Genomic DNA, 230,686 nt, shown 5'->3' on the forward strand with positions numbered 1-230,686 from the left:
ATGCTTTCGTCGGGTGGGTCGAGGAGCCATTCATCGATCACGAGCAGGGTGAAGGCCGCGTACTTGCGGAGGAACTTCATCTGCCCCTGTGGCTTGTCCTTGGCGAGATGCCAGGCTTCGGCGAGGTCGGGCATTCGGATGTAGTGGGCCCGGATCCGGTGGAGGCAGGCTTGTTTCGCCAGGGCGCAGCCGAGGTAGGATTTCCCGGAGCCGGTGAAGCCTTGGAACACGACGTTGTGGGAGCGTTCGATGAACGAACAGGTCGCCAGCTGCGAGATCACGCCCCTGTCCAGACCGCGTTCCTCGACGAGGTCGATCCTGCGCAGGTCCGCTGTGGGATAGCGCAGCCCAGCGCGGCGGATGAGGCCGTCGACTTTGGAGTGGGTGAAGGCTGAGTGTGCCTCGTCCACGATGATCCGGATCCGTTCCTCGAACCCGAGACCGAGCACCAAGGCCTCGTCCTGGGTCTGGATGGCCTCCAGCAGCGGGGTGGCGCCCATCTCGCGGAGTTTGCGTTTGGTCTCGACGTCCAAGCTGCTCATCGGCTGCTCCGCTCTGCGTAGTAGTCGGCGCCGCGGACGTAGCCACCGGCATCAACGGGCTCTGGGATGGGCTGCTTGTCTTGCCCGGTGTCCAGGATCGGTCTGAGGTGGACGTAGCGAGGCGACCTGACCCCTGCGGCCAGAGCCAGCTGGCAGGCGTCCTCCACCCGGTCGGCGGAGAACCGACGCGACAGCCGCAACACCGCCAACGCCGGGTCCAGGCCCTGCTCATCAATCGCCACGGATTCGAAGATCCGGTCGATGACCGTCTGCGCTGCCGGCCCGACCCTGGCCGCCCATTCCCGGACCCGGGCGGCGTCCCAGGGCTGATACTTCTCACCGGTGGGAAGGTCGGCCTCGGCTGTGCGCCAGCCCCCGGCGGATCCCTCCGGCAGCAGCAGGTGGCTGCTCAACCGCTGAGACCCGGCGAAGACTTCCAAGACCCGGTCAGTGATCCGCAGGTCGACCTTAGATCCAATGTGGAGATAAGGCACCGAGTAGTGGTTCTTCTCCCAGACCACGTGCCCGCTGCGTCCGACGCGGCGCCCATAGGCCCAGCGGCTGATCTCGTAGGCGACCTGGGGCAACGGTCGCAGCAGCGGCTGCTCCTCAATCGTGAACACACTCGCCCGTGAGCCGGGACGCTTCTGGAACGGCTCAGCGTTGTAAGCCTCGACCCGGCCCTCGATCGCGGCGGCCAGTTCGGGCAGCGACGTGAACACCTCGTCCCTGAGGGCAGCGATCACCCAGGTCGCAACATGAGCCACGGTGTTCTCGACCGAGGCCTTGTCCTTGGGTTTCCTCACCCGTCCGGGCAGCACCGCCGCCGAGTAGTGCGCAGCCATCTCCCGATACGAGTCGTTCAACACGACCTCACCCTCCCGGGGATGCTTCACCACCCCGGTCTTCAAGTTGTCCGGCACGATCCTGGGCACCGACCCGCTGAAGGCGGTGAACATGGCCACGTGTGCCCGCAGCCACGTGTCCTGCTTCATGTCCAAGGCGGGATAGACGAACGCGAACCGGCTGAACGGCAAACACGCCACGAACAGATAGACCTTCGAAACCTCCCCGGTGGCCGGGTTCGTCAGTTCCATCGTCGGCCCGGACCAGTCGACCTCGACGCTCTGCCCGGCCTTGTGACCCACCCTCGAAGCCGCACCGGTGACCAGGACGTGGCGCTGGTAGGTCTTGCAGAACCGGTCATAGCCCATCGCCGGCACCCGCTCCGCGGCGCACGAGTCGGCGTATTCGCCGTGGAGCAGTTTCAGCGTGACCCCGACCCTGGCCATCTCCCTGTGGACCTGGTCCCAGTCCGGGGAAGCGAACACCGTCTCATGCTCACCCCGCCCCGGGAACAACAGGCGATAGACCTCGTCGTTGCTGCGCTGGGAGACGTCGTCCCACGACACCCCCGCGGTGTCGGCGGCCTCGAACACCGCCATCACGGACTTGCGCGACATCTGCTGCGACGCGGCAATCGCCCGCCCCGACAAGCCCTCGGCGCGAAGCCGCAACACCAGCTTCGCCCTGATCTTTCGTACCATCGAAGAATCTCCTTCCGCCGCGTGCCCTATACACACGGCGGAAGGAGCCTAGAATCCAGCGGCCCCCAACCACACCACTGCCGGCCCCCAACGAGACGATCACCACCGCCAGCCAGTGGCCCCCAAACACACGATCAACGGCCCCCAGCAGCGCTGATATTCACCTGGCCGCCGCCATCGCGGTGGCCTTGGTGCAGCGCGGCAAAAAGGTCCTGCTCACCACCACCGACCCCGCTGCCCACTTGGCCAGTACCCTCGAGGGAGACGTGCCGGGCCTCGAGGTCAGCGTGATCGACCCCGAGCAGGCGACCCAGGAGTACCGCGACCGCGTGATGGCCTCCAAGGGTGCCAAGCTGGAAGAGGCTGGCCGCGCCGCCCTCGCCGAAGACCTCATGAGCCCCTGCACCGAGGAGATCGCCGTCTTCCAACAGTTCAGCCGCGCCGTGAACCGGGCCCGTGAGCAGTTCGTCATCATGGACACCGCACCCACCGGCCACACCCTGCTGCTCATGGACGCCACCGGCGCCTACCACCGCGACATCACCCGACACCTCGATGATGCCCAGCGCGATCTCGTCACCACCCCTTTGATGCGTCTGCAGGATCCCCAGCACACCAAGGTCGTGGTCGTCACCCTGCCCGAGACCACCCCTGTCACCGAGGCACGGGCCCTCGCGGCCGATCTCGAGCGCGCCAGCATCCACCCCTGGGCGTGGGTGGTGAACAATTCCTTGGCCGCGGCCCGTCCCACCAGCCCGCTGTTGGCCACCCGCGCTCGCTCGGAGCAGCAACAGCTGGATCAGGTCGCCACCAGTGCGCCCCGGTGGGCGGTAGTGCCCACTCAGACGGCTGAACCAATCGGCGCGAAGAGACTCACCGCGCTTGGCCAGTGACCCTTGCCCAGCAGCCACCCGGCTGCCAGCCCATCCCCCAGCCGGGTGCCACGTGGTCCGTCTGGCAGGTGACGCGCTCGACCGCTGCCGCCGTCGCATCCAGCAGGAACTCCACGGCCACCGCGGCCGCGCCAGCGACCCGCTCTACCGCGCCAGACGCACCCTCCACACCGGCTCCGACCGACTCACCAACAAACAGTCCGCCCGGCTGCGGGCCCTGTTCGCCACCGACGACCACGTCGAGGTCGAGGCCACCTGGAGCCATCTACCAGCGCATGATCGCCGCCTACCGCGAACCCGACCGCACCAAGAGCCGCAACCTCATGGAGACACTGATCACCGCCGTCAGTATCGGAGTTCCTCCTGCGCTGGAGGAGATCACCATGCTTGGCCGGACCCAGAAGAAACGAGTCGCGGACGTGCTGGCCTACTTCGACCGGCCCGGCACCTCGAACGGCCCCACCGAGGCGATCAATGGCCGGCTCGAACACCTCCGCGGCTCAGCGCTCGGGTTCCGCAACCTCGCCAACCACATAGCTTATGCGGAATTCCGCATAAGCGACGGTATGTCGGCCTGTGGGTTATGTTGACCGGCTCGGTGAGCGCCGTGGCCAGGCGGGCGTGAACGGCTGAGCCGGTCAACATAACCATCGCAGTGTCAGCGGTTCTTGAGGAACGCGATGAGAGCGTCGGATGCCTTGTATCGGGCTGGTGGCCGCTCGTCGAGCGCGGGGACGCGTTCGAGGGTTCGTCGTTTGAGTTCGAGGTCGGCGTGGAGGTAGATCTGCGTGGTCTGGATGTTCGCGTGCCCGAGCCAGAGCGCGATGCTCGCGGTGTCGATCCCGGCGTGCAGCAGGCTCATTGCGCAAGTGTGCCGCAGCGTGTGCGGCGTGACGTTCTTGTCTGTCAACGAAGGACACCTCTCGGCCGCGGTCGCGGCGTGGCGGGTAACGAGCTTCCCAACGGCGGCCCTGGTCAGGGGTGTCCCGGCGTGGGTCGGGAACAGCGGCCCCTCTCGCGCTGGTGGGAGCTCGGCGAGCCAGGCGTTGAGGAGCTTGACGGTGTTCTTCTGCAACGGGATCACGCGTTGCTTGCGGCCCTTCCCGACGCATTCGAGTTGGCTGTGTGGTCCGAGCTGAAGGTCACCGACGCGCAGGTTGATGAGTTCGCTGACGCGGAGTCCGGTTTGGATGCCCAGGTGCAGCAGGAGCCGGTCGCGGCGACCGAGCCAGGTCCGGGTGTCCGGGGCTGCGATGAGGGCTTCGGCTTCGGCAGCGGTCAGGAACGACACGAGCGTGGTCTTGGTGCGTTTCGCGGGGATCGTGAGGACTTGGCTGATCGTGGCGATCGCGTCGGGTGCCCGGTAGCTGGCGTAGGTGAAGAACGACCGCAGCGCGGCCCGGCGGGCGTTGCGGGTCGCGGCGGAGTTGCCGCGCTCGGTTTCCAGGTGCTGGAGGAATCCGCCGATCAGGTCCGCGTCCAGATCGGCCAGGGTCAACGCCGACGGGGCGATCCCGGTGGCCTGCTGGGCGTAGGTCAGCAGGAGCCGGAACGTGTCGGCGTAGGCGGCTTTCGTGTGCGGGCTGGCGTTCAGGTGCCGGTCGAGCTTGTCGGTGAAGAACCGTTGCAGCAGCGGCGCGAGGTCACTCATCGCCGGCCCCGTTCGCTTGGATGCGCTCGACGAGGGCCGCTGCCAGTTCCGGGGTGTTCGACAGATACCAGTAGGTCGCTTCCGGGCCGACGTGTCCGAGGAACGCCGACAGGACCGGCATCATCTGATCGACATCACCACCAACACGGATGTGCTCGATCAGAGTGGTCGTGGCGAACGTGTGCCGGAAGTCGTGCAACCTCGCCGCCGGTCCGGTCGGACCGCCGGCCAGCCCGGCTGCCTCGCGGATCTCACGGAACGTGTTCCCCGCGGTCGAGCGGGCGATCCGGGTGCCCCGCCTGGCGACGAACACCGCTGTCGTGGCCCGGGTAGGGAACGTCCGATCCCGGAGCCGCTGGTATCGGCGGATCGCGTCCATCGTGGACTTGTGTAGCGGGACGAGCCTGGACTTGCCGAACTTCGTGTCGGTCACCTTGGCCCAGCCGCTGCCATCACCGGCGTCCTCGTCGGTGGTGATGTCGTCGTCGTTGAGGTTCCGGGCCTCGCTGATCCGCATCCCGGTCACCGTCAGCAGCCCGAGCAGTGTTTGCCAGGACGCGGCCCGGACCTGCGGGGTCAGCCTCCCCGCCGCGGCGAGCAGCGTGTCGATCTGGTCGCTGGTGAAGATCAGCGGGCGAGGGCGATGAGCGCCATAGGGGCGCCCGTCGAGGATCGGGACCTCGGTCGCGGGGTCGAACCAGGCGACGTGCTCGGCGAACTGGCGGACGTAGTTCAACCGCTCCAGCACCGTGCCGCGAGAGAACTGCGCCGCCCAGGCGATCACCAGGTCGCGACGGATCGTGGGCTCGCCAGCCTCTTCCATCCAGCCCACGAACCCGTCCAGCGCCTTGCCCGGCGCGGTCAGCTTGAACCCGAGTGCCCGCCGGGTCGCCAGGTAGTCGTCCAGGAGGTCGCGTAGGCCGTTCATCGTGACCACCTGCCCGATGCCGTTGCCGGCCACTCGGTGACCAGTGCGCTCAGCCGGTTCTTGTCGACCTTGGTGTAGATCGCGGTCGTGCGCAGGTGAGCGTGGCGTAGCAGCCCTTGAACCTCTTGCAGGGTCGCCCCGGAGGCGAGCATCCCGGTCGCGAACGTGTGCCGCAGCCGGTGCGGGCCGAACTTCTCCACCCCGGCCTTGACGCAGATCTGCCGGACTGTCCCGCAGACACCGTTCGCGGTCAGCGGCTGGACCGGGTCGATCACAGTCCAGAACACTTCCTCGCCAGCAGTCCGGCCTCCGCGGCCGTGGAGCACGTAGTCCTCCAACGCCTGCCCGACATCCTCGGGCAGCGGCAACTCGTCAACCCTGTCGCCCTTCCCACGGATGCGCAGGGTTCCGGTGCGCCAACCGATGTCGCCCAGCCGCAGGCCGGCGATCTCGCAGGCCCGCAGGCCCAGACCGGTCAACAACATCAGGATCGCCCGGTCGCGCATCCCCTTCGCCGACCGCAGATCGAGAGTGCCGAACAACGCCTCGATCGTCCCGGACGGGACCGGGTCAGGGATCGACGAGAGCCGCCATGCCGCCGCGTGAGGCACGACCCCGGAGAAGTCCTGCCCGGTCCGCCCTGACCGGTGGCAGAACTGCAGGAACGAGCGCAGCATCACCAGCTGCTTGCTCAGGGTCGATGCCTTCAGCCCGCGTGCCGCTTCCAGGTTCACCCACTGCGTCAGCATCGCCGCAGTCAGCGTCTTCAGCGACTGATCGACCGGCGCGGGAAGCCACTCCACGAACCCCGCGACGCGGGCGGTGTAGGCAGCAGCGGTGCCCTCTTGCGTGGACCGTTCCCGCAGCAGCCACGCTTCGAACTCGTCCAGCACGTCCCGCGCGTCAGCGCGGCACTGATCACGATGAATCACCATCTTGGTCCTCCTGACCCGAAGCCAGGCGATCCCAACGATCGCCCGGTCAGATCAAGCGAACCCCGACCCGAGCATTCATCGTTATGTTGACCGGATCAGGCCCCAACCCGCACTGGAACAGGCACCCCACGACGTCGGTCAACATAACCCCGAGGTCGACATACCATCGCCAGGTCCCTACTCGAGACCGGAGGCTTCAGACCCCACCTACACCCTGCTTGGGTCCGACGCAGCGAGAAGGCGGGAAGTCACTCAGTCCTGGGACGAGCGCGCATTCGCTACATCAACGTCGCGACCTACCCTTGGACCGCGAGGCTCGACGCGATCTCTAGGTTGGCAGGATCACCACGGTGCTCGCGCACCTTGGCTGGACCTGGCTAGACCTCAATTACTGCGGCCACCTGCTGATAGACCGGTGTCCACAAATCAACTTCGACCTCGGGAGCCTCGATGCTGACAACGAGTGAGTAGTTGACGCCGTTATCGCTCTGATCCATCTTTGGCCGGTTCTTCCACCACCCCGCGACTGGGTACACGACGACAGCTTCCTTGGCGGCGAGGTCGGCGGCTGATCCCGTCCAGATGTCGGTGTGGAGGGAACCAGACGACGTCTGCTGGCCACGTCCGAACAGCCAGCCAGTCTCGGTGTTGAGAGCCAGCGGCTTCTCGCCTTCCTCGCGGGCCTGCTTGTTGACACGTTGGCGGAACGCGTCGAGGTTGTCCTCGGGTCGCTTCATGGCGAAACGCAACCCATGAGAGGGGTAGAAGTATCGCCCGGTCCACCCACGACTCGATGGGTTCGGCTCCACAAAGTACGAGAGTGTGACACGCAGCTGGACTTCGGTCTCGCCAAGTGCTGACAACGCGTCGATAGGCCACGGCAGGCGGTGCAAGTTCATTTCACGGGATTTGCCGCTGCTGGAGTTACCGTCGCGTTCGTAAGGGTGGATCACAGCCTCATCCACCAGCGTCAATGCGTTGTTGGCGCTGCGCGTGGCGCGTTCCAGACTGGGCACTCCCATGCCATAGCGGCGCAGCAGGTTGACTGCGGCCCCCTTCGTGGTGGTCGCGTCGATGCGTGTCCGCATCGCGCTGGTCCACTCTGCGGAGTGGACGATCAAGGCACGGATCGTTTCCGGTCTCAAGTGAGGGTACGCCGCACGAATGTCGGCTGCGACGGCCGCTACGTGGGCTGTTGCCGCTGAGGTATCTCGGGTGGTCGTGAAGTAGCCCTCACCTGGATGTTGCAGGCGAGTGGTGAGGATCGCGAGGTTCTCCGGAGTATCTACATCGGTGCCGTCTGGGGTACGAGCGAGGTTTCCGCCAGGTGCGACGACGTCGGGTTTGAACGGCCAACGCTTCTGGTCGAAGGACACCGAAGTGCGGCTGGTCGGTGAGAGTTCACCACGGGCGGCGATTGGCACGTACCCCGCGAAGACATCTGGGGCGTGGTCCATTGCGTCATGTTCGGCGTAGGCTCCGACGACGAGCGCATTCCACGCTTGCGCAGGGTCTTCGACGCCCTCCGCGTCGCTGCGGTCGAGGTGATCGTCTTCGGCCCGCACATCACGGATGTTTCCAGCTGAGACCACGAAGAGTCGGGGCGTTGGTTCTTCGTCTCGGTTCAGGTAGGTGAACTTGGGAACGCTATCGTCGATAGCCCGACCGTAAGTCAGGGCATCGATCGTGGCTGACCACGCGGTTGGACGCCCTGCTTCCTGCATTGGACGGTCCTCGACGCGGTGTCCCGGGTTCGGTGCAGCTGCTGGCGCGGTGATAGCCAACATGAACACCCGAGAACGATCCTGCGCGGAAATCTCTGGCTGATCCACCGCTCGTGCGGTCACCGCCCCGTACACGTCAGGATCGTTGCTGCCCGTGTCAGGGAGCAACTTAACGGATTCGAGCCTGTGCCCAAGACGAACGCCGTGCTGCGAGCTGATGGCCGCCTGTAAGTCTCGGTAGAGCGCGAGGCCCGCCATCTCGGTGCCATGCCCATGGATCGCCACATCTTTGCGCCAGCTCGGCTCAACCGCGTGCAGGTCATCGGCTGCAAGCGAATCTTCCAACAGCGGATGCCCGGCTTGAACGCCTCGATCAAGGATGCACACCACAGGCGCGTCAGCTCCTGCGTGCTCAACTCGCGATTGCAGCTCACTCACCCAGTCACGCTGTTCAAATGCGGACAGACTCGGAAGGAAAGAGGCTACTTCGTGAGGACGGCGCAACTCAGCGATGTCATCAATGCTCCGGAAGGTCATGGCGAGTTGCTCGCTGGTGGCGCGGATGAGTACGACCGTTCGGTCACCGAATCCGAGGTAGTGATCGCTCACCGGGAGGCTGTGCTGCCGGGCGTACTCTGTCAGCCGCTCGTACTCTCTACCGTCGCCAGCTCTGAGCCATAGCTCCCACCACCGAGACTGGGTTGGGTCGGTTGGGTACTCATCGGCAGGGTCTGTCCACAACTCCCGGATCGTTGCACGGCGAATAGACGCAATTCCTTCGATGAGGGTCGCATTGTTTGGCTTACCCTCCACTACTTCAGCAGTCTCCACGTACTGCTCAAGCTTCTTGAGAAAGAACTCCTTCTGCCCATCCGGGATAAAGACCGTCGCGTTTACTACCTCACCAGCGTGCGTCATCTCCGCTTGGACCGCAACAAGCTCTGGCTGTGAACCAGGCCGGCGCGATTCCAAACTCTCAAACATCAAGTCGAGGCCGGGAAACGAAGTGAAGGTGAGGTAGGTCCCGGTGGTCTCCGGCTCATCTGTTGGGGGTTCCCAAGCAGCCTCGAACTCCTCGGTTAGGCGCTTCCCATGCTCGCTGCGGCTGCCGCTAAAACCACCGCCCCGACTTGTTACCGGCGTCGAAATGGGCGTGAACGACTCAGACGCAGGCGGCGTCGGCACAAAGATGTGCGGGCGGTCTCGTTCAGCCATCTCCGTTAGGTTGCCCTGTCCGTCCGACGGTGGGAACGAGGACGTTCTTCTAGCGCGATGACGACATCATCGGTTCGCACCCGGGTGCGATCGCTGAGGATGGTTCGCTTGGCGGCATTCTCGGCGGCAGTGGCTATCTCGGCATGACTCAGGCCGCGGGCCGCCGGAATGATGCGTGTCCAACTCAAGTTGTAGATCTGAAAAGACGCCAGTCGATTCTTGATGACCGACTCCACCGCAGCATCGTCGGGTAGCGCGAAGTCCATCACCGTATCGAATCGACGGAACAGCGCGTTGTCCAACAAGCTGGGGTGGTTCGTCGCTGCAATGATGACGCTGTCTGACGTGTCCTCTTCGAGGAACTGAAGGAACGAGTTGAGCACTCGACGAATCTCACCAACATCATTCTGTGCGGCACGGTCGCCGCCGAGTGCGTCAACTTCATCGAAGAGGTAGACCCCTCGCGTCTGCGCCAGTGCGTCGAACACAAGACGGAGTTTCGCGGCTGTCTCACCCATGAATTTCGTCAACACCGTGTCCAGCCTGATCGAGAACAGCGGAAGTCCGAGTTCCCCGGCGATCACACGCGCGGTGGAGGTCTTTCCGGTGCCAGGCGGCCCTGTGAGCAGGAGGCGCCGAGCGGGGGTCAGGCCATGTCGGGCAAGCGCGTCACGCTGCCGCTGCTCTAGCAACACATGCGTCAGTCGTTCTTGGAGTCTGTCCGTCAGCACGAGGTCACTCAGCCTGGCCTCGGGGTACGAGACATTCAGCAACGCCCCCAGTTCGCCCTTTGGCTGAGGGAACGGAACGACCGCGGCGATACGCGCCCGCTGACCTGATCGCTCACGGAGGTCGTTTACGAGATCGCGAAGCTCTTGAGCGAATTTCGACTGCCCGGCACGGGCAGCTTTGGCCGCGACCTGCATGGCAACGGCGTAGAACTGCGGGTCATCACCGTCAGCGTGGCTCTTCACGAGCGCCTTGACCTGATCGTTGGTCGCCATCAGGAGACCTCCTCTCAGTCGCGCGCCTCCAAAGCCGGGTGTTGATGCTCCAAGCCTACCGGTAGCAGCCTCTCGGGGCAGGGAGCACCTGCCGCTAGAGATCAAGGTCATGCCGGATGATCCCGTCCAACATGAGAGGTCCGTCCAATCAGACTGAACGACAACATCCTCCGCTGATCGCAGGACCATCGGAGGAGTCACAGCAGGCGACCGAGTGACCCTTGCTCGACCGGGCGACGCCCGGCAACCCAGGTCCACGGCCATTACCTCAAAGGGACCATCCACTGCGGCCAATGCGGCTCCAGGCTCATCGTCTCCAACGCGAATAACCGCCACGGCAACGTCTACTGCTACTTCGTCTGCTCCGGGCGGCACTCCAAGCGCACCGACTGCACGCGCCAGGCAATGCTCATCGAGGACGTCGAGAAACTCGTCGAGGACTACTACACGCGCGTCCAGATCACGCCGGCTCAGCAGGACGCACTCGCGGGGATGCTCCACCACGAGTTCGACCGGCTCATGGCCGCCGAAACCGAAGAACTCGCGCGCCTCACGGCCAACCGCGACCGGCTCGAACGCGAGCAAGACCGCCTCATGCAAGCGCACTACGCCGACGCGATCCCGCTCTCCGTGCTCAAGCGCGAGCAAGACCGCATCGTCGCCGAACTCGACCAGGTGACCCGACGGATCGACGCCCACTTCGGTGACTACGCCGACGCTCGCGCACACCTCGATGACGCGCTCGGACTGCTCGCCAACTGCGCAGACATCTACGCCCGCTGCGACGACACCAACCGGCGACTGTGCAACCAGGCGTTCTTCACGAGGGTATTCATCGACGAGGACAACGAGTTGCGCGTCGAGCACAACCGGCCCTTCGAGATGCTCCTCGATCCGCAGGTCAACGCTAACGCTCTGACCTGGGCCGCAGACATGAACAAGGCCCGAACCTCCGCCAACGTTTCCATTGGCAAGGGCTCGAGCCTTGTGCGCGGGGTGGACCTCCGTAGCAGCTTCTCAAACCCCCGGAAGCCGCTCGGATCGCTGATTTCCCGTGTTCTACGAGGTTCTGGGGCTCGTCGGCCGCGCGCTCGGGGTGCTCGGATGACCGATGAGCGCGGTCCCATGCGTGAGAATTCTCGGCAGTCTCAAACCCGTTTGAGCGTCTCCAATAGAGCCGAGCTGATCGCCGGGTACGCCGATGGGGTGCCCGTGCGGGAGCTGGCGACGCGATTCAACGTGCACCGCGGCACCGTGCGGGAGATAGCTCGGCAGGCGGGCTTGGCAGCGCGTCGCCCGGAGTTGCCCGACGCGATCCGACAGGACGCCGCTCAGCTCTATGCGGGTGGGATGACGCTCGCTCAGGTCGCCGCGCGACTCGGAGTCAGCCATGAGTCCGTGCGCTCGGCGGTGATCGCGTGCGGCGGGACGATCCGTGCCGGCGGTCGTCGCCGGGTCACCGCCTGAGCATGCCCGTGATGCTCGCCGAGGCGGTGGCGGAAGGTCGGCGCGTCGATGCGATCACCGCCCAGGGCATCGGAACCAGCGCAAGTGGACTGGCGACCCGGCTGGAAGGTCGGGCCGCCGAGGCTGGCCCTAGGGTTAGAGCGTGTCAACCGTCTACTACTCAGCGCGAACTGAGGAGTGGACCGTCCGTGGTGAGGAACGTCGTGCAGGCATCAGTGGGCAACTTGTCCTGACCAAGCAAGACCTGCCTCACCTCCGGGCGGTGGACTTGAAGGCCGCGCTCGTGGCGCACGCGAAGAACTACCGCAGCGACGAGAGTGAAGCTGATGTCTCTGAACTGCACGAAGACCATTTCGATGCAGATCTTGGCGGTGGACAAGTTGGGTTCGAGCTACGCCAAGGCGCGCTGCTTGTGAGCGTTCTCTACTTCGGTGCGTGGCCCAGCGATGGCGAGGAAGAGAATCCTCTGCATTCCGTCAGCCGTCTAGTTGCGCCCTCTCTCGATCACGTGGGCGCATCCTTGCATTCAGTTGAGATCGAAGACGGCTGGTCCGGCCCGGAGGTGCTCGCGGTTCGGCTACGCCTCCGGATACCGTGGCGCGGCCGTACCCTCGACTACTTATTCGCAGTCGGTGAGGATGTCCTACAACTATGCGATGCGTTTGGGGCGGCGGAGATTACTCGCGACTCGGTGGCCGACTTGGTTCGTGGTGGGTGTGCTGGACTCCTTGTCGGGCAGGCTGAGGGTCATTGGCTCGATGCGAAGTCGGAGGAGTATGACCTAACTTCCACCCGAGGAAAGATCAGCCTTGCGCAAGCTGTTGCGCGGTTCGCCAACGCCGAAGAGGGCGGTCTGATCGTGGTGGGAGCAAAGGCTAAGAAGATTCCCGATGGTGAAGTGATCCGCGAGGTTCGCGGCATCGTACCTCGCCATAGCGACACCCGAGCCCGCTATCTTCGCGTGCTAGACCACCACCTCTATCCGCCTGCGCTCGGGATCAGGATTGACCTAATCCCTGCCGAAGGTAAGCGCGCACTGATTGCGATCGACATTCCGCCGCAGCCTGAGGAACAGAAGCCATTCCTTGTGCATGGAGCAATTACTGCCGAGGGTGAGACCGAGGGTGCATTTATTAGCATCGTTCAGCGTCGCGGCGAAGGAAGCATCCCGATCACGGCACCGATGATCCACTCCACGCTCGCGGCCGGTCGGGCACTTCTACGTGGACAAACCACGCACAAGGGTGACCGACCACGCGTCGAGGAATCCGATTAGCGCGGTTGTCGCCTCACGATGGTCGTCAGCCAGACCTCTGGTTCTGCGGCGTACCTCACCGCGCTCGACCGTTGGCCACCCTGTCCACGAGAGGACGCCTCCTGATGCCATCGGCCTCGGCGGTCGAACGGATCTCATCCCAGCGGGCGACGGCCTCGCGGAGGCGGGCACGGATCAGCAGAGCGACGCTGATCGGCCCGATCCAAAGCATCTTGAGCATGTTCCAGATCGCCCACAGCACGACCAGGTGGAGCCATCCGGGGGCACCTTCCTCAATGAGTTGGACACAGACGTTGGCGATCAGCAGGTACGGGATTGCGAGCAGCATCGCCGGCACGCCCCACTTCAAGCCGCGGCGGCGGGTGCGGATCGAATCCAGCAGGATGTTGGTGGGCATGTAGCGCCGCATGAAGTAGCGGGTGTAGACGCTCGCGGCCCAGATAAGGCGGATCATGGCTTTCGTTCCTCTCCATCGCACAGCGCATCTGGCGAGGCAGTGCGTTGGAGAGTGACCCAGAGGGTCTGCCGTGACCGGCGCGTTGCAGAGGAGAAATCTGCCTCAGGATCGAGTCTACGCCTGATCGCGCTTGGTTCTCCACCCATTGGTGGCGGCGCGTGCGGGCGGGCTACGGTGCCTTCGTTCGGGCGACCCGTGGCGACGTGCTACTCGGGGTCAGTGACCGGTACGCGGGCCACGGCGACGCTGAACCCCATGGTGACGAGTTGCCGGCCTTGCTGCATCAGGTTCAGCTTGCTGAAGAACGGGAGCCAGTCGCGTCCCTCGCGAGTCGAGTTCGCGATCACGGCGTACGTGACGCGGTACCGCGACCTGTCCACCGTCTCGTCGGCTCTTGGCACGAGGCGGAGCCACGCCTCGCGTGAGTCCGCCGCGACCTCATCTTCGATGAGCTGGCGGACTTGGGTTCGGAACACGCCGTCATTGATGAAGGTGGAGGCGGAGACGCCTCCTTGCGCGAAGAGGTGGCTCAGTGTTGCGGAGCGGGACTTCCGCTTGACGTGGATCAGGTCACCCTGGTCGGAGAGGACGTCACAGAACTCGATACCGCTGCTGGCACCGCCGGGTCTTTTGATGCGGGCGTCCAGTTTGAGTAGGTGCTCCGGTGAGGTCTCCGCCAGGCGGGCGTTGTAGTCGGCTTCGATCTCGCCTGCGCGTGCCGCTGGAAGGGCTACCCGCGTGTCCGGCAGTCCGGCAGCAAACGCGTCTACTTCCTCGACGAGCGTGGAGCTGACAGCGAACCAGCGTCCTTCGATGAGCACGTGGAGACGGTCATCGAGTCGTTGTTCGGTCACGATGCACTGATAGAGGTTCCACCGCTTGTCGAAGTTGCCGGAGCGTCCGAACCGGACCGAAACGGACCTTGACTTGAGATTCTCCAGTGTGGTCGTGGTGCGCTCATCGCCGAGGCGACGCAGATAGTCATCGAGGTCCAAGTCTTCGTAGACGTGGCTGCGGGTTCCACCAATCTTGAATCCGTCGATGTCCTCCCAGTCGATCGCCTCTGGCATGGCGAGGTGGGTCGATCCAGTCGCTCCAGTCCGCAACTGTTCTACAAGAAGGTCGTTGAGCGCGTCGATGGTGGCGTTGTCTCGTACGAGCGCGAGTTGATCGATCCAGCCGAAGTCCGACTTGTACGCGTCTGCGGTGAATGCGGTCAAGAGGTCGTCGCAGATGGCGGGGAGTTCCGATGCCGTCGTCTTGACGCCCATGACCAGTGAGTCTGCTCCGGCGATTCTCTTGGAGAACGTCTGGTCGCGGGGCTCGCCGGTCACTGCGCGCAGGATGTCTCGGGAGATGTCCACGCCGAAGGTCGGTAGCTCAGCGCTCTTGCTCGCTTGCGTGTTGGTTGACACGACCAGGTCCTCGAACGTCTTGGTGTCGAGACTCCGAATCTGACGAGGGTCGATGCGGTTGAGCGCGACACGGAGACCGAATTGATACTCGATCTTCGAAAGGTCGAGCAGCGAGCGCCCGTACCCGAAGGTCAGCGCGAAGATGCGGTCACTCGTCCGGAGGATCAGCAGCGCCGAGGTGGAGGCCGAGCGAATGCCGCTGAGTTGATCTGTGAGTAGCGGTTGCACGAAACCGACCCAGGCCGGTACCGACGAGTGAGGCTCGACGTAGAGGAAGCGGCCGTCGATACCGGTCGATGGGTCGACTTCAACGGTCACACTGGCCTTGTCCGGGTCCAGGGCGTCGTCGAAGTCAGTGATGTCCTCCCGGAGGAGGTAGAAGGTGAGTCGTCTCGACTTCATGATGATCCTGTCGACGGTGACGGGTGTCCGCGGAGCCAGATTGGCCGTCAGACTCCACGGACGGGTACCCCTGTCACCCCTTGGAGGATTTCGGGTCGTTGCCGGGGGCGATCGTGTCCTGTGCGCGGATGGTTCCCTTCTTGGAGCGGACCTGAAGCTCGCCGCCTCCATCGTTGCCCAGGATGGCGCGCGCTCGCCCGATGCCGTCGGCCTGGGTTTGGGTGACCGCGCTTGCCCGCGCGGCACCTGGCTTCCGGACTTCCCAGTCGCCGTCGTCGCGTTGCTGCACCACACGCTTGTTGGGCTTTCCCATGGTGTTCCTCTCCTTCTTCTGCATGAACTCGTGCGGTAGTGCCGAGTTCGGGTCGTCGGGCTGATTCGGCACAAGTGTCAGTTTCGGCTGGGGATCGTCGATGTCTGCCAGGCGTCGTACGTGGCGCGGGGTCATCTGTAGGTCGGCTGCGATCTCGGCTAGGTTCACGCCTGCGCCATCGAGAAGATCGATCGCTGACTTCAGTAGCTCGGGACGTTCACCGGGAAAGTCACGGATGGGCATCGGCCGCCGCGGGAGGCTGTTAAGCGTGATGTAGGCGCGGCGAACCGTGGACTCGGAGAGTAGATCAAGCTCACGGGATCGGTAGAGCAGAGATGCCACCGAGACGCCCCATCGCTGGCTGATTTGTTCGTAACGGTTGAAGTTGATCCGCTTCGGTAGCTCGTTGGCGATCACGTCGCGCGGGGTCAGGAACTCGGCAGCGAACATGTCCGCTTGACGCTCCAACTGGCTGTCAGTCCCCTGGCGGCCGTGATGCAACACGATGTGTCCTAGTTCGTGCGCTGCTGAAAAGCGGTGCCGCATCACGTCGTTCGCCTTGTCAGGTGTGAGCACGATCATCGGGCGCGGGAGCGCCGTTGTCGAGAACGCGTCGATGCGGCTCTTCTCGTCCAAGCTGTCGTCCTGCTTCATGGAGAAGAAGACCGTCAGGATTCCGTGCTGTTCGATCTGATAGACGAGGTGCCGGATGGGTTCGCTCCCCAAAGACCAGTGCCGCCGAACGGCCTGTGCCGCACTCACGGGGTCCGGGACATCGGCCGAGTCGGCGCTGGCCCACTCAGGAAGGTCGACTTCCGGGAACTCGACGCTCTCTTCGAGATAGCACGCGAGTTCCCATGCCTGCTCGACGTAGGCAGTGGCCTGCTGTTGTTGAGCGACGCTGGTAGAACGAAGACGACGGAAGGACGCCTCGGCGATATCGACCTGGGCGCGAGGGCGCCCAAGGGCGAAGAATCCCGGCGGTACGCGGAGCGCGTCGGCCAGTGCGGTTACGGTTTCGGCGCGGGGGCGGACCTCGCCGCGTTCGTATTGTCCGATCGCAGCGGCGGAGACGCCGACCTTGCGGTGGAGTTCTGTCTTGGACATCTTGTTGATGCGTCGTGCCTGGGTGAGTCGGGCAGGATCGAACAGTCTCGCGACGCCCGCCGGGTCTGCGGACTGGCTACGGGGGTCGCCCATTGTTAGCTGTCCTCCTTTTCGGTCGGGCGCGGGCGGAGCTTCACGGTGGTGCGGGGGCGATCACCGTCGGCGAAACCGCCGACAGGTGCCAGCACGGCTGCGGGCTCCTCGCCCGCAACGGGCACCTGATAGGTGAGGCGTTCGGGGTCGGTGAACTCCAGGTAGCGGCCGTTCAGCCGTGCGGGAGCGAAGTAGATCGTGCCGACGCCCTGGGGCGAGCTGCTGTAGTAGGGCACGAACAGCGTTGCGCGTGTGTCACCCTCGCTGAGGAGGGTGAGCGCGTCGTCGAGTCGAGCGGGCTGCTCGGTACCGGGAGTCTCGTCAAGCTCGAACAGTCCGGCGTCGACGTACTTGGTGTTGCTGGTCTGCTCCAAGAGTTCGCGACGCGACTCCGGGAGGTAGTTGAGTCTGATGCGGCGATGGTTGCGAGGCATCTGCTTGCCCACCCGCAGCGGGAAGATCAAGGCATCGCCGAGGAAGGTCAGCGTGCGGCGACTCCTGGGTACCTGCATCTCGCTGTAGGAGGAGAGGTTCGCGAGAAGAGGACGGAGTTCCTTCTGTACGCCACGGGACATGCCGGCGCCATACACGTCTTGGTCCCCGTCGGGATCGTCGTACTCCGTGTGGGCTCTGGCGGAACGCTCCTGGCTCCTCTGGATCGCATGCGGAACCTGGCGTCGGATCGCGGATAGTTCCTCTGCCGTGAACTCGCCGCACCAGTCCTGGCGGTCGTGCTGCCCAGTCATGGGACTCCTCTCGATGGTGAGTCGAGACTACCTCGAACTTCAGCCAGGATCGTGAATCCGTCATTTTGGCGTGTCGCGGGATAGACGGATCGTTCGGAGGAGTGAGAGCCTTGGACGTCCCGCGGTCAGTCCACTCCAGACCTGACCCATCAGGTCGCCGCTGGTAACCCGACCCCGCGAACCCGGCATGTGGCTCCACGGCACGGCCGCCGGCAGGGCTCGCCGGCGCGACGAGGCGGTTCACTCATCAACGATCCGCCCGAAAGTCCGTTACATCGTCGGACCTACGGGGTCCCTGTCCGCCGCTGCTCATGGAGCAGAACCGGACGCACTCAAAGACGTGACCGCCTGCCCTTGTTCCACTGCGACCCGAGCACGGACGTGGTCGATCTTCTGCACGGTACTCTCCGGCATCGGGCCCAGAGGCGAGTCTTCGGTGATGCCGTAACAGTCGCGATAGGCAGCGACGGTGCGGGCATGGCGTCGCCAGGTCGCTACCTTGCGCGGGTCTCGCGGTGCGCTGCCGAGCGCCATGATCCACGACTCGTTGTCTGCTGTCGCAGCGTCGAGGGTTGCGTCGGCGCGGGCCTCGACCAGTTCGCGTCGCTCGTCGAGCGCGGGGCGCATGTCGTCGGTCATCGGGCCATCGGCGGACGCCATGAGTCCGGTGATCAGCTGTGGCGCCTTGCGTGTGCGACCCGAGCCAGCCAGGCGCGCGGTGGCACGCGCGACCAGATAGTGCAGCACCGAGGCGATGTCGTCAGCATCGGCGAACACACGAGCGGGAGCAGGGTGTCGAGGTCGTGATGATTGGTATCCACTCGGCGCAGTTTCGCGGTGAACGCTCCGAACGCCTCCGACTCGACGGCGGTCCGCCTGTTCCGCGGTCAGGCTGGAGGATCGAATCAGGGTGGCCAACGGGTCTCGTTCGGCAGCGGCAGCAATCGTCTCGTACTCGGCGGCGAGTTGGGCGATCGCGCCCCATGCTCGTGTTCGGCGGTGATGGTCTCGTGCGCGGACAGCTCGGCACCGACGTGCTGGAGCACACCGAAGACCACGGACCGGCCGGTGGCGTCGGCGTTGTCGCCCGGATGCGGATGGCGTGCTCGTCAGACGGGCGCTCATCTGTTGCCCAACGCTAGCCGTGAGGTCCGACACGGCCGACGGTGTCCCGCCCAATGCGATGCATGCCAGGTCTGTGGTGACGCAATCAGATGCGCTTCGGCGGCGACGCTGACGTTCAATGGCCGGCGGCGACGTCCTCGAATGGATCGCGCGGACCGACGACGCTGGCTGAAGCAAGTCGATCCGGTGCCGCCAATCCCGAGCTCTCAGCGGGTTGCTCGTCTTCGTCCTCGTCGTTGGACGCACGGTCGTTGATGTGTTCTTCTGCGCGGTCACAGAGCCGGAGAATGTCCGGGCGTTCGGGGAAGGAGCTTCGGATGGCGGCGACGTAGTCGCGCGGAGTTTGGTAGAGTTCCTCCTTGGTCATGTCGCTGACGATCGAGTCGACAAGGACGTCGATACGCTTCTCCAGCTCTGGCAGCACTTCCTCTTCCACTCGTCTACGCAGGTCCGCGCGCTCATCTTCTGTGAAGAGCCCGGCGAGGGACGAGTCTGCCCAGGCGGGGTCGAGGTCGTCGATGCTGTACTCGACAATCCGCTCGACCGCTGTCCGGCGTACGTCTTCGGGCAACGCCGCAGCTTCGTTGAGTCGGCTCAGGAGAGCGGGCTCCCACATCGCATCCACCATCATCCCGAACTCCGCCATGCCGGGCAGCGCGTCCTCGTGAGCATCCGCCCACATACGCAGGAACTCATCTGAGCACCGTGTCTGTAGGAACCACGCCCGAGGGCCTCTCGACCATTCCCTCCGTTCGGGGACGGGTACGCGCGGGACAACCAGCGGGTACATGGCGGGTGGGACCTGGACCAGCGTCCCCCGCTGGTTCGGGCCGCCGCAGTCAAGTTGGGCGACAAGCTCATCGACCGTCATGCCTTCGAGATAGACCGACAGCGTGGAAATGTCACGGGCAACGGACGCAGCGAAGCCTTCTCTGATCGTCGGGTGATGGAAGCGCCAGACGGTGTTTCCGTCCGCTCTCACGCCCTGGGACAGGAACGTGCCTTCGATGGCAGAGAAGGCGCGGGCGGTCTCGGCGACCGTCGTGCCCAGGGCTGTCACCGCCGCAGTCAGCCGTTCGTCTGGCTCGAACGGCGCCACGAGTTCTCCGCCCGAGAGGTAAACTGCTGCGAGTGCGGCGCGCTGCGCAGGGTCGAGGCCGTCGAGCACATCAACCAGAAACTCGCTCGGGTGCTCGAAATACGACACCAGCGCGGCTTCGCCCCGTAGCCCGGAGGCCGGCACGAAGTCCTGCAGGGACAGGCGGCGCGCCACCTCTGGCTGGAATCGAGTAGCAGCCGCTACTGCACGTAGGTGCGGTCGCCACTCGTCCAGCACCGCTGCAGGCTGATCGCCTGCCTTCAAGTGGTTGTAGAGTATCTGCTCTCTCTCGGAGATGCTCAGGTCGGTGATGTCGATCACGACCTGCTGCTCTCGCAGCCGAGGGAAGGCGTACTCCTTCATCCTCGGGCGGGCTTCCCGGTAGATGTAGTCGCGGCTCGTCATCAGCACCCGAGCGCCGTGGCCGACGGCTGCCATGACCTCCGGCATCCGTCGCACCCAGGCATCGGTTAGGTGCGGTTCGTGACGGATGCTGCCGAAGGCATCGTCGACCCAGAACATCTGTCGGGGGTCGTCAGGGTTCCAGTGCGCGAGGAGCTCATCCGGGCCGTCGACGCGCATCACGTCGCACTGCCAGTTGTCGAGCGCGGTCATGCAGAGCATCGCGGCGATGGTCGACTTCCCGCTGGCAGGTTCGCCGAGGAGCAACACGAACCCGCGATCGGTGATGGCATCGCTAGCGCCCCGGTAGGCGCCGGTAGGGACGAACGTTTCCAGTTCTCGGGTCAGGCTTGTTAGAAGCGCGCGGGCTTGCCGCATCCTGCGTTCGTCCAGGATGGTCGTAAGGTCGCCGAGCCCGTAAACGCGCGGTACGTAGCGACGTAGGTTCCAGTTCTTCTCGATCTGCGTGCAGATCCAGGTCCCGGGAAGAATCGCTGCAACCTGAGGACCGCGTTTGCGCACTTCTTCGGCGAACCAAGCCTGTGTCCGGCCGGTGACGCGCAGGTTCGTCAACACCAAGTAGCCGTCGCATAGACCACGGGCGTGCAGCGCCTCGATCTTGGCGAGTTCGTCCTAAAGGTCTGACGGCGCCAGCGTGCCTGACGGCTCGACACTGAACTTGCATTGCACGACGACAGGCATCGCTGTCGTGGCGAAGTCTTCGAGTTCCGTGACTGGCTTTTCTCCAGTTGCCGCCCAGAGGCCATGAAAGGCGCCATCTTGACCGGCGTCGTTCGTGTCCGCGAACGCAGTGAAGGCCTGCCCCAGAGTCTCCTGTAGGACGACAGCGCAGAGGTCCTGGAACGCTCGCCAGCCGAGCTTGTGGAGGTCGTAGTCAGGCCCAGGCATCGATGCTGATCTAACCAGAACTTGACCGCCTCCGAAGTGACGTTCGGGAACGATGCGGCGTCAAGCCAGCCCCGGAAGGGGCGTCGGGAGAGCCTTCACCACGCGTAGAAGGCTCTCGACACTCTCACGCAGATCCTCGTCTGAGAGCACGTTGTTGGGGTTCTCCGGGTGGTGGATCATGTTGCGGACGGCCGTGGGGAGCGTCGTCGTTTCTGGCGTCACGGTGCCGTCCGAGTTGGCCTTCGAGTAGGCGGTCATCTTGGGTAATCCGTTGCCTGCGAGCCAGGCATCGAACCCCTTCACAGTCGTCTTGCCGGCGTGATCCTGGAGGCGCCCGTACAACCTGGTGTGGTCGATGACGTAGGTCTGTCGGTCGATGTCAGTCAGATCCTCGAGCGCAACCCATCCGCTCTCGACCAAGTCTTGGTGGTGCCATCGAAGCGGGAGCGGGCCGCTTGCAGCGCGATCGGCGAGCGCTCGGAGGGTGATGGCGAAGTCGAGGCTTGCGATGAAGTCTTCGAGTCCTGCGTCATCCGTGTCCCAGGTTGCGAGCAGGCTTCTGACGTAGGAACGGAAGTCCCAGATGAACGTCTTCATGTCCGCTGGTGTCAGCGTGCCGAAGTCGATGCTGGTGAGAGCGCTGCGGAAGTCTTCGAACGAGAGCTGAAGATCGGCTGTCCGATTCCATCGTCTGACTGCGGCGTCGAACTTGGTTCTCGTCTCCTGGAGAGAGTAGCCGAGGTGACGAAGTCGGAAGCCAGTCTCATTCAGGGTGGTCTGGAATCCGGGCTTCGTCTCAACAGCGTCGTTCGCGTAGCGATACTCGATGTCGGTGAGGCTCCCAGGGGGAAAGAGCCAGTGGTGACTCTTCCAGTAGCGGTTCTTGCCATAGTCGATGTCGACGCCGTTGAGCGACAACGTGATCTCCGTACCCACGAACCGATCTTCGCACCGTCACTCGATGTATCTGTGGCGAAGAACGGACGCGTCAGAGTCTGAGGTCAAGTCCGATTCGCCGACCCATCGCTGCGTGCTCGTTGGGCTGTGCAGCCTGATGACGGGCACGGTCTAGCGCGGCCTGGGCGCGGACGCGATCGAGCCGCTGCGCGCCCGGTGTCGCGGCCGGGCCGAGCGGGTCGTCTCTGGTGATGCCGTAGCGGTCTCGGTACGCGGCGATGATCTGCGCCTGCCGCATCCAAGTCGCGACTCCGGCGCGGTCACGTGGCCGTGACCCGAGTGCCGTCGTCCAGGGATGCTTCTCGGAGACTGCGTGGTCGGCGAGCGCAGCGGCGCGTTGCTCGATCAGCTCGCGGCGCTCGACGAGTGCGCGCCGGAAGGTCGGGTCGCTGACCGAGGTGGCCTCGGGGATCAGACCGGCGATCAGCCGGGCCGGACGACGGGCGCGCCCGGAGCCGGCGGGCCGCTCGGTAGCTTTGGCGACACGGTAGTGCAGGACGGAGGCGATGTCGTCGGCGTCGGTGAACCCGCGTGCGGCAACCAGGCGCGGGAACAAGGTGTCGAGGTCGTGGTGGTTGGCCTCGGCACGGCGCAGTTCTGCGGTGAGTGCACCGAACGCGTCGGACTCGATCGCGGCGTCGGCTTGCTCGTTGGTGAGCCCGGAGGATCGGATCAGGGTGGCCCAGCGGTCGCGTTGGGCAGCAGCGGCGATGGTCTCGTACTCGGCGGCAAGTTGAGCGATCGAGCCCCAGTGCTCCTGCTCGGCAGTGATGGTCTCGTGTGCGGACAGCTCCGCCCCGACGTGCTGGAGCACACCGAACAGCACCGACCGGCCCGTGGCGTCGGCGTTGTCGCTGGGATGCGGGCGGGCGTGCTCGTCGGGCCGGTCGAGGATCACATAGGCGCGGTTGGAGTGCTTGCCGCGGGTTATGGCGACGTAGAAGTTCTCTCGCGTGGTCGTCGGCTCGACCAGGGCGTGTGCGGTGTCGACGGTGACGCCTTGCGCCCGGTGCGTCGTAATCGCGTATCCAAGATCAACGTGATCGGTCACGTAAGCGGCGGGGAGGACGATGGAGCCGCCGAACCTGCGGCCGGTCTTGCGGATCGTCACTGAGCCGTCGACGCGGACACCGGTGACGGTCCAGGTGTCACCGTTGCGCACCCACGTCTTCCCGTTGCGGAGGCGGCGGTCGTTGCGGCGGGTGATGATCGTGTCCCCGACCCCCGCCGTGGTCCCGTCCGTGAGCTCTACCTCCCGGCCCGGTTTCAACGTGCCGTCGAGAATCAAGTCCGCACGAGCACGCTGGTTGAGGGCGCTCACGTCGTCGCGGGTCTCAGCGACCAGCACCGACACCAACCCGGCGGTGCGGTCGGCGCGCCAGGCGGTGTAGGCCGCGTCGGTCATCGCCTCGGCCTCACCGTCGCGGATGCGGTCATGGTCGAGGTAGGTGTCGATCACCTCGGTGCGGCCGTGACGGAGTGCGAGGGAGGCGGTCTTCTCCCACTCGTTGGTGAACCGGTGGACGTCGACCAGCTCGGGCGCACCGTCCCGGTCACCGACGAGGAGCCCGAACGCGCCGCCGGCGTCGACGGACTGGAGCTGCGCGTAGTCGCCCACCAATAGCACCTTCACTCCGGCGCGTTCGGCCAGGTGCGTGATGCGATCCAACGAGAGGGTGCCGGCGAGGGAGGCTTCATCGATGATGACGAGCTGACCGGCTTTGAAGTCGGTCCCGTGGATGAGGTGGTTCTGCCACCACTTCGCGGTGTTCTCCGTCGCGATGCCGAGGTCGTCGGCGAGAACCTGGGCGGCTACCGCGGACGGTGCAAGCCCGACCACGGAGTCCTGGCCGTGCTCCTTCTCCCACGCCCGCCGCAGTGCGTTCATGGCGGTGGTCTTCCCGGCGCCGGCCGGGCCGACGAGCACATCGAGGACGCGGCCGGAGACGGCGATCTTCATGAGCGCGTCGGCCTGATCCTCCCCGAGCATCCGGCCCTCGGCATCGGGCCGTGCGGTGATCTTCTCCACCGTCCGCAGCGGGACGGTGGGGGCGGTCATAGTGCGCGAGCGTTCGAGCAGCCGGTCTTCGGCCGCGAGCAGTAGCTCGGAGGAGAACACCGTGGAGTGCTTGGGCCGGAACACGCTGGTTCCGTCCACCCGCCGGAAGGTGGCCGGGCTCGTGGTGAGGTCGGGCGGCGTCAACCGCAGCGAGGCTTGCTCGGCGGCATCGGCGATCATCCCCACGATCGCCTCGCGGTCGTGCATGGTGGCGAAGCGCCAGCCCATCGTCTGCCGGGACGCCTCGGCCATCAGGTTCCACCGCCGCCACGTGGACCGCTTCTCACCCACCACCTCGACCACCGACTGGCCGAAGTCGGCGATCGCATCCAGGGGCACGTCGTCGGCGCGCAACGGCAACGCCTTGTCGTTGTCGGTCACCTCACGTGCCCATTTGGTGGCGTCCTGGCCGAGCACCCCGGTGGCGCGGACGCGCCACTCGCCAGTCAGGTCGGCCAGCGACCGCACCTCCTTCTCCGGCCGTGTGGCGAGGGTGGCATGGGCGCGGAGCTTAATGATGGTGGCTGTGGAGGGCTGGCGGCCGTGCCGGGCGACGTACTCGGCGATCAACCGGTCCTTCTCGACGTCAATGTGGCGGGCACGGGTGGAGAACTCCTGGACCAGCTTCTCCGGAACGGTGGTGATCGCCCAGGCGGGGTTGCGGTCTCGGCCCATGTCGCGGGCTTCCCATTCGACGCCGAAGGTGCGGGTCATGTGGTCGGCGAACACCGCCTCGTGCAGCTCGGACAGGGCAACGACGGCGGCGTGCATCGGCCGCCCATCCAGACTGCGCCATCTGCCGTCGAACGCGGTCTGCACCTTGTTGGAGATGACGACGTGGGTGTGCAGGTGGGGGTCGCCGGCACGGGAGTCGAAGTGATCGAACGCCGTCGCTACCAACCCGGTGACATCGACCTGCGCAACGGCCCCGTCACCGGCGGTCGTGCCAGTGCGGGTGGCTGCAACCTCGCGCTCCATGAATGCAACCACCTCCGCAACCGCCGCATGATGCGCCTCACCGATCAGGGCCTGGGTCCCTGCGTCGGCGACCGCCCACAACGCTGAGGCCGACTTCGGGACCGAGAAGGTGAAGTCGAACCCCGCCACGGCCCGCCGCCGGCAGCGCTCGGCCTCCTCGGCCTCGATCTGCGCAACCGCCTCACCCTTCGCGCCAGGACCCATCGCCGGATCGAGGTCAGCGATACGGACCTCGATCCGTTCCGGCACCGACTTGTAGGCGGGGAAGGCGTGACCGAGCGGGTCACCGGTGATCGGGTCACGGCCCATCCCCATCAAGAGCTGGAGCTGGGCCTCCGACACCCGATCACCGACCGCGAGCTGCCCCTTGCCAAGTGAGGTGACGCCGGAGCCGAGCCATTGGCCCGGTGGTGTGCCCGCCTCCGCGTAGTACCTCGTCAGTGGCGTGGACAGCTCACGGTCGCCATCCGCAGCCGCGACCGTGCGCAGGAGATACCTGTAGCCATCGCCAGCGCTCATCACCCGCATCGAGACCGTCACACCACCCAGGTGCGCGACTCACTTCGAGGAGCTACTAGATAGGGCGCTCCTCGCCAAGCAGCTCCACGACCTCATGGGGTACCGCAAAGTGAGACGACTTCACGCCAGTCTCATACACAGCGTCGAGCAAAGCGGCAACGCCGTATGGCACATCCCCCTTTGCTTGAAGTTCAGCCGTGACGCGCTTGACGGGTCGCGTGAATCCACGCAGCATCTGACTCTCGTCACGATTATCCAGTTCATAGACGCGCGCCCGCGAGATTCTGCCGCCATTCGCAATCGCTTCTCTAATCACGTCAGCCTGCGTATGACCCTGAGAATCGAGTTCCTTCAGAACTGCTCTCGCCGCGTCAGCGCTCCACGGGACGTGCTCTGGTGCTTCGTCACGCACACGTTCGATGTCCTGGACGGATTCAAGGCTGGTTCCAACGCCCAGCGCCGATGAGTGCTTGATCAGGTCCGCTGGTTCGAGAAGAAAGAACCGACACCCAGTCGCTTGGAGGTACTCGTCAACCAGTTCGTGGCGAGCACCAATGATCGACCCTCGATCTGCCCGGTTCCACCAATCTTCTTTCGTGTCCGCGGTCACAAGCACCAAGTCGACCCCACGCTCACCGCCCTCAAGAAGCAGTTGATGCCAGACGAGATAGTCCCCCGATGCCCCTTCCGGGAGGTCAGACTCAAGCTTCTCGACATCCATATAGCCAGGAGGGATCGAGTTCTCTACCCGTCGTTCACCCTCCTCGACAGCCTTCTTCCACTCCTCTTCCGAGAGCGCCGGGCCAACAGTGTCCTCCAGCAATTGTTCCAGTCGTGCCAACAACCTGTCCTCGGACGTGGGCGCGTGAGCGGAGACTCTGATGGGCTCCTCACCTACTCGTTCACGCAACCCGTCGTAGAAGTCGTCCACGTCCTTAGTCAGGTTGGCACGTTCCTCGCTAGGAAGGGCAACGCTCTTGGCCCAACGGGCTATTGCGTCCTTCGTTGAGGTCGAGTTCTTCGCCAGCGCTGCCTGGGCGTCTTTGGACGCGCTGCCTAGGCTCGCGATGACCGACTGGCGATTACGCCAGAACTCTCGGACCACCTGGTGCGGTACGAAGAGGCGCTCTGCGGCAGCCTCGGCCACGCGCAGCAAGTCATCGACAGTCTTCTCGTTGTACCGGTAGAGGTTCAGCAACACATTGGTGTCAAGGGCGACGAGGCCGTGCTGGAGCGCTCTCTTGATGTCTTCCGCTGTGAGGACGCGGTACGCCTCGAAACCTGAGTACAACCCGCCTCTGCCCACTCTCGCTCCTCAGCGCCCGTTCGTCGTTGGGTGTCAGCCTACGACCAGCGCGCCGCCCCAGTGGCGACCTTGCCTCGACCTGCAAGACGCGTGGCAGCTCAGAGAGGGCTGAGCGGGGAGACGGATCGGCGTCGGGCTGCCGGTCGAGAGCGGACGCGCTCCGTCGGGTTATGGGCGGGGTTTCGCGGGCGGCCACCCGGGATCGTGCACCTGGCAGGTGATCAGCCCGGCGAAAGGGCTCCGTGAGGGGCTCGGGTTCGGGGTCCCCGAACTGCCGGAGTCTTCATGCACGACCACACCCCGTCTGGTGAGCGTCGCCTGCGGGTCGGGTCGCTGTTCTCTGGGTACGGCGGACTCGATCTGGCTGTCGAGTATGTCTTCGACGCCGAGACGATCTGGTCTTCGAGATCAACGAACCCGTCGCCCGCCACTGGCCCGACGCGCTGAACTTCGGTGACGTCGCCAGCATCGACTGGAGCGCCGTCGAACCGATGGACATCCTCTGCGGTGGCTTCCCCCTGCCTCAATGTCAAGCCTGGGAGCGAAGCGCTCGTTCAGCGGGGTGTCGCACGGTGTCAGTGCTGGGTGTCGTAGTGGTCGCGATGGGTCTGGACAGTGTCCATGTGGTCTTGCGCCCAGACCCTGAGCTGCCGGGTGGTCTGGTAGAGCGAGAGACCGAGGTCGGTGAGCGCGTAGTCGACGGTGACGGGGACAGTCGGGGTGACCGTGCGGGTGATGAGGCCGTCTCGTTCCAGGGATCGGAGGGTTTGGGTGAGCATCTTCTGGCTGACGCCGGCGATGAGGCGGGAGAGTTCGGAGTACCGCATCGATGCCGGCTCTCCAACGCTGCCGGTGCCGTCGCCGCCGAGAGCGCAGAGGATGAGCACGACCCATTTGTCGGCGAGCCGGTCGAGGAGCTGGCGGCTCGGGCAGACCGCCAGGAACGCGTTGTACGCGCTCTTGGCCCGCTCGCGCTTTTCGGCCGCGGTCGTCGTCGCCATCATGTCCGCCTTTCACGCAGGAGGTAACGCACTGCGAAGTGCGTACTTCCCAGAAGAGAGTTGCTCTCCAACACTGATACAAGACGGGGCGGAGCACCACCCCTGATCCGAACAAGGAAGGCACGACACGATGACCACAGCATCAACCACGCTCCCCGGCGGCACCTGGAACCTTGGTGACCGGACCGTCACCCGCTTCGGCTACGGGGCCATGCAGCTCGCGGGACCCTGGGTGATGGGGCCACCGGCTGACCGTGACGGCGCGATCGCGGTGCTACGCGAAGCTGTCGCGCAGGGTGTCACGCACATCGACACCAGCGACGCCTACGGCCCGCGGGTCACCAACGAGTTGATTCGTGAGGCGCTGCATCCGTATCCGGGGTCGGTACTGATCGCGACCAAGGTCGGCGCGAACCGCGACGCCGAGGGCGGCTGGCCAACCGCGCGCACTCCCGAGGATCTGCGCAAGCAGGTTCACGAGAACCTCGAATCCCTGGGGGCCGAGCGCCTCGACCTGGTGAACATGCGCATGGGAGACGCCAACGGCCCCCAACCAGGCTCGATCGCCGAAGCCATGGAGACCCTCGCCGGCCTCCAGCAAGAGGGACTGATCGGCCAGCTCGGAGTCAGTAACGTCACCGCCGAGCAGGTCGCCGAAGCCCGCACGGTGACATCGATCGTCTGCGTGCAGAACATGTACAACCTCGCCAACCGGTGGGACGACCACCTGATCGACAGCCTCGCCGCCGACAACATCGCCTACGTCCCCTTCTTCCCCCTCGGCGGGTTCACTCCGCTCCAGGCCGATGCCCTCACCGCCGTGGCAACCCGGCTGGAGGCCACCCAGATGGCTGTCGCCCTCGCTTGGCTGCTGCAGCGCTCGGAGAACATCCTGCTTATCCCTGGGACCTCGAAGGTCGCGCACCTGCGCGAGAACATCACCGGCGCCAGCTTGTCCCTCACAGCACAGGACGTCGCCGAACTCGACAACATCAACTCCTGACGACCCGATCCAATCAGGGAGACACCTCACGCAGCCCGACGCATGTCCGGGACATCGTCCTCCTGACCACGGCAACTACTAGTGGACGTGGGCATGGCTCTCGATCTCGGCTCGCACTTGCGCCATGTCGAGCGCCCGTACCTGTGTGATCAGGTCGTCAAGCGCAGGCCTCGGGAGCGCGCCGGCCTGGAAGAACACCCTGATCGAGTCGCGGTAGACCGCGATTGTTGGTAGCGCGCGGATTGCGAGTGACTCAGACAACTGCTGCGCCGCCTCCGTGTCGACCTTGCCAAAGAGGATATCCAGGTGGCTCTCAGATGCTGCCTCGTACACCGGCGCAAACGCCTTGCATGCACCGCACCAGGTAGCCCAGAAGTCAAGGATGACGATCCCTTCCCGCTCGGTCACTTCGCGGAAGTTCTTGTCTGTCACATCAACCGTTGCCATCTTCCGTCCAATCGCTCGGTAAGCCATAATGGACCTAGGGGTCCACTCTCATGATTGCCGATCGTCGTGAGCGGCGCAAGCGCCATGGACCCCAAGCCAAAGGCAAGCCGGGAGAGCGTAGCGCCTTCCCTACGCGTGCGACTTGAACACGTTTTGGACCCTAAAGTCCACAGACTCTAGGAGCCGGGCGAATCTCAGGGTCGCTGCGCTGGCCTAGCAAGCCGGGGCGCAGTCACGCAGAGTTGCTCTCCGTCGAGTACGCCCGCACCTGTGCGATGGCCATGTCGAGGACCACCCGCATGGGACGGACGTCTCGGGCCGTCTTAGCGAGTAGGTAACCTCCTTGGAGAGCAGCCAACAGCCCAGTGGCCAACGCGTGCGCCTCGGCGCTCGGGGTTAGCACACCGCGCTTCTTCAGCTCTTCAATCGCATCAGTCAAGAGTTGGAGCCAGGCGTCAAAATGAGCAGCAATGACTTTCCGTGTGTCTTCGTCATGATCAGCGATCTCATTCGCCAGCGCTCCTAGTGGGCACCCATAGGCGCCGTTTCGGAGCGCATTGCGTTCAACGAGCTCATCGCGCCAGAGTTCGAGTCCGCGCAGCGACTCAACCCTCGCAAGGCGACGGCGCTGCTGTGACAGCAGAGCCTCCGCACGTGCCTCGATGACTTCTTTCACCAGTGCGTCCTTCTCAGCGGAGTGCTGATAGAGCTGCGACTTCGACGTCCCACTCGATGCACGGACGTCGGCCAGAGTCGTCGAGGCAACGCCGCGCTCATACATCAACTGATCGGCCGCCTCGATAATCCGGGCCTTCGTTGCGGCGCCGCGAGCCGTCAAGCGGCGCGGGCGGGGGCCGCTGGCGCTGTCAGTCATACCCCAAGGCTAATCGCCTCGGGTTGGGCGGTCTCTCGCCCGCACTCAGGTGCCAACGACCATCCGGGTGGACCACCCTTGCGAGCAGCCGATGAGAGCCTCATGTCGTACTTCAGGATCGGGGCCCTCGCGGTTGGGCATGGCTGTCCAGTCGTCAACCGTCACCGGACCCTTCGGGGGGCGGCGAGGCGGATCTCGACCCCAGATGCCCGGGCCCAAACCGCAGAACCTTGCTATGTGGCCACGCTGGGCGAACTCCGCTCCGGTAGCACCCAGCCGTCGCGGGGGAAGTGGCACGTGTAGCCGCTCGGATACTTCTCCAGGTAGTCCTGGTGCTCGGGCTCCGCCTCCCAGAACGGACCGACCGGCTCGATACTGGTAACCGCCTTACCCGGCCACAGACCCGATGCGTTCACATCCGCGATCGTGTCGCGGGCGATCCGCTCCTGCTCCGACGTCACCGGAAAGATCGCGGACCGGTAGCTCGTGCCCCGGTCGTTCCCCTGACGGTTCAGCGTCGAGGGATCATGGATCTGGAAGAACAGCGCCAGGATGTCCCGATAGCTCGTCTTCGAAGGGTCGAAGACGACCTCGATCGCCTCCGCATGGCCTGGGTGGTCGCGGTAGGTCGGGTGTTCGTTCTGCCCACCCGTGTACCCGACGCGGGTTCCGAGGATGCCCGGCTGGCGACGGATCAGGTCCTGCATGCCCCAGAAGCACCCGCCCGCCAGAACGGCCGTCTCCGCTCCCGAGACCTGCGTGATCTCTCCGCTGTCGTTGGTCCCGCTGGTCATGCGTTGGCTCCCTTCGTAGAGTCCTGGTCGGTGTCGAACAGTGCACCGAACTGGCCGTAGCCCTCCTCGACAAGCCTGGAGGCAGGAACGAAGCGCATCGCGGCCGAGTTCATGCAGTACCTCTGCCCCCCGGCGGCGGCGGGTCCGTCGTGGAATAGGTGCCCAAGATGGCTGTCGGCGCCCGCCGAGCGCACCTCTGTGCGGATCATGCCGTGCGTCCGATCCACCTTGGTCGCGACAGCGTCGGCGGCGATGGGCGCCGTGAAACTCGGCCATCCCGTGCCGCTGTCGTACTTGTCGGTGGACGAGAACAGCGGCTGACCCGAGACGATGTCGACGTAGATGCCAGGCTCGTGGTTGTCCCAGTACTCGTTCCGATAGGCCGGCTCTGTGCCGTCCTGCTGCGTCACCCGATGCTGCTCGTCGCTCAGGCGGCTGAGCAACTCAGGGGTCTTGCGGTAGTCGTTGGTGGTCACTTTGGCTCCTCCTAGCAGGTGACGCGGCCGCGCCATTACGTGCTGTAACGGACCCGGCGGTCCAACTATTCCACATGTCCTGCGGTAGAGTCGAGGCCAGACGGTGCGTCGCCCCCGAGGCCGGGCGGCTGGTCTCGCGACGACCGACAAGACCGATGTCACCGGGCTGCTAAGGGCTGAAACAAGACTCCTCGGCGATGCAGGTCCGGCGACAGAGGTTGGAGAGGAAGCGGCATGAACGAACCCGAGGACCTGGGTCAGGTGACAGGAAGTATGGACCCACAGGACCAGAATCAGGCTGGTGGCGCCTTCACGGACACAGGCGCACGGCATCACGAGCCCGATGCCAGGTCGACGAACCTCGAGAACGGCACGTCGTTCTCGATCGCAGTAGATGCTCAGGCCAGCGCCTTCGTCGCAACCAAGGATGGCGTCGAGTTCGGAGCCGTCCCGTTCGCGGACAAGAACGGCAGAGTGACGCTGCTGGCGACCTCGATCCTGCCGGACTACCGAGGACAGGGCTTGGCGACCGAACTCACCCGCAGAGTGCTGGACAGCATCCGCGCGGAGGGCAAGAGCGCGACCGTGAGGTGCCCCGTGTTCCGGTCCTTCATCGAGCGCAACCCCGAGTACGCCGCCATGGTAGCCATTCCGGGCGATGGACGGGACGGTCGGGGCGATGTCTGAGCCCGGCACCGAAGACCCGAAACCGGTACTCGGGAGTCTCCGGTTCGAGAACACTCGCTTCGACCCAGACCTCACGCCGTTCCACGAACTCGCAAGAGACATGGCCACGCAATTCGGCTACGCCGCAGAGCTGTCGGGAGACCGTGCCCTGCTACAGCTCCTCCGTCTGCGCGTCGCACAGCTAAACCCCTGCTCGTACTGCCTGATTCTCCACGCCGAGGTGGCGGCCAGGATCGGGATCCGGTCCGAACAAGCCGCACACCTGGCGTCGTGGCGTGAGAGCACCATGTACTCGCCCGGGCAGAGAGCCGCGCTCGCCTACTGCGAAGGTCTCACCTCGTTCCGTCACGAGGAGATTCCGGCCCTACATGAAGAACTGCGGCTTCACTTCACGGAGCGCGAAGTCGCAGAGATCGCCGCGGTCGTCATCAACATGAACGTGTGGACCCGCCTGAAGCTAGCTCAGGGTGCCACTCCGAGCCTGGCGTCAAAGGAGTCGCCATGAGCCACGCACCAGTCAACGCGAGCGAGCTGTCATGCGCCGAGTACACCGAGGAACTCACCCAGTTCCGAATGGGTCTTCTGGATGAAGCCGACACCGAGGTGGCCCAGCAACATCTCTACGCGTGCCCGGACTGCCGGCTGTTCACGCACCAGGTCGAGACCGTCACTGATCTCGTCGCTGATGCCGAACCGCATGATCTGCCCCATCTGCCCGACAGTGTCTCGCTCCTACTTCACGACATCGTCGACGGCGAGGCCGAGAGGCCCAGCGATCCCAGTGAGATCACTCGCCTCCTCTTTGGACTCGCCCGGAGTCTCGCCCCACACGCTGCGGAAGACCTGGTCCAAGAGACTCTGCTCTCAGCATTCGAGGAAAGCCCAAGGGGGCTGGACCCCCTGTCGCTCGCCCGGGACCTAGCCGATCGAGCATTCGCTGAGCCTGAGCCAATGGTACGGAGCCTCGGCGACTATCGAACAAGAGCCGAGAACCAGACCGCCGAGCTGGATCCCGACGCTGATACTGCGGAGTTCTTCTACCCCGACTTCTACGACATTGGACCCGATGCTGGACGCCACATTGACGCGCCGAACCGCTGGGGCCAGACCAGTACCCTGAGCCCGGACGACGAGGTGTTCACCACCGATCTGTATCGAGTGGTGGACGGCGCCATCGCACGTTTGGCCGATCCGCTCGGCCAGTTGGTACAACTCGTCGACATCAATGACGTGTCACTGGCGGACGCGGCTTACGTGCTTCGCCTCGACAAGGTCGATGCCGTCGACGCTCTGCATCGCGCTCGGATACACCTCCGCGGCGTCGTCAACGAGTACATGGCTGTCAGAGCGTGACTGCGTCCTGCCGACCCGGCCGCCCTACCGAGGGCACTTGGCGTGGTGACTGGCACCCGTTTCCAGCGGATGAACGAGGACACGCGCCGGAGGCCATGCCGCTCGGTCGGCTATCTGCCAGGAAACTCCGGCGACGAACTGCCGGCAGTGGCTCAAGACCATCGAACATCAAGAAACGGGAGGTTTCACAATGACCCTCGCCGTCTTCCGGTCCTACGTCGCGCCCGAGCACCGGGCCGAACACGACCGGCTCTACAACCAGATGCAGATCCTTATCCAACAGAGTCCTAGCCACATCGAGCACAAGATGTTCACCGCTGAGGACGGGGACTCGGCACTGGTCGTCGAGTTCGACGACCGACAGAGCCTTGAAGAATGGGGCGAAAACCCCGATTACAGGATCGCCAAGACGTCGGCAAGAGCTACGTCTTCACGAGTTGCGACGTCGCGGTCCGCGAAGTCGTCGAACGTCATGTCAAGAGCGATGTTCGTCCGGAACACCTACCCAGCATCGCTCCCTCGTGAGCGACGCCGACCGTTTGCGCAGGCCACAGTAGCGAGTTCCCGCAGGAGGGGCAGTCATGGGAGTGATCAACAGCGGTTTCGGAGGACGGCGTGGCTCCAGCGACCCACGACTGCCTCCCGGGCAGACCCACGTCTACGACTGGCCGGTGCTCTCGACGGGACCCACGCCCAATGTCGACGAAGGCCGATGGAGCTTCACGATCACGACCGAAGACGAGGTCGCGCACCGCTGGAACTGGAGTGAGCTTCAGGAGGTAGGCGTCGAAGACATCGTCACCGATATCCACTGCGTCACCCACTGGTCGAAGCTGGACATGGCTTGGCGTGGCGTGCCCATAGACCGGCTGTTCGAGGATGTCGAGACCAGTTACGACTATGTGATGGTCCGTAGTTACGGCGGATACACCACCAACCTCCCACTCGAAGACCTCCTCGATGGACAGGCATGGGTAGCCACTGAGGCGGAGGGCGAGCCCCTTACTCCCGAGCACGGCGGTCCGGCCCGACTCCTCGTGCCCCACCTCTACTTCTGGAAGAGCGCGAAGTGGATTCGAGGAATGGAGATGATGCCCTCGGACGACCCGGGGTTCTGGGAACAGAACGGCTACCACCTCCGTGGCGACCCATGGCGCGAGGAACGCTACTGGTGATGACTCCTATTCGCGTCCGGTGGCACCTCGGGCGGGTGCTCAGTCGGCAATTTGAGACCGAGTCGGCCATCCGTCTTGAGTTGGATGTTCCGACCTGGCCTGGAAACGTCGCCGGAGCTCATCTCGACATCAGGCTCACGGCACCGGACGGGTACCAGGCGTCCCGGTCTTACTCGCTGGCGTCCTCGGGTGAGTCGACACGGGTCATGCTGGTGGTCCAGGAACTGCCCGGGGGCGAGGTGTCGCCCTTTCTCGTGCGCCAACTCGCAGAAGGTGAAGAAATCGAGGTACAAGGACCGCTCGGGCGCTTCTTCGTCTGGATCCCCGCTGAGCCCGAGCAGTCCCCGGTTCAGCTCATCGCAGGCGGATCAGGGGTTGTGCCCTTGTTTTCGATGGCCTCAGCACGTGAACGTGAGCCGAAAGGCGCTGAGTTTCGGCTGCTGTACTCGGTCCGCAGTCCGCGCGATGAGTTCTTCGCTGACGAACTGGCAGAACTCTCACGAACCCTCGTCGAGATTGTCCACACGCGCGAGTCAGCGCCGGGAGCGGGCCAGCCACCTGGACGACTGACGCGTGAGGCGCTCGCAGCGTCGACCTTTCCCGCGTCGCTGTCGCCACGCATCTTCATCTGCGGACCGACGCCGTTCGTCGAGGCCGTCGCCGGTTGGCTTGTCGAACTCGGCCACGACCCCACGCAGATTCGTACGGAACGATTCGGAGGAAGTCCATGACTCACGTTGACGGAAACGCCCTCGCGGGTGCCTTCGCGACTACTCTCGGTATCGAGATCACTGTGACGGTCGGCAGGTGCCGCGGCTGCGGCAGCTCTTTCAACCTCGCCTGCGCGCATGTCTTCATCACAGCCATGGGTGCAGTCATGCGATGCGGCCATTGTCAGGCAGTCCTGGGCGTCATCGTCCGCGGTTTCCGAGAGACGCTAGTGAACCTCTCGGGCCTGGACTACATCAGCGTGCCCCACCTATGACTGGTCCGCTCGCCGCGATCGCGGCTTCTACCAGGCAGGAGACAGCGGACTGATGCTTCGCATCTACGACAGTGCTGTCCGGGAGCTACGTAGCTTCGTCCCGCTGACCCCAGGACGAGTCTCCATCTATGTGTGCGGGCCGACCGTGCAGTCCGCGCCGCACATCGGGCACCTTCGTAGCGCCCTCGTCTACGATCTCTGGCGACGCTGGCTCACCCACCGCGGCTACGCGGTCACCCTCGTTCGCAACGTCACCGACGTCGACGACAAGGTTCTGGACCTTGCAACCGAGACTGAACCATGGTGGGCACGCGCCTACCGTGTCGAGACGGAGTTCGCGCGCTCGTACGCCGCGTTGGGTGTTCTCCCGCCAACCCATGAACCCCGAACCTCCGGTCACATCCCGCAAGCACTGACCCTGATCGAACGACTCCTTCGCCGCGGACACGCCTACGTCGCCGGCGACGGCTCCGGCGACGTCTACTTCGATGTCAGCAGCTGGCAGGCATACGGCACGCTCACCCGGCAGACTCCCGACGCCGTGGCAGACCCTGACGAAGGGCCTGGCGGGGCAAAGACCGATCCCCGCGACTTCGCGCTTTGGAAGGGAGCCAAGCCCAGCGACCCAGCATCCGTCCGTTGGCGCTCACCATGGGGAACCGGCAGGCCGGGATGGCACATACAGTGCTCAGCGATGTCCCAGCACTACCTCGGACGTGCATTCGACATCCACGGAGGTGGCCTCGACCTGCGGTTCCCACACCATGAGAACGAGCTCGCCCAGTCCACCGCAGCAGGCGAGGAATTCGCCAAGTACTGGGTGCACAACGGCCTCGTCACCGTCGGCGGTCAGAAGATGGCCAAGTCGCTAGACAACTCTCTGTACGCCGACGAACTCCTCCGCCGCGTCGGCCCGGCGACCCTGCGTTACTACCTGCTCAGCGCGCACTACCGCAGCGCCCTGGACTATCAGCAGGAAGCCCTCGCGCACGCCGAAGCTGCGGTCACGAGAATCGCGACCTTCCGACGCCGCGCACGAACACAGCTCGCGAACACAGCATCCGACGTCCCGAAGCCGCCCATTGCCTTTGCGGCCGCGCTCGACGACGATCTGAATGTTCCAGCGGCGCTCGCCGTACTACACGACCACGTGCGCGCGGGCAACATCGCTCTGGATAGCGGCGATGCAGCTGCCGCCATGTCCGCGTACGAATCGGTGCTCGCGATGACCGAAGTGTTAGGAGCCGAGCCCGGCGGCTTCACGACCGCCCCGCGAGCCGACGTGCAGAGCAGCACGATCTCTACCCTCGTCGAGGTCCTGCTCGCGAATCGCTCTCATGCGCGAGACGCAGGAGACTTCTCCACCGCCGACCGCATCCGGAACGAACTGGCTAGTGCTGGGATTGCCATCCAGGACCACACCTCCGGCACCACCTGGACGCAGGCGTAGCCAGCTCGTGCACGATGGCCGAATATTGCCAGTCCGGGGTGATCCGATCAGAGCAAGAGACCGAGTGAAGCGTCCGCCAGACGTCGAACCGTCATAGAGGCAGAGCTGTCTCGCTTGTCCGCCACAGTGTCGGTACCAAGCGAGGCGTCAACCCACGCCTGCACAATCGTAACCGCGGCCGGAGCGTCCAGGTCGGCGGCTAATGCCGATAGCACGGCCTGCACGACCGGTGCTGCCGGCGCCCCGCTACCGAGCGCCAGGGCACGACGCCACTGCTTCAACGTGACGAGTGCGGCAGGGAGTTCGGCGTCTGTCCACTCCCAGCTTGATCGGTAGTGGTGCCGCATGAGGGCGAGGCGGATGGCCGCAGGGTCCACTCCTTGCTTTCGCAGAGAGGAGACGAAGACCAGGTTTCCGCGCGACTTCGACATCTTCTCGCCGTCGTAGGCAACCATCCCGGCATGGACGAAGGTCTGCGCGAACCGATGCTGTGGATGAATGACATGACCGAGTCCTGCGGACATCTCGTGGTGCGGGAATGCCAGGTCTCGTCCTCCGCCCTGTACGTCGAAGGATGGTCCCAGATATTCCTGGGCGATTGTGGTGCATCCGATGTGCCAGCCGGGTCGTCCCGGCCCCCACGGACTGGGCCAGGACGGCTCCCCTTGCCGCTCGCCGCGCCAAACCAGACAGTCGAGCGGATCGCGCTTGCCTTTCCGGTCGGGGTCACCACCACGCTCGGCGAAGTCATTCAGCATCACGTCGCGGTCGAGTGACGATATACGGCCGAAGGATGGGTCGGCAGACACCTCGAAGTAGAGGTCGGTTCCCACTCGGTAGATGGAGCCGCGTTCTTTCAACATCTCGATGCGAGAGATGATCTTGGTGACGGCCTCGGAGACTCCGACGAAGCGTGCGGGTGGCAGCACGCGTAAGGCTGTCATGTCCTGCCGGAATCGCTCGATCTCGCGTTGTGCGAGATCACTCCAGGGAATGCCTCGCGCGTGGGCGCGTTCCAGCAGCGGGTCATCGACGTCGGTGACGTTCTGAACATAGATGACATCGTGACCGGCGTTTCGAAGGGCGCGGTTGAGTAGGTCAAAGCCGACGTAGGTTGCCGCATGGCCGAGATGAGTGGAGTCGTACGGTGTGATGCCACAGACGTACATCCGCGCGACGTCGTCCGGCCGCAACGTCACCAACGATCGGTTCTCAGTGTCATAGACCGAGACTGCGGGCCCGTGCACATCCAAGCGTGGAATCTCTAAACGGGGCCATGCCAACATGTCGTCGTCCTCGTAGTCGATGAAGCCACACCGGAGGATCCGGCGTGGATTCCTGATCCTGCTGACAGAGTGTCGCGAGGGGTCATGCGGGCGTCCACCCGCGCAGGAATGCCAGCACCTTGGCTTCGGATACCTCACAGGGCCGTAGGTGCTCTGCTTTGCGAGTGCGGTACACGTTGGCGCTGATCAGGTCTTCGCCTCCTAGCTCTTCGGCCGAGATGCTGATGCTCTGGCCCTGCACTCGCGTGGTCCGGGTCAATCCGTATGAGCGACCTTCGTATGCGACGACGGTCCAGCCTTCAGGAACCCGGTCGACCATTGCCCGCAAGCTGGCCGTGGCCTGACTCGCACCATCATGCTCGGGAGGCATCGAGTGGATAGAGCTCGAACTGTGAAAGTCCGGGGCAGAACTCCTCCTCACGGCATGGCTCTTGGAATCGTCCGCGGGCTCTGGGACTCGTGCCTCAGAAGGCATGTGCTCTCCTCCGCAGTTCACTCTGCGGCGCTCAGCGCGACGCGGATGGAATCGAGAGCCATGTCGAGCGCGATTGCCATGCTGCGCTCGTCCCGTGTGGTCTTGACGAGGAGGTACCCGCCTTGGACAGCCGCCATCAGACCGACGGCGAGTTCTTCAGGGTCTGCGTCCGGCCGTAGCTCGCCTGAGTCCTGCATGCGCTCCAGTCCGAGACGGAACCAGTGCTGCCAGACGCTGAATCCTCGCTGGAGATTCTCACGCGCAGTCTCAGACCGGCCAGCGATCTCGCTCGCCAGCGACCCCATCGGACAGCCGTGAGCACCTCGCCAACCACGCACTCCTGCCACGATCGCATCCCGCCAACGCTCGAAGCCGCGCATCGTGCGCAGGTCGTCGAGGAATGGTGCCTGCTCGCCAAGCACCCGCTCAATCTGGGCCCTCACGACTGCCTCAACCAACTCGGTCTTGTCCGAGAAGTAGTGGTAAACCTGAGACTTGCCCGTTCCACTGGCCTCTATGACATCGTCAACGCTGGTGGCCTCGACGCCCTGCGAGTACATGAGATCGGCGGCTGCCGCGACGATACGCAGACGAGTGGCCTCGCCCTTGGCGGTCAGCCGTCGCGGCTTCTTCTCACTCACCGTGCTCCCAATCTGGACTGAACCCGCCAGTCTCGGAGGTCACGATGAGTCCTGCGATCGAGTGGCTCCCGTCCGCGGTTTCTCAGCCGTACCGCCACCTCCCGGTACGTCAACGGCACCTGACGACCGGTCGCGTTCCCACTGCTCAAGAACCGAGTTGATGGCATGACTGATCGAGTGCAGATCGGCTTCGGTGTTTTGAGAGATGTGGAACGTCTCGATGTCTCGCGCACGGTCCCGGTCCGACTCCCGTCGCTGAGTGAGCAGAATCAGCGGTCCCTGCAGAGCCGCGACGATCGCAAGAGCCGTTCCTAGATAGTCCAGCATGGCCGTCGGGTGGGGATAAAAGAGCGGCAGGATAGTGTTCACGACAAACCACGCGAGAATCGCCACCACCAGGATTAGCAGGAACGGCCATGAGCCCGCGACGCTCGCCACCCAGGCAGCGGCCTTGTCTCCGGGGCTCGACCGCGCTTCTCTGAACATGCTGAGTTGGTGCCCGCAGTGCGGGCAAGCGAACATCTCGCGGCCAACGCGGTCGTTGGAGTGGTCGCCCGCCTCCGGATCGGCGTGGTGTCGAGAAGCGCTGCGGGAGCCAGGGCTACCTCCCGTTCCAGCGTCTGGTGATCGTTCTGTCCGCTCGTCGCGTCCCGGCTCGGTCATCGCTCTCGCTCTCCCCGGGTGCTCTCCCCGGCACTGGCGCGTTCCTGCGCGATTTGCTCACGGAAGCGCGCGTCCTCCTGTTTCACCGCTGTCGCACCGAGCAGGACCTCGTCGATCTCCGCGCCGGGGATGATGACCGCCCCCGATCCGTCGGCGAGAACGTAGTCGCCCGGCATGATGCCGACACCATCCAGCACCACGGGAACGTTCGCCTGGTGTGGAGTGATCAGCGCACCGCCAGCCTCGACCGCTTCCCCGGCGCAGTACGCGGTGAACCCGTACGTTCGAAGCTCGGCGTAGTCCCGGAGCCGACCATCTGTCAGCACGCCGTCGAGCCCGTAGTGGTGAACGCGACCAAGCTTCGTTCCACCACCGACCGAGACGCCTGGATGGCCGTTGGTCGCGAGCACGAGGACCTTTCCCTCGGCGTCGTCGCCAACCGCCTCACGGAACAGCGATCGGAAATCGTGTACAGCGGGGTCGACGCTGGCAGCGCAACTGGGGAAGAAGGCGATAGTCACGGCTGGTCCGAAGAGGACCCTGCCGGGGGTGGGGCTCTCCAGCCCCAGGATGTGCGCACGGTGGCGGTGACGACGACCCAGCGCATCGACCACGTCGGCACAACTGATCTGCTCGGCCTGGGCACGCCGACGCTCGGCACCCCAACCGTTGGCCACACGAGGATCTCCACTCACAGCACATCACGATGCCAGAGCCATTTATGTACTGTCAAGTACGATCTTTGATGCCAACGGCGTGAGTAGGGGTTGGGAATCTCGCAGCCTGCGATGCCCTAGCTAGGTCCAAGACTGAGGTAGAGAACTCGTTCTAGAGTGCGCTAAGTCCCCCGCGTATGACGGTGACATCTCCCTCTCGGGAGCTACGACACGTCTCGCCCCCTTCGCCCGCGACTCGACACCGACGCGGCCACCGCGGCCTCAGCATAGGCGGTCAATTGTACTATCTGCTACATTTTTCACACGTGATGCCCGTTGGGAGACCACACACGCGGCAAGAGCCGTGGCAGGCCCTTGGGCGGGGATCCAAGCACCATTGCTGCCGGAGGAGAGGACCAAGAACGCCGACTATGACCACCCCGACTTCACCATGGCGCGACCGGTCGGCCAATGGGCTGCTCGCCGCGACGCGCTGGGGTAGGGCTGCCCGACTCCCCCTTTGGGGGTCAGCCCCGTGACGTCTCTGGTTCCTAGACCTCGTGGCGCCCCACCAGCGACCGCAATGAGAGGGTGCGCGCCATGACCCGTTCCACGCCTGGCGCGGGTCGGCAGTAGCAGGCATGTATGCCTTCGGCGCGCTTTCAACCAATCATTGCTCGCACTTGCAGCATCCGTGTGCCTATTGCGCCCGTGGCGCATGACTGCGTCAAGCTGATCTTCGTCCGCGCTGGGTCTGCGATCGTGCTCAGCGAGTTTGGTGAGAAGCCCGTCTGCGCCGGTGACGTCGTGGCCCTGGGTGCCAACACCCTGTGTGGCAGCGAACCCGAAGATCTAGTCACCGTCACCACGCTCTACCTGGACCGAGACTACGTCGTCGACCAGGTCTTCTGGCAGCATGCCGAGCTGCTTGCAGACCGGCTCGATGCCCATGACTTCGCCGACGAGATCTACTCCGAGTCGGCCCAGATACTCCGCCTTGGAGAGAACCGCACTCGGATGTTCACGCCACTCCTGGACGAGCTGGTCGCGCTCAGTGTTGACGGACCGTGCACCAAGAGGTTCTACCGGATGCAGGCCCTGCTCTTTGCCGTGCTCGATGTCGTGAGCCCGTACGTGAAGACCTCGCCTGTATCACGAACCACGACCCAGAAGAGGACGGGTCGTCCTAGCACACCACGTTACCGGCGGTTGGCGCCCCTGCGGGCCGAGGCTCGCGAAGCGCTCGACCTGCTTCGCAATGCACCGGCCGAGGGCTGGACACTCGGTCGACTCGCCGCCGGAGTACATCTATCGCCCTCACAGCTCGGGCGGATCTTCGTGGACGCTTACGGCAAGACCCCCATGACGTACCTGACTACTGTCCGAGCCGAGCATCTGGCTCGGCTGCTGCGTGAGACTGACCTGTCTATTGAGGCAGCGATGCGCGAAGTGGGGTGGCGCAGTCGCGGTCATGCCGCACGGATGTTTCGCCACGCCGTAGGTGTTACACCAACTCGCTATCGGCTGATGATCCGGCAGAAAGCGGCCGCCTGATCCTGAAGGTACACATCGCAGCGTCGACGGTACGGATCTCCGCATCCTTCCCGCCTGCTGGCAGGGAACGCGCCAAGGGCTAGTAGTCCGGTGGGCACTCGCCGGGTTCACCGCCGTAGCTGACGGTCACATCGCTTGTTTCGTTGTCCGTCTGCCGTTGCTGGTTTTCGCGGCGTACCTGATGGTCACCGAGCCTGGTCGGGCCGGTGCTCAGGGTATCGGGAGGACACGCCGATGGCGAAGACACGAGAGCAAGCGCAAGCCGCAAGAGAGGCCAAACTCGATGAGCTGCACGAGAGCCTGACCGGCGCGGTCGAAGAACTGGTGTCCGGGCCGGATTGGGCGCGCGCGTTGGCGTTCGCGGCCCGGTTCCGATCGAGGAGCTTCAACAACACCCTGCTGATCTGGGTCGCCCACGCGGAAGCATACGAGCAGGGCCGGGTGCCGGAGCCGTTCCCCTCGTACGTGGCCGGCTACAAGCAGTGGCAGGCCCTCGGACGGCAGGTGGAGAAGGGCCAGCCCGGCTACCAGATTCTCGCGCCGATGACGGGCAGGTTCGCCTCGGCTACACCGCAGGATGCGGAGTCTTGGCGCCGGCTCAGTAAGGGTGAGAAGCCGCGTGCCGGTGAGGTGGTGCGTTCCAAGATGGTCGGCGTCCGACCGGCGTATGTGTGGGATGCGAGCCAGACCGCCGGTGACCCGATCCCCGAACCCCCGGCACCGCGGCTGCTGGAAGGCGAAGCGCCCGCCGGGTTGTGGGGCGGTCTGGCGGCGCAGGTCGAGGCGGCCGGGTTCGCGGTGCTGCGGGTACCGCACGAGGGCATGATCCACGGCGCGAACGGGATGACCGACTACACCGCGAACACCGTGGCGGTGCGGGAGAACATGGACCCCGCCGCGCAGGTCAAGACCCTCGCCCACGAACTCGGCCACGTCCTCCTCCACGGCCCCGACGCCGAGGATGCCCGTCAGCATCGCGGCATCGGCGAGGTCGAAGCCGAGTCCGTGGCGTTGATGGTCGGTGCCGCCCACGGAATGGACACCTCCGGGTACACGATCCCGTACGTCTCCACCTGGGCCGCCCGCGTCGACGGGAAAGAGCCGGTGGAAGTGGTCAAGGCCACCGGGGAACGGGTCCGCAAGACCGCCCTGGCGATCCTGGACCAGCTCGACACCGCGCAGGTCAGTGACGGCACTCCACCGAGTCAGGACCGGGACGCGACCCACCGCGAGACACCCGCGCACGTACGCCCGGCACCGGAGCCGGCGCCGTCGCGGCAGGTGGCGTCGCTGCCCGAACCAGGTGCACGCCCCGTCCCGGTACCGGCGGTCGAGGGGCGGGGGTTGTGATGGCCGAGCACGGCGCGGTCTCCTCAGTGCTGCTGCGGATGAGCGTAGCGTGGCCGTTGTCGGCGGCCGCGCGGGAGTTCGCCCGCGCCGGGGTGCCGGTCTTCCCCTGTGTGGCGTATGGGAAGCGGCCGGCCACCGGACACGGGTTCCACGACGCCACCACGGACCTGGATCAGGTGCAGGCGTGGTGGCGGCAGTCACCGGGGGCGAACATCGGTGTCCCGACCGGCGCCGACTCCGAGGTCGTCGTGGTGGATGTGGATGTGCACGGCCCCGTCGATGGGCGCGCCAGTTTCGACCGCGCCGCCCGTGCCGGGCTGGTGGACGGGTGGGAGCTGCTGGTCCGCACGCCCACCGGCGGGCTGCACGCCTCCTACCCGGCGACACCCGGGACGGAGCAGCGGTCGTGGCAGGCCGGGCGGGCCGGGATCGACTTCCGCGGCGACGGCGGCTACATTATCGTCCCGCCCTCCCTACGCTCCATTGAGGGCAGGACGGTCGGGTACGGGGTCGAGACGATTAACACCGGTCCGACTGGCCTGCTGGACTCCGACGCGCTGCGGGACTTCCTCGATCCCCGTCCCGTGTCTCGGCCACGGCCCGAGACCTGGCAGCCGGTGGGCCGGGAGGATGCGCAGCGGTTGGCGGCGTGGCTGGACCGGCAGGACACCGACCGCAACCTGAAGCTGTTCTGGGCCTCCTGCCGTCTCGCTAAGGGCGGCGTCCCGCTCACCGATGCCCTCGACGCCGTGCTGACAGCGGCGAAGTCGGACTTCGGGCCGCGGGAGATCACCGCCACGGTCCGGTCCGCCTACCGCACCGTCCGCGGCGAACCGCTCCGACGCGGCCCATCGTCGTCGCCGGTGCGGGGTGAGTCGCCGCAGATCGCGGACGGCTGGTTCAGCCGCGACGCCAGCACCACACCGGAGACCTCGAGGGTGCGAGGGCTGTGATGACCACCCCGATCACGAGCAGCACGGTCGCGAGTAGGACGGCGGGGCACCGGTGGGCGGTGGTGACGGCGGTGTCGGGGACGGTGTTCATCGCCGCCGGCGCGTTCTGGCTCAGTTTCACGGCCCTGGCGGACCTGGCGGCCCGGTCGGGTGTGGGATCGGGACAGGCATGGGCGTGGCCGCTGATCGTGGACGGCATCATCGTTGTCGCCACCGTCGCCGTCGTCGCCCTCGCAGGTCAACGGTCGGCGTGGTATCCGTGGGTGCTGCTGATCGGCGGCGCCGCGGTGTCGGTGACCGCCAACGCGATCCACGCCGTGGTCGCCGCCGAGGCCGACGTGCCCGGCGTGCTCGCCGCCGCGGTGGCGGCGGTGCCGCCGGTGGTGCTGCTGGCGATCACCCACCTGACCGTCATCCTCACCCGCCCCGCACCCGACACCGCCAGCGCCGATGACCTTGCCGGTCTCGCGGCGCCCGAACCCGCGGTCCTCGACGCGCCGACGCAGCCACGCCGTGTGGAGCTGACCGTGCCACCCCGCCCAGATGACCCGGCGCCCGGAATGCAGGCGCTCACAAGTGACACGCCAACCACCGCGACGGAGCGAAGGAGCCGGGCGGCCGAGCTGCGGCGTCGGGGCTGGTCGAACAAGCGCATCGCCCGCGAACTCGGGGTGCACCCCTCCACAGTCGGGCGCTGGTTCGCCGGTGCGCACCTTCCAGACAGCAACGAAGGTGAGGAGGCGACCCGATGAACGGGAACCCACACGAACAGCACGAGCAGCACCAGCGGCGACGGTCGACCCCCGAGCCAGTGGACGAGCGGTCGGAACCGGTCGAGAGGACGGGCACGCCGGATGCGGTGGAAGCTGCGACGGTGACATGCGACGACCAGGACAACGCGCTCGCGCGTCAGAGGCGGGCGCGGGGTGTGGAGTGGGTGCGTCCCACGGACCTGATCGCCCGGCATGGGGCGACGCTGTCGGGGCGGGGTATCGACTTCGAGGCCGAGTTGGCCCGCCGCGCCCGCGCCCCGATCGCGAACCGGGTGCACGACCTGACCGACCGGGCGCGACGGTTGCCGCCGTTGTCCGCCTTTGGTCGCAGCGCCACCAGCCCCACGGGTCCGGTGCGCTCTGGTGTCGGGATGAACAGGTGACCGGCCATGTCCACGACGACACACCACGACCACGACGAGGCCGGCGAGGACTTCACGACCGGTGAGGGCCTGCGTGCCCTGCTGAACCGGCTGCACGAGGCGGGCGAGGGGACATGGGCGTCCGACCCCCTGGCGCGGGAGCTGATGGCCTACGCGGCGGAGAAGTACACGCCGTTGGCGCGCAAGCACGGCCTCGATCCGTGGGAGGCAGCGTCGGCGGCGTTCGATGCGATGCAGTACGCCTCCACCCGGCGCGCGGACGATCCGTGGGCGATGGTCACCCACGGGGTGCGGATCACCTGCATCTTCGAGGAACGCGCCCAAGGGCTGCTCTGCTCGGTCCACCAAGCACGCCGCCCGCACGTGTCGGCGTTCCACGACCCGGAGCGGTTCGGCGACCGCGACAACCCGCTCACCGACTACCACCCCGCCTTCCACATCCACGACCCCTATCCGGGCGGCACCGACCCGGAGTCCGCCGCAAACGGCGACAGCTCCGGCAGCGGTTCGGGGTCGGATCGGGCGTGCATGTCCGCGGGCTCGGCGAGCGAGGATGCCATCGGCCTGTTGTGCTTGCTGGGCTGGGCACCGGAGACCGCGCGGGCGTCGGGGAGCACGTGTGCGGGGCGCTGATGCGGGCTGGCACCCGGCAGAGCGCCTATGAGGGGCTGCGGCGGGACCGGCATGCCCGCGTCCTGCTGGACCTGCCCGGCCGATCCTGGACGGTGCTGCTGCGGTCGCTGCTCGGCAACCCCCACCCCGCCTACGCCGCCACGAACGCGGGCAAGGGGGTGCTGTTGCGGCTGCTGATCGGCGAGACGCTGCCGGTGCTGCTGCGCGACGACGACCTGGTGCTGGCCCTGTCCCTGGCCGCCCCAGCCCATCGCGACCGGAACCGCGACCGAGATCGTGGCGGGGGTGATGGGGTGTGAGTGAGGTGCAGGCCGGCGGGGTGCAGCTCGACCGGGTGGTGGACTCCATCATCGTCGGGACACGGCACCGTGCCGACCTGGGCGACATCGACGCCCTGGCCGCCTCCATCGAACGCGAGGGCCTGCTGCAACCGCTGACGGTCACCATCGACGGAGTGCTGGTGTGCGGGGCACGGCGACTGGCGGCGATCAAGCAGCTCCGCTGGCGCACCGTCAACGTGTGGGTGAGAAGCGGCTTGTCGGATCGTCTCGGGCAGTTGCTGGGCGAGCAGGACGACAACGCTCTGCACAAGCCGCTGACCCAGCTCGAAGCCGCCGCCCTGTACCGGGAGCTGAAACAGGAGATGGCCGAAGACGCCGCCCGGAGGCAGGCCGCGACGCGGTTCACCAGCGACCATCAGCCCGGAAGCGACGGTGGTGGACAATGTCCACCACCGTCAACCGGGTCAGACAAGCAGTTCGGTAAGACCCGCGAGCAGGCCGCCGCCATGATCGGCGGCGGCGCCTCCTACAAGACCTTCGAGCGGATCGGCTACCTCGAACGCATCGCCGCCGACCTCGCCCAACCCGAACCCCTGCGCGCGCAAGCTGCCGCGGGATTGGAGCAGATCGAGGCAGGCGCCCCGGTGCATCCCATCTTCCAGGCCGTCCGCGACGCCGCGACCATCGCGCAGGATGTACGGGAGGTCGACCTGCACCAGATGGCCGACGAGGCCGTCGCCCGCGCCACCGCCGCCAAGAAGCAGAAAGGCAAGACGCCGGCTCCCCGTCCGGTGCCGCTGACCGATGTGGATGGGGAGCCGGTGCGGTATCCGGTGCGGGCCTTCATCCACACCTGGGGCGAGCTGACCCAGTGGTGGACCCACTACGACCCAGACCAGCTCGCCGCCGAACTGAGCGACGAGCAGATCGAGTCCTTCCTGGACACCGCCGTGGGCACGAGCCGGTTCGCCGAGGAATTGCGCGCCGCCCGCGACCGCGAACCGGCCAACGACGCCCCATCGGCCCGAGGGCACCTGCGCGCCCTCTGACTCCATCGTGCTGAGCGCGAGGAAAGGGTGCGCGCACCTATCGGGCATGAAGACTCCTTTCGCTGCCTCTGATGCTCGTTCCCGTCGCCGGCTCATCGCCCTGCTGGCCGCTCTCGTGGCGGTCGTGGTGCTGGCCGGGGTCGGCGTCTACGGCCTCCTCACCGGACCACCACCCACGAGCGACCGCGGCGCCGATGACGAGGGCGGTACGTCGCCGGGGCCGGTGGTCACCACTCCTGGTGAGCCGACGCCGACCGGAATCCCGTCCCTCTCAGCCCTGCCGGAGGTCGAGGCGTCGGACAACCCGGAGACCTTCGCCCGCAACGTCGCCACCGCGTTGTTCGCGTGGGACACCGCCTCGGGCTTGATGCCCTTGGACTACAGCTCGGTGGTCCTCGCGGTGGGCGACCCTTCGGGTGCGGAGCAGGCCGGGCTCGCCTCCGATGTCGCCGCCTACCTCCCGACCAGAGATGCCTGGGTGGAGCTGCGCCAGTACGCCACCGCCCAACACCTCACCATCGACAACACGTTCGTCCCAGATGCGTGGGAGACCGCGGTCGAGCAGGCCCAGCCCGGGCAGCTCGCCGAAGGCACCGTCGCCTACACGATCGAGGGCACCCGCCACCGCACCGGAGTCTGGAACGACGAGCAGATGACCTCGGAGCATCCGGTGGCGTTCACCGTCTTCATCGTCTGCGGCCCCACGTATGACACCTGCCATCTGCTGCGGCTGTCCCAGCTCGACAACCCCCTCCGATAACGGGCCGGGGTGAGTGGTCGTGTTGAAGAAGGTCATCGTCGCCGCACTGGTCTTGGTGTTCTTCGGACCCACCCTGGCTCTGCTGTCGCTCGGGGTGCTGATGAACCCCGCCGCAACCGCGACCGTCACCTGCACAGTCGGGAGCGGGATCACGGTCGGAGACGTCCCCGACTCCTTGACCGTGACGACGGCGAACGGTGAGACGTTGACGCTCAATCGGCAACAGCTCACCCACGCGGCGACGATCATCGAGACCGGCTCGGCGATCGACGGGATCACCCGCGACGGCCTTCAGATCGCGTTGATGGCCGCGCTCACCGAGTCCACCCTGCGGATGCTCTCCAACACCTCCGCCTACCCCGAGTCCGCGGACTACCCGAACGACGGCGACGGCTCGGACAACGACTCCCTCGGACTGTTCCAGATGCGGCCACAGTCGGGCTGGGGCACCGTCGCGGAGCTGATGGACCCCGTCTACCAGGCGCAGGCGTTCTTCGGCGGCCCCGCCGGCCCGAACCATCCCTCGCCGCGGGGACTGTTGGACATTCCCGGCTGGGAGGAGATGGACAAGGGCGAGGCCGCCCAAGCCGTCGAAGTCAGCGCGTACCCGGACCGGTACCGGAACTACGAGCCAGTCGCCGAGACCATCCTTGCCACCCTCACCACCACAACAACGGCCAGCACGAGCAGCACGGGCGGTGAGGTTGTTCCGGTCGGGCAGCCCGGCGGACCGGAGTCGTCGCGGGTGGTGTTCCCGGTCCCGGAGGGCACCTGGGTCCTCACCTCCGAGTACGGGCCGCGGGTGCATCCGATCACCGGAGAGGACTCCTTCCACACCGGCACCGACTTCGCCGCCCCCGACGGCACCCCGCTCCTTGCCGCAGCGGACGGGACGGTGACGGTGGCGGAGTTCTCCGGCGGCTACGGCGGTCTCATCGTCATCGAGCACATCATCGACGGCGCCACGGCCGCCACGGCGTATGCGCACATGTGGGAGCACGGCATCCACGTCCAAGCCGGCGACACCGTGACCGCCGGGCAGCACATCGGCGACATCGGCAGCTCGGGCAACTCCACGGGTCCGCATCTGCATTTCGAGGTCCGCCTCGGCGGCACGAACGGTGAGCACACCGACCCCGCCGCCTGGCTCAACTCCCACGACGCCGCGGACCTGCCCGAACCCGACACCGGTGGCCCCGGCGGCGAGGATTGCGACCCGGACACCGGTGCGCCTGGTGGGGCGTCGGAGCCGTTCGAGGGCGACCCGAACCGCATGGTCGACGACCCCACCACAGGCGGGCAGATCACCGCCCGGATGCTGCACCTGTACACCCAGACCATCGCCGCGTTCCCCGACACGAGCTGGGCCTGCTACTCACCCCGCCCCGGCACCGTCTCCGAACACCCCCTCGGCCGGGCGTGCGACGGGACGTTCGGCAACGCCATCGGCTCCCACCCCACCCCGGCACAGCGTGAGCTCGGCTGGCAGGTCACCAACTGGATGAAGACCCACGCCGAAGCCCTCGGGGTGGAGTACCTGATCTGGGACGGCCGCATCTGGTCGCTGTCCCGCGACGGCGAAGGGTGGCGTCCTTACGGCGGCGGCGGGATGCACGACCCCGGCGACGTCACCGGCGGCCACTACGACCATCTGCACGTCACCGTGTCTCAGAATCCGTGATTGATTGTTCGCCTACATCTGATGCACGAATCATGCATCAGATGTAAGCGCCGGATCAGCCACCGCCCCGGTCACCGCGGCCGCTGAGGCGGCGCCGGCAATCCGAGCGAGGTGCCCCAGTCAGGCGGCGTTTCCGCCGGACCCGGCGGGCCGTGCCGGAGCGGCCTGGGCCGGCGGGTCGCACCTACCGGCATGAGGGCTATTCCGGCAGTTCGATCATCCGACATTCGCGGCGGCGATGCCGCATGAACGTGTTTCCTGACTTCGATGGCCTCGGCGGCATCGGCGACCTGCGGGCGGTGATCGGTGCGCTGCTGACGTTCGTGCTGATCGTCGCGGTGCTGATGCTGATCGTCTCCGCGATCGTGTGGGCCATCGCTGCCGCGAACGGCAACCACGTCATGGCCGGCAAGGGGCGCACCGGGGTGCTGGTCGCTCTCGGCGCCGCCGTGCTGGCCGGCGGCGGAGTGGCATGGATGAACTGGCTGATCGCCCTCGGCGACCAACTCTGACGCCCGCCCTGCGCAACCATCGCCACCGATGCCGTCTCACCCTGCCCCGGGGGGCGGCATCCGTCTGTCGCGGGCCTCTCGGCGGGCGGGCGCGGTGCGTGGACGTGTGCGCGCACCTGATGCGTGAACCCCGTCCGTGTTCCCCGCCCCTTGGCGGGTCCGCATCCGTCAGGAGCCCATCGTGTTCGACCTCGCCACCGTCCTCCTCGCCGCACCCGTCGTGGTGCCGATGGACATCAACATCGACCCCAACAGTGACGGCCTTCCCGGCATCGCGCAGTTGCGCACCATCGTCGGCGCCGTTATGACGGTCGGCCTCATCCTCTCCGTCCTCGCCCTGATCATCAGCGCGATCGTGTGGGGCTTCGGCGCCAACTCCTCCAACCCCCACCTCGCGGGTAGAGGCAAGGTCGGCGTCCTCGTGAGCTGTGGCGCCGCGGTGATCTGTGGGGCGTCGGTGACGCTCATCAATTTCTTCTGGAACGTCGGCCAGCAGGTCTGACCCACCCACCAAACGTCTCGACTTCTGAGGAGTGATCTGCGGTGGGTGTGTGCGATATCCCCCTCGTCTCGACCGTCTGCGACACCGCCGGCGAAGCCGCCGCCTCCCTGGTGTCGGCGCCGTTCGACTGGCTCGCCGGCGCGATGGGCGCCGCAGCCGGCTGGCTGTTCGAGGCCGTCTGGAGCGTGTTCGACACCACCACCCTGGTCGACGTCACGTCGCCGGAGTATGTGGCGGTCTACAACATCCTGTTTGGCATCGCGGTGTTCGTGATGCTGCTCTTCTTCTGCCTCCAGCTCATCACCGGCCTCATCCGACGCGACCCCACCGCACTCTCCCGTGCCGCGCTCGGGCTCGCCAAGAGCGTGCTCGGGTCGTTCGTGGTCATCACCCTGACCGCCCTGCTGCTGGAGATCGTGGACCAGCTCTGCGTCGGGATCATCCAGGCCGCCGGGGAGACCACCGAGTCGATGGGCGACAAGATCGCCCTGCTCGCCGCCGGCCTGGTCGGCATCAACATCGCTGCCCCCGGGGTCGGGGCGATCATCACGATCTTCCTCGCCGGCCTGGCGATCGCGGCCGCCGCGATCGTCTGGCTGTCCCTGCTGGTCAGGAAGGCGCTGTTGTTGGTGGCGATCGTGTTCGCCCCGCTGGCGTTCTCCGGGGCGTCCTGGGACGCCTCGCGGGGGTGGATCAGCAAGTGGGCGATGTTCGTCATCGCCCTGATCTGCTCCAAGCTCGTCCTGGTCGTGATGTTCCTCGTCGCGATCACCCAAGTCAGTGCGCCGATCGACGGGGACCTGGCCTCGGTGGCCGATCCGATCGCGGGGATCGTGCTGATGGCGATGGCCGCGTTCGCGCCCTACTTGACGTACAAGTTCATCGCGTTCGTCGGGTTCGACATGTACCACGCCATCGGCTCCGAACAGGACGCCAAGAACGCCCTCAACCGGCCGGTCCCGGTTCCCTCCAAGCCCGGCGGCAGCGGAAACGAGCCGAAGAAGGTCCTTGACGGCAACGACGACGGCGGCGGCAACGGAGGCGGCAGAGGTAGTGGGCAGAAGCCGCCGGAGCCGAAGAACCCTGCACCAGCGTCCTCTAGCGGGTCGGCCGGCGCCGGCAGCCCGGCCGGGGCAGGTGCTGGTGCTGGTGGCGGAGCAGGCGCGGGCGCTGGGGCTGGTGCGGCGGCCGGTCCGGCAGCGGCCGCGGTGGTGGCAGCAAAGGTCGCCAAGGACACCGCCACGGCAGGCCCCAAGGCCGGCAAGGCCCTCGGCAACCAAGGTGACAGCGCCGCCGACTCCGCGGGCCAGACCGGCAACACCCCACCGCCCGCACAGGCACCACCACCCTCGACTCCGGCTCCCAAGACACCCTCCGCGGGTCCCTCGACGGGGCCGTCGCAGCCGGAGTCGGGTCCGCCGAAGCAGCCACCGCCGCCGGCGCCGAAGCCGACCGGAAAGGAGTAGCCGATGCCTGCGAAGCAGAACGAGCCCACGGCGTCGTCGGGCGAGCTGGTGCCGGTGAAGTTCTCCCGCCTCACCCGTCGCGGCATCCTGCTGGGGTTGTCACTGGCGCAGCTCATCACCCTCGCCATCGGCATCCTCTCCATCGTCGGTGCCCTGTACGCCGGGGGCGGCATCCTGCTCGCCTACACCGCACCCGTCTGGGTCGTAGCGGCCTGCCTGACGTGGATACCGGTGGCGGGGCGCCCGGCGGTGGAGTGGCTGCCGGTCGCGTGCTGGTGGCTCTGGCGCACCACCGGCGGCCAACTCCTCTACCGGCGCCGAGTCGTCAAGCCCCGGCCAGTGGGCACACTCGCGCTGCCCGGCGACATGGCGAGACTGCGGGAGTACACCGACCCCGAAACGAACGCGGGGATGATCCACGACCCCACCGCCGGCACGCTGACCGTGGTCTGCGAGGTCACCCACCCCGCGTTCGTGCTCCTCGATCCGGGCGAGCAGGAGCGCCGCGTGACCTCCTGGGGCCGCGTCCTCGCCACCGTGTGCCGGTCCGGACGCATCGCGACCTTGCAGGTGCTGGAACGGACGCTGCCGGACTCCGGCACCGGACTCGCGGAGTGGTGGGCCAGCCACGGCACCGCCGACGACACCTGGGCCGCACAGACGTACGCCGAGCTGATCGACCGGGCCGGTCCCGCCGGCGAGAGGCACGCGACCACCCTGTCGCTCGCGCTGGACATGAACGCCAGCGCGCGGCAGATCAGGACCGCCGGCGGCGGCCTACGTGGCGCTGCCGCAGTGCTCCGGCAGGAGATGAACACCCTGGTCGCCGCGCTCCGCTCTGCGGACCTGTCGCCCTCGGGGTGGCTGACACCGGGGCAGATCGCAGTGATCCTCCGCAGCGCGTATGACCCGGCGATCGCCGCCACCCTGGAACGCCACGGCCAGCTCGGCCAAGACTTGGCGACCGCCGGCCCGGTCGCGGTCAACGAGTCCTGGGGTCGCATCCGCACCGACTCCGCCCACCACGCGGTGCTGTGGGTCTCCGAATGGCCCAGGTCTCTGGTCTATCCGGGATTCCTGTCCCCGGTCCTGCTCTCCACGGGCATCCAACGCAGCTTCTCGTTGCTGTGCACGCCGATGCGCTCCGACCAGGCCGCCAGAGACATCCGCAAGAAAAAGGTCGAGCACATCTCTGATCAGGCGCAGCGGGCCAAGATCGGGCAGATCGAGGACGCGAGCCAGACCGCGGAGTACCACGACGTCCTCCAGCAGGAAGCCGACCTCACCGCCGGCCACGGCGTCCTCAGATACACCGGCCTCATCGCCGTATCAGCCCCCACCGTGGAAGAACTCGACGCGGGCATGGCGGCGATCGAACAGGCCGCCATCCAAGCCTCCTGCGAGACCCGCCTCCTGGTCGGCCAGCAGGCCGCGGCATTCACCGCCGCCGCGCTCCCGCTCTGCCGCCGCATCTGACCCGCCCGCCGCGGGTTGTTCCGGCGCTCCGGTGGGGCGGGTGCACCTGACCGGTGGCCCCCGAATCGCGGGGGTTCTCGCCCTCGTCTGGGAGGCTGTCATGCCCACGTTCCACGACCCGCTCGCCGATGCCGCCGAAGCATCCGAGGCGATGCGGGGTCTCGCCCACGCATCCCGTGTGTTCGATGACCCGGCCGACACCTACACCGTGTTCGGCGATCTCACCGCGACCATGCGATCGCTGCGGCAGGTACTCGACCAACTCGCCGCCACCCACCTCAGCCACCAGGACCGGGCACACCACGACGACGGCGACCACCTGGCCGGGGACCGCTCCGCGCTCGCCGCCGCCGACGAGCTGCACCAGGCCGGCACCCTTCTCGACCAGGCCCACGACCACCTCAACGCCGCGTACTCCCACTCCGGGCGCATTGCCTGGCACCCCGAACCCCCACAGACCGGCCTCGATCATGACGCCCCCGTGCCCACGATGGTTACCGCTGGGACGCTGCGACTGACGGTCTGGCCAGACACCCCGGTGGGCGAGCATCAGCGCTACGCCTACCGGATCACCGACACCACCACCGGGCACGAGCTGGAGGGCCGGGACCTGTTCACCGGCGCCGGCCAACCCGTCGACCCCGATCACGCGATCCGCGACCTCGCCACCTTCCTCAGTGCCGCCGGTGAAGCCCGCCAATACGCCATCGACAACCCGAAGAGCGAGCCCGAGCACGCGAGCCTGTTCCCCGGATGGGTGGCCGAGGCCGCCCGCACCAACACCGACGCCCTCACCGAACTCACCGAGCTGGCCGAACCCGCCGAACGGACGGCGCCAGCCGAGGCGTCCCGGCCTGAGCGGCAGTGGGTCAGCGTGGTGTTCCTGCAAGGCGAGGAAGCCGACGAAGTGCTGGACCTGATCGAGCGGGACGGCACGCCTGCGGGCATCGAGCACCTGAAAGGCTGGGACTACGGGGACGAGACCACCCAGGCGGCGCTGGAGAACGGCTACGTCTACGACGAGCCCCCGACCGGTGCTCTGGACCGGGTGATAACCAGCGAAGACGGCTACACCCTGACCTACAACCCCTTCGCCGGACACGTCAGCCTCCTCCGCGAGCACCACACCCGACCAGCCGACGCTCTCGACGATGCCGCCGTGGTGCCGGCACGGGAGGCGATCGCCGGGATCGGCGCCCCGCCCGGACCCGAGCCAGCGCAGGCGTCCGCCCCGCAGCGGACGGCCCTCGGCGCGGACAAGGACTGGTTCACCGGACCCGTCCGCGCGAGTGGATCGGCCGGGCGGGGATTGTCCCTGTGACCGGCACCGAGCCCGAGCGGCTGCACACCTCCGTCCTGGTCGCCCCTGCCGCCGAACGCCGCCGGTTGCGAAAGCAACGCCGACAGGCCGCCGTCCGCCTCCAAGCCGAACAACGCCAGACGGAGAAACAGGCGGCGCGAGCGAAGGCCGAAGCCGAGAAGGCGGAGCGGCGCGCGACGACCTACCTGCCGGCCGCCGGGGAACCTGGCCCGGCCGCGCTCAGGTCGCCGGGGCGGTTCCGGATGCCCCGTCATCAGGACACGTCCGCGACATTGGCGGGGGCCTATCCGTTCGTCGCCGAAGGTGGCCTCGGCTCCGACGGCGTGTTCGTCGGACAAGACCTCTACTCCGGCGGATCATTCGTCTACGACCCATGGGTGCTCTACGCCCGCGGGATCATCACCGCGCCCAACATCGTCCTGGCCGGGATCGTCGGCTCCGGCAAGTCCTCCCTCGCCAAGAGCCTCTACACCCGGTCGCTGCCGTTCGGGCGCCGCGTCTACGTGCCCGGTGACCCAAAGGGCGAGCACACCGCCGTCGCCGAAGCGGTCGGCGGCCGGGCGATTGTCTTGGGCCACGGACTTCGCACGAGGCTGAATCCGCTCGACGAAGGCCACCGGCCCTCCGGCCTTTCCGACGAGCAATGGGCCTCCACCGTTTCGTCCCGGCGTCGTGACCTGATCGGCGCCCTCGCCGAGACCGTGCTCGCGCGCGGGTTGACGCCGCTGGAGCACACCGCGATCGACCTCGCCCTGACCCAGACGGTGCGGGAGAACGACGTGCCGATCCTGCCCACCGTGGTCGACCACATCCTCACCCCCACCCACGACGATCACGACGGCGGGCGCCTGGCCGAGGACGGCCGGCTCGTCGGCCACGCCCTACGCCGCCTCGTTGCCGGGGACCTCGGCGGACTCTTCGACGGGCCGAGCACCGTCGCCTTCGACCCGTCGCTGCCGATGATCTCCCTCGACCTGTCCCGCGTCACCGAGAACTCCACGCTCATCAGCGTGCTGATGACGTGTTCGTCGGCGTGGATGGAATCGGCGCTGCTGGACCCGGCCGGCGGGCAACGGTGGGTGATCTACGACGAAGCCTGGCGCCTGATGTCCCACCCCGCGCTGCTCAGGCGCATGGACGCGCACTGGCGGCTCGCGAGGCATTACGGGATCGCGAACATGCTGATCTTCCACAAACTCACCGACCTCGACAACGTGGGCGATCAGGGCTCCGCGATGCGATCCCTCGCCAACTCCCTCCTGGCGAACGCCGAGACTCGGATCGTCTACCGGCAGGAGTCCGACCAGCTCGGACCGACTGCCGCCGCGCTCGGGCTGACCGGGACCGAGCAGAAGCTTCTCCCCACCCTCGGCGTCGGCCAAGGGCTGTGGAAGATCAAGTCCAGAAGCTTCATTTCGCAGCACCAGCTCCATCCCGTCGAGCTGGAGCTGTTCCGGACCGATGCCCGCTACCTGGGCATTCCCCGCAAGTTCAGGAATTCTGAAGCCTGAATCGCGGGAACGTGCGGGTCCCGAGCTGCGGTGAAGGGTTGCGGGGGTGCATGTTCGTGGAACTTGCACCCTGTGTGGCTTCATCGTATCCAGCCTCGCCGCCCTGCGCTCTGGGTGTGGGTGCCGCCGCGATTTGGCGCAACGGCACCCACCCGAGATGAGGTAGCGCGGCCGATAGAGGCCTGTGCGATGATAATGTAAGCGGTGCATACTTGATGGCGGGAGCAATGGGTGAGTTCGGACACGGCGAGGGTGGGCTATCACCACGGCGATCTGCGGGCGACGTTGCTGCGCGCCGCCCTGGAGGGGTTGGAGGCCGGCGAGCCGCTCTCGCTGCGCGCGGCTGCCCGCCGGGCCGGCGTGTCCACCGGTGCTCCGTATCGGCACTTCGCCGACCGGGAGGCGCTGGAGTCGGCGTTGGCGGTTCACGGGCTGCGTGAGCTGATGAGCGATCTCACCACCGGCAAGAAGCCTCCGGCCTCCGCGTCCGAGGTCGGTGAGCTCGCCGTCGAGTATGTGCGTTTCGCACTGCGCAGGCCGGCGTTGTTCCGACTCATGTTCGGGCAGGAATGCGACGACCAGGACGACGAGCGGGTGCGCGCAGCCCGCGCACTGCATGGCTATCTCGAAGCGGTGATGACTGAGGTCTTCCCGCAATCCGACCCTGTCGCTCTGGCGACCGCGGGGTGGTCGCTCGCCCATGGGCTGGCGTTCCTGCACTCGACGGCAAACTTCCCGCCACCGACCCTGCCGCTGTCGACGAGCGCGTGCGATCAACTCTCGCTGCCGTCTTCCCACCCACCGCCTCCTCCAGAATCGAGCGTCCCAATGAGTAAGCGCGTCCTGCTCGTCGTCACCAATGTCGACCACTATGAGATCGACCCCTCGCATCCGACCGGGCTGTGGCTGTCCGAGTTGACACACGCCTACGACATCTTCGCCGAGCGCGGCTTCGAGCAGATGATCGTGAGCCCTGCCGGTGGGAAGTCGCCGCTGGAACCGCGGTCGCTCAAGCGGCCCAACTACGACAAGTCCGCCAGAGCATGGCGCGAGAACCCGGCGCGGATGGCAATGCTGGAGGACACGGCCAGCCCCGAGCAGGTCGACTCCGCAGACTATGACGCGATCTACTTCACCGGCGGTCACGCGGTGATGTTCGACTTCCCCGGCAGTATGGGCCTGCAGCGGATCACTCGTGAGATCTTCGAGCGCGGCGGAATCGTCGGTGCGGTCTGCCACGGATACTGCGGCCTCGTGGACACGACCCTCTCCGACGGCAGCTTCTTGGTCGCGGGCCGCGACCTGACCGGCTTCTCCTGGCGCGAGGAGATCCTGGCCCGGGTAGACAAGCTCGTCCCCTACAACATCGAGGAAAGCATCCAACAGCGCGGCGCGCGCTACTCCAAGGCGCTGCTGCCGTTCGTCTCCAACGCCGTCGTGGACGGGAACCTCGTCACCGGCCAGAACCCCAGCTCGGCCAAGGCAACCGCGACCAAGGTCGCCGCCCTCCTCGCCGACCGCTAACGACCACGCCGAGGTATCGACAGGAAGGGCGGAACGCATGCAGACCGTGCTCGGATCAGGCGGGCAGATCGCCGAAGAGCTCACCCGTGAACTGCGCCGGAGCTTCACCGACGACATCCGCCTCGTCAGCAGGAACCCCCGCACAGTCCACGACACCGATCAGCTCGTGCCCGCCGACCTGATGGACGCCGACGCCACTGACAGGGCGGTGGCGGGAAGCGACATCGTCTATCTCACTGTGGGTCTGCCGATGGACGCAGGCCTGTGGGAGCAGCGGTTCCCGACCATGATGGCCAACACGACCGCCGCCTGCCGCAACCACGGCGCACGACTGGTCTTCTTCGACAACACCTACATGTACCCGCGCACCGCCACGCCCCAGACCGAGCAGACGCCGTTCGAGCCGGTCGGCCGAAAGGCGACCGTGCGCGCGCAGATCGCCGCGACTCTGCTCGCTGAGATGGCCGCCGGCACGATCGACGCGGTGATCTGCCGCGCCCCTGAGTTCTACGGCCCCGGCAAGACCCAGAGCCTGACCAACGCCGCGGTCTTTGACCGGATCAGACGTGGCAAGCGCCCGCTGGTGCCGCTGAGCGCGCGCACCCGGCGCAGCCTGATCTGGACCCCCGACGCCAGCCGCGCCATGGCCCTCCTCGGCAACACCCCCGACGCCTACGGGCAAACCTGGCATCTCCCCGTCGACCCGGACCGACTCACCTACCGCGAAATGATCGACACCGCCTCCGACGTCATCGGCAGGAAGATCCCGTTCACCACAGTGCCCGAGTGGGCGTTCCGGATCGGCGGTCTCGTGAATCCGGCGGTCAAGGAGGCCGAAGAGCTGCTGCCCCGCTACCGGCAGGACAACATCTTCGACTCATCGAAGTTCACGGCACGATTCCCCGACTTCCCGACTACCAGCTATCGCGACGGGATCAGCTACCTCCTCCAGAGTTAGCGTCATCGCACCGCCGGTCGCCGTGTTCGTCGCCGAGCGGACGGCCCGCTGCCGCCCGCGAGCGGTCCTGATGCTGCGAACCGCGGCGAGCCTCATCGCTCCGCCACATCAGCAATCCCGACCGTTCATCACGATTACCTCGAAGCCGTCAGGAATCGTGATGTTCTTTCGCGATTCCAGAGAGCAGTCCTGCCCGCTGCCCGGGCGGGCGCGACGCACCTCATGGGCATGAACTCCTGCAACGAAGATGCGGCTGTAGAGACAGGTCAGTCATGAGTGGCCGCAACTCGCTGCACCGCACCACGTCCCAGCAGCCCGACGAGACACCGGTAGTGCTGCCCCACGTCGTCATCGCCGTCACCGAGAGCGGCGCCCTGGACGTCACCGTCGACGGGACCGCGTTCCCGCCACCGGCGGCGGGTTCGGAGTGGACGCGGGGCACCTTCGGTCCGCTGCTGGACGCGGTGACCAAGGACCGCACCATCGCCGTGCGGATCGAGGTCCGCGAGGTCGACGGGACCGTGTTCACCGACCTCATCCGCGCCCGCAAACCCACCCCACCCCAGCCAACCGACGACGATCCGGCCATGCCGGGCACACGGCGCGCACGCCGCACCAAGCAGCCGCCGGTGTTGGTCGAGGTCACCGGGGAGGGGTTCGTGCCCGGCGAAGACATCGCCGTCGCGGTGATCGTCTCCCGCACCGACGCCACCGGCACCGGGGCGGCGCGCGCCCTGCTCGACAAGCACCAGCTTGACTCCGTACCGCCCGAGGGTCCCGGCGAGGTTGTCCTCTACGGGCGCATCTCCGGCACCATCGTGGTCAGGCGGGTGCCGTGAGCGGCCCGCAGGGTCGGCAGGCCAGCTCGTTCGGGGACGAGCTGACCAACGCCGCTCTGATCGGCCTGGTCGGCATGTTCGGTGTCGCGCTCGTCCTGCGCGCCGCCGGCAGCGTGGCGGCGTTCCTCACCGGCACCGCCCAACCCGCCGCGGGACCGGCGTCCGGGCTCGGGGTGCTGTTCAACTCCGCCGACCCCGCCGCCGCGCTCGACGCCGCCGGGCTGAACCCCGTCGTCTACTGGATCGTCACCGCCGTCCTGCTCGCGGGGCTGTGCGTCGGTGGCGGGTGGGTGTGGGGGCGGCTGCGCCGCCACACCCGCAAGACCGAGACCGACCCCCGCCGCCTCGCCGGCACCGCCACCGGGCATGAGGTCGCCACCACCGCCTCCGGGAAGGCGCTGCTGGGCCGCGCCGGCACACTGCGCCCCTCCCTGGAGGCTCCCGCACCGGCGGATGTGGGCTATCTACTCGGCGCCAGCCACGGCAAACAGGTCTGGGCGTCGGTGGAGGACTCGATCCTGCTGCTCGGGCCGCCCCGCTCCGGGAAAGGGCTCCACGTGGTGATCAACGCCATCCTGGACGCGCCCGGCGCCGTGGTCACCACCTCGACGCGGCCGGACAACCTCACCGCCACCCTCCGCGCCCGTGAGCACGACGGTCGGCCGGTGGGGGTGTTCGATCCCCAGCACCTCGCCGAAGGCGTCCCCTCCGGACTGCGCTGGTCCCCAGTCCGCGGCTGCGAAGACCCGCTGACGGCGATGATCCGCGCCACCGGCCTCGCCTCAGCCACCGGCCTATCCTCCGGCGGCGTCGAGTCCGGCGGGTTCTGGGAAGGCAAGACCCGCACCGCACTCCAAGCGCTACTGCACGCCGCCGCCCTCGACCACCGGCCACCGGCCGAGCTGTTCCGATGGACGCTGGACCCCTCCATCGCCGCCGAAGCCGTCGCCGTCCTCACCAACCACCCCAACGCCGCCACAGGGTGGGCCGACTCCCTCGGGGCGATGATCGACTCCGACCCCAAGACGCGCGACTCCATCTGGCAAGGCGTCTCCCTCGCCCTCTCCGCCCTGGCTGACCCGCGCGTCCTGGACGCCGTCACCCCACGAGCTGGTGAGGACTTCGACCCCGAAGCCTTCCTCACCCAACGCGGCACCCTCTACCTCCTCGCCACGGGCGCCGGGGCCGGCGCGTCCGCGGCCCTGGTGGCGGCGTTCGTGGAGGACCTCGTCGAAGCCGCCCGCCGTCTCGCCGCCCGCTCACCCGGCGCCCGGCTCGACCCGCCACTCCTGCTCGCCCTGGATGAGATCGGCAACCTCTCACCGTTGCCCTCGCTGCCGACGCTGATGGCCGAAGGCGGCGGCACCGGCATCACCTGCCTGCCGGTGCTCCAGTCCCTCGCCCAAGCACGTGAGAAGTGGGGCGACAACGCCGCCGGCGCCATCTGGGACGCCAGCATCGTCAAGATCATCCTCGGCGGCGCCTCCAACTCACGCGACCTCCAAGACCTCTCCTCCCTCATCGGCGAACGCGACGAATACACCGACTCCGTAACCCTCGGCGATCAAGGCACCAGGTCGAACCAGCGCTCCGTGCGCCGGGTGCCGATCCTGCCGCCCGACCGCATCCGCACCTTGCCGTTCGGCACGGGCATCACCCTGCTCCGTAGTGCGCCGCCGATCGTGACCGACCTACGCGCCTGGACCACCCGCCCCGACGCCACCCAGCTCGGCCTGGACCGCTCCGCCATCGAGGCACTGCTGCGGCGCCCGGCGGCCACCTGACGCGGGGAGCCGGTCGTGCACCTGCCTGACATGAGCGGCCCTGATCGGCGGGGTCGCGTGAGTGCCAGGAGGAGAGTCCAATGGCCATCCAGACTCAGCAGTCGTTCTCGGGGTTCGTGGCGTCCGACCCGCAGCTCACCCGAACCGAGAACGGTGATGCCCGGCTGTTCATGAAGGTCGGCAAGGAGCACTACCGGCAGGAGCAGGACGGGTCGTTCACGCAGTTGGAGACCACCTTCCACAACCTGGTCGCGTTCAAGGCCGCCGCCGAGCAGGGCCACGAACGGCTCGCCAAAGGCGACAAGATCATCGCCGAAGGCTATGTCCGCGAGTACAGCTATCAGCGCGACGGGCAGAACATGGAGGGTGAGGAGTTCGTCGCCCGCCGGCTCGGGCACGACATGGCCCGCACCCGCTACGACGTCGACCGCACCCCCCGACGCACTGCGCCTGAGCGTGACGCGGCCGCATTCGCCGCGCCCGCGCGCGCCACCGCCCAGTCGGCTCCGGCCGTGAGCATGTGACCGGAAGGGCTGACCACGATGGATGAGTACACGCCCGAGCCTGACGAGCCCGACCACTTCGACCCGGACGATGAGCCCGACACCGCAGCGGATGACGTGGCCGAGCCGCCGCACCCGGTGAACTGGAACCTGCTGTCCGCCGACGATCTGGAAGTCGAGTGGCTCGCGCTCAACGACTGGGTGGCGTGGCTGCGCCGCACTTACGGGCTGCCCGCCAGTGTGGTGCCGCCGTTCTGGCACCGCCATCCCGAACTCGTGTGGGAGCTGTCGGCCCTGCATCTGCACTGGCTGGGCGCCTACGACCCCGAGCAGGCCGGGTCCGCGCCGTTCGGCTGGCATCGAGACTTCACCGACGCCCGGAACCGGCTCCGCGAATGGGTCGCGGCCTCCGGCACCCGGCTGGACCACGACCGGCCCACCAGGCAGACCACGTGGCCCGGCGAGGAACCGGCCCCACCTGTGGAGGACGTGTTTATCGCCGACCGTGGGGAGGACTTCGTGCAGTTCGTGTTCGAGCAGGTCGAGGCCCGCCGCGAGGCCGAGGAGGCGTTCTTCCGCACCCTCGGTGAACACACCGGAGGGCTCTCATGACCGCGCTCAACCGCGACGAACGGCTGCCCGACCGGATGCGCGACTACCGCATCGAGGCTGAGCTGCGTGAGAGTCCTGACTTGCACAAGCTCGCCCGATTGTTCATCGGCATGGCTCGCGCCCGAGCCGAACAGGACCGCTCCAACCCCGCGCCAGACCGCATGCCGCCAGATTCCGGCGCCTGTCGGAGTGCCGGGGTAGAATTGGAGCAGCAAGAAGCCAAGGACTGAACCTCCACGGGTTCGGTCGTGGTGCGCAGTCCTGTTTGGCCTTCGTGGCTTACCCGGCTCGCTCCCTCGGAGCCGCCGGGTCGTGTTTCCCCGTTACGAGTCGCACCGCACCAGCGGTCCCGCGTCCGCTCGTGCTGGCCCCAACTCACTGGGGAAGGAAACACGACCCATGACCACCACGACCACGACGCAGCAGCCACCCGCCGCCACCGCGCTCGACCGCATCGGCGAGACCACCACCCTCGCGGTCTCTTACTTGCGCGTCTCCACCAAGGAGCAGGCCTCCAAAGGCGGCCGGGACGAGGGGTTCTCGATCCCCGCGCAGCGCGAGGCGAACCTACGCAAGGCCCGCGAACTGAACGCGATCATCACCGACGAATTCGTCGACGCCGGCGAGTCCGCACGCAAGGTCGACCGGCCTGAGCTGATGCGGATGATCGAGTACGTCAAGACCCACCAGGTCGCCTACTGCATCGTCCACAAGGTCGACCGGCTCGCCCGCAACCGGGCCGACGACGTGACCATCCACCTCGCCCTCAAAGAGGCCGGGGTCATGCTCGTCTCCGCGACCGAGAACATCGACGAGACCCCCTCGGGGATGCTGCTGCACGGCATCATGTCCACCATCGCCGAGTTCTACTCCCGCAACCTCGCCAGCGAGGTCTCCAAGGGCATGAACCAGAAGGCCCAAGGCGGCGGCACCAACGGCAAGGCCCCGATGGGCTACCTCAACGTCACCCGCCGTGACGAACTCGGCCGCGAGGTCCGCACCGTCGAGATCGACCCCGACCGAGCACCGCTGGTCAAGTGGGCGTTCGAGGCGTACGCCACCGGCAACCACTCCACCATCAGCCTGCGCGAGGAGTTGATCGACCGGGGCCTGACCACCGTGCCGACCCCGAAGCGGCCGTCCAAGCCACCGGTGCTCTCCACCATCCACAAGATGCTCACCAACCCCTACTACAAGGGCAGCGTCCGCTTCCGTGGCGCCAGCTACGACGGCCTGCACGAACCCCTCGTCGCCCCCGAGGTCTGGTACCGCGTCCAGGCAGTGCTCACCGCCCACCAGACCTCCGGAGAGAAGACCCAGAGCCACGACCACTACCTCAAAGGCAGCCTCTACTGCGGCCAGTGCGGATCACGCTTGACGTTGACCAACGCCAAGAGCCGCCGCGGCGTGATCTACCCCTACTTCATGTGCACCGGACGGCACGCCAAACGCACCAACTGCGAACGCAAGTCCATGTTCGTGCCCGACATCGAAGCCGCCGTCGAGGACCACTACCGGCGCGTGGAGATACCCGAACACGTCCTGCCCGCGCTGCGTGAGCTGGTCACCAGCGAGTTCGACCGTCTCCACCAGGTCGCCAAGCAAGAGGCCCAGGGGTACAAGGCCGAACGCGATGCGTTGCGCGACGAACGGACCAAGCTCATGCAGGCCCACTACGCCGGCGCCGTCCCCCTCGACCTCCTCGCCACAGAGCAGGACCGCATCGCGCGCCGGCTCGCGTTCCTCGACGCACAGATCAACGCCGGCGACATCGAGTACGAGCAGGCCAAGACGCACCTGGACGACTGCCTCGCCCTCGCCAGCGACATGCACGCCATCTACATGAGCATCGACGACTCGCTACGCCGGATCGCCAACCAAGCCTTCTTCGACAAGCTCATCGTCACCGACGACGACACCATCGACGGCGAACCCGGCGTGCCGTTCAACGTGTTCCTCAACCCGGACGTCCAGACCCTCGCCCTCCGCCACCAAGGACGGAAGGCGAAGTCTGGAACTCAAACCGGTGATGTCGCTGGTTTGAACAACGACCTTCTGGTGGAGCTAAGGGGATTCGAACCCCTGGCCTCTTCCATGCCATGGAAGCGCGCTACCAACTGCGCCATAGCCCCAGTGTCACCTTGCGGCGACTCGTAGAACTTTAGCGCACTTTGGCCGTCTTGAAAAATCGGGGGTTCAGCGACATCCAATCGTGCTTTGACTAGGCATGGGACCGCATACAGCGAGGCGAACCGGGCACGCGTCGACAGGCTCACCGTCAGGCAAGTTACGCGGCTGCGATTCGCCCACCGTGAAGGTGAGAGCGCTGCGCCAGCTGTCGGCGTCCGAAGGGGAACGGGGCGTCTGCGGTCGTGGCCAGAGCCTTTCGACGACGCCTCGCACGACTACGTGTCGCGGAGGCTGATCACGGAACGGGTCAGCTGGGCCGCTCGCGAAACGGTTGGCTCCGGGCGCGGCTCCCCCTGACGACGTGGTTCAGGACCTGCCGTGCTGCTTCTTCAGCGTTCGGGCGAGGCCGGCGACGCCGTAGGTGTCCTTCGTCGTCGCGACGTCGAGGACGGGCACGTCAAACTCCTTCAGCGCGGCCGCCGTGTCGTCGTCCCAGGCGAGGACGGAGACGCCGTCGCGATGGCCCAGCAGGTTGGCGTAGGCACCCGCGAGCGAAGGCTGGCTGAGCAGGATCGCGTCCCAGGCCCCCTCGTCCCACTTCTCCTTCAGCTCCGGGTACAGCTCGTCGACATCGGCCATCGTGTAGATCTCGCACCGCTCGACGGTGTAGCCCTTCTGGCGCAGGCCGACCTCCAGCTTCGTGGAGAGCTGGTCGGCGCACACGATGACGACCCGCTGCTCCCCCTCAGCATCCGGGAAGGCCTCGACCAGGCGCGCCGAGCTGGCGGTGCCGTCGGGGCTGATGTCGACGGTGTAACCGGCCTCCTCCACGATCTGCTGCGTGGTGGTGCCCATCGCGGCGATCTTCTTGGACGACGGGATGTCCCAGCCCCGCTCGCGCAGCGCCCACATGGTCTGCCCGGACGGGATGACCACCCAGTCGGCCCAGCCCATGATGTTGTCGGCAGGCAGCAGCTTCGCCTCCTGCAGGGTCGCCGTGTCGACCCGCAGGCCGTTGGCCCGCAGCGTCTGCGCGAGGCGTCCCTCCTGGCGCGGCAGCAGGACCCGGATGCGGTCGTCGTCCTCACCGCTGTCGATGAAGATCGACTCGTCGTCATGTTCCCCGGACAGATCGATGTTCTCGATCACGTCGGGCGCGAAGAAGCGCTCCGCCTTGCGCTGCAGCAGCGCGTTGGCGACGTTGTGGCCGGTGCGCTGGGCGTGCAGCTCGGAGGTCGGGAGGCCGATCTCGAGCACGACACGCTTGGTGCCGTCGATCGAGAACACGCCCGCCTTCAGGCTGAGGATGCCGCGACGGGAGGCCAAGGCCCCAACCGGGGCGACGTAGGTGGTGTACAGCCCGGTGAGCACGGCCCGCTCAGCATCGATGCAGATGCGCGTCTCGATGTCGTCCAGCACTGCGACGGCCTTGACGACGTCCTCGTCGCCGGAGCGGCATTCCAGCGCGAGCGCTCCCTGACCCGGTGCGGGAAGGATCGGCAGGTACTCGGCGATCCGGTCCTCGAGGCCGAGGGCCTTCAGGCCGGCGGCGGACAGCACGACGCCGTCGAGGTCGCCGGGCTCGAGTCGGCGCAGCCGCTCCTCGAGCGTTCCGCCGACGTCGACGAAGGTGAGGTCCGGGCGGAGTGCCCGAAGCTGAGCCATCCGGCGCAGCGACGTGACGCCGATGCGCGACTTCCGCGGCAGCGCCGCGAGCGCGACGCCCTTGAGGGTGACCAGCGCGTCGCGATGGTCTCCCCTGGCGAGGACGGCGGGAACCGTCAGGCCCTCCGGCTCGTCGGTCAGCGGGATGTCCTTGATCGAGTGCACGACGACATCGCAGTCGCCGGAGCGCAGAGCCTCGCGCAGTTCCTTGGCGAAGACGACGACCGAGTAGCCGTCCGGCATGTGGTTCGAGTCCACCCCGGACGTCGCGACGCGCACGATCTCGACCTCGTTGCCTGCCGCCCGCAACTGCTCGGCCACGACCTCCGAACGTGCGAGTGCCAGCGCCGATCCGCGCGTGCCCAATCGAAGCTTCACCAGTGATCCTTCCTCATTGTGACAAGACAGTTTCTCACGAATGCGCCGCCGCCCGCGCCGCCCCCGGCAAGGCCTGCAGGATTCGCCCCATCGCGGCGTCGTCATGGGCCGCGGACAGGAACCACGCCTCGAAGGCCGAGGGCGGCAGGGCCACCCCCTGATCGAGCATGGAGTGGAAGAACCGGGCGAACGCCGACTGGTCCTGAGCCTTCGCCTCGTCGTAGTTGCGCACCGGCTCGGCGCGGAAGAACACCGAGAACAGGCTTCCCGCGCTGTTGACGGTGTGCGGCACCGACGCGGCCGACAGGGCCTCTGAGACGGCGCGCTGCAGCTCGACCGAGCGGCGGTCGACGGTGTCGTAGACACCCGCGTCTGCGAGCCGGAGCGTCGCCAGCCCCGCTGCGGTGGCGAGCGGGTTCCCCGACAGGGTTCCCGCCTGGTAGACGGGGCCGACCGGGGCGAGCAGCTGCATCAGGTCGGCGCGGCCACCGAGCGCGGCGAGTGGCATGCCGCCGCCGATGACCTTTCCGAACGTGACGAGGTCGGGCGTGTAGCCGCCCTCGAGGCCAAGCCATCCGCCCGGCCCGACGCGGAAGCCGGTCAGCACCTCGTCGAGGATCAGGAGCGCGCCGTGTCGCTGGGTGAGCTCGCGCAGCGCGGCGTTGAACCCGGGCGCGGGCGGCACGACGCCCATGTTCGATGGCGCGGCCTCGGTGATCACCGCGGCGATCCGGTCGCCTGCCTCGGCGAAGACGCCCTCGAGCGCGTTGAGGTCGTTGTAGTCGACGACGATCGTGTCGGCCGCTGCCGCCTGCGTCACACCGGCGGAGCCGGGAAGCCCCTGGGTGGCGACACCGGAGCCTGCCGCGGCGAGCAGCGCGTCGGAGTGGCCGTGGTAACACCCGGCGAACTTCACGATGGCGTCGCGGCCGGTGGCCCCGCGGGCAAGCCGGATCGCCGTCATGGTCGCCTCGGTGCCCGTCGAGACGAAGCGGACCTGCTCGGCCGCGGGAACGCGGGCGCGCACCGCGTCGGCGAGCTCCACCTCCGCTGCGGTCGGCGCCCCGAACGAGAGCCCACGCGATGCCGCCGCCTGCACGGCGGCGACCACCTCGGGATGGGCGTGCCCGAGCAGCGCCGGGCCCCAGGAACACACCAGGTCGACGTACTCGCGGCCGTCGACACCGGTGATGTACGGGCCGCGGGCCGAGGACACGAACACGGGGGTGCCGCCCACCGAGCCGTAGGCGCGCACCGGGGAGGAGACCCCTCCCGGGATCACCTCGCGGGCGTGCTCGAACAGCGAGTCGGGGTTCACTTCAGCCATCCGGCCATCTCCTCAGCCCAGTAGGTCAGCACGATGTCTGCGCCCGCCCGCACGATGGCGGTCACCGACTCCTCGACGGCGCGACGCCGCTCGATCCAGCCCCGCTCGGCGGCGGCCTCGATCATGGCGTGCTCCCCCGACACCTGGTAGGCGGCGACGGGAACGTCGGCGATCGCGGCTACATCGGCGAGCACGTCCAGGTAGTACCCGGCGGGCTTGACCATCACCATGTCTGCGCCCTCATTGAGGTCGAGGGCCGCCTCACGGACACCCTCGCGCCGGTTCGCCGGATCCTGCTGATAGGTCTTGCGGTCGCCCTGCAGGGTGCTGGTGACGGCCTCACGGAACGGACCGTAGAAGGACGACGCGTACTTGGCTGCGTAGGCGAGGATCGACACATCCTCGAAGCCCGCACCGTCGAGTCCCGCGCGGATCGCGGCGACCTGTCCGTCCATCATCCCCGACGGAGCCACGACGTGGGCGCCCGCAGCGGCCTGGGCGAGCGCCATCTCGGTATAGGCCACCACGGTTGCGTCATTGTCGACGCGGCCGTCCTCGAGGACGAAGCCGCAGTGCCCGTGGGTGGTGAACTCGTCGAGGCAGGTGTCTGCCATGACGACCGTCTCGTCCCCGACCGCTTCGCGCACGGCGGAGAGCCCGCGCTGCAGGATGCCGTCCTCGGCCCAGCCCTGCGACCCGAAGTTGTCCTTGTCGTCGTCCTCGGGGACGCCGAACAGCATCAGTCCCCCGACGCCGGCGGCGACGGCGCTCTCGGCCGCCCTCTTCAGGCCGTCGAGGTCGTGGCGCCTGACGCCGGGCATCGATGAGATGTCGGCGCCGTGCTCGGCGACGAACATGGGGAGGACGAGCTGCGACGGGCGCACCTCGATCTCCCGGACGAGCCGCCGCATGGCGGGGGTTGTGCGCAGCCTTCTCGGTCGCACCTGGACCATGTCTCTCCTATCCGAGCGAGGCGATCGCGGCGATCAGCCCCGCAGCATCCTGCGTCCCCGCCACGGCGTCGGGTTCGACCCCGAGCGCACGCAGGGCGGCGGCCGAGGGTGGGCCGAACGCGATCACGCGCGCATGCCACCCGAGCAGCTCTCCGACGGCGGCCCCGATGGAGCCCGACGTCACCACGACGGCGTCGAAGAGGCCCTGCCGGTACTCGGCGGCCACCTCCGACGGTGTCGAGGACAGTGCCTCCACCGTATACACATCGACCCGGTGTACCTCATTGCCCCTCGCGAGGAGACCGTCGACCAGTTCACCTGAGCCCAGCGCCGAGCCGGGGACGAGCACGGTGCCCACGGCCTCGGGCCACACCTCCAGGAGCGCGGCCGCGCTGGAGCGCGGGCCCGCGACGAGGTCGACCTCGACGCCGCGCTGCCTCGCTGCACGGGCCGTTGCCTCACCGACGGCGGCGATCCGTGCCCCGCTGGGCAGGCTCAGGCCGAGCTCGTCGAGCACCTCGAGGGTCGCCGGCGACGTCAGCGCGACCCAGTCGGCCGAGGTCTGCCAACCGGCCGGGCGAAGGGGCACCCGTCGGGTCACCGGGCAGGCGACGACCTCGGCCCCTGCGGCGCGGATCCCCTCCGCGAGCGGCCCGTCCTCGCGGGCGAGCAGGACGCGGGTGCCTGCGAGGACGGCGGGGCCGCCCCAGAGCGACGAGTCGTCGTGCAGCTCGGCAAGGCGTGAGGGGCGCGAGGCCCCGAGGTCGACGATCCCTGCCGCACCGTCGGCGAGCAGCGCCAGGGCCGCCCGCTCCCCGGCCCCGGCGTCCAGCGACGTCTGGGTGCGGAGCTGGCGGCCACCGTCGAGCGCGAAGACGCCCGCGGTGAGTGTGGAGCCGCTGCCGAGGGCGGCGATCGGCGCCGCGCAGCCACCTCCCAGTGCGGCGAGCACCCGACGCTCCGCATCGACCGCGGCGTGCGTGTCCGCATCGTTGAGCGCCGAGAGTGCCGCGATCACCTCGGCGTTGTCGCCTCGGCACTCCAGCGCGAGCGCACCCTGGCCCGGCGACGGAAGGATGTCGAGCAGGTCGGTGGCTGCGGAGGTGAAGCCGAGCCTTTCGAGGCCCGCGGCCGCGAGCACGACGGCGTCCAGGTCGCCCGAAGTGACCCGCGCCAGGCGCGTTCCCACGTTGCCGCGGACGTCGACGTACACGAGGTCGGGGCGCTGGGCGCGCAGCTGCGCGACCCGGCGAGGTGAGCCGGTGCCGACGCTCGCCCCCGCGGGAAGTGCCGCGAAGGTGAGCCCGTCGCGGGCGCACAAGGCGTCGCGATGGTCGGCGCGCACCGGGACGGCGGCGATGCTGAGGCCGTCGACCGGTTCGGTCGGCAGGTCCTTGAGCGAGTGGACGGCGAAGTCACACGCCCCGTCGAGCAGGGCGGTGCGCAGTTCGGCTGCGAAGACCCCCAGGCTGCCGGTGCGGGCAAGCGAGCCCTGGGTGACGTCCCCGAACGTCTTGACCCTGACCAGTTCGACCTCGTGACCGAGCGCGCGCAACTGGTCCGCCACCTGCTCGGACTGCGCAACAGCGAGCGCCGATCCGCGGGTGCCGAGGCGAAGCCTCATGCCTGAACCCGTTCGCAGCCTGCCAGGACGTTGACCACTCCGTTGCCGTCGAGCCAGGCGCCGACCAGGTCGATGCCGATGTGTGCTGCCTCGGAGATGAGATAGTCGCGGTTGGCTGTCTCGATCCGGGTGGGCATCGCGTCCCAGCTCACGGAGGCGAGGCCGGTGACCTCGGAGTCGGCCAGCGCCACGCCGGTGAGCAGCGAGGCGTCGGCGATCACCTCCTGGCGCGTGGGGAACACGTGCTCCGGGTAGGAGAGCCGCAGCACCTCGACGCCCTCGGACGCCGCCCAGGGCCACTTCGCCGAGTAGTGGGTCAGGGCCTTCGCCCGCACGTCGGCGCGGCTGGCGACCAGCACTCCCGAACCGACGGGGTGTTCGGCCAACGCGGGGTTGGTCGAGGCGATGATCACCTGGCGGGTCTTGTTCACCGGAGGCGCGGCGAGCTCGACACCCAGCGGGGAGAGCAGCCTGACGCTCACGCTGGCCGGGGTGGCGAGCACGAGACGCTCAGCCTGCAGATCCTCGCCGTCGTGGGTGTGCACCTGGAACCCCTGGCCGCTGCGCCTGAGGTGCGTGATCGCGGCGGCGGCTCTGACGTCGGCCCCCAGATCCTGGAGCCTGTCGACCAGCGCCTCGACCAGCTGGAACAGCCCTCCTACCGGCTGCTCGACGGTCGGCGTCCGGTTGGCGCGCATCGAGGCGACCGCCTTGATCAGCGACCCTTCGGCCGCGATTGCGTCGTGCAGCCCGGGCGCCACCGCCACCAGCGGCAGGTGGTCAGGCGTTGTGGCGTAGACGCCTTCGGCGACAGGACCGATCAGCTTCGACACGGCGGCCTCTCCGAGCCGGGCCTTTGCGAGGGCACCGACGGTGAGCGCGTCCGAACCGACTGCCGGGTCCATGGTGAGATCCTCGGCGAGCCGGGCCCGTTCCGTGTCGGTGAGCACCTCGAGCGCCGGATCGTCCAGGCTGCCCGGGATGCCGAGCACCCCGTCGGCCATCGGGTGCGAGCCGTCGCTCCACCAGATGTGCGGCGTTCCGACAGGGCCTGCGACCTCCAGACCGAGCTCTGTGCACAGAGCGTGGGCGAGGCCACCGCGGACGGCATAGGCCTCCGCCCCGGCGTCGACGAGGATCCCGCCGACCTCGACCGGGGAGATCATGCCGCCCCAGTGTGGAGCGGCCTCACGAACGGCGACCTTGTGTCCGGCCAGGGTGAGTCGGTAGGCGGTGTAGAGGCCGGCGAGTCCGCCCCCGACGACGACGGTGCTCACAACTCGTGGAGGAAGGCGACCAGATCGGTCAGCACTTCCGGGTCGGTGGTCGGCGGGACGCCGTGACCAAGGTTGACGATGTGGGCAGGTGCCGCCTTGCCGCGCTCGACGACATCGGCGGCGTGCCGCGAGAGGGGTTCCCATCCGGCAGACAACAGGGCTGGGTCGATATTGCCCTGGAGTGGAATCTCTGGCAGCAGCCAGGCCGCCTCGTCGAGCGGGGTGCGGTAGTCGACCCCCATCGCCTCGACGCCGAGGGCTGCCATGTCGGTGAGCAGGTGCCTGGTGCCGGTCCCGAAGTGGATCCGCGGCACCCGCCCCTCGACGGCGGAAAGGGCCTTCGCCGAGTGGGGCGCCACGGAGGCGACGTAGTCGACGCGAGTGAGGCTCCCGGCCCAGGAGTCGAACAGCTGCACCGCCCTGGCCCCTGCGTCGACCTGCGTGGTCAGGAAGCGGCCCGAGATGTCGGCACACCAGTCGAGCAGCCGCCGCCACGACTCGGGGTCGGCGTGCATCATGGAGCGCGCGGCCAGATGATCACGCGAGCCACAGCCCTCGACGAGGTAGGCCGCGAGGGTGAACGGTGCACCAGCGAAGCCGATCAGCGGCGTCTCGTCCCCCAACTCGGCGACCACCAGCTTCACCGCGTCGGTGATCGCCTGCGCATCGCCCGGTTCGTGCGAGACGAGCCGGTCGACGTCTGCCGCGCTGCGCACCGGGTTCTCGATCACCGGCCCCACCCCGGCCACGATGTCGACATCGACACCCGCGAGGACGAGCGGGGTCATGATGTCGGAGAAGAAGATCGCCGCATCGACGCCGTGCCTGCGCACCGGCTGGAGCGTGATTTCCGCCGCGAGGTCGGGCTTCAGGCACGCCTCGAGGATCGTGGTGCCCTTGCGGGCCTCCTTGTATTCGGGCAGGGATCGGCCCGCCTGGCGCATGAACCAGACGGGGAGACGGTCGGGACGGTGGCCGCTGAGTGCGGAAAGCAGGGAACTCATGGTGACTCCGATTCTGCCGTACCGGCGGGCAGTGGTTGAATAGGGCCCACTGTGACTTTGCGGATCTTCTCCATTCAGCACGACCGGCAGGGCCTTTCCGAGGTCGAAAGAATCAGCGCGCGACTCGACGGGGTCGCCGGGCAGCTGCATGCCTACGACGGGGTCACCGGCACCGTCGTGCTCAGCACCTGCAACCGGGTAGAGATCCTCCTCGACACCGAGGGCGAGGTGCCCAACGCATGCCTCCGCTCGGCGCTGAACGAGTCCTTCGACACCCCTCCCGCCTGGGACCTCTTCCTCGGCGAGGCCGCCCTCGGCCACGTCTTCCGGGTCGCCTCCGGGCTCGACTCGATGGTCGTCGGGGAGCGCGAGATCGCAGGCCAGCTGCGACGCGCCTTGTCAGAGGCGCAGGACGAGGGGCGCACGTCGCTTCCGTTGAAGATCGCCGTCGATGAGGCGCTGAAGACGTCGCGTCGCGTGGCACGCGAGACGAAGCTCGAGGGCGCAGGCCGCTCCGTCGTCTCGGCCGGCCTGCAGTTGGTCGACCATCCCGACTGGCCCAGCGCCAAGGCGCTGATCATCGGCACCGGGTCGTACGCGGGCGCCGTCGTCGCCGCGCTGCGCACCAGGGGCGTCACCGACATCGCCGTCCACTCCGCCAGCGGTCGAGGGGCCGACTTCGCCGCGAGCCATACCACCCGCTATGTGGAGTCCGTGGCCGAAGGGCTGGCCGGCGCCGATCTTGTGGTCACCTGTCGCGGCCTGGGCAACCACGTCGTCACTCCGGCCGACGTGCTGCGCCCGGCGACCTACCTGGACCTCTCCCTCAAGCGTGACGTCGATCCCGAGATCGCCCGGATCCCCGGCATCCGGGTCGTCGATCTTGCCACCATCCAGGAGGCCGTGGGCGGGGAGATCGCCGAGGACACGCACCGGGCGAAGACGATCGTCAACGAGGGCATCGCCGAGGCGCTCACCAAGCTGCGGGCACGCGTGGTCGACCCTGCGGTCGTCGGCCTCCGAGAGTCGGTGATGGGTCTCGTCGACGACGAGGTGGCCCGACTCCCCCAACGCCCGCTCACCCACGACGACGCCGCCCTCGCCCTGCGCCGCCTCGCCACGCGGCTGCTGCACATCCCCTCGACGCGCGCGAAGCTCGCCGCAGAGCAGGGTCGCACCGACGAGTACCTGCACGCGATGGCCGAGCTGTACGGCATCGGCGACGACGAGATCAACCCGAACCAGTTGGAGGAGCAGACATGCCCGGTGACGAATCTGAAGGTCTGCGACCTGGAGACTTTGCCGAGCGTGCAGGAGGCGATGTGAGCCTCGCCCCCTACACGGCGGTGATGTTCGCCTCCTACGGCGGCCCCGACCGGACCGAGGACGTGCTGCCGTTCATGCGCAACGCGACCGCAGGCAAGAACATCCCCGACGAGCGGCTGATCGCCGTGTCGAAGCATTACGACCTGTTCGGCGGGAAGTCGCCGATCAACGAGCTCAACGCCACCCTGATGGAGGCGGTCAGGTCGGAACTGGCCACTCGTGGCGTCGACGTCCCGGTCGTGATCGGCAACCGCAACTGGCACCCGATGTTCGACAAGACGGTGACGGAACTGGTCGACGGCGGTCACCGGCAGGTGCTGGCGCTCGCCACCTCCGCCTACCAGTCGTACTCGAGCTGCCGCCAGTACTGCGAGGACCTGGTCAAGGCCGCCGACGGCACACAGCTGAGGATCGACAAGCTCGATCCGTTCTGGTCGGCCGAGGGCTTCGTCGCGGCCAACGCCCGCGCCCTCGTCGACGCCGTGCGCGAGCTGCGCGCCTCGATCGGCGAGGCCGAGCTGCGCGTCCTGTTCGTCACGCACTCGATCCCGACCGCCATGAACGAGGCCTCCTCGACGGGCGAGCCGGAGAACCGCTACGAGGCGCAGCACCTGGCCGTCGCCGAGGCGGTCGCCGCGGAGGCCGGAGCCACCCTTGGCGAGGACCTGAGCTGGGAGCTGACGTTCTGCTCCCGCTCGGGGGCACCGCACATCCCGTGGCTGGAGCCCGACGTCAACGACCGGATGCCCGAGGTGCAGGCCGAAGGGGTCGTGGGCGTGATTGCCGCGCCGATCGGTTTCATCTCCGATCACATGGAGGTCGCCTACGACCTCGACACCGAGGCCAAGGCCACCGCCGCCGAGCTGGAGCTGCCCTACGTGCGGGCCGCGACCGTCGGCACTGATCCTGGCTTCGTCGCGATGCTCGTCGACCGGCTGCTCGACCGCGCGGCCGTGGCCCGTGGTGAGCGTGACGAGCCGAGCATCTGCCACTTCAGCGGCGGCGCCTGCTGCCTCCCCCGACCCGAAGGAGCCACCCGATGACAACGATGCACCCCGGACGCGACGAGCGCGACGAGACCGACGTCGACCTCGAGGCGATCAACGCGATGCCGCTGTACGCCATGTACTCGGTGTTCGCGACCGCCTCCCCGCTCCCGAGCGACACCGCCGCGCTGGCGGCCGCACAGCAGGAGGTCGAGGCGACCGGCGTGAGAGTGCGCGGCTTCTACGACGTCGGAGGCTTCCGCGCCGATGCGGACCTGATGGTCTGGACGCTCGCGAACGACGCCGAGTCGCTGCAGGCCGCGTACCACGCGCTGCGCCGCAGCGCGCTGGGCGACTACCTCGAGCCGGTGTGGTCGGTCGTGGCCGTGCACCGTCCCGCCGAGTTCAACCGCCTCCACGTGCCCAGCTGCTTCGCCGGCTTCGCGCCACGCCCCTGGCTGACCGTCTACCCCTTCGTGCGCAGCTACGACTGGTACTTCCTGGACAACGAGCACCGCTCAAAGATGCTCTACGAGCACGGCATGGCCGGCCGCGAGTACCCCGATGTCGTCGCGTCGACGCTTTCGTCGTTCGCGCTGGGCGACTACGAGTGGATCCTCGCCTTCGAGGCCGACGAGCTGCACCGTCTGACCGACGCGATGCGCCACCAGCGCGGCGTCGAGGCACGACTCCACGTCCGCGAGGAGACCCCCTTCTTCACCGGGCCCCGGGTCGAGCTGACCGACTGGATCGAGCGCCAGCCCCGCGTCTGAGGCGACGGGGTGGAACGCGGCGCGACCTTCGACGAATGGGCCGCACGACGCGGGTGAGCCTCAGGGGCCGACGTTGTGCGAAAGCAGGCGCCACGCCCCGTGATGGAAGCCAAGCCCCGAGTAGTGGGCGTTGCCGAGGCCGCCGAGGACCCGCCCATGGAGGCCGAGCATCGCGTGCAGCACGCGGTTCAGCAGCAGGCCATGGGAGACGATCAGGACCGACTCGTCCGGATGCCGGGCGGCGATCTCCTCAACCGCGGGAAGTCCGCGGGCGACGACGTCGGCAAGGGTCTCCCCCGTCGGTGACCGTCGGAAGTCGACGCCGTTGGCGTACTTGGACTCGTAGCCCGGCATGAGATCGGTGATCTGGTCCCACGTGAGCCCTGCCCAGGAGCCGACGTTGATCTCCATCAGGCGCGGATCGGTGTGGATCGACGCCTCCGGGCACACCAGTCGGGCCGTCTCGTAGGCCCGTTGCAGCGGGGAGGCGTAGACGACGTCGAAGTGATGGCCGGCCAGCGCCAGACCCGCTGCCTTCGCCTGCGCGACGCCCTTGGTGTTGAGCGGGATGTCGCTGTGTCCCTGGAACCGGTGTTCGAGATTCCAGTCGGTCTGGCCGTGGCGCAGCACCACCAGATCGGTGGTCGGATCAGGTCGCACGACCTACTCGGCCTCGGGCTCGGCCTCGCGAGCGGGGGCGTCGACGTGCAGCGGGATCTGCGGGCAGTCCTTCCAGAGCCGCTCGAGGTTGTAGAGCGTACGCTCCTCGGTGTGCTGGACGTGCACGACGAAGTCCAGGTAGTCGAGCAGCACCCAGCGGTTCTCGCGGTCGCCCTCGCGTCGGGTGGGCTTGAGCTTGTGCTTGAGCAGTGCCTCCTCGACGCCGTCGACGATGGCGCCGACCTGCCGCTCGTTGCCTGCCGAGGCGATCAGGAACACGTCGGTGATGCTCAGCTGCTCGGACACGTCGAACGCGACGATGTTGTCTGCCAGCTTGTCTGCGGCGGCCTTGGCGGCGATCTCGACGGGCTTGAGGACGGAGTCAGGAACGGTCATGCGGAACCTTTGAGTCGAAGGACGGGTAGAGCCCCCGCTTGGCGATGTACTGGACGATGCCGTCGGGCACCAGGTACCAGATGGGCTGCTGGGCGCGGACGCGCTCGCGGCAGTCGGTCGACGAGATCGCCAGTGCGGGCACCTCGAGCAGCGTGACGCTGCCTTCGGGGAGGTGGGCGAGGTCGTCGCGGGTCATCGGCACCCCTGGGCGGGTCACGCCGATGAAGTGCGCCAGGTCGAACAGTTGGTCGACGCCGCGCCAGGTGAGGATCTGCCGCACCGCGTCGGCACCGGTGATGAAGAACAGGTCCGTGTCCTCACCGCGCTCCGCGCGCAGGTCACGCAGCGTGTCGACGGTGTAGGTGTCGCCGGGGCGGTCGATGTCGACCCGCGAGACGGAGAAGCGGGGGTTCGAGGCTGTCGCGATCACCGTCATCAGGTAACGGTCCTCGGCGAGCGAGACCTCGCGGTCTGCCTTCTGCCATGGCACGCCGGTCGGGACGAAGACGACCTCGTCGAGGCCGAACTTGGCCGCCACCTCCGAGGCGGCGACGAGGTGCCCGTGGTGGATCGGGTCGAAGGTGCCGCCCATCACGCCGAGACGGTAGCGGCCGCTGCGCCCGGCGCGGGCCAGCGCGAGTTCGGTGGAGGTCACTTCGAGTGCGGGCGACCCGAACCCATACCGATGATCCACACCAGCACGGACAGCAGGATGAACAGCACGATGGCACCCATCACCCAGGAGGGTACGAGCAGCTCAGACTCCAGAAGAAGGCTCATGGCAGGCGATCGTAGCAATGTGTGAGCCTCCCTTGCGCCTCTCGGCTAGGCACGGACCTGTCCGTCACCCTCGATGACGTACTTGGTGCTCGTCATCTCGGGCAGTCCCATGGGGCCGCGGGCGTGCAGCTTCTGCGTGGAGATGCCGATCTCGGCGCCGAAGCCGAACTCCCCGCCGTCCACGAAACGGCTGGACGCGTTGACCAGGACGGCGGCCGCGTCGATGCCCGCGACGAACTGGTCGGCCGACCCGGCGTCGCGGGTGATGATCGTCTCCGAGTGCCCGGTCGTGTGGCGACGGATGTGGTCGAGGGCCTCGTCGAGGGAGTCGACGACCCGGGCGGCGAGGTCGAGCGAGAGGTACTCCTCGTCGTACTCGGTCTCCGTCGCCGCGACGACGGCGTCGGAGTAGGAGCGGGTCGCGTCGTCCCCGTGCACCGTGACCCCGGCCTCGGCGAGCGCAGCGAGGGCGCGGGGAAGGAACTCCGGCGCGATGTCCCGGTGGACGAGCAGCGTCTCGGCCGCGTTGCACACGGAGGGACGCTGCACCTTCGCGTTGAGCAGGATGGCGATGGCCTTGTCGAGGTCGGCGGAGGCGTCGACGAAGATATGGCAGTTGCCCGTGCCCGTCTCGATCACGGGGACGGTGGAGCCCTCCACGACCGCACGGATCAGGCCCGCTCCCCCACGCGGGATGAGGACATCGACGAGCCCGCGGGCGCGCATCATGTCGCCGGTGATCTCGCGGCCACCCTCGACGAGGTGGATCGCGTCGGGGGCGATGCCCGCGGTCTCGAGGCCGCGGCGCAGGGCGGCGATCGTGACCCGGTTGGTGTTCAGGGCCGAGGACGATCCGCGCAGCAGGGCCGCATTGCCGGACTTGAGGCAGATGCCTGCCGCGTCGGCGGTGACGTTGGGGCGGGCCTCGTAGATGATGCCGACCACGCCGAGCGGGACCCGCACCTGGGTGACGCGCGCACCGTTGTCGAGCCGCCAACCGCGCACGACGTCGCCGACCGGATCGGGAAGGGCGGCGAGATCGCGCAGCCCCTGGACCATGCCTGCGATGCGCGCCGGGTTCAGCGCGAGGCGGTCGACGATCGACTCGTCGGTCCCCGCCGCACGGGCGGCCTCGACATCGACGGCGTTGGCCTCGAGCAACTGCGGCTCGGCTGCCGCGAGCGCGTCCGCCATGTGGCCGAGGGCGGCGTCCTTTGTCGCGCGGGTGAGGGCGGCGAGCTCGATGGCAGCGGCGCGCGCGGCGACCGCCTGGTCGACGAATTCCATGGCCCGGAGTCTAGCCGCGGCCGGGTGGGCGGGGCCGCGCCGTCCAGCCTGCTCAGACGGCGAGGGCGAGCTTGCGTGCCCTCGCCTGCCGGACCAGGCAGATGGTGAGGTTGATCGAGGCGATCACGATCATGGTGCCCACGCAGATGATCAGGGCCCAGTCTCCGTGACCGATCCCGTAGACGAACCAGAGGCTCTGACCGAACACGAAGATACCGAGGAAGCCTGCCGAGACGCCCGCCGGGTTCGCGGTGGTGAGCAGGGCCCGCAGCTGGGCGGCCTGGCCCACGAGCTGCGGAAGCACGATGAGAAGGCCGAACACGACCGCACCCCACTGCAGGTCGACCAGCGTGAGAGCGACGGCGAGCAGGGTCGGCAGGATCAGCTCACGCAGGACGGGGCGCTCGCGGTCGCGCAGCACGAACACGACGATCGCGAAGGCGAGCGCCGCGCCGATGATGTTGGGGACCTGCAACTGGACCGAGCCGATGATGAACCCGTGGGCCCCCACGCGGCTCCCGTTCCTGCCGTGATCTGCCACATCCGCAGGGACACCCCTGCGCTGTTGCCCGCGCGCAGGATCCGCACGAGTTGCGGCACGATCGAGCAGATGCCGATGGCCGCCGCCACCCAGCCGAAGATCAGTCACACACACGAGCCTACGGTGGTGTATCGCGGCGCAACCAATCGCCCCGGCACTCACTCATCACTGCTGAGGGAAACCCGCCGCTTGGGGCTCGCCCGTCTAGTCCGAGAGGATCAGGTGGTCGCGATGGATCACCGGACGCAGGGTGCGGTGCCCGGCCTCATCGCTGGAGTGGCCGAGCTCTCCGGCAAGGTCGGCGCTCGAGTAGCCCACGAAGCCGCGTCCGACGGGCTCACCGTCGGGCCCGACGATCTCGACGGGCTCCCCCTCGGCAAAGGTGCCGCGGACCTCGGTGATGCCCGCGGCCAGCAGAGAGGCGTGCTTCTGGACGAGGGCGCGCCGGGCGCCCGCGTCGACGTGGACCCAACCGCGCGGCTCCGCGGCGAAGGACAGCCACAGCAGGCGGCGCGGGCGCCGCTTCTTCCGTGCCGGGAAGAACGTCCCGACGTCTTCGCCCGCCAGCGCATGACCGAGGTCGTCGGCGTGGCCGAGCACGACGGAGACACCGGCCTGGGTGGCGATGTCGGCGGCCATCAGCTTGGTCCGCATCCCTCCGGTGCCGACCTTCGACCCGACGCGTGAGGTGTCCACCTCAAGGGCCGAGATGTCCTCGACGCGGTCGATCCGGTGCGCCCCCGGGGTGTCGGGATGGGCGGTGTAGAGGCCGTCGACGTCGCTCATCAGCAGCAGCGCGTCGGCGCGCACCAGGTGGGCGATCAGAGCCGCGAGCCGGTCGTTGTCGCCGAAGCGGATCTCGTGGGTGGCGACGGTGTCGTTCTCGTTGACGATCGGCACGACGCCGAGCCGGAACAGCCGTGAGATGGTGTTGAGCGCGTTGCGGTAGGTCCTAGGCCGCAGCACGTCCTCGACGGTGAGCAGCAGCTGCGCGACCATCACGCCGTGCTCGGCGAACGCGTCGGAATAGGCGCGCACCAGCAGCCCCTGGCCGACGGCGGCGGCCGCCTGCTGGGTCTCCAGGTCGCGGGGTCTGCGCCGAAGCCCGAGCGGGCCGAGCGCTGCCGCGATCGCTCCGGAGGTGACGAGGACGACGCGCACGCCACGCTCATGGATGCCAGCGAGAAGCTCGGCGAGCTGGGTGATGCGGGCCGGGTCGAGCTGGCCCCGTGCGTCGGTGAGGGAGGATGAGCCGACCTTGACGACGACGCGCTTGGCGCCCTCGATCTCAGGCCTCATCGTCCTCCGACTCCTTCTCGTATCCGCTGGTTGCGTAATCCACGGACTTGGCCGCGTGGTACTCGGCGTCCATCTTCTTACGCCGCGTCACCGCGGGGCGTTCGGTCTCAAGGCGGACGTCCTCGCCGCGGCGGCTGAGGATCTCAGCCCCGATCTCGACCTGCGGGGCGAAGTCGAACACGACCGCGTCTTCGCCGCCGATCGCCACGGCGTCGCCTGGGCGGGCGCCGATCTCGAGCAGCTTCGTCTCGACACCGAGCCGGTTGAGCCGGTCGGCCAGGTAGCCGACGGCCTCGGCGTTGTTGAAGTCGGTCTGCCGGATCCAGCGTTCGGGCTTCTCGCCGCGGACGCGCCAGACGAAGCCACCCTCGCCGTCGCCCTTCTTGACGATGGTGAACTCCTCGACGGCACCCTTCTTGGAGGCGACCGGCGCGGGGCGCAGGATCTTGCGTGGCTCGGCAGGCGGGAGCGCGGCGCGGCGGGCGGCGACGATGTCGGCCATGGCGAACTTGAGCTCGCCGAGGCCCTCGCCGGTCTTGGTCGAGATCACGAAGATCGGGAAGCCGAAGCGCTCCAGCTCCGGCTTTGCGATCTCGGCGAGCTCGTGCGCGTCGGGCAGGTCGACCTTGTTCAGCGCGATCAGCCGCACGCGGTCCTCGAGGCCGCCGTGAGCGGAGAGCTCGGCCTCGATCACCTCAAGGTCGTCGACCGGGTCGCGGCCCGGTTCGTAGGTACCGAGGTCGATCACGTGGACGATCGCCTGGCAGCGCTCGATGTGGCGCAGGAAGTCGAAGCCGAGGCCACGCCCCTCGGAGGCGCCCTCGATCAGGCCGGGCACGTCGGCGACGGTGTAGGTCACGTCGCCCGCCACGACGACGCCGAGGTTCGGCACGAGCGTGGTGAACGGGTAGTCGGCGATCTTCGGCCTTGCCCGCGAGATCGCGGCCACGAGCGAGGATTTCCCCGCAGACGGGAAGCCGACGAGGCCGACGTCCGCGACGACCTTCAGCTCCAGCTGGATGAGGCGTTCCTCGCCCTCCTCGCCGAGCAGCGCGAAGCCTGGGGCCTTGCGCGCGGCCGTCGCGAGGGCCGCGTTGCCGAGGCCGCCGCGACCGCCCTGGGCGACGACGAGCTCGTCGCCTGGATGGGTCAGGTCGGCGAGCACCTCGCCCGACTCGGCGTCCGTGACGACCGTTCCCGCGGGGACGGGAAGCACGATGGACTCGCCGCGCGAGCCGTGCTGGAAGTCGCCCTTGCCTGGCTGGCCGTTGGTGGCCTTGCGGACCGACTGGCGGTGGTACTCGACAAGCGTCGACAGCGAGTCGTCGACGCGCAGCGTGATCGATCCACCCTCGCCGCCGTTGCCGCCGTCGGGGCCGCCGAGCGGCTTGAACTTCTCGCGGTGGATGGAGGCGCAGCCGTGCCCGCCGTTGCCGGCCTGGACGGTCAGCTTGACGCGGTCTACGAAGGAGGGAATAGCCATAGCGTGGTCAGTCTACCCGGCCGGACCAGGTCGGCTCCGCCGATGGACACCTGCGTCACGTCACCGCTCAGCAGCCACGCCGCGGCCCACAGGTCTCCCCCACGAGCCGCGACGAACCTGTCGGGGGTCGCGGAGGTGACCCAAGCATTGCAGTGCGATGAGGACTGGTCCGTCTCCTTTGACGACCAGGAACGAAAAAAGAGCCAGGCCCGCCCCGAAGGGCGAGCCTGGCTCGAAGTTCTGCCTGGATCAGGCGGGAACGATGTTGACGACGCGGCGGCCGCGCTTCACACCGAACTCGACGGCACCGTCGACCAGGGCGAACAGGGTGTCGTCGCCACCGCGACCGACGCCTTCACCCGGGTGGAAGTGGGTGCCACGCTGGCGGACGATGATCTCGCCCGCGCCGACGACCTGGCCGCCGTAGCGCTTGACGCCGAGGCGCTGAGCGTTCGAATCACGACCGTTGCGCGTCGAGGACGCGCCCTTCTTGTGTGCCATGGCTGTCTCCTCAGGCCTTGATGTCGGTGACCTTGACCTGGGTGTACCGCTGGCGGTGACCCTGGCGCTTCTTGTAACCGGTCTTGTTCTTGTACTTCAGGATCCGGATCTTGGGACCCTTGGTCTCGCCAACCACCTCAGCGGTGACGCTCACCTTGCCGAGGCCATTGGCATCAGAGGTGATCTTGTCGCCGTCGACCAGCAGCAGCGGCTGCAGGGTGACGGTACCGCCGACCTCTTCGGACACCAGATCGATGTCCAGGACGTCGCCGACAGCAACCTTGTGCTGACGACCACCGTTGCGCACGATCGCGTACACGACTGACCTACCTTCGTTTAATTCAAAGTTCATCGGGTGCCCATCCAGACTGATCATCTAGGGGCAAAGCACCGATGGACTACTTTACGTGTCCCGGGCTGAGCGGTCAAACCGGACGGGGTCGTCACGTGGTGACGACAACCGGGACGATCATAGGGCGTCGGCGCAGAGACTTCGCGACCCACTGCCCCACGGCGCGTCGCGTCACCTGCTGCAGCCTGTGCGGGTCGTCGACGCCGTCGCGCATCGCGTCCTTCAAGGCGTCGCTGACGCGCTGCTTCGCCTCCTTGAACACGCTGTCGTCCTCGGCGAGGCCACGGGCCTGGATCTCCGGGCCGGAGACGATCGAGCGGTTGTGCAGGTCGACGACTGTGATCACCGAGACGAACCCCTCCTCGCCCAGGATGCGGCGGTCCATGATCGAGTCGGAGATGTCGCCGACCGTAGAGCCGTCGACGAAGATGTAGCTCGCGTCGATGGTGCCGACCTTGCGGGCCACGCCCTTCCTGAGGTCGATCACGTCGCCGTCTCCTGCCACGATGACGCGGTCCTTCGGGACGCCGGTCTTCTCGGCCAGCTTGCCGTTGGCGATCAGGTGGCGGACCTCGCCGTGCACGGGCATCGCGTTCCTGGGCCGGATGATGTTGTAGCAGTAGAGCAGTTCGCCTGCCGACGCGTGGCCGGAGACGTGGACGAGCGCGTTGCCCTTGTGCACCACGTTCGCCCCGAGCTTCGACAGGCCGTTGACCACCCGGTAGACGGAGTTCTCGTTGCCTGGGATGAGCGAGGAGGCGAGCAGGACGGTGTCGCCCGGGCCGACCTCGACCACGGGATGCTCGCGGTTGGCGATGCGGCTGAGCGCCGCCATCGGCTCGCCCTGCGACCCGGTGGACACGATCACGACCTCGTCGTCGGCGTACTTGTCGATGTCCTTCAGCTCGATCAGGGTGCCCGCGGGAACCTTGAGGTAGCCGAGGTCGCGGGCGGTGGACATGTTGCGCACCATCGAGCGGCCGACGTAGACGACCTTCCTGCCGTGCTTGACCGCCATGTTGAGCACCTGCTGGACGCGGTGCACGTGCGAGGCGAAGCAGGCGACGATCAGCTTGCCGTTCGCCGCGTCGAACACCCGCGCGATGGCCGGCTCCACGTCGACCTCGGGGGTGGTGAAGCCGGGCACCTCCGCGTTGGTCGAGTCGGCCATGAACAGGTCGACCCCCTCCTCGCCGAGCCGGGCGAAGCCGCGCAGGTCGGTGATCCGACCGTCGAGCGGGAGCTGGTCCATCTTGAAGTCGCCCGTGTGCAGGACGGTGCCCGCCTTGGTGCGGATCGCGACGGCCAGCGCGTCGGGGATCGAGTGGTTGACGGCGAGGAACTCGAACTCGTAGTTGCCGATCTCGAGGATGTCGCCCTCTTCGACGGCGTCGAGGTTGAAGTTGCGGATCCGGTGCTCGCGCAGCTTCGCGGCGAGGAACGCCAGCGTCAGCTTCGAGCCGTAGACGGGGATGTCGGAGCGCCGCTTGAGGAGGTAGGGCACGGCTCCGATGTGGTCCTCGTGGCCGTGAGTGAGCACGAGGGCGACAATGTCGTCGAGCCTCCCGTCCAGGTAGTCGAGGGCGGGAAGAATCAGGTCGACGCCCGGATGGTTGTCCTCCGGGAACAGCACGCCGCAGTCGACGAGCGCGATCTGGCCGTCGATCTCGAAGGCGGTCATGTTGCGGCCGACGTCTCCGAGTCCTCCCAGCGGGATGATCCGCAGGGTTCCAGGGGCCAGTTTGGGTGGTGTCTTGACGTCGGTCATGGGCCCAAGGCTAGTGGATACGATGGGCCCCATGTCTGTCACCGACACCGTGCGCCTCGCCATGCCCGCAGAAGCCGTCGACCTCGCCCGCATCCAGCGCAGGGCCTGGTCTGAGAGTGATGCGCTCTCGGACGCGGTCGCCGCGACGGCCGCCGACGAGGCCACCCGTGCCTGGCACGAGGCCATCGTCCGCCCGCCGCTCGCGCACTTCCGGGTGCTCGTCGCCCTCGGAGAGGCGGGTGTCGTCGGCTTCGCCGTGACCGGCCCGAGCGGCGACCCCGACGCCTCCGAGCGCACCGGCACGATCGGCGAGTTCATCGTCGACCCGAAGCACCGCCACAAGGGGCACGGATCGCGCCTGATCAACGCCGCCGTCGACACGCTGCGCACCGACGGCTACGAACTGGCCACGATGTGGGTCCAGGCAGCCGACGACGCCGTGCGCGCCTTCCTGACCTCCGGCGGATGGGAGGCCGACGGCGCCCATCAGGAGGTCGCGGTCGACGAGGAGGGACGTCACCTCAAGCTCGTGCGCCTCCACACGGACATCACGCCCGCCTGAGGCAGTTCGACGGCTCAGATGCCGAGCACCTGCTCCATCTCCAGGGTCAGCCCGGGATGCTCGACGATGTAGCGGATGCCCGCGACCACGCCGGGCATGAACGACTCGCGGTCGAAGGAGTCGTGCCTGATGGTCAGCGTCTCCCCCAGCGCGCCGAGCAGCACCTCCTGGTGTGCGACGAGCCCCTGCAGGCGGACGGCGTGGATGTGGATGCCGTCGACGACCGCTCCCCTCGCCCCGTCGTCGTGGACGGTCGCGTCGGGAACCGGGTCCATCTGCGCGGCGTCGCGCGCCGCCGCGATCTTGCGCGCGGTCGTCGCCGAGGTGCCGGATGGGGCGTCGGCCTTGTTGGGGTGGTGCAGCTCGATGATCTCCACCGACGGGTAGAACGGGGCGGCCTTCGCAGCGAACTGCATCATCAGGATCGCGCCGATGGAGAAGTTGGAGGCGATCAGGATCCCGACCTCCGGGTGCTTCGCCACCAGGTCGCGGACGGTGTCGAGGCGCTCAGGCGTGAAGCCGGTGGTGCCGATCACCATGTTGATGCCGCGCTCAACGCACCACTCGATGTTGTCCATCACGGCGTCGGGATGGGTGAAGTCGACCACGACCTGCGCCCGCTCGACCTGCTCACGCGGCTCACCGAGATCGGAGCCGCCCACCACCGTCATCCCGTCGGAACGCCCGACCGCCCGCACGACCTCGCTGCCCATGCGTCCGCTGACGCCGAAGACTCCAACCTGGATGTCGCTCATCTGTCCTCCTAGATCTGCAGCCAAGTCAACCAGCCCGACCGGCGCTGGGCAACGGACGAGGGGCGGGTCTCACCGACCCGCCCCTCGCGTGTTGCACCTGTCCGCGTCAACCCTTCCGGTTGTACTGCCTGAGGCTGTCCAGCGCCACCGCGAGGACGATCACGACGCCCTTGATGATCAGCTGGTAGAAGAACGGCACGTTCATCAGCACGAGGCCGTTGGACAGCACGCCGATGATCAGCGCACCGACGAGGGTGCCGAGCACGCGACCGCGGCCGCCCGCGAGGGCCGTGCCGCCGAGCACGACCGCCGCGATGGCGTCGAGCTCGTAGTTGGTGCCTGCCGTCGGCTGTGCGGAGAGCACGCGGGCCGAGAAGATGATGCCCGCAAGACCTGCCGCGGCGCCCGCGATGGTGTAGACGAGCAGCAGGACCCGCTTGGTGTTGATGCCGGCGAGGCGGGCGGCCTCGATGTTGCCGCCGACCGCGTAGACGTGTCGGCCGAAGCGGGTGCGCTCCAGCAGGAACCAGAACGCGATGTAGACGACCACCATCACGACGACGGGCGTCGGGATGCCCGCGACGGTGCCGTTGCCGATCCCGCGGTAGGCCAGGTCGGAGGCGACAAGCGGCTGCCCGTCGAGCAGCGAGTACGCCGTGCCTCTGAGATAGGTCATCGAGCCGAGGGTGACGATGAACGCGGGCAGCGTGAGCCACGCGACGAACGCCCCGTTGACGAACCCGGCCGACGGGGATCGACATCGACACCGTCACCTTCGACAACTCGCGCGGCTCCCGCTCAGGGGTCGCGACGGCGGTCAAGCTGGGCAGGCGCAACTTCGTCACCATCTCGGCCGGTCCGCAGCTGACCACGATGGGGCCACGGGTCGCGGGGGCCGCGGAGGCGCTCAGCGCGGCAGGCCTGGTCGCGGCCCTTGGCAGTGGCTCGTACCGGCACGCCACCGTGTCCGACGCGGGCAGCGAGGAGGTCAGCGTGGAAAACGTCGACGCCATCCTCGGTAGCCGAAGCGAAGCCGTCGTGGACGCGGTCGCCGCCGCCGACTTCGTGGCCACCGCGGTCGGTGCGGCGAACCTGCGCCACCTCGCTTCTGCCCTGGCCGACGGCATCCGTGGGCGCTCCGGTCGCCCCCTCGACGTGCTGCTCGCCGAGAATCTGCACGACGCGGACGAGGTCGCCCGCGGACTGGTCGCCGAGGCGCTCGGCGACGATGCGCACCTCCTCGGCGAAGTCGGCTTCCTGCGCACCTCGATCGGCAGGATGATCCCCGTCCCAACGGCCGAGCAACGCGCCGCGGACGTGTCGTGGGTGGCCGTCGAGCCGTACCGCGAACTCCCCTACGACGCGGCCGCCGCCAAGGCGCCGCTGCCCGACGTGCCGGACCTGGTCGGCCGCACCGACCTGCCGTTCGCCTTCTACGCCGACCGAAAGCTGTACCTGCACAACCTCGGGCACGCGCTGACCGCGTACCTGGGCGGGCTGCTCGGCCACACCGAGATCGCCGAGGCCATCGAGGACCCCCGCGTCCACCGTCTGGTCAACGCGGCGATGTCCGCAGCGACGCAGGCCCTGTCTTGTGAATACGGGGAGCCGCTCGAGGCCGTGGCCGCGAACCGCGACGACCTGCTCGCGCGCTTCGCCAACCACGCCCTGCATGACTCCGTCGAGCGGGTGGGCAGGGATCCCCGACGCAAGCTCGCCCCCGGCGATCGCTTCCTCGGAGCAGTCGAACTGACCGCCCGGCATGGACTGCAGGCACCGGTGAGCGTCGCCGTCGCCGTCGGGACGGACGCACTGCTCAAGGAACTCGACCCGAATGAGCGGCCGAACGCCCTCGCGGCGCTGCGGGAAAGGGTCGCGGCCGCGGGCCCGGCTGAGGCCGCGCGCTTCGACGCGGCCCTCGAGGCGGTGTCCCCCGTCGCAGACCTGGAACGGCTTGCGGAACTCGGCAGGTGACACACCAGGGTGGCCTGCTTCGACGGAGGGCGGCTGGAATAGGCTGACGGTGTGGCGGAGGTTGTAGGCGGAAGACGTGGGCAGTTGAAGTCCTCCGGGCTGCGCCCGGGATGGACGACGGGTGCCTGCGCCGCTGCAGCCGCGACCGCAGCCTGGGTTGCGCTGCACACCGGCGAGTTCCCAGACCCGGTGCGGGTCCTTCTGCCAAAGGGGCACGACCCCGAGTTCGCGCTGACCCAGGAGGAACTGGCTGACGGGGTGGCGATGGCCGCGGTGCAGAAGGACGCGGGCGACGACCCGGACGTCACCCACGGCGCCGTGGTCAGGGCGCGCGTCCGGCGCGGTGCACCCGGCACGGGGATCGAGTTTCGAGGCGGTCCCGGCGTCGGCCGGGTCACTCTGCCCGGCCTGCCGCTTGCCGTCGGCGAGCCCGCCATCAACCCAGGCCCGCGCGGGTACATCGCCGAGAACCTTGCCCGCGCCTCGGCTCGTCTCGGCGTCGTGACCGACGCCGTCGTCGAGGTCTCGGTCGACGGCGGGGAAGAGTTGGCGCACCGGACCTGGAACCCGCGGATCGGCATCGAGGGCGGCATCTCCATCCTTGGCACCACCGGCGTCGTTGTCCCGTATTCCTGCTCCGCATGGATCGACTCGATCCGGCGCGGCGTCGACGTCGCCCGCGCCGCGGGGCTCACCCACCTGGCGGGGTGCACGGGGTCGACGTCCGAGCGGGTGGCGATGCAACTGTTCGGACTTCCAGAGCTCGCGCTGCTTGACATGGGCGACTTCGTCGGCGCGGTGCTGAAGTACGTCTCGCGTCATCAGGTGGAGCGGCTGACCCTGGTCGGGGGGTTCGCGAAGCTGAGCAAGCTCGCCGCGGGCCATCTCGACCTGCACTCGCATCGCACCGCGGTCGACACGACGCACCTGGCCGAGTTGGCCTCCTCTGCCGGCGCCTCCCCCGCTCTCGCTGAGGCGGTTCGCTCGGCGAACACGGCGATGGGTGCGCTTCAGCGGTGTCAGGCGGGAGGCTTCCCCCTTGGCGATGTGGTCGCCGCCGCCGCCCGCGCGCAGGGTGAGCAGGTGCTCCGCGGCGCCCCGGTTCGCGTCGGTGTCGTCTGCATCGACCGCGCTGGGGCCGTCGTCGGGTCGGCAGGATCCCCACCGATGCGCGGTTTCGACGTCTGACCGGGGCAGCCCTCGATGGAGGCGGCTCGGGCGCCGAGCGCCACAAGCTGCGTCACGGGAGGTCGAGCGCGGCCACGTCCCCGATCACGACGATCGCAGGCGGGCGGACGGCGTTGGCCTCGGCCACCTCGGCGATGTCGACAACCGTGGCGCTCCAGAACCGCTGCTCCGGCGTCGATCCGTCCGCGACGATGACCGCAGGGGTGGTGGCGCGCAGGCCCGCGTCGACAAGCGCCGCGGTGATCTCCGGCAGGAATTTCACGGCCATCAGCAGCACCAGGGTTGTGCCGGTGCGCGCGAGCGCCTTCCAGTCGACCTGGCTGCGCGGGTCGCCGGGGGGCACGTGGCCGGACACGACGGTGAACCCCTGGGACAGGGAGCGGTGCGTCACGGGGATCCCTGCCAGCGCGGGCACCGCCACCGCCGAGGTGACGCCCGGGATGACGCGCACGGCCACCCCAGCCTCGGCGCACGCCTGCCACTCCTCCCCGCCCCGGCCGAAGACGAAGCTGTCACCGCCCTTGAGGCGCACGATCCGCAGCCCTCTGCGCGCCCGGTCGATGAGGATCGCGTTGATCTCCTCCTGCGGCGTGAACGCGCCGCGGGGGATCTTGCCCACGTTGATCAGCTCAGCGCCGGGACGGGCCTCCTGCAGCACACTGACGGGCCCGAGCCGGTCATGGACGATGACGTCGGCCTGCCTGACGGCCCTGAGACCTGCGACGGTGAGGAGGTCTGGGTCCCCGGGGCCTCCGCCCACGAGGACCACCTCACGGGGGGTCAGTTCTTTCTGCACAGAGTCTCCTGTAGGTCGACGAGGGCCGCGACCAGCCCAGCGTGGTGGTCGGGGGTACGGGCTGCCAGCCGCAGCCAGGTGGGCCCGAGGCCCGGGAACGACTCGCCTCGCCTGACGGCATATCCGCGTGCCGCCAGTGCCTCGCGGAGAGAGCCGGGGCCGAATCCGGCTGTGTCGACGAGGACGAATGGTGCCACCCCGTCGACGGGGGCGAGGCCGATGTCGCGGAGCCGGCCTGCGAGGTCGGCACGGGCCGCCTCTCCGGCGACGGCGAGCCGATGCGCCTCGTCGCGGCGCCCCGGGGAGAGGCAGGCAACAGTGGCAGCGAGGGCCGGCGTTGACACCGACCAGGGCGGCTGCTGGGCGGAGAGCAGGGCGATCGTCCGTGGATCGCCGACGACGTAGCCTGCCCTGATCCCTGCCAGCGCCCAGGTCTTGGTGAGCGAGCGCAGCACGATCCGGTTACTCATGTCGCCGCTGATGAGGCTCTCCGGCTGGCCGGGTACGGCGTCGAGGAATGCTTCGTCGACGACGAGGGTCCCTGCCCGCAGCGCGAGCAGATCACGGCGGCGGTGCAGCACGCCCGTCGGATTGGTGGGATTGCCTACGACGACGAGATCGGCAGCAGGCACCGCGCCGGGGTCGAGCAGGAAGCCCTCGGTGGCGGAGAGGATATGGCGAAGGGGTACCCGGCCGGCGGCGACGAGCGCCGCCTCCGGTTCGGTGAACTGGGGGTGGACGACGACTGCGACACCCTCGAGCGCCCTTGCGATCAGCGTGAACGCCTCCGCCGCCCCGGCAACGGGCAGCACCATGTCCTCATCGACGCCGTGGTGGGCCGCGATGGCGGCGCGGGCAAGGGCCGGGTTCGGGTAGGCGGCCCAGTTGGCGTCACGCGTCACGGCCTCGACGAGCCAACCCGGGGTGCGTGGCTGTCGTACGTTGACGGCGAAATCGACAAGGTCCGGCGCGAGGTCCTTGTCGCCGTGGTGGGCAAGGTCGGGCTCCGACGCAGGGTCGGTGGCGGCGGCCCCCGCCCACCGGCGGTGGACGGCGTCGGTGAACCTCTCCGCCAGTTGCGGGTGTCCCGCCCAATGTGTGTGCAGGTAGGAGGCGTGGATGGACGAGGTCGCCACGCCGTCCGGTCTTCCGGCGAGCAACCACGCCGGAGGGTCGCCGGGGTCGGCGGCCGTGCGGTGGAACTCGTGCCCCGTGATGGTCTCGCCCACCCTCCCGAGGAGGGAGTCCGTCTCCGCGGTCGCCTCCCGGTATCCCATGGTCAGCCGCGCGGTCATCGCCGCGGTTCCCTCAAGCGCGCCGACCATCGGCTCGCCGTCAAGCTCACGGCACAGATAAAGCAGACCCGCACACTCCGCGACCGTGGGCATGCCGTCGGCCACCGCGTCGCGGATCGCGGAGAGAAGGGCGGTGTTGGCCGCCAGTTCCCTCGCGTGCACCTCCGGGAAACCGCCCCCGAGCCAGAGGCCCGCCGTCCCGGGGGGCAGCGCGGTGTCGCTGAGCGGGTCGAAGACGACCGGCTCGCAGCCAGCGGCGATGAGGAGTTCGTCGGTCTCCGGGTACCGGAATGTGAAGGCACGACCGCCCGCGATCGCGACCTTCGGGCGGCGGGCTGCCCCTGCCCCGGCGGGAGGAGAGAGGGGAGGCCGCCACGGTTCGGCCGCAAGCGCAGGCGCGGTCCCGGCCAGCGCCAGGAGGGCATCGAGGTCGACGTGACTGGCCACGACCTCGCCCATTGCGACGATGCCCGCGTCGTCGCGCTCGGCCGCGGGGACAAGGCCGAGGTGCCGAGCGGGGGCCTCGATCTCAAGGTTGCGTGGCAGTGATCCCAGAACGGAAACGCCCACGCGTTCCACGGAGGCGCGCGCCTCGGCCTCGTGGCGGGGGCTGCCGATCTGGTTGAGTACCACGCCTCCGATCCGCAGGTCAGGGTCGAAAGTCGCCATGCCGAGCACAAGGGCACCGACGCTGCGGGAGGTGTGCCTGGCGTCGACGACGAGGACGATGGGGGCGTCGATCAGGCGGGCGACGTGCGCCGTCGACGCGAATCCGTCACTGCCCAACCTGCCGTCGAACAGCCCCATCACGCCTTCGACGACGGCGACGTCGGCGCCGCGGGATCCGTGCAGTAGCAGCGGCGCCATCAACTCCTCGCTGCAGAGGAACGGGTCGAGATTGCGGCCCGGTCTCCCCGCCGCGAGCGTGTGATAGCCGGGGTCGATGTAGTCGGGCCCCACCTTGAACGGGGCCACCTCGACGCCGCGGCCGCGCAGGGCGGCCATGAGCCCGGTCGCCACAGTCGTCTTCCCGTGGCCAGAGGCGGGGGCGGCGATCACGAAGCGTGGGATCACCATTCGATCCCCGCCTGGCCCTTCTGGCCCTTGTCGAAGGGGTGGGTGACCTTCGTCATCTCCGTGACGAGGTCGGCGAGGTCCAGGATCGGCTGTGGGCATCGCCGACCTGTGATGACGACATGCTGCGTTCCCGGGCGCGATCGAAGGGCCTCGACCACCTCGTCAGTCTGGACCCAGCCCCAGGCCATGGGATAGGTGAACTCGTCGAGTACCCAGAGCCGGTGCCGCTCCTCGGCGAGGCCTTGCCGGACGTGGGCCCAGGCCGCCACTGCGGCCTCCTCCGCGCTCACCTCGCCACCGTGAGCCGACCGCATCCAGGTGCAGCCGGTGCCCATCCGCTCGAAGGTGACGTCGCCGTCGAGTTCCCCGAGCCTCGTCAGCGCCACGTACTCCCCCGTCCGCCAGGACGCGGACTTCACGAACTGGTAGATGCCGACGGCCCAGCCTTGCGCCCACGCCCTCATGGCCATGCCCATGGCCGCGCTCGTCTTGCCCTTGCCTTCCCCTGTGTTGACGATGAGCAGGGGCCTGTTCCGGCGCCCCCTCGTCGTGAGGCCGTCGTCAGGCTCGACGGTGATCCGTCCTCTGGTCACGATTCCTCCAATACGATGTGGGCATGATCATCGACCGTGACGGCGCGTTGTTCGGGTGCACTCCAGGGCTGCCGGACGAGGCGTTCGAGAGCGACGGCCTCATCACCAAACGCGTTGTGCGTGCGAGTGCGCTCGCGCATCTGAGGCCGCTGCCCGGGCAGCTCTTGTGGGACATCGGCACGGGCGCTGGTTCGATCGCCGTCGAATGGTGCCGGGCGGCCGACGGGGCCCGCGCCATCGGAGTCGAGCGCCGGGCCGACCGAGCGTCGAGGGCGCTGGCCAATGCCGAGCGACTCACGCCCCAGGGAGCCTTCCACCTGGTCGAAGGGCTCGCAGGCGATGTGCTCGCCGAACTGCCCTCCCCCGACGCGGTCTTCGTCGGCGGGGGCGCAACCATGCCGGTGCTGGAGCTGGCCATGTCGGCTCTCCACGCAGGCGGCCGCCTCGTCGTGCACGGCATCACCGTCGAGGCCGAGCTGCTGTGCATCGCGGCCCACGAGCGTTGGAAGGGGCACCTGTCCCGGATCCAGGTGGAAAACGCTGAGCCGCTGGGTTCGCTGCTCGGCTGGACGCCGTACCGCACCGTCATCCAGTGGGCGGTCGAGAAGGCCTGATCTCACTGGATCGCTCGTGCCACGTCGTCGACGCTGCGGGGCAGCGGGTTGGCGGAGAGGCCGAGCCGGTGCAGGAGCTCGAGCTGCCACGGGCGGCGGAGACGGGCGGAGGCGAGCAATTCCGCGTCACCAAGGATCGAAGGGTCCCCCTGGCGGACGCGACGACCACTCACCACCGCGACCTCGTCGGCCCAGCTGAGCGCCAGATCGACGTCGTGCGTGGCCAGCACGACAGTCGTGTCGAGGCCGTCAAGAGTGGCCATCAACTCGGCGACTCCTGCAGGGTCTAGCCCGGCGGTCGGCTCGTCCAGCAACAGCACGGAGGGGCGCATTGCCACGGCGCCCGCGATGGCGACGCGCTTGCGCTCGCCGTAGCTCAGTTGATGGGTGGGCCGCTCGGCGAGGTGCGTGATGGCCAGCAGCTCGAGCGCCTCTTCGACGCGAGCTCGGGCGCCGGCCTCGCCGAGGCCGAGGTTCAGCGGACCGAAGGAGACGTCCTGCGTGACGTCGGCGGAGAAAAGTTGGTCGTCCGGGTCCTGCAGCACCAGCTGAACCAGCCGCCGATGCGCACGCAACGACGCCCTGTCATGTGCCAGCGCTGTTCCGTTCGCGCGGATCGTGCCGCGGATCGGCGTGAGCGCCCCCGCCAGGCAGCGCAGCAGGGTCGTCTTGCCTGAGCCGTTCTGTCCGAGCAACGCCATGCGCACGCCACGCCGGATCGATACGCAGGCGCCGTCGAGCACGGGCGGGCTGCCAGGGAATCCAGCCGTCAAGTCCAAGGCACCGAGGATCTCGGTCATGCGGCAGCCAAGCAGAGGAGCCACACACCAGACACGCCGACCGCGGTCATCGCGACGAAGGACCAACTGCGGCGGCGGATGGGCGCCAACGTGACGAGCGAGTCCTCGTAGCCACGGCCCTCGAGCCCGCGTTGCAGACGGGCGGCCCGGTCCCACGTGCGCAGGATGATGCTCCCCGTCGTCGCAGCCACCGTTGCCCAACGCCGTCGGAACGTGGCCTCATCGCCCAGCCGCGCCTGCTGCGCGCCTCGCACCGCGATGGTGGTGGCCAGCAGCAGGAACAGCAGGCGATAGGTCAGTGAAGCGACCTCGAGGAGCGGGTCAGGCAGGTGGACTCCGCGAAGCCAGGTCAGGACGTCGATCATCGGTGTCGTCGTGGCCAACACCATGATGGCGAGCGTGCCCGCGATGCCGTGGACGAAGAGCCCTGCCGCGGTGGTCAGCCCCTCCTGCGTGAGCCGCAGCGGGCCGACGCCCCACCCGTCGCCACCGAACTGAATGACAACGGGAAGGGTGCCGAGCAGCAGGAAGGTCAACGGCGCGACGAGCACAGTGGCAAGCAGTGAAGGACGGATGCGGGCCGGGCCGAGGATCAGGAAGACGGAGAAGAGTGCCACGGCAACGCATCCGGGCCAGGGGGGTGTGAGCAGCGCGGTGAGTACGAGCGCGAGGCTGAGCAGCATCTTCTCCCCCACTCGACGGCGCCGCCACGGGCTGCCCCAGGCGGCGTCGTCGATGGAGTAGGTGGTCATCCTCGTGCCGACTCCGGCTCGCGCCGGGCCGCAGCCCTGCCGCGGAGCTGGCCAAGGGCGAAGCCGAGAACTCCCGCACCGAGCGCCGCCTGGACAGCGAACAGGCCCGACTCGATCTCGCCGCTGCCGGGCTCGAAGATCGGGGAGAACCAGGGCAGGGCGCCGTGCTCGTCCTCGAGAATCGCGGTCACGGCCGCGTCGCTGCCCGCGAATGCCTCCTCGCCTTCCGCGGGCTTCGGGGCCATGGTCAGCGAGAACGCAAAGATCGCGACGATGACGGCCACGAGGGCCAGCCCGATGAACCAGTCCTTGCGCTCAAACATGAACGACCTCCTTGTCCGACGCGGTGACGCCCAAGCGCGCCAGCTCGGTCGGCGCGACGCGGGTGAAGAACCCGAACAGAAGCACCCCGAGGACACCTTCGGCGATGGACAGCGGGATCTGGGTGACGGCGAAGACGCCGAGGAACTTGGCGAGGGCGCCCAGGAAGCCCGTCGTGGCGTCGGGGTAGGCCAGTGCCAGTTGCAGCGACGTGACGCAGTAGGTGAACAGGTTCGCCACGGCCATGGCGAAGAACACGCCCAGCCAGGTGGGGGCCTTCGCCGCCTTGAACAGGCGCCAGACGCCGTAGCCCGCCCAAGGGCCGGCGATCGCCATCGAGAACACGTTCGCGCCCAGCGTCGTCAGGCCACCGTGCGCCAGCAGCAGGGCCTGGAAGAGCAGCACGACCGTGCCGAGAAACGCCATGACTGGCGGCTTGAACAGGATGGTCCCTGCCCCGGTGCCGGTGGGATGCGAAGAACTCCCGGTCACCGACGGCAGCTTGATGGCCGAGAGGACGAAAGTGAAGGCACCCGCGGCGGCGAGCAGCAGTCTGTTCTCCGGTGACTTCCTGGCCTCGCGGACGACGGCACGGCCGCCATGAATCACGAACGGGGCGGCGACGGCGAACCAGGCCGCGCATTGGAGGGGTGGGAGAAACCCTTCTGCTATGTGCATCTGCACTCCTTCTGCCGAGATTCAGCGTCCCGGGCATTGGTTCGTACAGGCTGAGTTTCTGACTTTCCCTGAAGGGGCTCACAGTGGCGCGACCGTCCCGGACAACTCCCGGGTTCCTGTGCCTGCACGAAGCGGTTTCATGTTGTGAGGCGAGTCTGCCAGAGCCCCTTCCTGTGGCCTTGGCCGGGGTCGCGTAAGCGGGCCGCCACGAGCTCGGACTCGTGCTGGTCCCGCTGACAACGGCTTCAGTCCTGCCGGGAGGTGTTGGTCAGTTCGTCGGTGCTCGCGATCGCGTTGACCGCCGCGACCGTCATGGCGCTGCCGCCGCGGCGACCGCGGACCACCAGGTAGTCGAGGCCGAACGGATTGGCGACCAACGCCTCCTTTGATTCCGCGGCTCCGACGAAGCCGACCGGGATGCCGATCACAGCCGCGGGCCGGGCACCGGTCTCAGCAACGATCTCCAGCAGGCGGAACAACGCCGTCGGGGCGTTTCCCACGGCGACGACGGCGCCCTCCAGGCGCGGCAGCCACAGATCGACAGCGGCCATGGTCTTCGTGATCCCCCTCGCGGCAGCGATCTCGACCAGCGCGGGGTCCTTGATGTGGCAGATCACGTCGTTGTCACGGGGCAGCCGGGAGCGGATGATGCCAGTTGACACCATCGACGAGTCGCAGAAGATGGGTGCACCCGCCCGCAGTGCGGTGTTCGCCGCCGCGACGACGCCGGGGGTGAAGTTCACGTCATCGGCGATGTCCGTTGCCCCCGCCGCGTGCACCATGCGCACCACTGCCCGGCTCACGTCGGCGGGGAACCTGGCCAGGTTCGTCTCAGCGCGGATGATCCGGAACGACTCCTCGTAGATCTCTTCCCCGGTCCTCAGGTAGTCGGGCACTAGGTCTCCTTGGAGAGGGCGGAGCGGACGGAGGCGAGCAGCGCGTCGCGGACGCGGCGGGAGCGGACGGGGTTACGGCTGCCGAGCACGCCTACGGTGACGCCGTCGGCGTTCATCGTGGTCGGCGTCCAGGCGGTGCCGCCGGTGGCGTCATCGGCCCGCACGCAGAATGTCCGGCTCGCCTCTGCCTCCGCCGCGACGAGCGCGTTGATCTGCGGGATGTCAGTGTGGGCCAGAACGTACCAGGCGCCGCGGAGGTCGCCGTCCAGGTAGGGTCGGCGCACCCACTCGAGGCGGCCGTCGGCGGCAAGCGCGTCGAGCGCAGGGGTGGCGGTCGGCGAGATCAGCGTCACGTCGGCGCCCGCGTCGAGCAACCGGGGAACGCGACGGGTCGCGACCGCCCCTCCCCCGACGACGACGACGCGACGACCGCGCAGCCGCAGGCCGCTGAGGTAGGCAGGGGCGCCGTCACCTGGGGTGTCCACCAGCGTCTCGCGGTAGCGGTCGGCGACAACCCGTGCCAGCTCATCGCACGCTCCGATCACTTCGGCGACGCGCACCTGCGCATCCGGGTGCGCGGCGGCCCACGACTCGGCCTGTTCAAACGTCCACGTGCGAAGCCTGCCGGGGAACAGCCAGTGCCCCATGACGACCAACTGACGGCCGCCGGCGGAGTAGGCACGATCGAGCGCCTCCGGCAGCGACGGCCGCGTGACCTGGATGAAGCCTGCCTCCACGCCTCGCCACCCGCCGGTCTCGAAGTGGTGCCGGGCGAGCCACACATGGTCGGCGTTGGACTCCGCCATCCGCGCGCCGCGGCCGATGAGGACCAGCGTCGTCTCGGCAGGCAGCCAGTCACCCATCACGTCGGCGATCCGCTGCCGCACGGCGTCCATCAGCCTCGGGTCCGCGCCGAGGTGTGCCGCGTAGTCGATCCGCGCGCCGGGAACCGCCTCCAGCGTCTCCTCGATGAACTCCGGGATGTCGACGCGGACGTGTCCGCCGGTGCCGAGCATCAGGGGGACGACGACGGCGCGCGGCTCGGCCTCGTCCCCCAGGACCCCGATGAGGGCGTCGGGGATCGACGGCGAGCTCAGCTCGACGAAACCGAGCGCGACGCGGCGCTGTGGCAGCAACTCCTGCACCCGGACGGCGAGGGCGCGGCACACGGCCTCGCCCTCAGCGTCGCGGGTGCCGTGCGCGGCGATCACGAGCGGCACTGTCATGCGGGGTACTCCTTGGTGTCGGTCGGCATCCATGTGTAGTCGCGCGGGGTCACGATCATCGTGCTTCCCCCACCAGTGGTGACGAACTTCGTCGTCGACGAGCCCACCACCACCAGGGAGTTCATATCCACCCACTCAGGTCGGAACTCGCGGAGCGTGCTCGTGATCACCTTCTGCCGCTTGCGGCAGGCTTGCTGCACGACGGCCACGGGCGTGTCGGGCGCGCGCTTGGCGCCGAGGATCTCCAGTGCGCGCGGCAGGTGCTTCAGCCGGGTGCGGCTGCGCGGGTTGTACAGGGCGACGACGAAGTCGCCGTCAGCGGCTGCGAAGAGGCGCTTCTCGATGTTCTCCCAGCTGGTGTGCAGGTCGGAGAGTGAGAGGGTCACGTGGTCGTGGCCGAGCGGCGCGCCGAGGATCGCCGAGACGGCGAGGCTGGCCGTGACCCCTGGCACGATATCGACGTCGATGCCGTCGGTGCCCTGCTCCAGGACGGGGCTGGCCATCGCGTAGATGGCAGGGTCGCCGCCGCAGACAAGGGCGACGTTCTCGCCGCCGCGCGCCGCGTCGATCGCAGCAGCGGTGCGCATCTCCTCCGTGCCCATCTTTGACGCCAGGACGCGGGTTCCGGGACGGATCAGGTCGCGGATCTGCTTCACATATGGCCCGTAGCCGACGATGAAGGTGGCCTGGCGGAGTCGCTCGACGGCGCGGGGGGTGAGCAGGTCGCGGGAACCCGGCCCAAGGCCGACCACGCTCAGCCTCCCCCTCACGGGGATCCGCCCGATGGCGCACGTCGCATCGGGGTTGCGATGCTTCGGCACGAGCAGTTCGGCACCATGCGCGAGCACAGATGCCTCGGCGACCGACGGCGTGCCGACGTGCCCCTGCACCAGCGCGCTTGGCGTTGGCACATCCTGCTCGGCCAGCGTCTCCGGTGTGAAGTCGAGCAGTGGCACACCCAGTTGCTTGACCAGTTGCAGCAGGCCGAGCTCTCCCGCCTTGAGGTCGACGGTCGTGATCGCCGTCACGGACTCGAGGGCCAGATCGTTGGCGGCCAGTGTCTCGGTGAGCAGCGCGCGCATCGTCTCGATCGGGGTGCCGCGGTTGCAGCCCATGCCGACGACGAGGCTCTTCGGGTGCAGCACCACAGTCGGCAGCTCCGACGCGGACACGCTCACCCGGTCGGTGACGACGATCCTCGCCCTCGCGTCCACCGCATCCACCGATACGTTGGCCGGCAGCGGGGGCAGCGGCCACGGGTGGGCCTTCTCGATCAGCACGGGGGCGCCGTCGATCAGCGCGCGGGTGACACCCGCGACGTCGCCTGAGTAGGCCCAGCCGAGGGTGTCGAGCGCCGGGAGGTCGAGCGCATCGGTGGCGGTGGTGAGGACGGGGGTGCTGCCGAGGCCCTCGGCGATCCGGCGGGCGAGGTCATTGGCGCCGCCCGCGTGGCCGCCGACCAGAGGCACGGCGAAACGGCCCGCCTCGTCGATGACGACGACGCCGGGGTCGGTCCTCTTGTCGCGGAGCAGCGGCGCGACGAGCCGCGTCGTGGCGCCGAGCGCGAGGTGGCTCACAATCAGGTCACACTCGTTCCAGGCCCGGGGAAGCAGTTCGGAGGCGGGCCCGTCGTATCGGATTGAGGCGACGCCGAGCACGCCGTCGATCTGGTCGGCGTGCCTGCGAGCCGCGGGCGAGTTGGTGACCTGGCCGACGACCGGCTCATGGCCCTCCGTCCGCGCGAAGGAGGCGCCGGAGATCAACGCACGGGTGTCGGGCGTGCCGTCGAGGATCAGGACGACATTGGGCTCGGCGATGTCTTCGACGGCCATGGCCTCGCGGGCGGTCAGCACGCGCACGCGCTCGTCCGCCTCGCCGAGACGCTCGGCAAGGACGAAGGCGCGGCCGAGGTGGCCGACCGCGGCGGCGAGCTCAACGAGACCAGCGCCCTGCGAGGTAAGCACGGCCACCTTCGGGTGCCACTTTGCCGCGGCGACGGCCTCGTCGATGGGCTTTCCGTGCGCAGAGACCACCAGCGCATCGTCCCAGGGCAGCGCGACGGCGGCGAAGGCTGCGGCGACCGAGCTGACCGCTGGGCGGACCCGGACCTGATGGCCCGCAAGGCGGATGCGACGCACAATGCCGTGGAAGCCTGGGTCGCCGCTGGCGACCACCAACGCGTCCTGGTCGGGTCGCAGGGCGCCGAGACGTTCCAGCGCAGGAGTCAGCGCGCCGAGCACCACCTGGCGTTCGGGGGCGACGCCCAGGTCGGCGAGATGACGCCGCCCGCCGACGACGAGGGCGGCGTCCTTCGCGAGGGCGCGGGTGTCGTCGGAGAGTTCCCCGAGATATCCGTGGACATGGATCATGCGGAGTGCTCCTTCGTGTGCACAGAACCGGCCCCGTTGATACGCAGGTCGCGTTGGGCGTCCGCCTCAGCCGCGCGGTATTCGTGTCGGAATCCGGGGTGGTAGAGGTGGCTGCGGGTCCCGCTGTGGCCCTCGGCGAGCGCGGGGCCGACCATCACGATCGTGTGCTTCCACAGCTTGTGTTCGCGCATGATGGCCGACAGCTCGTCGAGGCGGCAGCGCAGCATCATCTCATCGGGCCAGGTCACCCGGTAGCCGACGATGCACGGCGTCTCGGGCGGGTAGCCGCCGGCCAGCAGCTCGTCCTGGAGCTGCTTGTTGCGCGCGGCGGAGAGGTACAGCGCCATCGTCGCGCCGTGGGCGGCGAACCCGCGAACCGTCTCGCGCGGCGGCATGGGCGTGCGCCCGCCCTCGAGCCTTGTGAGGATGAACGACTGGCAGACCTCAGGGATGGTGATCTCCGCGTCCATCCGCGCGGCGGTGGCGGAATAGGCTGAGACACCGGGAACGGTCTCGTAGTCGAGACCGAGCTGACGGCACTGCTCGTACTGTTCCCCCGTCGCACCGTAAATGGACGGGTCCCCTGTGTGCACGCGGGCGACCAGCAGCCCCTCCTCGGCCGCGCGCCGGTAGTGCACCTCGGTGTCTTCGAGCGCCTCGGCCGCGGAGTCGACGATCACCGCACCCGGCTTGGCGTTGGCCACGATCCCGGGATGGACGAGTGAGGACGCCCAGATGACGATGTCGGCCTCGGCTATCACGCGCGCCCCACGCACTGTGATGAGGTCGTCGGCCCCGGGCCCGGCGCCGACGAAGATGACCTTCCCCTTCACAACCGGCCCCCCGTCTCTCCACGGTGAGCGGGCGCAAGCACCGCGCTGAAGTACGGTGCCGAGCGGTCGTCGTCGAGGTCGCTCAGCCGGTGCAGTTCCTGCCCTTCGAGCCCGAGGTTGATGCCGAGCACGGCGTCGCGGCCCTTGCCGCGGATGGTCGCCGCGACCTCGGGAAGTCGCCGTCCGCCCTTGTAGGCGACGACGGTGTCGACGGCGTCGAGCAGTGCGCTGAGTTTCTCCAAGCCTGCGGTCGCGGGCACAAGCGCGAGCGTCTCGGTGCCCTCGACGAGCGGGGTTCGGCTCTCGGCGGCCAGCGCCTGCATGGCTGTGACGCCCGGCACGACCTGGATCTCGACCTCCGGCAGCAGTTCCACGACGTGCGCGGCGAGGTAGGAGAAGGTGGAGTAGACGCTCGGATCGCCTACCGTCGCGAACACGACGATCTCCGCACCGTCGAGGAAGGCACCCACAGCCGCGTCGGCAGCGGCCCTCCAGGATGCCTTGCGCTGCTCGCTGATGCCGCGCCTGCATGTCATGGAGAACGGGATCCGCACGATCCGCGCGTCCGGGCAGTTGACCGTCACGATCTGCTCGGCCCGACCGGGTCCGTCGCCGGACTCCTCCGTTGCGGGTACGAGGACGGCGTCTGCGGCAGACAACTGCCGCACCGCCTTGACGGTGATGAGTTCGGGATCGCCGGGGCCTACGCCTACGCCAACGAGAATCGGATGCGCCACTGCGCCTGCCTTTCTGGGTGTCCTCGCCCATGGAAACGACGTGCACAAGACGAGTTCCTGACTCCCCCGGGCGGGGTAACAGTGGCGGGACCGTGCCGGACTTCCACCGGCTTCCTCGCAACCTCGTGCACCGGTCAGTCTTGCACGCGTCGCTTCAGCGGCGTGCTCCGGGGTCGCTTACCGGGTATCTGCCCTCGGCATCGGCTGGTCGCACCGAACAGACTGTTCGCGAGATGAGTGTCCTAGCGGGCCAGCCCCAGGAGGGCTTCGGCGTCGATGTGCGTCTCGATGCCATCGGCCGTAGTCTCGATCATCCGCTCGCGGAGCGCCGCGAAGCCGCGGCCGCCGTCGCGTGGTTGCCAGGGCGATCCCGCCTCGCGGGCGACCTCAGACAGCCAGGCACGGCGGAAGTCGTCGCACTCCAGGGAGCCATGCCACATGGTGCCCCAGGCGGAGCCCACGTGCGCGCCGTCGAGGAACGGCTCTGTGCCTGGGTCGACGGTGGGGCGGCCATGGTGGATGGTGTAGCCCTCGACGGCATGCCCGCGCCACTGGCCGGTGGGGCGACCGAGGACTTTCTCGGTGTGGAAACAGATGTCGACGGGCAGGAGACCGAGACCCGGCGCGACGCCGACGCCCTCGACGTCGTCGTCGATGGAGCGGGCCAGCATCTGGAAACCTCCACAAACGCCCAACACCGGACGACCGGCGGCGGCGCGGCGGACGATGACGTCGGCGATGCCGGTCTCGCGAAGCCAGGCGAGGTCGTCGAGAGTTGACCGAGATCCGGGGAGGATGACGACGTCGGCTCGCTCCACCTCGACCGGGTCGACAGTGACCACGACCCTGACCCCGGGCTCCTGAGCCAGAGCGTCCACGTCGGTCGCGTTCGAGATGCGCGGGAGGCGGACGGCGGCGACGATGAGGTCGTCAACGGCGTCGGCGACGCGGTCGCCCCGCCAGCGCCCCACCTCCAACGCATCCTCGCCGTCGATCCACACCCCGTGCAGGTACGGCAGCACGCCGAAGTTCGTCAGCCCCGTGCGGCCGGAGATGTGGTCGAGGCCGGGGTCGAGGATGGACTGATCGCCGCGGAACTTGTTGATGACGTATCCCGCGAGCAGCGCACGGTCGGCCTCATCCAGCAGCGCCCAGGTGCCGTAGATGGAGGCAAGCACACCGCCCCGGTCGATGTCACCGACGAGCACCGTCGGGAGATCGAACTGCCGTGCAAGGCCCATGTTGGTGTAGTCACCCCGGCGCAGGTTGATCTCCGCTGGCGAGCCTGCGCCCTCGCAGATGACGAGGTCGTGCGTGGCGGCAAGTTCCTCGTAGGCGGCGTAGGCCGCGTCGGCCAGGTGCGTCCGCGAGGTCGCATACTCCCCCGCCTCGAGCGTTCCGTGCGGCTGCCCGCGCAGCACCACGAACGACCTCCGGTCTGTGCCCGGCTTCAGCAGCACCGGGTTCAGAAGCGACGACGGCACCACGCCCGCGGCGGTCGCCTGCAGATACTGCGCTCGCCCGATCTCCGAGCCGTCGACGCATACCATCGAGTTGTTGCTCATGTTCTGCGACTTGAACGGCGCGACGTCGATGCCTCGCCTCCGTGCCACCCGGCACAGCCCGGTGACGAACAGGCTCTTGCCCGCGTCCGACGACGTCCCCGCGATCAGCAGGCCGGTCATCGCCTGCCTCGGTCCTTGCGCGCAGAAGTCCCTGTACACGCGGAGGACCGCCGAGACCGCCACGCGTTCACCGATGCACACGCAGGTGTACAGCAAAGGACGATCGCCGAGGCCGACGCGACGGTCACGGCGGTGACCAGCCGAGATGCCCTGCGGAGCTCGCGTGCGGTCGGGCGGGGGCCGTCGCCGAGCAGGCCGCGCTCCTCCACCCGGCTGAAGTAGACGTTGCGGCCGCCGAGCTGGACGCCGAGAGCGCCTGCCCACGCGGCCTCGCACCAGCCGCCGTTCGGGGACGGGTGGTCGCGTGCATCACGGTGCATGATCCGCCAGGCGTCCCCGGCGCGCCCGCCGACCAGAGGTGCGAGCAGACAGGCCATGGCGCCGGTGATCCGGGCGGGCAGCCAGTCGGCGGCGTCGTCGAGCCTTGCCGCTGCGGTACCGAAGCGGCGGTAGCGCTCGTTCCTGTGCCCGACCATGGCATCGAGGGTATTGAGGCACCGGTGCACAACCATGCCGGGGATACCCGCGACGGCTCCCCAGAACAGCGAGGCGACGGCGGCGTCGGCGGTGTTCTCGGCCATTGATTCGACCGCGGCGCGGGCGAGCTCCGGTCCATCGAGGCTCGATGGGTCGCGCCCGCACAGGTTGCCCAGCCGGGAGCGCGCGCCGTCGAGGTCGCTGTCCTCGAGCCGGTCGGCCATCAGCTCGCCCTCACGCGCGAGGCTGCGCGCGCCGAGCACGGCCCAGGTGGTCAGCGCGGTAGCCGCCGCGTGGGCTGTCGCGTGGCGGCGCGTGGCGCGCTCGAGGACGATCCCGAGCACGGCCACCGGGGCGACGGCAGCCGCGACGTAGGCCGCCCCGTTGGACCGGTCGTCGGCGTAGAGCGGCTTCTCGACACGGGAGGCCCAGGATCCGAACCACGCGACGGGATGGTGCCTGCGAGGGTCGCCGAGCAGCTGATCCGCCACCACTGCGAGGCCTATCCCGACGGCGCGGCTGAGGGAAGGAGACATGGATGCGAGGGTATCAGTGGCAACTTCTGCGTCAGTGCGCAGGTTCAGCGGTGCCTTCACTCCGGCCGGCACGCCCGGGCTCCCCCGCGTCGAGGGCGCGGGTCTCGACGTGGCCGTTGGGCCAGGTGATGTAGGTGACCCAGTCGACGTCGCGATGGCCGCCGCCGTCGAGGATCGCCACAAGGACGCGAAGAGTGTCGCCGTGCGAGACGAGCAGGACCTGGTCGGAGTCGGCGAACTCGGCGCGCAACCCGGCTACGAGAATGCGCAGCCTCGCCGCGACGTCGGAAAGCGACTCTCCCCCGCCCCACCGCACCTCCGACACGTGCACGCCCTCGGGTGGAGCCTCCTCCTCGAGCTCCCCGTAGTGCTTACCTTCCAGCGATCCGAGGCCCTGCTCGCGCAGCAGCACCGTCTCACGCACTTGCAGAGCGTGCGCGGCGGCGACGACGTCGGCAGTCTGCCTTGCACGCACCTGGTCGCTGCTGAGGATGGCGGCAAGCGGGAGACCGGCCAGCCGGTCGCGGGCTTCCTCGGCCTGGCGGACACCGGTGCCGGTCAGGGGCACGTGATGTGTCTGGCCCTGTACGCGCTCCTCGACGTTCCACACCGACTGGCCGTGGCGGAGCAGGTGCAAGATCACGCCCGTAGCCTACGCGTCGGGCACGGGCGTGCTCCGCTGGGATAGCTTTGCCTGGTGATCCTGGTACTCGGCGGAACGACTGAGGGGCGCGAGCTGTGCGCCGCACTCGACCGACGCGGCGTCCCCAACCTGCAGTCGCTGGCGGGGCGCACCTCAGACCCGCTGGTTTCGGAGTCCGTCCGGGTGGGTGGGTTCGGCGGGGCGGAGGGGCTGCGGCGGTTCCTCGCCGAGAGCGGCGTCACGGCAGTCGTCGACGCCACCCACCCCTTCGCGGTCGGGATCACGCGCAACGCGGCTGAGGCGTGCGCCGATCTGGAGGTCCGCCTGATCCGGGTGAATCGTCCCGGGTGGGCCGGGCATGCGCACGCCGATCGGTGGGTCTGGGTCGACGACCACGCGGCGGCCGCGTCGGCGGTCGTTGCGCTCGACACGGGAAGTGAGGGGATCAACGGTCTCGACGCGACGAGTTGCCACCCTCGGCATCGGCTCGACCAGCGCTCGCCTGTCCCGGTGTTGCTGACCGTTGGCAGGCAGCACACGCTCGACTACTCCCCCGCGCTGGACGACCGCTTCGTGCTCGCCCGGGTCGCCGAACCGCCGTCGGGCGTCCTGCCCGCCAACTGGAGGCTGGAACTGGCCCGCGGTCCGTTCACGCTTGACGGTGAACGACGCCTGTTCGCGGAGCACGAGATCGGATGCCTCGTCACGAAGGACTCCGGCGGAGAGGCGACGGCTGCCAAGCTCTGGGCGGCGGACGAGGCCGGCGCCCGCGTCGTCATGATCCGACGGCCCGTGCCGCCCGACGGCGCGGAGTTGGTTCCCGACGCGACCGCAGCACTGAGGCTGCTGAGCGACTAGGGCTGAGCAGGGCCGAACTCGGCAGTGAACGGATCACAGAGGCGCCCGGGGATCTCTCCCCGGGCGCCTCAGTGATCCGTGCGGAACGGGCCTTACTCGGCCTCGGTCTCCTCGGCCTCCTCGACCACCGGAACCAGCGACAGCTTGCCTCGGTCGTCGATGTCGGAGATCTCGACCTGGAGCTTCTGGCCGACCGAGACGACGTCCTCCACGTTCTCGACGCGCTGGCCGCCCGCAAGGGGGCGCAGCTTCGAGATGTGCAGGAGTCCGTCCTTGCCGGGCATCAGCGACACGAACGCACCGAAGTTGGTGAGCTTCACGATCGTGCCGAGGAAGCGCTCGCCGCGCTCCGGCATGTGCGGGTTGGCGATCGCGTTGATCTGCGCGACCGCTGCGTCAGCGGCCTCGCCGGTCTCTGCGCCGACGTACACGGTGCCGTCGTCCTCGATCGCGATGTTCGCGCCGGTCTCGTCCTGGATCTGGTTGATGATCTTGCCCTTGGGGCCGATCACCTCACCGATCTTGTCGACGGGGATGCGCAGCGAGATGATCCGCGGCGCGTAGGGGCTCATCTCGTCGGGAGCGTCGATGGCCTCGTTCATGACGTCGAGCAGGGTGTGACGGGCGTCACGGGCCTGCAGCAGCGCCTTCTGCAGCTCGAGGGCGGGGATGCCGTTGAGCTTGGTGTCGAGCTGGAGGGCGGTGACGAAGTCACGGGTGCCCGCGACCTTGAAGTCCATGTCACCGAGGGCGTCCTCGGCTCCGAGGATGTCGGTCAGCGCGATGTACTTGGTCTCGCCGTCGAGGTCCTCGCTCATGAGGCCCATGGCGATGCCCGCCACCGGAGCCTTCAGCGGGACGCCTGCGTTGAGCAGCGAGAGCGTCGAGGCGCAGACCGACCCCATGGAGGTCGAGCCGTTGGAGCCGAGGGCCTCGGAGACCTGACGGATCGCGTAGGGGAACTCGTTGCGGGTCGGAAGGACCGGCACGAGGGCGCGCTCGGCGAGCGCTCCGTGGCCGATCTCGCGACGCTTCGGCGAGCCGACGCGGCCGGTCTCACCGGTGGAGAAGGGCGGGAAGTTGTAGTGGTGCATGTAGCGCTTCGTCTTCTCAGGCGAGAGCGTGTCGATCTTCTGCTCCATGTCGAGCATGTTCAGCGTGGAGACGCCCAGGATCTGGGTCTCGCCGCGCTGGAACAGGGCCGAGCCGTGGACGCGCGGGACGATCGCGACCTCTGCGGAGAGCTCACGGATGTCGCTCGGGCCGCGGCCGTCGATGCGGACTCCCTCGGTGAGGGTGCGGTGACGCACGATCTTCTTGGTCAGCGCCTTCAGCGCGGCCGAGATCTCGTTGGTGCGCTCCGGGAACTTCTCGGCCAGCTGGTCGGTGACGTCCTGACGGATCGCGTGGGTGGCGTCGTCGCGGTCCTGCTTGCCCGCGATCCTCATGGCCTCGGCCACGCGGTCGGCCGCGAGCTCGGAGACGGCCTCGAAGACGTCGTCCTGGTAGTCACGGAAGACCGGGAAGTCGTAGGTCTCCTTCGGCAGCTTCGCCGCCAGCTCCGACTGGGCGTCGCAGAGGGCCTTGATGAACGGCTTGGCCGCCTCGAGACCCTGGCCGACGACCTCTTCGGTCGGGGCGGTCTTGCCAGCGCGGACGAGCTCCCACGTGGAGTCGGTTCCGCCGGCCTCGACCATCATGATGGCGACGTCACCGTCGGCGAGCACGCGGCCGGCCACGACCATCTGGAAGGCCGACTTGGCGGACTGCTCGACGGTCGGAAAGCCGACCCACTGGTCGTCGATGAGGGCGACGCGCACGCCACCGATCGGGCCGGAGAACGGCAGACCGGCGAGCTGGGTCGACATCGACGCGGCGTTGATGGCCACGACGTCGTAGAGCACGTCGGGGTTCAGCGCGAGGACGGTCACGACGACCTGGACCTCGTTGCGCAGGCCCTTCACGAAGGCGGGGCGCAGCGGGCGGTCAATCAGGCGGCAGGCGAGGATGGCGCCCTCGCCCGGGCGGCCTTCGCGACGGAAGAACGAGCCGGGGATCTTGCCCGCGGCGTACATGCGCTCCTCGACGTCGACCGTCAGCGGGAAGAAGTCGATGGCGTCGCGGGCGGTCTTCTGAGCGGTGGTCGCCGAGAGCAGCATGGTGTCACCGTCGAGGTAGACGGCGGCCGAGCCGTCGGCCTGCTGCGCGAGTGCGCCGGCCTCGAAACGGACGGTGTGCTTGCCATGGATGCCGTTGTCGATGACGGCTTCGGCGAATTCGATGCCTGGTCCTTCCACGGACAGGCTCCTTTCGGTTGGGGTAGCAGCCCAACCCACGCAGGGTTTCTCCCTGCCGCATCTGCCGGTCTTCGATCGAGATCCGCGGGGGCGTTGCACCCGAAGACCACTACCGAGGACCAGACGGACACCGGTTGGGCGGCTGGACTGTTTCAGTCGGTATGAGGTTGTACGCACCCCATCCTACCGGTTCACGCTCGGAACCGCCCCATGGACGCGCTCCGCCACGGGTGGCCGGAGCGCGACCTCGGGCCGAGGCCGATGAACCGGCCACCGCCGCTGTGCCACGATGGAGCATGGCATCGAGTTCGCTGACGTCCCATGTCGACACCGCAGTCGCCACCGCCCGCAGATGGGCAGAACTGAGCACCGCGTATCCCGAGCCCCGTTCGGCAGGGCTCCTGGCCGATGTCCTCAAACACGAGGGCGGCCTGCGTTTCACGCTCGACTTCGTGGACCAGGTGCTGCGGCCGGAGGACCCACGGGTGGCGGCGCAGGCCCTCCGCCGGCTGGCGGCGAAGCCCGCCCCGTTCCTCCCGGCTCCCCTGCGCCTGGGGCTGCGCCAGGTCGTCGGCCGCGCCCCACTCCCCCTGCTTCCCGTCGTGCGGCGCGTGTTCACGGCACTGGTCGGCGACCTCGTGGTCGACGTCGGCCGCTCTCTCGGCCCGTCCCTCTCCCGGCTGACCTCCGACGGCGCCCAGCTCAATGTGAACCTCCTCGGAGAGGCCGTGCTCGGCGGCGACCACGCCTCCCGTCGGCTCGAGGCGACGACCCGGCTGCTCGCCCGCGACGACATCGACTACGTCTCGATCAAGGTCTCCGCCGTGCTCGGGGCCCACGCACCGTGGGGCCACGCGGCAGCCGTCGACGACGCCGTCGAGCGCCTGCGCCCCCTGCTGCGGCTCGCGGCCGACTCCGGCAAGTTCGTCAACCTCGACATGGAGGAGTACCGCGACCTGCACCTCACCCTCGATGTCTTCCGGCGTCTGCTGCTCGAACCTGAGCTCCTGCGGCTACGCGCCGGGCTGGCGGTGCAGACCTATCTGCGCGAGTCACCCCTTGTGCTCGACGAGGTCGACGACTTCGCGAGGCGTCGCGTCGAGGCGGGTGGGGCGCCCGTGAAGGTCCGCCTGGTCAAGGGCGCCAACCTCGCCATGGAACGCGTCCAGGCGGAGCTGCACGGCTGGGAGCTGCCGGTGCTCGGCTCGAAGGAGGCCACCGACGCCTCGTTCCTCTCCGCGCTCGAGCGCTGCCTCACGCCCGAGCGGATCGCTCGCGTCAACGTCGGTGTCGCGAGCCACAATGTCTACTCGCTGGCCGCCGCCTGGGAGCTGGCACGGGCGCGCGGCGTCACCGAAGGGGTCGACATCGAGATGCTCTCGGGCATGGCCGTGCCGCTGCAGAAGGTGATCATGCGGGAGGTCGGTCGCCTGCGCCTCTACGTTCCGGTGGTGCCGCGCGCCGAGTACGACGCTGCCATCTCGTACCTGGTGCGCAGGCTCGAGGAGAATGCCGCACCGGAGAACTTCATGTCGGGCGCGGCCGCACTCGGCACCGACCGGGAGTTCCTCGACCGCGAGGAGCGACGGTTCAGGGCGGCCGCCGACCGGATCGGGGCCGAGACGCCGACCGGGTGGGCGACCCAGACGAGGCCACGGATCGGGGACGGGTTCGCCAACACGCAGGACACCGATCCCGCGCTCGCCTCGAACCAGGCCTGGGCCGAGGCGATCCGGGAACGGCTCCCCGCACCGGAACTCGGGGCGGAGACGCTGAGCGCGGCCACCGTCACCACGGCCGAGGCCGTCGACGAGGCCATCGGGCGGGCGGAGGCAGCGGGGCGCGCCTGGGCCGCCACACCGGCGGCCGAGCGTGCCCGCCTGCTGCACCGGCTCGGCGACGAACTGGAGGCCGCCCGCGCCGACCTGATCGCCGTCGCCGCCGACGAGGCGGGCAAGCTGATCGACCAGGCCGACGTCGAGGTGTCCGAGGCCTGTGACTTCGCGCACTACTACGCGAGCCTTGCGCTCGAGGAGGTACCCGGCGCGCGCCGGGTGCCTCCGGCGGTGACGCTTGTCGCCTCGCCATGGAACTTCCCCATCGCCATCCCGCTCGGAGGGGTCGCCGCGGCGCTGGCCGTCGGCTCGGCAGTGATCCTGAAACCGGCCCCTCCCGCGCGGAGGATCGGTGCGGTGCTGGCCGAGGCCTGCTGGCGCGCCGGGTTCGACCCGGATCTCATGTGCCTGCTTATCGTCGATGACGGCGACCTGGGCCGGACGCTCGTCACCGACCCCCGGGTCGGCCAGGTGGTGCTGACCGGTGCGGCGGAGACGGCGGAGCTCTTCCGCTCCTGGCGCCCCGATCTGCCGCTGCTCGCCGAGACCTCGGGCAAGAACGCGATCGTGGTGACCGCCTCGGCCGACCTCGACCTTGCCGCGGCCGACCTCGTCACCTCGGCCTTCGGCCATGCGGGTCAGAAGTGCTCCGCCGCATCGCTCGGCATTCTGGTGGGACGAGTCGCCCGCTCGAGGCGCTTCCTCGACCAACTCCTCGACGCAGCGGCCTCGCTGAAGGTGGCCTGGCCCAGCGACCCGGGCGCCGAGCTGGGGCCACTGACAGAGGTGCCGGGAGACAAGCTGCTGCGCGGCCTCACGGAGCTGGGCGAGGGCGAGCGCTGGCTGCTCAGACCCGAGCGGATCGACGAACGGCTGTGGCGGCCGGGCATCCGCATGGGCGTTCGTCCCGGCAGCGAGTTCCACCAGGTCGAGTACTTCGGCCCGGTACTCGGCCTCATGGCTTCAGACACCCTCGACGAGGCGATCGCCTGGCAGAACGGCACTGCCTTCGGCCTGACCGCGGGCCTGCACTCGCTCGACGCCGGCGAGGTGCAGACATGGCTTGACACCGTCGAGGCTGGAAACGTCTACGTCAACCGCACGATCACCGGCGCGATCGTGCGCAGGCAGCCGTTCGGCGGATGGAAGCGTTCCTCCGTCGGCCCGGGGGCCAAGGCTGGCGGCCCGAACTACCTGCACGTGCTCAGCCGGTGGGAACCGGAAGCGTCGAGGGCGGCCGCGGGAAGCGTGACCGGTCCTGCCCTGTCGCGCCTGCTGCGAGCGGCGGCGTCGATCTCGGGCGAGGGGTTCGCGGGCGTGGTCGCCTCCGATGAGGAGGCCGTGCGCACCGAGTTCGGGGTCACACACGATCCGTCGGCCCTGCACAGCGAGATCAACGCGCTGCGCTACCTGCCGGTGCCGGTGACCGTGCGGGTCGAGACCGACGATGTGGACGCGGTGCTGCGGGAGCTTTCCGCCGCGGTGGCGACCGGGTCGCCCGCGCGCTTCTCGTTCGCGGAGGCACCCGAGCCTGCCCTGACCACGGTGCTCCAGGAGGTCGGGCTGGAGTGGGTCGTCCAGGCCGACGCCGACTTCGGCGCGACGGCCAAGGGACGCGTCCGCCACCTCGGCGGCCGTGATCTCGCCTCCGCACTCGGGGCCGACATCGACGTGACGGTGTACCCGGGACCGGCCCTCCCTGGCAGGCTCGCCCTTCTGGCCTACGTGCGCGAGCAGTCCGTGTGCATCACCAACCACCGCTTCGGCCATCAGAGCCCGATCACCGCGCAACTGAGGCTCTAGCCGGTCCAGCCGCGCTTTCCAGGACAACGCAGACGGGGCACCCCCGAAGGGGTGCCCCGCAAGAGAAGCTTCAGCGCGAGATCAGCGACGCAGACCGAGGCGCGCGATCAGCTCACGGTAGTGCTCGACGTCGTTCTTGGCGACGTAGTTGAGCAGACGGCGGCGCTGGCCGACCATGAGCATCAGGCCGCGACGGCTGTGGTGATCGCCCTTGTGCTGCTTCAGGTGCTCGGTGAGGTGAGCGATCCGCTTGGTCAGCAGAGCGATCTGTACGTCGGGCGAACCGGTGTCGCCAGCCGTGGTCGCGTACTCTTCGATGATCTTCTTCTTCGTTTCAGCGTCCATGGTGGGACTCCCTTTCGTTCGCTGCACGGCGCCCCAGTCGCGGATGCTTTCGAGGCTCTTACGAGGCCGTGGCCGATCTGACGGCAACCTGAGCACTCTATCACCGCCGCCGTTTCGCGTCCTAATCCCCCAGGTCGCACTCACCTTCGTCCCAAAGCTCCACGACCCATGGGAGGGGTGACCCGCAGCCGCTAGGGTAGGTTCGACGTAAGCCACCGAACGGGAGAACCAGCCATGGCCATCAGCGTGCGACGAGCCACCGCAGAAGACCTTGACCAGCTGCGCGCCCAGCAGGCCCGCCCCGAGCTCGGCCTGGTAGACAAACATTTCGAGGCCCAGCAGGCCGGTTCGCTGATCTTCGCGGTCGCGTTCAATGACGACAAGCCCGTCGGAACCGCGCTCCTCGACCTCGAGAGCCAGGAGTACAACCCCGAGCTGCGCAACATGTACGTCTACCCGTCGGCCCGCCGTCTCGGCGCAGGTCGTGCGCTGAGCGAGTTCATCGAGGACGAGGCGAAGTCCGCGGGCTTCACCGCCGTCTACCTGGCCGTCGATCCGAACAACGAGAAGGCCGTCCCGCTGTACGTCTCGCTCGAATACCACCCCACCGGCGAGCACATCTTCGTCGAGGATCCCGAGATCCCGCAGGTCGAAGACGGCATCGAGCACAGCAAGCACTACGCGGTCTACAAGAAGTCGCTCACCGTCCGCTGAGCCTCACACGAGGCCGAGCACCTGCTTCGCCCTCGCGACGTCCAGGTTCATCTGGGTGATCAGTTCCTCAACGCCGCTGAACTTCACCTGGCCGCGCAGCCGCTCAACGAAATCGACGGCGATCTCCGCTCCGTAGAGCTCGAGGTCCGTGCGGTCGATCACATAACTCTCGACCCTGTGGTCCGCTCCTTCGAAGGTCGGGTTCGTGCCGACGGAGATGGCGGCGGCCATCGGTTCGGCGTCCGCCTCGTCCAGCCTCGTCACCCAGCCCGCGTACACACCGTCGGCAGGCACAGCCATGTCGGACGGCACGGTCAGGTTCGCCGTCGGGAAGCCGAGCTCGCGTCCGCGCTGGTCGCCGACCACCACCACGCCACGGAACCGGAAGGGCCGTTCAAGGTGTTGGGCGGCCTCCGCGACGTCCCCCTCGGCCAGCAGGCCGCGGATGCCGCTGGAGCAGGTGACCTCCTCGTCCACCGCCTCGAGCGGGAGGGCGAACACGTCGAAGCGTCCCTCGCCCAGCACGGCGAGGGTGGCCACATCACCGGAGGCGCGGCGACCGAAGCGGAAGTTCTCCCCGACCACCACCCGCGCCGGATTCAGGGGCATCAGGAAGCGTTCGACGAACTCAGCGGGGCTGAGCGCGGCGACGTCGCGGTTGAACTGGATGACACGCACCTCGTGTGCCCCGGCCTGCTTGAGCAGGTCGATCCTGGTGCGCAGGTCGGTGAGCAGCTTTGGCGCCTGGTCCGGGCGAAGCACGGTGATGGGATGGGGCCAGAAGGTGACCACCACGAGTGGCAGTTCGAGTCCGCGGGCCGCTTCGCGCAGGACGCTGCGGTGCCCGACGTGGACCCCGTCGAAGTTGCCGATCGCCACGACGGTCCTGGTCATCTGATCCTCCACAACTGACAAATCTGGCACGCTCACGTCAGCACCGCAAGCGGACGCGAACCCGCCTCGGTCGGCTCGTAGAGCGCGATGAGGGCGCCGTCCGGCGCGATCATCCCGGTGGGTGCCGAGGGGACGGGGCGGGCGATCGGGCGGCCGTAGCCGATGTCCGTCGCCTCCTCCTCAGTCACCTCAAGCACGGGAAAACTGAGCCTCGCCGCCTGCGCCATGTCCATCAGGACGGGCGGCTCGTCGCCGAGCGTGACGGCGTCGTCGAGCGAGTAGTTGCCGATCCGGGTGCGGCGCAGCGCCGTGAGGTGACCGCCTACGCCCAGGGCTGCGCCGAGGTCGCGCGCGATCGCCCTGACGTAGGTGCCGGAGGAGCATTCGACGTCGAGATCGACGTCGAGCCAGCCATCGCCGCCGTGGACGGCGAGCACGTCGAGGCGTGAGATGGTGACAGGACGTGCCTTCAACTCGACGCTCTCCCCCGCTCTCGCCAGCGCGTAGGCGCGCTTCCCGCCCACCTTGATGGCGGAGACGGAGGTCGGCACCTGGAGGATGTCGCCCCTCTGGGGGGCGAGGGCCGCGTCCACGGCCTCAACGGTGAGCGCTGAGGCGTCCGCGACAGGCATGATCTCGCCGTCGGCGTCGTCCGTCGTGGAGGACAGGCCTAGGCGGGCGGTCGCGAGGTAGCGCTTGTCGTGCAGCGCAAGGTGGCCGAGCAGGCGGGTGGCCCGGTTGACCCCCAGGATCAGCACGCCGGTCGCCATCGGGTCGAGGGTGCCGGCGTGGCCGATCTTGCGGGTGCCGAGCAGGCGTCGGAGCTTCCCCACGACCTGGTGGGAGGTGACCGCCGACGGTTTGTCGACGATCACCACCCCGGACGGTGAGCTCACTGCTCGTCGTCCTCCTCGATCTCTCGAGGCTTGCGGTACGGGTCGGCCTCCCCCGCGAACTCCTTGCCCGTCGACGCGGCCGCAGCCGCGGCGTCGGTCGCCTGGACCTGCGCGAGCAGATCCTCGATGTGGCGGGCGGAGTCGGGGGTGGCGTCCAGGACGAAGGTCAGCGTCGGGGTGAACTTCATCCCGAGCTGCTGGCCGACCGTCGTGCGCAGCATGCCCTTCGCGGACTCCAGCGCGGCAGCGGTGCCCTTACGGGCCTCGTCGTCTCCGAGCACGGTGTAGAACGCCGTCGCTTCACGGTTGTCGCCCGTGAGGCGCACCTCGGTGATCGTCAGGAAGCCGAGCCTCGGATCCTTGATCCGGTTCTGGATCGTGGAGGCGAGGATGACCTGGATCTGATCGGCCAGCTTCGCGTTACGGGGTCCAACCATCACTCGCGCTCCTTCTCCACCATTTCGTAGGTCTCAATTACGTCACCGATCTTGATGTCGTTGAAGTTCGAGAGCGTCAGACCGCACTCGAATCCCTCGCGGACCTCGGTCGCGTCATCCTTCTCGCGTCGCAGCGACGCGATCGAGGTGTCGGCGACCACGACGCCGTCACGCAGCAGACGCGCCTTGGCGTTGCGGCGGATGGTGCCGCTGGTGACCATACAACCGGCGATGTTTCCGAACTTGGATGAACGGAACACCTCGCGGACCTCCGCGTGGCCGCGGGTCTCCTCGGCGTAGATCGGCTTGAGCATGCCCTTGAGCGCCGCCTCGATCTCGTCGATCGCGGAGTAGATGACCGAGTAGAAGCGGATGTCCACGTTCTCGCGGTCGGCCAGCTGTGCGGCGTGCGGGGTCGGCCGGACGTTGAAGCCGATGATGACGGCCTTCGACGCCGCGGCGAGCGACACGTTGGTCTCGGTGATGGCACCGACACCGCGGTCGATGACGCGCAGCGACACCTCTTCGCCGACCTCGATTTTGCTGAGGGCGTCCTCGAGGGCCTCGACCGAGCCTGCGCCGTCGCCCTTGAGGATGAGGAGCAGCTCCTGCGTCTCGCCCTTCTCCAGCTGCTCGAACAGCTGGTCGAGGGTCTTGCGACGGCTCGCCTTCGCCTGCTGAGCCGCACGCATGCGGGCCTCACGCTTGTCCGCGATCTGGCGGGCCATGCGGTCGTCGTCGACAACGAGCACGTTGTCGCCTGCACCGGGCACGGACGTCAGACCGAGCACCTGCACGGGCATCGACGGCGGGGCCTCGTCCACGTTCTGACCCTGGTCGTTGATCAGGGCACGGACGCGGCCGTGTGCCGAGCCGGCGACGATGGACTCGCCGATGCGCAGCGTTCCGCGGTGCACCAGGACGGTGGCGACGGGGCCGCGTCCCTTGTCGAGGTGCGCCTCGATGGCGACACCCTGAGCGGGCATGTCCGGGTTGGCGCGCAGGTCGAGCGCAGCGTCAGCCGTCAGCACGATCGACTCGAGCAGGTTCTCGAGACCCTGGCCGGTGATGGCCGAGACGTCGACGAACTGCGTGTCACCGCCGTACTCCTCGGGAACGAGGCCGAACTCGGAGAGCTGACCGCGGACACGGGTCGGATCGGCGGTGTCCTTGTCGACCTTGTTGACCGCAACCACGATCGGCACATCGGCCGCCTTCGCGTGGTTGAGCGCCTCGATCGTCTGGGGCATCACGCCGTCGTCTGCGGCAACCACCAGCACCGCGATGTCCGTGGACTTCGCGCCGCGGGCACGCATGGCGGTGAACGCCTCGTGACCCGGGGTGTCGATGAAGGTGATCTTGCGCTCGTTGCCGTCGACCTCGGTCTCGACCTGGTAGGCGCCGATGGCCTGCGTGATGCCGCCGGCCTCGCGTGCCTGCACGTTCGAATTGCGCAGGGCGTCGAGCAGCTTCGTCTTACCGTGGTCGACGTGACCCATGACGGTGACGACCGGAGGACGGGCCTCGAGGTCGTCCTCATCGCCGATGTCCTCGCCGAACTCGAGGTCGAAGCTCTCCAGGAGCTCACGGTCCTCGTCTTCGGGAGAGACGACCTCGATGTTGTAGTCGAGCTCGGCGCCGAGCACCTCGAGGGTGTCGTCAGCGACGGACTGGGTGGCCGTGACCATCTCGCCCAGGTGGAACAGCACCTGCACGAGCGACGCGGCCTCCACGCCAATCTTCTCGGCGAGATCCGTCAGCGAGGCGCCACGGCGCAGGCGAACGGTCTGGCCGTCGCCCTTGCGGACGCGCACGCCACCGATCGACGGGGCCTCCATCTGATCGAACTCTTGCCTGCGCTGCTTCTTCGACTTGCGACCACGCTTTCCAGCGGAGCCGCCACGACCGAATGCGCCCTGCGTGCCACCGCGACCGCGGCCACCGCCGCGACCGCCCATGGGGCCGCCCATCGGCGGGCCACCGGTGCCGCCCGGACGGTTTCCGCCGCCACCTTGGCCGCCGCGACCGCGACCGGGGCCACCGCCACCGGGACGGGACGGACGCGAACCGATCGCCGCGTTCGCGGTCTTCGGCATCATCGCGGGGTTCGGACGGGGCATGCCGGGAAGGCCGCCGGTGCCACCGGGACGGGGCATCCGGTTGTCGGACTGACCGGGACGCGCCGCGCCCGCTCCGGGGCGCTGACCGCCATCGGGGCGGTTGTTCGGGCGACGCTGCTGCGTGCCCATTCCCTGAGCGGGAGCGAACGGGTTGTTACCCGGGCGCGGGGCGCCGGGCTTGCGCGGGCCGGGAGTCGGCGCGGAGCCGCCACCGGGACGGGGGCCGGGCGTCGAGGGACGCGGGCCGGGGGTCGCGGAGGGGCGTGCCGCGGGTGCGGCCGAGCCGCCAGCGGGACGCGGACGCGGCGCGGCACCACCACGACCGGGGGTCGCGGGCCTGGCTTCCGGTGCGGCCGGGCCGGGGCGGGGTGCGGGGCGCGGTGCTGCGGGGCGAGGTGCCTCCGCGGCCGGCGGTGCCGTCGGCTCAGGGGTGCCAGGCGTTGCAGCTGGTGCGCTCTGCTGGGCCGCGGGTGCGGCCGGGGTGGTCTCTGCCGGCTTGGGTGCCGCCTTCGGTGCGGGCTTCTTGGCCGCCGGAGCGGCCGGGGTCTCGTCGGCGCCGCCGAATGCTTCGCGGACGCGACGCACGACGGGTGCTTCAAGGGTGGAGGACGGACCGCGAACGTATTCGCCCATCTCTCCTAGTTTCGCAAGGAGTTCCTTGCTGGTGATCCCGATTTCCTTGGCGATCTCGTGGACTCGAGGCTTAGCCACTACTCTCCTTCGTGGGTCCGACCTCCAAGGCCGGGGTCCCTAGTTGTGCTTGGTCATCGTTGGGTACTCATCGAGTGGTCATGAGCGTTAGCCCACCTTCTGGTTGCCGCCCTACAGGGCGTGGAACGATGTGCCCACGCGAGCGTGGGCCACTGGCAATCATATCTCGCTCAGCCGCGAGCTTCCACCTGAGGCGCGTCGAGCACCGCTGCGGCCCCGAAGGTCCGCCGGATCGCCTGGCGCTGCTCGGCGAGAGCGAAGCAGCCCGCGTGCAGGTAGGCCCCGCGCCCGGGCAGCCGCGGCGCGGTCCCGTCGACCACGCGGTCGCCTCGCCGGACGAGCCGGATCAGCGTGGCCTGGTCGGCGCGCCCGCGACAGGCGATGCAGGTGCGTTGAGGAGCATTCACAGCAGCTCAGTCTACTGAGTTCTGGCCAACCTCCCAGGTTCGCCATAGCCCCGGCGCAGGAAGGGCCAGCACCGTGGTCTGTGCCCGGAAACCGTTCCGGGAAGCACCGAAAGGCACACGATGACGAAGAAGATGATTGTCGGGATCTCCGCGGCGGCGATGGCCGCAGGACTCGGAGTCGGGCTCGGCCAGCTGGCCAGCGCCGATGGCACCCCCACCCCGTCCTCCAGCCCCTCCGCCAGCACGCCCGCCTCCCCGTCGGACGCGGGCGGCGACAGCGACCCCGGCGAGCGCGGAGGGCGCGGACACCGCGGTGGCGGTGGTGGTGTGGACACCTCGGCGCTCGCCGAGAAGCTCGGCGTGGACGAGTCGAGCCTGGAGGAAGCCGTCAAGGCGGCACGAGAGGCGACCCGCCCCGAGGCGCCAACCGAGGAAGGAGCCAAGCCGACCGAGACGGAGCGGACCGCGCGCGAAGAGGCCTTCGCCAAGGCGCTCGCCTCCGAGCTGGAACTCGACGAGCAGAAGGTCGTCGATGCGATCGAGGAGCTGCGCACGCAGCGCGACGCGCAGCGGGCAACCGAGGCCAAGGAGAAACTGGCCTCCGCAGTGACCGACGGGACACTCACGCAGGCCGAGGCAGACGCCGTCCAGAAGGCCCTCGATGAGGGGATCGTGTCGCTGCGCGGCGGTCAAGGCCGCTGATCCGGGGTGACATGGAGGGCCGCGGGGACCGGTTGCGATCCCCGCGGCCCTGCCGTCTGCTGCGGCGCGTCACTTCTCGGCGCGGAAGGCCTCGTACAGGTTCTCCGTGTCGATGTACCACTTGAGCGCGAGGTCGGTCTGCTCAGCGATCCACGCGGAGTCGGTGCTCGCCGCGAGGTCGTTCGTCTCGTACGGGTCGACGGAGAGGTCGAAGACCTCATCGCGCCTGTCACCGAAGTGGTGGATGACCTTCATGTCGCCGTTCATGGTCGCGGTGCACTTTCCCCTCGCCCAGCAGCTGGCGACGACGGGCCCCTGCGGTTCCCCGCTCGCCAACGACGGCCGGTAGGTCTGGTCGCTCTCCAGCTCGAAACCGAGCAGGTCGACCGCGGTCGGCAGCACGGCAAGCTGATTGGCCGGCCCCTCCACCAACTCGCCTTCGCGCGAGGGGTCGAGGATCAGGTACGGGATCCGCAGTCCCTCGTCATAGACGGTGTTGTCGTGCTGGAACAGTCGGTGCTCCCCGAAACCCTCGCCGTGGTCACCCACGACGACGAAGACGGTGTCCTCGTAGAGGCCGAGCTCCTTGAACATGTCGATCACGTTGCCGACGAACTGGTCCTGGTAGTGGATGCCGTTGAGGTACTTGTTGAGCAGCGGGTCGTCGACGAAGTCGATGAGATCGAAGTTTTCCAGCGCGTAGTCGTGATGCCCGGTGACGGTCAGCATGCCGAGCATGAACGGCTTGTCCCGGTTCTGCTCGATCCACCTGCGTGACGGCTCGAGCATGATGTCGTCTTCGTAGCCGAAGTAGTTGGCGCGGTTGAAGCCGAAGTGGTCCATCTCGTCGACCGGGGTGAAGTGCTCGTAGCCGAAGTTGGCCACCGTGCCGCGCCTGCGCTCGAAGTGTTCGGTCGCGGTCTGGAAGAACGCGGTGCCGTAGCCCTGCTCGCTCAGCAGCTGGGGCAGGCACTTACCGGGAAGGCTGCCTGCGTCGGCTTCGGTGTTGTCGCTGTCGAGCGGCGGCGCGATTCCGCAGTGCACCGCGGTGAGGGCCTTCGACGTGTGCGGGAGGACCGTGTAGCCGCGTTCGGGGCGCAGCGAATCCTCGGCCAGCGCGTCGAGCACCGGGGTGACCGGCTGGCTGGTCTCCGGAAGGGTCGAGGTGGCGCGCTGCGATTCGAGCGTGATCACGACCAGGTTCTTGTGCCTGCCTCCCCCGTCGACGAGCTTCGTGGACTCGGGAGTGGGGACGAGCGTCTCGTCAGCGAGCGAGTCGGGGTAGGCCAGCGCCTCACGCACGGGGGTGACGGCAAACTGGACCGGGGCCGCGAGCGCGAACGCCGCCGACACCGTCGGGGCGCTCCAGACCGACGCCGCGAGCAGCACCGCGACCCCTGCCAGGCTCACGTACTTGAGCCTGCGGTGGGGACGCCGACGGATCAGCCGCGAGACGGCGGGGCCGAGTAGGAGGGGCAGGACGAGGACCCCGAGCACCACACCGACCAGGAGCGCCACCGCGGAGGAGCTGAACTGCGACTGCAGCAGGGCATTCAGCTCGCCCTGCTGGTTCCACGCGTACTCGATCTGCCGGAAGGTCAATGGCGATCCGGTGCGGATCATGTACTCGTGGTTGATCACGGTGAAGATGCCGAGCACGAGCGTCAGAGCGTGGGCGAGGTAGAACACCACCGCCCGGGCAGTTCCCTTCGCGAGCCAGCACAGCAGCATCCACAACAGCAGCCACGCCGCGCTGAAGGCGACGTCCGAGGAGACCTTCGCGAGCGTCTCGGAGGCACCCGCCCGGGGGAAGAACTCCTCGATGCGGATCAGCTTCAGCACGACCGCGAGCACCGCGAACGGGATGAGCAGCACCAAGAGGCGCCCCCACACGTGGCGGGGGTCGCGTAAACGGTCAGTGAACGATCGGCGAACGGAAGTCATCGTGGGTAAATGTTACGCGACGCCCCCAGCACCCCCGAAAAGTCGTTACGCTGCCCCGCCTCAGCTCTGGGCGGCCACGTCCGGCTGGATGTCGATCCTCCAGCCGGTCAGGCGGGCGGCGAGACGGGCGTTCTGCCCTTCGCGGCCGATCGCGAGCGAGAGCTGGTAATCCGGGACGATGGCACGGCAGGCGCGTGCCTGGTCGTCCACGACGGTCACCGAGAGCACCTTCGCAGGCGAGAGCGCCGCGGCGACGAACTTGGCGGGATCGTCCGAGTAGTCGACGATGTCGATCTTCTCGTCTCCGAGCTCGTTGGTGACTGCGCGGACGCGCTGCCCCATCGGGCCGATGAAGGCGCCCTTCGCCGACACGTTGGGATCGTGGGACTCGACCGCGATCTTCGTGCGGTGGCCCGCCTCGCGCGCGATCTCCTTGATCTCGACGATGCCCTTTTCGATCTCCGGCACCTCGAGCGCGAACAGCTTGCGCACCAGGTTCGGGTGCGTGCGCGAGACCACGACCTGCGGCCCGCGCAGCTCACGGCGGACGCTCACCACGTAGACGCGGAGGCGGCGGCCGTGCGAGTAGTCCTCTCCGGGGACCTGCTCGGCAAGCGGCATGATCGCCTCGAGCGTGCCGAGGTCGACGCGGACGGCGCGGGAGTCGCGGTCCTGCTGGATGGTGCCGACGAGGATGTCGCCCTCGACGCCGGAGAAGTGACCGAACTTCTGGTCGTCCTCGGCCTCGCGGATGCGCTGGAAGATCACCTGGCGGGCGGTCGCAGCGGCGATCCGGCCAAAGTCCTCCGGGGTGTCGTCGAAGTAGCCGATGACCTCGTCATCGTCGTCGAACTCCGGGGCGAGCACCGAGACCTTTCCGGTCTTGCGGTCGACCTCGACCTTCACTCCCCGCAGGGCGTGCGGGGTCTTGTTGTACGCGTTGAGGAGGGCGTCCTCCAGCGTCTTGAGGAGGTAGTCCATCGGGATCTCACGGTCCCGCTCGATGGCCTTCAGGGCAGCCAGATCAACATCCATCTCAGTTCTCCTCTTCGTCCTCGAACGACCGGTTCATCTCGACCTGGACAACCGCCTTGTCGATCTCCGCCAGCGGAACCTCGCGCTCCGCGCCGTCGACCTCGATGGTGACGGCCTCGTCGGTGACCGACCGGATCCGGCCGGTCACCTGATCGTCGCCCAGCCACAGCTTGACGAGGCGGCCCGCGTTGCGGCGGAAGTGTTTGGGTTCGGTCAACGGCTTGCTGACACCGCGGGTGCTCACCTCAAGGGTGTAGGGGGCCTTCCCGACCGCGGGGCTGACGTCCAGCGCCTCCGAGATGGCCGACGATGCCTGGGCGATGTCGTCGAGCAGCGGGCCGTTCCCGTCGGGACCGTCTCCGTCGACGGTGACCCTCAGAACCGAGCGCTTCCCGATCGGGGTGACGTCGAGGCGGTCCAGCTCAAGACCGTGGGCAGACAGGATCGGCTCAATGAGAGCAGCGATCTGCGATTCCTGCATGGCGAGGCTCCGTATCCGGTTGTTGACCTGATTGTGAGGGACCAGCATACCGGGGTTGACCGTGGGAGGCCTCCCTCGACCCGGGCACTAAGCTGAGCCCATGCCTCTCCCCCGTCGCGCGGTGCTCGCCGCCCTTGTCGTAGGCGTCAGCGGATGCGCGGCCAGCCCGGTGATCTCCGGGGCACCGGCCGTCGCCCCCACCTCTCCCCCACCGACCCAGAGCCCCGAGGCCTCGGCCGCCCAGCAGGCGGTCGTCGCCCTGCGCTCAGCCGTCGAGGCACTCTCCGGCGTGAGCGGGTTCGAGGCGAAGGACTGGGCCGCGGCCGCGCTGGCCCAGTGCGATGCCCACCTCGCCCTGCTCGCCCTTCCTGACCCCTTCGGCGCCGACGACCAGGAGCCCTTCGTCGTCCAGACCCCTGCGGCCCCGTCGCTTTCCACCCTCGAACAGGGCACAGCCGAACTGACCGAGCGGATCACGGGGGCGGTCGAGGCCCTCAAGTCCGCGGCGGGAGCGGCCACCGAGGGCGATGTGCGTCTCGTCTACGCCTCGGCGGCGGCAGGGGCGACGGCACTCGGCAACACGGCCGTCGTGCCCGCCACCTCTGAGGTGGTGCCGGTCCGGCTCCAGCCCACCACCCTGGAGGCCTCCCTTCCGATCGCACTCGGCCACGCCTGGGCGCTGGTCTACGGCCTCGGCGTCGGACTCGGCCGGCTCGACTCCTCGGATCCGCTGCACGCCCTCGGGACGACCCGGATGGCGGCCGCGAAGGAGATCCGCAACGCCCTCCGCGACGCCGTCGACGAGGTGCCCGAGCAGCCGGCGGCGTTCGAGCTGCCGAACGAGATGTCGACCCCGGACGAGATCAGGGCCGGCTGGGCCGTGCTGGAGACCCACCTGCTCGACGGGTTCGCGCGGCTCGTCGCCGCCTCCGATGAGGGACTCTGGCGCGACCGGTTCCTCGCCCAGGTCGCGCCGGTGCAGGCGGTCGGTGGCCGCCTGGGGCACTGGCCCGGTTGGACCGCCTAGCAGTACACCTAGCCGGAGGGCCTTGACACAGGCACGTCGGGGGCACGAATCTCTGGCCATGACGATGGCGCAGAGCAGGCTCGGGTGGCAGATCGTGGCAGGCGTGCTGCTGACGGGGGCGGTCGCCTGGATGATCTTCCCCACCTATCCGATGCAGTGGATGGGCGACCCGAACACCGGTGCCGACGGGCCGGTGACGTATCGCAGCTGGGTGGCTCCGATTGTCTGGGGCTACGGCGCCTTCCACGCCCCCGTGCTGGTGCTGTTCGCGCTGATCGCCGCGATCGGGGCATGGCTCGGCGTCGTCGTGCGCAGGCCGAACCGGGTCCCCGCCTGGTGGGCGCTGGCCGGCGTCGTCATCTTCCTGGCCTGGTCGATCGTGCTGGGAGGACTCATGCCCGTGACGATCGTCCCTCTCGCGCTGGCGTCGGGCGGGGCGGCGGCAGTACTGCTCGCCGCCCACCGCGCCCTGCCTCCCGTGATCAGCGGGCCAGCAGCTCGCTGATCGCGGTGACCGCGTCGCCGACGGCGATCTCGGTCTTGTCCCCGGTGCGCCGGTCGCGCAGTTCGAGCTTGCCTTCGGCGAGCCCGCGGCCGATCACGAGGATCACCGGCATGCCGAGGATCTCGGCGTCGGCGAACTTCACGCCCGGGCTCGCCTTGCGGTCGTCGACGAGGACGTCGATGCCGAGGGCGTCGAGTTCGCCCGCGATGCGTGCCGCTTCGTCGAAGACGGCCTGGTCCTTCCCGGTCGCGACGATGTGCACCGGGTAGGGGGCGAGCGCGACGGGCCAGCAGAGTCCCTTGTCGTCGGAGGTGGCCTCGGCGACCGCTGCGACGGCACGGGAGACGCCGACGCCGTAGGAGCCCATGGTGACGACCTGGAGCTTGCCGTTCTGGTCGAGAACCTTGAGGCCGAGCGACTCGGCGTACTTCTTCCCGAGCTGGAAGATGTGGCCCATCTCGATGCCCCGGGCGAGCGTCAGCGGGCCGGAGCCGTCGGGGGCGGGATCGCCCTCGCGGACCTCGGCGACATCGAGGACGCCATCGGAGGTGAAGTCGCGGCCTGCGGTGACGCCGGAGAGATGCTGGTCGACGACGTTCGCCCCGGTGACCCAGTGGCTGCCGTCGACGACGCGGGGATCGGTGACGTAGCGGATGCCGGTGCTCGACTCCTCGCCGAGCACACGGGCGCCGTCGAGGCTGACCGGGGAGATGAAGCCGATCTTGAGCTCCGGGTACTTCGCGAAGTCCTCGGGGGTGAAGGTGGCCACCTCTGCCGGCTCCATGGCCGCCTCAAGGCGCTTCACGTCGACCTGGCGGTCGCCGGGAAGGCCGAGGGCGAGCGGGTACGAGGTGCCGTCGGGGGCGCTCACCATGAACAGCACGTTCTTGAGCGTCTCAGCCCCCTCCCAGGCGCGGTCCTCGCGAGGCAGCTGGGCGTTGAGCAGTTCGACAAGGCCCGCGATGGTGCCGACGCCCGGCGTCGGGAACTGGGCCATCTCGGGCGCGGCAGCCACGTCGAGCGCCTCGGGCGGAGCGATCCGCACGGCCTCGACGTTGGCGGCGTAGCCGCCGGGCGAGCGGACGAAGGTGTCCTCACCGTTGTCGGCCACCGCCAGGAACTCCTCCGAGCGGGATCCGCCCATGGCGCCCGCCATGGCGGTGACGATCACGAACTCGAGGCCGAGGCGCTCGAAGATGCGGATGTAGGCCTCGCGGTGGCGCGCGTAGGCGGCATCGAGACCTTCCTGGTCCAGGTCGAAGGAGTAGGAGTCCTTCATCACGAACTCGCGGCCGCGAAGCAGCCCTGCGCGGGGACGCGCCTCGTCGCGGTACTTGGACTGGATCTGGTAGAGGGTCAGGGGCAGATCCTTGTACGAGGAGTAGAGATCGCTGACCAGCAGCGTGAACATCTCCTCGTGTGTGGGGCCGAGCAGCATGTCTGCGCCCTTGCGGTCGACGACCCGGAACAGGTTGTCGCCGTACTCCGTCCACCGGTTGGTCAGCTCGTAGGGCTCACGCGGCAGCAGCGCCGGGAAGTGCACCTCCTGACCGCCGATCGCGTCCATCTCCTCGCGGACGATCGTCTCGACCTTCTGCAGCACCTTCAGGCCGAGCGGCAGCCAGGTGTAGATGCCGGGGGCGGCGCGACGGATGTAGCCTGCGCGGACCAGCCAGCGGTGGCTCGGCACCTCGGCGGCGGCGGGGTCGTCGCGGAGCGTGCGGACGAACAGCTTGGAGAGAGTGGAGATCACGAAGCGACACTCTAGCGCCGGTGGCGCGTCGCGTACGAAGCGGTGCTGCGCCCCGTCAGTAGTGGACGGTGGCGAGCGCGCCGACCTCGACGAAGCCGAGCTTCTCGTAGGCCTTGATGGCGGGCGTGTTGAAGTCGTTGACGTAGAGGCTGATGGTCGGGAACTCCTCCATCGCCAGGCGCAGCATCCCCGAAAGGGCCGGGACGCTGATCCCTTGTCCGCGGAGGTCGGGTGAGACCCACACGCCCTGCAGTTGCGCCTGCCCGCCGAGCTTCGGGCCAAGGTCCGCCTTGAAGATGACGCGCCCGTCTTCGACGATCCCGTAGGCCTCCCCTGCGCGGAGCCGCTGCATCACGAACCGCTCGTAGCCTGGGCCGTACTTGAAGGGCGAACTGCCGATCTCGTCGGTGTACATCGCGACGGAGGCGTCGAGGTAGCTCGGGTAGTCGTCGACGGTGAGCCTGCGCACCCGCGGATCCGGCGTCGGGTCGGGAGGCGCCTCGAGCAGCATCAGAGGCTGGCGGCTGCGCACGTTGGAGATCGACCCCCATGCCCCACGCCAGCGTTCGGCCAGCCTGATGAAGAGGCCGAGCACGGAGATGGCCGGCCCGAGGATCGAGGTGCAGCGACGGATCGGCCCCAGCTGGTTGACGAACAGCGGAAGCGCATCCGGGTCGAAGCCCGCGACGAACACGGTTCCCCCGTCGAGCAGGATCGACGCGATCTGCCCGTCCCGCTCGAAGGCGTACAGCTTGCCGAGGCGGCGACGGTCGATGCCGTAGGCGTCGACCTTGGACGAGAGAAACAGGTTCTCGACGGGGCTACGAGCCAGGAAGTCCAGCGCGGAGTCCCGATCTGCCGCGCCAAGGGCATGCAGTCGGGGATTCATGCTGGAAACCTTAGCCTGCCCCGGCCCTGCGTCGGCGCCGCGGCGCAGACCGGGCAGGGTCGCGCCCACTGTCAGGGCGCGGCAAGATCAGGAGACGCTGACCTCAGGCTGACCGACCTCGCCCATCTCGGCCGCGATCCGGCGCGCCTCGGTGAGCAGGGTCTCGACGATCTCGTCCTCCGGGACGGTCTTGATGACCTCGCCCTTGACGAAGATCTGGCCCTTCCCGTTGCCGGAGGCGACGCCGAGGTCGGCCTCGCGCGCCTCGCCGGGGCCGTTGACGACGCAGCCCATGACTGCAACGCGCAGCGGCGCCTCCATGCCCTCGAGTCCCTTGGTGACCTGCTCGGCGAGCGTGTAGACGTCGACCTGGGCGCGACCACAGGACGGGCAGGAGACGATGTCGAGCTTGCGGGGCCGCAGGTTCAGCGACTCGAGGATCTTGAGCCCGACCTTGACCTCCTCGGCCGGTGGCGCGGAGAGGGACACCCGGATGGTGTCACCGATGCCGCGGCTCAGCAGCGATCCGAAGGCGACGGAGCTCTTGATGGTCCCCTGGAAGGCCGGCCCGGCCTCGGTGACGCCGAGGTGCAGCGGGTAGTCGCACGCCTCGCTGAGCAGTTCGTAGGCGCGCACCATGACGACCGGGTCGTTGTGCTTGACCGAGATCTTGAAGTCGTGGAAGCCGACGTCCTCGAACAGCGAGGCCTCCCACAGCGCCGACTCGACGAGCGCCTCAGGCGTGGGTGCGCCGTACTTGGCGAGCAGCCGCTTGTCCAGGGAGCCTGCGTTGACGCCGATCCGCAGGCTGACTCCCGCGTCCGCGGCGGCCTTTGCGATCTCGGCCACCTTGTCGTCGAACTGCTTGATGTTGCCCGGGTTCACGCGGACGGCAGCGCAGCCTGCGTCGATCGCCTTGAACACGTACTTGGGCTGGAAGTGGATGTCCGCGATGACGGGGATCTGCGACTTCATCGCGATGATCGGAAGGGCGTCCGCGTCGTCCTGGCTCGGCACGGCGACGCGCACGATGTCGCAGCCGGTGGCGGTGAGCTCTGCGATCTGCTGCAGCGTCGCGTTGATGTCGGTCGTCTTGGTCGTGGTCATCGACTGCACGGAGATGGGGGCGTCTCCCCCGACCAGCACCTTGCCCACCTTGATCTGCCGCGTCTTGCGACGCGGGGCGAGGGTGAGGGGTACGGGCGCGGGCATACCGAGGTTCACGGACATGGTCACAAGATTAGTATGGACGGTGAACTGGTCAGAACAGCTGGATCGGGCTGATGATGTCGGCGAGGATCAGGACGATGCCTCCGAGCAGGAGGAAGCCCCCGACGAAGTAGGTCAGCGGCAGCGCCCTCGCCGTGTCGACGGGGCCGGGATCGGCCTTGCCGAACAGCTTCGCGAGGTTGCGCTTGATCCACTCGTAGATGGCGCCTGCGATGTGGCCGCCGTCGAGTGGAAGCAGCGGGACGAGGTTCAGCAGCGCGACGAACAGGTTCACGGAGCCGAGCAGGGAGAGCCAGGTCGCCGCCTTGTCGGAGGTGCTCATCTCGGTGCTGACGCCGATCTCGCCCGCTACGCGGGAGGCGCCGACAATCGACAGCGGCGAGTTCACGTCGCGCGGCTGCCCGGTCACGAGGTCGGCTGCGACGTTGTAGACACGCACCGGGAAGCTGGCGAGCGCGACGGCCGACTGCTGCGTCATCGTCCACATCTGGTCGACGGTCTCGACCGGGCCGCCGTGCACGAGTTCGCTCGTCGGGGACACCCCGAAGAAGCCGGCCTGGATGTACCTGGTCGGGTCGAGCCGGTCGGGCACGTAGTTCAGCTTCGTCTCGACGGTCGGCAGCGTGATCAGCTCTCCCCCGCGCTCGACGACGACGGTCGCCGGCTGGTCGCGGTTCTCGCGGATCAGGTCGCCCAGCTGCTCCCAGCTGGTCAGCTGCACGCCGTTGAAGCTCACCAGCTTGTCACCGACCTGGACGCCCGCCTCCTTGGCGGGAGTGAGCGGATCGGCGTCGGTGCAGGTCTGGTCCTCGCGGTCGGAGCGCACCACGCATTCGGAGACGCTGGCCACGGTGAGCGTGGACTGGTAGGTGCCGTGGAACACGTTGAGGCCGAGGAAGATCAGGAAGGCGATCAGGATGTTCATCGCCGGCCCGCCGAGCATGATGATGATCTTCTGCCAGGTCTTCTTCTGGTACATCAGCTTGCCGTCGTCCTCGGGCTTGATGTCCTCGTACTCGTAGGAGCGGGCCTGGTCGGCCAACCGCGTCAGCCAGCCGGGCCGCGCGTTCTTCTTCTCCGGCGGATACATGCCGACCAGGCGGACGTAGCCGCCGAGCGGGAAGGCCTTGAAGCCGTACTCGGTGCCGCCTTTCGTGCGGGACCACAGCGTCTTGCCGAACCCGACGAAGTACTGGGTGACCTTTACCCCGAACAGCTTGGCCGGAACCAGGTGGCCGACCTCGTGCAGGGCGATCGAGGCCATGATCAGCGCGAAGAAGAGGATCGCGAAGACGATGGTGAGGAAGACGGTCATGCGCGTGCCTCCACGAGTTCGGCCGCCCGTTCACGCCCCCACCGGTCGGCCGCGAGCACGGCCTCGACGGTGAGGTTGTCGTCGGCAACGTGGCCGGAGGCGAGGTGCTCGTCCAGGCAGGCGGAGATGATCTCGGTGATGGCGAGGAACCCGATCCGGCCCTCGCAGAAGGCGTCGACGGCTGCCTCGTTCGCGGCGTTGTAGACGGCTGGTGCGGTGCCACCCGCCTTGCCCGAACTGCGGGCGAGTTCGATCGCGGGGAAGGTGTCGTTGTCGACCGGTTCGAAGGTCCAGGTCGCCGGGGTCGACCAGTCGCATGGACGCGCCGCGTCCGCGAGGCGGTCCGGCCAGGTGAGCGCGATGCCGATGGGGAGGCGCATGTCCGGCGGCGAGGCCTGCGCGATGGTGGACCCGTCGTGGAACTCCACCATGGAGTGCACGATCGACTGCGGGTGGACGGTGACCACGACGTCATCGAGGGCGACGTCGTAGAGCAGGGCGGCCTCGAGCAGTTCGAGGCCCTTGTTGACGAGGGTGGATGAGTTGATGGTGATCACGCGGCCCATCGCCCAGGTCGGATGGGCCATGGCGTCGTCGGGGGTGACTGCTGCCAGGTCCTCGCGGGTGCGGCCTCGGAACGGGCCGCCAGAGGCGGTCAGGACGAGTCGTCTCACCTCGTCGGCCCTTCCCGAGCGCAGCGCCTGTGCGAACGCGGAGTGCTCGGAGTCGACGGCGACGATCTGGCCCGGCCGCGCGGCGCTGGTGACGAGCCTGCCGCCGATGACGAGGGACTCCTTGTTGGCGAGCGCGAGGGTGGTGCCCTTCGCGAGCGTGGCGAGGGTCGGCAGCAGCCCGGCCGCGCCGGTGATGGCGTTGAGCACCACGTCGACGTCGGCGGCCGCGAGTTCAGTCGCGGCGTCGGGTCCGAGCAGCAGCTTCGGCAGCCGGAAGTCGCCTGCGTTCCAGCCGCGCTTGTCTGCCTCGGCGTAGAGGAGGCCCTGCAGCTGGTTCGCCGCGGCCGGACGGGCGAGCGCGACGGTCTCGGGCTGGAACTCGACGATCTGGGCCGCGAGCAGCTCAAGGTTGCCTCCCGAGGCACCGAGCCCGACGACGCGGAACTGGTCGCGCCGATCGCGGATGACATCGAGGGTCTGGGTGCCGATGGAGCCGGTCGAGCCGAGCAGGACAATGGTGCGCACCCGGCAAGTCTAGGCGTCCGACCGGACTACGAGCATCGGCGAGGCGACCGGGATGCGCTGGACCGGCGGGCGCTGCAGGCCTGCGCCGACCGGAGGCACGCCGCAGGTAACCTGTATTCCGGAGACGTCCTCGGCGTCCTCTTGGTCGCGCTCGACGGGGCCCGGAGCTGGGCGCCGTGTGGGGCTTCACCCCGGCCGTTTGACCGGTGTGCCACGATCGAGGCATGACTCTGTCCGGCCCTCCCCCAGCAGGCACCACCGTTCCCGGGCTCATCACACGGTGGGCCGGTCAGCACGGACGAAGCGTCGCAGAGCTGGTGTGGCGCAACGAGCTGGGCGGGATCACCGCACGGCTCGTCGCCGACGACGCGAAGGACCTGTTCGCGAAGTGGAGCCCGGTCGATTTGCTGCCCGAGGCAGAGCGGATGAGCTGGCTGTCGAGCCGCCACCCCTCACCACGGGTGTTCGACTACGTCGACGAGGACGACCAGTGGCTGATCGTCAGCGGCGCCCTGCCTGGGTTGTCGGCAGTGGCCGGGCGGTGGACGGCCGAGCCGGACCGCGCTGCGGCCGCGATCGGCCATGGTTACGCCGTGCTGCACTCGCTCGACCCGTCGGACTCGATGTTCGGCCCCGTCGACTGGGTCGGCGATGAGACCGATGTCGACCGGCTCGTCATCGCTCACGGCGACGCCTGCGCGCCGAACACGATCATCGGGGACGACGGGCGCTTCGTCGGTCACGTCGATCTCGGCAGCCTCGGGGTGGCCGACCGGTGGGCCGACCTCGCGATCGCCTCCTGGTCGATCGACTGGGACTACGGCCCCGGGCACCAGCAGGCCTTCTGGGACGCCTACGGCATCGAGCCTGACGGGGCCAGGATCGCCCACTACCGCGACCTCTGGGGGCCGGCGCCGGTGTCGCACCCGGCCTGAGTCACAGCCTCAGGGTGTAGAAGACCGACAACGGGTCGTCGGTGTAGCTGCCGAACGGCTGACACCTGACGAAACCCTCGCTCTCGTAGAGCGCGCGGGCGGGGACGAACAGGTCTTCGACTCCCGTCTCGAGCCAGAGGCTGCGGTAGCCGGCCTCGCGACCCGCGTCGATGAGCCCGCGCAGCATGGCCCGACCGGCGCCCGTCCCCCGCCGTGCCTCGACGGTGCGCATCGACTTCAGTTCGCCCCGCTGGGCGTCGAGGCGCTTGATGGCCCCCATGGCCACCAGCTGCCCGCCGTCCCATGCCGTGTAGAGCATCGTGCCGGGAACCGCGAGCTCGTCGGCGGCCTGGACGTGGCAGCTCTCCGCTGGCGAGGTGGCACGCATCTCGGCCACGTGCTCGTCGATCAGAGCGAGGGTCTCCGGGGAGGTGAGGTCATCGGGTCGCAGTCTCAGCACCGCCCCATTCTCGCCCTTCCAGCCAGCCGGGCCAAGGGACCAGCCAGTGGTCCCGTGGCCGGCGCTGCTCGCCTGATCACGAAAGACGGCGGGCGCCCGCTCAAGGAGAGCGGACGCCCGCCGTCATCGTCGAGGATCAGACGAGGCCGAAGGCCTGGATGGCCTTCGCCACCTTCTCGAAGCCCGCGATGTTCGCGCCGACGACGTAGTCGCCGGGGGCGTCGTAGCTGTCCGCGGTGACGGCGCACTGCTCATGGATGTTCTGCATGATCTCGGTCAGGCGTTCCTCGGTGTGCTCGAAGCTCCACGAGTCGCGGCTGGCGTTCTGCTGCATCTCCAGCGCAGAGGTGGCGACGCCACCCGCGTTGGCCGCCTTGCCCGGGCCGTAGAGCACTCCCGCCTCCTGGAAGACGTGGATGCCTTCCGGGGTGGTGGGCATGTTTGCGCCCTCCGCCACGGCCTTCACGCCGTTCTTGACCAGCGTCGCGGCCTGCTCGCCGTTCAGCTCGTTCTGCGTGGCGCAGGGCAGCGCGACGTCGACGGGAACGTCCCAGATCGAGCCGGAGGTGCCGAGCTTGGCCGACGAGCGGCGGTCGACGTAGTCGGAGACGCGTCCGCGCTCGACCTCCTTGATCTGCTTGAGCAGGTCGAGGTCGATGCCCTTGTCGTCGACGACGTAGCCCGAGGAGTCAGAGAAGCCGACGACGGTGGCGCCGAGCTGGGCCGCCTTCTCCGCAGCGTAGATCGCGACGTTGCCGGAGCCGGAGACCATGACCCGCTTACCGTCGAAGCTCTCACCGCGCGTCTTGAGCATCTCGTTGGCGAACACGACGGTGCCGTAGCCGGTGGCCTCGGTGCGAACGAGCGAGCCGCCCCAGCCGATGCCCTTTCCGGTCAGCACGCCGGACTCGTAGCGGTTGGTGATTCGCTTGTACTGGCCGAACATGTAGCCGATCTCGCGGCCGCCGACGCCGATGTCGCCCGCGGGCACGTCGGTGTACTCGCCGAGATGGCGGTACAGCTCCGTCATGAACGACTGGCAGAAGCGCATGACCTCGGCGTCGGACTTGCCGCGCGGGTCGAAGTCCGAGCCGCCCTTGCCGCCGCCGATGGGCAGGCCGGTCAGCGAGTTCTTGAAGATCTGCTCGAAGCCAAGGAACTTGATCACGCCGAGGTAGACGCTGGGGTGGAAGCGCAGGCCGCCCTTGTAGGGGCCGAGCGCGGAGTTGAACTCGACGCGGAAGCCGCGGTTGATGTGGACCTCGCCCTTGTCGTCCATCCACGGCACGCGGAAGATGATCTGGCGCTCCGGCTCGCAGATGCGCTCGAGCATCTTCATGTCGAGGTACTCGGGGTGGCGGTTGATGACCGGGCCGAGGCTCTCAAGGACCTCGCGGACGGCCTGGTGGAACTCTGCTTCTCCAGGGTTACGGGCGATGACCGCCTCGTAGACCTTCTCCAGCTGCTGGTCCATGCTTCTCCTCTTGTTCACGGTCAGGGCCGCAGCGGATTCTACCTCCGCGCCCCTTCCAGCACCCACAACGATCATCCGGTGGACGTCAATGTGGCCGTGAGTGCGGGTTGTGCCCGGCAGATTCCCGGTTCAGTGGGAGGACGGCGACCAACCAGTGGGTCTTCAACAACCAGTCCTGTTCAAGGACTGACGCTCAGGAGAAGGCGATCCGGAACCCGCGCAGCCGGTACCCCGCCACCAGGTCGTCCCACGTGAGCGTTGGCTCATCGACGATGCGCGCCCCCGCTTCGAGCAGACGGATCAGCAGCGCGTCTGCCTCGAGCAGGGCCAGGCTCTGCCCGGGGCAGGCGTGTGCCCCGTCGCCGAAGCTGAGGCCGACGGGGCGCACTCCCTTCACGGGGCAGCGGTCAGGGTCGAGGCGGTGCGGCTCGGGGCCCACCGCCTCGGCGTCGTGGTTGGCCTCGCGGACGCACACGTCGATCAGGTCCCCCGCCCCGGCCTGCTCGTCGTCGTCGAGCTGCACGCTCGCGGTGGCACGGCGATACAGGTTCCCGACAACGGGGTCGAGCCGGATGATCTCCTCGAGGATCCGGATCCGGCCAGGCCGATCGGCCCCTCGGAAGCGCGTCGCGAGCGACAGGTTCCCCAGGAGGTGCCAGAGCGCCATGGCCATGAACTCGCGCGTGGTGACCATGCCCGCCGTGCCATAGGTGAGGCACTCGACCAGGATCTCGGCTGCGCTGTACCCCTCGTCGAGAAGGTGGCTGATCACGTCGTCGCGGCGGCCGCGTCTGCGTTGCCGGATCGCGGGGCGCACGTCGCGCAGGTGGAAGGCGATGATCGGGCCGAGCCCGCGGGCCGCGGCCTGGGCCCACTGGCGCCGGGTCCGGCCAAGACCTGGCTTGGTGAGGTCGAACGGCGGCTGGTTGAAGAAGGCCTCGAGCCGCCTGGAGAGTCCTGGCACATCGGAGGCGGTCAGCCCGACGATGTCACGGGTCACGTCGACGGCGAAGTGCAGGGCAAGCTCGTCCACGAGACACTCCCCCGCGGCGACGACGCCAGCCACATACCGTGCGGCCGCCTCGTCGATGGGCCCCGTGTAGCGCCGCTCGACCACCGCCGGCGCGAAGAAGCGGCCGAGCTTTCGTCGTTGCTCGTCGTGCTGCGGGCCGTCGGAGATCAGGATCGGCCGGTTCTTCAACGGACCCTGCGGGATGTACTCGGCCGTGAACCCGGCCTGGGCGGTCGACGAGCGCGCCTGCAACACCCGCCGGGCGGCGGCCATCGCCCTGACCCGCACGAAACCGGGTCCACGCTCGATGGCCGGTCCCGAACCGTCCCGGACTGCCCGACGATCATCCATGCGGCCTCCTCGCGACCACCGTAGCCAGATCGCCACCATCTGACGAGACCCGTCCGGGCGCCGGGCACCGTGGCCTAGGATCGACGAAGCGGAGGGAGCGACGTTGGACAACTGGCAGTATCTGATCGTGCTGGGCCTGTGCATCCTCATCACCCTCCCCCTCGAGTTCGGCTTCGGCGCCCGCGTCTACCGCAATCCCCGGCGGCTGGTCCTCGCCATGGCGCCGATGCTTGTCATCTTCATCGCCTGGGACATCCTCGGCATCCTGCGCGGCCACTGGTGGTACAGCGAGCGGTATCTGAGCGGGCTGAAGATCGGCGTCATCCCGATCGAGGAGATCGCCTTCTTCCTCGTGATCCCGATCTGCGGGCTGCTCACCTATGAGGGCGTCAGGAAGGTGTGGGCCGTGCTGACCACACCCGGACGCATCACGTGGAGCCTGCGCGACGGGCTCGAGCGCGTCAGCGAGGAAGCCGATGCCTGAGTACACCGTCCTCACCGCCGTCTCCATCGTCCTGGTGGTCGCCTTCGAACTGCTGTGGGCGAGGACGGGCATCTTCCGCTCCGGCATCTACTGGGGCTCGATGGCCATCGTGTTCTTCTTCATGATCTGGGTGGACGGCTGGCTCACGAAGCTGAGCGCCCCGCTCGTGCTCTACGAGCCGGCCATGATGCTCGGGGTCCGTTTCCCCTGGGACATTCCCGTCGAGGACTTCGGGTTCGGGTTCTCCATGGTGACCTTGACCATCATCTGCTGGATCCGGCTCGGCCGGGAGGAGAAGAAGGCGTGAGCGAACTTCGAGACGCGTTCGACCGTGGGGCCGCCAGATACGACCTGCTGGTCGGACTCAACCCCGGCTACCACGCGCACCTGCACTCCGCCGCGGCGTCGCTTGCCTCCCGGATCCCGGCCGACGGTCTCATCCTCGACCTCGCCTGCGGTTCGGGCGCCTCGACCGCGGCCCTCGGCGCGGCGGCCCCGGCGGCCCGCCAGGTGCTCGGTGTCGACCTGTCCGACGGGATGCTCGAGCGCGCGAGGTCGAAGCCATGGCCCGCGAAAGTGTCCTTCCAGCAGGGGCGGGTCGGCGACCTCGACCGTGAGCGCGTCGGCACCGGATGGGACGGCGTGTTCGCCAGCTACCTCATGCGCAACGTGCCCGCGGCCGAGCGCGACGCGGCGCTGCGCGAGATCCACTCGCTGCTGGCCCCCGGCGGCTGGCTCGTGCTGCAGGAGTACAGCGTCGAGGGCGACCGCCTCGCCACCGCCGTCTGGGACGCGGTGAGCTGGGGCGTGATCATCCCCCTCGGCACCGTGATCGACCGCAATCCTGGCCTCTACCGCTACCTGTGGCGCAGCGTGCGCGACTACGACGCGAAGCACGTCGCGCTCGAGCGGATGGCCCGCGCCGGTTTCGTCGACCTCGCCTCGCGCACCGTCGGTGGGTGGCAGCGCGGCATCCTGCACACGTTCATCGGAAGGAGACCGCTGTGAGCGGGCTTCCCGGGCGCGACCGGCGCGCCGTCCTCCACCGGGCCGGAGGCGGCACGCCTCAGGTCGCGGAGCCGCGTAGCGCCATCGTGATCGGGGGCGGCATCGCCGGCCTGGCCGCCGCGTCTGCCCTGTCCAGGCGAGGGGTCGCCGTGCGGCTCCTGGAGTCCGACGACCGGCTCGGCGGCAGAGTGGCTGCTTGGCCGCTCGGCGACGGACGCACCATGAGCCGCGGCTTCCACGCGTTCTTCCGGCAGTACTACAACCTGCGCGCCCTCCTCCGCACGGCCGACCCGGATCTGGCGCGGCTGATCCCGGTCGAGGACTACCCCCTGCAAAGGCCCGACGGGATGCGCGACAGCTTCGCCTCCATTCCCCGGACCCCGCCGTGGAGCGTGCTCGGGTTCGTCGTCAAGTCTCCGACGTTCACGCTGCCCTCGCTCGCGGCCGTGAACGTGCCTGCCGCGCTGGAACTGCTGCGGGTCGGGTTTCCCGGGACCTACTCGCGCTACGAGGGCGAGTCGGCCGCCGCGTTCCTCGACCGGCTGCGCTTTCCCCTTGATGCGCGCGACCTTGCGCTCGAGGTGTTCGCCAGATCGTTCTTCGCCGACCCTGAGGACTTCGCCGCGGGCGAGCTCGTCGCCATGTTCCACACCTACTTCCTCGGCTCTGCGGAGGGGCTGCTGTTCGATGTCCCCGACGATGACTACGACACGGCGCTGTGGGCCCCGCTCGCCGAGCGACTGCGCGCCGACGGCGTAGAGATCCTCACGTCGACACCCGTGTCGTCAATCCGGCTCGACGAGCGGCGCGCGGCAGTGCTCAGCGACGGTGGCGCCTTCGAGGCCGACGCCGTCGTCCTCGCCACCGACCCGCGCTCCGCGCGCAGCCTGGTGGCGGGCATCGACTCCTCCGACCTGAGCGGTTGGCGGGAAAGGGTGGCCCGGACCCGCAACGCTGCGCCGTTCACCGTGGTGCGGCTGTGGTTCGACGGGCAGGTCTCGCCGGAGCGGGTCGCCTTCCTCGGCACGAGCGGCTACGGCCCGCTCGACAACGTCTCGGTGCTGGAGCGCTTCGAGGCGGGGGCCGCCCGCTGGTCGGCGCAGGCCGGAGGATCGGTCATCGAACTGCACGGCTACGCCTCACCCGCCGAGGTGATGTCGGACGATGCCGCCGCGGCGCGGGTGGTCGCGGACCTCGAGGCGCAACTGGCCCGCGTCTATCCCGAGACGGCGGGCATGAAGGTGCTGCACCGCGAGGTGCAGATCCGCGACGACTGTTCCGTGATCGGCCCGACCGGCTGGGACGAGCGTCCCGGTGTCGAGACACCGTCCGGGCGACTGGTCCTGGCCGGCGACTGGGTGCGCTGCGACTATCCCGTCGCGCTGATGGAGCGAGCGGCCACCACGGGCTTCCTGGCGGCCAACAGCCTGCTCGCCCGCTGGGGCGCGGCCGGTCAGGACGTCTGGACGGTCCCCATGCGTGGGCTGCTCGGGCCCCGCCGCTAGAGGGAACTCAGCGGTCCCGGGCGGTGATCGCCGCGGATGTGCTTGAGCACCACCTCCGCGCTGATCAGGCACATCGGCACGCCGATGCCGGGAGCGGTCGTGCCGCCGGCGTAGAACAGGCCCTCCACCTTCCGGGAGCGGTTCTGTGCCCTGAACATGGCGCTCTGGCTGAGCACGTGGGCGGGGCCGAGCATGCCACCGCTCCACGAGTTGTAGTCGCGCGCGAAGTCGCGAGGGCCGACGGTGCGGCGCAGCACCACCCGCTCTGCAAGGTCGTCGATCCCCGCCCAGTCGGCGATCTGAGCGATGGCGCTGTCGGCCACGGCCTCCACCGACGGGTCCCCGGCGCCGTCGTCGCCTCCGGATCCGATGCCGGTGTCGGCGGGGACGGGGACGAGGATGAACAGGTTCTCGTGGCCTTCGGGCGCCGCCCCCGGATCGGTGGCGCTGGTGCGTGACACGTAGATCGACGCCGGCTCCGGGATCCGCGGACGGTCACCGAAGATCGCCTCGAAGTTCTCGTCCCAGTCCTCCACGAAGAACAGGCTGTGGTGCGGCAACTCGTCGAGCCGGCCGCGCACACCCAACATCACCAGGACGGCCCCTGGGCCGCTGATCTTGCGGTCCCACCAGCGCTGCGGGTAGGTGCGCTCCTCCGCCCGCAGCAGCCGCGTCTCGGTGTGGTGGAGATCCGCCGCGGAGACCACGAGGTCGGCCGCGCTGTGGTGGCGGAGGCCGTCGGCATCGACCCACTCCACGCCCGTGGCCTTCCGCTTCCGGCCTCTCCCCTCACAGGTGGTGATCGCCGTGGCCGTTGCGCCGAGCGTGATCCGCACCCCGTTGTCGCGCGCCAGCCGCTCGAGGGCCGCGATAATGCGGGTGAACCCTCCCTGCGGGTACCGGACTGCGTCGCCGAGGTCCAAGCTGCTCATCATGTGGTACATCGAGGGCACCATGGCGGGCGCCGCACCCAGGAACACGGCGGGATATCCGAGGATCTGCCGCAGCACCCGGTCATCGAAGCGCCTACCGATGTGGCGGTCGAGCCGCACGCTCAGCAGCGCGGAGAGGCGCGGCAGGTTCCTCAGGACCTCGGGCCGTGCCAGCCGTTCGAAGCGCGTAAACGGGTTGTAGAGGAACCAGCGGTAGGCCAGCGACTTCACGTCCTCTGCGGAGCGCAGATACCTCCTCAGCCGTGCCCCTGCGCCGCGCTCACGACGTTCGAACAGGTCGATCACCTTCTCGGCGCCGCGCGGCACCACCGTCGCGGGCGTCGGCGCACCGTCGGTCCGCGGGCTGAACACGGCGTAGCCGGGATCGAGGGCGACGAGATCGAGCTGTTCCCTCGTGCTGCTGCCGAGCAGCGAGAAGTAGTGGTCGAACACCTCCGGCATCAGGTACCAGGAGGGACCGGTGTCGAAGCGGAAGCCGTCCCGGTCGAAGCGTCCCGCGCGACCACCCAGCTCCTCGCGGGCCTCCAGCAGTTCGACCTCATGCCCGTCGCGGGCGAGCAGAGCAGCTGTCGCGAGCCCCGCGACGCCGCCTCCGACGACGACGACCCGGCTCACGCCCTGACCAGCCAACCGGATGCGACGACCCTGCCGATCAGCAGCGCCTTGACCGAGTTGGGCACGCTCACCCGACGCTGGTACAGCTCCTCGACGCTTGTGCGTTCGATCCGGTCCACGACCTCCGCGAACAGCGCAGTCGCGGAGCGCACCGCGATTCTCGCGTCCCTCGGCAGGAGCCGCACGGCCTCGTCCGCGGTGCGGAGCTGGTCGCGGATCTGACCGATCCAGCTGTCCCGTGCGGCGGTGTCGAGCCGGCCTGCAGCACCGAGATAGCTGCGCGACAGCTGCCCCGTGTCCTCGGCGAGGTCCCGCAGGAAGTTGATGTCTTGGAAGGCGGCCCCGAGAGCGCGCGCCCCGGCCTCCAGGCGTTCGGTCTCCTCGGGGCTGTAGCACCGGCCCTTGACGAAGACGCGCAGGCACATCAGACCGACCACCTCCGCGGAGCCGTAGACGTAGGCGTCATGTTCGTCGCGGTCGAGGCTGCGTTGCTCGGCGAGGTCGGAGCGCATCGACGCGAAGAACGGATCCACCAGTTCGAGCGTGATGCCACATTCGCGGGCGGTGCAGGCGAACGCGTGGATGACCAGGTCGCTGCTGTAGCCGGAGTCCATGGCCCGGTGCGTCTCCGCCACGAACCGCGCGAGCGAGGCCTCCTGCTCACCAAGGGCTAGCCCGGCCCCCGCCGCGACGCCGTCTACCAGTTCGTCTGCGACCCTGACAAGGGCGTAGATGTTGCGGATGTGCTGTCGGTGCCGCCTGCCGAAGAGCCTCGTCGCCGCGCCGAACGAGGTCGAGTAGGAGGCGATCACCTGGTTCGCCGCTCGCTCGGCCGTCGCCCGGTAACGCTGGAGCGGGGTCCCCGTCACGACTGCCTCCCCTCGAGGTCGTGCTGGATCCTCAGCAGGACGAGTCGGGTGGCGCCAGGAAGCGCGCCACCTGTGATGAGCTGCCGGGTCGAGTGCAGCTGCTCCTCCACCAGGTCCTCGACGAAGCGGCGGGCGCCGCACTCCTCCAGCAGGGCGACGATCTCGAGCGCCTGGTCCCCGGTGAGTTCATGCGTGCCGAGCAGGGGCTCGATGCGTCCCCACTGCGCGCTGCCACGGGCATGCGCGACGAGGGCGGTCTGCTTTCCTTCGCGTAGGTCGGACCACCGGTCCTTGCCGTGCAGGCTTGCCTCCCCGAAGGTGGAGAGGAGATCGTCCTGGAGCTGATAGACGAGTCCGAGGCGCCCGCCGATGGCGGCGAGGGTCTCCTCGAGCGCACGCGGCGCACCGGCCAGGATCGCCGCGAGGCGCAGCGGAAGCTCACAGGTGTAGGCGGCCGTCTTCCAGGTGGTCATGTCGACGACGGTCGCGATGTCGGGCTCGATCACCCCGACGCTCAGTGCCACGTCGGCATGCTCCCCCGCCACGGTCTCCGTGACGATCCGCTCGAGGTGGTCGAGCACCCGAAGCCGCACCTCACGGGTCGTGTCGATCCGGGCGAACCGCAGATGGGAGGCGCTCGTGAGCAGGTCACCCATGAGGATCGCGCTGCTGTGCGCCCAGTTCAGGTCGCCATGGTCCTCGACGAGGGTGCCGACCAGGTTGGGATGTCCGCGACGCAGCAGGTCGCCGTCGATCACGTCGTCATGGAGCAGGAACGCGAGATGCAACAGCTCGACGGCGACGCTGAGCTCGACCGCTGTCCGCCACCCGAGCCCGTCCGGGCGGAGCGTGTCGAAGACCTCGAGCAGCATCCGTGGGCGGAGCAGCTTCCCCCCGAGGGAGTTCTCGCGGGCAAGTTCCCACAGCCGTTCGAACTGCGCTCCGAAGCGCATCGCGTCGCGGGAGCGCTCAGCGAAGAAGGCCTCAAGCTCGGCCTGGACCAGTTCCTCCCATGTCGAGGTCTCCGGGGCGGGGGCGCTCACGCGTGGTGCCGCTCATCGCCTGCAGCAGGCGCCTCGAATTCAGCAGTGTTCACTGGTCCCCCTGTCTTCCGATCACCCATCATGACCCATGATCGACCCGAAAACGGGCCGAATCGCGGATTGATCGGCGAACCTCAGGGCCCGGAGACGCTCGCCGCGAGCTGACCGCAGGCGCCGTCGATCTCCTGGCCGCGGGTGTCGCGGAGGGTGACCGGGACCCCGCGCCGCTCGAGGGTCTCGATGAAGGCGACCTCGTCGGCCTTGCGGGAAGCGGTCCACTTCGAGCCGGGGGTGGGGTTCAACGGGATGAGGTTGACGTGCACCCAGCCCCAGTCTCCGCGGCGCTTGAGCACCTTCGCGAGCAGCTCGGCGCGCTCGACCTGGTCGTTGATGTCGCGCATCATGGCGTACTCGATCGAGACCCGTCGCTTCGTCTTCTTCGCGTACTCCCACGCGGCGTCGACGACCTCGTCGACCTTCCACCGGTTGTTGATCGGGACGATCTCGTCGCGCAGTTCGTCGTCGGGGGCGTGCAGCGACACGGCGAGCGTCAGCGGCAGCCCCTCGTCGGTGAGCCGGTTGATCTGGGGGACGAGGCCGACGGTCGAGACAGTGATGTGGCGGGCGCTCATGCCGAAGCCGTTGGGGCTCGGCTCCACGAAGGTGCGGATCGAGCCCATGACCGCGTTGTAGTTGGCGAGCGGCTCACCCATGCCCATGAAGACGATGTTGTTGAGGCGCCCGGTGGCTCCAGGCACGACCCCGGAGGCGATCTGCTGGTCGGCTGCAAGCACCTGGGCGGTGATCTCGCCCTGGGACAGGTTGCGCTTCAGGCCGCCCTGGCCGGTGGCGCAGAAGGGGCAGGCCATGCCGCAGCCGGCCTGCGAGGAGATGCACAGCGTCGTCCGGTTCGGGTAGCGCATCAGCACCGACTCGAGCAGCGAACCGTCGTGCAGCTTCCACAGCGTCTTGACGGTGCTGCCGTCGTCCGTGGTGCGGCGGGTGACCTGCTCCAGCAGGTTCGGGAACAGCTGCTCACCGAGATCCGTGCGGATCGCGGCGGGCAGATCGGTGAAGTTGGCGGCGTCGACCTCCAGCCGGTCAAAGACGTGCCGGGAGATCTGGTCGGCGCGGAAGCGCGGAAGGCCGAGCTTCTCCGTCGCCTCGACGCGCTCCTCGGGAGCAAGGTCGAGCCAGTGCTTCGGCGGCTTCCCGCGGCGGGGAGCCTCGAACACGAGAGGCAGGGAGGTTGGAGACACGCGCTTGTCCTTCCGGCGTCAGCCGCCGACGGTGAGATGGAGAATCGCCCAGCCCACCGGCATGGCCACGAGCAGCGAATCGAGACGATCCATGATGCCGCCGTGACCCGGCAGGAAGTTGGACATGTCCTTCAAGCCTACGTCGCGCTTGATCAAGGATTCAACCAGGTCGCCGACGGTGCCAGCGAGGCTGAGCAGGACGCCGAGCAGCAACCCGATCACCCAGGAGATGTCGAGCAGGAAGATCGCGGAAAGCACGCCGATGGCCCCCGCGAAGACGAGTCCGCCGACGAAGCCCTCCCAGGTCTTGCTCGGGCTGATCTTCGGCGCCATCTTGTGCCTGCCGAGGGTCACTCCGGTCACGTAGGCACCTGTGTCGGAGCCGATCACGCACATCACGATCACCAGGATCCGCAGCGTTCCGTTCTCGGCCGCGAGCAGCAGCGGAACGGAGCCACCGAGCAGAGGGATGTAAGCGAGGATGAACGCGCTGGCCGACACGTCCTGGATGAAGCCGTCCTGTCCCCCGCGCAGGCGCAGCGTGAGCGAGACGATCATCGTCAGGCACAGGCAGATCAGCATGAACGCCGTCGGCGTCACCGTCAGCTTGGCCATCACGGCTGCGTAGGCGCCGAGGATGGACACGACCGTCCCGATCACGATCGGCACGATCTCGGAACGCATGCCCTTGAGTTGGAGCGCCCGGTGCACCTCGACGGTGCCGAGCGCGAGCGCGGCGCCCGCGAAGAGGGCGAAGAACCACGGGGCCCACAGCAGCCCGACGGCGACCGCGGCGAACAGGCCGACTCCGACGCCGATGGCAGCCGGGAGGTCCCGGCCGGCCTTCGACGTCTTGGTGATCGCAGCCTGCCCGTCGGTCATCAGACTTCGGCCAGCTCGGCTTCCTTGGTCTTGAGCACCTCGTCGACGCTCTCCACGAACCTCTTCGTGGTGCCGTCGAGGGCCTTCTCGGCGCGGACGAGGTCGTCCTCGCTGATCTCGCCGTCCTTCTGGAGCTTCTTCAGCTGGTCGTTGGCGTGGCGGCGGATGTTGCGCACGGCGATGCGCGCGTCCTCGGCCTTGCCCTTGGCCATCTTGATGTACTCCCTGCGGCGTTCCTCGGTCAGCTGCGGCATCACGATGCGCACGGCGTTACCGTCATTGCCGGGGTTGACGCCCAGGTCGGCATCGCGGATGGCCTTCTCGATGGCACCGATGGCGCTGCGGTCGAAGGGGGTGATCAGCAACGAGCGGGGATCGGGAGAGGTGAACTGGGCGAGCTGCTGCAAGGGCGTCGGCGCACCGTAGTAGTCGGCCTGGATCTTGCTGAACATCGCAGGATGCGCGCGTCCCGTGCGGATCGTGGCCATGTCCTCGCGGGCGTGGTCCACCGCCTGCTGCATCTTCGTGGAGGCTTCCTGCTGGATTTCGGCGATCATGTTTGACGGCTCCTAATGCCTGGACGGTTTTCTTAGCGGGTGACGATGGTTCCGATGGGCTCACCCGCGACTGCGCGGGCGATGTTGCCTGGCTCGGACAGGGAGAAGAACACGAGGTTGAGGTTGTTGTCGCGGGCAAGCGAGATCGCGGTGGCGTCTGCGACCTTCAGATCCTCGGTCAGGAACTGGTCGTGCGTGAGGGTGTCGAACTTCTTCGCGTCCGCGTGGACCTTCGGGTCCTTGTCGTAGACGCCGTCGACGCCCTGCTTGCCCATCAGGAGCACCTCGGCACCGATCTCGAGGGCGCGCTGCGCTGCGACGGTGTCGGTCGAGAAGTAGGGCATGCCTGAGCCTGCGCCGAAGATCACGAGTCGGCCCTTCTCCAGGTGGCGCTCGGCGCGACGCGGGATGTAGGGCTCTGCGACCTGGGCCATCGAGATGGCGGACTGCACGCGGGTCTCGATGCCCGCCTTCTCGCAGAAGTCCTGCAACGCGATCGAGTTCATCACGGTGCCGAGCATGCCCATGTAGTCGGCGCGGTCGCGGGCCATGCCGTTCCTGGAGAGCTCAGCACCCCGGAAGTAGTTGCCGCCTCCGACGACCACCGCCACCTGGGTCCCGCTGCGGACCACGTCGGCGATCTGCTGGGCGATGTTCGACACGATCACAGGATCGACGCCGAGCTTGCCCCCTCCGAACTCCTCGCCGGACAGTTTCAACAACACTCGCTGGTATGCCACCAGACCTCCTCGACTGACTGTGCTTGGACATGGCACGTGCGCCGCGACCCTCACAGGTCGCGGCGCACGTAACTCTACTTCACTGAGAGCGGAAGCGCTCAGGCGCCGATGGCGAAGCGCACGAAGCGCACGATCTCGGTGTTGCCGTCCCGGAGGGCGGCGCCGACGGTCTTCTTGTCTTCCCACACGGCGGGCTGGTCCACGAGGACGACGTCCTTGTAGTAGCCACCGACGCGTCCCTCGACGATGCGCGGGAGGGCGGCCTCGGGCTTGCCCTCCTCCTTCGCGGTCGCCTCGGCGATGCGACGCTCGTTCTCGACGAGGTCGGCCGGGACGTCCTCGCGGTGGACCCACTGCGGGGACATGGAGGCGATCTGGAGAGCGACGTGGTGAGCCAGCTCCTCCGAGCCCTTGTACTCGACGAGCACGCCGACCTGCGGGGGCAGGTCAGCTGCACGACGGTGCAGGTAGAGGTGCGTGTCACCGTCGAAGTTGGCGACGTTGGCCACGGACAGGTTCTCGCCGATTTTGGCGCCCAGCTCCTGGACGGCGTCGCCGACCTTCGCGCCGGAGGCCAGCGGGGCCTCGTTCGCGGAGGCGACGTCGGTCGCACCGGAGGCAAGGACGGCGGCAAGGATCTCATCGGCCAGGCCGACGAACTCGGCGTTCTTCGCGACGAAGTCGGTCTCGGCGGCGAACTGGACGAGGGCGCCCTCGCGGCCTGCGACGATGCCGTTGGTGGCCTCGCGGTCGGCGCGCTTGGCGGCCTTTGCCAGGCCGGAGATGCGCAGGCCCTCGACGGCCTTGTCAAAATCGCCGTCGGCCTCGACGAGGGCCTTCTTGGCGTCCATCATGCCCGCGCCGGTTGCGTCGCGGAGCTTCTTCACGTCAGCGGCAGTGATTGCCATGGATGCTCGTTTCTGTGTGTCTCGGTGACTCAGTTGGCTTCGGTGTCTGCGGGCTTCTCGGCCTCGGTCGCCTCAAGAGCGTCCGCGGCCTCGGCCAGCTCGACGGCAGGGGTCTCGGCGGTCTCGCCTGCGGCCTCGGCCAGTTCCTCAGCCTGCGCGTCAGTGGCCTCGGCGACAACCTCGGAGGGCTGCTCGGTGGCCAGGAGCTCGCGCTCCCAGTCGGGCATGGGCTCAGCCTCGGTCTGCTCGCCACCACGGCCGGAGGAGCGGTCCATCAGGCCCTCTGCCGCGGCGTCGGCGATGATGCGGGTGAGCAGGGCGACGGAGCGGATCGCGTCGTCGTTGCCCGGAACCGGGTAGTCGACCTCGTCGGGATCGCAGTTGGTGTCGAGGATGCCGACGATCGGGATGTTCAGCTTGCGGGCCTCGTCGACGGCGAGGTGCTCCTTCTTGGTGTCGACGATCCACACGGCCTGGGGAACCTTGACCATGTCACGGATGCCGCCAAGGGTCTTGTCGAGCTTGGTCTTCTCACGCTCGAGCTGCAGGAGCTCCTTCTTGGTGAGGCCGCTGCCCGCGACGTCGCTGAGATCCATGCCCTCAAGCTCCTTGAGGCGCTGGATGCGCTTGGCGACGGTGTGGAAGTTGGTGAGCATGCCGCCCAGCCAACGCTGGTTCACGTAGGGCATGCCGACGCGGGTCGCCTGCTCGGCGATGGCCTCCTGGGCCTGCTTCTTGGTGCCGACGAACAGAACCTGGCCGCCGCGGGCGACGGTCGACTTGACGTAGTTGTACGCCTTGTCGATGTAGCGCAGCGAGAGCTGGAGGTCGATGATGTAGATGCCGTTGCGCTCGGTGAAGATGAATCGCTTCATCTTGGGGTTCCAGCGGCGGGTCTGATGCCCGAAGTGGACGCCTGCCTCGAGCAGCTGGCGGGTGGTGACGACGGCCATGGCCGGTCCTTTCGCGGCGAGCCACCGGCCCGCCTCAATTGGGTGGACGCGAACGCCCACGAGTGGTTACGTGTGACCCCTGACGAGGCCTTCCCTGATGCGCCCGGATGCCGCACCCGCCGTGAGGCGGGACCACGCGGAAACCGCTTGGCGGCGCATGCGAAGTCAACCCATGAAGGTTGCCGGTCCATGTTACCCCGCGCGCGGCGACGGCGACAAACCAGTCGAGGCCGCTCTGTCCACAGCCACGAAGGCACCTGCAACGACCGCCGGCGGGTGGCCGATCAAGAAGTCATGCGCACACCGGTCCTCGCCATCGTCCTGCTCGTCCCGCTGCTCCTGGTTCCGCGGGTCGCGGCGGCCGACGGTCTCGCACTCGCCCCTCCTGTCGAGGGCGCCTCCGTCCGCGCGTTCGAGGACGTCGGCCGCTATGAGAAGGGCCACCGCGGCGTCGACCTGTCGGCAGACGTCGGTGTGAGGGTCCGGGCCGCCGCCGAGGGTCGCGTGCACTTCGCCGGCTCCGTCGCGGGCGTGCCGACCCTCAGCATCGATCACGGCAACGGTTGGCGCACGACCTATCAGCCCGTGCTCGCGTCCGTGAGTCGTGGCGAGGCCGTCGAGCAGGGCCAGGTGGTCGGTTCGCTTGGCGCGGGCCACTGCGTTCCCCGGGCCTGCCTGCACTGGGGCCTGACCGACGGCACGCGGTACGCCGATCCGATGGCCTATCTCACGACGCCGGAGATCCGGCTCGTTCCGCACGGCACGGAGCCGGTCCCTCCTCCCCCGGTGCTTGGCGCCGCCACGGCAGCGGGCCCCGTTGGCGGGCTGCCGGTCAGGGGAAGGCACACCTCCCCCTTCGGGATGCGCCGTCATCCCGTGACAGGGGTGTGGAAGCTGCACGACGGCACCGATCTCGCGGCCGCCTGCGGCACACCCGTCGTCGCACCGAGCCCAGGCACCGTCACAAGGGCCTACTTCCACGCGGCCTACGGCTGGCGGGTCTTCGTCGACCATGGCGGCGGGCTCGTCACCGCGTACAACCATCTGCCCGGGCTTGAGGTGCGCCCAGGCGTGGTGCTCCGGGCGGGGCAGCGGCTCGGCGTGGTCGGCAACACGGGGCTCTCGACGGGCTGCCACCTGCACTGGATGGCCTGGCAGGCGGGGCGCCTGATCGATCCGCTCACGTTGGTCACGTGAGCTCAGGCGCGCGGGTGCGCCTGTCGATAGGCGGCGCGGAGCCGCTCGGTGGTGACGTGCGTGTAGATCTGGGTGGTGGCCACCGACGCGTGGCCGAGCATCTCCTGCACGCTGCGCAGATCGGCGCCGCCCTCGATCAGATGCGTCGCCATGGCGTGCCGCAGGGCGTGCGGGCCCACCTCGGCGCCGGGTCCGGCGGCTCTCGTCGCCTCGTGGACGACCCTTCGCGCGACCCGCGGGTCGAGCGCCCCTCCGCGCGCGCCGAGGAAGACGGTGTCGGGGCTCGCCGGGCTGGCGACCTCCGACCTGCGCCCGAGCCAGGCGTCGAGCGCGGTCAGCGCAGGCACCCCGAGCGGGACCGTTCGCTGCTTTCCTCCCTTGCCGAGGACCGTCACCGAGCGACGCCCCCGGTCGACAGCACCGAGGCCGAGGGCACAGAGCTCCGAGACCCGCAGTCCGCTGGAGTAGAGCACCTCGACGAGGGCGAGGTCGCGAAGGGCCAACGGGTCACCCTCCTCGAGGACCCTCGCCTCGGCGGCGCCGATCGTGTCTCCGATGGCCGCGCCCGTCGGAACCTTCGGCAGCCGCCTGCCCCGCTTCGGAGCCTTGAGCCTCGTCGCGGGGTCGTTCCCGACCAGCCCCTCACCGGCGGCCCAGGCGAAGAACCCCCGCACGCTCGCGACCCTGCGCTGGATCGTCGAAGATGCCGCACCTGCCTCCGACATGTCGGCCAGCCAGCCGCGCAGCCGAGAAAGCGTCACCTTTCCCGGCTCCACCTCGACGGCCGCCGCCAACTCGCGCAGGTCCGTGCTGTAGGCGCGAACGGTGTGCTCGGAGAGGCCGCGCCCGGAGGCGAGGTGCGCCGCGTACTCCTCGATCAGGGCGCGCCAACCGGCACTGAGTTCCATGTCGCAAGTCTCGCGCAGCGGCAGCAGGGCGGGCGGGCACGACACCCGTTGCGGCATACTTGTATCGGCCCTGAGCACCCGAACCACTGGAGGAGCCACATGTCCGGAGCCGACCTGACCCAAGGTGGCAAGGTCCTGCCCATCACTCGCTGGGGCACCCCGGTTATGCACGCGAAGACGCGGCCGGTGACCGATTTCGGCGACGAACTGCACCAGCTGATCCGCGACATGTTCGCCACCATGCGGGCCGCGGACGGGGTCGGGCTCGCCGCGACCCAGGTGGGCGTCGACCTCGCGGTGTTCGTCTACGAGTGCCCCGATGCCGACGACCGGATCCAGATCGGCGTCGTGTGCAACCCCGAGGTGACGCTGCCCGAGGGCAACGCCCGCAACCTCGAGGCGGCCGACGAGGGCTGCCTCTCCTACCCCGGCGGCTACCAGAGCCTCGCCCGGCCCGACCACTCGACCTGCACCGGCCAGGACGCCGAGGGCAACGACATCACCGTCACCGGGACCGGGCTCCTCTCCCGCTGCCTGCAGCACGAGACCGACCACCTCAACGGCATGGTCTTCGGCGACCGGCTCTCCGCAAGGTCCCGCCGCCAGCTGGACAAGAAGGTGGCCGAACTCGCCTTCCGGTACCCGGACGACTGGCCAGTCTCGCCGAAGGCGAAGGCCGCCACCCCGGAGTCAGCCGACGCCTGAGCCTGGGCGGCCTCGCGCCCGCCCTAGCGGGTGCTAGCGTCCTGCCTTGATCCCTGCGGCGTCACGCCGCGCCGACGACGTCTTCTGGAACGTTGCCATGTCCACCCGCCGTACCGGCCTGCTCGCCACCCTGATCGGGCTGCGCGGCAACGGGCGCGCCTGCGTCTAAACCGAGCCCATGTGGGGCCTCTCCATGGTTCTCGTCCTGCCCTACGCGTCGGTGTTCATGCTGGCGCTCGGACTCGACGACGGCACCATCGGCCTGCTCGCCACCATCTCGACGCTGTCGCAGGTGGTCTTCGGGCTGCTCAGCGGTGTGATCACCGACAAGCTCGGACGCAGAACCACCACGGCGGTCTTCGACCTGATCGCCTGGTCGCTGCCCTGCCTGATCTGGGCCTTCGCGCAGAACTTCTGGGGGGTTCCTGGCAGCCTCGCTGATCAACGGAGCCTGGCAGATCACCCAGAACTCGTGGGACTGCCTGCTCGTCGAGGACGTCGACCGGCGCCAGATCCCGCACGTCTACTCCCTGGTGAAGGTGGCCGCCGACCTGTCGGCGGTCTTCGCCCCCATCGCTGCGCTGCTGGTGGCCCAGTTCGGCCTGGTGCCCGCCGTGCGCATCCTCTACCTCAGCGCCTTCCTGATCATGACGGCGAAGGTCTACCTGCTGTGGCGCTTCTCGAAGGAGACCACCACCGGGGAGCAGCGCAAGGCCCAGGTCCGCGGGGTCAGCCTCTGGACCTCGCTCAAGGGTTACCGCGGGGTGCTCGGGTTGATCCTGCACTCCAAGGGGACGCTGTTCTCACTGGCGGTCTCCGCGATCGTGGCCGCCGTCACGCTCGTCACCGGCACGTTCTGGCAGGTCGCCATCAACACGCGGCTCGGCGTGCCCGACGCCCTCCTGCCGTACTTCCCGATGGTGCGGTCCCTCCTGTCGATGGTCTTCTTCTTCAGCCTCATCCCCTACCTCACCGGCGGGAAGAACCTGAAGCGCCCGACCCAGCTCGGCTTCCTCGTCTACCTGGCAGGTCAACTCCTGCTCCTCGCGATCCCCGTGCCAGGTGGGGCGGCGACGACCCAGACCTATCTGCTGCTCGGGGTCTGCCTGCTGCTCGACGCGTTCGGCTCCGGCATCCTCTTCATGCTCGCCGAGTCGCTCGTCGCGCTGCACGTCGACCGCGACGAACGCTCGAGGGTGATGGCGATCCAGCGCACGGTGGTGATGCTGGCGGCGTCGCCCTTCGGCTGGTTCTCCGGCTGGCTGTCCGGGATCGACAGGTCGTGGCCGTTCTGGCTCACCTCGGCCCTGCTCGCCCTTGGCCTCGCGATCAGCACCTGGCTGTGGGCGACGACCCACGAGCACGACGAGACCGACTCCTAGGCCCGACCCGGATCAGCCGTCTTCGGGCATCTCCTGCTGAGGGAGTTTGCCCGCCGTTCACCCCCAATCCCCCAAAACGTTGTTCCGATCCGCTTAGGCTCCCGGGTACCCATCGTTCCCCACGGAGGCGCAATGTTGATTTCCCGACCACCCGTGATCGCGGCGGCCGCAGCCCTTGTCTGCAGCCTCGCTGTCGCCCTACCCACCCAGGCCACGGCCGCACCGTCAACGCTGATGATCAGCGGCTACCTGGAGGGCTTGAGCAACAACAAGGCCATCGAGCTCTACAACCCCACCGACGCCCCCATCGCCCTGAGCGACTACTCGCTGCGCATGTTTGCCAACGGCGCCACGAGCCCCACGAACACCTGGACCGGGGCGGCCGGAGTACAGCTGGCCCCCGGCGAGCACTTCCTGATCGTGCACGGCCAGGCTGTGGCCGCGCTCAAGGACAAGGGCGACATCGTCCACGCCGTGACCAACTTCAACGGTGACGACGCGCTGCAACTTCTGACCGGTTCCACCGTCGTCGACTCCTTCGGACAGACCGGCGTCGACCCGGGAGACGCCTGGATCGGTGCAGACGTGACCACCAAGGACTCCACGCTGTTGCGCAACGGCTGCGTCACCGACACCGACCCGAGCGACGCGTTCGACCCGTCGGCGCAGTGGGTCGGCCACCCGAGCGACGCGTTCGACCTGCTCGGCACCTTCTCCTGCGACGGCACGGTCCCGACCCCGACGCCCACTCCCACCCCCAGCCCGACCGCGACGCCAGGCACCGTCATCCCGATCGGCGCGGTCCAGGGCGCGACGGACGTCAGCCCCATGAACGGGCAGAGCGTCACCGTCGAGGGCACCGTCACCGGCAACTTCCAGACCGGCGGGTTCGCCGGCTACTTCCTGCAGGACGAGGGCGACGGCGACGACGCCACCTCCGACGGCATCTTCGTCTACTCGCAGTCCAACCCCGCCAACGTGGCGGTCGGCACGAGGCTGCGCGTGACGGGCAAGGTCGCCGAGCACTACAACCAGACCCAGATCACCCCGACAACCGTCAGCGTCCTCGACGGGACGGCGACCGTCGCGCCAACCGACGTGCAGCTCCCTCTCGAGGACAAGGAGCGCTACGAGTCGATGCTGCTGCGCTTCCCCGACAAGCTGACCATCCTCGAGTACTACGACTACGACCGCTACGGCACCCTCGTGGCGGGCACCGCCCGCCAGGACACGCCGACCGCCGTGGTCGAGCCCGGCAAGCCGGCCCAGGACCTGCTCGCCCAGAACGAGGCCAACCGGATCATCCTCGACGACGGCCTGACCTCGCAGAACCCGACCCCGCTTCGCCACCCCAACGGGAAGTCCTTCGCCCGTGACAACTACTTCCGCGGCGGCGACTCGGTGGCCAACATCACCGGCGTGCTCGTCTACAACTTCGACGAGTGGAAGATCGAGCCGACGGCCGGAGCCGACTACGAGGCCGTCAACCATCGTCCCGAGGTGCCGGAGGTCGGCGGCGACGTGAAGATCGCCTCAATGAACGTGCTCAACTACTTCACCACCCTGACCAGCCAGGACAAGAACGCGCGCGGCGCGGACAACGTCGAGGAGTTCGAGCGTCAGCAGGCCAAGATCGTCGCGGCGCTGGCCGCGATGGACGCCGACGTGGTCGGCATGATGGAGATCGAGAACAACGGCACCGCCGTGGAGAACCTCGTCAAGGCGCTCAACGCCCACCTCGGCACCGAGACCTACGCCGCGGTCAACACCGGCGTGGTCGGCTCTGACGTGATCTTCCAGGCCTTCATCTACAAGCCGGCGACGGTGTCGCTCTCGGGCAAGTGGGTCGCCTACGACTACAAGGACTCCCGCAACCGGCCCACCCTCGTCCAGACCTTCGAGGAGAAGGCGAGCGGAGAGAAGTTCAACGTCGCGGTCAACCACCTCAAGTCGAAAGGCTCAGCGTGTGACGCCTCCGATCCGAACACCGGTGACGGTCAGGGAGAATGCAACCTGACCCGCGTAAACGCCGTCAAGACCATGACCACCTGGTTGGCGGGCGACCCGACCGGACAGGGCGCAGACCGCACCGTCGTCATGGGTGACCTCAACGCGTACGACCACGAGGATCCGATCGATGCTCTCACCGAGGCCGGCTACGTCGATCTCGAGAAGAAGTTCGGTGGGGAGCATGCGTACAGCTACGTGTTCGACGGCATGATCGGCTATCTCGACTACGCGCTGGCCAACAAGGCGCTCGAGCCCCACGTCACCGGCTCGGCCGCCTGGCACATCAATGCGGACGAGTCCGATCTGTTCGACTACGACACCTCGTACAAGAAGCCGAACGAGCAGGCCCTGTGGGCGGCTGATCCCTACCGTTCCTCCGACCACGACCCGGTCCTGCTCGGGTTGAAGCTGACCGACGAGCCCACCACCCCCAGCCCCTCGCCGAGCCCCTCTCCGTCCGCTTCACCGACGCCGAGCGCATCGCCGACGCCGACCGCGACACCGACGCCCAAGCCGACGGCGACCCCGACGCGCCCAGGTGGGGTCTACACGACCCCCGGCTACCACGTCTCGGGTGGGCGTCGCTGGTTCACCGAGTGTGAGTCCTACTCCGTGACCGAGCGCTGCTTCACCTACATCTGGGCCACCCAGATCAAGCAGGTCGGCGGCCGCTACGTGCAGAGCAACGGGTGGGTGTTCAACAACCTCACCTACCTGCCCTCGCCCCGCTCGGTGTGGGCGGGCAACCCGCTCGCCACCCCGGGCCGCCACGTCGTGGCCGGCCGCACCTGGGTGACCGAGTGCGACACCCCCAAGACCGGCCGCAACGGCTGCCGCTCGTACGTCAAGGCCTCGGTGCTCACCCAGGTCCGGACCTCCGGCGGGACCAGTTACGCGCCTGGGTCGACAAGTTGGTGTTCAACAACATCGTCATGTTCTCCTGAACCGACGATCGGAGGGGGCGGGCCGCGCGTGCGGTCCGCCCCTTCTCATCTGAGCGCGTAGGCGAGGATGGCCGCCGCGGTGGCGACGTTGAGCGAGTCGACCCGGTCGGTCATCTCGATCCTGACGTGGTCGTCCGCGGCCGCCTGCCACGCCTCGCTCAGGCCCGCGCCCTCCGTCCCGAGCAGCAGCGCCACCTTCTCCGACGGCTCGAAGCGGGAGAGGTCCACCGCGCCCGGTCGAAGCGTCGCGGCGACGAGCCGGAAACCGGCCTCGCGCAGGGCGTGCAACTCGGCCTCGCCGGTCATGCGACGCCACGGCAACTCGAGCGAGGCGCCCATCGACGACTTGATCGCCCTGCGGTACAGAGGGTCCGCCGAGCCCCCGGTGACGAGCAGCCCGTCCCACCCGAGGCCGGCCGCCACGCGCACGATGGCGCCGAGGTTGGCGTGGTCGACGATCTCCTCGCAGACGACCAGTCGCCTTCCGCCAAGCAACGAGCCGAGAGGCGCCTGGGCCGGTCGTTCGAACGAGCCCAGCGCCCCGCGGTGCACATGGAAGCCGCTGACCTGCTCGATCATCGTCTCCTTGGCGACGTAGACGGGAACCTCCGGCCAGTCCTCGAGCACGTGCCGCAGCCCCTCCAGCCAGCGCGGCTGCAGCAGCAGCGACCTCGGCGTGCAGCCAGCCGCGAAGGCACGCTCGATGATCTTCAGCCCCTCGGCGATGAACCGGTCCTCGTCGCGGCGCAACTGCGCGTCGCGCAGCCCCGCGAAGTCGCGCAGGCGTTCGTCGCAGCGGTCGTCAACCTCGATCAGCACGCGCCAAGGTTAGCCCTCCACGCGATGCTGTTCGAGGACGGCCACCCGGGTCGCCTCGAGTGCCGACTCCAGATCGTCGAAGCGCAGCTGTGCCACCCGCACGAACAGGAAGTCGACGACCGCCAACTGCGCCATGCGACTGGCGAGGGCGGCCGCACGCAGTTGGGCCTCGCGCGCGCTGGTGAGCAGGACGATGTCGGCGGCCTTCGCCACCGGTGACTCGGGAGCGTTGGTCACGGCGACGGTGAGCGCCCCGCGCGCCCGCGCCAGCTTGACGCTCCGGTACACCTCGACGGTGGAGCCCCCGAACGAGAACGCGACCAGCACGCTGTCCGGCGAGGCGAGGGCCGCCTGGGTCAGCTGGACGTGGGTGTCGGGCGAGTACTGGCACATCAGGCCGATTCTCTGCAGCTTCTGCGCCAGGTCCCCCGCGGCAAGACCCGATGCCCCGACGCCGATCGCGCACGTCTGGCTGGCCTCCGCGATCGCGTGGGCGACGGTGTCGAGGTCGGCGTGATCGATCAGCCTCGCGGTCTGCTCGATGGAGCGGGCCTCGTGGAAGGCGAGCTTTGTCACGACATCCGCGAGTGAGTCGGTCGAGTTGATCTGCCCCTCGGCGATGTCCGAACGCTCCAATTCGACCTGCCTGCGCGACAGTTCCCTCGCGAGCGCGATCCGCAGTTCGGGCAGCCCCGAGAAGCCCAGCGCCCTGGCGAAGCGCACGACACTTGCCTGCGATGCCTCGGCGTTGGCCGCGAGCGAGGCGACGGTGCTCGTCAGCGCCGCGTCGGGGTCGTCAAGCACGGCCCGCGCCACCCGCGCCTCGGCCGGGCGCAGCGTGTGGACCGCGCGCCGGATGCGGTCGATCACGTCATCCATGTTCCCTCCCCGCCTCACCGGTCGGTGAGCCAATTCTGGCACAGCCGACCCACCGCAATGTAGTAACGCTTCACAGATAAGGGTTCTCATGCAAGAATGCTTCAGATCCGATCACCCCCGAAGGAGAGGGCCGTGACGAACACAACGGAGTCGCGCAACCCGCGCACGCTCAACCTCGACGAGCTGGGCACGGAGGAGTTCCTCACCGTGATGAATGACGAGGACCGACGGGTGCCCGCCGCGGTCGCCGAGGCACTGCCCGAGATCGCCCTGGCCGTCGATCTGATCGCCGAACGCATGCGCAGCGGTGGGCGACTCATCTATCTGGGTGCTGGCACGAGCGGACGGCTCGGCGTGCTCGACGCGGCGGAATGCCCGCCAACCTTCGGTACCGACCCCGGCGAGGTCATCGGCCTGCTGGCCGGCGGTGAGGGGGCCATGTTCCGAGCGGTGGAGGGAGCGGAGGACTCGGCGTCGCTCGGCGCAGACGACCTGCGCGGCATCAACCTCACCCTCGACGACGTCGTCGTGGGAATCGCCGCTTCAGGGGGTACCCCGTACGTCATCGGTGGTCTCGACCACGCCCGCGGCATCGGGGCAGGAACCGTCTCGCTGACCTGCAACCGCGGAGCCCCGGTCAGCGACCACGCGGACGTCGCGATCGAGGTCGACAACGGGCCCGAGGTCCTGACCGGATCGACAAGGCTCAAGGCGGGCACCAGTCAGAAACTGGTGCTCAACATGCTGTCGACAGCCACCATGGTGCGGCTCGGGAAGGTCTACGGAAACCTGATGGTGGACGTGAAGGCGACCAATATCAAACTCCGCGACCGCGTCATCCGCATCGTCCGGGCGGCCACCGACTGTTCGGCCGACGAGGCGAAGGCGGCCCTCGATCAGGCGGACAACCACGCAAAGACCGCCATCGTCATGATCCTCTGCGGCGTCGATGCCCCGACGGCACGCGAACGCCTCGCCACGGCCGACGGCTTCGTCCGCTCAGCCATCACCCGGCAGTGAAGCCGACATTCCACCCAGGAAGGTAGACAGACCATGAAGTACGACGAGCTCAGTCGGCAGATCGCCGACCTGGTCGGCGGTGTCGACAACATCGACACCTTCACCAGTTGCATGACGCGGCTCCGCCTCAACGTCGATGACCCGGAGGCCGTCGATGTCGAGGCGCTCAGGAAGCTCGACGGTGTCCTCGGCGTCGTGCCGGGCAGACAGGTCCAGGTCGTGGTCGGACCCGGCCACGCCCAGCGGCTCCGCGAGGCCTTCGCCGAAGCCAGCGGCATGTCCCCCGAGGCGGAGGTCGACGCCGACGACGCCGCGGGGCCAGAGGATGACGTCGACGTGCGCGACGTCTCCGGCGAGACGAAGGCCAAGGTGAAGGCGAGGCAGTCGACCTCCGTGCACGCCGGCTTCCGGCACATCGGCAACATCTTCATGCCGATCATCCCTGGCTTCATCGCCTGCGGCATCATCACCTCGATCGCAAACATCTGGAAGCTGATCAACCCGGGGATCGTCGCGAACCCCTGGTTCCTCGCCTTCGCCGCCATCGGCGGAGTCCTCATCGGATCGCTGCACCTCATCGTCGGGCACAACACGGCCAAGGAGTTCGGGGGCACCCCGGTCCTCGGCTTCATCGCGGGCGCGGTGCCGTACATGCCGGCGCTCGCGGGCATCGCGGCGACGGTCGGGGCCGACGGGGTCGAGACCGCGCCGGCCCAGCCGTTGACGATTCCGCTCTTTGGCAACCTCGCGCCTGCGCTGGGCGGCGTGATCGGCGTCATGATCACCGCATGGCTGTTCGCGGTGATCGAGAAATGGCTCCGCAAACGGATCCCTGCCTCGCTCGACCTGTTCATCATCCCCGCGCTGACCGTGCTGATCGGTTCGCTGATCTGCCTCTTCGTGATCATGCCGATCTCCGCCCTGATCATGCAGGGCCTCACGTGGCTGCTCGTCGACTTCGCCCTCCAACAGGGCGGCGTGTTCGGCGGCTTCCTGCTCGCGACGCTGTTCCTGCCGATGGTGATGCTCGGCGTGCACCAGGGACTCACCCCGGTCCACGCGCAACTGATCGCGGACCACGGGTTCACCCAGCTCCTGCCGATCCTCGCCATGGCCGGCGGCGGCCAGGACGGGATGGCGATCGCGGTGTGGATGAAGACGCGCAACCAGAAGCTCCGCAAGATCATCAAGGGCGCGCTCCCGCTCGGCCTGCTCGGCATCGGCGAGCCGCTCATCTACGGCGTCTCGCTACCGCTGGTCACGCCGTTCATCACGGCCTGCCTCGGGGCCGGCTTCGGTGGCGCCTTCCTCGCCTGGGGCATGCAGGTCAGCGGCGCGTTCGGCGCGCAGGGGCTCGGCCTCTCGGGCCTGCTGATGACCGGCGTGATCACCCCCGGCATGTGGCTCTGGTACGTCGGCGCCCTCGCGATCGCCGTGCTCGCCGGCTTCCTGCTCACCTACTTCTTCGGGTTCAAGGAGCACATGGTCTCGCGCCTTGCGTGAGCACACCTTAGGAGAGAGATGTTCCTCAGCCTCTACCCCACAGACTGCGAGGAGACCCGGGAGGGCGTCGTCGATGCCGCCCGGGCCCTCGGGGCCGAGGTGTTCACTTCACTACACATCCCCGAGAGCGACGACCTGGCCTCCTACGGCACGTACCTGGCCGACCTGCACCGGCGGGAGGGACTGAACTTCTGCGCGGACATCTCCCCCACGACGCTGCAGAAGTTGTCGATCGGGCTCGACGACCTGACGCTGCTGCACGAATGGGGCGTCGGGATCGTGCGGATCGACTTCGGATTCACGACCGACCAGGTGCGAAGGATCGCCGACGACGGCGGTTTCCGGATCGCGATCAACGCCTCAACGCTCACGCAGGCTGAGCTCGACGCCCTCGACGGGATCGACCTGGTGGCGTGGCACAACTACTACCCGCGTCCGGAGACGGGCCTCAGCACCGGGTTCTTCACGAATCAGAATCGCCTCCTCGCCGACCGGGGATGCGCCATCTACTCCTTCTTCCCCGGCGAGGTCAGCTTCCGTGCCCCGCTGGGGCTCGGACTGCCCACCTTGGAGCACCAACGCCATCGCAACGCCTACGTCAACCATCTCGAACTGGCGACGCTCGCTCCTGGAACGGGCGCCGGTTGCGCGGAGGGCACGCTGCTGCCCCACCACCTGGAATGGATCGGACGCTACGAGCGGACGGGTGAGATCACCGTCCCGGTCGCCGGCCTGGATCCGGCGGTCTCCTTCCTGCTTGACGGGGCGCGGGCACTGCGCATCGAAGGGACCGGCATCTCGCACCGCATCGAGGGGACGCGGCAGCCCAGGAATGCGACACGGATCCTCAACGCCGACTCCCGCGAGGCCGGAAGCCTGCAGATGGACACGGAGCGCACCGGCCGCTACTGCGGCGAGATCCACCTCATGACCACTGACCGGCCGCTGACGGCCGACCAGGTGCGCGTCGGCCAGATCGCCACCCCTTACCGGGGTCTAGTGGACCTGCTGCGCCCCGGGGCAGCGGTGCGCTTCGTCCGCGCCTGACACCTGGGCCCCGGCGTCGCCTCGGCCATTACCCTTAGCCCCATGGACCCGTTCGTGTTGCTTGACGATGCGCTCTCAGGCGACGCGACCCTCCTGACCGGGCTCGCCCGGGTCGATCTGGTCACCTTGGCCGACCTCGACGACACGCTTGCCTCCGGATGGCTGGACGGCCTGCACTGCTTCGCCTGGCTGCCCTACGACCTGGGCGAGGCAGAGCTGCGCGTCGGCGACGGCGCGAGCGGCGCCCTCTACTGGTTCCGTGAGCGCACCCCCGGCGCGCACCCTCCCCCTGCCACAGGCCAAGGCTGGGTGGCCGACCTCGGAACGAGCAGCACCGAGGCCGAGTTCACGGCGGCCGTCGAGCGGATCCAGGCGGCCATCGCGGCGGGATCGACGTATCAGATCAACCACACCCACCGCCTCGTCGGTCGGCTGCTCGGCGACCCGCGGGGCCTCTACTCCGCGCTGCGGGCGAGGCAACCGGTTGCCTTCGGCGTCCTCGCCCACCTCCCCGGCCCCGCCGCTTCGTGGACGCTGAGCCTCTCCCCCGAACTGTTCCTCTCGGTCGACGGCGAGGTCGCGACCACACGTCCCATGAAGGGCACGGCACCGGCCGACACCGATCCGGAGGCACTGCGCGAAGGGCCGAAGAACCGCGCGGAGAACCTGATGATCGTCGACCTCTTGCGCAACGACCTCAGTCGCGTCGCCGTGCCGGGGACGGTCGAGGTGCCGAGCCTGTTCGACGTCGAGCGGGTCGGGGCGCTGTGGCAGATGACCAGCACCGTGACGGCGCGCCTGCATCCGGGCACCACCCCAGCCCACCTGCTGCGGGCCACCTTCCCCTGCGGCTCGATCACCGGCGCGCCGAAGCTGTCCAGCATGAGGATCGTCCGGGGCCTCGAACCCGACCGCAGGGGGATCTACACGGGATCGCTCGGCACCATCACGCCGACGCCTGACCCACCTGGCTGGTCCATGACGCTCAGCGTCGCCATCCGCACCCTCGAGATCGATGACGAAGGGACCGTCCGGCTCGGCATCGGTTCGGGCATCGTCGCCGACTCCACCGCGGCCGGGGAGTGGCGCGAGGGCCTGGACAAGGCGCGCTTCATCACCGACCACCGGCCCACCCTCCGGGTGAAGGAGACCATGGCCGTGGTCGACGGCGCCTGCCGCCTCGCGGACGCCCACCGGGCCCGCCTCGCGGCCTCCCTGCGGGCGCTCGGCTTCGCCCCCGCCCCGTACGCCGTCGACGAGGCCGTCGCCGCGACAGGGCCTGGGGCCTGGCGCGTCGCGCTCGAGGTCGACGCCGACGGCGGCTCGCACGTGGCACGGGCCCGCCTCGAACCGACCCCCGAGCCGGTCAGCGCACTGCTCGCGCCGACACCGTGGACGGTGGGCCCACTCTCGCGCCACAAGACGAGCGAGCGCGCCCACCTCGACGAGGCCGTCGCCGCCGCGACCGGCCAGGGAGCGTTCGACACGATCGGCCACGACGAGCGCGGCATGGTGCTCGAGGGCGGGCGCAGCAACGTCTTCGCCCGGATCGGCGGCCGCTGGCTCACCCCTGCCTCCCGCCTCGGCATCCTGCCCGGCATCCAGCGGGCGGAACTGCTCGCCGATCCCGGCCTGATCGGGGCCGAGACGATCGACGAGGCGGAGTTCACCGTCGAGAACCTACGCACGGCCGACCGGGTCGTGCTCACCAACGCACTGCGTGGACCGCTCGTCGCACGCGTGGAGGACCTGGCGTGAAGTTGAGACTTGATCCGAACCTGATGTTCATCCTCGCCGCATTGGCGCTCGGCTTGCTGCTCCCGGTCAGCGGAACCTCCGGCGAGGTGCTCGACGTGGTCACGAAGGTCGCCATCTTCGTGCTCTTCTTCGGCTACGGTGCCCGGATGTCGGCCGCCGAGTCCCTCGCGGGGCTGAAGAACTGGAAGCTGCACGCCGCGATCCTCGGGACCACGTTCGTGATCTACCCCCTGATCGCGGTGCCGATGCTGTGGCTGCCCGAGTGGTTGGCCTCCGAGCCGATCCGGGTGGGGCTGATCTTCCTGTGCCTCGTTCCCTCCACGGTGCAGTCGTCGATCACCTTCACCTCGCTCGCGGGCGGCAACGTCGCCTCGGCGATGGTCTCGGCGACGGCGTCGAACGTGCTGGGCGTGATCTTCACTCCCCTGCTTGTGATGCTGATGATCCCCGATGCCGGCGGCGGCTCCATCGGGTTCAGCCAGATCTGGGACGTCGTGCTCCAACTGCTGTTGCCGTTCTTCCTCGGCCAGCTCTCCCGGTTCGTGACCGCCGGGTTCATGGAGAGGCACAAGGCGCGGCTGCGCTACCTGGATCAGGGCATCATCTGCCTGATCGTCTACGGTGCCTTCTCGGACCTGCGCGTCTCCGGGGTGTGGCGTGAACTCCAGCTCCGCGACCTGCTCACCGTCGTGGTGATCGTGGCTGCGCTGCTGGCCTTCATGTTCTGGCTGACCTGGGCGCTGGGCGGCTGGTTCGGCTTCCCGCGCGGCGACCGGATCGCGCTGTTGTTCTGCGGAACGAAGAAGTCGCTCGCCACCGGCGTGCCGATGGCGAGCGTGCTCTTCAGCGGGCCGGTGGTCTCGGTGCTCGTGCTCCCGTTGATGCTGTACCACCAGGCCCAGCTGATCGTCAGCTCGATCCTGGCGGGACGGCTCAGGAACCACTCACCCGAGGGGCCCGCCGGTCAGGGCTGAGGCTGCCCCGGCCCCTGCGGCGGCTGTCCGGGGCTCATCGGCCACTGCTGCTGCGGCGGCACGGGCGGCTGCCCCGGTGCGGGCGGCTCGAAGCCCATCTGCTGCGGATCACCCAGCGCGGACGGCGTCTCGTCCGGGGAGTTGAGCGGCGGCACCCCACCTTGACCGAGCGCCGGGGTGGACGATCCACGGCGGCCGACGGCAGGCTTCTCGAGCGACTGGGCGTCGGCGATGGCCTTCTCGACCGTCTCGTTCGAGCGCTCCCGGTCGCGTTCGGCCTGCTCCTCGATCTCCGCATGCACGTCAACCTTCTCCGGGGCCTCGAACTTCTTCGTCGCCTGCGAGACGTAGTCGCGCACCTCGGGCATGTTGGTGACCTGGCCCAGCCCCTTCAGGGCGTCGTTGAGTTCGGAAGGGACGATCCAGACCTTGTTGGAGTCGCCGCGGGCGAGCTTCGGCATCATCTGCATGTACTGGTAGGCCAGCAGCGCCTGATCCGGTTCGGCGGCGTGGATCGCGCCGAACACCGTCGAGATGGCCTGCGCCTCGCCCTCGGCGCGCAGCATCTGCGCCTGCCTGTCTGCCTGGGCGCGCAGGACCTGGGCCTCGCGGTCGCCCTGAGCGCGGAGGATGGCCGCCTCACGGTCACCGCCTGCCGACAGGATCTGGGACTGGCGCTGGCCCTCCGCAAGCAGGATCGCGGCGCGCTTGTCGCGCTCGGCGCGGGCGCCCTTCTCCATGGCGTCGCGGATCGTGGGCGGCGGCTCGATGGCCCGCAGCTCCACCCGGTTGACCTTGATGCCCCACTTGCCTGTGGCCTCGTCGAGGACGGCCCGCAGCCTCTGGTTGATCTCCTCGCGGGAGGTCAGCGCGGCCTCGAGGTCCATGCCGCCGATGATGTTGCGCAGCGTGGTCATGGTCAGCTGCTCGATGGCGGCCTGGTAGTCCTGCGCCTCGTAGGCGGCACGGACGGGGTCGACGACCTGGAAGTAGATCACCGAGTCGATGGAGACCATCAGGTTGTCCTCGGTGATCACGCCCTGGGGCGGGAACGGGACGACCTGCTCGCGCATGTCGAGGGTGTAGCGGATCTGGTCGAAGAACGGCACCACGAGATGCGGGCCGGGCTCGAGCGCCTTGCGGAACTTGCCGAGCCGCTCGACGAGCGAGACCTGCTGCTGCCGGATGATCTTCAGCGTCGCGGCCAGCAGCAGCACCACCACGACGACGAGGGCGATCAGGATGATGAGGGACGGTTCGGGCACTTGTGCCTCCTAGGGTGCGTGCCGGGGGTCGTGGGAGACCCCTCAGCTGGTGAGCGGTCGGGATTTGGGGTAGACGATCAGCGTGATGCCTTCGAGGCCGAACACCTCGATGGCCTCGCCCTCGGCGATCTCCATCGAGGGGTCGTAGGCGCGGGCCTCCCAGACCTGCCCGTCGACCTTCACCTCGCCGGCGTGCGCCGTGATGGCGGCGGTCGCCCTGCCGGACGCGCCGACGAGGGTGTCGAGGGAGGAGCGGTAGCCGGGTGCCTTGCGCACCTTCGCCAGGAGGGTGGGGCGCAGCAGGAAGAGGGTGGCCACGGCGGTGATGATGGCGACGAGGACCTGCAGCCAGATCAGACCGGGAAACACGAGGGCGGTGACCCCGCCCGCGAGCGCGCCTCCCGCGAGCATCAGCAGGGTCAGATCGAGCGTGAGCAGTTCGGCGGCTGCGAGGCCAAGGGCGAGCACGCCCCATCCCGCCCAGAGGTTCTGGCGGACCCACTCCATGAACTCGTTCATCTGCGACTCCTCGCGTGCCAGCGGCCGTCGGAGTGCTCGACGGTGAGCGGGAGCCCGAAGGTCTGGCTCAGGTTCTCCCCGGTCAGGCTCTGGTCGATGGGTCCGGCCGCGACGACGTCGCCGTCCTTGAGCAGCAGGGCGTGCGTGATGCCCTCGGGGATCTCCTCCACGTGGTGCGTGACGAGGATGGTGGCGGGTGAGGCCGGGTCGAGGCAGATGCCGGAGAGGGTGTCGACGAGGGACTCGCGGCCCGCGAGGTCGAGGCCGCTCGCCGGCTCGTCGAGCAGCAGCAGCTCCGGGTCTGTCATGAGGGCACGGGCGATCTGCGTGCGCTTGCGTTCCCCCTCACTCAGCGTGCCGAACGTCCGGTCGGCGAGGTGATCGATCCGCAGCGAGCGCAGCAGGTCGTCTGCCCGGTCGACGTCATACTCGTCATAGTCCTCGCGCCACCGGCCGACAACGGCGTAAGCGGCCGAGAGGACGACGTCGCGGACCTTCTCCCCCGCCGGGATCCGCTCGGCGAAGGCGGAAGAAGACAGCCCGATCCTCGGCCGCAACTCGAAGACGTCGACGGCCCCGACGACCTCGCCGAGCAGCCCGACGACGCCGTCGCTCGGGTAGAGCTGGGCTCCGAGCAACTGCAGGAGGGTGGTCTTACCCGCGCCGTTCGGGCCGATCACGACCCACCGCTCGGACTCGTCGACGATCAGGGACACCGAGTTGAGCAGGACCGCATTCCCACGTCGAAGGGTCACACCTGCAAGTTCTGCCACCGCTGCCATGGCCTCAACGCTACCGGACCCGGACACACTCCGGCAGGAGGCACCCCGGCTGATCGGCGTCCCCGCTCAGCGACCGGCGATCCTTCCATCCACGTCCCACAGGTCGAGCCTCGAATCGGCCCCCTCCCAGAGGAAGACCTGCCCCTTGATCAGGCGGTTGTTGCGCTCGACGCCGCGCAGCGCGTCGACCTCGGCAGGGCTGAACGGCTCCCCGCCGAGGGCCTCGAGGTTTGAGCGCAACTGCTCCTCCTTCACGGAGAACGGGATCGGGATCTGGCCCCGCTCGACCGCCCACTTCAGGCACACCTGGGCAGGGTGCAGGCCGCGCGACTCCGCGATCGACACCACGGCCGACGCCTCGAGATCGACGGCGTCCTCGGGGGCGCGGTCGCGTTCGGGCCTCGAAGGTGAGCCGAGCGGCGAGTAGCCGATGGGCTGGATGCCGTGGTCGACGGCGAACTGGAACAGCTCGCCCTGCTGGACGGTGGGGTGCAGCTCGGCCTCGAGGAACGTCGGGGCGATCCGTGCGTCGGCCAGGATCAGGCTCGGCTTCGCGATCGACACGTTGGAGACCTCGAGCGCCGCGACCGCTCCCTCGTCGACGAGCGACTCGAGCGCCGCCCACAGCCGCATGAAACCCTCGTCGTCGTAAGGGCTGGCGTGCGGGTCGCGCGAGTCGACGTCCACGCCTGCCGCATGGTGGTTCGGGAACGGCCAGTGCACGAATACGACGTCGACCCGGTCACAACGCAGGTCGGCGAGCGAGTGCCGCACCGAGGCGACGGCGGCTTCGGGCTCGTGGGCGTCGTTCCAGACCTTCGTCATGATCCGAAGCTCGGAGCGCTCGATGCCCAGCCTGGCCATGGCGGCCTCGATGGCGGAACCGATCTGCGCCTCGTTGCCGTAGACCGAGGCGCAGTCGATCAGCCGGTAGCCGAGCCTGAGCGCCGTGGCGACCGCCGCCGCGACCTCATCTGGCCCGTAGCGGTCGGACCCGAAGGTGCCGACCCCGATGGGTGGCAATCCGTCAGCGACCCTCGGAACGCCCGCTCCCCGTCAGGCGCCGGTCGAGTGGAGGCCGCCGTCGACGTGGACCATCTCGCCGGTTGTGGCGGGGAACCAGTCGCTGAGCAGGGCGACGATCGCCTTAGCCGACGGGACGGCGTCGCTCGGGTCCCAGCCGAGCGGGGCGCGCTCGGCCCAGATGTCGTTGAACGAGGAGGCACCGGGGATGGCCTTCTTCGCGACGGTGTCGACCGGACCGGCCGCGACGAGGTTGCAGCGGATGCCGTCCGGGCCGAGGTAGCGGGCGAGGTAGCGCGAGGTCGATTCGAGCGCGGCCTTCGCAACGCCCATCCAGTCGTAGGTCGGCCAGGAGACGGTCGCGTCGAAGGTGAGGCCGACGACGCTGCCCCCCTTCCCCATCATGGGCTTGGCCGCCATGGTCAGCGACTGCAGCGAGTAGGCCGAGATGTGCACGGCGTTTGCGACGGCGTCCCACCCGGTGCTGAGGAACTTGCCACCCAGCGCCGTCTCGGGATCGGCGTAGGCGATCGAGTGTACGATGCCGTCGAGCCGGTCACCGAAGTGCTCGGACAGCGTCTGCGGAAGCGCGGCCAGGTGGTCGGGATCGGTCACGTCGACCTCGATCAGCGGCGGCACCGTTTCGAGCTTCGAGATGGCCCGCTGGGCCGGGGCGACGGCGCGGCCTGCGGCAGAGACCACTACGTTGGCGCCCTCACGCTGGGCGATGTCGACGACCGCGTAGGCGATCGAGGTGCGCATGGTCACGCCGGTGACCAGGATGTTCTTGCCTTCGAGGAGACCCATGTTCGGCCAGCCTTTCTCAGTGACCCATGCCGAGGCCGCCGTCAACTGGCAGCACGGCACCGGAGATGTAGCCGGCGTGATCGCCGGCGAGGAACAGCGCAGCCTGCGCCACGTCGTCGACCGAACCGAGCCGGCCTGCGGGGATCCGCTTCGTGTAGTCGGAGATGGTCGCCTCGTCGAGCACCGCCGTCATGTCGGTCTCGATGAACCCGGGCGCGATCACGTTGGCGGTGACATTGCGGCTGCCGAGTTCCCGGGCGAGGCTGCGGGCCATGCCGACGAGGGCCGACTTGCTGGAGGCGTAGTTGATCTGGCCCGCCGAGCCGAGCAGCCCGACGACCGAGGAGATCAGGATGACGCGGCCGAAGCGGGCCCGCATCATGGCGCGGCTGGCGCGGCGCACGACGCGGAAGGTGCCTGTCAGGTTGGTGTCGATGACCGTGTTCCAGTCCTCGTCCGACATGCGCATCAGTAGCGTGTCCTTCGTGACGCCCGCGTTGGCGACCACGATCTCGACGGGCCCGAGTTCGGCCTCGATGGTCTCGAAGGCCTGGTCGACCTGTCCCTGGTCGGTGATGTCGCACACCACCCCGAGGACGCCGTCGGGGACCCCGCCGGAGCGGTAGGTCGCTGCGACGCTGTACCCGGCGTCGCGGAAGCTCTCTGCGATGGTGCGCCCGATGCCCTTGGAGCCACCGGTGACCAGGACCACTCGTGATTGTTCTGCCACGGGGAGCAACTTACCGCAGGCCCGAGCCGGTCACCCGGCTTGTCTGAGGCGGATGCTCAGTTGCAGCGCGCCGCCATGAAGCCGATCAGCCCCTTGTCCTCGCGGTCCGTCTCGAGGTTCCAGCTGGCCTTGTCCCGCGCGCCGACCATGTGGCAGGCCAGCTGGTTGAGCGAGCTGGACGACTTCAACCTCGGGTCGTCTCCGACCTGGGCCATGACCGCGTCGACGAGCGCGACGGCCGCGACCGGGTCGGCGGGCGCGAGCCGCCGTCCGAGCCCGCTCGGCGTGATCAGGATCCGGCTCTCCGACTCCCAGACCGCCTGGTCGACGAGGCGCTCTCCCGCGAAGAAGCTGACCGATGCGGGAAGGGCCGTCGAGTCCGGTACCTGGATGACGACCCCTCGCCCGTCCGCAACGAACGAGGCGGACACCGGCTCGCCTTCCGCGTCGGTGACGACCGGTCGGCTCACATGGGCCGCCCCTGCCTCGAGGACACCGGCGACGAGGCTCCACCGGTCCCCCGCGATGACCAGGCCGAGCGGATCGGCGGAGTCCAGGCTCACCGTGACGGCGCTCCAGCCCTCCCCCTGCTCCACCACGGCCTGCTCGGGCAACCCGAGGACGGTTCCTCCGAGATCGACCTGCAACGCGTCGTGCCACGCCACCGCCGAGGTGGTCGGCGATGCAGCGGGAGTCGTCGGGACCCTGGAGACGGGCCGCGACGGCGGTGGGGAGCTGGGCGCGCTGCTCGCCGAGGTCTCGCCGGGTGACGGGCTCGGTGCGACCTCTGCCTGCGCGCACCCGGCAAGCAGCAGCAGCGCCACCCCGAGCGTTCCGATTCCCCGCACGGACGCAGGATAGCCGTCGGGTCCCACCCTGCCGAACGGGACTAAGCTGGATCCATGGCCAGGACGACCGACGCGACGATCATCACGGACGCGGGTCGCAGCCAGTCGCTGGAGCTCGAGGAGCGGCAGAAGCGCTACCTCATCACCATGGGCATCCGCACGGGCTGCTTCCTCGCGTTTCTGATCGTGCCCGGCTGGTGGAAGGTCGCGGCGTTGCTCGCCGCGGCCGTGCTGCCTGCCTTCGCCGTCCTGCTCGCCAACAACTCGGACCACCGCCCTCCCGCGATGGCCCACGACGAAGCAGAAGAAAGGCCGGCCCTCCCGTCCTCCGTGGTGGTCAGGGGATCGGTCGAGGAGGACACCGACACGTGAGTCGCCAGGTCAAACGCTGGATCGCGATGGGCGTGCTCGGCGCGATCCTCGCGGTCACCTTCGTGCAGTTGGGCCAATGGCAGCTGCGCCGGCTCGAGGAGCGTCGCGAACGCAACGCCACCGTCGTCGCCCACGAGTCCGAGGGTGTGCAGCCCTACGCAGACGTGATGAACAAGGTGATCGAGGAGGAGGACCAGTGGTACCGGGTCACCGCGACCGGCACGTACCTCCCCGACCAGTTCCAGGTCAGGTACCGCTCGAACAATGACGCCCTCGGCAGCGAGGTGCTCGCCGTGATGGAGACCGATCAGGGAGACACCCTCCTGGTCGACCGCGGCTTCATGGTGCGTCAGCCGGGCCAGCCCGACGGCGAACTGCCCGCAACGGCAAGCGGGACGGTGACCGTCACAGGCTACGTCCGACGCAACGAACGCGGCGACGAGAACGCCATGACCCCGCACGAGTCGTCGATCCGTCTGATCAACTCCGACGTGCTGTCAAGGGCCCTTGGCACCGACCTCGTCAACGGCTACATCACCGTGATCGAGTCCGACCCGGCGGAGGCAGAGGTCCTCGTCCCGGTCGCGCCACCCGCCCTCGACGAGGGACCCCATCTCAGCTACGCGCTGCAGTGGTTCGCGTTCACCGTGATCGGCGTGATCGGCATCGGCGTGCTGGTGCGCGCCGACCTGCGCGACAGGAAGAAGGCGAAGGCGGCACGGGAGAAGGCCGGAACCTCCCCGGACGAGGCGGTCGACGAGGAGCCCTCGACCCCCGCACCGCACGAGGTCGGGTGAGCGGCCTCGACTGGACCCGCTGCCCCGTGTGCGGAGAAGCCCTCTCCGCCGTGGGCGGTGCGCTGCGGTGTCCGACCAGGCACTCGTTCGACGTCGCACGCCAGGGCTATGTGAACCTGCTCGGAAGGGCCGCGCCCGCAAACGCGGACACCCCCGCCATGCTCGACGCGCGGGCGCGCTTCCTCGCCTCCGGGCACTACGACCCGATCGCCGACGCCGTGGCCGGGGCCGCGCGGGGTGAACGGATCGCCGAGGTCGGCGCGGGGACCGGGTTCTACCTCGCACGGGTCCTGGACGCCCACCCCGAGGCAGAGGGACTCGCGACCGACGTGTCCGTCGCCGCCGCGAAGCGGGCGGCCCGCGCCCACCCGAGGGCGGCATCGATCGTGGCCGACACCTGGGCCGGCCTGCCCATCGCCGACGGCGCGCTGGACTGTGTCGTGTGCGTGTTCGCACCCCGCAACCCGGAGGAGTTCGGCCGAGTCCTCGGGCCGGGAGGGAGGCTCGTCGTCGCCCAGCCCTCGTCCGAGCACCTGATCGAGCTGCGCGAGCGCCACGGCCTGCTCGGCGTCTCACCCGACAAGTCCGACCGGCTCGGCGCGGCCTTCCCCCACTGGGCGGTGGCCTCGCGCGACGAGCTGCGTTACCGGGCGGAGCTCACCGCAGGCCAGGTCGCCGACCTGATCGCGATGGGGCCAAACGCCTTCCACGGCCTTCCGGCCGAGGCGGACCGGGCAGACGTGAGCATCGCCGTCGACGTGGTCACCCTGATCTCGCCGGAGGTCGCCCGCATCGGCTGAGTGCGTCACTACTGTGTGCCCATGGACATCGATGCCGATCTGCGCGCCTTCCTCAGCCAGTTCGTGAAGGTCGGGGAGCTTGCCGCGACGATGCGCCCGGAGGGCTCCTCGGCGCTGCTCGCGGACGTGCTCACCGAACATCTCGGCCGTCCCGCTGGCGAGATGGCGACCGTGACGAAGGAGATCGTCGGCTACCGCTTCGCCGACTACGACGTCGCCTTCGAGCTGCTGGCAGGCCCGGACGTGGTCGCGATCGGGATCGGCGGGGGCGAACATCGCCACCACGCCTCCCTCTCCGACCTGGTGGGCAGCCCATGGACGAACACCCCCGTCGGTCAGGTCGACTGGGCCGACGTCGCGGTCGGCGCCGACCAGACCCGTCGGGTGGTCGCGCTCGGCGTGCGGCTCTTCCACTTCCACGACCAGCCGGTCGCGGTCCTGACCCGTCGCAACTCGCGCGTGCACGGCAACGGGGTCGGGGTGATCGAGGTGCTCTGTCCGGACTCCCAGACGGCGAGCGACCTGCTCGCCGAGGCGACGGAACTCGGCACGCAGCGCTCCGTGCTGCGCGGCAACGTGGTCAGCCTCGACCTGATGGGCTACGAGGCCGAGGGCGACGGCTACCGCTTCCACGCCCGCCCCGACGTGCCCGTCGAGGCGGTCGTGCTTCCCGAGGGTGCCCTCGAAAGGGTACGGGGTCACGTGCTGGGGGTGGCCGAGCACGCCGAGACCCTTCGCCGTTACGGCCAGCACCTCAAGCGCGGCATCCTGCTCTACGGACCGCCCGGGACGGGAAAGACGCACACCGTCCGGCACCTGATCAGCGCCGCGACGCACCACACCGTCATCCTGCTCTCGGGCCAGACGCTGCACTATGTCCGCCAGGCCTCGACGATGGCGCGCCACCTGCAGCCGGCCATCGTGGTGCTGGAGGACTGCGACCTCGTCGCCATGGACCGGGAGATCGGACCCACCGGCCAGCCGCTGCTCTTCGACCTGCTCGACGCCCTCGACGGGCTCGACTCCGACACGGACGTGGCCTTCGTGTTGACCACCAACCGCGTCGACGTGTTGGAGGAGGCCCTCACCCAGCGGCCCGGGCGCGTCGACCTCGCCGTCGAGATCCCGCCGCCTGACCGCGCCGCCCGACGTCAGCTCCTCGAGCTTTACCGGGGAGACATCGGGTTCTCCTCGGAGGCGCTGGACGAGGTGGCGCGGCTCAGCGACGCCAGGACCGCGTCGTTCTTCAAGGAGCTGATCCGCAGGGCCGTGCTCTACGCCGCGGAGGAGGGCGTGGAGCCCGCCGACGCGCACCTGCTCACCGCGCTCGACACGCTGTTCTCCGATCAGGAGACGCTTTCACGCAACCTCGTCAGCGGCTTCCTCGACCCCACCCCCGGGCTCGACTGATGCGCACCCGGCTCGGCTTCGGGCTCGGCACCCTCGGGCGCGACATGGTCGCGGCGCTCGTGTCGATGTACCTGCTGTTCTACCTGACCGATGTGTTGGAGATCAGCGGGCCCGAACTGGCGGTGATCACGGCGATCCTGGTGCTGATGCGGGTCTTCGACGCCGTCAACGACCCCGTGATGGGCGTGATCGTCGACAACACGAGGAGCCGGTGGGGGAAGTTCCGTCCGTGGATCTTCTGGGGTGCCCTGCTCTGGGCCGTGGCCACCCTGCTGATGTTCTTCGACTTCGGGGCGACCGGATGGTCCTACGTCATCGTGTTCACCGTCGTCTACATCGTCTACGAGATCGCCTACACGATCAACGACATCTCCTACTGGTCGATGCTGCCTTCGTTGACCCAGGACCAGAAGGAGCGCGAGAAGATCGCCGTGGTGGCCCGGATCTGCGCCAACGTCGGCCTGTTCTCCGTCGCGGTAGGCCTCGTCCCCGTCACCGGCATGCTGTCGGATGCGCTCGGATCGACACAGATGGCGTGGTTCGTGGTGGCCCTCGCGCTCGTGGTGATCATGCTCGCCTTCCAGTCGCTGACGCTGATCATGACGCGCGAGCACGTCGCGGCGACGACGGAGTCCACCCCGCTGCGTGAACTGTTCTCCGTGATCCTGCGCAACGACCAGTTGCTGTGGGTGACGCTCGCCATGGTCGCCTACATGGCAGGCTACGGCGCGACCACCTCGTTCGGCCTCTACTACTTCAAGTACATCTTCGGCGACGAGGGCGCCTACCCGATCTTCGCCGCGATCCTCGGCGTCACCCAGATCACCGCGCTCGCCCTCTTCCCACTCGTGTCCCGAAGGCTGCGCCGGGGACAGATCCACCTGCTTGCGACGGTCTTGTGCGTGCTCGGCTACCTGGTGTTCCTCGCCGCGGGCACCTCGCTTCCGCTCGTCGCCGTGGCAGGCGTGCTCCTGTTCACCGGCCAGGGCGCCATCCAATTGCTGATGGTGATGTTCATCGCGGACTCCGTCGAGTACGGCCAGTGGAAGCTCGGCCGCCGCAACGAGTCGGTGACCTTCTCGCTCCAGCCGTTCATCTACAAGCTGGGCAATGCCATCTCCAGCGGCATCGTCGGCTACACGCTGATCCTCTCGGGGATCGACGTGGCCACGTCGGCCTCCGATGTCACTGACACGGGGGCGGCCCAGTTCAAGGTGGCCATGCTGGTGATCCCCATGCTGTTGATGGTGGCGAGCTACCTGATCCTGCGTTCGCGCTACAAGCTGGACGAGGAGACCTACGCGGGGATCCTGCGTGACCTGAAGGAGAGGCGAGACGATGGCGTTCCAGCCACTGACCAGGCGTAGCACCGTCCGCGATGTCTACCGCACCGCCGTCGGCCGTGACGTGATCGACAAGCTGCTGCTGCAGTCGGGGGTCCCACGGGCGGCCGTCTCGGCCGCCGGAGCGCTGCGGCTGTCTCTGATCGACCGGCTCACCTCCCGCTTCACGGGTCCAGGGTTCATCGATGCCATCATCAAGTTGGTCAACTCCGAGGCCGACCTGCCGCTCGAGGGGCTGTCTCCCGACCCGGTCCCGTGGTGGCAGGAGGCGGTGTTCTACCAGATCTATCCCCGCTCGTTCGCCGACTCCGACGGCGACGGGATCGGCGATCTGCGCGGCATCATCTCCCGCCTCGATCACCTCGCCGACCTCGGTGTCGACTGCGTCTGGCTCTCCCCCATCTTCGACTCCCCCAACCAGGACATGGGCTATGACGTGCGTGACTACCGCGCCGTCATGGAGGAGATGGGCACCCTCGAGGATCTCGACGAGCTCATCCGCGGCTGTCACGAGCGCGGGATGCGGATCATCCTCGACCTCGTGGTCAATCACACCTCCGACCAGCACGCCTGGTTCCAGGAGGCGCTCCTGGACCCGGACGGCCCGTACGGCGACTACTACTTTCTGGAGCGGGGCGATCCGAAGACCCCTCCGAACAATTGGACCTCGTTCTTCTCGGGCCCGGCGTGGCGCTGGTTCCCGGAGGCAGGGCGCTGGGCGCTCCACCTGTTCGCCGACGGCCAGATGGACCTGCGCTGGGACAATCCGGACGTGCGCCGGGAGGTGGCAGACATCGTCGGCTGGTGGCTCGAGCGCGGCATCGACGGCTTCCGGCTGGACGTGATCAACTACATCTCCAAGCCGGAGGGGCTGCCCGACGGCAACGCCTTCGTGGGCGCGCTGATGGGTTTCGTGGGGGTCGAGCATTACTTCTACGGACCGCGCCTCGGCGAGTTCCTGCGCGGTCTGCGCCGCGACGGCTTCACCAGGGACCGGCCGCCAGCCTCGACCCCTCGACGACGACTTGACGACGGCTCTCTCGGCGACCCGCTACCCCCTGACCCCGTCGGGGTGATGGTGGGTGAGACGCCCGGAGTGGGCGTGCAGCTCGGCCGCCTGCTCAGCGGCGGTGGTCGCGACCAGCTGGACCTGATCTTCAACTTCGACGTCCTCGACACCCCCGGACACACGCGCTGGGACGACTACGTCTACGACCCCGAGTACCTGAAGCGCTTCTACCGGACCTACCTCAGCGAGCTCAGCCCCAATGACTGGATCGCCGTGTTCCTCGACAACCACGACAATCCCCGGATGCTGAGCAAGCTGGCGGGAGGGGCGGAGCGGGATCCGGCCGTGCGGACGGCGGTCGGGAAGCTGCTCGCCACCGTCCAGCTCACGATGCGCGGCACCCCCTTCCTCTACCAGGGACAGGAGCTGGCCGCCGTCAACCAGGGCTTTGAGCACATCGACCAGCTCCGCGACGTCGAGTCGGTGAACCGCCACGCGGAGCTGCTGGCGGAGGGGGTGGGCCCGCGTGCCCTGTGGCGTCAGATCCTCGCCGGGTCGCGCGACCACGCGAGGGTGCCGATGCGCTGGACCCGGGAAGGCGGGTTCGGCGACGCCGTCGCCTGGTTGGAGGGCCGCGACGAGGCGCCCGGGTTCTCGGCGGCCGAGCAGGTCCCCGATCCCGCCTCCGTCTACGCCTGGCACCGTGACCTGATCGCGCTGCGGCGTCACCATCGGGCGCTGACGCTCGGCGACCTGACCTGGGTCCGTCCCGAGGTGAAGGGCTATCTCGCCTACGAGCGCAGCCTCGACGGCGAGCGGTTCCTGATCGAGACCAACCTGAGCCCGAAACAGCGCAGGCGGCCGAAGCTGACGGGGCGGATCGTCCCGGTCCTCGGCGGCCCGAGGGAGTCCACCATGCGCCCGTGGGAGGCGATCGTCAGCCGGATCGACTGAGTCCTCCACCGGTGTGCTCCAGCCCGGACTGCCGGCCTTCGGGGCCCTGCTGCGCCGCGACGACCTGGTGGCGTTGCTGGACGAGGCGGCCTGAACGACGCACGGCCCGGCACCCTCCGGGGTGTCGGGCCGTCGTCTACCGGTCAGAGGCGGAGGAACTCGCGGAACTCGTCGCAGCACTTCTCGGCGCGCTCGCGGCTCGGCAGCTCGCAGAAGATGCGCAGCAGCGGCTCGGTGCCAGAGAAGCGGGCGATGATCCAGCCCTCCTCGAAGTACACCTTGCAGCCGTCCTCGTACGAGGTGCGCACCACCGGCTCGCTGAACTCGGGGAGCTTCTTCTCCACCATCAAGGTGTTGAGAATCTCGGGCTTGCGCTCCGGGTCGAAGGCGAAGTCGGTCTCCGCCATGTAGTGCGGTGGGAACTGCCCGGTGATCTCCTCGTAGATCTGGCTCATCGGTTTGCCCACCACGGCGATCATCTCCACTAGCAGTGCGGCGGCGTAGATGCCGTCCTTGCCGGAGATGTGTCCGCGCACGGTCAGGCCTCCGGAGCTCTCGCCGCCGATGATCGCGTCGGTCTCGAGCATCTTGCCCGAGATCCACTTGAAGCCCACCGGTACCTCGTAGGCCTGCTCGCCGAACTTCGCAGCCAGGTCGTCGAGCAGGGACGTGGTCGCCACGTTGCGCACGACGGCACCCTTCCAGCCCTTGTACTTGAGCAGGTACCAGTAGAGGATCACCAGCAGCTGGTTGGGATGCAGGAAGTGGCCCTTGTCGTCGATGATGCCGATCCGGTCGGCGTCACCGTCGGTGGCGATGCCCAGGTCGCAGTGGTTCTCGACCACGAAGCGCGAGAGGGCCTGCAGCGTGTGCGACGTGGGCGAGGGAAGCCGACCGCCGAACAGCGTGTCGTGGCGGTCGTTGATCACCTCGACGTCCACGCGGGCGGTCATCAGGATCGTCTGCAGCGAGGTCTTCGAGACGCCGAACATCGGGTCGAGGGCGACCTTGAGGCCCGCCTCACGGATGGCCTCCATGTTGATCTGGGAGATGATCGAGTCGATGTAGCCGTTGAAGGTGTTGACCTCCTGGATCTCACCGGAGGCGATCGCCTTTGCGTAGGCGACGCTCGGGATGTCGGCCTCGGGCGCCCCCTCGAGGGCCTCCATCCGGCGCTCGACGTCCAGCGTCACGTCCTCGTCTGCGTCCTTGCCTCCACGGGTGAAGACCTTGATGCCGTTGTAGAGGGCGGGGTTGTGCGACGCGGTGATTGCCATGCCGTAGGGGAAGTCGCGGTCCTTGACGGTCCACATGATCAGCGGGGTGGGCGCCTGCGCCATCTTGATCACCTGGGTGGGGATGCCGTAGCCGGCGAAGACCTCCGCCGCCCACTCTGCCGCGACGTCGGAGAGGAACCGTCGGTCGTAGCCGATCACGATGCCCTCCCCCGCAACGCCCTCGTCCTGCATCCTCGTGGCGAGCGCGGCCGCGAGCAGCCGAACGTTCGCCCGGGTGAATTCGTCGCCGATGATCGCGCGCCAGCCGCCAGTTCCAAATTTGATTCGAGCCACGGTGCAACCCTAGACCCGCCGCACCGCGTGAGCGGTCACCAGAGCGAGCGAATGCGCACAGTGTTTGCGCGCACCGCTCAAACAGGTTGTGCGTTTGGCTGCGGCTCAGGCGAGGTCGATCAGCTCGGCGTAGTCGTCGGACCAGAGGTCCTCGACGCCGTCGGGAAGCACGAGGACGCGGTCGGGCTGCAGGGCCTCGACGGCGCCTGGATCGTGGGTGACGAGGACCACCGAGCCGGCGTAGGTACGCAGCGCGTTGAGCACCTCGGCCCGCGAGGCGGGGTCGAGGTTGTTGGTCGGCTCGTCGAGGAGCAGCACGTTGGCCGCGGAGACGACGAGCATGGCAAGGGAGAGCCTCGTCTTCTCGCCGCCCGAGAGCACCTTTGCGGGCTTTGCCACGTCATCGCCGGTGAACAGGAACGAGCCGAGCACCTTGCGCACGTCGGTGTCGTTCAGGTTCGGCGAGGCGGAGACCATGTTGTCGAGCACGCTGCGCTCCACGTCGAGGGTCTCGTGTTCCTGGGCGTAGTAACCCACGCGTGCCCCGTGGCCGAGCTCGACCGTTCCGGCGCTCGGCTCCTCGATGCCGTAGAGGATGCGCAGCATGGTGGTCTTTCCCGCACCGTTGAGGCCGAGGATGACCACCTTCGAGCCACGGTCGACGGCGAGATCGACCGCCGTGAACACCTCGAGCGAACCGTAGGACTTGCTCAGCCCGAAGCCGCGTACGGGGGTCTTGCCCGACGGGGCGGGATCCGGGAAGCGGATCTTGGCGACCTGGTCCTGCGCGCGCTCCCCCTCGACGCCTGCGAGTAGCTTCTCCGCGCGCTTTGCCATGTTCTGCGCGGCGACGGCCTTCGTGGCCTTGGCCCGCATCTTGTCGGCCTGGGCCATCAGCTGGGCGGCCTTGCGCTCGGCGTTGTGCAGTTCGCGCCTGCGTCGCTTCTCGTCGGTCTCGCGCTGCAGCAGGTAGCGCTTCCAGTCCATGGAGTAGATGTCCAGCTCTGCCCGGTTGGCGTCGAGGTGGAAGACCTTGTTCACGACGGCCTCGAGCAGCGCCGTGTCGTGGGAGATGATGATCAGCCCGCCGGAGAATCCCTGCAGGTAGCTGCGCAGCCAGACGATGGAGTCGGCGTCGAGGTGGTTGGTCGGCTCGTCGAGGAGCAGGGTGTCGGCATCGGAGAAGAGGATCCGTGCGAGCTCGATGCGTCGCCGCTGACCTCCCGAGAGCGTCTTGAGTGGCTGGGCGAGCACCCGGTCAGGCAGTCCGAGGTTCGACGCGATCCGCGCGGCCTCCGACTCGGCCGCGTAGCCGCCTGCCGCGAGGAAGGCGGCCTCTGCGCGAGCGTAGGCCGACATGGCCTCGTCGCGCTCGGCGCCGTCGGTGCTCGACATGAGTTCTTCGGTGCGCCGCATCCTGGCGATGGCCTGGTCGAGGCCACGGGCGCCGAGGATCCGGTCGCGGGCGATCTGCTCGGGATCGCCGGAGCGTGGGTCCTGGGGGAGGTAGCCGAGCTGGCCGCTGCGATTGACCGTCCCGCCAGCCGGCTGGGACTCCCCCGCGAGGATCCGGGTCATGGTGGTCTTTCCCGCGCCGTTGCGGCCGACCAGTCCGATCCGGTCTCCCGGGATGATCTGGAAGCTCACTGGCTCCAGCAACAGACGGGCCCCTGCCCGCACCTCGAGATCCTTCACCTGCAACACCGATCCAGTCTCGCGGTCCGGGGCCGCCTGAGCAAACTGGAGGGGCGCGATCATAGCCTCAGGGGGCGGCAAACGCGCCCCTCTTGGGCGTCTTCATGGACGAAGGGATACCCTGCTGACATGGCGCAGATCATCCGGGTTCTCCTCGCGGAGGACGATCCACTCGCCCAGCGGGCGGTGGCGGCATATCTGTCGCGAACCAGGGACATCGAGCTCGTGGCCACCGCAGCCGACGGCGTTGCCGCGGTCCAGCAGGCGACCCGGCTGCGCCCCGATGTCGCGATCGTCGACATCAACATGCCGAAGCTGAGCGGCATCGAGGTGACCCGGCGGATCACAGTCGAACCGGTCGACTCCAAGGTGGTGTGCTTCACCGCCCTCGGCGACGATCTGACGCTCAGCCGGGCCCTCGCGGCAGGGGCCTCCGGCTTCCTGCTGAAGACCGACAGCCCCGGACTCATCCAGCACGGGATCCGGGCCGCCTTCAACGGCGACGCCCTCGTCTCGCCGCAGCTCGTCACGGGGCTCCTGCGCGCGCACCTCCAGGTGCACAGCGAACCTCCGCCGGACCTGTCGCCCGCCGACCTGCGGCTCCTCGGTTTGCTGGGTCAGGGGCTCAGCAACGCGGAGATCGGCGAGAAGATGTTCCTCGCCACCAGCACGGTCAAGAGCTACGTGAGCAGGCTGCTCACGCGGCTGGACCTGCGCAACCGGACCGCACTCGCCGCGAGAGCTCACGAATGGGGCCTCGTGCATGAGGGATAATGGTCGCACTGAGGGCGCTAGCTGTTCACCCCGGATAGGTTGGGTACGCGCGCGGCTGGGGGATGTCCCTTGAGCGCGGTGTGGCCTCGGTGGTGATTGTAATGGTGCAGCCATTGGTCGAAGGCGGCGACTCGCTGGGTTTCGGAGGTGTAGGGCTGGGCATAGGCCCATTCCTCGAGCATGATGCGGTTGAACCGTTCGACTTTGCCGTTGGTTTGGGGTCGGTAGGGGCGGGTGCGTTTGTGTGTGATGTCGTCGCCGAGAGCCTTTTTGAAGGCGTTGGAGCGGTAGCAGGCGCCGTTGTCAGTCAAGACTCGTGTCACGGTGATCCCGGCGGCGTTGAAGAAGGCGTTGGCGCGTTGCCAGAACGCGGCGGCGGTTTCCTTCTTCTCGTCGGTCAGGATTTCGCTGTAGGCCAAGCGGGAGTGGTCGTCGACGGCGTTGTGGATGTAGGCATACCCGGGCCGGCGGTTCGTGGCGGTTCTGGTCTTGTTCCGGGTACCCGCGGCACGGCCCAGCACTTTGTGGCCGCCGCCGTCGGGGATCCGGCCGAGTTTCTTGATGTCGACGTGGACCAGGTCGCCGGGGGCGGCGTGCTCGTAGCGGCGTTTCTCGGCGCGTGAGGTTTTGATCCTGGCTCCGGTAGCAGGATCGGTCCATCGCAGGGGTGGGCAGCCGTAGCGCCTGATGACCTTGTGGACCGTCGAGGGGTTCAGGTGAAGGTGGTAGGCGATCCGGGCCGGGCCCCAGCGCTTGGTTACACGCAACCCGACGATGCGACGCTCGGTGCGCTGCGAGAGTTGATGCGGGCAATGCTTCGGGCGAGAGGACTTGTCGACCATCCCGGCCAGGCCCTGTTCGCGGTAACGCTGCGCCCAGCGGCGGGCGGTGTTGACCGCGACACCGAAACGTTCCGCGGCTCGCCGCAGGGTCCAGCCCTGGTCAACGACGAGCTGGGCCAGGTGCAGACGTCCGGTTTCGGTGAGTATGGCGTTACGGTGGGGCATGGAAGACCTCTGTTTCGTGAAATGGGTTCTGTCGTAAGTCCCACACTTCACTCAGAGGTCTTCCCCTATGTCCAGCAGACCCGCCGCGCGTACTCAATCTCCGTGGTCAGTACAGCTAGCCATCAGATCGGATCGGAGGCAGCTATGCACAATCTTCCAGAGTTGATCACCATCGTGGCGCCGACCGCGTCACTACTGTGGCCGTACTATCGGCGGCTGGTCCGCATCGGTTCCCGCCCGACGCGGCCTCAGGGACTCTGCAACATCATCCCGTCCCTCTGCAGTCGCTGGTGACGCATCCGACCTCGCGGCCTCTGCCCCAGTCCCCCTATCTGGAGGTCGTGCTCGCAGGCACCGCGCTGGTCGGAGTCATGGGCGTGCGAATCTTCCTGCAGTCGTACCAGCCCGCACCCCATTGGGTCGCAGACATCGTGCTGTGTGCCGTCGCGATGCTCGCCGCGAGGCGGCCGCTGGCCGCGGCCCTCACACAGGTCGGCGTGTTCGCCATGATTCTCGCGTTCCTGCCCACCTACGTCGGGATGGGCTTCCTCGGCGCCTTCGTGGTGATCTTCGCGCTGTTTCGGCTTCAAGTTCCCTACCGCTGGTGGATGAGCGCCCTCGTGTGGGGCTTCGGTCTCTGCGTCTTCGCACGAGTCACGCGATCGGTGGGCGAAACGCTCAGCAGCGCGCTGCTGATGCTCGTCCTCCTGCTGCTCAGCATCGGCGGCGCTGTCGTCTGGCGCAGGATGGCTCTTGCCGCCGAGCAGACCCGGGAACTCTCGGCACGGCGGATGTCCGCGCTTCGGGTCGCCCTTGCCCGCGACCTGCATGACACGGTCGCACAGACCCTCTCCCACGCGGCGATGCGCGCCTATCTCGCCTCGGACGACGACTCGCTCTCCCCCCAGGCCCGCCAGGACCTGGATGCGATCGCCGAGGAGTGCACCAACTCGGCACGGGACCTCCGCCAGCTGTTGACGGCGCTGCGTGAGTTCGAGGGCGAGACCGTTGAGACCGGGGACACCCCGTCCGATGCGGTCGAACTCGAGGCGAGCATCGAGCGCCAGCGCGAGCGGCTCCTCACCGCAGGGCTCGACCCTGACATCGCGCTCGACCTGGCAGACCTCAGCCCTGCCCAGGCGACGACGCTTGCGAAGATCACGGTCGAGGCCGTGAGCAACATGATCAAGCACGCCCCACCCGGTAGCCGGTGCGCGATCCGGCTCAGCTCCGACGAGTTGGTCGCCACCGCGCGCTACTCCAACCCCTCGCGGGCCTTGACCCCGCCGCAGCCCGGCACCGGGCTGATCGGCGTTCACGAGCGCGCCGGACTCCTCGGCGGCACGAGCGAGCAGACGCTCTCCGACGGCATCTGGGAACTGCGGGTCACGCTGCCGCTCGACTACCAGAGCGGCACCGCCGAGCGGTCGGCTCAGGCCAGACGCTCCTGACTCGCGGCGGCCCGGTTGCGGCGCCCGACGAGGACGGCGTCGACAGCGAACGCCGCGATCGCCAGCCACACGAGGGCGAAGCCGGCCCACCGCGACGCGGGCATCGGCTCATGGAAGACGAGCCAGCCGAGGAGGAACTGGCCGATCGGCGCGATGTACTGCAGCATCCCGAGCGTGACCATCGACACGTTGCGGGCCGCGTCGGCGAACAGCAGCAGCGGCACGGCGGTCACAATCCCGGTCGTGGCCATGAGCGCCCCGTAGCCCGAGAGCGGCTCCACGGTCGCGCCGCCGGTCGCCGCGAGGTAGCCGAGGAAGCCGATGGCGATCGGCGCCACCGCTCCCGTCTCGAAGGCGAGGCCAGGCAGCGGCGCCACGGAACGCCCCGCCAGCTTCTTGACGAGCGAGTAAGTGCCGAAGCTGAGCGCGAGCGCCAGCGCGATCCATGGCACCTGTCCGTAGCCGACGATCAGCACGATGACGGCGACCGCGCCGAACCCGAGGGCGACCCACTGGCCGGGGCGGAGCCGCTCCCGCAGCACGATCACGCCGAGCAGCGCGACGGCGAGCGGGTTGATGAAGTAGCCGAGCGCGGCGTCGAGGGTGCGCCCTGTCGAGACGCCGTAGACGTAGGTGGTCCAGTTGACTGCGATCAGCAGCCCGGCGGCGGCGAGGTAGGCAGCGACGCGTCTGTCGCGCCAGATGTCGCGGAGGTCGCCCAGCCTGCGCAGCGCGGTGAGCAGGATCAGGCAGAAGACGAGCGACCAGAGGGCCCGGTGGGCGACGACCTCGAAGGCGCCGGAGCGCGCGAAGAGCAGGAAGTAGAGCGGGAAGAGTCCCCACAGCAGGTAGGCGACCACGCCGCTGGCCAGTCCCGGTTGTCTCACGCGGGCGAGGCTACCCGCACCGTCGCATCGCGTCGCGCCGGGTCCGTGCAGGGAAGGGCGGGTCGCCCAACGGCCCGCCCACTCCCCTGTGCCAGGTCAGGCCTGGTCGACCCTCTCCATGAAATCGAGGATCGCTGCGTTCCATTGGGCGGCGTGCGAGTCGTTTGCGCCGTGGGGTGCGCCCTCGATCACCACCAGCTCCGCCCCGTCGACGTACTGCGGCATGCGCTCGCCCGATGCGGCCATCGGCACGTTCTGGTCGCCGTCTCCGTGGATGACGAGGGTGGGCACGTCGATCCGGCGGCAGTCATCGCGCAGGTCGGTTGCCCAGATGAGGATGGTCTCGACCGCGGCCCTGGCTCCCGACTGGCGGGCGAGGCGAAGCCCCTCGTCGCGCACGCCCTCGGACACCTGAAGCCCGCCGTCGGGGGTGCTGTAGAAGGTCGTGATGAAGTCGGAGAGGAACCCGTCGCGGTCGTCGGCGCAGGCCTTCGACATCTTCTCGAACTCCTCGTACGGCATGGCTGCGTCCGGGTTGTTTTCGGTGATGCAGAGCGCAGGGGCGATGGATCCGGAGAAGATCAGGCCTGCGACGCGCGGGTTGCGTCGGCCACCGATCCTCGCGGCCTCGCCGCCACCCATCGAGAAGCCGAGGACTACGGCTCCCTGCAGATCGAGCTGCTCGAGGAGGGTCTCGAGATCGTCGGTGAGGGTGTCGTAGTCGTAGCCCCCCTCCGGTTTCGACGAGGTCCCGAACCCGCGCCGGTCGTAGGTGACCACCCGGTATCCGGCGTCCTGGAGGACGGGGATGTTGCTGGCGAACGCGTCGCCGGAGAGGGGCCAGCCGTGAATCAGCACGATCGGTCGGCCATCACCCCCGGTGTCGGAATAGTTCAGCTTGACGTCATCGGCCGTGGTCACAAACGGCATCATCGCCTCCTCGGGTAGGTCCGTTCAGCCTACGTCGGAGAGGCGATGATGTCGGGCGTTCCTAGAGGTTGTAGCCGATGGCGCGCAGCTGCTCGCGGCCGTCCTCGGAGATCATCTCGAGCGTCCACGGCGGCAGCCAGACCCAGTTGATGGTCACGGAGTTGGCGAGACCGTCGAGCACGTACCTGGTGTCGTACTCGATCTTGTCCGTGAGCGGGCAGGTCGGCGAGGTGAGCGTCATGTCGAGCGTGACGTTGGCCTCGTCGTCGATCTGCGCGCCGTAGAGCAGGCCGAGGTCGACGACGTTGACCATCAGCTCGGGGTCGACGACGTCTTTCATGGCCTCGAGGATCTCGTCCTCGGTGGGGACGATCTTCGTCGGCCCCGTCTGGGTGCTGGTGTCGACGTCGGGGAGCTCGTCCTTGACGAGGTCGCTCGGACGCTGATCCGGGTTGTACATCAGTTCTCCTTGGCGGTGGCTTGCAGGGTGGCGTCACGCAGGGCTGACCACCCGAGGAGGGCGCACTTGACGCGCGCCGGGAACTTGGAGACGCCCGCGAACGCGATGGCGTCCTCAAAGCGGTCCTCGTCCGGTTCGATCCTGCCCTGGGACTGCATCATCTCCAGGAACTCGTCGTGCAGTTCGAGCGCGTGCCCTGTGCTGCCTCCGATGAGCAGGTCGGTCATGACGGACGTGGAGGCCTGCGAGATGGAGCAGCCCTCACCCTCGTAGGAGATGTCCGTGATGGTGTCGCCGTCCACGTGCACGCGGAGCGTCAGCTCGTCGCCGCAGGACGGGTTCACGTGGTGCACCTCGGCGTCGTAGCCGTCGCGCAGTCCGCTGTGGTGCTTCTCGCGGTAGTGGTCGAGGATGATCGTCTGGTACAGCTCGTCGATGTTCATGCGGCCCTCCTCAGAAGCGCGGGGCGAAGTAGTCGCGGGTGAACACGAGCGCGTCGGCGAGCGCGTCGATCTCCCCCGTGGTGGTGTACAGGTAGCTGGAGGCGCGGGTCGAGCTCTGGGCGCCGAGGCGCTTGTGCAGTGGCCGTGCGCAGTGGTGGCCGCCGCGGATGGCGACGCCGCGCGAGTCGAGCACCTGCATGACGTCGTGCGGATGGACGCCGGCGAGGTTGAAGGAGATGGCGCTTCCACGGTCGACGGCCTCGGTCGGGCCGAGGATCCGCAGCCCGTCGATGGAAGCCATCTTGTCGAGCGCGTAGGCGGTCAGCTCATGCTCGTGGGCCTCGACCGCTTCCATGCCAAGCCCGTTGAGGTAGTCGACGGCCGCGCCGAGGCCGACGGCCTGCGCGATCGGCGGGGTGCCAGCCTCGAAGCGGTGCGGCGGCGCGGCGTAGGTGGAGCGCTCCATCTCGACGATCTCGATCATCTCGCCGCCTCCCAGGAAGGGAGGCAGCTCGGCGAGGAGGTCGTAGCGGCCCCAGAGGATGCCGATGCCCGTAGGGCCGACCATCTTGTGGCCGGTGAAGGCGACGAGGTCGGCCCCGAGCGCGGTGACATCGCTCGCCTGGTGCGGGACGGCCTGCGAGGCGTCGACGACCATCACGGCACCGACGGCATGCGCCTTGGCCGCGATGTCGGCGATCGGGTTGCGGGTGCCGAGCACGTTGGAGACGCAGGTCAGCGAGACGACCTTCGTCCGCTCGTTGATCAGGGATTCGCGTTCGGCCTTCTCGAGGTCGAGCCGTCCGTCGTCCGTGATGTCGAACCAGCGCAGCGTCGCCCCCGTGCGCTCACAGACGAGCTGCCAGGGCACGATGTTGGAGTGGTGCTCCATGACGGAGATGACGACCTCGTCGCCCGGGCCGAGCCGCGAGGCGAGGGTGTTGGCCGCCAGGTTCAGCGCCTCGGAGGCGTTCTTGGTGAACACGATCTCCTCGGGCCGGGCCGCCTTCACGAAGCCCGCGACCTTGCCGCGCGCCCCCTCGAACGCCTCGGTCGCCTCCGCGCCGAGCAGGTGCATGGCGCGGGCGACGTTGGCGTTGTGCTCGAGGTAGTGCCGCTCCATGGCCTCGACGACCTGGCGCGGCTTCTGCGAGGTGTTGGCCGAATCGAGGTACGCGAGCGGGTACTGCCCCACCCTGCGCTGCAGGATCGGGAAGTCCTCCCGGACCTTCTCCACGTCGTATGCCATGTCACCTTCCGTTACTGGCTCTGGGCCGTAGCCCGACTTCATTATCCCCCGTCACCCGCCGCAGGGACCGGACAAGCCTCAGGCGTTCGCCGCCGCCTTGACGTACTCCTCGTAACCGTTAGCTTCGAGCTTGTCTGCCAGCTCCTTGCCACCCTCGTCGACGATGCGGCCGTCGACGAAGACGTGCACGAAGGTCGGCTCGATGTAGCGAAGGATGCGGGTGTAGTGGGTGATCAGCAGCACGGCGCGGTCGCCCTGCTCCGAGTAGCGGTTGACGCCCTCGGAGACGACGCGGAGGGCGTCGATGTCGAGGCCGGAGTCGGTCTCGTCGAGGATCGCGGCCTTGGGGTTGAGCAGTTCGAGCTGGGCGATCTCGTGGCGCTTCTTCTCACCGCCGGAGAAGCCCTCGTTGACGGAGCGGGCCGCGAACGACTTGTCGAGCTGGAGCTGGTTGAGGGCGGACTCGACGTCCTTGACCCAGGTGCGGACCTTCGGTGCCTCGCCGTCGATGGCGGTCTTGGCGGTGCGCAGGAAGTTGGCGACGGAGACGCCCGGCACCTCGACCGGGTACTGCATGGCCAGGAAGAGGCCCGCGCGGGCGCGCTCGTCGACGGTCATGTCGGTGAGCTCGACGCCGTCGAGGGTGACCGAGCCCGAGGTGATCTCGTACTTGGGGTGGCCCGCGATGGCGTAGGCGAGGGTCGACTTGCCGGAGCCGTTGGGGCCCATGATGGCGTGGATCTCACCGGGGTTGATGGTCAGGTTGACGCCCTTGAGGATGGGCTTGTTGCCGTCTTCGGTGTGGACGTCGACGTGCAGGTCGGAGATGACGAGCGTTGACATGGGTTGTTACTCCTAGTTGTCTTCAAAAATGAGGGGGTTGTCGGGATCGATCAGGATGTCGTCTCCCTCGATCCGGACGGGGAACACGCGCACCGGCTGGGTGGCGGGCAGGTTCATGGCCCGTCCGGTGCGCAGGTCGAAGGTCGACCCGTGCAGGTAGCACTCGATGGCGCAGTCGATGACGTCGCCTTCGCTGAGCGGAACCTTCGCGTGGCTGCACTCGTTCTCGATGGCGTACAGCTCGCCCTGGTGTCGCACGATCGCGACCTCAAGTTCGCCGTCGTCCTGCCTGCCTGAGCCGGTCTCTGGGACCTCGCAGGCGAGGGGGACGTCATCGGTGAGCTCATCGAGCGTTGCGATGGCGACGAAGCTCACGCCTCGTCCCCCGAGTTCGTGGAGCCGTGGACGAGTTCGAGTTCGCGCTCGACCTGCTCGTAGAGCTTCTTCTCGATCTGCGGGACGCCGATGCGACGGATGATGTCGTTGAAGAAGCCGTGCACGATCAGGCGACGCGACTCCTCCTCGGTGATGCCGCGGCTCATCAGGTAGAAGAGCTGGTTGTCATCGAAGCGGCCGGTGCTGGAGGCGTGGCCCGCTCCCGCGATGTCGCCGGTCTCGATCTCGAGGTTGGGCACGGAGTCGGCCTGGCAGCCTTCGGTGAGCACGAGGTTCTTGTTGGACTCGTAGGTCTCGATGCCGAGGGCGACCTTGCGGATCAGGACGTCGCCGATCCACACGGAGTGCGCGCCCTTGCCCTGCAGCGCGCCGCGGTAGTCCACGTTGGACTTGGTGTTGGGCGCGTTGTGGTCGACGAACATCCGGTGCTCGACGTCCTGGCCCGCATCGGCGAAGTAGAGGCCGAACTGCTCGAGCTCGCCTCCGGGGCCTGCGTAGCGGGCACGCTCGGCGATGCGCAGCGCGCGGCCGCCCATGGTGGCGTGGACGGTGCGGACGCGGGCGTCGCGGCCGACCTCGAGCGAGATCTGGCCTGCGTGGACGGTGTCTCCCGCCCAGTCGTTGACGTAGACGAGGTTGATCTCGGCGCCGTCCGCGACGCGGAAGTCGTACTTGCATGCGTACTGGGCGGAGCCCTCGAAGCGCAGCACGAGGGTGGCCTTGCTGTGGGGGCCGAACTCGGCGACGAAGCTCTCGGCCGCGTGGCCTCCCTTGCCGTTGCCGATGAAGACGATGGGCTCGTCGATCACGGCCTCGGCGGGCACCCTCAGGTACTGGGTGGCTGCGCTGCGGGCCGCCGCGATCGCGGAGATGCGGTCGACGGGCGGCTCGATGGCCAGCTCGCGGCCCTGTTCGGTGGAGAGGGTCTTCCACTCGACACCCTCGGGCACGTCTCCGCTCCAGTCGAGGCCCTCGGCGATCTCGCCCTCCTTCAGGAGGGGCTTGAGAACCTTGATCGGCGAGAAGCGCCAGATCTCCTCGCGGCCGCTTGGCATCGGGTGCTTCTCGATGTCGTAGCTCGGCTCCGGGTGCAGGTGCGACTCGATGGTCTCGATCGCACCGGCGACGTTCGGCACGGTTGCAGTAGTCAAATCAGCATTCACTTTCTTGAAAGCTCGGTCGACGGGGGCCGGCGTCAGCCGACCGCGCCTTCCATCTGGAGCTCGATCAGGCGGTTCAGCTCGAGGGCGTACTCCATGGGCAGCTCGCGGGCGATGGGCTCGATGAAGCCGCGCACGATCATCGCCATCGCCTCGTCCTCCTCCATGCCGCGCGACATGAGATAGAACAGCTGGTCCTCGGAGACCTTCGAAACGGTCGCCTCGTGGGCCATCGAGACGTCCTCTTCGCGGACGTCGACGTAGGGGTAGGTGTCCGAACGCGACACGTTGTCGACGAGGAGGGCGTCACACTTCACCGAGGAGGCGGAGTGGTGGGCACCCGGGTCGACCTGGACGAGGCCGCGGTAGGAGGCGCGTCCGCCGGAGCGGGCCACCGACTTGGAGATGATGGAACTGGACGTGTTTGGCGCGCAGTGGACCATCTTGGAGCCGGTGTCCTGGTGCTGGCCCTCGCCCGCGAAGGCGATGGAGAGGGTCTCGCCGCGGGCGTGGTCGCCCATCAGGTAGACGGCCGGGTACTTCATGGTGACCTTGGAGCCGATGTTGCCGTCGACCCACTCCATCACGCCGCCCTCTTCGCAGGTGGTGCGCTTGGTGACCAGGTTGTAGACGTTGTTGGACCAGTTCTGGATGGTCGTGTAGCGGACGCGGGCGTTCTTCTTCACGACGATCTCGACGACGGCCGAGTGCAGCGAGTCCGACTTGTAGATCGGGGCGGTGCAGCCCTCGACGTAGTGCACGTAGGAGCCCTCGTCGGCGATGATGAGCGTGCGCTCGAACTGGCCCATGTTCTCCGTGTTGATGCGGAAGTAGGCCTGCAGCGGGATCGAGACGTGGACGCCCTTGGGGACGTAGATGAACGATCCGCCCGACCACACGGCCGTGTTGAGCGAGGCGAACTTGTTGTCGCCGACCGGGATCACCGTGCCGAAGTACTCCTGGAAGAGCTCGGGGTGCTCCTTCAGCGCGGTGTCGGTGTCGAGGAAGATGACGCCCTGACGCTCGAGCTCCTCGTTGATCTTGTGGTAGACGACCTCCGACTCGTACTGGGCGGCGACGCCTGCGACGAGGCGGGCCTTCTCAGCCTCGGGGATGCCGAGCCGGTCGTAGGTGTTCTTGATGTCTTCTGGCAGGTCTTCCCAGGTCTGTGCCTGGCGCTCGGTGGAGCGGACGAAGTACTTGATGTTGTCGAAGTCGATGTCCGACAGGTCGGCACCCCACTTCGGCATGGGCTTCTTGTCGAAGAGTCGCAGCGCCTTGAGGCGCAGGTCGAGCATCCACTGAGGCTCGTTCTTCATCTTGGAGATGTTGGCGACGACGTCCTCGTTGAGGCCACGCACGGCGGTCTCGCCTGCGCTGTCCTTGTCGTGCCAACCCCACTTGTAGCTGGAGAGGGCCTCGATGTGTTCGTCCTGCGTGGCGCCCAATCCGGGAGCCTGCGGTGCGGTCTGCGTCATAGCCGTATCCGTCACTTTCTTTTCGGGATGTTGGGAGTGGGAAGAGGTGTGGGGACATGCGTGGTGCACACGCCGTCGCCGTGGGCGATGGTGGCGAGCCGCTGAACGTGGCTGCCGAGCAGTCGGGAGAACAGCTGGGTCTCGACCTCGCAGAGGATCGGGAACGCGTCTGCCACGTTGGCGACCGGGCAGTGGTGCTGCAGAAGCTGGTTGCCGGAGTGGACGGGCCTGACCGACGGGGCGTACCCGTCGATCTCGAGGGCCTCGACGAGCGCCTCGATGGCCGGCTGCTCCGGCCTTGCCTCGCGGGCGGCGAGGAAGCGTTCCTCGACGCACGCGAACTGGTCGACGCAGAGCTGGCGGACGGCGTCGGGGCCGACCTCCTGCGACAGGCGGCGCAGCGCCGCGATGGCGAGCGCGTCGTAGGACTGCTTGAACTCGGCGCGGCCGACGTCGGTCAGCACGAACACCTTCGAGGGGCGTCCGCGCCCGCGAGCGCCGTACACGCGCTCCTCGCGCGAGGTGAGCACGCCTTCGTCGAGCAGCCCGGTCAGGTGCCTCCGCACGGCCGCCGGGGTGAGCTGGAGCCGCTCGGCGAGCTGGCGCGCCGTCTGGGGTCCGTCGTGCAGGATCAGGTCGACGACCCGGCGCCTGGTGGGGACATCCGTCTCGGCCTCCATCGGGGCTGTCATGTTCACCTCCCACAGCTGGCGTGGCGATGGCCACAACCGTCAATTAGCTTACGCCAGTCTTGCCAATTCTCGTTCAGCTTTCAAGCAAGGGTTGCCTTACCCCGGCGGCCAGGTTCCGACGCGTTGCCGTAGGTCCACTAGGCTTGCGGGGTGCCTGCCCTGGACGCGCGAGACGTGAGAGTCAGCTTCGGTGATGTGAATGCCCTTGACGGGCTGTCGCTCACGGCAGACGAGGGTAGCGTCACGGCCCTGCTCGGCCCCAACGGCGCGGGGAAGACCACGTTCATCCGGTGCTGCACCGGGCTGGCCCGGCCGGACTCGGGATCGCTGTCGATCCTAGGCCTCTCCCCCGGTTCGCCCGACGTGCTCCCCATGATCGGGCTGATGCCGCAGTCGACCGGCGCCTGGTCAGGCGTGCGGGCCGGCGAACTGCTGCGCTACCTCGCCTCTCTCTATGCCGATCCGCAACCCGTGCACGAACTGATTCATCTGCTCGGGATCGCCCAGTTCGAGAAGACCCCGTACCGGCGCCTCTCTGGTGGCCAGCAACAGGCGGTCAACTTCGCCGGAGCGCTCGTCGGGCGCCCTGCGCTCGTCTTCCTCGACGAGCCGACGGCGGGACTCGATCCTCGGGCCAGGCGGCTGTCCTGGGACATTGTGCGACAGTTGCGCGACGCGGGAGTTGCCGTGCTGCTGACCACCCATGACATGGCCGAGGCCGCGGCGCTCGCCGACCGCGTCCACATCGTCGACCGCGGCAAGGTGATGGTCTCGGGGACCGCTGCGGAGCTGACGGTCGACGGTTCGCTGGAGGATGCCTACCTGCGCCACACCTCAGGAGAGAGTCGATGAGCCTGGATTACACGCCGCGCCCGGCCGCGGCGCCGGCCGCCCGGCGGGTGCTCGCCGAGGCGACGATGGAGGCGAGGCTGATCCTGCGCAACGGCGAGCAGGCGCTGCTCGCCGTCGTGATCCCGGTCGCGGTGCTGATCGGGGCCAGGTTCTTCGGGGACCGGCTCGGACTCGGCCTGCAGGAGAGCGCCCCGTCCGTGCTCGCCCTCGCGATGTGGAGCTCGGGCCTGACCACGCTGGCGATCGCCACCGGCTTCGAACGTCGCTACAACGTGTTGGAGCGGCTCGCCGCCACGCCACTCGGCAAGCCGGGCATCCTGCTCGGGAAGGGGCTCGGCATCGCTCTGATCACGCTCGGCCAGGTGCTCCTGCTCGCCCTGATCGCGCTGGCCCTCGGCTGGCGCCCTGTCCTGGATCCCCTTGCGTTCCTGGTCGGCGTCCTTGTCTCGGTGCTGTCGATGGGCGCCTTCGCCGGCATGGCGCTCAGCATCGCCGGGTCGCTGCGCCCGGAAGCGACGCTCGCCGTCGCGAACCTCGCGTACCTGGTGGGCATGCCGCTCGGCATCCTGCTGCCGACCGACCGCTTCCCGGGGATCACCCGCAACCTCGTCGAACTGCTCCCGACCGGTGCCCTCGGAGAGGCGCTGCGTGGGGCTTCCGCCGGCGAGGCCTTAGGCTGGCCGGTACTGGTGGCCGCCGTCTGGTGTGCTCTTATGGCTGCGTTGGCGTGGAAGGTGTTCAAGTGGACGTCCTGAGGAAGTTGGTCGACGGCGAGCGGGCACTGCGCGTGTGGCTGTGGGCCTCGCTCGTGTGCAACATGGGCATCATCGTCACGGGAGCGGTGGTCAGGCTCACCAGTTCCGGACTGGGCTGTCCGACCTGGCCGAAGTGCTCCGAGGACAGCTACGTTCCCCACGAGGCCTACGGCATCAACGGCGTCATCGAGTTCGGCAACCGGCTGCTGACCTTCGTGCTGATCATCGCGGCGCTTGGCGCCTTCATCGCGGCATGGAGGAACCGTGGCGTCCGCAGCAGGCTGTGGTGGATCACCCTCGGCATCGGGATCGGCATCCCCTTCCAGGGCGTGATCGGCGGCATCACGGTGCTGACCCAGCTCAACCCGTTCGTGGTCGCGCTGCACCTGCTGCTCTCGGTCGCCCTGATCGTGATCTGTGTCTGGTCGATCCAGGTGGCCTCCCGACCCGACCGGATCCCGGTTGCACCGCTGCAGAAGGCGGCGGTGATCGCGACCTTCGTCGCCTCCATGCTCGCGATCTGGGTGGGCACCGTCGTCACGGGTTCGGGCCCGCACGCGGGAGACCTCAAGGCGGTGCGCACCGGCTTCGACATCGAGGCGGTGGCGAGGCTGCACGGCCTGTCCGCCTGGCTGGTCGTCGCGCTGACACTCGTCACGCTGTGGCTGGTGCGCCGCAATGCCGAACTGCGCAAGGTGATGCTGATCGTCCTCGGCACTGTCCTCCTCCAGGGCGCGATCGGCTACATCCAGTACTTCCTCGGTGTTCCGGCGGTCATCGTCGCGCTGCATATGGTTGGGTTGTCTCTGCTGACCGCGGCCGTCTCCTGGCCGCTGGTGATCACCTCGAGGAGTACCCATGCCGACCAACCCGGTGCTGACGCGCCAACTGCCGTTCGCGCTTCCTGACTTCGCAGCCATCTCGCCGGAGGACTACCGCTCCGCGGTCACCGCCTCCATGGCGACCCAGCTCGATGCCCTCGCTGCCCTGCGCGACGACCCGTCCCCCGCGACGCTCGAGAACGTGCTGGGCGCCTGGGAGGACGCCGAGGCCGACCTCAGGCGCGCGCTGAGTGCCTTCTTCGCCGTCCGAGCCTCGGACACCAACGACGAACTGGAGGCGATCGACGAGGAGCTCGCCCCGGTGCTCGCGGGCCACGAGGACTCGATCTTCCTCGACCGGGGGCTCTACTCCCGTCTGCAGTCCCTCGAGGGCAGGATCGCCGACGGCGCCGTCGAGGCGGACGAGCAGGACCGCTATGCCCTCGACGAGCTCCTGCGCGCGTTCCGTCGCGCGGGCGTCGAACTCGACGACTCCCAGCAGGTCCGGCTGCGCGAGCTGAACCGTGAACTGGCCGAGCTGTCGAGCCGGTTCGAGACCATGAACCGAGGGGCCCGCAACGCTGGCGGCTTCGACGTCACAGAGGCGGAGCTTGCAGGGCTCAGCGATGACGAGAGGGCGGCCCTGCGCGAAGGCGACGGATACCGGATCGCGCTGGTCAACACCACCCAGCAGCCGCTCGCGGCCAGGCTCACCGACGCCGACCTGCGCCGTCGCCTCTTCGACGCCTCGACCTCCCGGGCGCTGCAGGGAGAGTTCGACACCCGCGAACTGGTCGTGGCGACCGCACGTGCCCGCGCCGAGCGCGCGGCACTGCTGGGCTACCGCGACCACGCGTCGATCGTCGCGGAGGCGGGCTGCGCCAAGTCGACCGACGCGATCCTCGACATGCTCGTCCCCCTCGCCCAGGCCGGCCTGGCGAAGGCACGCGAGGAGGCAGCCGAGCTCAGCGCCCGCTACGCCGAACTCAACCCCGGGGCCAAGTTCACCGCAGCGGACTGGACGTTCGTCGAGGCGATTGTGCGCCGCGAACGGTTCTCGTTCGACGAGGCCGACCTCGGCGAATACCTGCAGGTCGACAAGGTGCTCGCCGCCGTCTACGCCGCGGCCGAGGAACTGTACGCGATCACCTTCCACCCCCGCGCCGACCTGCTCGGCCACGCTCCGGAGACCCAGACCTTCGAGGTGCACGACGCCGACGGCTCGACCATCGGGCTCTTCGTGATGGACTTCTGGGCCCGGCCCACCAAGAACGGCGGCGCCTGGATGAGCAACCTGGTCGACCAGTCGACCCGCGACGGTGCCCTGCCGGTCGTGACGAACAACTGCAACTACACCCGCACCACGACCTCGATCACCTGGGACGAGGTGATCACCATGTTCCACGAGTTCGGCCACGCGCTGCACGGTCTGCTCGCAGACAGCCGTTACGCCTCCCGCTCGGGGACCAACACGCCGCGCGACTTCGTCGAGTTCCCCAGTCAGGTCAACGAGTTCTGGGCATGGACCCCCGGCCGGGTGCTTCCCGCCGAATGGGTCGATCGCCTCACCGAGGCGAGCCGGTTCGGTCAGGGCTATGCAACGGCCGAGACCGAGATCTCCTCCCTCCTCGATCTCGCCTGGCACATGACCCCGCTCGAGGAGCTGCCGACCTCGGCCGACGAGGTGGAGGAGTTCGAGCGGGCCGCCCTCGAGCGCCACGGGCTCGTCGAGCCTCTCGTCCCGCCTCGCTACCGCTCGCAGTACTTCGCCCACATCTGGGGCGGAGGCTACGCGGCGAGCTACTACGGCTATGCCTGGGCGAAGGTGATGGACGCCGACGCCGTCGCCTGGTTCGGCGAGCAGGGCGACGACCTGCGCGCCTCCGGCGAACACTTCCGGCGCACGCTGCTGGCGCCGGGCGGATCCGTGGATCCGATGGAGACCTACCGTCGCTTCCGCGGGCGCGACCCACAACTGCAGCCCCTGCTTGACCGGCTCGGACTGACGCTGCCGTGAGCCTCGACCTGAAGGCGGAGCTGCTGCGCCATCTCCGTGCCTCGAGGGCGGGGCTGATCTGGAAGACCGACTCGCTGAGCGAGCTGGACCTGCGGCTCCCCCGCACCTCGACCGGAACCAGCCTGCTCGGTCTGGTGAAGCACTGCGCCTACATCCAGCACGGCTACTTCGTGGACTGTCTCGGCCAGAGTTCCGAGTTGGAGCTGGTGGAGGTGGACTTCGACGCCGACCCCAACGGGGACCTGAACGCCACGGCCGACGAGACGGCAGAGGGCATCATCACCCTGTTCTCCCAGGTGAACGAGGTCGTCGACGAGGTGATCGAGCGGCTCCCGCTCGACGCGCCGGGCCATGTGCCGTGGTGGGGAGCGGACACGACGCTCGGCGCGCTGCTGGTGCACGTGCTCGACGACGTGACCCGCCACGCGGGCCAGGCCGACATCCTGCGCGAAGGCATCGACTCCTCCGCCGGACTGCGACCAGGGATGGACAATCTCTGGGAGCCCGTCGGAGGCTGGTCTGAACATGTGCACAGGTTGACCCAGATTGCCCAGAACGCCTCGTCAGGGACGCTGAACTGACCCTCGGCTCCCCTACTGTTGGTGCCGCGCGCCGTCGGCGCGCCAACCGATCAGGAGAACCTCCATGCGCATGAAGCAGACCGCTGCCGCCGCCATCACCGCCCTCGCCCTCCTCGGCCTCTCGGCCTGTGGGGGCGAGCAGTCCGTCGAAGAGGCGTGCAAGATCGCCCAGAGCACCGTCGAGTCTGCCCAGACCGACATCCAGTCCTCCATGTCCGACCCGACCAACATCGAGGGCGTCACCGAGGGCCTCAAGAAGGCCTCCGACGCCGTCGGCGACGCCGAGGACAAGGTCACCAACAAGGAGGTCAAGACCGCGCTCGACGAGTTCGGCAACGCCCTCGACTCATTCACCGACCTGTTCGACGGGGTCAAGGACCCGACCGAACTGGCGGATAAGACCGACGAGATGAACAAGGTCTCCGCTGACATCTCCGCCTCCAGCGAGAAGCTCAGCAGCCTCTGCAAGGCCTGAACCGACGCCTGAACCACAAAGGGCGGGTCGACCTGATGGTCGACCCGCCCTTCTGCGTCCCGGGTCAGTGCGCTGCGCCGGCCTGCACCGCGTTCTCGGGGCGACGCACGAAGAAGCCGCAGAACATCGCCGCGGTCCAGATCGCGCCCGCGCCGAGGAACGCCCAGTGCGCGCCCGCGAGCATCGCGGCCGCGTCGCTCGCGACGGCGGGCCTGGCGGCCGCCGTCTGCATCGCGAAGACCGTGACGAACAGCGCCGTCCCCGCGGCGCCTGCCACCTGCTGCACCGCCCCGATCACGGCCGAGCCGTGCGAGTAGAGGTTCGAGGGCAGCGAGCCGAGCGCGACGGTGAACAGCGGGGTGAAGATGCAGGCGAAGCTGGCGCTCATCACCATGTGCGCGATCATGACGGCCCACCAGGGGGTCGCCGGGTTCATGGTCGAGAAGAACAGGAACACGCCGAGCACGAGGACGCTCGCCGGGATCACCAGCACCCGGGGGCCAGCCCTGTCGAAGATCCGGCCGACGATCGGCGAGAGCAGCCCCATCAGGATGCCTCCGGGCAGCATCATCAGGCCGACCTGGAGCGCCTCCATGCCGTAGGCCTTCTGCAGCAGCAGCGGCAGCATGATGATCGAGCCGAACATCGCCATCATGGCGATGGCAAGCATGGTCAGCGAGATGGTGAACGAGCTGTGCGTGAAGGTGCGCAGGTCGAGGAAGGCCCGGTCGCGACCCTGCAGCACCAGCTGCCGGGCGAGGAAGGCGACGAGTCCTCCGACACCGATGCCGATCGCCAGCATGGGCACCCAGAACTCCACGTTCTCGGCACCGAGCAGGCTCAGCCCGTAGATCAGCGGGGCGAAGGCGATCACGCTGAGCGGGATGGAGATCAGGTCGAGGGGGGTGCGCTTCGGCTCGCCCACGTTCTCCAGGTAGCGGCCGCCGAGGAACAGCATCAACAGCGCGATCGGAAGCACGCCCACGAAGATCAGGCGCCAGGAGCCGAAGTGCAAGATCAGTCCTGACAGCGTCGGGCCGATAGCGGGGGCGACGGCGATCACCATGGAGATGTTGCCCATCACTCCTCCGCGGTTGTCCGGCGCGATGATCTGCATGATGGTGGTCATCAGCAGCGGCATCATGATGGCGGTGCCGCTCGCCTGGACGACGCGCCCGAAGAGCAGGAAGCCGAAGCCGGGTGCGATGGCGCACAGGAGGGTGCCGACGCTGAAGGCCGTCATCGCGATCATGAAGACCTGGCGGGTGGTCAGGCGGTCCAACAGCCAGCCGGTGACCGGGATGACGACGGCCATGGTGAGCATGAACGCCGTGGTCAGCCACTGGGCCGTCCGCTCGGTGACGTGCATGTCGGCCATGATCGCGGTGAGCGCGACGTTCATCGTGGTCTCGTTGAGGATCACGACGAAGGCGGCGACGAGCAGGACGGGGATGATTGCCCTGCCGCTGCTCTTCCTGAGTGAGATCTCGTCGGACATGGGAGTCCTCTCGGGGTGCCCGGTGTTGCGGGCGAGCTTCCCGCTACCGGTGGTAGAGCAGCGGGTCGGGGCGGAGATCCGCCTCGTCCGCGATCGTCAGTCCGGGGGCGATGAGCCCGTCGGCTCGGAGAAGCAGTAGTCGCTCGACGACGCGAGATCGAATCGTACCCGGTGCGATCGTGTTCAAGTAAATCTTGCTCGCGCCCTCAAAGCCGGCCAGTGTGGAGACCCTCCACTTCAGCATGATCCGCCACGGCATCGCCGTCGCGACCCCCGGAGGCTGGTAGTGCCACTCCTCGTTACACGCCACGTCCGCCCCGGTCGCGGCGTGCATCGCGTGCACCAGATCCGACATGCCTGCGACCTCCTCGGGCGAGTGCTCCCACGGGATCCCGCTCGCCGCGCGCGAGTAGACCTCGATGGTCGGGTAGCGGTGGCCGAATCCCGCGAAGGCGACGGCATGCTCGTTGTGCGCGATCAGCAGCCCGCGGGAGATGGCCACGTTGACGGCAGCGTCGTTGAACACGTTCGGCGTCGCCTCTGCCCTCGCGATGGCTGCCTCCTGCTGGCTCCCGATCTCGTCGATGGCGACGATCTGCTTGTGCAGGTGGTCGAAGGACGCCCCCGCGGGTTTCAGCCAGTTCTGGAAGACGACCACGTAGCGCGCGGCGGGGATGAGGTCGTAGCCGGATCGGGCCGCCTCGACCGAGAAGGCCGTGTACTCGACGTGCTCGGCAGGGGTCAGGGTCCCTGAGGAGGCGAGCTGGGTGATGTCGGTGGCGCCGTCGACGAAGTGCCGCCTCGCGATGATGACGTCGTGTCCCCCACCGAAGAAGCCGGTGGACTGGGCGAGCACCTCGTCCTCGGTGAGGGCCGACGGGTCGAGCCCTGCCGCCCTCAGCTTTGCGGAGGCGACGGCGAGCACGTGTGCCCTCCCGGCAGCCGAGGCGAGGTAGAGGTCCCGTCGCCTGCGCACCGGGGCGGGCAGCAGGTAGCCGTAGTTGAGATGCCAGTAGTCGTAGCCGAGGATCTCGAACAGGTTGGGCACCCGGCGGAACTCGGCAACGGTGTCGAACAACGCATCAGCGGGCAGGGCGTCGAGCCGAGCCCACGCATCACCCTCACGGACGAGGCGCTGCTTCTCGGGAGGAGTCTCAAGGTAGCGGGCCTGGCAGAAGGCGCACGCGTGGGTGAGGTCCTCCGTCGTGACCGGCCTCGGATCAGGGTGGGTGACGCCGAGCGGCCGGTTGCCCCGTCCCGGGGCAGTCCAGACCTCGGTGCCGGTGAACGGGTTGCGCTGCTTGACAGTGCCGTCGGGCAGATTCACCAGGAAGTCTTCAGCCATGCCTCGACCATAGCGACCACACCCGGCCGTAACCTCCGGCACGGAACGTGGATCCCGGGTCGTGCCCGGGATCCACGCTGCGCGAGAGACGACGAACGACGTTCAGCGGCACTCGGCCCTAAGAAGGGGACCTCATAAGTCCTGGCCGTCTCCACTCCGTCGACAACGGCGGATGCACGAACCGCGATCGTGCCAGATCCGCAAGGACCCCCATGAAAAGAAGCCCAGCGAACCTCCCAGCCACGTACAGGGCAGCCATTCTTCGGCTTCCGGCCACGCCAGCACGCTCTCCACGAACCCCGCAGGCTCAGCATCAGTGATCGCTGCGGCCGCATCCTCCGGTACCGCCAGGAGGTAGACCCGGTTCCGAGCCGTGAGATCCGGAAGTTCCTGAAGGCCCGGGCGGGTGATCAGCACGCGCCGTCCCCCCGTGCAGCAGGCTCGTTGACATCGTCGACCCACCGAACGCCGTCGGCACAGGGCACAAGGTGGCGCTAGGCGCAACCCGACTACTCGATCGACGGGCCTGTGCCAGATCCACCGGGCGGCAGCGTAGGGGAGACGACATTGGAACGGCCCCTTCTGGGCGGCGACGGCTGGTCAGACCATCGGGATGGGATACTCCGGACTCTACGCCAGGCTCCTTATGTGTAGCGCAGACGTCAGCGGAGCCCTGCATCTCGGCTGTCGTGTCGCTGCGCGAAAGGTCGCTCAGCGGTCTTTTGTCCAGCTGTAGAGCTTCTTTCCGGTGATCGTCAGCGCGGCGGCCATGCTGCCGGTCAGGGTCGCGACGAGACATGCGGCAACTCCGACCAGGATGTGTGTGACGAGCCATCGTGCCTCGGGTGCGGTCGTGTTGGCCGTGGTGACGACGAGGGTGATGGTTGTGGCCAATGCACTGGCAGGGAGGGCCCAGCACATAGTCTCCAGTTTGAGTTGAATGTGCTGCTGGGTGGCGCGGACGCCGAGGTGCTGGGCAAGGCTCAGCTCGACTCGTCGTGTCCGAATCAAGGTGTATCCCAGGCACGCGGAGGCCGCAGCGCCGATAACAAGGAGCCATCGGGTCGAGCGTGTCTGGAGCAGGCTGATCGTCGGTGTGGGTGTGCCGAATGCGGGGTTGAGCTGTTGGCGCGCCACGTTGTCGGTTCCCGGGACGACGACGGTACTAAGAAGGGCGAAGGTCGCTTCGTCGTGAGGCCAGATCGTCGCCCAGCAGGCATCGAATCGGCCGGGGGACGGGACCGGTTGAAGGGCGGCGGAAGCGAGTTGGCTGTTGCGTCCGTCGTCGGGGTAAGGGAAGGTTCCCGCGACCAGCGCCGAGGTCCCGTCCGCCATGGCGAGTGGACCGGTGCCGAACCGCGTGGCCATGGCCTCTGATAGCCAGACCCCGGGTGGCCCGGAAGGTTGTGCGTCGAGTGTCGCGGGGATATCTCCAGCCACATCGTAGAGAGCCGGCTTGGAGTGCGGATAGGCGAGCAGGTCGAACCTGTCGCGCACCTCGCGCAGGGCAATGGCGCCGACGACCCCTTTGAGCCCTTGCAGCGCGACGCACCGCTGGCCGTCGATACCCGCAGGCGCTGCGATGATATGGGTTGCGCCGCCACCCGTGCGGACCGCGCGTTGAGCGATGAAGACGTGCTCGACGGCGAGCGCGTCCTGCAGGACGGTTCCAGCGATGATCACCAGCAGCGCCAGTGAGGCGAGCATTGCTCGAATGGTGCCCGATGCTACGTTGCGAGTTGCTTCGGACAGGATCGACGACCATCTCATGGCGCCGCCGGGTCGACCTGAAGGATCTGGTCGCATCTGTTCCTCAGCAGCTCGTCGTGAGTGGCCAGCACAACGATCCGTTCCTCAGAGACCATCTCGCGGATCACGTCACCGATGGTGTGTGCGGTGTCGCGGTCGAGTTGGGCAGTGGGCTCATCGATCAGGATCGCGTCGTAGTCGCTCGCGGCTGCGCGAGCCAGGCACATCCGTTGGGCCTCGCCGCCTGACAGTCGGCGGAACTCCCGTGCCGCTACGTGAGCGAGTCCGAATCGATCGAGCAGATCCCTTGCCTGCGGTTCGGCCTCACGTCGCAAGAGCCCTCGCGCGAGGAGGGGCACGGCAACCTGATCGATTGCGGTGCGTCGCGGGGCGCCAACGGGGTTCTGCATGATCCACCCGATCCGGTCGACGCCGATGGCCTCGATATTGCCGTTGCTGGGGCGCAGCCCGCCGGAGAGTATCGACAACAGCGTGCTCTTCCCCGAGCCCGAGGGCCCGACCAGGCCGTACAGCACACCGGGTCGAAGGTCGAACGACAGGTCGGCGAACAGCGGAGGCTGGCCCGGGAACCGGTGCCCCAGCCCTTCGGCTACGAGCCGCACGTGGCGTCCATCGCGGGATACACGTCGACGGCCGGTGGTGGATCGCCCACCAGCCGCACGTAGGTCAGGCCCAACGCGGAACTGATGACCTCTGCCGCGATGGGGGATCCAGCGCTCAGCACGCACACCCGCGCTGAGGCGTCCCTGACCACCGAGGAAGGCGGTACCGCATAGACCGGAATCGGCGTCGCAAGACGCAACGCCCCACTGACCTGGACGCTCTCCCCGGTTCCCTGGGCGATGGCGGCGGTGACCTCTGCCGTCGCCAGCACGGCTCTGGCGTCTTCCGGATCGGCCAGGCGGAGGTCCTTGTCGAGCTTCACCGTCGTCGCTGCGACGGTCAGGGTGCGGGGCCCATCGAAGAGGTCCGCGGGAGCGGCAAGGCTCACTGTGGCGTGGCCAGAGCTGGCCGTCCCGATCACCGCGCCGACAGCGATGTCCTGCCCCGCGGAGAGAGGGCACTGCGTGAGTATGACCTCGTTCTCAGGTAGCCACACGACCTGACTCAGCCGGAAAACCCCATCCTTTGCGGGCACCTGGGCCTTGGTCGCGGTCTTCTTCCATGCGTCCTGAGTCAAGGTGTCGAACCGCCCGGAGACGGGTATCTCAGCACCGAGATGGTTCAGTGCACGCTGCAGGTTCGCCACATCCTCACCCTCGTCACCGGCCGTCAAGTCCCGGTACCACGGTTCCTGCCCGCTCAATAGCAGCAGCCCTGCCCCGCCCACCGCAACGGGAGACGAGCCCGAGGCCCAATGATCGCCGACCGCGCAGTCGACCGTTGTGAGGATGCCGGACTCCCGTACGATCAGGGGTCTGCCTGGCGCCGGCGCCACGCTGACTTCGACCGGACGCTCGTCGGCGAACTCGCTGCGGGCCAAGGCATAGAACGACTCGCCCGCGTCTCCCAGCGTAGGCTCATCGATTGGCCGGAACGCCGAGAACCAGACGACTCCCACACTCACAGCGGCTACCGCGGACCACGACAAGACGAGCGACGGAAAACGTACGCGCGCGGTCACTCTTCCTTGCCCATGCTGCTCGGGTTCTCCATGCACTTGATCGACTTTTCGGAGTTCACCAACTCCTGAGCCGCCGGATCTACCGGCGTCCCCGAAGAGTCGCCATCCGCGCCAGCCGCCGTCATCAGATCACGAAGATCCTGAGCACCGAACGGTGCCTTCACCAGACCCGCCGCGACAAAGCAGCGCGCGAGCGCCTCGTCCGGATCGAGCTTGTCAGGGTTCATCAGGACATCCACGTACAGCGGCTCAATCAGCGCCGTCGTGCCTCGTGCACACCCATCACTCATGCGGTCGTAGGCGTCGATGTCTCCAGAGACTTGATAGACGTAGTAGCCGCTCTGATCCTTCAGCTCGACGTTGCCGCCACCATCACGAATGCAGGAGATATAACGGGCTCTTCGGACCTGAGTGTGGGGTCATAGTTGGAGTCCGCCGCCGATGAGGAGCATTCTGAGGCGGTAGTTTTCTCGGTTGCGGAACCCGCGTGCGACGCGGCGGGCGAGTTCGATCAGGCCGTTGATCGCTTCAGTCCCACCGTTGCTGGCACCGTCGGTGGTGAAGTAGGCCAGAAACGCTGTGCGCCACTGTTTCAGCGTGTTGCCCAGCCGGCGGATCTCGGGGATCGGGCAGGTCGGGAACGAGGCGATGACTTTCTCCGCGACAACCCGGCCGAGTGCCTTGGTGCGTTGATGGTAGACCGAGCGAAGGTCTTGGGAACAGCGGTAGGCCACCTCGACCTCCACGTGGCGCTCATCAGCGACGAACGCGGCGTGCAGTCGGGCTTGCTGTTTCTCGGTGAGACGCTCCTGCCCGGCGCGCAACAGGTGACGGATCCCATACAACGGGTCACCCTTGCGGCCGCGGTGGCCGTGGATCTCTTGCTGGAGGCGGCGACGGACATCGTCCACGGCGGAGGTGCCGAGTTTCACGATGTGGAAGGCGTCAACGACGGTCTCGGCGTCGGCGAGTTTGTCGTCGATGGCGTTCTTGTAGCCGTGGAACGGATCCAAGGTGGCGATCTTGACCCCGGTCCGGAACACGTCGCCGCGCTCATCGAGCCAGGTCCTGTAGACAGTCCCGGAGCGGCCAGGCACGAGATCCAGTAACCGGGCTTTGACTACTGGTTTCCCGGTCTTCGGGTGTCGGTGGCGGGTCAGATCCACCATGCCGGTGAGTTCTTTGGGGCCACGCTTGCGTGGCGAGACGTGATGCCAGTTGGGTCGGCCTGGGGCGCGGTGTCGGGATTGCTCCCGGTCCGTTTCCCCAGGCCGCCCGCCGAACCGGACGTGCGACTTTCACCGCATCCGGCTCTCCATGAGAGAGGGCTGGTTCAGCTGGTGGTGACAGCTGGCCGGTCCCAGGGGGTAGGGATGTGGTAGCCGCGGTAGCGGTACCTGGTCACCGGGACGCTCGCGGCGCCGGTGAACCGTTTCCCGTTGTGAGCGAGGCGCCAGGTTCCGGGCAGGCAGTACCTGCGGCGGAGTTCTGGCCATCCGAGTCGGCGGTGCTTCTTGCGTAGCCATGCCGTGATCCGCTCCCACGTGTAGGAGTCGATCGCGGCGAAGGTCGCTTTGGCCACCGCATACCGGAAGTAGTTCGCCCATCCCCGCAGCACCCGCCCGAGATAGTCCATGAGGTATCCCGGGTCCCGGTGCAGGGTGTTCCTGTAGGTCATGGTCTTCACCCGCTGTCTGATCGAGGCGATCGCCTTCTTCGCGGGCAGGGTGTAGACGTACCACTTGTTGCTGCCTCGTCTCCGCATCCGTCGGATGTGGAAACCGAGGAAGTCGAACCCGTGGTCGATGTGGACCACGCGGGTCTTCTCCGGCGACAGACGCAACCCCATCGGGGCCAGCACGTCTGCCACCTCGTGACGCAACTGCTCGGCGTGTTCTTGGCTGACCCTTCACCACGATGACGAAGTCATCGGCGTAACGGATCAGCCGGTAGGACGCCTTGCCGTGGTCACGGCGCCAGGCCCGCTTTCCGGCCGTGCCCATCTCATGGTCCCAGCGGCGAGCGAACTCGTCATCGAGGACTGATAGGGCAATGTTGGCCAGCAGCGGGGACAAGATCCCGCCCTGTGGGGTGCCGGTGATCATCCCCTCGGTCGTGCCCACCGTGGTGAGCACTCCCGCTTTCAGGAACGCCTTGACCAGCGCGAGCACCCGCTTGTCACCGATCCTGCACCGGAGCCGGTCCATCAAGGCGGTGTGGTCGATCATGTCGAAACACGCCTCAATGTCGGCCTCCAGCACCCACTCATACGATTTGCTCGCGAAGTGGTGGATCTCGGCGACCGCGTCCTGCGCGCGCCGGTTAGGTCTGAACCCATAGGAGCACGACTTGAAGTCGGCCTCGAAGATGGGTTCCAGCACCAGCTTCAAAGCTGCCTGCACCACCCGGTCGGTCACGGTCGGGATGCCCAACTTGCGCAGCTTGCCGCTGGCCTTGGGGATCATCACCTGCCGCACCGGCACCGGCCTGAACTCTCCAGCCCTCAACTGAGCGCGGAGGTTCCGCAGGAACTCCTCCACCCCGACCCCGGAACTGATCCGTGCCACGGAGACACGGTCCACCCCGGGAGTCTTGGACCCCTTGTTCCCAGCGACGCGTTCCCACGCCATCGTCAAGAACGCCGGATCACACACAAGGTTCCACAGGTCATCGAACCGGCGGCCACCATCGGTGGCCGCCCAACCATGCAGCTTGGTCTGCATCCTCCGTACCCCCAGATAGGCCCGAGCATCGCTGGGCCACCCGGAGGCGCCGACATTCACCGGCGCGTCTTCGGACATTACATTCACCTTCTTCTGCTTTCTCTCACTGCCGCCCTTCCCCATGTGACCGGCTTTCCCGGCCTCGGAGTACTACGACGGCTCCGCCCCACCCACACCCTTCGGCAGGCAACGCACCTATCCCCACCAATGCGGGGAGCGGAATGCGGATGGTTCCCACGTTCACTGTTGTTCGGTTGACGGGCGAGGTGTCCGGCTTTGCCCCTGCGGCATCGTCGTGGCTACGCCGTAGACCTTCACCACGACCTGCCGGACCCGACACATACCACCGTTCCGACAGTTCCCCACCCGCCACGGCCATCAGCGACGGCCCCGACAAGCGGTTACGCACCGCAAACCAGCCCCGATCCACCGGGTTAGAGCTGGGCGACGATCAAGAGGCTTTACGACACCGGTTCCTCTCGTACACCTTCCCGTCTTGCTCACCAGACACGGCCCATCCGGCAGTACCGGACCGTCCTGACTTTGTCACGGCTGCTCCCACCCACCCCAGTCGTTCCCCCAGGACAGGCTGCCGTCAGCTTCACCTGGCCGCTACGACGGCCAACCAATGCAGGTCTCCCACCTCCATCCGATACAACAGCGCCTCGTGGCGCACAATATGCTCATCGACGCCCAAAGAGGTGACACCCTCGAAGCGGGCCTCATCGGCGGCGGCGGCTTCCAATACAGGCTGGATCGCCCGCCACAGCGTCTTCCAGGTGGTGCCGAGCTGACGCGACAATCCCTGGATGGAGGCCTGCTCGTCACGCAGCTGCCCGATGGCCCACCGGATCGCCCGGGTCGTCAGTTTCCGGCCGGCCAACGCGACCGACGGGTCCTGTTCGGCGAAGGAGCCCACCAGGCACGTCGGCTCGGGGCAGATCCATCGGTGTTTGCGCCATCGCAGCCGCACCGGCCGCCCGAAACACGGGGCATCGACGAGCTCTGCCACCGTTCGGCCATGTCCATGCGCCACGACCCCGCAGACCGGGCATCCCATCACCGTCGGCGCCGACTCGATCATGACCTTCAGCTGCCCGTCGTCTTCCTTGACGTCGGTGACGTGGAAGCCGGCCAGGCCCACGAGAAGGTCACAACGCTCGCAGTAGCTGCCTGCAGCGTCGCAGGACGTAGGATCAGTCATCGTCGGGGTCCTTGCCGATCGAGGAGGTTAGAGTCCTTCGATCATCAGGGGCCCCGGCCCCTATCCCCGGCTCACCACGCCGATCAGCGTGTCACGCTCACCCACACTCAGGTCCGAAGAGCCACATAACGCTGCATTGCCTCCTCGTACTCCGCCCGCGTGATCTCCCCATCCTCCAGGACGGCGCGCTCGAAATCCGACGTAGCGAACTCTTTCGCCTGCCGAAAATCCTCCGCGTAGGGATTGGTCGCTGGGGCTGGACCCGAACACCCGGCGCCCGCGATGGCGGTCGTCAACACACACAAGAGGGCTCGCCCGTGGAACTTCACAAGGAACCTACGCTCAGAAGTACATCCAGTCGTTCCAGCTAGAGCTTCCAGCCGAGAGCTGAATCCGCAGACCATGTCCCGCACCAGACACCCCACCGGTGGCTGAAACGTAGGAGTTGCGCGACTTCGGTCCATCTGTGATCGTCGGGTAGTTGGCGATGTACCGCATCACACGCGCCTGCACGTTGCCAGCGCAGTCGTTGCTCTTCGCACGCGTTCAGCTCAGCGAAGAGGAATCCCCCTTGGTGCCAAGCGCCGTGCACCCGCTCGGACTCGGGTTGGCCATCGGCGCAGCCGGTGCCGCGCTTGCTGGTGCAACACTCGCTACTCCGGTCGGAACGAGCGCCGCGACAGCTCCGGAAACCTTCATTGCCTTCACACTCCTTCTCGCAGGTGGTTCTGACCCTAGCATCCGCATGGCGGAGCCACAGGCCGTATGCAGATCCTCAACGATCACAGCATGGCGAACAAGCTCCGAGCCCACACCACCTCGACTTATAACAATTTGGCAACGCTTCTCAAGTTCAGGTAGAAGCGCCTCGAAGAAGGTAGGCTGACTGGCCAACCGTGAGGAGGATTGGGGATGAAAATCGTTCACAGGTTCTTCGCCGCCTTCGTCGTGGGGACCCTCATAGTCTTCGCGGCTCAGCTTGACGCGAACGCCTACACGACGACCGGCTGCAAATGGGGGTCGGGCACCATCAAGGTCGACACTCGCTATGTCAACGGACATTTCTTCACCGCCATCAAGCAGGCGATCTCCAACTACACTTCCGCGACGGACGTCACGATGTCGTATGTCGACGCAAGCGGCCCCGGACTGAAGGCGCAGAACGCTGATTATGGGTATACCGGCTGGGAAGGTAAGGCGGATTGGACATGTGCGTTGGGGCGCTACATCGGCGTTACCGCGAAGATCAACATGACCTACCTGCCGGGAACCTCCAGCACCGACGTCCCTCGCCTGAAGGTCGTCTGGCTGCACGAACTCGGTCATTCAATCGGGCTTGGACACGTATCGACTGTCAAGCGCGTTATGTATACGTCTGCTAGCACGGCATACAGCAATGGTGTCCGCAGCCTGACCAGCGACGAAATCGCTGGTGTGAACGCGCTCTACTAAAATCGGAGGCGATGATCATGTCACGTATCTACACGGCAGCCGTGGTGCTCCTGCTCAGCTTGCTCACCGGATGTGCCGCTGTCACCAGCGGGGGCGAAGTTTCGCGCGTCCGCCTCTACGGATCAGTCAGCGAGATGGCCGAAGACAGCGCCCTGGTCGTCACCGGACGCGTGGTCGAAACCAAGACAGTCCGTGATTTCGACGATGAAACTGACTTCACGCTCTCCACGGTTGAGGTCCTGGAGTCGAACGACGCGAAGGTCGGGGACCTGCTCACCGTTCGTCAGTTCGGCTCAGATAAGCAGGAGCCTGTGGTGCCGTTGCTTGTCACAGGACATGAATACCTGCTTTTCTTGACGAGCTCCGGACTCAAGGGAGATCTGGCCACCCATTACTATGTGACCGGGAGCAACGCGGGTATCTACGAACTGGCTGATGAGTCGAAAGCACGCGGTGGCGTTCGAGAACCATCCGCCCGTCAGATCTCGCCCACAGACGGAGAACACCTCCCCGTAGACCTGGACCAGTCTACGATCGAGCAACTGGTGAGCTAACCAGTGAAGAAGGTGCGGCGTATAGTTCCAGGGCTGGCCGTGATTTTACTCGGCCTGGTAGTCCTCACCGTAACCACGACATTCAGCTGCTCCGAGGCATATTGCGGCCCAATCTACGCCCCCTCCAGCCTTCTGTTCGTCGTCGCCACATTTGTGGCCGGAGGTTATCTTCTGTTCAGAAGAAGGCCCCGCTGAACTACACCGCTCGTGGGTTGCATGCGTTAGTGGCTCTTCACAATCGAGGGTGTAGGTAGCGCTGTTCGGGGTTGCGGCGTGGCGGCTGGCTGAAGGGGTCGAGGCCCTCCGAAGATGGAAGTTCTCACGCTCCCCATCTGGAAGACCTCGACGTGTCCGACGCTACCTTCACGTGCCCTGATCTGACTAGTTTCTGCCGTCTCGACGGCCTCGGGTTGGAAGTCACCGGCCAGCGCATCGAACCCGACCGTGCGATCCTGGCCTGCCGCCCGGTCGACGCCGACGACTGGTGCCGAGACTGCGGCGGCCAGGGCCTCATCCGGGGCTCGGTGGTGCGACTCTTGTCGCATGTCCCGCTGGGGTGGCGCCCTACCGTGCTGCACGTGCGGCTGCGGCGCTATCGGTGCATCGAGTGCGGGCGGGTGTGGCGTCAAGACACCAGTGCCGCAGCCGAGCCGCGTTCGAAGCTGTCGCGCGCGGCGCTGCGTTGGGGACTGGAAGGACTTGTGGTCCAACACCTGAGCATGTCCAGGATCGCCGCCGGTCTCGACGTCGCGTGGAACACCGCCAACGACGCCGTGCTGGCAGAAGGACAGCGCGTCCTCATCAGCGACCTGGCCCGGTTCGACGGGGTCAAGGTGATCGGGGTCGACGAGCATTGCTGGCGCCATACCCGCCGTGGTGAGAAATACGTCACCGTGATCATCGACCTCACCCCCACCAGGGACGGCACCGGTCCGGCGCGCTTGTTGGACATGGTCGAGGGACGCTCGAAACAGGTGTTCAAGACGTGGCTCGCCGCCCGCCCCCGAGCCTGGCGCAAGGGGATCGAGGTCGTCGCGATGGACGGATTCACCGGCTACAAGACCGCGGCGGTCGAGGAACTCGGCAACGCCACCACGGTGATGGACCCGTTCCACGTCGTCCGGCTCGCCGGCGAAGCGCTCACCCGCTGCCGCCAGCGCGTCCAGCAAGACACCTGCGGGCATCGGGGCCGCGCCGGTGACCCACTCTACCGCGCCCGCCGCACCCTGCTCACCGGCGTCGATCTACTCACCGACAAGCAAGTCGCCCGACTGGAGGCACTGTTCGCCGACGAACAGCACACCGAGGTCTACGCGACATGGAGTATCTACCAACGACTCGTCGTGGCTTACCGGAATCCCGACAAGCAACTTGGACGGTTCCTCCTTCAAGGCGTGATCGACTCGGTCAGCACCGGCGTCCCGAGAGACCTCGTCGAGCTCGTCAGCCTGGGCCGGACCCTCCACCGACGGGCGGCCGACGTGCTCGCCTTCTTCGACCGCCCAGGCACCAGCAACGGCCCAACCGAAGCGATCAATGGCCGCCTCGAGCACCTCCGCGGGATCGCACTCGGCTTCCGGAACCTGACCCACTACATAGCCCGGAGTCTCCTCGAAACCGGAGGATTCAAACCCCTCCTACACCCTGCATTGTGAAGAGCCGCGTTAGTTCTCTGACGGTTGTTCCAGGCGTTGAGGTAGACGAGCCCGCCTAGCCGCGTAGCAGCTGCTAGGCGGGCTCGCTTCTCAAGTTCTATCGATGGACCGACCTGCCGTGACCTGATCGTCGTATTATTTTGTTCGCCACTGGGGTTGGGCCAGCACCGGGGACCGTCCCAACTGAGTATTCGCTCTTCTGAGGGCCACTGATATTGGGGTTCAGGGCCACTCGCCGTTCGATGTGATCGTGTCGGTGAGGGCCAGTGAGTATTCGTGTTCGGGGGCACCTTCCTAGGCTCCTTCTGCCGCGTGATAGGCCACGCGGCAGAAGGAGTAATTCGGATGGTGCGCAAGATCAAGGCGAAGCTCGTGCTTCGGTTGCGCGCGGAAGCTCTGACGGGTCGGCAGATCGCCGCGCAGGGAGTGTCCCGCATGAGCGTCGCCGCGGTCATCGACGCCGCCGAGCCTGACCATCCCAGAGCTCGGAACCTGCAAACCCCCCAGCTGCGTCCCGCCCGGTGCCACCGCCAGTGACAGGACCAGTCAGAAGATCAGCGGATCGATCGCGACCGCGAGGAACAGCAGCGCCAAGTAGGTGTTCGACCAGTGGAACAGACGCATGGCCTTCAACTGGGCTCCCTCAAGGCCGCTGTGCGCGCGGCGCCACAACTGCACGGCCTCCCAGATGAACACCGCGCCCAGCACGACGGCGACGATCGGGTACAGCGGCCCGGTCGGTGCGAGCGGCCACAACGCGAGCGACACCGCGACCGTCGCGACCGTGTAGATCACGATCTGGTTCGCGACCTTCGGGGCGGGGCGCACGACCGGGAGCATCGGCACCTTCGCGGCCGCGTAGTCGTCCTTGTACCTGAAGGCGAGGGCCCAGGTGTGCGGAGGGGTCCACAGGAAGACGATCGCGAACAGGATCAGGGGGGCAAGCGCGACGCTTCCCGTGACCGCCGTCCAGCCGATGAGGGGTGGGAAACAGCCTGCGATGCCGCCCCAGATGGTGTTCTGCCAGGTTCGGCGCTTGAGCCACATCGTGTAGATGAACACGTAGAAGGCGTTCGCGGCGAGGGCGAGCAGGGCGGAGAGCCAGTTGGCGCCGAAGCCGAGGATCAGGGTCGCGGCGATGCCGAGCACGACGGCGAAGACCAACGCGGCGCGCGTGGAGACCTGGTGCCGCGGGACGGGCCGACGCCGCGTGCGGCGCATGATCTCGTCGATGTCGGCGTCGAGCACGCAGTTGAAGGTGTTTGCCGAACCCGCGGCGAGGAACCCGCCCACGAGGGTGACGAGGATCAGCTGCCAGGGAGGAAGGCCTCCCGCGGCGAGGAACATGGCGGGGATGGTGGAGACGAGGAGTAGCTCGATCACCCGCGGTTTGGTGAGCGCCACATAGGCCTTCACCACATCGCGAACCCGCGCCTCACTTGGCGCAGCGACAGAAACGACAGCCACACAAACCCCGATTTCGAACGAACGTCCGTGGCAGTCTACCTCGCCCCACGCAGGAGTGCTCACCTGCAATGTGGTATGCACTCACGCAGGGTGCTCGGTGCCCGCTAGGGTGGTCCCTGATGAACAGCTACGACAACCCCCTGCGCGACCCCCAGGATCGCAGACTGCCTCGCATCGCCGGGCCATGTGTGCTGGTGATCTTCGGTGTCACAGGTGATCTTTCGCGCAAGAAGTTGATGCCCGCCGTGTACGACCTCGCCAACCGAGGCCTACTTCCTCCCGGTTTCGGGCTGGTCGGATTCGCCCGTCGCGACTGGGCAGACCAGGACTTCGCACAGGTGGTCCACGACGCCGTGAAGGAGCATGCGCGCACGCCCTTCCGCGAGGAGGTCTGGGAGCAGCTGCTCGAGGGGATCCGCTTCGTCTCCGGCACGTTCGACTCGGACGAGTCCTTCGAGAACCTCAAGGCGACGATCGACGAACTCGACACGACGCGCGGCACGGGCGGAAACCACGCCTTCTACCTGTCCATCCCCCCTTCCGGCTTCGAGCCCGTCATGTCGCAACTGGCGAAGCACGGCCTGGCGGAGCGTCACCCGGGGACCTGGAACCGCGTCGTCATCGAGAAGCCGTTCGGGCATGACCTCGCCTCGGCGAAGGAGCTCAACGCGGTCGTCGAGCGCCTCTTCAAGCCCCACGAGGTCTTCCGGATCGACCATTACCTGGGCAAGGAGACGGTGCAGAACCTGCTTGCGCTGCGCTTCGCGAACCAGATGTTCGAGCCGATCTGGAACAACCACTACGTCAGCCACGTCGAGATCACCATGGCCGAGGACATCGGCATCGGTGGCCGCGCGGGATACTTCGACGGCATCGGCTCTGCCCGCGACGTGATGCAGAACCACCTGCTCCAGCTCCTCGCGCTCACCGCGATGGAGGAGCCGACCAGCTTCGAGGCCTCGCAGCTGCGCGCCGAGAAGAAGAAGGTCCTTGCCGCCGCGAGGGTTCCCGACGACTATGACCTGCACACGGCACGCGGCCAGTACGCCGCCGGCTGGCAGGGCGGCCAGCCGGTGATCGGTTACCTGGAGGAGGAGGGGGTCGATCCCGCCTCCAAGACGGAGACCTACGCCGCGATCCGGGTCGACATCGACAACCGCCGCTGGGCGGGCGTCCCCTTCTACCTGCGCACGGCAAAGCGGATGCCCCGCCGCGTGACAGAGGTGGCGCTCAGCTTCAAGCGCGCACCGCACCTGCCGTTCACCATCACCGACACGGAGGAACTCGGCACCAACGCCCTCGTGATGCGGATCCAGCCCGACGAGGGCGTCACCCTCCGCTTCGGCGCGAAGGTGCCAGGGACGCAGATGGAGATCCGCGAGGTGTCGATGGACTTCGCCTACGGCGGGTCCTTCACAGAGTCCTCCCCCGAGGCGTATGAGCGACTGATTCTCGACGTGCTGCTCGGCGACCCGCCCCTCTTCCCGCAGCAGGAGGAGGTGGAGCTCAGCTGGGAGATCCTCGATCCGGTGCTCGAACACTGGGCCTCGCTCCCCGAGCAGCCGGAACAGTACGAGGCAGGCACCTGGGGTCCGCAGTCGGGCTACGACATGGTCGCCCGCGACGGCTTCACCTGGCGCAGGCCGTAGGGAGGGACACACCATGATCGTCAAACTGAAGAACACCTCCGCCCGCGAGATCTCCGGCGCCCTGATCGAGGCGCACCGGGGCGTCGGCAACGCCACCGGCCTCGTGCTCACGCTCGTGATCGTCACCGACGACTCGCGCTTCGACGAGGTGCTGGAGGCCGCGAAGGCCTCTGCCACGGTGCATCCGTCGCGCGTGATCGTGGTCAACTACGCGAGCGAGGACGAGCGGAACCTGGACGCGACCGTCGAGGTCGGCGAGGGCCTGCCTGGCGACCTGATCGTGCTCGGCGTCTCCGGCGAACTGCGCGAGCACGCCGACTCGGTGGTGCTCCCGCTCCTGCTTCCCGACTCCCCCACCATCGCCTGGTGGCCGCACGAGGCGCCGGACAACCTGGCCCAGGATCCGATCGGATCGCTCGCCGACCGACGCATCACCGATGCCGCCGGCTGCTCCGATCCGGTGGCGGCGCTCGTCCGCAGGGCCCGCAACCATGTGCCCGGCGACACCGACCTGACCTGGACGCGCCTGACCCGTTGGCGGGCCCTGCTCGCTGCCTCACTTGACCAGTCGCAGCAGCAGGTCACCGAGGCGGTCGTCACCGCGGCGCCCGACAACGCGCCTGCCATACTGCTCGCGGCCTGGCTCACCTCGCGCCTGCACGTGCCCGTGACATACGAGCAGGGCGACGGCCCTGGCGTCAACGCCGTGGTGCTGCGCACCCCGGACGGCGACATCACCGTGCGCCGGGTCGCCGAGGGCAGCGCGATCTACCAGGTTCCCGGCCAGCCCGAGCGTAGAGTCGCACTCCGCCGCCGGCCGCTCACCGATCTGCTGACCGAGGAGTTGTGTCGCCTCGACGCCGACGACATCTTCGAGGCCGCGGCCGAGCAGATCGTCGCCGAGTCGGAAGGCAAGTAGATGTACACGCGGGTGGTGCGCCTCGATGACGCGCTCGACGTCTCGATCGTCGTCGCGACGCGCCTCCTCGACCGCCTGATCGAGCTGCAGCGCTCACAGCCCATCGTGCACCTGTGCCTGACCGGAGGCGACGCGGCGAACGCGATGTATGAGATCTTCGCCGAGCTGGCGAAGGACTCCGAGCTCGACGCCTCCAAGCTGCAGCTGTGGTGGGGCGACGAGCGCTTCGTCCCCGCGACCGATCCGGCGCGCAACTCCCTGCAGGCCGTCAGCCGACTCGCGCGGACGGTGTCGATCAAGTCAGCAGACACGCACATGATGGCGGCAAAGGACGGCAGGAAGGACTCCCACGAGTCGGCCGCCGAGTACGAGGCCGAGCTGGGAGACACCGCCTTCGACATCACGCTGCTCGGGATCGGCGTCGACGGGCACGTCGCCTCGATCTTCCCCGCGCATCCGAGCTCCGAGCCGACCAGCCGCGCCGTGATCGGCGTCACAGACAGCCCGAAGGAACCCTCGGAGCGGATCTCCCTGACGCTGCCGACGCTGAACCGCTCGGAGGAGGTGTGGTTCATTGCCACCGGCGAGGGAAAGGCCGAGGCGGTGGCTCATTCGCTCGCCGGAGATCCCGCCTTCCCCGGCGCCGCGGTGCATGGCCGGGTGGCCACCTTCTGGTACCTGGACGAGGGGGCGGCCTCTGAGCTGCCCGCGCAGTTCACCTGCCCCTTCTGAGCCTCATCGCCGCGAGGGCGGGAGGAAGAGCAGCACCGCGAGGATCAGGTGCACCACGCTCGCCACGATGGCGACACCTCCCATCGGCAGGGAGATGCCGACCAGGAGCGCTCCCACCACCCCAATGATTGCGAACACGCCGAGGATCGTGAGGACTCCGCCGACCCTCGGCGCGCCAGGGGCCGCTGCGACGGTGACGATGGCGAGGACCAGCTGCAGGAGCAGCAGCAGCGCGGCGACGCCGAGCCCGATCAGGTAGATGGTGTCGCCGACCTTCGGGTAGCCCTCGTGGAGGATCGTGTCGCCGAAGAGCCACAGCGGGATGGCGATCAGGTGGGTGATGGCGGTGAAGATGGCCGCGACCCTTCCGCAGCCGCCGCCCGAGGCTCGCGCAGCCGGACGGTACTGCTGCTGCCCGTATCCGGGCTGGGGCCCGTACGCCGGCTGAGGTGACCACTGCTGTGCCGGAACCGCCTGGGGCTGCCCCGGCGGATACCCCTGGGGCGCGGCGGGCACCGCCGGCTGGGGACGGGTGTCGGCCAGCGGCGACGGTTGGACGGCGGGCTGCTCGAGAGTCGGGTCTGCGTCGATCGGCTCGCCGATGCCGTATGGATCGTTGGTCACGCTGGCTCCTCAGACGTCGTGTCGCCCGACATCCTAACGGGGAGGCGTCCCATCCCGGGGTGCGCCATCCCCGCGGAACCGACCCGGTGCCCCTATGACAGGGACCCAGGCGATGCCCGGGTCCTTGTGTCAGCTGTGCGCGACGGGGGTCAGTAGATGACCTCGCCGCTGGCGCGACGCGCACGAAGGGCGGTGACCGCCTCCTCGAGGATCTGCGCCGCCTCCGCATCCGTGCGGCGTTCCTTGACGTAGGCCAGATGCGTCTTGTACGGGGTGATCTTCGGCGGGGGCGGAGGGTTGTCCGCGTCCATGCTCGCCGGGAGTCCGCAGCGCGGGCAGTCCCACGTCTCGGGGATCTGCGCATCTGCCGCGAAGGCCGGACGGGTCACGTGCCCGCTCGAGCAGAAGTACGAGACGTGAAGCCGAGGCGCGGAATCGCCGCGCTCGGCCTCGCCCATGGGTCCTGCGCCGACGCGCGTGCCACGAATGGCGTTGCCACCTGCCACTTTGTTGTTCTCCTTGTGAAGAGTGATTCAGTGAGTTTGTCGCGCGCTCAGAAGTCGAGGCGGTACAGCACGAGCAGACCGACGATGGTCAGCAGCCAGACCAGAGCGAGCACGACCGTGATCCGGTCGAGTCGACGCTCCGCCGTGGAGGCTCCACCCATCGAGGTGGACATGCCCCCACCGAACAGATCGGACATTCCGCCTCCACGACCCTTGTGGAGAAGGACGGTGGCCGCGAGCAGGATGCTGAGGATCACCACGATGATCGACAACGTCGTAATGGGCCAGGACACCAGGGGGACAATCACGCGCCCCATGTTATCGGACGAGCCCCGTTATTCCACATTCGCCCCTGCCGATGCTCATCGCCGTGAGCGGGTGGAAAAAAGCCGGTGGCGCCGCCCCCTCAGGGGCGGCGCCACCGGGCTCAGCTCAGAGTTGGTAGAAGCACACGATCGCCGCGAACTCCTCGGGCTGGAGGCTCGCTCCGCCGACAAGGCAGCCGTCGATGTCGGGCTGGTCCATGATCTGCACGACGTTGCCGGACTTCACCGAACCGCCGTACTGGATGCGGACGGACTCGGCGGTCGCCTCGTCGTACAGCGCAGCGACCTCCTTACGGATGGCGCCACACACCTCCTGCGCGTCGGCCGGGGTGGCCACCTCGCCGGTGCCGATGGCCCAGACGGGCTCGTAGGCGATGACGAGGCCGGCGACCTGCTCGGACGAGAGGCCCTGCAGCGCACGGCGGACCTGATCGAGCGTGTACTCGACATGGTTGCCCGCCTTACGGATGTCGAGGCCCTCGCCGACGCACACGATCGGGGTCATGCCCGCGCCGAGCACCTTGAACGCCTTGGCGTTGACCAGCTCGTCGGTCTCACCGAAGAACTGACGACGCTCCGAGTGGCCGATGATGACGTACTGGACGCCGAGCTTCGACAGCATCGACGCCGAGATCTCGCCGGTGAAGGCGCCGTTGTCGTGCTCGGACACGTTCTGCGCGCCGAGACCGAACTGCAGGCGGTCGCCGTCGATCAGGGTGCGGACGGTGCGGATGTCGGTGAAGGGCACGCAGAGCACGCACTCCGACTTCTTGGGGTCCCAGTCCTTGTCGACCAAGGTGTAGTGAAGCTTCTCCACGAGTCCGGTGGCCTCGATGTGGTCGACGTTCATCTTCCAGTTGCCGACCATGATGGGCTTGCGAGTCATCAGTTGTTCTCCTCCAGAACCGAGATGCCTGGAAGGTCCTTACCCTCCAGGAATTCCAGCGACGCGCCGCCGCCGGTCGAGATGTGGCCGAACTCGTCGTCGGCGAAGCCGAGCGCACGAACGGCGGCGGCGGAGTCGCCACCACCGACCACGGAAAGCCCACCGACCTCGGTGAGCGCCTTGGCGACGGCCTTGGTGCCGTCCGAGAACTCCTTGATCTCGAACACGCCCATGGGGCCGTTCCAGAACACGGTCTTCGCGCCGCGGATGGCCTCGGCGAACAGCTTCTCCGACTCGGGGCCGATGTCGAGGCCCATCTTGTCTGCGGGGATGGCGTCGGCCGAGACGACCTCGACCTCACCGATGGGCTTGAGGCCCTCGAAGTCGGCCCCGTCGGCGACGCGGACGTCGACCGGAAGCAGGATGACCTTGCCCTCGGCCTTCGCCTGCTCCAGGTACGCCTTGCAGGTCTCGAGGTTGTCGTTGTCGACGAGCGACTTGCCGATGTCGTGGCCCTGCGCCTTCAGGAAGGTGAAGAGCATGCCACCGCCGATGACGAGCGTGTCTGCGACCTTGAGCAGGTTGTCGATGACGGACAGCTTGTCTGCCACCTTCGCGCCGCCGAGCACGACGACGTAGGGACGCTCGGGCGACTCGGTCAGCTGCTTCAGCACGCCGACCTCCTTGGCCACGAGAGAACCGGCCGCGTTCGGCAGCAGCTTGGCGACGTCGTAGACGGAGGCCTGCTTGCGGTGCACGACGCCGAAGCCGTCGGAGACGAAGATGTCACCGAAGGCCGCGTACTTCTTCGCCAGTTCGGTGCGGGCGGCCTCGTCCTTCGACTCCTCGCCCGGCTCGTAGCGGACGTTCTCCAGCAGGGCGACCTCGCCGTCCTGCAGCGAGTCGACGACGGACTTTGCCGAGTCACCGACGACGTCGCCCGCGAACTTCACCTCGGTGCCGAGCAGCTCGCCGAGCCGCTTCGCGACCGGGGCGAGCGAGTACTTGGGGTTGACCTCGCCCTTCGGGCGGCCCAGGTGGGCCATGATCACGATGCGGGCGCCCGCGTCACGCAGCTGCTGCAGCGTGGGGAGCGCGGCGCGGATGCGGCCGTCGTCCGTGATGTTCTTGTCCGCGTCGAGCGGGACGTTGAAGTCGTTACGGATCAGCACGCGCTTGCCGGAGAGGTCTCCCAGGTCTGCGACGGACTTCATGTTTGGCCTTTCTCTAAAGGTGTGGGACGACCGCGGCCCCGCAACCCCACGAGGGGTCACGGGGCCGTGGTCTTGAGCACAGAGTGTGCGGAGGATCAGAGCTTCGAGCCGACGAGCTCGGTCAGGTCGACGAGACGGTTGGAGTAGCCCCACTCGTTGTCGTACCAGCCGAGCACCTTCACCTGGTTGCCGATGACCTTGGTCAGCTTGGCGTCGAAGATGCAGGAGGCCGGGTCGGTCTCGATGTCCTTGGACACGATCTCGTCCTCGGTGTAGACGAGGATGCGGCCGTCGGCGGCCTTCTTGATGATCTCGTTGATCTCCTCGACGGAGGTCTCACGCGAGGCCTCGAAGGTGAGGTCGGTGGCGGAGCCGGTCGGGGTGGGAACGCGCATGGCGTAGCCGTCCAGCTTACCCTTCAGCTCGGGCAGAACCAGCGAGACGGCCTTGGCCGCACCGGTGGTGGTGGGGACCATGTTCAGGGCGGCGGCGCGCGAGCGACGCAGGTCCTTGTGCGGGCCGTCCTGCAGGTTCTGGTCCTGCGTGTAGGCGTGGATCGTGGTCATGAGGCCACGCTCGATGCCGATGCCGTCGTTGAGGGCCTTGGCCATCGGGGCGAGGCAGTTGGTGGTGCAGGAGGCGTTCGAGATGATGTTGTGGATCGCCGGATCGTACTTGTCGTCGTTGACGCCCATCACGATGGTGATGTCCTCGTTCTTGGCCGGAGCCGAGATGAGCACCTTCTTGGCGCCTGCCTTGATGTGGGCGTCGGCCTTGGTGGCGTCGGTGAAGAAGCCGGTCGACTCGATGACGATGTCAACGCCGAGGTCGGCCCAGGGAAGCTGAGCGGGATCCTTCTCAGCGAAAGCCTTGATCTCCTTGCCGTCGACGGTGATCGAGTCATCGTCGTAGCTGATCTCGCCGGGGAAGCGACCGAGGATCGAGTCGTACTTGAGGAGGTGGGCCAGGGTCTTGTTGTCGGTCAGGTCGTTGACTGCGACGACATCAAGATCGGCACCCGAAGCGACGAGCGCGCGGAAGTAGTTGCGGCCGATGCGGCCAAACCCGTTGATTGCAACCTTAACGGTCATGTGGAATTCGATCCCTTTCGAGCTACCAGCGCCAGAAGGCGCATACGGACAGGAGTAATCCTATCTTCCAGAGCCCGTCGGGCAACAGCGGGGGCCAATTTAACCAGACAGTGTCATTCGCCCTCGCTGAGGTCGGCGGGCAGGCTCGCCTCCGTGTTCGGCACCCCGGCATCGTCTGCAGCTTTGTCCGCCGTCGCCAGCAGACGACGGATCCGGCCTGCGATCGCGTCCTTGGTCAGCGGCGGTTCGTGCAGCCGACCCAGTTCCTCGAGGCTGGCCTGGCGGTTGGCGAGGCGGAGTTCACCCGCTGCGCGCAGGTGCTCGGGCACATCGTCGCCGAGGATCTCCATGGCGCGCTCGACCCGGGCGCTCGCCGTCACCGCCGCGCGGGCGGAGCGGCGCAGGTTCGCGTCGTCGAAGTTGGCGAGCCGGTTGACGTTCGCGCGGACCTCCCTGCGCTTCCTGCGCTCCTCCCAGACGATCCGCGCCTCGGCGGCGCCCATCCTGGTCAGCAGTTCACCGATTGCGTCGCCGTCGCGGATGACCACGCGGTCGACGCCGCGGACCTCGCGGGACTTCACGCTGATCCCGAGCCGCCGGGCGGCCCCGACCAGCGCAAGCGCGGCCTCTGACCCGGGGCAGGTGATCTCGAGCGCCATCGACCTGCCCGGCTCGGTGAGCGAGCCGCGGGCGAGGAAGGCGCCACGCCACACGGCGATCGAGTCCGCCTGCGAACCTCCGACCACCACCGGAGGCAGCCCGCGGACCGGGCGACGGTTCTGGTCAACGAGGCCGGTCATCCTGGCGAGCTGTTCGCCCTCGCGAACCACCCGCACGGTGTAGCGCGGGCCTCGACGCACCCCGGAGCCGTTGATCACGAGCAGCTCCGAGTCGATCGAGTAGAGCTCGGAGATGAATGCGCGCAGCCTGCGGGCCGCTGCCCCGGTGTCGAGTTCGGCCTCGATCACGATCCGTCCACCGACCAGGTGCAGCCCCCCGGCGAACCTGAGGACGGCCGCAACCTCCGCGCGCCGCACCGACGGGTGCGGGGCGGTGACAGTGGCGAGCTCAGCCTTCACCTTCTGCGTCAGAGCCATGGGCGCAGTCTGCCACAGACCGGTCCAACCGGAACCCGATCCACCCGATGCCGGGGCCCCGCAACCGTGTCCCCACTGGGGGTTTCAGCCGGTGATGACCTCGCTGAAAATCGAGGCGAGCCGGTTGGTGTCGTGCAGCGCGGCTCCCCCGCGGAGGGCGACGTCCGCGCGGACCAGCCGGCCACCGAGGGAGGCGACATAGGACTCCAGGTAGCGGTCGGTGTCCGCGAAGCGTCGGTCGGCGATCACCACGTCGAGCCGGAGCCCCGGCGCGTGTTCGGCGAGCAGCTCGATGTGGCGCGACGCGCTGAAGCCGTCTGTCTCCTCCGCGGGCGCGACGTTGAGCACGAGGACCCGCTGCGCCTTCGTCTCGAGGATCGCCTTGGCGAGATCGGGCACCAGCAGGTGCGGGATGACGCTGGTGAACCAGGAACCGGGCCCGAGCACGACGCTGTCTGCCTGCGCGATGGCCTCCACCGCCTCCGCCCTCGCTGGCGGGGCCGAGGGCACGAGCCGCACGCCCTGGACGATCGCGCGCGACTTTGCCACCGTCGCCTGGCCGCTGAGCGTGCAGACCTCGTCGGGAGCGAAGGGGTCGAGGCCGACGACGTCGGCCTCGATCTCGAGCGGGATCGAGCTCATGGGAAGCACCCGACCGCGGGTCCGCAGCAGATCCCCCACCATGTCGAGGCCCTCGACCGGGTCGTCGAACTGCTGCCAGAGCCCTGCGATCAGGAGGTTGCCGATGGCATGACCGGCGAGCGACCCCTCACCGGTGAACCGGGACTGCAGGACGTTGGCCCAGGTCCGTCCGACGTGGTCGTCCGAGCACAGCGCGGCCAGCGCCATGCGCAGGTCTCCGGGCGGCAGGATGTTGAACTCGTCGCGGAGCCTTCCCGACGATCCCCCGTCGTCTGCGACGGTGACCACCGCGGTCAGGCGGTCGGTGATCCGGCGCAGCGCAGTCAGCGAGGCCGACAGGCCGTGGCCTCCTCCGAGGGCGACCACGCGGGGCAGCGAGTTGAGACTCATTCCTTCCCCAGATCCCGGTGCAGCACCGTCGTCGGGAACCCCTTCTCCCGCAGTCGGCCGGCGAGCTCCTCCGACATCGACGTGGAACGGTGCTTTCCTCCGGTGCAGCCGATCGCGAGCGTCACCTGGCGCTTGCCCTCGGCGAGGTAGCCAGGCGCGACCGTCGCGAGCAGGTTGACCATGTGGTCCTGGAACTGCTGGGCCGCGTCGTGCTTGAGCACGTACTGCGCGACGTCGCGGCTGAGGCCGGACTTGGGGCGCAGCTCCGGGATCCAGAAGGGGTTGGGCAGGAAGCGCACGTCGAAGACCATGTCGGCGTCGACCGGGACGCCGTTCTTGAACCCGAACGAGATGATCGAGATCTTCAGCCTGTCGGTCGCCTCCCCGCCGAAGTGGTTGTCGATGCGCTGGGTGAGCTGCCGCGCCGACAGCCTGGAGGTGTCGACGACGATGTCCGCATCAGCGCGCAGGTCGGCGAGCAGCCGCCGTTCACGCTCGATGCCCTCGATCAGGCGGTCGCCACCCTGCAACGGCAGTGGCCGCCTGTTCGACTCCTGTCGCTGCACGATCACGTCGTCGGTCGCCTCGAGGAAGACGCTTGTGACCGTCGCGCCCTTCTTCGTGACCTCGGCCAGCGCGGTCGGGACCTGGTCGAACTGCTCGCGTGAACGTACGTCGACCACCACTGCGAGCCGGGTGACCCCGTCCCGGAGCATGGTCTCGGCGAGCGACGGGATCATCAGCGGAGGCAGGTTGTCCACGACATACCAGCCGAGATCCTCCATCGCATGGGCCGCGGTCCGCCTTCCAGCGCCGGAGAGTCCGGTGATCAGCGCGATCTCGAGCGGGGACGAAGAGGTCATGGCGCCACCCTACTGGCAGCGGCTCCAGCACCCCCACCACCCGGCGTGGATCTGACCCGGAGTGACAGCTTCCCGGCAAGCAGTGAGAAGGTGGGAAAATGAATGACCAACAGATGAGTAACACCGCCGTCCGGAGGAAGTCCGGTCACCCGGCAGGGCTGTGGAACCTGGCCGGCGTGGAGATGTGGGAGCGTTTCAGCTTCTACGGCATGCAGGCGATCCTCGCCGTACTTCCTGATCATCGGCGGCGCCTCCATCGTGGTCGGGATCGTCATGGTGGTGCTGAACCGCTGGATCGTGAAGATGATGCGCGGCCTGCGCTGATCCGTGGACTGGTTCTCCCGGCTGGTCGGCTTCGACGAGTCGATCGGGCCCGACGAGGTGCGTCGGAGGCTGCGCGTCGAGGACGGCGCGCTCGACTTCAGCTGAGTCAGACCCGTCCGGGACGGGCGTGGCCGAGACGGTCGGCCTCCCTTGCCGCCCGGGGCAGCTCCGCGTCGGTTCACGGACCCGGGCGATGTCCTCCTCGTCGAGCTCCTCGAGGTCGAGCAGCGCGTTGTGCGCGTCGGCCGTGACGCGGATCAGTTCGTCGAGCTTCGTCTGGATGGCGGCGGTGTCGCGGTTCTGGGTTGACTGGATGAGAAACACCATCAGGAAGGTGATGATGGTGGTGGAGGTGTTGATCACCAGCTGCCGCGCCTCCAACGACGGACCTGGTGTCCACGACCCACGAAGCGACCGCGCCGCCGGTGGGCCCGTCAGTCGGGGAGGCCGCGCGCGTGCAGGGCCTCACCGGTGCGTTGCGCGTAGGCAACGGCGTTGACGACGGCCGGGATGAGCAGCCGCACCGGGTTGCGGTCCCTCCCGCGCGCACGCGCGGCGTCGCGGGCGTCCTGCAGCGCGCCTGCGAGGTAGGGGATGGAGCGGAGCATGAGCGCGATCGCCACGGTGACCGTGTCCGGGTTGAGGCGAAGCAGCCTGAGCGGTCGCAGCCCGGTCGACAGCGCGTCCATCAGGTCAGGGGTCGACGTCGTGAGGGTGAGCAGGCGCGAGGCGAGCACCGCGGCGAGGACGTTTCCCGGCGAGATGAAGGCGTCCACGAAGTGGGTGGAGAACAGCTGGTAGGAGGCGAGCAGGGCGAGGATCACCCACAGGTACCACCCGACGGCGAGGCTGCGGCGCAGCCCGATCCCCGAGGTGACAAGCGAGAGGATCGCGACGCCGATCGCCGCAGCCGTCGCCCACCACCGCCAGACGAGAAACGGCGGAACGGCGATGGCGAGCATCAACGCGTACTTCCAGCCGACGGGCAGCCGGAACAGCCAGCCGTCACCGGGTCGGAAGATGCCGAGCAGCGAGGTGTGGGCGTTCACGACGACACCATGGCGTCCTCGTACGCCGCGACCGCGTCGGTCGGGTCGCCGTCGGCCAGCACCTTCCCGTACTCGATGACGATCACCCGGTCGGCCTCGCGGGCGAGGTCGAGATCGTGGGTGGAGAAGATCACCTGCTGGGTGAGTCCGGCGAGGATCCGGCGCAGCATCAACCTGTTGCGCAGGTCGAGCAGGGTGGTCGGCTCGTCCGCGACGACCACGCGGGGCCCGACCGCAAGCACGCTGGTCAGCGCCACCAGTTGTCGCTCTCCCCCGCTGAGGTCGTAGACGCTCTGGTTGGCGACGTGACCGATGCCTCTGCTGTCCAGCAGTTCCTGCGCGCGCCGGGTGCGCTCCTTCCGGTCGCGCACCGTCGCGCGGAGGCTGAGCTCGACGTCCTCGACCGGCGTCGACATGAGCAGTTGCGACAGCGGATCGGTGAACACGAACCCGACGAGCGAACGGACCCGCTTCGCGTCCTTGACCGTGTCGAGCCCGTCCACCAGGACGCTGCCGGAGGTCGGGGCGCGCAGCCCGTTGAGCAGCCGCAGCAGGGTCGACTTGCCCGACCCGTTCGCGCCGATCACGGCGATCCTCGACTCGGTGAGCTCAAGCGAGATCCGCTCGAGCAGCACGCGGTCGGGGGCGTCCGCCGTCGGTGCGGGGACGCTGACCGTGACGTCGCGCAGGCTGATCACCGACCGAGCAGCCTCGGGAAGGCCTTGTGCACCGCGACCGCCACAAGCACCGCGACCAGGTTCTTCAGCAGGTCGCCCGGCCAGAAGGTCAGGTCGAGCGCGAAGGCCTCTCGCCAGCCCATGCCGCCTCCGAAGACGAGGCCGGCCGCGCCGAGCGGCCACACGACCACGAGCCGGACCACGACGGTTGCGAGGAAGAGCCAGAGGGCGGCGAGTCGCTCGCGCCTGCGCACGATGATCCGGGCGGCGAGCCCCATCAGGAAGGCGGAGACGAGGAAGGAGGCGACGTAGCCTCCGGTCGGGCCGAGGAGCACGGAGATGCCTGCCCGCCCGCCTGCGAACACCGGGAGTCCTGCGACGCCGACGCCGACGTAGAGCGCGACGGCGGCGAGGCCCCGCCATGGGCCGAGGCACAGTGCCGCAAGGGCGACGCCGAAGGTCTGCAGGGTGATCGGCACGGGTCCGACCGCGAAGGCAGGGGCGAGCGACAGGGCGGCGATCAGGGCCGCGAAGACTGCGACGTAGGCGAGATCGGCCGGGGCGACGGCGCGCTGGGCGGTGGCGGACTGAGCGGTCATGAGCACTCCCTCTTCGGTGGTGTCACCATCTAAGCACCTCGTTTGAACACTGTTCAACTCGGGCGTGACAGCGCGCGTGCGGCGACCCATCAGATCTCCGTTACCTCGCCGGTGGTGAGGTTGATCGCCTCTCCCCCGGTGTCGGCCACCGCCGCCTTGACCGCGGCCGCGAGGGTCGGGCCGAAGCCGGGCACCTGGGCGATCTCCTCGACGCTGGCCTGGCGGAGCTTCCGCATGGAGCCGAAGTACTTCAGCAGCGCCTTGCGCCGAAGCTCACCCAGTCCCGGGACGCCGTCGAGCACCGACTCGACAACATGCTTCGCCCTGCGCGAGCGGTGGTGGGTGATCGCGAACCGGTGCGCCTCGTCGCGGAGGCGCTGCAACAGATACAGCCCCTCGGAGGCGCGGGGAAGGATCACCGGGAAGTCCTCCTCCGGGAGCCAGACCTCCTCGAGGCGCTTGGCGAGGCCACACAGGGCGATCTCGTTGTCGAGGCCGAACTCGCGCAGCACCTCGGCGGCGGCGTTGACCTGCGGCTGGCCTCCGTCGACGACGATCAGCCCTGGCGCGTAGGAGAACTTCGCCGCCTCACCGGTCGTGGCGTCGACCAGCACGTCGGCGGCGCGCTCGTCGACGAGGCGGCGCAGCCTTCGCGTGAGCACCTCCCGGATGGCAGCGACGTCGTCGCTGCCCTCGAAGCCCTTGATGATGAAGCGGCGGTACTGGTTCTTGCGGGCCATGCCGTCCTCGAAGACGACCATCGAGCCGACGACCTCGGTGCCCATGGTGTGCGAGATGTCGTAGCACTCGATCCGCAGCGGGGGCTCGTCCAACTGGAGCGCGTCTGCGACCTCCTCCAGCGCCTGGTTGCGCGTGGTGAGGTCGGTGGCGCGGCGCAGCTTCGCCTGGTCGAGGGCGAGCTCCGCGTTGCGCACGACGGTGTCGAGCAGGGCCCGCTTCTCGCCGCGGAGGGGGACCCTGATGTTGACGTTGGAGCCGCGGCGGACGGTGAGGTGCGCCGCGATCGCGTCCTCGGCCTCCACAGAGGAGAAGATGTGCGGCGGGATCTCCAGATCGTCGGTGTAGAGCTGTTCGAGGAATGCCTCGAGCAGTTCGGTGAGGGGTCGGTCGTCCGCCCTGTCCGCGATCCAGCCACGCTCCCCCAGGATGCGCCCGTCGACGATGTGGAACACCTGGACGGCGACCTGCTGCCCGTCGTCGGCGAGTCCGACGATGTCGGCGCGGAGCCCGTCGCTCAGCACGACGGAGTTCTTCTCCTGCACCCGCTTCAGCGCCGCGAGGGAGTCGCGCAGGACGGCCGCCCGCTCGAAGTTGAGATCGGCAGAGGCCTGGTACATCTCGCGCTCGATCCGGCCGATGATCCCGCCGGTGTTGCCTGCCATGAAGGAGGCGAAGTCCTCGGCGATGTCGCGGTGTTCCTCCGGGGTGACCCGCCCGACGCACGGCGCGGAGCACTTGCCGATGTCGCCGAGCAGGCAGGCGCGCCCAGAGGACCTTGCGCGGTTGAACACGCCCTGCGTGCAGGAGCGCATCGGGAAGACGCGCAGCAGCAGGTCGACCGTCTCGCGGATGGCCCACGCCTGGCCGAACGGCCCGAAGTAGCGGGTGCCGCGCTTCTTGGCCCCGCGACCGACGAAGACGCGCGGGAACTCCTCGCTCATCGTGATGGCGAGCCACGGGTAGGACTTGTCGTCGCGGTACTTGACGTTGAAGCGCGGGTCGAACTGCTGGATCCAGGTGTACTCGAGCTGGAGCGCCTCCACCTCGCTCGCGACGACGGTCCATTCGACCTTGTTCGCGGTGCGCACCATCGTCTGGGTGCGGAAGTGCAGCGCGGCCGGGTCGGCGAAGTAGGAGTTGAGCCGCTGCCGCAGGTTCTTGGCCTTCCCGACGTAGATCACGTTGCCGAACGAGTCGAAGAACCGGTAGACCCCTGGATCGGTTGGAATGCTCCCCGGGCGGGGACGGTAGCTTGCGGGATCGGCCATGGCACCGATCTTAGGTCGGGCCGCCGACGGTGGCACACCCGCTGAGACACACCGCCAAAAGGCGACGATCCGTCCATCTGTGGACCCGAGACCGGGGCGCGGCTATACGGTTGGTCCATGATCGACGACCGACGCCACAGCATGACCCAGGAGTCGGCACCGACCGCGGCCGACAGAGCCAGGTACCACGGGGACCTGGCGCTGTTCCGCCGCCGCAAGCGGCTCGCGCTCGCCGTCGGCGTGGTCAGCACCGTGCTCGCCATCCTCCTGATCGCCTTCGGCGTCGCCCTGGCGCTCGGCGCCCAGAACACGATCTCGGGCAAGTTCCTCGTCCAGCAGCACGTGCCAGGACCCGACGGCTCGATCAGCCTCCCGGAGAACGGGACCTACGCGATCCACAGCGCCGAACGCGACCTGCCCGAGTGCACCGTCACCGACCTCGACGGCGTCCGGCTCACCACGACCAGGAGCACCGCTCCCGAGGCGCCCGACGTGCCGCTCGCGATGTTCGAGGCGGCAAAGGGCGGCTACACGGTCCACTGCGAGGGCGGCAACGACGGGGTGTCTGTCTACTCCACCGACAACCTGGACACCGTGTTCAACGGGTGGCGGAGCCTGCTGCTGCAGGCCGTGCCATTCGTCGTGGCCGGTCTCGCGCTGCTCGCGGTCGCGCGCCTCGTCCCTGCCCGGATCGCGCCCGAGCGGCTGCGCCCCGTCATCCCAGACTGAGCTCAGCCCTCCAGGATCGGCTTCAGGAACGCGCCGGTCGCCGACTTCTTGTTCGCGGCCACCTCTTCGGGGGTGCCGGTCGCCACGACGGTGCCACCGCGCGATCCGCCGTCGGGCCCCATGTCGATCAGGTGGTCCGCCGACTTGATCACGTCGAGGTTGTGCTCGATCGTCACGACGGTGTTGCCCGCGTCGACGAGGCGCTGCAGCACGGTGAGCAGTCTCCGGATGTCCTCGAAGTGCAGACCGGTGGTCGGCTCGTCCAACACGTAGAGGGTGCGCCCGGTCGAGCGCTTCTGCAGTTCGGCGGCGAGCTTGACGCGCTGGGCCTCACCGCCAGAGAGGGTCGTAGCGGGCTGGCCGAGCCTGACGTACCCGAGCCCGACCTCCGTCAGGGTCTTCAGGTAGCGCGCGATGGACGAGATCGGCGCGAAGAACTCGACGGCCTCGCTGATCGGCATGTCGAGCACCTCGGCGATCGTCTTGCCCTTGTAGTGCACCTCGAGGGTCTCGCGGTTGTAGCGGGCGCCGTGGCACACCTCGCACGGGACGTAGACGTCGGGCAGGAAGTTCATCTCGATCTTGATGGTGCCGTCGCCCATGCAGTTCTCGCAGCGGCCGCCCTTGACGTTGAACGAGAACCGGCCCGGCTGGTAGCCGCGGACCTTCGCCTCGGGGGTCTGCGCGAACAGGTTGCGGATCTTGTCGAACACGCCCGTGTAGGTGGCCGGGTTCGACCTGGGGGTGCGCCCGATCGGCGACTGGTCGACCTGGATCACCTTGTCGATGTGTTCAAGTCCCTCGAGCGACTTGTGCTTTCCCGGCACCGCCTTTGCGTTGTAGATCGCCCGCGCGGCCGCCGTGTAGAGGATCGAGTTGACCAGCGACGACTTGCCCGAGCCGGAGACGCCGGTCACCGCGATCAGCGAGCCGAGCGGGAAGGAGACGTCGATGCCGCGCAGGTTGTGCTCGCGGGCCCCCTTGACGACGATCTGGTTGCCGTTTCCCGACCGACGAACGCCCGGCACCGGGATGGCTAGACGTCCCGAGAGATAGGCACCGGTCAGCGACTCCTTCGAGGTCAGGAGTTCCTTCACCGGTCCGGAGACGACGACCTCTCCGCCGCCCTCGCCCGCCCCGGGACCGATGTCGACGGCCCAGTCGGAGGCGCGGATGGTGTCCTCGTCGTGTTCGACCACGATGAGGGTGTTTCCGAGGTCCCGGAGGTGGTGCAGCGTCTCGATCAGGCGCAGGTTGTCGCGCTGGTGCAGCCCGATGCTCGGCTCGTCGAGGACGTAGAGCACGCCGACCAGACCGGAGCCGATCTGCGTGGCGAGCCGGATCCGCTGCGCCTCACCGCCCGAAAGCGTTCCTGCACCGCGGGAGAGAGTCAGGTAGTCCAGCCCCACGTCGAGCAGGAACTTCAGCCGGGCGTTGATCTCCTTGATCAGCCGCTCGGCGATCGCCGCCTCACGATCGGTGAGGGTGAGCTCGCCGAGGAACTCGGCCGCCTCCCCGATCGACATGTCGGCGAGCTGGGCGATGTTGCGGTCGGCCACCGTGACGCCGAGCGAGGAAGGCTTCAGCCTTGCTCCCCCGCACTCGGGGCAGTTGATCTCGCGCATGTAGCCGCCCCAGCGGTCGCGGGCGGCGTCGGTCTCGGCCTCGTCGTAGCGGCGACGGATGAACGGAATGACGCCCTCGTACTTCTGGGAGAAGGAGCGCACGCGGCCGAAGCGGTTGCGGTACCTGACCACGACGTTGCCCTTCGCGCCGAAGAGCAGCAGCTTGCGCACGGCAGGGGTCAGGTCGATCCACGCCGTCTTCATGGAGAAGCCGTGCTCCTCGCCGAGCGAGGTCAGCACATGCTCGTAGTGGCTCTTGATGGTGGCAGCGCTCCACGGCGCGATGGCGCCTTCGTCGAGCGAGAGGTCCTCGTTGGGGATGATCAGCTCGGGGTCCGGGTCGAGCAGGGTGCCGAGGCCGGAACAGCCGGGACAGGCACCCCAGGGCCCGTTGAAGGAGAACTGCCGCGGCTCCAGCTCGTCGATGTTGACGTCGTGGTCATTGGGGCAGCCCATCTTCTCGGAGAAGCGGCGCTCACGCTCGGGGTCGTCGGCGGGAAGGTCGACGAAGTCGGCGATCACCACGCCCCCGGCGAGTCCGAGCGCCGTCTCGATCGACTCGGTGATCCGCTGCTTTGCGTTCGGCCGCACGACCGCGCGGTCGACGACCACCTCGATGTTGTGCTTGCGGTTCTTGTCGATGGCGGGCAGCTCGGTGAGCGGGAACGTCTCGCCGTCGATGCGCACGCGGCTGTAGCCGTCCCCGACGAGCTGCCGGAACAGCTCGGCGTGCTCGCCCTTTCGCCCGCGGATCAGCGGGGCGAGGATCTGGAAGCGGGTCCCCTCCTCGAGCGCCATGAGCCGGTCGACGATCTGCTGCGGGGTCTGCCTGCCGATGACGGCCCCGCACACCTCGCAGTGCGGCACGCCGATCCGGGCGAACAGGAGACGCAGGTAGTCGTAGACCTCGGTGATGGTG

Annotated in this window: 219 protein-coding genes, 1 tRNA gene, 6 pseudogenes and 1 riboswitch (2 of these 227 only partly in view); of the genes and pseudogenes, 88 read left to right on the forward strand and 138 right to left on the reverse strand. The window is 68.1% G+C overall.

What is annotated here, in order from left to right; all coding sequences use genetic code 11:
- Positions 1–542: the 5' portion of an ATP-binding protein gene (locus tag BW733_RS00830; protein WP_077347044.1), read on the reverse strand. 202 nt of this gene lie to the left of the window's left edge; the window shows 542 of its 744 coding nt (coding positions 1–542); its start codon is at positions 540–542; its stop codon lies off the left edge, out of view.
- Positions 539–2,089 carry an IS21 family transposase gene (gene istA / locus BW733_RS00835; protein ID WP_077347046.1) on the reverse strand — a complete coding sequence of 517 codons (1,551 nt, stop codon included), beginning with the start codon at positions 2,087–2,089 and terminating at the stop codon, positions 539–541. The genes BW733_RS00830 and istA overlap by 4 nt, the downstream gene beginning before the upstream one ends.
- Positions 2,090–2,280: 191 nt before the next feature.
- On the opposite strand from istA, the gene BW733_RS00840 reads away from it, so the two are divergent.
- Together BW733_RS00840 and BW733_RS00845 are read left to right on the forward strand one after the other, a co-directional pair.
- Positions 2,281–2,982, forward strand: a complete 702-nt coding sequence (locus tag BW733_RS00840) for an ArsA-related P-loop ATPase (protein ID WP_237268257.1) — start codon at positions 2,281–2,283, stop codon at positions 2,980–2,982.
- Between the two features lie 49 nt (positions 2,983–3,031).
- Positions 3,032–3,572: pseudogene (locus BW733_RS00845) on the forward strand (ISL3 family transposase); the annotation flags it as partial.
- Positions 3,573–3,640: 68 nt separating this feature from the next.
- Here the strand turns inward: BW733_RS00845 and BW733_RS00850 are convergent.
- From BW733_RS00850 to BW733_RS00870, 5 genes are all read right to left on the reverse strand, one after another.
- Positions 3,641–4,633, reverse strand: a complete 993-nt coding sequence (locus tag BW733_RS00850) for a tyrosine-type recombinase/integrase (protein ID WP_077347048.1) — start codon at positions 4,631–4,633, stop codon at positions 3,641–3,643.
- Entirely contained in the window at positions 4,626–5,561 is a 936-nt protein-coding gene (locus tag BW733_RS00855; RefSeq protein ID WP_152024508.1) for a tyrosine-type recombinase/integrase, read from the reverse strand. Before BW733_RS00855 ends, BW733_RS00850 begins: the two co-directional genes overlap by 8 nt.
- On the reverse strand, positions 5,558–6,496 hold the full coding sequence (locus BW733_RS00860; protein WP_077347052.1) for a tyrosine-type recombinase/integrase: 939 nt from the start codon (positions 6,494–6,496) through the stop codon (positions 5,558–5,560). The genes BW733_RS00855 and BW733_RS00860 overlap by 4 nt, the downstream gene beginning before the upstream one ends.
- Before the next feature lie 377 nt (positions 6,497–6,873).
- Positions 6,874–9,435: a S8 family peptidase gene (locus BW733_RS00865; protein WP_077347054.1), complete on the reverse strand. Its 2,562-nt coding sequence runs from the start codon at positions 9,433–9,435 to the stop codon at positions 6,874–6,876.
- Between the two features lie 5 nt (positions 9,436–9,440).
- Positions 9,441–10,439, reverse strand: coding sequence for an AAA family ATPase (locus BW733_RS00870; RefSeq protein WP_077347056.1), 999 nt, complete (start codon positions 10,437–10,439; stop codon positions 9,441–9,443).
- 309 nt (positions 10,440–10,748) lie between these two features.
- Here BW733_RS00870 and BW733_RS19940 point away from each other — a divergent pair.
- The 3 genes and pseudogenes from BW733_RS19940 to BW733_RS00890 all read left to right on the forward strand — a co-directional run.
- Positions 10,749–10,823, forward strand: a pseudogene (locus BW733_RS19940) (hypothetical protein); the annotation flags it as partial.
- Positions 10,824–10,844: 21 nt separating this feature from the next.
- Positions 10,845–11,906, forward strand: coding sequence for a hypothetical protein (locus BW733_RS19150; protein WP_152024509.1), 1,062 nt, complete (start codon positions 10,845–10,847; stop codon positions 11,904–11,906).
- Positions 11,907–12,048: 142 nt separating this feature from the next.
- Complete coding sequence (locus tag BW733_RS00890; RefSeq protein WP_152024510.1) at positions 12,049–13,182, forward strand: ATP-binding protein; 1,134 nt, start codon at positions 12,049–12,051, stop codon at positions 13,180–13,182.
- A gap of 55 nt (positions 13,183–13,237) precedes the next feature.
- Here BW733_RS00890 and BW733_RS00895 read toward each other — a convergent pair whose 3' ends face one another.
- The 10 genes from BW733_RS00895 to BW733_RS00945 all read right to left on the reverse strand — a co-directional run bounded on the left by BW733_RS00895 (position 13,238) and on the right by BW733_RS00945 (position 28,070).
- Positions 13,238–13,636 carry a hypothetical protein gene (locus BW733_RS00895; protein WP_077347062.1) on the reverse strand — a complete coding sequence of 133 codons (399 nt, stop codon included), beginning with the start codon at positions 13,634–13,636 and terminating at the stop codon, positions 13,238–13,240.
- Between the two features lie 209 nt (positions 13,637–13,845).
- Positions 13,846–15,456 carry a DUF6119 family protein gene (locus tag BW733_RS00900; RefSeq protein WP_161490096.1) on the reverse strand — a complete coding sequence of 537 codons (1,611 nt, stop codon included), beginning with the start codon at positions 15,454–15,456 and terminating at the stop codon, positions 13,846–13,848.
- Positions 15,457–15,529: 73 nt separating this feature from the next.
- A complete protein-coding gene (locus BW733_RS00905) occupies positions 15,530–16,969 on the reverse strand; it encodes an ImmA/IrrE family metallo-endopeptidase (protein WP_077347066.1) in 1,440 nt (479 codons plus the stop codon).
- Positions 16,970–16,971: 2 nt separating this feature from the next.
- Positions 16,972–17,715, reverse strand: a complete 744-nt coding sequence (locus BW733_RS00910; RefSeq protein ID WP_077347068.1) for a hypothetical protein — start codon at positions 17,713–17,715, stop codon at positions 16,972–16,974.
- Positions 17,716–18,024: 309 nt separating this feature from the next.
- Positions 18,025–18,462 carry a hypothetical protein gene (locus BW733_RS18730; RefSeq protein ID WP_202970244.1) on the reverse strand — a complete coding sequence of 146 codons (438 nt, stop codon included), beginning with the start codon at positions 18,460–18,462 and terminating at the stop codon, positions 18,025–18,027.
- 493 nt (positions 18,463–18,955) lie between these two features.
- Positions 18,956–20,917 (reverse strand): nSTAND3 domain-containing NTPase, encoded by a 1,962-nt coding sequence (locus BW733_RS00920; RefSeq protein WP_152024511.1) that lies wholly within the window; start codon positions 20,915–20,917, stop codon positions 18,956–18,958.
- A gap of 393 nt (positions 20,918–21,310) precedes the next feature.
- Positions 21,311–22,186, reverse strand: coding sequence for a HEPN/Toprim-associated domain-containing protein (locus BW733_RS00925; RefSeq protein ID WP_077347072.1), 876 nt, complete (start codon positions 22,184–22,186; stop codon positions 21,311–21,313).
- A gap of 52 nt (positions 22,187–22,238) precedes the next feature.
- Complete coding sequence (gene mobF, locus BW733_RS00930; RefSeq protein ID WP_202970245.1) at positions 22,239–25,763, reverse strand: MobF family relaxase; 3,525 nt, start codon at positions 25,761–25,763, stop codon at positions 22,239–22,241.
- A gap of 55 nt (positions 25,764–25,818) precedes the next feature.
- Positions 25,819–27,069, reverse strand: coding sequence for a PIN-like domain-containing protein (locus tag BW733_RS00935; protein ID WP_077347074.1), 1,251 nt, complete (start codon positions 27,067–27,069; stop codon positions 25,819–25,821).
- A 575-nt stretch (positions 27,070–27,644) separates the two neighbouring features.
- The gene (locus tag BW733_RS00945; RefSeq protein ID WP_077347076.1) at positions 27,645–28,070 is read right to left on the reverse strand and encodes a winged helix-turn-helix transcriptional regulator; all 426 of its coding nucleotides are present in this window, start codon (positions 28,068–28,070) and stop codon (positions 27,645–27,647) included.
- Positions 28,071–28,200: 130 nt separating this feature from the next.
- On the opposite strand from BW733_RS00945, the gene BW733_RS00950 reads away from it, so the two are divergent.
- Entirely contained in the window at positions 28,201–29,073 is an 873-nt protein-coding gene (locus tag BW733_RS00950) for an aldo/keto reductase family oxidoreductase (protein WP_077347078.1), read from the forward strand.
- A gap of 78 nt (positions 29,074–29,151) precedes the next feature.
- Here BW733_RS00950 and BW733_RS00955 read toward each other — a convergent pair whose 3' ends face one another.
- From BW733_RS00955 to msrB, 4 genes are all read right to left on the reverse strand, one after another.
- Complete coding sequence (locus tag BW733_RS00955; protein ID WP_077347080.1) at positions 29,152–29,520, reverse strand: thioredoxin family protein; 369 nt, start codon at positions 29,518–29,520, stop codon at positions 29,152–29,154.
- Positions 29,521–29,752: 232 nt separating this feature from the next.
- The gene (locus BW733_RS00960) at positions 29,753–30,394 is read right to left on the reverse strand and encodes a TetR/AcrR family transcriptional regulator (RefSeq protein WP_179947128.1); all 642 of its coding nucleotides are present in this window, start codon (positions 30,392–30,394) and stop codon (positions 29,753–29,755) included.
- A gap of 233 nt (positions 30,395–30,627) precedes the next feature.
- Positions 30,628–31,188 carry a peptide-methionine (S)-S-oxide reductase MsrA gene (gene msrA / locus BW733_RS00965; protein ID WP_077347082.1) on the reverse strand — a complete coding sequence of 187 codons (561 nt, stop codon included), beginning with the start codon at positions 31,186–31,188 and terminating at the stop codon, positions 30,628–30,630.
- Positions 31,185–31,664 (reverse strand): peptide-methionine (R)-S-oxide reductase MsrB, encoded by a 480-nt coding sequence (msrB, locus tag BW733_RS00970; RefSeq protein ID WP_237268258.1) that lies wholly within the window; start codon positions 31,662–31,664, stop codon positions 31,185–31,187. The genes msrA and msrB overlap by 4 nt, the downstream gene beginning before the upstream one ends.
- Positions 31,665–31,898: 234 nt before the next feature.
- Here msrB and BW733_RS00975 point away from each other — a divergent pair, with 234 nt between their 5' ends.
- From BW733_RS00975 to cysS, 7 genes are all read left to right on the forward strand, one after another.
- Positions 31,899–32,351 (forward strand): GNAT family N-acetyltransferase, encoded by a 453-nt coding sequence (locus tag BW733_RS00975; RefSeq protein ID WP_077347086.1) that lies wholly within the window; start codon positions 31,899–31,901, stop codon positions 32,349–32,351.
- Complete coding sequence (locus tag BW733_RS00980; RefSeq protein ID WP_077352611.1) at positions 32,344–32,856, forward strand: carboxymuconolactone decarboxylase family protein; 513 nt, start codon at positions 32,344–32,346, stop codon at positions 32,854–32,856. Before BW733_RS00975 ends, BW733_RS00980 begins: the two co-directional genes overlap by 8 nt.
- On the forward strand, positions 32,853–33,704 hold the full coding sequence (locus BW733_RS00985; RefSeq protein WP_077347088.1) for an RNA polymerase sigma factor: 852 nt from the start codon (positions 32,853–32,855) through the stop codon (positions 33,702–33,704). Before BW733_RS00980 ends, BW733_RS00985 begins: the two co-directional genes overlap by 4 nt.
- A 581-nt stretch (positions 33,705–34,285) precedes the next feature.
- Positions 34,286–34,879: a molybdopterin-dependent oxidoreductase gene (locus BW733_RS00990; RefSeq protein WP_077347090.1), complete on the forward strand. Its 594-nt coding sequence runs from the start codon at positions 34,286–34,288 to the stop codon at positions 34,877–34,879.
- The gene (locus tag BW733_RS00995; protein WP_077352613.1) at positions 34,879–35,610 is read left to right on the forward strand and encodes an FAD-binding oxidoreductase; all 732 of its coding nucleotides are present in this window, start codon (positions 34,879–34,881) and stop codon (positions 35,608–35,610) included. Before BW733_RS00990 ends, BW733_RS00995 begins: the two co-directional genes overlap by 1 nt.
- Positions 35,607–35,864, forward strand: a complete 258-nt coding sequence (locus BW733_RS19945) for a DUF6510 family protein (protein WP_077347092.1) — start codon at positions 35,607–35,609, stop codon at positions 35,862–35,864. The genes BW733_RS00995 and BW733_RS19945 overlap by 4 nt, the downstream gene beginning before the upstream one ends.
- A 52-nt stretch (positions 35,865–35,916) precedes the next feature.
- Positions 35,917–37,314 carry a cysteine--tRNA ligase gene (gene cysS, locus BW733_RS01005; RefSeq protein ID WP_335755085.1) on the forward strand — a complete coding sequence of 466 codons (1,398 nt, stop codon included), beginning with the start codon at positions 35,917–35,919 and terminating at the stop codon, positions 37,312–37,314.
- Positions 37,315–37,361: 47 nt separating this feature from the next.
- Here the strand turns inward: cysS and mshC are convergent, their stop codons facing one another.
- The 4 genes from mshC to BW733_RS01030 form a co-directional block, all read right to left on the reverse strand.
- Positions 37,362–38,600, reverse strand: a complete 1,239-nt coding sequence (mshC, locus tag BW733_RS01010; RefSeq protein ID WP_077347096.1) for a cysteine--1-D-myo-inosityl 2-amino-2-deoxy-alpha-D-glucopyranoside ligase — start codon at positions 38,598–38,600, stop codon at positions 37,362–37,364.
- A 492-nt stretch (positions 38,601–39,092) separates the two neighbouring features.
- Positions 39,093–39,716, reverse strand: coding sequence for a TetR/AcrR family transcriptional regulator (locus BW733_RS01020; RefSeq protein WP_202970246.1), 624 nt, complete (start codon positions 39,714–39,716; stop codon positions 39,093–39,095).
- Between the two features lie 39 nt (positions 39,717–39,755).
- Positions 39,756–40,202 carry a DUF1003 domain-containing protein gene (locus BW733_RS01025; protein WP_157551415.1) on the reverse strand — a complete coding sequence of 149 codons (447 nt, stop codon included), beginning with the start codon at positions 40,200–40,202 and terminating at the stop codon, positions 39,756–39,758.
- 173 nt (positions 40,203–40,375) lie between these two features.
- Positions 40,376–41,074 (reverse strand): RraA family protein, encoded by a 699-nt coding sequence (locus BW733_RS01030; protein ID WP_335755086.1) that lies wholly within the window; start codon positions 41,072–41,074, stop codon positions 40,376–40,378.
- Positions 41,075–41,680: 606 nt separating this feature from the next.
- Here BW733_RS01030 and BW733_RS01035 point away from each other — a divergent pair.
- The 24 genes and pseudogenes from BW733_RS01035 to BW733_RS19950 all read left to right on the forward strand — a co-directional run.
- Entirely contained in the window at positions 41,681–42,589 is a 909-nt protein-coding gene (locus BW733_RS01035; RefSeq protein WP_077347102.1) for a helix-turn-helix transcriptional regulator, read from the forward strand.
- Between the two features lie 234 nt (positions 42,590–42,823).
- Complete coding sequence (locus BW733_RS01040) at positions 42,824–43,939, forward strand: ArdC-like ssDNA-binding domain-containing protein (protein ID WP_077347104.1); 1,116 nt, start codon at positions 42,824–42,826, stop codon at positions 43,937–43,939.
- On the forward strand, positions 43,939–44,892 hold the full coding sequence (locus tag BW733_RS01045) for a bifunctional DNA primase/polymerase (protein WP_179947130.1): 954 nt from the start codon (positions 43,939–43,941) through the stop codon (positions 44,890–44,892). The genes BW733_RS01040 and BW733_RS01045 overlap by 1 nt, the downstream gene beginning before the upstream one ends.
- Complete coding sequence (locus BW733_RS01050) at positions 44,892–45,644, forward strand: DUF2637 domain-containing protein (protein ID WP_179947131.1); 753 nt, start codon at positions 44,892–44,894, stop codon at positions 45,642–45,644. Before BW733_RS01045 ends, BW733_RS01050 begins: the two co-directional genes overlap by 1 nt.
- Complete coding sequence (locus BW733_RS01055) at positions 45,641–46,048, forward strand: hypothetical protein (RefSeq protein ID WP_077347110.1); 408 nt, start codon at positions 45,641–45,643, stop codon at positions 46,046–46,048. The genes BW733_RS01050 and BW733_RS01055 overlap by 4 nt, the downstream gene beginning before the upstream one ends.
- Positions 46,049–46,054: 6 nt before the next feature.
- Positions 46,055–46,681: a hypothetical protein gene (locus BW733_RS01060; protein WP_237268259.1), complete on the forward strand. Its 627-nt coding sequence runs from the start codon at positions 46,055–46,057 to the stop codon at positions 46,679–46,681.
- The gene (locus BW733_RS19155; RefSeq protein ID WP_237268260.1) at positions 46,681–46,980 is read left to right on the forward strand and encodes a hypothetical protein; all 300 of its coding nucleotides are present in this window, start codon (positions 46,681–46,683) and stop codon (positions 46,978–46,980) included. Before BW733_RS01060 ends, BW733_RS19155 begins: the two co-directional genes overlap by 1 nt.
- Positions 46,977–48,011, forward strand: coding sequence for a ParB N-terminal domain-containing protein (locus BW733_RS01065; protein ID WP_077347112.1), 1,035 nt, complete (start codon positions 46,977–46,979; stop codon positions 48,009–48,011). Before BW733_RS19155 ends, BW733_RS01065 begins: the two co-directional genes overlap by 4 nt.
- A 46-nt stretch (positions 48,012–48,057) precedes the next feature.
- Positions 48,058–48,771 carry a hypothetical protein gene (locus tag BW733_RS01070; protein ID WP_077347114.1) on the forward strand — a complete coding sequence of 238 codons (714 nt, stop codon included), beginning with the start codon at positions 48,058–48,060 and terminating at the stop codon, positions 48,769–48,771.
- 19 nt (positions 48,772–48,790) lie between these two features.
- Complete coding sequence (locus BW733_RS01075; RefSeq protein WP_077352617.1) at positions 48,791–50,452, forward strand: M23 family metallopeptidase; 1,662 nt, start codon at positions 48,791–48,793, stop codon at positions 50,450–50,452.
- Positions 50,453–50,697: 245 nt separating this feature from the next.
- A complete protein-coding gene (locus BW733_RS01080; RefSeq protein WP_075812464.1) occupies positions 50,698–50,964 on the forward strand; it encodes a DUF6112 family protein in 267 nt (88 codons plus the stop codon).
- Between the two features lie 181 nt (positions 50,965–51,145).
- Positions 51,146–51,466 carry a DUF6112 family protein gene (locus BW733_RS01085; protein WP_075889544.1) on the forward strand — a complete coding sequence of 107 codons (321 nt, stop codon included), beginning with the start codon at positions 51,146–51,148 and terminating at the stop codon, positions 51,464–51,466.
- A gap of 41 nt (positions 51,467–51,507) precedes the next feature.
- Entirely contained in the window at positions 51,508–52,932 is a 1,425-nt protein-coding gene (locus BW733_RS01090; RefSeq protein ID WP_077347116.1) for a conjugal transfer protein TrbL, read from the forward strand.
- 3 nt (positions 52,933–52,935) lie between these two features.
- Complete coding sequence (locus BW733_RS01095; protein WP_077347118.1) at positions 52,936–54,408, forward strand: SCO6880 family protein; 1,473 nt, start codon at positions 52,936–52,938, stop codon at positions 54,406–54,408.
- Between the two features lie 100 nt (positions 54,409–54,508).
- Positions 54,509–55,729: a hypothetical protein gene (locus tag BW733_RS18735; RefSeq protein ID WP_202970247.1), complete on the forward strand. Its 1,221-nt coding sequence runs from the start codon at positions 54,509–54,511 to the stop codon at positions 55,727–55,729.
- On the forward strand, positions 55,726–57,240 hold the full coding sequence (locus BW733_RS01110; RefSeq protein WP_077347120.1) for a putative type IV secretion/conjugal transfer ATPase: 1,515 nt from the start codon (positions 55,726–55,728) through the stop codon (positions 57,238–57,240). The genes BW733_RS18735 and BW733_RS01110 overlap by 4 nt, the downstream gene beginning before the upstream one ends.
- A gap of 231 nt (positions 57,241–57,471) precedes the next feature.
- Positions 57,472–58,764 (forward strand): WHG domain-containing protein, encoded by a 1,293-nt coding sequence (locus tag BW733_RS19160; protein WP_237268261.1) that lies wholly within the window; start codon positions 57,472–57,474, stop codon positions 58,762–58,764.
- A 37-nt stretch (positions 58,765–58,801) separates the two neighbouring features.
- Entirely contained in the window at positions 58,802–59,722 is a 921-nt protein-coding gene (locus tag BW733_RS01125) for an NAD-dependent epimerase/dehydratase family protein (RefSeq protein ID WP_077347124.1), read from the forward strand.
- 272 nt (positions 59,723–59,994) lie between these two features.
- Positions 59,995–60,561 (forward strand): hypothetical protein, encoded by a 567-nt coding sequence (locus BW733_RS01130; protein ID WP_077347126.1) that lies wholly within the window; start codon positions 59,995–59,997, stop codon positions 60,559–60,561.
- Entirely contained in the window at positions 60,558–62,345 is a 1,788-nt protein-coding gene (locus tag BW733_RS01135) for a type IV secretory system conjugative DNA transfer family protein (protein ID WP_077347128.1), read from the forward strand. The genes BW733_RS01130 and BW733_RS01135 overlap by 4 nt, the downstream gene beginning before the upstream one ends.
- An 80-nt stretch (positions 62,346–62,425) precedes the next feature.
- Complete coding sequence (locus tag BW733_RS01140; protein WP_077347130.1) at positions 62,426–62,869, forward strand: single-stranded DNA-binding protein; 444 nt, start codon at positions 62,426–62,428, stop codon at positions 62,867–62,869.
- Between the two features lie 18 nt (positions 62,870–62,887).
- On the forward strand, positions 62,888–63,460 hold the full coding sequence (locus BW733_RS01145) for a hypothetical protein (RefSeq protein ID WP_077347132.1): 573 nt from the start codon (positions 62,888–62,890) through the stop codon (positions 63,458–63,460).
- Entirely contained in the window at positions 63,457–63,690 is a 234-nt protein-coding gene (locus tag BW733_RS01150) for a hypothetical protein (RefSeq protein ID WP_077347134.1), read from the forward strand. The genes BW733_RS01145 and BW733_RS01150 overlap by 4 nt, the downstream gene beginning before the upstream one ends.
- A gap of 169 nt (positions 63,691–63,859) precedes the next feature.
- Positions 63,860–64,918 (forward strand): annotated as a pseudogene (locus BW733_RS19950) (recombinase family protein); the annotation flags it as partial.
- Here the strand turns inward: BW733_RS19950 and BW733_RS19170 are convergent.
- The 9 genes and pseudogenes from BW733_RS19170 to hemE all read right to left on the reverse strand — a co-directional run bounded on the left by BW733_RS19170 (position 64,829) and on the right by hemE (position 73,818).
- The gene (locus BW733_RS19170) at positions 64,829–65,293 is read right to left on the reverse strand and encodes a hypothetical protein (RefSeq protein ID WP_237268263.1); all 465 of its coding nucleotides are present in this window, start codon (positions 65,291–65,293) and stop codon (positions 64,829–64,831) included. The pseudogene BW733_RS19950 and the gene BW733_RS19170 sit on opposite strands and share 90 nt — an antisense overlap.
- A 223-nt stretch (positions 65,294–65,516) precedes the next feature.
- Positions 65,517–65,592: transfer RNA gene (locus BW733_RS01170), tRNA-Ala, on the reverse strand.
- Positions 65,593–65,956: 364 nt separating this feature from the next.
- Positions 65,957–67,633, reverse strand: coding sequence for a hydroxymethylbilane synthase (gene hemC / locus BW733_RS01175; protein ID WP_161490097.1), 1,677 nt, complete (start codon positions 67,631–67,633; stop codon positions 65,957–65,959).
- Between the two features lie 34 nt (positions 67,634–67,667).
- The gene (hemL, locus tag BW733_RS01180) at positions 67,668–68,960 is read right to left on the reverse strand and encodes a glutamate-1-semialdehyde 2,1-aminomutase (RefSeq protein ID WP_077347140.1); all 1,293 of its coding nucleotides are present in this window, start codon (positions 68,958–68,960) and stop codon (positions 67,668–67,670) included.
- Positions 68,948–69,913: a porphobilinogen synthase gene (gene hemB / locus BW733_RS01185; protein WP_077347142.1), complete on the reverse strand. Its 966-nt coding sequence runs from the start codon at positions 69,911–69,913 to the stop codon at positions 68,948–68,950. The genes hemL and hemB overlap by 13 nt, the downstream gene beginning before the upstream one ends.
- A 7-nt stretch (positions 69,914–69,920) precedes the next feature.
- Positions 69,921–70,514 carry a uroporphyrinogen-III synthase gene (locus BW733_RS19175; RefSeq protein ID WP_237268353.1) on the reverse strand — a complete coding sequence of 198 codons (594 nt, stop codon included), beginning with the start codon at positions 70,512–70,514 and terminating at the stop codon, positions 69,921–69,923.
- Between the two features lie 138 nt (positions 70,515–70,652).
- Positions 70,653–71,537, reverse strand: a pseudogene (hemC, locus tag BW733_RS19180) (hydroxymethylbilane synthase); the annotation flags it as partial.
- Positions 71,534–72,814: a protoporphyrinogen/coproporphyrinogen oxidase gene (locus BW733_RS01195; protein WP_077347146.1), complete on the reverse strand. Its 1,281-nt coding sequence runs from the start codon at positions 72,812–72,814 to the stop codon at positions 71,534–71,536. The gene BW733_RS01195 and the pseudogene hemC (BW733_RS19180), both read right to left, overlap by 4 nt.
- Complete coding sequence (hemE, locus tag BW733_RS01200; RefSeq protein ID WP_152024512.1) at positions 72,811–73,818, reverse strand: uroporphyrinogen decarboxylase; 1,008 nt, start codon at positions 73,816–73,818, stop codon at positions 72,811–72,813. Before hemE ends, BW733_RS01195 begins: the two co-directional genes overlap by 4 nt.
- 51 nt (positions 73,819–73,869) lie before the next feature.
- Between hemE and BW733_RS01205 the strand changes: the two genes are divergently transcribed.
- Genes BW733_RS01205 through hemQ form a run of 3 tightly spaced genes read left to right on the forward strand, consistent with a single transcriptional unit; the run spans position 73,870 to position 76,903 of the window.
- The gene (locus BW733_RS01205; RefSeq protein ID WP_161490098.1) at positions 73,870–75,144 is read left to right on the forward strand and encodes a glutamyl-tRNA reductase; all 1,275 of its coding nucleotides are present in this window, start codon (positions 73,870–73,872) and stop codon (positions 75,142–75,144) included.
- Positions 75,141–76,187, forward strand: a complete 1,047-nt coding sequence (locus BW733_RS19185; RefSeq protein WP_237268264.1) for a ferrochelatase — start codon at positions 75,141–75,143, stop codon at positions 76,185–76,187. The genes BW733_RS01205 and BW733_RS19185 overlap by 4 nt, the downstream gene beginning before the upstream one ends.
- Entirely contained in the window at positions 76,184–76,903 is a 720-nt protein-coding gene (hemQ, locus tag BW733_RS19190; protein WP_077347154.1) for a hydrogen peroxide-dependent heme synthase, read from the forward strand. The genes BW733_RS19185 and hemQ overlap by 4 nt, the downstream gene beginning before the upstream one ends.
- 60 nt (positions 76,904–76,963) lie before the next feature.
- Here hemQ and BW733_RS01220 read toward each other — a convergent pair whose 3' ends face one another.
- The 11 genes from BW733_RS01220 to BW733_RS01265 form a co-directional block, all read right to left on the reverse strand.
- On the reverse strand, positions 76,964–77,563 hold the full coding sequence (locus BW733_RS01220) for a histidine phosphatase family protein (RefSeq protein WP_077347156.1): 600 nt from the start codon (positions 77,561–77,563) through the stop codon (positions 76,964–76,966).
- Between the two features lie 3 nt (positions 77,564–77,566).
- Positions 77,567–77,959, reverse strand: coding sequence for a ribosome silencing factor (gene rsfS / locus BW733_RS01225; protein WP_077347158.1), 393 nt, complete (start codon positions 77,957–77,959; stop codon positions 77,567–77,569).
- Positions 77,946–78,614 (reverse strand): nicotinate-nucleotide adenylyltransferase, encoded by a 669-nt coding sequence (nadD, locus tag BW733_RS01230; RefSeq protein ID WP_077347160.1) that lies wholly within the window; start codon positions 78,612–78,614, stop codon positions 77,946–77,948. The genes rsfS and nadD overlap by 14 nt, the downstream gene beginning before the upstream one ends.
- Positions 78,611–78,739, reverse strand: coding sequence for a hypothetical protein (locus tag BW733_RS19740; protein WP_257787455.1), 129 nt, complete (start codon positions 78,737–78,739; stop codon positions 78,611–78,613). The genes nadD and BW733_RS19740 overlap by 4 nt, the downstream gene beginning before the upstream one ends.
- A 45-nt stretch (positions 78,740–78,784) precedes the next feature.
- Positions 78,785–80,026: a glutamate-5-semialdehyde dehydrogenase gene (locus BW733_RS01235; RefSeq protein WP_077347162.1), complete on the reverse strand. Its 1,242-nt coding sequence runs from the start codon at positions 80,024–80,026 to the stop codon at positions 78,785–78,787.
- A 52-nt stretch (positions 80,027–80,078) separates the two neighbouring features.
- Positions 80,079–80,537, reverse strand: coding sequence for a PQ-loop repeat-containing protein (locus BW733_RS18125; RefSeq protein WP_077347164.1), 459 nt, complete (start codon positions 80,535–80,537; stop codon positions 80,079–80,081).
- 234 nt (positions 80,538–80,771) lie between these two features.
- Positions 80,772–81,866: a glutamate 5-kinase gene (gene proB, locus BW733_RS01245; protein ID WP_077347166.1), complete on the reverse strand. Its 1,095-nt coding sequence runs from the start codon at positions 81,864–81,866 to the stop codon at positions 80,772–80,774.
- Entirely contained in the window at positions 81,856–83,349 is a 1,494-nt protein-coding gene (obgE, locus tag BW733_RS01250; RefSeq protein ID WP_077347168.1) for a GTPase ObgE, read from the reverse strand. Before obgE ends, proB begins: the two co-directional genes overlap by 11 nt.
- 249 nt (positions 83,350–83,598) lie before the next feature.
- Positions 83,599–83,850, reverse strand: coding sequence for a 50S ribosomal protein L27 (gene rpmA, locus BW733_RS01255; RefSeq protein WP_077347170.1), 252 nt, complete (start codon positions 83,848–83,850; stop codon positions 83,599–83,601).
- A 10-nt stretch (positions 83,851–83,860) separates the two neighbouring features.
- Complete coding sequence (gene rplU / locus BW733_RS01260; protein ID WP_179947132.1) at positions 83,861–84,169, reverse strand: 50S ribosomal protein L21; 309 nt, start codon at positions 84,167–84,169, stop codon at positions 83,861–83,863.
- A 124-nt stretch (positions 84,170–84,293) separates the two neighbouring features.
- Entirely contained in the window at positions 84,294–85,970 is a 1,677-nt protein-coding gene (locus tag BW733_RS01265) for a ribonuclease J (RefSeq protein WP_077347174.1), read from the reverse strand.
- A gap of 31 nt (positions 85,971–86,001) precedes the next feature.
- Between BW733_RS01265 and BW733_RS01270 the strand changes: the two genes are divergently transcribed.
- On the forward strand, positions 86,002–86,532 hold the full coding sequence (locus BW733_RS01270) for a GNAT family N-acetyltransferase (protein WP_077347176.1): 531 nt from the start codon (positions 86,002–86,004) through the stop codon (positions 86,530–86,532).
- Positions 86,533–86,546: 14 nt separating this feature from the next.
- On the opposite strand, the gene dapB is transcribed toward BW733_RS01270, so the two are convergent.
- Positions 86,547–87,287 carry a 4-hydroxy-tetrahydrodipicolinate reductase gene (gene dapB / locus BW733_RS01275; RefSeq protein WP_077347178.1) on the reverse strand — a complete coding sequence of 247 codons (741 nt, stop codon included), beginning with the start codon at positions 87,285–87,287 and terminating at the stop codon, positions 86,547–86,549.
- A gap of 106 nt (positions 87,288–87,393) precedes the next feature.
- Positions 87,394–87,993, reverse strand: a complete 600-nt coding sequence (locus BW733_RS01280) for an ABC transporter permease subunit (protein WP_202970329.1) — start codon at positions 87,991–87,993, stop codon at positions 87,394–87,396.
- Between the two features lie 167 nt (positions 87,994–88,160).
- Between BW733_RS01280 and BW733_RS01285 the strand changes: the two genes are divergently transcribed.
- Both BW733_RS01285 and BW733_RS01290 read left to right on the forward strand, forming a co-directional pair.
- Complete coding sequence (locus tag BW733_RS01285; RefSeq protein ID WP_077347180.1) at positions 88,161–89,261, forward strand: mannitol dehydrogenase family protein; 1,101 nt, start codon at positions 88,161–88,163, stop codon at positions 89,259–89,261.
- A 51-nt stretch (positions 89,262–89,312) separates the two neighbouring features.
- Entirely contained in the window at positions 89,313–90,449 is a 1,137-nt protein-coding gene (locus BW733_RS01290) for a cobalt-precorrin-5B (C(1))-methyltransferase (protein ID WP_077347182.1), read from the forward strand.
- Between the two features lie 52 nt (positions 90,450–90,501).
- Here BW733_RS01290 and cobA read toward each other — a convergent pair whose 3' ends face one another.
- The 3 genes from cobA to cobO are packed head-to-tail and all read right to left on the reverse strand — an operon-like array spanning position 90,502 to position 94,210.
- A complete protein-coding gene (gene cobA, locus BW733_RS01295; RefSeq protein WP_077347184.1) occupies positions 90,502–91,245 on the reverse strand; it encodes a uroporphyrinogen-III C-methyltransferase in 744 nt (247 codons plus the stop codon).
- Positions 91,230–93,617, reverse strand: a complete 2,388-nt coding sequence (gene cobBC, locus BW733_RS01300) for a bifunctional hydrogenobyrinic acid a,c-diamide synthase/histidinol phosphate aminotransferase CobBC (RefSeq protein ID WP_077347186.1) — start codon at positions 93,615–93,617, stop codon at positions 91,230–91,232. Before cobBC ends, cobA begins: the two co-directional genes overlap by 16 nt.
- A complete protein-coding gene (gene cobO, locus BW733_RS01305) occupies positions 93,611–94,210 on the reverse strand; it encodes a cob(I)yrinic acid a,c-diamide adenosyltransferase (protein ID WP_077347188.1) in 600 nt (199 codons plus the stop codon). Before cobO ends, cobBC begins: the two co-directional genes overlap by 7 nt.
- A 23-nt stretch (positions 94,211–94,233) precedes the next feature.
- On the opposite strand from cobO, the gene cbiT reads away from it, so the two are divergent.
- Positions 94,234–94,824, forward strand: coding sequence for a precorrin-6Y C5,15-methyltransferase (decarboxylating) subunit CbiT (gene cbiT / locus BW733_RS01310; RefSeq protein ID WP_077347190.1), 591 nt, complete (start codon positions 94,234–94,236; stop codon positions 94,822–94,824).
- Positions 94,825–94,826: 2 nt separating this feature from the next.
- Here the strand turns inward: cbiT and BW733_RS01315 are convergent, their stop codons facing one another.
- The 12 genes from BW733_RS01315 to BW733_RS01365 all read right to left on the reverse strand — a co-directional run bounded on the left by BW733_RS01315 (position 94,827) and on the right by BW733_RS01365 (position 106,777).
- The gene (locus BW733_RS01315; RefSeq protein ID WP_077347192.1) at positions 94,827–95,624 is read right to left on the reverse strand and encodes an energy-coupling factor ABC transporter ATP-binding protein; all 798 of its coding nucleotides are present in this window, start codon (positions 95,622–95,624) and stop codon (positions 94,827–94,829) included.
- Positions 95,621–96,376 (reverse strand): cobalt ECF transporter T component CbiQ, encoded by a 756-nt coding sequence (cbiQ, locus tag BW733_RS01320; RefSeq protein ID WP_077347194.1) that lies wholly within the window; start codon positions 96,374–96,376, stop codon positions 95,621–95,623. Before cbiQ ends, BW733_RS01315 begins: the two co-directional genes overlap by 4 nt.
- Positions 96,373–96,699 carry an energy-coupling factor ABC transporter substrate-binding protein gene (locus BW733_RS01325; RefSeq protein WP_077347196.1) on the reverse strand — a complete coding sequence of 109 codons (327 nt, stop codon included), beginning with the start codon at positions 96,697–96,699 and terminating at the stop codon, positions 96,373–96,375. The genes cbiQ and BW733_RS01325 overlap by 4 nt, the downstream gene beginning before the upstream one ends.
- Positions 96,692–97,375, reverse strand: coding sequence for an energy-coupling factor ABC transporter permease (locus BW733_RS01330; protein WP_077347198.1), 684 nt, complete (start codon positions 97,373–97,375; stop codon positions 96,692–96,694). Before BW733_RS01330 ends, BW733_RS01325 begins: the two co-directional genes overlap by 8 nt.
- Before the next feature lie 245 nt (positions 97,376–97,620).
- Positions 97,621–98,271 carry a precorrin-8X methylmutase gene (locus tag BW733_RS01335; RefSeq protein WP_077347200.1) on the reverse strand — a complete coding sequence of 217 codons (651 nt, stop codon included), beginning with the start codon at positions 98,269–98,271 and terminating at the stop codon, positions 97,621–97,623.
- Positions 98,271–99,497 (reverse strand): CbiX/SirB N-terminal domain-containing protein, encoded by a 1,227-nt coding sequence (locus BW733_RS01340; protein WP_077347202.1) that lies wholly within the window; start codon positions 99,495–99,497, stop codon positions 98,271–98,273. The genes BW733_RS01335 and BW733_RS01340 overlap by 1 nt, the downstream gene beginning before the upstream one ends.
- Positions 99,494–101,866, reverse strand: coding sequence for a precorrin-3B C(17)-methyltransferase (cobJ, locus tag BW733_RS01345; protein ID WP_077347204.1), 2,373 nt, complete (start codon positions 101,864–101,866; stop codon positions 99,494–99,496). Before cobJ ends, BW733_RS01340 begins: the two co-directional genes overlap by 4 nt.
- Entirely contained in the window at positions 101,863–102,699 is an 837-nt protein-coding gene (cobM, locus tag BW733_RS17660) for a precorrin-4 C(11)-methyltransferase (RefSeq protein ID WP_152024513.1), read from the reverse strand. Before cobM ends, cobJ begins: the two co-directional genes overlap by 4 nt.
- A complete protein-coding gene (gene cobI, locus BW733_RS17665; RefSeq protein WP_152024514.1) occupies positions 102,696–103,436 on the reverse strand; it encodes a precorrin-2 C(20)-methyltransferase in 741 nt (246 codons plus the stop codon). The genes cobM and cobI overlap by 4 nt, the downstream gene beginning before the upstream one ends.
- A gap of 31 nt (positions 103,437–103,467) precedes the next feature.
- Positions 103,468–103,594: riboswitch (cobalamin riboswitch) on the reverse strand.
- Positions 103,595–103,678: 84 nt separating this feature from the next.
- Positions 103,679–105,121, reverse strand: coding sequence for a cobyric acid synthase (locus BW733_RS01355; protein ID WP_077347208.1), 1,443 nt, complete (start codon positions 105,119–105,121; stop codon positions 103,679–103,681).
- On the reverse strand, positions 105,118–106,134 hold the full coding sequence (locus BW733_RS01360; protein ID WP_077347210.1) for a cobalamin biosynthesis protein: 1,017 nt from the start codon (positions 106,132–106,134) through the stop codon (positions 105,118–105,120). Before BW733_RS01360 ends, BW733_RS01355 begins: the two co-directional genes overlap by 4 nt.
- 31 nt (positions 106,135–106,165) lie before the next feature.
- Positions 106,166–106,777: a histidine phosphatase family protein gene (locus BW733_RS01365; RefSeq protein WP_077347212.1), complete on the reverse strand. Its 612-nt coding sequence runs from the start codon at positions 106,775–106,777 to the stop codon at positions 106,166–106,168.
- Between the two features lie 54 nt (positions 106,778–106,831).
- Here BW733_RS01365 and BW733_RS01370 point away from each other — a divergent pair, with 54 nt between their 5' ends.
- Positions 106,832–107,635, forward strand: a complete 804-nt coding sequence (locus tag BW733_RS01370) for a cobalt-precorrin-6A reductase (RefSeq protein WP_237268265.1) — start codon at positions 106,832–106,834, stop codon at positions 107,633–107,635.
- Positions 107,636–107,727: 92 nt separating this feature from the next.
- On the opposite strand, the gene BW733_RS01375 is transcribed toward BW733_RS01370, so the two are convergent.
- On the reverse strand, positions 107,728–109,932 hold the full coding sequence (locus BW733_RS01375) for a polyribonucleotide nucleotidyltransferase (RefSeq protein WP_077347216.1): 2,205 nt from the start codon (positions 109,930–109,932) through the stop codon (positions 107,728–107,730).
- A 296-nt stretch (positions 109,933–110,228) separates the two neighbouring features.
- Here BW733_RS01375 and BW733_RS01380 point away from each other — a divergent pair, with 296 nt between their 5' ends.
- Positions 110,229–113,570: a bifunctional proline dehydrogenase/L-glutamate gamma-semialdehyde dehydrogenase gene (locus BW733_RS01380; RefSeq protein WP_077347218.1), complete on the forward strand. Its 3,342-nt coding sequence runs from the start codon at positions 110,229–110,231 to the stop codon at positions 113,568–113,570.
- A gap of 81 nt (positions 113,571–113,651) precedes the next feature.
- Here BW733_RS01380 and rpsO read toward each other — a convergent pair whose 3' ends face one another.
- Positions 113,652–113,915, reverse strand: coding sequence for a 30S ribosomal protein S15 (rpsO, locus tag BW733_RS01385; RefSeq protein WP_077347220.1), 264 nt, complete (start codon positions 113,913–113,915; stop codon positions 113,652–113,654).
- Between the two features lie 234 nt (positions 113,916–114,149).
- On the opposite strand from rpsO, the gene BW733_RS01390 reads away from it, so the two are divergent.
- The gene (locus tag BW733_RS01390; RefSeq protein WP_077347222.1) at positions 114,150–114,629 is read left to right on the forward strand and encodes a GNAT family N-acetyltransferase; all 480 of its coding nucleotides are present in this window, start codon (positions 114,150–114,152) and stop codon (positions 114,627–114,629) included.
- A gap of 3 nt (positions 114,630–114,632) precedes the next feature.
- Here BW733_RS01390 and BW733_RS01395 read toward each other — a convergent pair whose 3' ends face one another.
- The 5 genes from BW733_RS01395 to BW733_RS01415 form a co-directional block, all read right to left on the reverse strand.
- On the reverse strand, positions 114,633–115,544 hold the full coding sequence (locus BW733_RS01395; RefSeq protein ID WP_077347224.1) for a bifunctional riboflavin kinase/FAD synthetase: 912 nt from the start codon (positions 115,542–115,544) through the stop codon (positions 114,633–114,635).
- 11 nt (positions 115,545–115,555) lie between these two features.
- On the reverse strand, positions 115,556–116,419 hold the full coding sequence (gene truB, locus BW733_RS01400; protein WP_077347226.1) for a tRNA pseudouridine(55) synthase TruB: 864 nt from the start codon (positions 116,417–116,419) through the stop codon (positions 115,556–115,558).
- Entirely contained in the window at positions 116,416–116,856 is a 441-nt protein-coding gene (gene rbfA / locus BW733_RS01405) for a 30S ribosome-binding factor RbfA (protein WP_077347228.1), read from the reverse strand. Before rbfA ends, truB begins: the two co-directional genes overlap by 4 nt.
- Positions 116,856–119,687, reverse strand: a complete 2,832-nt coding sequence (gene infB, locus BW733_RS01410; RefSeq protein WP_077347230.1) for a translation initiation factor IF-2 — start codon at positions 119,685–119,687, stop codon at positions 116,856–116,858. The genes rbfA and infB overlap by 1 nt, the downstream gene beginning before the upstream one ends.
- 170 nt (positions 119,688–119,857) lie before the next feature.
- Positions 119,858–120,094, reverse strand: coding sequence for a YlxR family protein (locus tag BW733_RS01415; protein WP_077347232.1), 237 nt, complete (start codon positions 120,092–120,094; stop codon positions 119,858–119,860).
- A 120-nt stretch (positions 120,095–120,214) separates the two neighbouring features.
- Between BW733_RS01415 and BW733_RS01420 the strand changes: the two genes are divergently transcribed.
- A complete protein-coding gene (locus BW733_RS01420; protein WP_077347234.1) occupies positions 120,215–120,796 on the forward strand; it encodes a hypothetical protein in 582 nt (193 codons plus the stop codon).
- A gap of 69 nt (positions 120,797–120,865) precedes the next feature.
- Here the strand turns inward: BW733_RS01420 and BW733_RS01425 are convergent, their stop codons facing one another.
- The 3 genes from BW733_RS01425 to rimP all read right to left on the reverse strand — a co-directional run bounded on the left by BW733_RS01425 (position 120,866) and on the right by rimP (position 124,256).
- On the reverse strand, positions 120,866–122,689 hold the full coding sequence (locus tag BW733_RS01425) for an LTA synthase family protein (RefSeq protein ID WP_161490101.1): 1,824 nt from the start codon (positions 122,687–122,689) through the stop codon (positions 120,866–120,868).
- A 111-nt stretch (positions 122,690–122,800) separates the two neighbouring features.
- On the reverse strand, positions 122,801–123,775 hold the full coding sequence (gene nusA, locus BW733_RS01430; RefSeq protein WP_077347238.1) for a transcription termination factor NusA: 975 nt from the start codon (positions 123,773–123,775) through the stop codon (positions 122,801–122,803).
- 1 nt (position 123,776) lies between these two features.
- Entirely contained in the window at positions 123,777–124,256 is a 480-nt protein-coding gene (gene rimP, locus BW733_RS01435) for a ribosome maturation factor RimP (protein WP_077352619.1), read from the reverse strand.
- Between the two features lie 100 nt (positions 124,257–124,356).
- Here rimP and BW733_RS01440 point away from each other — a divergent pair, with 100 nt between their 5' ends.
- Positions 124,357–125,283 (forward strand): hypothetical protein, encoded by a 927-nt coding sequence (locus BW733_RS01440; protein ID WP_152024515.1) that lies wholly within the window; start codon positions 124,357–124,359, stop codon positions 125,281–125,283.
- A 58-nt stretch (positions 125,284–125,341) separates the two neighbouring features.
- Positions 125,342–125,788: a hypothetical protein gene (locus BW733_RS01445; protein WP_077347242.1), complete on the forward strand. Its 447-nt coding sequence runs from the start codon at positions 125,342–125,344 to the stop codon at positions 125,786–125,788.
- On the opposite strand, the gene BW733_RS01450 is transcribed toward BW733_RS01445, so the two are convergent.
- The 5 genes from BW733_RS01450 to dxr all read right to left on the reverse strand — a co-directional run bounded on the left by BW733_RS01450 (position 125,766) and on the right by dxr (position 132,174).
- Positions 125,766–127,541, reverse strand: coding sequence for a proline--tRNA ligase (locus tag BW733_RS01450; RefSeq protein WP_077347244.1), 1,776 nt, complete (start codon positions 127,539–127,541; stop codon positions 125,766–125,768). The two genes, BW733_RS01445 and BW733_RS01450, sit on opposite strands and share 23 nt — an antisense overlap.
- Positions 127,542–127,596: 55 nt before the next feature.
- Entirely contained in the window at positions 127,597–128,430 is an 834-nt protein-coding gene (locus tag BW733_RS01455) for a GNAT family N-acetyltransferase (protein WP_077347246.1), read from the reverse strand.
- 87 nt (positions 128,431–128,517) lie between these two features.
- The gene (gene ispG, locus BW733_RS01460; protein ID WP_077347248.1) at positions 128,518–129,660 is read right to left on the reverse strand and encodes a flavodoxin-dependent (E)-4-hydroxy-3-methylbut-2-enyl-diphosphate synthase; all 1,143 of its coding nucleotides are present in this window, start codon (positions 129,658–129,660) and stop codon (positions 128,518–128,520) included.
- 31 nt (positions 129,661–129,691) lie between these two features.
- The gene (locus BW733_RS01465) at positions 129,692–130,975 is read right to left on the reverse strand and encodes a M50 family metallopeptidase (RefSeq protein WP_077347250.1); all 1,284 of its coding nucleotides are present in this window, start codon (positions 130,973–130,975) and stop codon (positions 129,692–129,694) included.
- Positions 130,972–132,174 carry a 1-deoxy-D-xylulose-5-phosphate reductoisomerase gene (dxr, locus tag BW733_RS01470; RefSeq protein ID WP_077347252.1) on the reverse strand — a complete coding sequence of 401 codons (1,203 nt, stop codon included), beginning with the start codon at positions 132,172–132,174 and terminating at the stop codon, positions 130,972–130,974. Before dxr ends, BW733_RS01465 begins: the two co-directional genes overlap by 4 nt.
- A gap of 224 nt (positions 132,175–132,398) precedes the next feature.
- Here dxr and BW733_RS01475 point away from each other — a divergent pair, with 224 nt between their 5' ends.
- A complete protein-coding gene (locus BW733_RS01475; RefSeq protein WP_077347254.1) occupies positions 132,399–133,109 on the forward strand; it encodes a phosphotransferase in 711 nt (236 codons plus the stop codon).
- Between the two features lies 1 nt (position 133,110).
- On the opposite strand, the gene BW733_RS01480 is transcribed toward BW733_RS01475, so the two are convergent.
- The 3 genes from BW733_RS01480 to BW733_RS01490 form a co-directional block, all read right to left on the reverse strand.
- Positions 133,111–133,569 (reverse strand): GNAT family N-acetyltransferase, encoded by a 459-nt coding sequence (locus BW733_RS01480; RefSeq protein WP_202970248.1) that lies wholly within the window; start codon positions 133,567–133,569, stop codon positions 133,111–133,113.
- Positions 133,570–133,705: 136 nt separating this feature from the next.
- Complete coding sequence (gene gdhA, locus BW733_RS01485; RefSeq protein ID WP_077347256.1) at positions 133,706–135,043, reverse strand: NADP-specific glutamate dehydrogenase; 1,338 nt, start codon at positions 135,041–135,043, stop codon at positions 133,706–133,708.
- Positions 135,044–135,236: 193 nt separating this feature from the next.
- Positions 135,237–136,406, reverse strand: coding sequence for a cytochrome P450 (locus BW733_RS01490; RefSeq protein ID WP_077347258.1), 1,170 nt, complete (start codon positions 136,404–136,406; stop codon positions 135,237–135,239).
- Positions 136,407–136,509: 103 nt separating this feature from the next.
- Between BW733_RS01490 and BW733_RS01495 the strand changes: the two genes are divergently transcribed.
- The 4 genes from BW733_RS01495 to BW733_RS01510 are packed head-to-tail and all read left to right on the forward strand — an operon-like array spanning position 136,510 to position 139,403.
- A complete protein-coding gene (locus BW733_RS01495) occupies positions 136,510–136,890 on the forward strand; it encodes a lycopene cyclase domain-containing protein (RefSeq protein ID WP_077347260.1) in 381 nt (126 codons plus the stop codon).
- Positions 136,883–137,197 (forward strand): lycopene cyclase domain-containing protein, encoded by a 315-nt coding sequence (locus BW733_RS01500; protein WP_077352625.1) that lies wholly within the window; start codon positions 136,883–136,885, stop codon positions 137,195–137,197. The genes BW733_RS01495 and BW733_RS01500 overlap by 8 nt, the downstream gene beginning before the upstream one ends.
- Complete coding sequence (locus BW733_RS01505; protein ID WP_152024516.1) at positions 137,194–137,898, forward strand: class I SAM-dependent methyltransferase; 705 nt, start codon at positions 137,194–137,196, stop codon at positions 137,896–137,898. The genes BW733_RS01500 and BW733_RS01505 overlap by 4 nt, the downstream gene beginning before the upstream one ends.
- Positions 137,895–139,403 (forward strand): FAD-dependent oxidoreductase, encoded by a 1,509-nt coding sequence (locus BW733_RS01510; protein WP_077347262.1) that lies wholly within the window; start codon positions 137,895–137,897, stop codon positions 139,401–139,403. The genes BW733_RS01505 and BW733_RS01510 overlap by 4 nt, the downstream gene beginning before the upstream one ends.
- Here the strand turns inward: BW733_RS01510 and crtI are convergent.
- From crtI to rpsB, 9 genes are all read right to left on the reverse strand, one after another.
- Positions 139,400–140,971, reverse strand: coding sequence for a phytoene desaturase family protein (gene crtI / locus BW733_RS01515; protein WP_077347264.1), 1,572 nt, complete (start codon positions 140,969–140,971; stop codon positions 139,400–139,402). The two genes, BW733_RS01510 and crtI, sit on opposite strands and share 4 nt — an antisense overlap.
- On the reverse strand, positions 140,968–141,840 hold the full coding sequence (locus BW733_RS01520; RefSeq protein WP_077347266.1) for a phytoene/squalene synthase family protein: 873 nt from the start codon (positions 141,838–141,840) through the stop codon (positions 140,968–140,970). The genes crtI and BW733_RS01520 overlap by 4 nt, the downstream gene beginning before the upstream one ends.
- Positions 141,837–142,883: a polyprenyl synthetase family protein gene (locus tag BW733_RS01525; RefSeq protein ID WP_152024517.1), complete on the reverse strand. Its 1,047-nt coding sequence runs from the start codon at positions 142,881–142,883 to the stop codon at positions 141,837–141,839. Before BW733_RS01525 ends, BW733_RS01520 begins: the two co-directional genes overlap by 4 nt.
- 134 nt (positions 142,884–143,017) lie before the next feature.
- The gene (gene rlmN, locus BW733_RS01530; protein ID WP_077347268.1) at positions 143,018–144,142 is read right to left on the reverse strand and encodes a dual-specificity RNA methyltransferase RlmN; all 1,125 of its coding nucleotides are present in this window, start codon (positions 144,140–144,142) and stop codon (positions 143,018–143,020) included.
- An 18-nt stretch (positions 144,143–144,160) separates the two neighbouring features.
- The gene (locus BW733_RS01535) at positions 144,161–145,024 is read right to left on the reverse strand and encodes a phosphatidate cytidylyltransferase (protein ID WP_077347270.1); all 864 of its coding nucleotides are present in this window, start codon (positions 145,022–145,024) and stop codon (positions 144,161–144,163) included.
- Positions 145,024–145,578 carry a ribosome recycling factor gene (gene frr, locus BW733_RS01540; RefSeq protein WP_241389333.1) on the reverse strand — a complete coding sequence of 185 codons (555 nt, stop codon included), beginning with the start codon at positions 145,576–145,578 and terminating at the stop codon, positions 145,024–145,026. Before frr ends, BW733_RS01535 begins: the two co-directional genes overlap by 1 nt.
- A gap of 35 nt (positions 145,579–145,613) precedes the next feature.
- Complete coding sequence (gene pyrH, locus BW733_RS01545) at positions 145,614–146,324, reverse strand: UMP kinase (RefSeq protein WP_077352629.1); 711 nt, start codon at positions 146,322–146,324, stop codon at positions 145,614–145,616.
- A 95-nt stretch (positions 146,325–146,419) separates the two neighbouring features.
- Positions 146,420–147,229 (reverse strand): translation elongation factor Ts, encoded by an 810-nt coding sequence (gene tsf, locus BW733_RS01550; protein WP_077347274.1) that lies wholly within the window; start codon positions 147,227–147,229, stop codon positions 146,420–146,422.
- Between the two features lie 29 nt (positions 147,230–147,258).
- Positions 147,259–148,182 (reverse strand): 30S ribosomal protein S2, encoded by a 924-nt coding sequence (rpsB, locus tag BW733_RS01555; protein WP_077347276.1) that lies wholly within the window; start codon positions 148,180–148,182, stop codon positions 147,259–147,261.
- Positions 148,183–148,476: 294 nt separating this feature from the next.
- Between rpsB and BW733_RS18130 the strand changes: the two genes are divergently transcribed.
- Positions 148,477–149,379 (forward strand): peptidoglycan DD-metalloendopeptidase family protein, encoded by a 903-nt coding sequence (locus BW733_RS18130; protein WP_161490102.1) that lies wholly within the window; start codon positions 148,477–148,479, stop codon positions 149,377–149,379.
- 2 nt (positions 149,380–149,381) lie between these two features.
- On the opposite strand, the gene BW733_RS01565 is transcribed toward BW733_RS18130, so the two are convergent.
- Positions 149,382–150,287 carry a tyrosine recombinase XerC gene (locus BW733_RS01565; RefSeq protein ID WP_077347278.1) on the reverse strand — a complete coding sequence of 302 codons (906 nt, stop codon included), beginning with the start codon at positions 150,285–150,287 and terminating at the stop codon, positions 149,382–149,384.
- A 99-nt stretch (positions 150,288–150,386) separates the two neighbouring features.
- On the opposite strand from BW733_RS01565, the gene def reads away from it, so the two are divergent.
- The 4 genes from def (at position 150,387) to BW733_RS01580 (ending at position 155,389) form a co-directional block, all read left to right on the forward strand.
- The gene (gene def / locus BW733_RS01570; protein ID WP_077347280.1) at positions 150,387–150,992 is read left to right on the forward strand and encodes a peptide deformylase; all 606 of its coding nucleotides are present in this window, start codon (positions 150,387–150,389) and stop codon (positions 150,990–150,992) included.
- Between the two features lie 46 nt (positions 150,993–151,038).
- Positions 151,039–151,161: a hypothetical protein gene (locus BW733_RS19745; protein WP_257787456.1), complete on the forward strand. Its 123-nt coding sequence runs from the start codon at positions 151,039–151,041 to the stop codon at positions 151,159–151,161.
- Between the two features lie 364 nt (positions 151,162–151,525).
- Positions 151,526–152,374 (forward strand): MFS transporter, encoded by an 849-nt coding sequence (locus BW733_RS01575; protein WP_202970249.1) that lies wholly within the window; start codon positions 151,526–151,528, stop codon positions 152,372–152,374.
- A gap of 132 nt (positions 152,375–152,506) precedes the next feature.
- Positions 152,507–155,389: an ExeM/NucH family extracellular endonuclease gene (locus tag BW733_RS01580; protein WP_077347282.1), complete on the forward strand. Its 2,883-nt coding sequence runs from the start codon at positions 152,507–152,509 to the stop codon at positions 155,387–155,389.
- On the opposite strand, the gene BW733_RS01585 is transcribed toward BW733_RS01580, so the two are convergent.
- Positions 155,374–156,147 (reverse strand): TrmH family RNA methyltransferase, encoded by a 774-nt coding sequence (locus BW733_RS01585; protein ID WP_077347284.1) that lies wholly within the window; start codon positions 156,145–156,147, stop codon positions 155,374–155,376. The two genes, BW733_RS01580 and BW733_RS01585, sit on opposite strands and share 16 nt — an antisense overlap.
- 9 nt (positions 156,148–156,156) lie before the next feature.
- Positions 156,157–157,026 carry a MurR/RpiR family transcriptional regulator gene (locus BW733_RS01590; RefSeq protein WP_077347286.1) on the reverse strand — a complete coding sequence of 290 codons (870 nt, stop codon included), beginning with the start codon at positions 157,024–157,026 and terminating at the stop codon, positions 156,157–156,159.
- A gap of 132 nt (positions 157,027–157,158) precedes the next feature.
- Between BW733_RS01590 and murQ the strand changes: the two genes are divergently transcribed.
- From murQ to BW733_RS01615, 5 genes are read left to right on the forward strand one after another with little or no spacing between them, the layout of a single operon-like run.
- Positions 157,159–158,046 (forward strand): N-acetylmuramic acid 6-phosphate etherase, encoded by an 888-nt coding sequence (gene murQ, locus BW733_RS01595; RefSeq protein ID WP_443081355.1) that lies wholly within the window; start codon positions 157,159–157,161, stop codon positions 158,044–158,046.
- A gap of 33 nt (positions 158,047–158,079) precedes the next feature.
- A complete protein-coding gene (locus tag BW733_RS01600; protein WP_077347290.1) occupies positions 158,080–159,549 on the forward strand; it encodes a PTS transporter subunit EIIC in 1,470 nt (489 codons plus the stop codon).
- Between the two features lie 18 nt (positions 159,550–159,567).
- Positions 159,568–160,596, forward strand: coding sequence for a MupG family TIM beta-alpha barrel fold protein (locus BW733_RS01605; protein ID WP_077347292.1), 1,029 nt, complete (start codon positions 159,568–159,570; stop codon positions 160,594–160,596).
- Between the two features lie 42 nt (positions 160,597–160,638).
- A complete protein-coding gene (locus tag BW733_RS01610; RefSeq protein ID WP_077347294.1) occupies positions 160,639–162,354 on the forward strand; it encodes a bifunctional chorismate-binding protein/class IV aminotransferase in 1,716 nt (571 codons plus the stop codon).
- Positions 162,355–162,377: 23 nt separating this feature from the next.
- On the forward strand, positions 162,378–163,328 hold the full coding sequence (locus tag BW733_RS01615) for a bile acid:sodium symporter family protein (protein ID WP_077352631.1): 951 nt from the start codon (positions 162,378–162,380) through the stop codon (positions 163,326–163,328).
- On the opposite strand, the gene BW733_RS01620 is transcribed toward BW733_RS01615, so the two are convergent.
- The 7 genes from BW733_RS01620 to BW733_RS01650 all read right to left on the reverse strand — a co-directional run bounded on the left by BW733_RS01620 (position 163,319) and on the right by BW733_RS01650 (position 169,302).
- Positions 163,319–164,593, reverse strand: coding sequence for an SPFH domain-containing protein (locus tag BW733_RS01620; RefSeq protein ID WP_077347296.1), 1,275 nt, complete (start codon positions 164,591–164,593; stop codon positions 163,319–163,321). The genes BW733_RS01615 and BW733_RS01620 overlap by 10 nt on opposite strands.
- 42 nt (positions 164,594–164,635) lie before the next feature.
- Positions 164,636–165,112 (reverse strand): NfeD family protein, encoded by a 477-nt coding sequence (locus BW733_RS01625; RefSeq protein WP_077347298.1) that lies wholly within the window; start codon positions 165,110–165,112, stop codon positions 164,636–164,638.
- Complete coding sequence (locus BW733_RS01630; protein ID WP_077347300.1) at positions 165,109–165,894, reverse strand: ABC transporter ATP-binding protein; 786 nt, start codon at positions 165,892–165,894, stop codon at positions 165,109–165,111. Before BW733_RS01630 ends, BW733_RS01625 begins: the two co-directional genes overlap by 4 nt.
- A gap of 66 nt (positions 165,895–165,960) precedes the next feature.
- Positions 165,961–166,917: an aldo/keto reductase gene (locus BW733_RS01635; protein WP_077347302.1), complete on the reverse strand. Its 957-nt coding sequence runs from the start codon at positions 166,915–166,917 to the stop codon at positions 165,961–165,963.
- 33 nt (positions 166,918–166,950) lie between these two features.
- Complete coding sequence (gene fabI / locus BW733_RS01640; RefSeq protein WP_077347304.1) at positions 166,951–167,724, reverse strand: enoyl-ACP reductase FabI; 774 nt, start codon at positions 167,722–167,724, stop codon at positions 166,951–166,953.
- Positions 167,725–167,740: 16 nt separating this feature from the next.
- Positions 167,741–168,454, reverse strand: coding sequence for a 3-oxoacyl-ACP reductase FabG (fabG, locus tag BW733_RS01645; protein WP_237268268.1), 714 nt, complete (start codon positions 168,452–168,454; stop codon positions 167,741–167,743).
- 56 nt (positions 168,455–168,510) lie between these two features.
- The gene (locus BW733_RS01650) at positions 168,511–169,302 is read right to left on the reverse strand and encodes a DUF2599 domain-containing protein (protein WP_161490103.1); all 792 of its coding nucleotides are present in this window, start codon (positions 169,300–169,302) and stop codon (positions 168,511–168,513) included.
- Positions 169,303–169,356: 54 nt separating this feature from the next.
- Between BW733_RS01650 and BW733_RS01655 the strand changes: the two genes are divergently transcribed.
- Genes BW733_RS01655 through BW733_RS01680 form a run of 6 tightly spaced genes read left to right on the forward strand, consistent with a single transcriptional unit; the run spans position 169,357 to position 175,987 of the window.
- Positions 169,357–169,674: a DUF3099 domain-containing protein gene (locus BW733_RS01655; protein ID WP_077347310.1), complete on the forward strand. Its 318-nt coding sequence runs from the start codon at positions 169,357–169,359 to the stop codon at positions 169,672–169,674.
- Positions 169,671–170,471: an SURF1 family cytochrome oxidase biogenesis protein gene (locus BW733_RS01660; protein ID WP_077347312.1), complete on the forward strand. Its 801-nt coding sequence runs from the start codon at positions 169,671–169,673 to the stop codon at positions 170,469–170,471. The genes BW733_RS01655 and BW733_RS01660 overlap by 4 nt, the downstream gene beginning before the upstream one ends.
- On the forward strand, positions 170,468–171,271 hold the full coding sequence (locus tag BW733_RS01665) for a putative RNA methyltransferase (protein WP_152024518.1): 804 nt from the start codon (positions 170,468–170,470) through the stop codon (positions 171,269–171,271). Before BW733_RS01660 ends, BW733_RS01665 begins: the two co-directional genes overlap by 4 nt.
- A 21-nt stretch (positions 171,272–171,292) precedes the next feature.
- Complete coding sequence (locus BW733_RS01670) at positions 171,293–172,681, forward strand: AAA family ATPase (RefSeq protein ID WP_077347314.1); 1,389 nt, start codon at positions 171,293–171,295, stop codon at positions 172,679–172,681.
- Positions 172,681–174,048, forward strand: coding sequence for a glycoside-pentoside-hexuronide (GPH):cation symporter (locus BW733_RS01675; RefSeq protein ID WP_152024519.1), 1,368 nt, complete (start codon positions 172,681–172,683; stop codon positions 174,046–174,048). Before BW733_RS01670 ends, BW733_RS01675 begins: the two co-directional genes overlap by 1 nt.
- A complete protein-coding gene (locus BW733_RS01680; protein ID WP_077347318.1) occupies positions 174,020–175,987 on the forward strand; it encodes an alpha-glucosidase in 1,968 nt (655 codons plus the stop codon). The genes BW733_RS01675 and BW733_RS01680 overlap by 29 nt, the downstream gene beginning before the upstream one ends.
- Before the next feature lie 143 nt (positions 175,988–176,130).
- On the opposite strand, the gene BW733_RS01685 is transcribed toward BW733_RS01680, so the two are convergent.
- Together BW733_RS01685 and BW733_RS01690 are read right to left on the reverse strand one after the other, a co-directional pair.
- Positions 176,131–177,558 (reverse strand): phosphoglucomutase/phosphomannomutase family protein, encoded by a 1,428-nt coding sequence (locus BW733_RS01685; protein WP_077347320.1) that lies wholly within the window; start codon positions 177,556–177,558, stop codon positions 176,131–176,133.
- A gap of 105 nt (positions 177,559–177,663) precedes the next feature.
- On the reverse strand, positions 177,664–179,262 hold the full coding sequence (locus tag BW733_RS01690; RefSeq protein ID WP_179947133.1) for an ABC-F family ATP-binding cassette domain-containing protein: 1,599 nt from the start codon (positions 179,260–179,262) through the stop codon (positions 177,664–177,666).
- A 120-nt stretch (positions 179,263–179,382) separates the two neighbouring features.
- Between BW733_RS01690 and BW733_RS01695 the strand changes: the two genes are divergently transcribed.
- Positions 179,383–180,027 (forward strand): response regulator transcription factor, encoded by a 645-nt coding sequence (locus BW733_RS01695; protein ID WP_077347324.1) that lies wholly within the window; start codon positions 179,383–179,385, stop codon positions 180,025–180,027.
- 17 nt (positions 180,028–180,044) lie between these two features.
- Here BW733_RS01695 and BW733_RS01700 read toward each other — a convergent pair whose 3' ends face one another.
- A complete protein-coding gene (locus tag BW733_RS01700; RefSeq protein ID WP_077347326.1) occupies positions 180,045–181,034 on the reverse strand; it encodes an IS481 family transposase in 990 nt (329 codons plus the stop codon).
- A 290-nt stretch (positions 181,035–181,324) separates the two neighbouring features.
- Between BW733_RS01700 and BW733_RS01705 the strand changes: the two genes are divergently transcribed.
- The gene (locus tag BW733_RS01705) at positions 181,325–182,485 is read left to right on the forward strand and encodes a sensor histidine kinase (protein ID WP_152024520.1); all 1,161 of its coding nucleotides are present in this window, start codon (positions 181,325–181,327) and stop codon (positions 182,483–182,485) included.
- Here BW733_RS01705 and rarD read toward each other — a convergent pair.
- From rarD to BW733_RS01755, 10 genes are all read right to left on the reverse strand, one after another.
- Positions 182,467–183,372, reverse strand: coding sequence for an EamA family transporter RarD (rarD, locus tag BW733_RS01710; RefSeq protein ID WP_077347330.1), 906 nt, complete (start codon positions 183,370–183,372; stop codon positions 182,467–182,469). The genes BW733_RS01705 and rarD overlap by 19 nt on opposite strands.
- 96 nt (positions 183,373–183,468) lie before the next feature.
- Positions 183,469–184,302 (reverse strand): alpha/beta fold hydrolase, encoded by an 834-nt coding sequence (locus tag BW733_RS01715; RefSeq protein WP_202970250.1) that lies wholly within the window; start codon positions 184,300–184,302, stop codon positions 183,469–183,471.
- A 61-nt stretch (positions 184,303–184,363) separates the two neighbouring features.
- A complete protein-coding gene (locus BW733_RS01720; RefSeq protein WP_077347334.1) occupies positions 184,364–184,762 on the reverse strand; it encodes a metal-sulfur cluster assembly factor in 399 nt (132 codons plus the stop codon).
- Positions 184,762–185,205, reverse strand: coding sequence for a Fe-S cluster assembly sulfur transfer protein SufU (gene sufU, locus BW733_RS01725; protein WP_077347336.1), 444 nt, complete (start codon positions 185,203–185,205; stop codon positions 184,762–184,764). The genes BW733_RS01720 and sufU overlap by 1 nt, the downstream gene beginning before the upstream one ends.
- A gap of 10 nt (positions 185,206–185,215) precedes the next feature.
- Positions 185,216–186,454, reverse strand: coding sequence for a cysteine desulfurase (locus BW733_RS01730; RefSeq protein WP_077347338.1), 1,239 nt, complete (start codon positions 186,452–186,454; stop codon positions 185,216–185,218).
- Positions 186,455–186,532: 78 nt separating this feature from the next.
- On the reverse strand, positions 186,533–187,297 hold the full coding sequence (gene sufC / locus BW733_RS01735; protein WP_077347340.1) for a Fe-S cluster assembly ATPase SufC: 765 nt from the start codon (positions 187,295–187,297) through the stop codon (positions 186,533–186,535).
- 12 nt (positions 187,298–187,309) lie between these two features.
- A complete protein-coding gene (locus BW733_RS01740; protein ID WP_077347342.1) occupies positions 187,310–187,672 on the reverse strand; it encodes a non-heme iron oxygenase ferredoxin subunit in 363 nt (120 codons plus the stop codon).
- A complete protein-coding gene (locus tag BW733_RS01745) occupies positions 187,669–188,856 on the reverse strand; it encodes a SufB/SufD family protein (RefSeq protein WP_418361326.1) in 1,188 nt (395 codons plus the stop codon). Before BW733_RS01745 ends, BW733_RS01740 begins: the two co-directional genes overlap by 4 nt.
- A gap of 32 nt (positions 188,857–188,888) precedes the next feature.
- Complete coding sequence (gene sufB, locus BW733_RS01750) at positions 188,889–190,331, reverse strand: Fe-S cluster assembly protein SufB (RefSeq protein WP_077347344.1); 1,443 nt, start codon at positions 190,329–190,331, stop codon at positions 188,889–188,891.
- A gap of 11 nt (positions 190,332–190,342) precedes the next feature.
- Positions 190,343–191,023, reverse strand: coding sequence for a helix-turn-helix transcriptional regulator (locus BW733_RS01755; RefSeq protein ID WP_077347346.1), 681 nt, complete (start codon positions 191,021–191,023; stop codon positions 190,343–190,345).
- Between the two features lie 150 nt (positions 191,024–191,173).
- Between BW733_RS01755 and BW733_RS01760 the strand changes: the two genes are divergently transcribed.
- The 6 genes from BW733_RS01760 (at position 191,174) to BW733_RS01785 (ending at position 196,524) form a co-directional block, all read left to right on the forward strand.
- Positions 191,174–191,875: an ABC transporter ATP-binding protein gene (locus tag BW733_RS01760; protein ID WP_418361327.1), complete on the forward strand. Its 702-nt coding sequence runs from the start codon at positions 191,174–191,176 to the stop codon at positions 191,873–191,875.
- Positions 191,872–192,630 carry an ABC transporter permease gene (locus BW733_RS01765; protein ID WP_077347348.1) on the forward strand — a complete coding sequence of 253 codons (759 nt, stop codon included), beginning with the start codon at positions 191,872–191,874 and terminating at the stop codon, positions 192,628–192,630. The genes BW733_RS01760 and BW733_RS01765 overlap by 4 nt, the downstream gene beginning before the upstream one ends.
- Positions 192,631–192,635: 5 nt before the next feature.
- Positions 192,636–193,538, forward strand: a complete 903-nt coding sequence (locus BW733_RS01770) for a COX15/CtaA family protein (RefSeq protein WP_418361338.1) — start codon at positions 192,636–192,638, stop codon at positions 193,536–193,538.
- The gene (locus BW733_RS01775) at positions 193,489–195,468 is read left to right on the forward strand and encodes a M3 family metallopeptidase (protein WP_077347350.1); all 1,980 of its coding nucleotides are present in this window, start codon (positions 193,489–193,491) and stop codon (positions 195,466–195,468) included. The genes BW733_RS01770 and BW733_RS01775 overlap by 50 nt, the downstream gene beginning before the upstream one ends.
- Positions 195,465–196,049, forward strand: a complete 585-nt coding sequence (locus BW733_RS01780) for a DinB family protein (RefSeq protein WP_077347352.1) — start codon at positions 195,465–195,467, stop codon at positions 196,047–196,049. The genes BW733_RS01775 and BW733_RS01780 overlap by 4 nt, the downstream gene beginning before the upstream one ends.
- 64 nt (positions 196,050–196,113) lie before the next feature.
- Entirely contained in the window at positions 196,114–196,524 is a 411-nt protein-coding gene (locus tag BW733_RS01785; RefSeq protein ID WP_077347354.1) for a hypothetical protein, read from the forward strand.
- A 64-nt stretch (positions 196,525–196,588) separates the two neighbouring features.
- On the opposite strand, the gene BW733_RS01790 is transcribed toward BW733_RS01785, so the two are convergent.
- The 9 genes and pseudogenes from BW733_RS01790 to BW733_RS19955 all read right to left on the reverse strand — a co-directional run.
- Positions 196,589–198,022, reverse strand: coding sequence for a DHA2 family efflux MFS transporter permease subunit (locus tag BW733_RS01790; protein WP_077347356.1), 1,434 nt, complete (start codon positions 198,020–198,022; stop codon positions 196,589–196,591).
- 43 nt (positions 198,023–198,065) lie between these two features.
- Positions 198,066–199,367: a DUF4921 family protein gene (locus tag BW733_RS01795; RefSeq protein ID WP_077347358.1), complete on the reverse strand. Its 1,302-nt coding sequence runs from the start codon at positions 199,365–199,367 to the stop codon at positions 198,066–198,068.
- A 711-nt stretch (positions 199,368–200,078) separates the two neighbouring features.
- The gene (locus BW733_RS01800) at positions 200,079–201,074 is read right to left on the reverse strand and encodes a hypothetical protein (RefSeq protein WP_077347360.1); all 996 of its coding nucleotides are present in this window, start codon (positions 201,072–201,074) and stop codon (positions 200,079–200,081) included.
- Positions 201,075–201,133: 59 nt separating this feature from the next.
- On the reverse strand, positions 201,134–201,739 hold the full coding sequence (locus BW733_RS01805; protein ID WP_077347362.1) for an ATP-binding cassette domain-containing protein: 606 nt from the start codon (positions 201,737–201,739) through the stop codon (positions 201,134–201,136).
- Entirely contained in the window at positions 201,727–202,704 is a 978-nt protein-coding gene (locus BW733_RS18745) for a peptidoglycan-binding domain-containing protein (RefSeq protein ID WP_202970251.1), read from the reverse strand. Before BW733_RS18745 ends, BW733_RS01805 begins: the two co-directional genes overlap by 13 nt.
- Before the next feature lie 53 nt (positions 202,705–202,757).
- Entirely contained in the window at positions 202,758–202,988 is a 231-nt protein-coding gene (locus BW733_RS01815; RefSeq protein WP_152024521.1) for a hypothetical protein, read from the reverse strand.
- 192 nt (positions 202,989–203,180) lie between these two features.
- A complete protein-coding gene (locus tag BW733_RS01820; RefSeq protein WP_202970252.1) occupies positions 203,181–203,930 on the reverse strand; it encodes an ISL3 family transposase in 750 nt (249 codons plus the stop codon).
- A gap of 164 nt (positions 203,931–204,094) precedes the next feature.
- Positions 204,095–204,631, reverse strand: coding sequence for a group II intron maturase-specific domain-containing protein (locus BW733_RS18750; protein WP_202970253.1), 537 nt, complete (start codon positions 204,629–204,631; stop codon positions 204,095–204,097).
- Between the two features lie 73 nt (positions 204,632–204,704).
- Positions 204,705–205,178, reverse strand: a pseudogene (locus BW733_RS19955) (reverse transcriptase domain-containing protein); the annotation flags it as partial.
- Between BW733_RS19955 and BW733_RS19195 the strand changes: the two are divergent.
- A complete protein-coding gene (locus BW733_RS19195) occupies positions 205,111–205,272 on the forward strand; it encodes a hypothetical protein (RefSeq protein WP_237268271.1) in 162 nt (53 codons plus the stop codon). The pseudogene BW733_RS19955 and the gene BW733_RS19195 overlap by 68 nt on opposite strands.
- Before the next feature lie 813 nt (positions 205,273–206,085).
- Here the strand turns inward: BW733_RS19195 and BW733_RS01830 are convergent.
- Positions 206,086–206,688, reverse strand: a complete 603-nt coding sequence (locus BW733_RS01830; protein ID WP_077347368.1) for a helix-turn-helix domain-containing protein — start codon at positions 206,686–206,688, stop codon at positions 206,086–206,088.
- Between the two features lie 912 nt (positions 206,689–207,600).
- On the opposite strand from BW733_RS01830, the gene BW733_RS01840 reads away from it, so the two are divergent.
- The 4 genes from BW733_RS01840 (at position 207,601) to BW733_RS01855 (ending at position 210,886) form a co-directional block, all read left to right on the forward strand.
- Positions 207,601–208,140 carry a matrixin family metalloprotease gene (locus BW733_RS01840; RefSeq protein WP_077347372.1) on the forward strand — a complete coding sequence of 180 codons (540 nt, stop codon included), beginning with the start codon at positions 207,601–207,603 and terminating at the stop codon, positions 208,138–208,140.
- Positions 208,141–208,157: 17 nt separating this feature from the next.
- Positions 208,158–208,694 (forward strand): hypothetical protein, encoded by a 537-nt coding sequence (locus BW733_RS01845; protein WP_145952764.1) that lies wholly within the window; start codon positions 208,158–208,160, stop codon positions 208,692–208,694.
- Positions 208,695–209,041: 347 nt separating this feature from the next.
- Positions 209,042–210,349, forward strand: a complete 1,308-nt coding sequence (locus BW733_RS01850) for an ISL3 family transposase (RefSeq protein ID WP_077347376.1) — start codon at positions 209,042–209,044, stop codon at positions 210,347–210,349.
- Positions 210,350–210,694: 345 nt separating this feature from the next.
- Positions 210,695–210,886, forward strand: coding sequence for a hypothetical protein (locus BW733_RS01855; RefSeq protein ID WP_077347378.1), 192 nt, complete (start codon positions 210,695–210,697; stop codon positions 210,884–210,886).
- A gap of 9 nt (positions 210,887–210,895) precedes the next feature.
- On the opposite strand, the pseudogene BW733_RS01860 reads toward BW733_RS01855, so the two are convergent.
- Positions 210,896–211,774, reverse strand: a pseudogene (locus BW733_RS01860) (heme o synthase); the annotation flags it as partial.
- Positions 211,775–211,935: 161 nt separating this feature from the next.
- On the opposite strand from BW733_RS01860, the gene zwf reads away from it, so the two are divergent.
- From zwf to pgl, 3 genes are read left to right on the forward strand one after another with little or no spacing between them, the layout of a single operon-like run.
- Positions 211,936–213,465, forward strand: coding sequence for a glucose-6-phosphate dehydrogenase (gene zwf, locus BW733_RS01865; RefSeq protein WP_077347382.1), 1,530 nt, complete (start codon positions 211,936–211,938; stop codon positions 213,463–213,465).
- A gap of 13 nt (positions 213,466–213,478) precedes the next feature.
- A complete protein-coding gene (locus tag BW733_RS01870; protein ID WP_077347384.1) occupies positions 213,479–214,384 on the forward strand; it encodes a glucose-6-phosphate dehydrogenase assembly protein OpcA in 906 nt (301 codons plus the stop codon).
- The gene (gene pgl / locus BW733_RS01875; protein WP_077347386.1) at positions 214,385–215,116 is read left to right on the forward strand and encodes a 6-phosphogluconolactonase; all 732 of its coding nucleotides are present in this window, start codon (positions 214,385–214,387) and stop codon (positions 215,114–215,116) included.
- A 3-nt stretch (positions 215,117–215,119) separates the two neighbouring features.
- On the opposite strand, the gene BW733_RS01880 is transcribed toward pgl, so the two are convergent.
- The 14 genes from BW733_RS01880 to uvrC all read right to left on the reverse strand — a co-directional run bounded on the left by BW733_RS01880 (position 215,120) and on the right by uvrC (position 227,413).
- Positions 215,120–215,740 carry a hypothetical protein gene (locus BW733_RS01880; RefSeq protein WP_077347388.1) on the reverse strand — a complete coding sequence of 207 codons (621 nt, stop codon included), beginning with the start codon at positions 215,738–215,740 and terminating at the stop codon, positions 215,120–215,122.
- 149 nt (positions 215,741–215,889) lie between these two features.
- A complete protein-coding gene (locus BW733_RS01885) occupies positions 215,890–216,246 on the reverse strand; it encodes an RNA polymerase-binding protein RbpA (protein ID WP_077347390.1) in 357 nt (118 codons plus the stop codon).
- 47 nt (positions 216,247–216,293) lie between these two features.
- Entirely contained in the window at positions 216,294–216,563 is a 270-nt protein-coding gene (secG, locus tag BW733_RS01890) for a preprotein translocase subunit SecG (RefSeq protein ID WP_077347392.1), read from the reverse strand.
- Positions 216,564–216,678: 115 nt separating this feature from the next.
- A complete protein-coding gene (tpiA, locus tag BW733_RS01895) occupies positions 216,679–217,458 on the reverse strand; it encodes a triose-phosphate isomerase (protein WP_077347394.1) in 780 nt (259 codons plus the stop codon).
- Entirely contained in the window at positions 217,458–218,672 is a 1,215-nt protein-coding gene (locus BW733_RS01900; RefSeq protein ID WP_077347396.1) for a phosphoglycerate kinase, read from the reverse strand. Before BW733_RS01900 ends, tpiA begins: the two co-directional genes overlap by 1 nt.
- 95 nt (positions 218,673–218,767) lie before the next feature.
- On the reverse strand, positions 218,768–219,763 hold the full coding sequence (gene gap, locus BW733_RS01905; RefSeq protein ID WP_077347398.1) for a type I glyceraldehyde-3-phosphate dehydrogenase: 996 nt from the start codon (positions 219,761–219,763) through the stop codon (positions 218,768–218,770).
- A 113-nt stretch (positions 219,764–219,876) separates the two neighbouring features.
- Positions 219,877–220,860, reverse strand: coding sequence for a DNA-binding protein WhiA (whiA, locus tag BW733_RS01910; protein ID WP_077347400.1), 984 nt, complete (start codon positions 220,858–220,860; stop codon positions 219,877–219,879).
- Between the two features lie 84 nt (positions 220,861–220,944).
- Complete coding sequence (locus tag BW733_RS01915; RefSeq protein WP_077347402.1) at positions 220,945–221,892, reverse strand: gluconeogenesis factor YvcK family protein; 948 nt, start codon at positions 221,890–221,892, stop codon at positions 220,945–220,947.
- Positions 221,889–222,755, reverse strand: a complete 867-nt coding sequence (gene rapZ, locus BW733_RS01920; RefSeq protein ID WP_077347404.1) for an RNase adapter RapZ — start codon at positions 222,753–222,755, stop codon at positions 221,889–221,891. Before rapZ ends, BW733_RS01915 begins: the two co-directional genes overlap by 4 nt.
- 195 nt (positions 222,756–222,950) lie before the next feature.
- On the reverse strand, positions 222,951–223,442 hold the full coding sequence (locus tag BW733_RS18760) for a low affinity iron permease family protein (protein WP_202970255.1): 492 nt from the start codon (positions 223,440–223,442) through the stop codon (positions 222,951–222,953).
- 71 nt (positions 223,443–223,513) lie between these two features.
- Positions 223,514–224,128 (reverse strand): CbiQ family ECF transporter T component, encoded by a 615-nt coding sequence (locus BW733_RS01930; RefSeq protein WP_077347406.1) that lies wholly within the window; start codon positions 224,126–224,128, stop codon positions 223,514–223,516.
- Positions 224,125–224,826, reverse strand: coding sequence for an energy-coupling factor ABC transporter ATP-binding protein (locus BW733_RS18765; protein WP_202970256.1), 702 nt, complete (start codon positions 224,824–224,826; stop codon positions 224,125–224,127). Before BW733_RS18765 ends, BW733_RS01930 begins: the two co-directional genes overlap by 4 nt.
- Entirely contained in the window at positions 224,823–225,404 is a 582-nt protein-coding gene (locus BW733_RS18770; protein ID WP_202970257.1) for a biotin transporter BioY, read from the reverse strand. Before BW733_RS18770 ends, BW733_RS18765 begins: the two co-directional genes overlap by 4 nt.
- An 89-nt stretch (positions 225,405–225,493) precedes the next feature.
- On the reverse strand, positions 225,494–227,413 hold the full coding sequence (uvrC, locus tag BW733_RS01940; protein ID WP_077347410.1) for an excinuclease ABC subunit UvrC: 1,920 nt from the start codon (positions 227,411–227,413) through the stop codon (positions 225,494–225,496).
- 117 nt (positions 227,414–227,530) lie between these two features.
- Between uvrC and BW733_RS01945 the strand changes: the two genes are divergently transcribed.
- The gene (locus BW733_RS01945; RefSeq protein WP_077347412.1) at positions 227,531–228,142 is read left to right on the forward strand and encodes a hypothetical protein; all 612 of its coding nucleotides are present in this window, start codon (positions 227,531–227,533) and stop codon (positions 228,140–228,142) included.
- A 2-nt stretch (positions 228,143–228,144) separates the two neighbouring features.
- Here BW733_RS01945 and uvrA read toward each other — a convergent pair whose 3' ends face one another.
- Positions 228,145–230,686, reverse strand: partial view of an excinuclease ABC subunit UvrA gene (gene uvrA / locus BW733_RS01950; protein WP_077347414.1) — the 3' portion only. The gene runs 299 nt beyond the window's last position; only the last 2,542 of its 2,841 coding nucleotides appear in the window; its start codon lies beyond the right edge, outside the window; its stop codon occupies positions 228,145–228,147.

Source organism: Tessaracoccus flavescens (genome assembly GCF_001998865.1).
In the GTDB taxonomy this organism is placed as follows: Bacteria; Actinomycetota; Actinomycetes; order Propionibacteriales; family Propionibacteriaceae; genus Arachnia; species Arachnia flavescens.

Coding starts and splice junctions, on each gene's coding strand:
- BW733_RS00960 (WP_179947128.1), bottom strand. CDS start 30,394: ATGACTGACAGCGCCAGCGGCCCCCGCCCGCGCCGCTTGACGGCTCGC.
- BW733_RS01145 (WP_077347132.1), top strand. CDS start 62,888: ATGGATGAGTACACGCCCGAGCCTGACGAGCCCGACCACTTCGACCCG.
- BW733_RS01445 (WP_077347242.1), top strand. CDS start 125,342: ATGACGATGGCGCAGAGCAGGCTCGGGTGGCAGATCGTGGCAGGCGTG.
- BW733_RS01060 (WP_237268259.1), top strand. CDS start 46,055: ATGTCCACGACGACACACCACGACCACGACGAGGCCGGCGAGGACTTC.
- BW733_RS18735 (WP_202970247.1), top strand. CDS start 54,509: ATGCCCACGTTCCACGACCCGCTCGCCGATGCCGCCGAAGCATCCGAG.
- BW733_RS01615 (WP_077352631.1), top strand. CDS start 162,378: ATGTTCATCCTCGCCGCATTGGCGCTCGGCTTGCTGCTCCCGGTCAGC.
- secG (WP_077347392.1), bottom strand. CDS start 216,563: ATGGGGCGCGTGATTGTCCCCCTGGTGTCCTGGCCCATTACGACGTTG.
- BW733_RS00980 (WP_077352611.1), top strand. CDS start 32,344: ATGTCTGAGCCCGGCACCGAAGACCCGAAACCGGTACTCGGGAGTCTC.
- BW733_RS19150 (WP_152024509.1), top strand. CDS start 10,845: ATGCTCATCGAGGACGTCGAGAAACTCGTCGAGGACTACTACACGCGC.
- hemL (WP_077347140.1), bottom strand. CDS start 68,960: ATGGCTGAAGTGAACCCCGACTCGCTGTTCGAGCACGCCCGCGAGGTG.
- BW733_RS01535 (WP_077347270.1), bottom strand. CDS start 145,024: ATGACCGACGGGCAGGCTGCGATCACCAAGACGTCGAAGGCCGGCCGG.
- istA (WP_077347046.1), bottom strand. CDS start 2,089: ATGGTACGAAAGATCAGGGCGAAGCTGGTGTTGCGGCTTCGCGCCGAG.
- BW733_RS01840 (WP_077347372.1), top strand. CDS start 207,601: ATGAAAATCGTTCACAGGTTCTTCGCCGCCTTCGTCGTGGGGACCCTC.
- BW733_RS00990 (WP_077347090.1), top strand. CDS start 34,286: ATGGGAGTGATCAACAGCGGTTTCGGAGGACGGCGTGGCTCCAGCGAC.
- BW733_RS01610 (WP_077347294.1), top strand. CDS start 160,639: ATGGACCCGTTCGTGTTGCTTGACGATGCGCTCTCAGGCGACGCGACC.
- BW733_RS01095 (WP_077347118.1), top strand. CDS start 52,936: ATGCCTGCGAAGCAGAACGAGCCCACGGCGTCGTCGGGCGAGCTGGTG.
- fabI (WP_077347304.1), bottom strand. CDS start 167,724: ATGGGTCTCCTCGAAGGCAAGAACATCCTGGTCACCGGCGTGACCATG.
- rapZ (WP_077347404.1), bottom strand. CDS start 222,755: ATGACCTCTTCGTCCCCGCTCGAGATCGCGCTGATCACCGGACTCTCC.
- uvrC (WP_077347410.1), bottom strand. CDS start 227,413: ATGGCCGATCCCGCAAGCTACCGTCCCCGCCCGGGGAGCATTCCAACC.
- whiA (WP_077347400.1), bottom strand. CDS start 220,860: ATGGCTCTGACGCAGAAGGTGAAGGCTGAGCTCGCCACTGTCACCGCC.
- BW733_RS01475 (WP_077347254.1), top strand. CDS start 132,399: ATGACTCTGTCCGGCCCTCCCCCAGCAGGCACCACCGTTCCCGGGCTC.
- BW733_RS01140 (WP_077347130.1), top strand. CDS start 62,426: ATGGCCATCCAGACTCAGCAGTCGTTCTCGGGGTTCGTGGCGTCCGAC.
- BW733_RS01915 (WP_077347402.1), bottom strand. CDS start 221,892: ATGAGTCTCAACTCGCTGCCCCGCGTGGTCGCCCTCGGAGGAGGCCAC.
- BW733_RS00865 (WP_077347054.1), bottom strand. CDS start 9,435: ATGGCTGAACGAGACCGCCCGCACATCTTTGTGCCGACGCCGCCTGCG.
- BW733_RS01765 (WP_077347348.1), top strand. CDS start 191,872: ATGAGCCTGGATTACACGCCGCGCCCGGCCGCGGCGCCGGCCGCCCGG.
- BW733_RS01465 (WP_077347250.1), bottom strand. CDS start 130,975: ATGACCGTCTTCCTCACCATCGTCTTCGCGATCCTCTTCTTCGCGCTG.
- BW733_RS01830 (WP_077347368.1), bottom strand. CDS start 206,688: ATGACTGATCCTACGTCCTGCGACGCTGCAGGCAGCTACTGCGAGCGT.
- BW733_RS01720 (WP_077347334.1), bottom strand. CDS start 184,762: ATGTACAACCCGGATCAGCGTCCGAGCGACCTCGTCAAGGACGAGCTC.
- BW733_RS01695 (WP_077347324.1), top strand. CDS start 179,383: ATGGCGCAGATCATCCGGGTTCTCCTCGCGGAGGACGATCCACTCGCC.
- BW733_RS01440 (WP_152024515.1), top strand. CDS start 124,357: ATGCCTCTCCCCCGTCGCGCGGTGCTCGCCGCCCTTGTCGTAGGCGTC.
- BW733_RS01125 (WP_077347124.1), top strand. CDS start 58,802: ATGCAGACCGTGCTCGGATCAGGCGGGCAGATCGCCGAAGAGCTCACC.
- dapB (WP_077347178.1), bottom strand. CDS start 87,287: ATGAGCGACATCCAGGTTGGAGTCTTCGGCGTCAGCGGACGCATGGGC.
- BW733_RS01390 (WP_077347222.1), top strand. CDS start 114,150: ATGGCCATCAGCGTGCGACGAGCCACCGCAGAAGACCTTGACCAGCTG.
- BW733_RS01670 (WP_077347314.1), top strand. CDS start 171,293: ATGGACATCGATGCCGATCTGCGCGCCTTCCTCAGCCAGTTCGTGAAG.
- sufU (WP_077347336.1), bottom strand. CDS start 185,205: ATGAACATCGACGAGCTGTACCAGACGATCATCCTCGACCACTACCGC.
- hemB (WP_077347142.1), bottom strand. CDS start 69,913: ATGGTCCAGGTGCGACCGAGAAGGCTGCGCACAACCCCCGCCATGCGG.
- BW733_RS01330 (WP_077347198.1), bottom strand. CDS start 97,375: ATGCACATAGCAGAAGGGTTTCTCCCACCCCTCCAATGCGCGGCCTGG.
- BW733_RS01035 (WP_077347102.1), top strand. CDS start 41,681: ATGCCTTCGGCGCGCTTTCAACCAATCATTGCTCGCACTTGCAGCATC.
- BW733_RS01315 (WP_077347192.1), bottom strand. CDS start 95,624: ATGACCGAGATCCTCGGTGCCTTGGACTTGACGGCTGGATTCCCTGGC.
- BW733_RS01380 (WP_077347218.1), top strand. CDS start 110,229: ATGGCATCGAGTTCGCTGACGTCCCATGTCGACACCGCAGTCGCCACC.
- BW733_RS00870 (WP_077347056.1), bottom strand. CDS start 10,439: ATGGCGACCAACGATCAGGTCAAGGCGCTCGTGAAGAGCCACGCTGAC.
- cbiT (WP_077347190.1), top strand. CDS start 94,234: ATGATCATCGACCGTGACGGCGCGTTGTTCGGGTGCACTCCAGGGCTG.
- BW733_RS01900 (WP_077347396.1), bottom strand. CDS start 218,672: ATGAAGTCCGTCGCAGACCTGGGAGACCTCTCCGGCAAGCGCGTGCTG.
- hemQ (WP_077347154.1), top strand. CDS start 76,184: ATGACAACGATGCACCCCGGACGCGACGAGCGCGACGAGACCGACGTC.
- BW733_RS01625 (WP_077347298.1), bottom strand. CDS start 165,112: ATGAACGAGTTCATGGAGTGGGTCCGCCAGAACCTCTGGGCGGGATGG.
- BW733_RS01130 (WP_077347126.1), top strand. CDS start 59,995: ATGAGTGGCCGCAACTCGCTGCACCGCACCACGTCCCAGCAGCCCGAC.
- BW733_RS18130 (WP_161490102.1), top strand. CDS start 148,477: ATGCGCACACCGGTCCTCGCCATCGTCCTGCTCGTCCCGCTGCTCCTG.
- mshC (WP_077347096.1), bottom strand. CDS start 38,600: ATGTTGGCATGGCCCCGTTTAGAGATTCCACGCTTGGATGTGCACGGG.
- rpmA (WP_077347170.1), bottom strand. CDS start 83,850: ATGGCACACAAGAAGGGCGCGTCCTCGACGCGCAACGGTCGTGATTCG.
- proB (WP_077347166.1), bottom strand. CDS start 81,866: ATGAGGCCTGAGATCGAGGGCGCCAAGCGCGTCGTCGTCAAGGTCGGC.
- BW733_RS00910 (WP_077347068.1), bottom strand. CDS start 17,715: ATGACTGGGCAGCACGACCGCCAGGACTGGTGCGGCGAGTTCACGGCA.
- ispG (WP_077347248.1), bottom strand. CDS start 129,660: ATGTCCGTGAACCTCGGTATGCCCGCGCCCGTACCCCTCACCCTCGCC.
- BW733_RS00975 (WP_077347086.1), top strand. CDS start 31,899: ATGAACGAACCCGAGGACCTGGGTCAGGTGACAGGAAGTATGGACCCA.
- tpiA (WP_077347394.1), bottom strand. CDS start 217,458: ATGACTCGCAAGCCCATCATGGTCGGCAACTGGAAGATGAACGTCGAC.
- BW733_RS01590 (WP_077347286.1), bottom strand. CDS start 157,026: ATGGATGACGTGATCGACCGCATCCGGCGCGCGGTCCACACGCTGCGC.
- BW733_RS01265 (WP_077347174.1), bottom strand. CDS start 85,970: ATGACCGACGTCAAGACACCACCCAAACTGGCCCCTGGAACCCTGCGG.
- BW733_RS01270 (WP_077347176.1), top strand. CDS start 86,002: ATGTCTGTCACCGACACCGTGCGCCTCGCCATGCCCGCAGAAGCCGTC.
- BW733_RS01040 (WP_077347104.1), top strand. CDS start 42,824: ATGGCGAAGACACGAGAGCAAGCGCAAGCCGCAAGAGAGGCCAAACTC.
- BW733_RS19945 (WP_077347092.1), top strand. CDS start 35,607: ATGACTCACGTTGACGGAAACGCCCTCGCGGGTGCCTTCGCGACTACT.
- BW733_RS01070 (WP_077347114.1), top strand. CDS start 48,058: ATGAAGACTCCTTTCGCTGCCTCTGATGCTCGTTCCCGTCGCCGGCTC.
- BW733_RS01340 (WP_077347202.1), bottom strand. CDS start 99,497: ATGACAGTGCCGCTCGTGATCGCCGCGCACGGCACCCGCGACGCTGAG.
- BW733_RS00850 (WP_077347048.1), bottom strand. CDS start 4,633: ATGAGTGACCTCGCGCCGCTGCTGCAACGGTTCTTCACCGACAAGCTC.
- BW733_RS01800 (WP_077347360.1), bottom strand. CDS start 201,074: ATGCTCGCCTCACTGGCGCTGCTGGTGATCATCGCTGGAACCGTCCTG.
- BW733_RS00955 (WP_077347080.1), bottom strand. CDS start 29,520: ATGGCAACGGTTGATGTGACAGACAAGAACTTCCGCGAAGTGACCGAG.
- cysS (WP_335755085.1), top strand. CDS start 35,917: ATGCTTCGCATCTACGACAGTGCTGTCCGGGAGCTACGTAGCTTCGTC.
- mobF (WP_202970245.1), bottom strand. CDS start 25,763: ATGAGCGCTGGCGATGGCTACAGGTATCTCCTGCGCACGGTCGCGGCT.
- BW733_RS18770 (WP_202970257.1), bottom strand. CDS start 225,404: ATGACCGCTCAGTCCGCCACCGCCCAGCGCGCCGTCGCCCCGGCCGAT.
- BW733_RS00860 (WP_077347052.1), bottom strand. CDS start 6,496: ATGGTGATTCATCGTGATCAGTGCCGCGCTGACGCGCGGGACGTGCTG.
- BW733_RS01795 (WP_077347358.1), bottom strand. CDS start 199,367: ATGGCTGAAGACTTCCTGGTGAATCTGCCCGACGGCACTGTCAAGCAG.
- BW733_RS01355 (WP_077347208.1), bottom strand. CDS start 105,121: ATGACCGGCCTGCTGATCGCGGGGACGTCGTCGGACGCGGGCAAGAGC.
- rsfS (WP_077347158.1), bottom strand. CDS start 77,959: ATGACCGTTCCTGACTCCGTCCTCAAGCCCGTCGAGATCGCCGCCAAG.
- BW733_RS01325 (WP_077347196.1), bottom strand. CDS start 96,699: ATGTTTGAGCGCAAGGACTGGTTCATCGGGCTGGCCCTCGTGGCCGTC.
- BW733_RS19155 (WP_237268260.1), top strand. CDS start 46,681: ATGCGGGCTGGCACCCGGCAGAGCGCCTATGAGGGGCTGCGGCGGGAC.
- sufC (WP_077347340.1), bottom strand. CDS start 187,297: ATGTCAACGCTCGTCATCTCCGACCTGCACGTCGACGTCCACACCGAA.
- BW733_RS01025 (WP_157551415.1), bottom strand. CDS start 40,202: ATGTTCAGAGAAGCGCGGTCGAGCCCCGGAGACAAGGCCGCTGCCTGG.
- BW733_RS01565 (WP_077347278.1), bottom strand. CDS start 150,287: ATGGAACTCAGTGCCGGTTGGCGCGCCCTGATCGAGGAGTACGCGGCG.
- BW733_RS00900 (WP_161490096.1), bottom strand. CDS start 15,456: ATGAAGTCGAGACGACTCACCTTCTACCTCCTCCGGGAGGACATCACT.
- BW733_RS01785 (WP_077347354.1), top strand. CDS start 196,114: ATGCGCATGAAGCAGACCGCTGCCGCCGCCATCACCGCCCTCGCCCTC.
- BW733_RS01845 (WP_145952764.1), top strand. CDS start 208,158: ATGTCACGTATCTACACGGCAGCCGTGGTGCTCCTGCTCAGCTTGCTC.
- BW733_RS01815 (WP_152024521.1), bottom strand. CDS start 202,988: ATGAACCCTGACAAGCTCGATCCGGACGAGGCGCTCGCGCGCTGCTTT.
- BW733_RS01150 (WP_077347134.1), top strand. CDS start 63,457: ATGACCGCGCTCAACCGCGACGAACGGCTGCCCGACCGGATGCGCGAC.
- BW733_RS01855 (WP_077347378.1), top strand. CDS start 210,695: ATGGTGCGCAAGATCAAGGCGAAGCTCGTGCTTCGGTTGCGCGCGGAA.
- BW733_RS01580 (WP_077347282.1), top strand. CDS start 152,507: ATGTTGATTTCCCGACCACCCGTGATCGCGGCGGCCGCAGCCCTTGTC.
- BW733_RS01420 (WP_077347234.1), top strand. CDS start 120,215: ATGACGAAGAAGATGATTGTCGGGATCTCCGCGGCGGCGATGGCCGCA.
- BW733_RS01080 (WP_075812464.1), top strand. CDS start 50,698: ATGAACGTGTTTCCTGACTTCGATGGCCTCGGCGGCATCGGCGACCTG.
- pgl (WP_077347386.1), top strand. CDS start 214,385: ATGTACACGCGGGTGGTGCGCCTCGATGACGCGCTCGACGTCTCGATC.
- zwf (WP_077347382.1), top strand. CDS start 211,936: ATGAACAGCTACGACAACCCCCTGCGCGACCCCCAGGATCGCAGACTG.
- hemE (WP_152024512.1), bottom strand. CDS start 73,818: ATGAGTTCCCTGCTTTCCGCACTCAGCGGCCACCGTCCCGACCGTCTC.
- BW733_RS01630 (WP_077347300.1), bottom strand. CDS start 165,894: ATGGCAGCGGTGGCAGAACTTGCAGGTGTGACCCTTCGACGTGGGAAT.
- BW733_RS01050 (WP_179947131.1), top strand. CDS start 44,892: ATGACCACCCCGATCACGAGCAGCACGGTCGCGAGTAGGACGGCGGGG.
- tsf (WP_077347274.1), bottom strand. CDS start 147,229: ATGGCAATCACTGCCGCTGACGTGAAGAAGCTCCGCGACGCAACCGGC.
- rimP (WP_077352619.1), bottom strand. CDS start 124,256: ATGCAGGAATCGCAGATCGCTGCTCTCATTGAGCCGATCCTGTCTGCC.
- BW733_RS01055 (WP_077347110.1), top strand. CDS start 45,641: ATGAACGGGAACCCACACGAACAGCACGAGCAGCACCAGCGGCGACGG.
- BW733_RS01285 (WP_077347180.1), top strand. CDS start 88,161: ATGGGGCCACGGGTCGCGGGGGCCGCGGAGGCGCTCAGCGCGGCAGGC.
- msrA (WP_077347082.1), bottom strand. CDS start 31,188: ATGACCAGCGGGACCAACGACAGCGGAGAGATCACGCAGGTCTCGGGA.
- BW733_RS01490 (WP_077347258.1), bottom strand. CDS start 136,406: ATGGATGATCGTCGGGCAGTCCGGGACGGTTCGGGACCGGCCATCGAG.
- cobJ (WP_077347204.1), bottom strand. CDS start 101,866: ATGATCCATGTCCACGGATATCTCGGGGAACTCTCCGACGACACCCGC.
- BW733_RS01790 (WP_077347356.1), bottom strand. CDS start 198,022: ATGTCCGACGAGATCTCACTCAGGAAGAGCAGCGGCAGGGCAATCATC.
- BW733_RS19740 (WP_257787455.1), bottom strand. CDS start 78,739: ATGAGCCTTCTTCTGGAGTCTGAGCTGCTCGTACCCTCCTGGGTGATG.
- nusA (WP_077347238.1), bottom strand. CDS start 123,775: ATGGATGTTGATCTGGCTGCCCTGAAGGCCATCGAGCGGGACCGTGAG.
- gap (WP_077347398.1), bottom strand. CDS start 219,763: ATGACCGTTAAGGTTGCAATCAACGGGTTTGGCCGCATCGGCCGCAAC.
- BW733_RS00945 (WP_077347076.1), bottom strand. CDS start 28,070: ATGGCGACGACGACCGCGGCCGAAAAGCGCGAGCGGGCCAAGAGCGCG.
- BW733_RS01945 (WP_077347412.1), top strand. CDS start 227,531: ATGATCGACGACCGACGCCACAGCATGACCCAGGAGTCGGCACCGACC.
- BW733_RS01730 (WP_077347338.1), bottom strand. CDS start 186,454: ATGGCATACGACGTGGAGAAGGTCCGGGAGGACTTCCCGATCCTGCAG.
- sufB (WP_077347344.1), bottom strand. CDS start 190,331: ATGACGCAGACCGCACCGCAGGCTCCCGGATTGGGCGCCACGCAGGAC.
- BW733_RS01675 (WP_152024519.1), top strand. CDS start 172,681: ATGCGCACCCGGCTCGGCTTCGGGCTCGGCACCCTCGGGCGCGACATG.
- BW733_RS01820 (WP_202970252.1), bottom strand. CDS start 203,930: ATGGTGGATCTGACCCGCCACCGACACCCGAAGACCGGGAAACCAGTA.
- BW733_RS00950 (WP_077347078.1), top strand. CDS start 28,201: ATGACCACAGCATCAACCACGCTCCCCGGCGGCACCTGGAACCTTGGT.
- rpsO (WP_077347220.1), bottom strand. CDS start 113,915: ATGGACGCTGAAACGAAGAAGAAGATCATCGAAGAGTACGCGACCACG.
- BW733_RS00995 (WP_077352613.1), top strand. CDS start 34,879: ATGACTCCTATTCGCGTCCGGTGGCACCTCGGGCGGGTGCTCAGTCGG.
- cbiQ (WP_077347194.1), bottom strand. CDS start 96,376: ATGACCACCTACTCCATCGACGACGCCGCCTGGGGCAGCCCGTGGCGG.
- BW733_RS01360 (WP_077347210.1), bottom strand. CDS start 106,134: ATGTCTCCTTCCCTCAGCCGCGCCGTCGGGATAGGCCTCGCAGTGGTG.
- BW733_RS01605 (WP_077347292.1), top strand. CDS start 159,568: ATGTTCCTCAGCCTCTACCCCACAGACTGCGAGGAGACCCGGGAGGGC.
- cobBC (WP_077347186.1), bottom strand. CDS start 93,617: ATGGTGATCCCACGCTTCGTGATCGCCGCCCCCGCCTCTGGCCACGGG.
- BW733_RS01455 (WP_077347246.1), bottom strand. CDS start 128,430: ATGAATCCCCGACTGCATGCCCTTGGCGCGGCAGATCGGGACTCCGCG.
- BW733_RS00905 (WP_077347066.1), bottom strand. CDS start 16,969: ATGGGCGACCCCCGTAGCCAGTCCGCAGACCCGGCGGGCGTCGCGAGA.
- gdhA (WP_077347256.1), bottom strand. CDS start 135,043: ATGGACCAGCAGCTGGAGAAGGTCTACGAGGCGGTCATCGCCCGTAAC.
- BW733_RS01680 (WP_077347318.1), top strand. CDS start 174,020: ATGGCGTTCCAGCCACTGACCAGGCGTAGCACCGTCCGCGATGTCTAC.
- BW733_RS00855 (WP_152024508.1), bottom strand. CDS start 5,561: ATGAACGGCCTACGCGACCTCCTGGACGACTACCTGGCGACCCGGCGG.
- obgE (WP_077347168.1), bottom strand. CDS start 83,349: ATGGCTATTCCCTCCTTCGTAGACCGCGTCAAGCTGACCGTCCAGGCC.
- BW733_RS00895 (WP_077347062.1), bottom strand. CDS start 13,636: ATGATCCGCCTTATCTGGGCCGCGAGCGTCTACACCCGCTACTTCATG.
- BW733_RS01755 (WP_077347346.1), bottom strand. CDS start 191,023: ATGACAGCCCCGATGGAGGCCGAGACGGATGTCCCCACCAGGCGCCGG.
- BW733_RS01235 (WP_077347162.1), bottom strand. CDS start 80,026: ATGGAATTCGTCGACCAGGCGGTCGCCGCGCGCGCCGCTGCCATCGAG.
- BW733_RS01700 (WP_077347326.1), bottom strand. CDS start 181,034: ATGCCCCACCGTAACGCCATACTCACCGAAACCGGACGTCTGCACCTG.
- BW733_RS01775 (WP_077347350.1), top strand. CDS start 193,489: ATGCCGACCAACCCGGTGCTGACGCGCCAACTGCCGTTCGCGCTTCCT.
- def (WP_077347280.1), top strand. CDS start 150,387: ATGTCCGGAGCCGACCTGACCCAAGGTGGCAAGGTCCTGCCCATCACT.
- BW733_RS01715 (WP_202970250.1), bottom strand. CDS start 184,302: ATGCCGTTTGTGACCACGGCCGATGACGTCAAGCTGAACTATTCCGAC.
- rpsB (WP_077347276.1), bottom strand. CDS start 148,182: ATGGCCGTCGTCACCACCCGCCAGCTGCTCGAGGCAGGCGTCCACTTC.
- BW733_RS01655 (WP_077347310.1), top strand. CDS start 169,357: ATGGCCAGGACGACCGACGCGACGATCATCACGGACGCGGGTCGCAGC.
- BW733_RS01870 (WP_077347384.1), top strand. CDS start 213,479: ATGATCGTCAAACTGAAGAACACCTCCGCCCGCGAGATCTCCGGCGCC.
- BW733_RS01500 (WP_077352625.1), top strand. CDS start 136,883: ATGCCTGAGTACACCGTCCTCACCGCCGTCTCCATCGTCCTGGTGGTC.
- BW733_RS00985 (WP_077347088.1), top strand. CDS start 32,853: ATGAGCCACGCACCAGTCAACGCGAGCGAGCTGTCATGCGCCGAGTAC.
- BW733_RS01600 (WP_077347290.1), top strand. CDS start 158,080: ATGAAGTACGACGAGCTCAGTCGGCAGATCGCCGACCTGGTCGGCGGT.
- rbfA (WP_077347228.1), bottom strand. CDS start 116,856: ATGGTTGGACCCCGTAACGCGAAGCTGGCCGATCAGATCCAGGTCATC.
- BW733_RS01045 (WP_179947130.1), top strand. CDS start 43,939: ATGGCCGAGCACGGCGCGGTCTCCTCAGTGCTGCTGCGGATGAGCGTA.